Annotated in this window: 231 protein-coding genes, 1 tRNA gene, 1 other RNA gene and 2 pseudogenes (2 of these 235 only partly in view); 111 read left to right on the top strand and 124 right to left on the bottom strand. The window is 59.6% G+C overall.

Going from position 1 to position 223254, the window contains the following annotated elements:
- The 4 genes from O4G74_RS06295 to O4G74_RS06280 form a co-directional block, all read left to right on the top strand.
- On the top strand, positions 1–283 hold the end of the coding sequence (locus O4G74_RS06295; RefSeq protein ID WP_269401783.1) for a DNA cytosine methyltransferase. Its footprint begins 998 nt before the window's first position; the window shows 283 of its 1281 coding nt (coding positions 999–1281); its start codon lies beyond the left edge, outside the window; it ends in the stop codon at positions 281–283.
- Between the two features lie 6 nt (positions 284–289).
- Complete coding sequence (locus O4G74_RS06290; RefSeq protein WP_269401782.1) at positions 290–1963, top strand: ATP-binding protein; 1674 nt, start codon at positions 290–292, stop codon at positions 1961–1963.
- 88 nt (positions 1964–2051) lie between these two features.
- Positions 2052–2603, top strand: a complete 552-nt coding sequence (locus tag O4G74_RS06285; RefSeq protein ID WP_269401781.1) for a lipocalin family protein — start codon at positions 2052–2054, stop codon at positions 2601–2603.
- A gap of 595 nt (positions 2604–3198) precedes the next feature.
- Complete coding sequence (locus O4G74_RS06280; RefSeq protein WP_269401780.1) at positions 3199–3672, top strand: hypothetical protein; 474 nt, start codon at positions 3199–3201, stop codon at positions 3670–3672.
- Positions 3673–3725: 53 nt separating this feature from the next.
- Here O4G74_RS06280 and O4G74_RS06275 read toward each other — a convergent pair whose 3' ends face one another.
- Positions 3726–4193: a GNAT family N-acetyltransferase gene (locus tag O4G74_RS06275; protein WP_269401779.1), complete on the bottom strand. Its 468-nt coding sequence runs from the start codon at positions 4191–4193 to the stop codon at positions 3726–3728.
- A 113-nt stretch (positions 4194–4306) separates the two neighbouring features.
- Here O4G74_RS06275 and O4G74_RS06270 point away from each other — a divergent pair, with 113 nt between their 5' ends.
- Entirely contained in the window at positions 4307–4564 is a 258-nt protein-coding gene (locus O4G74_RS06270; protein WP_269401778.1) for a hypothetical protein, read from the top strand.
- 107 nt (positions 4565–4671) lie between these two features.
- A complete protein-coding gene (locus O4G74_RS06265; RefSeq protein ID WP_269401777.1) occupies positions 4672–5577 on the top strand; it encodes a hypothetical protein in 906 nt (301 codons plus the stop codon).
- Here O4G74_RS06265 and yihA read toward each other — a convergent pair.
- The 4 genes from yihA to rpmH are packed head-to-tail and all read right to left on the bottom strand — an operon-like array spanning position 5567 to position 8647.
- Positions 5567–6211 carry a ribosome biogenesis GTP-binding protein YihA/YsxC gene (gene yihA, locus O4G74_RS06260; RefSeq protein WP_269401776.1) on the bottom strand — a complete coding sequence of 215 codons (645 nt, stop codon included), beginning with the start codon at positions 6209–6211 and terminating at the stop codon, positions 5567–5569. The genes O4G74_RS06265 and yihA overlap by 11 nt on opposite strands.
- Positions 6208–8043 (bottom strand): membrane protein insertase YidC, encoded by a 1836-nt coding sequence (yidC, locus tag O4G74_RS06255; RefSeq protein ID WP_269401775.1) that lies wholly within the window; start codon positions 8041–8043, stop codon positions 6208–6210. The genes yihA and yidC overlap by 4 nt, the downstream gene beginning before the upstream one ends.
- Positions 8044–8084: 41 nt before the next feature.
- Entirely contained in the window at positions 8085–8477 is a 393-nt protein-coding gene (gene rnpA, locus O4G74_RS06250; RefSeq protein WP_269401774.1) for a ribonuclease P protein component, read from the bottom strand.
- 35 nt (positions 8478–8512) lie between these two features.
- A complete protein-coding gene (rpmH, locus tag O4G74_RS06245) occupies positions 8513–8647 on the bottom strand; it encodes a 50S ribosomal protein L34 (RefSeq protein WP_119454919.1) in 135 nt (44 codons plus the stop codon).
- 216 nt (positions 8648–8863) lie between these two features.
- On the opposite strand from rpmH, the gene O4G74_RS06240 reads away from it, so the two are divergent.
- Genes O4G74_RS06240 through O4G74_RS06225 form a run of 4 tightly spaced genes read left to right on the top strand, consistent with a single transcriptional unit; the run spans position 8864 to position 13400 of the window.
- On the top strand, positions 8864–9652 hold the full coding sequence (locus tag O4G74_RS06240) for a DUF547 domain-containing protein (RefSeq protein ID WP_269401773.1): 789 nt from the start codon (positions 8864–8866) through the stop codon (positions 9650–9652).
- Positions 9653–9693: 41 nt separating this feature from the next.
- Positions 9694–10440 (top strand): TVP38/TMEM64 family protein, encoded by a 747-nt coding sequence (locus O4G74_RS06235; protein ID WP_269401772.1) that lies wholly within the window; start codon positions 9694–9696, stop codon positions 10438–10440.
- Positions 10437–11972 (top strand): dihydrolipoyl dehydrogenase family protein, encoded by a 1536-nt coding sequence (locus tag O4G74_RS06230; protein ID WP_269401771.1) that lies wholly within the window; start codon positions 10437–10439, stop codon positions 11970–11972. The genes O4G74_RS06235 and O4G74_RS06230 overlap by 4 nt, the downstream gene beginning before the upstream one ends.
- Before the next feature lie 15 nt (positions 11973–11987).
- Positions 11988–13400, top strand: a complete 1413-nt coding sequence (locus O4G74_RS06225; protein WP_269401770.1) for a sensor histidine kinase — start codon at positions 11988–11990, stop codon at positions 13398–13400.
- Position 13401: 1 nt separating this feature from the next.
- Here the strand turns inward: O4G74_RS06225 and O4G74_RS06220 are convergent, their stop codons facing one another.
- Both O4G74_RS06220 and O4G74_RS06215 read right to left on the bottom strand, forming a co-directional pair.
- Positions 13402–15180, bottom strand: a complete 1779-nt coding sequence (locus tag O4G74_RS06220) for a gamma-glutamyltransferase family protein (protein WP_269401769.1) — start codon at positions 15178–15180, stop codon at positions 13402–13404.
- A complete protein-coding gene (locus tag O4G74_RS06215; RefSeq protein ID WP_119378694.1) occupies positions 15180–15479 on the bottom strand; it encodes a hypothetical protein in 300 nt (99 codons plus the stop codon). The genes O4G74_RS06220 and O4G74_RS06215 overlap by 1 nt, the downstream gene beginning before the upstream one ends.
- A gap of 213 nt (positions 15480–15692) precedes the next feature.
- Between O4G74_RS06215 and O4G74_RS06210 the strand changes: the two genes are divergently transcribed.
- Complete coding sequence (locus O4G74_RS06210; protein WP_269401768.1) at positions 15693–16673, top strand: P1 family peptidase; 981 nt, start codon at positions 15693–15695, stop codon at positions 16671–16673.
- A 62-nt stretch (positions 16674–16735) separates the two neighbouring features.
- A tRNA-Arg gene (locus O4G74_RS06205) sits at positions 16736–16812 on the top strand.
- Between the two features lie 83 nt (positions 16813–16895).
- Here O4G74_RS06205 and O4G74_RS06200 read toward each other — a convergent pair.
- Complete coding sequence (locus tag O4G74_RS06200) at positions 16896–17384, bottom strand: hypothetical protein (protein WP_269401767.1); 489 nt, start codon at positions 17382–17384, stop codon at positions 16896–16898.
- Between the two features lie 111 nt (positions 17385–17495).
- Between O4G74_RS06200 and O4G74_RS06195 the strand changes: the two genes are divergently transcribed.
- The 4 genes from O4G74_RS06195 to O4G74_RS06180 all read left to right on the top strand — a co-directional run bounded on the left by O4G74_RS06195 (position 17496) and on the right by O4G74_RS06180 (position 21706).
- Entirely contained in the window at positions 17496–18191 is a 696-nt protein-coding gene (locus O4G74_RS06195; RefSeq protein ID WP_269401766.1) for a hypothetical protein, read from the top strand.
- A 58-nt stretch (positions 18192–18249) separates the two neighbouring features.
- The gene (locus O4G74_RS06190; RefSeq protein ID WP_269401765.1) at positions 18250–19335 is read left to right on the top strand and encodes a hypothetical protein; all 1086 of its coding nucleotides are present in this window, start codon (positions 18250–18252) and stop codon (positions 19333–19335) included.
- A 96-nt stretch (positions 19336–19431) separates the two neighbouring features.
- Positions 19432–20613, top strand: coding sequence for a vWA domain-containing protein (locus O4G74_RS06185; RefSeq protein ID WP_269401764.1), 1182 nt, complete (start codon positions 19432–19434; stop codon positions 20611–20613).
- A 190-nt stretch (positions 20614–20803) separates the two neighbouring features.
- Positions 20804–21706, top strand: a complete 903-nt coding sequence (locus tag O4G74_RS06180) for an alpha/beta fold hydrolase (RefSeq protein ID WP_269401763.1) — start codon at positions 20804–20806, stop codon at positions 21704–21706.
- 4 nt (positions 21707–21710) lie between these two features.
- On the opposite strand, the gene O4G74_RS06175 is transcribed toward O4G74_RS06180, so the two are convergent.
- Positions 21711–23411 carry a DUF2207 domain-containing protein gene (locus O4G74_RS06175; RefSeq protein WP_269401822.1) on the bottom strand — a complete coding sequence of 567 codons (1701 nt, stop codon included), beginning with the start codon at positions 23409–23411 and terminating at the stop codon, positions 21711–21713.
- Positions 23411–23977, bottom strand: a complete 567-nt coding sequence (locus O4G74_RS06170) for a LemA family protein (RefSeq protein WP_269401762.1) — start codon at positions 23975–23977, stop codon at positions 23411–23413. Before O4G74_RS06170 ends, O4G74_RS06175 begins: the two co-directional genes overlap by 1 nt.
- 181 nt (positions 23978–24158) lie before the next feature.
- On the opposite strand from O4G74_RS06170, the gene O4G74_RS06165 reads away from it, so the two are divergent.
- Both O4G74_RS06165 and O4G74_RS06160 read left to right on the top strand, forming a co-directional pair.
- On the top strand, positions 24159–26180 hold the full coding sequence (locus tag O4G74_RS06165) for a S9 family peptidase (RefSeq protein ID WP_269401761.1): 2022 nt from the start codon (positions 24159–24161) through the stop codon (positions 26178–26180).
- Between the two features lie 59 nt (positions 26181–26239).
- Entirely contained in the window at positions 26240–27094 is an 855-nt protein-coding gene (locus O4G74_RS06160) for a DMT family transporter (protein ID WP_269401760.1), read from the top strand.
- On the opposite strand, the gene O4G74_RS06155 is transcribed toward O4G74_RS06160, so the two are convergent.
- Complete coding sequence (locus O4G74_RS06155; protein WP_269401821.1) at positions 27095–27664, bottom strand: PDZ domain-containing protein; 570 nt, start codon at positions 27662–27664, stop codon at positions 27095–27097. It lies immediately after the preceding gene.
- Positions 27665–27736: 72 nt separating this feature from the next.
- Positions 27737–28936: pseudogene (locus O4G74_RS06150) on the bottom strand (M61 family peptidase); the annotation flags it as partial.
- A gap of 170 nt (positions 28937–29106) precedes the next feature.
- Between O4G74_RS06150 and O4G74_RS06145 the strand changes: the two are divergent.
- Genes O4G74_RS06145 through O4G74_RS06135 form a run of 3 tightly spaced genes read left to right on the top strand, consistent with a single transcriptional unit; the run spans position 29107 to position 31661 of the window.
- Positions 29107–30378 carry a TCR/Tet family MFS transporter gene (locus O4G74_RS06145; RefSeq protein WP_269401759.1) on the top strand — a complete coding sequence of 424 codons (1272 nt, stop codon included), beginning with the start codon at positions 29107–29109 and terminating at the stop codon, positions 30376–30378.
- 51 nt (positions 30379–30429) lie between these two features.
- Positions 30430–30960, top strand: coding sequence for a D-glycero-alpha-D-manno-heptose-1,7-bisphosphate 7-phosphatase (locus O4G74_RS06140; protein ID WP_269401758.1), 531 nt, complete (start codon positions 30430–30432; stop codon positions 30958–30960).
- Positions 30957–31661, top strand: coding sequence for an aspartate/glutamate racemase family protein (locus O4G74_RS06135; protein ID WP_419715354.1), 705 nt, complete (start codon positions 30957–30959; stop codon positions 31659–31661). Before O4G74_RS06140 ends, O4G74_RS06135 begins: the two co-directional genes overlap by 4 nt.
- On the opposite strand, the gene O4G74_RS06130 is transcribed toward O4G74_RS06135, so the two are convergent.
- The 6 genes from O4G74_RS06130 to O4G74_RS06105 form a co-directional block, all read right to left on the bottom strand.
- Positions 31658–31933, bottom strand: a complete 276-nt coding sequence (locus O4G74_RS06130) for a hypothetical protein (protein WP_269401756.1) — start codon at positions 31931–31933, stop codon at positions 31658–31660. The two genes, O4G74_RS06135 and O4G74_RS06130, sit on opposite strands and share 4 nt — an antisense overlap.
- A gap of 77 nt (positions 31934–32010) precedes the next feature.
- Positions 32011–32289: a hypothetical protein gene (locus tag O4G74_RS06125; RefSeq protein ID WP_147372323.1), complete on the bottom strand. Its 279-nt coding sequence runs from the start codon at positions 32287–32289 to the stop codon at positions 32011–32013.
- 64 nt (positions 32290–32353) lie between these two features.
- Positions 32354–32791 (bottom strand): EVE domain-containing protein, encoded by a 438-nt coding sequence (locus tag O4G74_RS06120; RefSeq protein ID WP_119378709.1) that lies wholly within the window; start codon positions 32789–32791, stop codon positions 32354–32356.
- A gap of 123 nt (positions 32792–32914) precedes the next feature.
- Positions 32915–33727 carry a heme-dependent oxidative N-demethylase subunit alpha family protein gene (locus O4G74_RS06115; protein WP_269401755.1) on the bottom strand — a complete coding sequence of 271 codons (813 nt, stop codon included), beginning with the start codon at positions 33725–33727 and terminating at the stop codon, positions 32915–32917.
- Positions 33717–34343, bottom strand: coding sequence for a class I SAM-dependent methyltransferase (locus tag O4G74_RS06110; RefSeq protein WP_269401754.1), 627 nt, complete (start codon positions 34341–34343; stop codon positions 33717–33719). Before O4G74_RS06110 ends, O4G74_RS06115 begins: the two co-directional genes overlap by 11 nt.
- A 4-nt stretch (positions 34344–34347) precedes the next feature.
- Complete coding sequence (locus tag O4G74_RS06105; RefSeq protein WP_269401753.1) at positions 34348–35049, bottom strand: hypothetical protein; 702 nt, start codon at positions 35047–35049, stop codon at positions 34348–34350.
- A 155-nt stretch (positions 35050–35204) separates the two neighbouring features.
- On the opposite strand from O4G74_RS06105, the gene O4G74_RS06100 reads away from it, so the two are divergent.
- The 3 genes from O4G74_RS06100 to O4G74_RS06090 are packed head-to-tail and all read left to right on the top strand — an operon-like array spanning position 35205 to position 38727.
- Positions 35205–37286: a S9 family peptidase gene (locus O4G74_RS06100; RefSeq protein ID WP_269401752.1), complete on the top strand. Its 2082-nt coding sequence runs from the start codon at positions 35205–35207 to the stop codon at positions 37284–37286.
- A 10-nt stretch (positions 37287–37296) separates the two neighbouring features.
- Entirely contained in the window at positions 37297–38310 is a 1014-nt protein-coding gene (locus tag O4G74_RS06095; RefSeq protein WP_269401751.1) for an adenosine deaminase, read from the top strand.
- A 12-nt stretch (positions 38311–38322) separates the two neighbouring features.
- Positions 38323–38727: a DUF1622 domain-containing protein gene (locus O4G74_RS06090; protein WP_018148154.1), complete on the top strand. Its 405-nt coding sequence runs from the start codon at positions 38323–38325 to the stop codon at positions 38725–38727.
- Here O4G74_RS06090 and O4G74_RS06085 read toward each other — a convergent pair.
- Complete coding sequence (locus O4G74_RS06085; protein WP_269401750.1) at positions 38660–39694, bottom strand: AraC family transcriptional regulator; 1035 nt, start codon at positions 39692–39694, stop codon at positions 38660–38662. The two genes, O4G74_RS06090 and O4G74_RS06085, sit on opposite strands and share 68 nt — an antisense overlap.
- Before the next feature lie 129 nt (positions 39695–39823).
- Between O4G74_RS06085 and O4G74_RS06080 the strand changes: the two genes are divergently transcribed.
- A complete protein-coding gene (locus tag O4G74_RS06080) occupies positions 39824–40651 on the top strand; it encodes a DUF2306 domain-containing protein (protein ID WP_269401749.1) in 828 nt (275 codons plus the stop codon).
- Positions 40652–40682: 31 nt separating this feature from the next.
- Here the strand turns inward: O4G74_RS06080 and O4G74_RS06075 are convergent, their stop codons facing one another.
- Positions 40683–41132, bottom strand: coding sequence for a GNAT family N-acetyltransferase (locus tag O4G74_RS06075; RefSeq protein WP_269401748.1), 450 nt, complete (start codon positions 41130–41132; stop codon positions 40683–40685).
- Positions 41133–41287: 155 nt separating this feature from the next.
- Between O4G74_RS06075 and O4G74_RS06070 the strand changes: the two genes are divergently transcribed.
- Positions 41288–41806, top strand: a complete 519-nt coding sequence (locus tag O4G74_RS06070) for an SRPBCC family protein (protein WP_269401747.1) — start codon at positions 41288–41290, stop codon at positions 41804–41806.
- On the opposite strand, the gene O4G74_RS06065 is transcribed toward O4G74_RS06070, so the two are convergent.
- Positions 41803–42864 (bottom strand): sensor histidine kinase, encoded by a 1062-nt coding sequence (locus O4G74_RS06065; protein ID WP_269401746.1) that lies wholly within the window; start codon positions 42862–42864, stop codon positions 41803–41805. The two genes, O4G74_RS06070 and O4G74_RS06065, sit on opposite strands and share 4 nt — an antisense overlap.
- Positions 42827–43348, bottom strand: a complete 522-nt coding sequence (locus O4G74_RS06060) for a methanogen output domain 1-containing protein (RefSeq protein WP_269401745.1) — start codon at positions 43346–43348, stop codon at positions 42827–42829. The genes O4G74_RS06065 and O4G74_RS06060 overlap by 38 nt, the downstream gene beginning before the upstream one ends.
- A 230-nt stretch (positions 43349–43578) precedes the next feature.
- Between O4G74_RS06060 and O4G74_RS06055 the strand changes: the two genes are divergently transcribed.
- Positions 43579–43902, top strand: coding sequence for a hypothetical protein (locus O4G74_RS06055; protein ID WP_269401744.1), 324 nt, complete (start codon positions 43579–43581; stop codon positions 43900–43902).
- Positions 43903–44057: 155 nt separating this feature from the next.
- Here the strand turns inward: O4G74_RS06055 and O4G74_RS06050 are convergent, their stop codons facing one another.
- From O4G74_RS06050 to O4G74_RS06040, 3 genes are all read right to left on the bottom strand, one after another.
- Complete coding sequence (locus O4G74_RS06050; protein ID WP_269401743.1) at positions 44058–44606, bottom strand: hypothetical protein; 549 nt, start codon at positions 44604–44606, stop codon at positions 44058–44060.
- Between the two features lie 113 nt (positions 44607–44719).
- Positions 44720–46549 (bottom strand): translational GTPase TypA, encoded by a 1830-nt coding sequence (typA, locus tag O4G74_RS06045; RefSeq protein WP_269401742.1) that lies wholly within the window; start codon positions 46547–46549, stop codon positions 44720–44722.
- An 89-nt stretch (positions 46550–46638) separates the two neighbouring features.
- Positions 46639–48309 carry a hypothetical protein gene (locus tag O4G74_RS06040; protein WP_269401741.1) on the bottom strand — a complete coding sequence of 557 codons (1671 nt, stop codon included), beginning with the start codon at positions 48307–48309 and terminating at the stop codon, positions 46639–46641.
- Between the two features lie 102 nt (positions 48310–48411).
- Here O4G74_RS06040 and O4G74_RS06035 point away from each other — a divergent pair, with 102 nt between their 5' ends.
- Both O4G74_RS06035 and O4G74_RS06030 read left to right on the top strand, forming a co-directional pair.
- Complete coding sequence (locus O4G74_RS06035) at positions 48412–48861, top strand: PH domain-containing protein (RefSeq protein WP_269401740.1); 450 nt, start codon at positions 48412–48414, stop codon at positions 48859–48861.
- Between the two features lie 124 nt (positions 48862–48985).
- Positions 48986–49561, top strand: a complete 576-nt coding sequence (locus tag O4G74_RS06030) for a type 1 glutamine amidotransferase domain-containing protein (protein ID WP_269401739.1) — start codon at positions 48986–48988, stop codon at positions 49559–49561.
- 57 nt (positions 49562–49618) lie between these two features.
- Here O4G74_RS06030 and O4G74_RS06025 read toward each other — a convergent pair whose 3' ends face one another.
- The gene (locus O4G74_RS06025; RefSeq protein ID WP_269401738.1) at positions 49619–50074 is read right to left on the bottom strand and encodes an ion channel; all 456 of its coding nucleotides are present in this window, start codon (positions 50072–50074) and stop codon (positions 49619–49621) included.
- A gap of 118 nt (positions 50075–50192) precedes the next feature.
- On the opposite strand from O4G74_RS06025, the gene O4G74_RS06020 reads away from it, so the two are divergent.
- Together O4G74_RS06020 and O4G74_RS06015 are read left to right on the top strand one after the other, a co-directional pair.
- On the top strand, positions 50193–50489 hold the full coding sequence (locus O4G74_RS06020) for a metalloregulator ArsR/SmtB family transcription factor (protein ID WP_269401737.1): 297 nt from the start codon (positions 50193–50195) through the stop codon (positions 50487–50489).
- Entirely contained in the window at positions 50486–51190 is a 705-nt protein-coding gene (locus tag O4G74_RS06015; RefSeq protein ID WP_269401736.1) for an SdpI family protein, read from the top strand. The genes O4G74_RS06020 and O4G74_RS06015 overlap by 4 nt, the downstream gene beginning before the upstream one ends.
- A 69-nt stretch (positions 51191–51259) precedes the next feature.
- On the opposite strand, the gene O4G74_RS06010 is transcribed toward O4G74_RS06015, so the two are convergent.
- The gene (locus O4G74_RS06010) at positions 51260–52021 is read right to left on the bottom strand and encodes a VWA domain-containing protein (protein ID WP_269401735.1); all 762 of its coding nucleotides are present in this window, start codon (positions 52019–52021) and stop codon (positions 51260–51262) included.
- Between the two features lie 210 nt (positions 52022–52231).
- Here O4G74_RS06010 and O4G74_RS06005 point away from each other — a divergent pair, with 210 nt between their 5' ends.
- The 6 genes from O4G74_RS06005 (at position 52232) to O4G74_RS05980 (ending at position 55867) form a co-directional block, all read left to right on the top strand.
- The gene (locus tag O4G74_RS06005) at positions 52232–52483 is read left to right on the top strand and encodes a GlsB/YeaQ/YmgE family stress response membrane protein (RefSeq protein ID WP_269401734.1); all 252 of its coding nucleotides are present in this window, start codon (positions 52232–52234) and stop codon (positions 52481–52483) included.
- A 144-nt stretch (positions 52484–52627) separates the two neighbouring features.
- A complete protein-coding gene (locus O4G74_RS06000; RefSeq protein WP_269401733.1) occupies positions 52628–53866 on the top strand; it encodes an argininosuccinate synthase in 1239 nt (412 codons plus the stop codon).
- 2 nt (positions 53867–53868) lie between these two features.
- Positions 53869–54333 (top strand): hypothetical protein, encoded by a 465-nt coding sequence (locus tag O4G74_RS05995; RefSeq protein ID WP_269401732.1) that lies wholly within the window; start codon positions 53869–53871, stop codon positions 54331–54333.
- 173 nt (positions 54334–54506) lie between these two features.
- Positions 54507–54635 carry a hypothetical protein gene (locus O4G74_RS05990; RefSeq protein ID WP_269401731.1) on the top strand — a complete coding sequence of 43 codons (129 nt, stop codon included), beginning with the start codon at positions 54507–54509 and terminating at the stop codon, positions 54633–54635.
- Positions 54636–54706: 71 nt separating this feature from the next.
- Positions 54707–55132 carry a DUF2147 domain-containing protein gene (locus O4G74_RS05985; RefSeq protein WP_269401730.1) on the top strand — a complete coding sequence of 142 codons (426 nt, stop codon included), beginning with the start codon at positions 54707–54709 and terminating at the stop codon, positions 55130–55132.
- A gap of 240 nt (positions 55133–55372) precedes the next feature.
- Positions 55373–55867 (top strand): GNAT family N-acetyltransferase, encoded by a 495-nt coding sequence (locus O4G74_RS05980; RefSeq protein ID WP_269401729.1) that lies wholly within the window; start codon positions 55373–55375, stop codon positions 55865–55867.
- A 22-nt stretch (positions 55868–55889) separates the two neighbouring features.
- On the opposite strand, the gene O4G74_RS05975 is transcribed toward O4G74_RS05980, so the two are convergent.
- On the bottom strand, positions 55890–56498 hold the full coding sequence (locus tag O4G74_RS05975) for a GNAT family N-acetyltransferase (RefSeq protein WP_269401728.1): 609 nt from the start codon (positions 56496–56498) through the stop codon (positions 55890–55892).
- A gap of 189 nt (positions 56499–56687) precedes the next feature.
- On the opposite strand from O4G74_RS05975, the gene O4G74_RS05970 reads away from it, so the two are divergent.
- Positions 56688–57131, top strand: coding sequence for a hypothetical protein (locus O4G74_RS05970; protein ID WP_269401727.1), 444 nt, complete (start codon positions 56688–56690; stop codon positions 57129–57131).
- Between the two features lie 9 nt (positions 57132–57140).
- Here the strand turns inward: O4G74_RS05970 and O4G74_RS05965 are convergent, their stop codons facing one another.
- Positions 57141–57770, bottom strand: coding sequence for a hypothetical protein (locus O4G74_RS05965; protein WP_269401726.1), 630 nt, complete (start codon positions 57768–57770; stop codon positions 57141–57143).
- Between the two features lie 257 nt (positions 57771–58027).
- Here O4G74_RS05965 and O4G74_RS05960 point away from each other — a divergent pair, with 257 nt between their 5' ends.
- The gene (locus O4G74_RS05960) at positions 58028–58900 is read left to right on the top strand and encodes a pseudouridine synthase (RefSeq protein WP_419715353.1); all 873 of its coding nucleotides are present in this window, start codon (positions 58028–58030) and stop codon (positions 58898–58900) included.
- On the opposite strand, the pseudogene O4G74_RS16420 reads toward O4G74_RS05960, so the two are convergent.
- Positions 58899–59435: pseudogene (locus O4G74_RS16420) on the bottom strand (DUF4349 domain-containing protein); the annotation flags it as partial. The gene O4G74_RS05960 and the pseudogene O4G74_RS16420 overlap by 2 nt on opposite strands.
- A gap of 346 nt (positions 59436–59781) precedes the next feature.
- Positions 59782–61329: an acyl-CoA carboxylase subunit beta gene (locus O4G74_RS05950; protein WP_269401724.1), complete on the bottom strand. Its 1548-nt coding sequence runs from the start codon at positions 61327–61329 to the stop codon at positions 59782–59784.
- A 95-nt stretch (positions 61330–61424) separates the two neighbouring features.
- Between O4G74_RS05950 and O4G74_RS05945 the strand changes: the two genes are divergently transcribed.
- The 4 genes from O4G74_RS05945 (at position 61425) to O4G74_RS05930 (ending at position 64532) form a co-directional block, all read left to right on the top strand.
- Positions 61425–62288, top strand: coding sequence for a hypothetical protein (locus tag O4G74_RS05945; RefSeq protein WP_269401723.1), 864 nt, complete (start codon positions 61425–61427; stop codon positions 62286–62288).
- A gap of 149 nt (positions 62289–62437) precedes the next feature.
- Positions 62438–62740, top strand: coding sequence for an SCP2 sterol-binding domain-containing protein (locus tag O4G74_RS05940; protein ID WP_269401722.1), 303 nt, complete (start codon positions 62438–62440; stop codon positions 62738–62740).
- A 103-nt stretch (positions 62741–62843) separates the two neighbouring features.
- Positions 62844–63791: an alpha/beta fold hydrolase gene (locus O4G74_RS05935; RefSeq protein WP_269401721.1), complete on the top strand. Its 948-nt coding sequence runs from the start codon at positions 62844–62846 to the stop codon at positions 63789–63791.
- 78 nt (positions 63792–63869) lie between these two features.
- Positions 63870–64532, top strand: a complete 663-nt coding sequence (locus O4G74_RS05930; RefSeq protein WP_269401720.1) for a glutathione S-transferase — start codon at positions 63870–63872, stop codon at positions 64530–64532.
- 3 nt (positions 64533–64535) lie between these two features.
- Here O4G74_RS05930 and bfr read toward each other — a convergent pair whose 3' ends face one another.
- Both bfr and O4G74_RS05920 read right to left on the bottom strand, forming a co-directional pair.
- The gene (bfr, locus tag O4G74_RS05925) at positions 64536–65030 is read right to left on the bottom strand and encodes a bacterioferritin (protein WP_269401719.1); all 495 of its coding nucleotides are present in this window, start codon (positions 65028–65030) and stop codon (positions 64536–64538) included.
- A 186-nt stretch (positions 65031–65216) separates the two neighbouring features.
- Positions 65217–65417, bottom strand: coding sequence for a (2Fe-2S)-binding protein (locus O4G74_RS05920; protein WP_119454856.1), 201 nt, complete (start codon positions 65415–65417; stop codon positions 65217–65219).
- A 155-nt stretch (positions 65418–65572) separates the two neighbouring features.
- Between O4G74_RS05920 and O4G74_RS05915 the strand changes: the two genes are divergently transcribed.
- The 3 genes from O4G74_RS05915 to O4G74_RS05905 all read left to right on the top strand — a co-directional run bounded on the left by O4G74_RS05915 (position 65573) and on the right by O4G74_RS05905 (position 68029).
- Positions 65573–67174 (top strand): lysine--tRNA ligase, encoded by a 1602-nt coding sequence (locus O4G74_RS05915; protein WP_269401718.1) that lies wholly within the window; start codon positions 65573–65575, stop codon positions 67172–67174.
- 10 nt (positions 67175–67184) lie between these two features.
- Positions 67185–67544, top strand: a complete 360-nt coding sequence (locus O4G74_RS05910) for a hypothetical protein (RefSeq protein ID WP_269401717.1) — start codon at positions 67185–67187, stop codon at positions 67542–67544.
- 95 nt (positions 67545–67639) lie between these two features.
- Positions 67640–68029: a hypothetical protein gene (locus tag O4G74_RS05905; protein ID WP_269401716.1), complete on the top strand. Its 390-nt coding sequence runs from the start codon at positions 67640–67642 to the stop codon at positions 68027–68029.
- 65 nt (positions 68030–68094) lie between these two features.
- On the opposite strand, the gene O4G74_RS05900 is transcribed toward O4G74_RS05905, so the two are convergent.
- Positions 68095–71553 (bottom strand): indolepyruvate ferredoxin oxidoreductase family protein, encoded by a 3459-nt coding sequence (locus O4G74_RS05900; protein ID WP_269401715.1) that lies wholly within the window; start codon positions 71551–71553, stop codon positions 68095–68097.
- Between the two features lie 129 nt (positions 71554–71682).
- On the opposite strand from O4G74_RS05900, the gene O4G74_RS05895 reads away from it, so the two are divergent.
- Together O4G74_RS05895 and O4G74_RS05890 are read left to right on the top strand one after the other, a co-directional pair.
- A complete protein-coding gene (locus tag O4G74_RS05895; RefSeq protein ID WP_119378756.1) occupies positions 71683–72177 on the top strand; it encodes an Lrp/AsnC family transcriptional regulator in 495 nt (164 codons plus the stop codon).
- The gene (locus tag O4G74_RS05890) at positions 72177–73316 is read left to right on the top strand and encodes a serine hydrolase domain-containing protein (RefSeq protein ID WP_269401714.1); all 1140 of its coding nucleotides are present in this window, start codon (positions 72177–72179) and stop codon (positions 73314–73316) included. Before O4G74_RS05895 ends, O4G74_RS05890 begins: the two co-directional genes overlap by 1 nt.
- Here O4G74_RS05890 and O4G74_RS05885 read toward each other — a convergent pair whose 3' ends face one another.
- Together O4G74_RS05885 and O4G74_RS05880 are read right to left on the bottom strand one after the other, a co-directional pair.
- On the bottom strand, positions 73317–74393 hold the full coding sequence (locus O4G74_RS05885; RefSeq protein ID WP_269401713.1) for a DUF2332 domain-containing protein: 1077 nt from the start codon (positions 74391–74393) through the stop codon (positions 73317–73319).
- A gap of 9 nt (positions 74394–74402) precedes the next feature.
- Positions 74403–75581 (bottom strand): thiolase family protein, encoded by a 1179-nt coding sequence (locus tag O4G74_RS05880; RefSeq protein ID WP_269401712.1) that lies wholly within the window; start codon positions 75579–75581, stop codon positions 74403–74405.
- Positions 75582–75838: 257 nt separating this feature from the next.
- Between O4G74_RS05880 and O4G74_RS05875 the strand changes: the two genes are divergently transcribed.
- Positions 75839–76975, top strand: a complete 1137-nt coding sequence (locus O4G74_RS05875; RefSeq protein ID WP_269401711.1) for a zinc-binding dehydrogenase — start codon at positions 75839–75841, stop codon at positions 76973–76975.
- A 4-nt stretch (positions 76976–76979) separates the two neighbouring features.
- Here the strand turns inward: O4G74_RS05875 and O4G74_RS05870 are convergent, their stop codons facing one another.
- The 6 genes from O4G74_RS05870 to O4G74_RS05845 form a co-directional block, all read right to left on the bottom strand.
- The gene (locus O4G74_RS05870; protein ID WP_269401710.1) at positions 76980–77393 is read right to left on the bottom strand and encodes a hypothetical protein; all 414 of its coding nucleotides are present in this window, start codon (positions 77391–77393) and stop codon (positions 76980–76982) included.
- A gap of 81 nt (positions 77394–77474) precedes the next feature.
- Positions 77475–77825, bottom strand: coding sequence for a DUF1801 domain-containing protein (locus O4G74_RS05865; protein WP_269401709.1), 351 nt, complete (start codon positions 77823–77825; stop codon positions 77475–77477).
- Between the two features lie 179 nt (positions 77826–78004).
- Positions 78005–80188: a M13 family metallopeptidase gene (locus tag O4G74_RS05860; protein ID WP_269401708.1), complete on the bottom strand. Its 2184-nt coding sequence runs from the start codon at positions 80186–80188 to the stop codon at positions 78005–78007.
- A gap of 84 nt (positions 80189–80272) precedes the next feature.
- Positions 80273–83491, bottom strand: coding sequence for an efflux RND transporter permease subunit (locus O4G74_RS05855; protein ID WP_269401707.1), 3219 nt, complete (start codon positions 83489–83491; stop codon positions 80273–80275).
- On the bottom strand, positions 83488–84759 hold the full coding sequence (locus O4G74_RS05850) for an efflux RND transporter periplasmic adaptor subunit (RefSeq protein ID WP_269401706.1): 1272 nt from the start codon (positions 84757–84759) through the stop codon (positions 83488–83490). The genes O4G74_RS05855 and O4G74_RS05850 overlap by 4 nt, the downstream gene beginning before the upstream one ends.
- Positions 84760–84785: 26 nt before the next feature.
- A complete protein-coding gene (locus tag O4G74_RS05845) occupies positions 84786–86210 on the bottom strand; it encodes an efflux transporter outer membrane subunit (protein ID WP_269401705.1) in 1425 nt (474 codons plus the stop codon).
- Positions 86211–86390: 180 nt separating this feature from the next.
- Between O4G74_RS05845 and O4G74_RS05840 the strand changes: the two genes are divergently transcribed.
- The 8 genes from O4G74_RS05840 (at position 86391) to ald (ending at position 95015) form a co-directional block, all read left to right on the top strand.
- A complete protein-coding gene (locus O4G74_RS05840) occupies positions 86391–87764 on the top strand; it encodes an ATP-binding protein (protein ID WP_269401704.1) in 1374 nt (457 codons plus the stop codon).
- Positions 87765–87768: 4 nt separating this feature from the next.
- Complete coding sequence (locus tag O4G74_RS05835; RefSeq protein ID WP_269401703.1) at positions 87769–88458, top strand: RluA family pseudouridine synthase; 690 nt, start codon at positions 87769–87771, stop codon at positions 88456–88458.
- Positions 88459–88531: 73 nt separating this feature from the next.
- On the top strand, positions 88532–89938 hold the full coding sequence (pstC, locus tag O4G74_RS05830; RefSeq protein WP_269401702.1) for a phosphate ABC transporter permease subunit PstC: 1407 nt from the start codon (positions 88532–88534) through the stop codon (positions 89936–89938).
- The gene (gene pstA / locus O4G74_RS05825; protein ID WP_269401701.1) at positions 89931–91532 is read left to right on the top strand and encodes a phosphate ABC transporter permease PstA; all 1602 of its coding nucleotides are present in this window, start codon (positions 89931–89933) and stop codon (positions 91530–91532) included. Before pstC ends, pstA begins: the two co-directional genes overlap by 8 nt.
- 5 nt (positions 91533–91537) lie before the next feature.
- Entirely contained in the window at positions 91538–92359 is an 822-nt protein-coding gene (gene pstB, locus O4G74_RS05820; RefSeq protein ID WP_419715352.1) for a phosphate ABC transporter ATP-binding protein PstB, read from the top strand.
- Between the two features lie 20 nt (positions 92360–92379).
- On the top strand, positions 92380–93084 hold the full coding sequence (gene phoU / locus O4G74_RS05815; RefSeq protein WP_269401700.1) for a phosphate signaling complex protein PhoU: 705 nt from the start codon (positions 92380–92382) through the stop codon (positions 93082–93084).
- Positions 93081–93779 carry a phosphate regulon transcriptional regulator PhoB gene (gene phoB, locus O4G74_RS05810; protein WP_269401699.1) on the top strand — a complete coding sequence of 233 codons (699 nt, stop codon included), beginning with the start codon at positions 93081–93083 and terminating at the stop codon, positions 93777–93779. Before phoU ends, phoB begins: the two co-directional genes overlap by 4 nt.
- A gap of 114 nt (positions 93780–93893) precedes the next feature.
- The gene (ald, locus tag O4G74_RS05805; RefSeq protein WP_269401698.1) at positions 93894–95015 is read left to right on the top strand and encodes an alanine dehydrogenase; all 1122 of its coding nucleotides are present in this window, start codon (positions 93894–93896) and stop codon (positions 95013–95015) included.
- 7 nt (positions 95016–95022) lie between these two features.
- Here ald and O4G74_RS05800 read toward each other — a convergent pair whose 3' ends face one another.
- Complete coding sequence (locus O4G74_RS05800) at positions 95023–96030, bottom strand: RluA family pseudouridine synthase (RefSeq protein WP_269401697.1); 1008 nt, start codon at positions 96028–96030, stop codon at positions 95023–95025.
- Between the two features lie 87 nt (positions 96031–96117).
- On the opposite strand from O4G74_RS05800, the gene O4G74_RS05795 reads away from it, so the two are divergent.
- Positions 96118–97827, top strand: a complete 1710-nt coding sequence (locus O4G74_RS05795) for an alkaline phosphatase D family protein (RefSeq protein WP_269401696.1) — start codon at positions 96118–96120, stop codon at positions 97825–97827.
- Here O4G74_RS05795 and queF read toward each other — a convergent pair.
- Together queF and O4G74_RS05785 are read right to left on the bottom strand one after the other, a co-directional pair.
- Positions 97824–98288 (bottom strand): preQ(1) synthase, encoded by a 465-nt coding sequence (queF, locus tag O4G74_RS05790; RefSeq protein ID WP_269401695.1) that lies wholly within the window; start codon positions 98286–98288, stop codon positions 97824–97826. The two genes, O4G74_RS05795 and queF, sit on opposite strands and share 4 nt — an antisense overlap.
- 3 nt (positions 98289–98291) lie before the next feature.
- Complete coding sequence (locus tag O4G74_RS05785) at positions 98292–99332, bottom strand: calcium/sodium antiporter (protein WP_269401694.1); 1041 nt, start codon at positions 99330–99332, stop codon at positions 98292–98294.
- A gap of 118 nt (positions 99333–99450) precedes the next feature.
- Here O4G74_RS05785 and O4G74_RS05780 point away from each other — a divergent pair, with 118 nt between their 5' ends.
- The 4 genes from O4G74_RS05780 to O4G74_RS05765 all read left to right on the top strand — a co-directional run bounded on the left by O4G74_RS05780 (position 99451) and on the right by O4G74_RS05765 (position 102052).
- Positions 99451–99921, top strand: a complete 471-nt coding sequence (locus O4G74_RS05780; protein ID WP_269401693.1) for a YybH family protein — start codon at positions 99451–99453, stop codon at positions 99919–99921.
- Positions 99922–99993: 72 nt separating this feature from the next.
- Entirely contained in the window at positions 99994–100881 is an 888-nt protein-coding gene (locus O4G74_RS05775; protein WP_269401692.1) for an ion transporter, read from the top strand.
- A gap of 94 nt (positions 100882–100975) precedes the next feature.
- A complete protein-coding gene (locus O4G74_RS05770; RefSeq protein ID WP_269401691.1) occupies positions 100976–101677 on the top strand; it encodes a molecular chaperone DjiA in 702 nt (233 codons plus the stop codon).
- A 69-nt stretch (positions 101678–101746) separates the two neighbouring features.
- Complete coding sequence (locus O4G74_RS05765) at positions 101747–102052, top strand: hypothetical protein (RefSeq protein WP_269401690.1); 306 nt, start codon at positions 101747–101749, stop codon at positions 102050–102052.
- A gap of 37 nt (positions 102053–102089) precedes the next feature.
- On the opposite strand, the gene O4G74_RS05760 is transcribed toward O4G74_RS05765, so the two are convergent.
- The gene (locus O4G74_RS05760) at positions 102090–103094 is read right to left on the bottom strand and encodes an NAD(P)-dependent oxidoreductase (protein WP_269401689.1); all 1005 of its coding nucleotides are present in this window, start codon (positions 103092–103094) and stop codon (positions 102090–102092) included.
- Here O4G74_RS05760 and O4G74_RS05755 point away from each other — a divergent pair.
- Complete coding sequence (locus tag O4G74_RS05755; protein WP_269401688.1) at positions 103074–103517, top strand: TIGR02301 family protein; 444 nt, start codon at positions 103074–103076, stop codon at positions 103515–103517. The two genes, O4G74_RS05760 and O4G74_RS05755, sit on opposite strands and share 21 nt — an antisense overlap.
- Here the strand turns inward: O4G74_RS05755 and O4G74_RS05750 are convergent.
- Both O4G74_RS05750 and O4G74_RS05745 read right to left on the bottom strand, forming a co-directional pair.
- Entirely contained in the window at positions 103514–104266 is a 753-nt protein-coding gene (locus O4G74_RS05750; RefSeq protein WP_269401687.1) for an RNA methyltransferase, read from the bottom strand. The two genes, O4G74_RS05755 and O4G74_RS05750, sit on opposite strands and share 4 nt — an antisense overlap.
- Positions 104263–105702, bottom strand: a complete 1440-nt coding sequence (locus tag O4G74_RS05745) for a hypothetical protein (protein ID WP_269401686.1) — start codon at positions 105700–105702, stop codon at positions 104263–104265. Before O4G74_RS05745 ends, O4G74_RS05750 begins: the two co-directional genes overlap by 4 nt.
- 106 nt (positions 105703–105808) lie before the next feature.
- On the opposite strand from O4G74_RS05745, the gene O4G74_RS05740 reads away from it, so the two are divergent.
- From O4G74_RS05740 to O4G74_RS05730, 3 genes are all read left to right on the top strand, one after another.
- Positions 105809–107020, top strand: a complete 1212-nt coding sequence (locus tag O4G74_RS05740; protein ID WP_269401685.1) for an NADP-dependent isocitrate dehydrogenase — start codon at positions 105809–105811, stop codon at positions 107018–107020.
- Positions 107021–107292: 272 nt separating this feature from the next.
- The gene (locus tag O4G74_RS05735) at positions 107293–107574 is read left to right on the top strand and encodes a hypothetical protein (protein ID WP_269401684.1); all 282 of its coding nucleotides are present in this window, start codon (positions 107293–107295) and stop codon (positions 107572–107574) included.
- Positions 107571–107987: a hypothetical protein gene (locus O4G74_RS05730; protein WP_269401683.1), complete on the top strand. Its 417-nt coding sequence runs from the start codon at positions 107571–107573 to the stop codon at positions 107985–107987. The genes O4G74_RS05735 and O4G74_RS05730 overlap by 4 nt, the downstream gene beginning before the upstream one ends.
- A gap of 24 nt (positions 107988–108011) precedes the next feature.
- Here O4G74_RS05730 and O4G74_RS05725 read toward each other — a convergent pair whose 3' ends face one another.
- The 5 genes from O4G74_RS05725 to purC are packed head-to-tail and all read right to left on the bottom strand — an operon-like array spanning position 108012 to position 110634.
- The gene (locus tag O4G74_RS05725; protein ID WP_269401682.1) at positions 108012–108374 is read right to left on the bottom strand and encodes a hypothetical protein; all 363 of its coding nucleotides are present in this window, start codon (positions 108372–108374) and stop codon (positions 108012–108014) included.
- A 40-nt stretch (positions 108375–108414) separates the two neighbouring features.
- A complete protein-coding gene (locus O4G74_RS05720; RefSeq protein WP_269401681.1) occupies positions 108415–108783 on the bottom strand; it encodes an EthD domain-containing protein in 369 nt (122 codons plus the stop codon).
- A 44-nt stretch (positions 108784–108827) separates the two neighbouring features.
- Positions 108828–109070 carry a phosphoribosylformylglycinamidine synthase subunit PurS gene (gene purS / locus O4G74_RS05715; protein ID WP_119378789.1) on the bottom strand — a complete coding sequence of 81 codons (243 nt, stop codon included), beginning with the start codon at positions 109068–109070 and terminating at the stop codon, positions 108828–108830.
- Positions 109071–109123: 53 nt separating this feature from the next.
- A complete protein-coding gene (locus O4G74_RS05710) occupies positions 109124–109834 on the bottom strand; it encodes a sulfotransferase family protein (protein ID WP_269401680.1) in 711 nt (236 codons plus the stop codon).
- Positions 109835–109863: 29 nt separating this feature from the next.
- Entirely contained in the window at positions 109864–110634 is a 771-nt protein-coding gene (gene purC, locus O4G74_RS05705; RefSeq protein WP_119454813.1) for a phosphoribosylaminoimidazolesuccinocarboxamide synthase, read from the bottom strand.
- Between the two features lie 225 nt (positions 110635–110859).
- Here purC and O4G74_RS05700 point away from each other — a divergent pair, with 225 nt between their 5' ends.
- The 5 genes from O4G74_RS05700 (at position 110860) to rimO (ending at position 115235) form a co-directional block, all read left to right on the top strand.
- Positions 110860–111189 carry a DUF1476 domain-containing protein gene (locus tag O4G74_RS05700; RefSeq protein ID WP_269401679.1) on the top strand — a complete coding sequence of 110 codons (330 nt, stop codon included), beginning with the start codon at positions 110860–110862 and terminating at the stop codon, positions 111187–111189.
- 125 nt (positions 111190–111314) lie between these two features.
- Positions 111315–111650 carry a Grx4 family monothiol glutaredoxin gene (grxD, locus tag O4G74_RS05695; protein WP_269401678.1) on the top strand — a complete coding sequence of 112 codons (336 nt, stop codon included), beginning with the start codon at positions 111315–111317 and terminating at the stop codon, positions 111648–111650.
- A gap of 128 nt (positions 111651–111778) precedes the next feature.
- Positions 111779–112612: an SDR family NAD(P)-dependent oxidoreductase gene (locus tag O4G74_RS05690; RefSeq protein WP_269401677.1), complete on the top strand. Its 834-nt coding sequence runs from the start codon at positions 111779–111781 to the stop codon at positions 112610–112612.
- Positions 112613–112666: 54 nt separating this feature from the next.
- On the top strand, positions 112667–113776 hold the full coding sequence (locus O4G74_RS05685; RefSeq protein ID WP_269401676.1) for an alpha/beta fold hydrolase: 1110 nt from the start codon (positions 112667–112669) through the stop codon (positions 113774–113776).
- A 103-nt stretch (positions 113777–113879) separates the two neighbouring features.
- Entirely contained in the window at positions 113880–115235 is a 1356-nt protein-coding gene (gene rimO / locus O4G74_RS05680) for a 30S ribosomal protein S12 methylthiotransferase RimO (protein ID WP_269401675.1), read from the top strand.
- A gap of 77 nt (positions 115236–115312) precedes the next feature.
- Here rimO and O4G74_RS05675 read toward each other — a convergent pair whose 3' ends face one another.
- Positions 115313–115696: a hypothetical protein gene (locus O4G74_RS05675; RefSeq protein ID WP_269401674.1), complete on the bottom strand. Its 384-nt coding sequence runs from the start codon at positions 115694–115696 to the stop codon at positions 115313–115315.
- A gap of 108 nt (positions 115697–115804) precedes the next feature.
- On the opposite strand from O4G74_RS05675, the gene O4G74_RS05670 reads away from it, so the two are divergent.
- The gene (locus O4G74_RS05670) at positions 115805–116500 is read left to right on the top strand and encodes a GIN domain-containing protein (protein WP_269401673.1); all 696 of its coding nucleotides are present in this window, start codon (positions 115805–115807) and stop codon (positions 116498–116500) included.
- 80 nt (positions 116501–116580) lie between these two features.
- Here O4G74_RS05670 and O4G74_RS05665 read toward each other — a convergent pair whose 3' ends face one another.
- The 4 genes from O4G74_RS05665 to O4G74_RS05650 all read right to left on the bottom strand — a co-directional run bounded on the left by O4G74_RS05665 (position 116581) and on the right by O4G74_RS05650 (position 120533).
- The gene (locus O4G74_RS05665) at positions 116581–117408 is read right to left on the bottom strand and encodes a PPK2 family polyphosphate kinase (RefSeq protein ID WP_269401672.1); all 828 of its coding nucleotides are present in this window, start codon (positions 117406–117408) and stop codon (positions 116581–116583) included.
- 84 nt (positions 117409–117492) lie between these two features.
- A complete protein-coding gene (gene rpsD, locus O4G74_RS05660; protein WP_119378798.1) occupies positions 117493–118110 on the bottom strand; it encodes a 30S ribosomal protein S4 in 618 nt (205 codons plus the stop codon).
- 121 nt (positions 118111–118231) lie between these two features.
- The gene (locus tag O4G74_RS05655; RefSeq protein ID WP_269401671.1) at positions 118232–119521 is read right to left on the bottom strand and encodes a DEAD/DEAH box helicase; all 1290 of its coding nucleotides are present in this window, start codon (positions 119519–119521) and stop codon (positions 118232–118234) included.
- Positions 119522–119786: 265 nt separating this feature from the next.
- Positions 119787–120533: a DUF2270 domain-containing protein gene (locus O4G74_RS05650; RefSeq protein WP_269401670.1), complete on the bottom strand. Its 747-nt coding sequence runs from the start codon at positions 120531–120533 to the stop codon at positions 119787–119789.
- Positions 120534–120654: 121 nt separating this feature from the next.
- Here O4G74_RS05650 and O4G74_RS05645 point away from each other — a divergent pair, with 121 nt between their 5' ends.
- Together O4G74_RS05645 and O4G74_RS05640 are read left to right on the top strand one after the other, a co-directional pair.
- Entirely contained in the window at positions 120655–121017 is a 363-nt protein-coding gene (locus O4G74_RS05645) for a BlaI/MecI/CopY family transcriptional regulator (protein ID WP_269401669.1), read from the top strand.
- Positions 121014–123044, top strand: coding sequence for a M56 family metallopeptidase (locus O4G74_RS05640; protein ID WP_269401668.1), 2031 nt, complete (start codon positions 121014–121016; stop codon positions 123042–123044). The genes O4G74_RS05645 and O4G74_RS05640 overlap by 4 nt, the downstream gene beginning before the upstream one ends.
- Positions 123045–123115: 71 nt before the next feature.
- On the opposite strand, the gene O4G74_RS05635 is transcribed toward O4G74_RS05640, so the two are convergent.
- Positions 123116–123718 carry an NUDIX domain-containing protein gene (locus O4G74_RS05635; protein WP_269401667.1) on the bottom strand — a complete coding sequence of 201 codons (603 nt, stop codon included), beginning with the start codon at positions 123716–123718 and terminating at the stop codon, positions 123116–123118.
- Positions 123719–123815: 97 nt separating this feature from the next.
- Here O4G74_RS05635 and O4G74_RS05630 point away from each other — a divergent pair, with 97 nt between their 5' ends.
- Positions 123816–124562, top strand: a complete 747-nt coding sequence (locus O4G74_RS05630; protein ID WP_269401666.1) for a TSUP family transporter — start codon at positions 123816–123818, stop codon at positions 124560–124562.
- Between the two features lie 62 nt (positions 124563–124624).
- On the opposite strand, the gene O4G74_RS05625 is transcribed toward O4G74_RS05630, so the two are convergent.
- From O4G74_RS05625 to O4G74_RS05605, 5 genes are all read right to left on the bottom strand, one after another.
- The gene (locus O4G74_RS05625; protein ID WP_269401665.1) at positions 124625–125257 is read right to left on the bottom strand and encodes a porin family protein; all 633 of its coding nucleotides are present in this window, start codon (positions 125255–125257) and stop codon (positions 124625–124627) included.
- A gap of 175 nt (positions 125258–125432) precedes the next feature.
- Complete coding sequence (locus O4G74_RS05620; protein ID WP_269401819.1) at positions 125433–125681, bottom strand: helix-turn-helix domain-containing protein; 249 nt, start codon at positions 125679–125681, stop codon at positions 125433–125435.
- On the bottom strand, positions 125665–126183 hold the full coding sequence (locus O4G74_RS05615; protein ID WP_269401664.1) for a DUF2975 domain-containing protein: 519 nt from the start codon (positions 126181–126183) through the stop codon (positions 125665–125667). Before O4G74_RS05615 ends, O4G74_RS05620 begins: the two co-directional genes overlap by 17 nt.
- A gap of 60 nt (positions 126184–126243) precedes the next feature.
- Complete coding sequence (locus O4G74_RS05610; RefSeq protein ID WP_269401663.1) at positions 126244–126570, bottom strand: hypothetical protein; 327 nt, start codon at positions 126568–126570, stop codon at positions 126244–126246.
- A gap of 59 nt (positions 126571–126629) precedes the next feature.
- Positions 126630–127103 carry a nucleoside deaminase gene (locus O4G74_RS05605; RefSeq protein WP_419715350.1) on the bottom strand — a complete coding sequence of 158 codons (474 nt, stop codon included), beginning with the start codon at positions 127101–127103 and terminating at the stop codon, positions 126630–126632.
- Positions 127104–127154: 51 nt separating this feature from the next.
- Between O4G74_RS05605 and rsmD the strand changes: the two genes are divergently transcribed.
- Complete coding sequence (rsmD, locus tag O4G74_RS05600) at positions 127155–127718, top strand: 16S rRNA (guanine(966)-N(2))-methyltransferase RsmD (RefSeq protein ID WP_419715367.1); 564 nt, start codon at positions 127155–127157, stop codon at positions 127716–127718.
- Here the strand turns inward: rsmD and O4G74_RS05595 are convergent.
- The gene (locus O4G74_RS05595; RefSeq protein WP_269401660.1) at positions 127715–128743 is read right to left on the bottom strand and encodes a patatin-like phospholipase family protein; all 1029 of its coding nucleotides are present in this window, start codon (positions 128741–128743) and stop codon (positions 127715–127717) included. The genes rsmD and O4G74_RS05595 overlap by 4 nt on opposite strands.
- Before the next feature lie 49 nt (positions 128744–128792).
- On the opposite strand from O4G74_RS05595, the gene O4G74_RS05590 reads away from it, so the two are divergent.
- The 3 genes from O4G74_RS05590 to O4G74_RS05580 all read left to right on the top strand — a co-directional run bounded on the left by O4G74_RS05590 (position 128793) and on the right by O4G74_RS05580 (position 131138).
- A complete protein-coding gene (locus O4G74_RS05590; protein WP_269401659.1) occupies positions 128793–129266 on the top strand; it encodes an NUDIX hydrolase in 474 nt (157 codons plus the stop codon).
- A gap of 57 nt (positions 129267–129323) precedes the next feature.
- Positions 129324–130253, top strand: coding sequence for an aspartyl protease family protein (locus tag O4G74_RS05585; RefSeq protein ID WP_269401658.1), 930 nt, complete (start codon positions 129324–129326; stop codon positions 130251–130253).
- A gap of 99 nt (positions 130254–130352) precedes the next feature.
- Positions 130353–131138 (top strand): SDR family NAD(P)-dependent oxidoreductase, encoded by a 786-nt coding sequence (locus O4G74_RS05580; RefSeq protein WP_269401657.1) that lies wholly within the window; start codon positions 130353–130355, stop codon positions 131136–131138.
- A gap of 3 nt (positions 131139–131141) precedes the next feature.
- On the opposite strand, the gene O4G74_RS05575 is transcribed toward O4G74_RS05580, so the two are convergent.
- The gene (locus O4G74_RS05575; protein WP_269401656.1) at positions 131142–131477 is read right to left on the bottom strand and encodes a hypothetical protein; all 336 of its coding nucleotides are present in this window, start codon (positions 131475–131477) and stop codon (positions 131142–131144) included.
- A gap of 179 nt (positions 131478–131656) precedes the next feature.
- Between O4G74_RS05575 and O4G74_RS05570 the strand changes: the two genes are divergently transcribed.
- The 4 genes from O4G74_RS05570 to O4G74_RS05555 all read left to right on the top strand — a co-directional run bounded on the left by O4G74_RS05570 (position 131657) and on the right by O4G74_RS05555 (position 135138).
- Positions 131657–132646, top strand: coding sequence for an NAD(P)H-dependent flavin oxidoreductase (locus tag O4G74_RS05570; RefSeq protein WP_269401655.1), 990 nt, complete (start codon positions 131657–131659; stop codon positions 132644–132646).
- Between the two features lie 149 nt (positions 132647–132795).
- The gene (locus tag O4G74_RS05565; protein ID WP_269401654.1) at positions 132796–133713 is read left to right on the top strand and encodes an SDR family NAD(P)-dependent oxidoreductase; all 918 of its coding nucleotides are present in this window, start codon (positions 132796–132798) and stop codon (positions 133711–133713) included.
- Between the two features lie 126 nt (positions 133714–133839).
- Positions 133840–134538, top strand: a complete 699-nt coding sequence (locus O4G74_RS05560) for a pirin family protein (protein ID WP_269401653.1) — start codon at positions 133840–133842, stop codon at positions 134536–134538.
- 117 nt (positions 134539–134655) lie between these two features.
- On the top strand, positions 134656–135138 hold the full coding sequence (locus O4G74_RS05555; RefSeq protein WP_269401652.1) for a hypothetical protein: 483 nt from the start codon (positions 134656–134658) through the stop codon (positions 135136–135138).
- 3 nt (positions 135139–135141) lie between these two features.
- Here the strand turns inward: O4G74_RS05555 and O4G74_RS05550 are convergent, their stop codons facing one another.
- Genes O4G74_RS05550 through queC form a run of 3 tightly spaced genes read right to left on the bottom strand, consistent with a single transcriptional unit; the run spans position 135142 to position 136879 of the window.
- Positions 135142–135567 (bottom strand): 6-carboxytetrahydropterin synthase, encoded by a 426-nt coding sequence (locus O4G74_RS05550; protein WP_269401651.1) that lies wholly within the window; start codon positions 135565–135567, stop codon positions 135142–135144.
- Entirely contained in the window at positions 135522–136193 is a 672-nt protein-coding gene (gene queE, locus O4G74_RS05545; protein WP_419715349.1) for a 7-carboxy-7-deazaguanine synthase, read from the bottom strand. The genes O4G74_RS05550 and queE overlap by 46 nt, the downstream gene beginning before the upstream one ends.
- Entirely contained in the window at positions 136172–136879 is a 708-nt protein-coding gene (gene queC / locus O4G74_RS05540) for a 7-cyano-7-deazaguanine synthase QueC (protein ID WP_269401649.1), read from the bottom strand. The genes queE and queC overlap by 22 nt, the downstream gene beginning before the upstream one ends.
- A 247-nt stretch (positions 136880–137126) precedes the next feature.
- Here queC and O4G74_RS05535 point away from each other — a divergent pair, with 247 nt between their 5' ends.
- From O4G74_RS05535 to O4G74_RS05525, 3 genes are all read left to right on the top strand, one after another.
- On the top strand, positions 137127–140027 hold the full coding sequence (locus tag O4G74_RS05535; protein ID WP_269401648.1) for a TonB-dependent receptor: 2901 nt from the start codon (positions 137127–137129) through the stop codon (positions 140025–140027).
- 123 nt (positions 140028–140150) lie between these two features.
- Positions 140151–141353 carry a PQQ-dependent sugar dehydrogenase gene (locus tag O4G74_RS05530; protein ID WP_269401647.1) on the top strand — a complete coding sequence of 401 codons (1203 nt, stop codon included), beginning with the start codon at positions 140151–140153 and terminating at the stop codon, positions 141351–141353.
- An 18-nt stretch (positions 141354–141371) separates the two neighbouring features.
- Positions 141372–141992 carry a glutathione S-transferase family protein gene (locus O4G74_RS05525; RefSeq protein WP_269401646.1) on the top strand — a complete coding sequence of 207 codons (621 nt, stop codon included), beginning with the start codon at positions 141372–141374 and terminating at the stop codon, positions 141990–141992.
- A 133-nt stretch (positions 141993–142125) separates the two neighbouring features.
- Here O4G74_RS05525 and recR read toward each other — a convergent pair whose 3' ends face one another.
- The 3 genes from recR to O4G74_RS05510 are packed head-to-tail and all read right to left on the bottom strand — an operon-like array spanning position 142126 to position 144821.
- Positions 142126–142725, bottom strand: coding sequence for a recombination mediator RecR (gene recR, locus O4G74_RS05520; protein ID WP_269401645.1), 600 nt, complete (start codon positions 142723–142725; stop codon positions 142126–142128).
- A gap of 6 nt (positions 142726–142731) precedes the next feature.
- Positions 142732–143055: a YbaB/EbfC family nucleoid-associated protein gene (locus tag O4G74_RS05515; RefSeq protein ID WP_269401644.1), complete on the bottom strand. Its 324-nt coding sequence runs from the start codon at positions 143053–143055 to the stop codon at positions 142732–142734.
- 11 nt (positions 143056–143066) lie between these two features.
- The gene (locus O4G74_RS05510) at positions 143067–144821 is read right to left on the bottom strand and encodes a DNA polymerase III subunit gamma/tau (protein WP_269401643.1); all 1755 of its coding nucleotides are present in this window, start codon (positions 144819–144821) and stop codon (positions 143067–143069) included.
- A gap of 101 nt (positions 144822–144922) precedes the next feature.
- On the opposite strand from O4G74_RS05510, the gene O4G74_RS05505 reads away from it, so the two are divergent.
- Positions 144923–146416, top strand: a complete 1494-nt coding sequence (locus O4G74_RS05505; RefSeq protein ID WP_269401642.1) for a cryptochrome/photolyase family protein — start codon at positions 144923–144925, stop codon at positions 146414–146416.
- Between the two features lie 221 nt (positions 146417–146637).
- Here O4G74_RS05505 and O4G74_RS05500 read toward each other — a convergent pair whose 3' ends face one another.
- Positions 146638–147075, bottom strand: a complete 438-nt coding sequence (locus O4G74_RS05500) for a hypothetical protein (RefSeq protein ID WP_269401641.1) — start codon at positions 147073–147075, stop codon at positions 146638–146640.
- Between the two features lie 139 nt (positions 147076–147214).
- Here O4G74_RS05500 and O4G74_RS05495 point away from each other — a divergent pair, with 139 nt between their 5' ends.
- Complete coding sequence (locus tag O4G74_RS05495) at positions 147215–147760, top strand: hypothetical protein (protein ID WP_269401640.1); 546 nt, start codon at positions 147215–147217, stop codon at positions 147758–147760.
- 823 nt (positions 147761–148583) lie between these two features.
- On the opposite strand, the gene O4G74_RS05490 is transcribed toward O4G74_RS05495, so the two are convergent.
- Positions 148584–149219 carry a hypothetical protein gene (locus tag O4G74_RS05490; protein WP_269401639.1) on the bottom strand — a complete coding sequence of 212 codons (636 nt, stop codon included), beginning with the start codon at positions 149217–149219 and terminating at the stop codon, positions 148584–148586.
- Between the two features lies 1 nt (position 149220).
- The gene (locus O4G74_RS05485; protein ID WP_269401638.1) at positions 149221–150258 is read right to left on the bottom strand and encodes a cyclic GMP-AMP synthase DncV-like nucleotidyltransferase; all 1038 of its coding nucleotides are present in this window, start codon (positions 150256–150258) and stop codon (positions 149221–149223) included.
- 89 nt (positions 150259–150347) lie between these two features.
- On the opposite strand from O4G74_RS05485, the gene O4G74_RS05480 reads away from it, so the two are divergent.
- Entirely contained in the window at positions 150348–151082 is a 735-nt protein-coding gene (locus O4G74_RS05480; RefSeq protein ID WP_269401637.1) for a hypothetical protein, read from the top strand.
- A 27-nt stretch (positions 151083–151109) separates the two neighbouring features.
- On the opposite strand, the gene ffs is transcribed toward O4G74_RS05480, so the two are convergent.
- Positions 151110–151206: signal recognition particle sRNA small type (gene ffs, locus O4G74_RS05475), an RNA gene on the bottom strand.
- 270 nt (positions 151207–151476) lie between these two features.
- Here ffs and nudC point away from each other — a divergent pair.
- Entirely contained in the window at positions 151477–152403 is a 927-nt protein-coding gene (nudC, locus tag O4G74_RS05470; protein ID WP_269401636.1) for an NAD(+) diphosphatase, read from the top strand.
- Positions 152404–152648: 245 nt separating this feature from the next.
- A complete protein-coding gene (locus O4G74_RS05465; protein ID WP_119378831.1) occupies positions 152649–152807 on the top strand; it encodes a YqaE/Pmp3 family membrane protein in 159 nt (52 codons plus the stop codon).
- A gap of 189 nt (positions 152808–152996) precedes the next feature.
- Here the strand turns inward: O4G74_RS05465 and O4G74_RS05460 are convergent, their stop codons facing one another.
- A complete protein-coding gene (locus O4G74_RS05460; protein WP_419715366.1) occupies positions 152997–153425 on the bottom strand; it encodes a YHS domain-containing (seleno)protein in 429 nt (142 codons plus the stop codon).
- A gap of 23 nt (positions 153426–153448) precedes the next feature.
- Positions 153449–153964, bottom strand: a complete 516-nt coding sequence (locus O4G74_RS05455) for a hypothetical protein (RefSeq protein ID WP_269401634.1) — start codon at positions 153962–153964, stop codon at positions 153449–153451.
- 198 nt (positions 153965–154162) lie between these two features.
- On the opposite strand from O4G74_RS05455, the gene O4G74_RS05450 reads away from it, so the two are divergent.
- The 3 genes from O4G74_RS05450 (at position 154163) to O4G74_RS05440 (ending at position 156273) form a co-directional block, all read left to right on the top strand.
- Positions 154163–155083: a LysR family transcriptional regulator gene (locus O4G74_RS05450; protein WP_269401633.1), complete on the top strand. Its 921-nt coding sequence runs from the start codon at positions 154163–154165 to the stop codon at positions 155081–155083.
- A gap of 102 nt (positions 155084–155185) precedes the next feature.
- Complete coding sequence (locus tag O4G74_RS05445; RefSeq protein WP_269401632.1) at positions 155186–155584, top strand: MerC domain-containing protein; 399 nt, start codon at positions 155186–155188, stop codon at positions 155582–155584.
- Positions 155581–156273, top strand: coding sequence for a class I SAM-dependent methyltransferase (locus O4G74_RS05440; protein ID WP_269401631.1), 693 nt, complete (start codon positions 155581–155583; stop codon positions 156271–156273). Before O4G74_RS05445 ends, O4G74_RS05440 begins: the two co-directional genes overlap by 4 nt.
- Before the next feature lie 120 nt (positions 156274–156393).
- Here O4G74_RS05440 and O4G74_RS05435 read toward each other — a convergent pair whose 3' ends face one another.
- On the bottom strand, positions 156394–158355 hold the full coding sequence (locus O4G74_RS05435) for a DUF885 domain-containing protein (RefSeq protein WP_269401630.1): 1962 nt from the start codon (positions 158353–158355) through the stop codon (positions 156394–156396).
- Positions 158356–158452: 97 nt separating this feature from the next.
- Positions 158453–159814: a leucyl aminopeptidase family protein gene (locus O4G74_RS05430; RefSeq protein WP_269401629.1), complete on the bottom strand. Its 1362-nt coding sequence runs from the start codon at positions 159812–159814 to the stop codon at positions 158453–158455.
- A gap of 118 nt (positions 159815–159932) precedes the next feature.
- On the opposite strand from O4G74_RS05430, the gene O4G74_RS05425 reads away from it, so the two are divergent.
- The gene (locus O4G74_RS05425) at positions 159933–160844 is read left to right on the top strand and encodes a tetratricopeptide repeat protein (protein ID WP_269401628.1); all 912 of its coding nucleotides are present in this window, start codon (positions 159933–159935) and stop codon (positions 160842–160844) included.
- Positions 160845–160931: 87 nt separating this feature from the next.
- Here the strand turns inward: O4G74_RS05425 and O4G74_RS05420 are convergent, their stop codons facing one another.
- The 9 genes from O4G74_RS05420 to O4G74_RS05380 form a co-directional block, all read right to left on the bottom strand.
- Positions 160932–161924 (bottom strand): type II secretion system F family protein, encoded by a 993-nt coding sequence (locus O4G74_RS05420; RefSeq protein ID WP_269401627.1) that lies wholly within the window; start codon positions 161922–161924, stop codon positions 160932–160934.
- 12 nt (positions 161925–161936) lie between these two features.
- A complete protein-coding gene (locus tag O4G74_RS05415; RefSeq protein ID WP_269401626.1) occupies positions 161937–162968 on the bottom strand; it encodes a type II secretion system F family protein in 1032 nt (343 codons plus the stop codon).
- On the bottom strand, positions 162968–164452 hold the full coding sequence (locus O4G74_RS05410) for a CpaF family protein (protein WP_419715348.1): 1485 nt from the start codon (positions 164450–164452) through the stop codon (positions 162968–162970). Before O4G74_RS05410 ends, O4G74_RS05415 begins: the two co-directional genes overlap by 1 nt.
- A 19-nt stretch (positions 164453–164471) precedes the next feature.
- Positions 164472–165815 (bottom strand): AAA family ATPase, encoded by a 1344-nt coding sequence (locus tag O4G74_RS05405; protein WP_269401624.1) that lies wholly within the window; start codon positions 165813–165815, stop codon positions 164472–164474.
- 32 nt (positions 165816–165847) lie between these two features.
- Positions 165848–166552 carry a CpaD family pilus assembly protein gene (locus O4G74_RS05400; RefSeq protein WP_269401623.1) on the bottom strand — a complete coding sequence of 235 codons (705 nt, stop codon included), beginning with the start codon at positions 166550–166552 and terminating at the stop codon, positions 165848–165850.
- Positions 166553–166563: 11 nt separating this feature from the next.
- Positions 166564–168033, bottom strand: a complete 1470-nt coding sequence (locus O4G74_RS05395; RefSeq protein WP_269401622.1) for a type II and III secretion system protein family protein — start codon at positions 168031–168033, stop codon at positions 166564–166566.
- Complete coding sequence (cpaB, locus tag O4G74_RS05390) at positions 168033–168866, bottom strand: Flp pilus assembly protein CpaB (protein ID WP_269401621.1); 834 nt, start codon at positions 168864–168866, stop codon at positions 168033–168035. Before cpaB ends, O4G74_RS05395 begins: the two co-directional genes overlap by 1 nt.
- A gap of 98 nt (positions 168867–168964) precedes the next feature.
- Positions 168965–169462: an A24 family peptidase gene (locus O4G74_RS05385; RefSeq protein ID WP_269401620.1), complete on the bottom strand. Its 498-nt coding sequence runs from the start codon at positions 169460–169462 to the stop codon at positions 168965–168967.
- A gap of 147 nt (positions 169463–169609) precedes the next feature.
- Complete coding sequence (locus tag O4G74_RS05380; RefSeq protein WP_119378845.1) at positions 169610–169768, bottom strand: Flp family type IVb pilin; 159 nt, start codon at positions 169766–169768, stop codon at positions 169610–169612.
- 252 nt (positions 169769–170020) lie between these two features.
- Between O4G74_RS05380 and O4G74_RS05375 the strand changes: the two genes are divergently transcribed.
- Positions 170021–170461: a pilus assembly protein N-terminal domain-containing protein gene (locus O4G74_RS05375; RefSeq protein WP_119378846.1), complete on the top strand. Its 441-nt coding sequence runs from the start codon at positions 170021–170023 to the stop codon at positions 170459–170461.
- An 87-nt stretch (positions 170462–170548) separates the two neighbouring features.
- Here O4G74_RS05375 and O4G74_RS05370 read toward each other — a convergent pair whose 3' ends face one another.
- The 3 genes from O4G74_RS05370 to O4G74_RS05360 form a co-directional block, all read right to left on the bottom strand.
- Positions 170549–171517, bottom strand: coding sequence for a helix-turn-helix domain-containing protein (locus tag O4G74_RS05370; protein ID WP_269401619.1), 969 nt, complete (start codon positions 171515–171517; stop codon positions 170549–170551).
- Positions 171518–171601: 84 nt separating this feature from the next.
- The gene (ptsP, locus tag O4G74_RS05365; RefSeq protein WP_269401618.1) at positions 171602–173881 is read right to left on the bottom strand and encodes a phosphoenolpyruvate--protein phosphotransferase; all 2280 of its coding nucleotides are present in this window, start codon (positions 173879–173881) and stop codon (positions 171602–171604) included.
- 25 nt (positions 173882–173906) lie between these two features.
- The gene (locus tag O4G74_RS05360) at positions 173907–175154 is read right to left on the bottom strand and encodes an aspartate kinase (RefSeq protein ID WP_269401617.1); all 1248 of its coding nucleotides are present in this window, start codon (positions 175152–175154) and stop codon (positions 173907–173909) included.
- A 131-nt stretch (positions 175155–175285) separates the two neighbouring features.
- Between O4G74_RS05360 and ubiG the strand changes: the two genes are divergently transcribed.
- The 4 genes from ubiG to mltF all read left to right on the top strand — a co-directional run bounded on the left by ubiG (position 175286) and on the right by mltF (position 179583).
- The gene (gene ubiG, locus O4G74_RS05355; RefSeq protein WP_269401616.1) at positions 175286–176074 is read left to right on the top strand and encodes a bifunctional 2-polyprenyl-6-hydroxyphenol methylase/3-demethylubiquinol 3-O-methyltransferase UbiG; all 789 of its coding nucleotides are present in this window, start codon (positions 175286–175288) and stop codon (positions 176072–176074) included.
- Positions 176074–176676, top strand: coding sequence for a DUF924 family protein (locus O4G74_RS05350; protein WP_269401615.1), 603 nt, complete (start codon positions 176074–176076; stop codon positions 176674–176676). Before ubiG ends, O4G74_RS05350 begins: the two co-directional genes overlap by 1 nt.
- 168 nt (positions 176677–176844) lie before the next feature.
- Positions 176845–178044 (top strand): multidrug effflux MFS transporter, encoded by a 1200-nt coding sequence (locus O4G74_RS05345; RefSeq protein ID WP_269401614.1) that lies wholly within the window; start codon positions 176845–176847, stop codon positions 178042–178044.
- A 156-nt stretch (positions 178045–178200) separates the two neighbouring features.
- Positions 178201–179583 (top strand): membrane-bound lytic murein transglycosylase MltF, encoded by a 1383-nt coding sequence (gene mltF / locus O4G74_RS05340; RefSeq protein WP_269401613.1) that lies wholly within the window; start codon positions 178201–178203, stop codon positions 179581–179583.
- A gap of 29 nt (positions 179584–179612) precedes the next feature.
- On the opposite strand, the gene O4G74_RS05335 is transcribed toward mltF, so the two are convergent.
- Together O4G74_RS05335 and O4G74_RS05330 are read right to left on the bottom strand one after the other, a co-directional pair.
- A complete protein-coding gene (locus tag O4G74_RS05335) occupies positions 179613–180692 on the bottom strand; it encodes a hemolysin family protein (protein WP_269401612.1) in 1080 nt (359 codons plus the stop codon).
- Between the two features lie 98 nt (positions 180693–180790).
- Positions 180791–182779, bottom strand: a complete 1989-nt coding sequence (locus O4G74_RS05330; RefSeq protein ID WP_269401611.1) for a protein meaA — start codon at positions 182777–182779, stop codon at positions 180791–180793.
- Between the two features lie 209 nt (positions 182780–182988).
- Here O4G74_RS05330 and O4G74_RS05325 point away from each other — a divergent pair, with 209 nt between their 5' ends.
- Both O4G74_RS05325 and O4G74_RS05320 read left to right on the top strand, forming a co-directional pair.
- Positions 182989–183519: a hypothetical protein gene (locus tag O4G74_RS05325; RefSeq protein WP_269401610.1), complete on the top strand. Its 531-nt coding sequence runs from the start codon at positions 182989–182991 to the stop codon at positions 183517–183519.
- Positions 183520–183582: 63 nt separating this feature from the next.
- Positions 183583–183864, top strand: coding sequence for a SemiSWEET transporter (locus O4G74_RS05320; protein WP_269401609.1), 282 nt, complete (start codon positions 183583–183585; stop codon positions 183862–183864).
- Here O4G74_RS05320 and O4G74_RS05315 read toward each other — a convergent pair.
- On the bottom strand, positions 183851–184738 hold the full coding sequence (locus tag O4G74_RS05315; RefSeq protein WP_269401608.1) for an aminotransferase class IV: 888 nt from the start codon (positions 184736–184738) through the stop codon (positions 183851–183853). The genes O4G74_RS05320 and O4G74_RS05315 overlap by 14 nt on opposite strands.
- Positions 184739–184896: 158 nt before the next feature.
- Here O4G74_RS05315 and ccrA point away from each other — a divergent pair, with 158 nt between their 5' ends.
- The 3 genes from ccrA (at position 184897) to O4G74_RS05300 (ending at position 188236) form a co-directional block, all read left to right on the top strand.
- A complete protein-coding gene (gene ccrA / locus O4G74_RS05310; protein WP_119378858.1) occupies positions 184897–186168 on the top strand; it encodes a crotonyl-CoA carboxylase/reductase in 1272 nt (423 codons plus the stop codon).
- 86 nt (positions 186169–186254) lie between these two features.
- Positions 186255–186656: a hypothetical protein gene (locus tag O4G74_RS05305; protein WP_269401607.1), complete on the top strand. Its 402-nt coding sequence runs from the start codon at positions 186255–186257 to the stop codon at positions 186654–186656.
- A gap of 77 nt (positions 186657–186733) precedes the next feature.
- Complete coding sequence (locus O4G74_RS05300; RefSeq protein WP_269401606.1) at positions 186734–188236, top strand: M20 family peptidase; 1503 nt, start codon at positions 186734–186736, stop codon at positions 188234–188236.
- Here O4G74_RS05300 and O4G74_RS05295 read toward each other — a convergent pair whose 3' ends face one another.
- The 9 genes from O4G74_RS05295 to O4G74_RS05255 all read right to left on the bottom strand — a co-directional run bounded on the left by O4G74_RS05295 (position 188237) and on the right by O4G74_RS05255 (position 196998).
- Positions 188237–189136, bottom strand: coding sequence for an ion transporter (locus O4G74_RS05295; protein WP_269401605.1), 900 nt, complete (start codon positions 189134–189136; stop codon positions 188237–188239).
- A 47-nt stretch (positions 189137–189183) separates the two neighbouring features.
- Entirely contained in the window at positions 189184–191580 is a 2397-nt protein-coding gene (pheT, locus tag O4G74_RS05290) for a phenylalanine--tRNA ligase subunit beta (protein ID WP_269401604.1), read from the bottom strand.
- Positions 191581–191583: 3 nt separating this feature from the next.
- Positions 191584–192204: a hypothetical protein gene (locus O4G74_RS05285; protein WP_269401603.1), complete on the bottom strand. Its 621-nt coding sequence runs from the start codon at positions 192202–192204 to the stop codon at positions 191584–191586.
- Positions 192205–192219: 15 nt separating this feature from the next.
- Positions 192220–193293: a phenylalanine--tRNA ligase subunit alpha gene (gene pheS, locus O4G74_RS05280; protein WP_119454735.1), complete on the bottom strand. Its 1074-nt coding sequence runs from the start codon at positions 193291–193293 to the stop codon at positions 192220–192222.
- Between the two features lie 91 nt (positions 193294–193384).
- On the bottom strand, positions 193385–193750 hold the full coding sequence (gene rplT, locus O4G74_RS05275) for a 50S ribosomal protein L20 (protein WP_269401602.1): 366 nt from the start codon (positions 193748–193750) through the stop codon (positions 193385–193387).
- 50 nt (positions 193751–193800) lie between these two features.
- A complete protein-coding gene (rpmI, locus tag O4G74_RS05270; RefSeq protein ID WP_119378867.1) occupies positions 193801–194001 on the bottom strand; it encodes a 50S ribosomal protein L35 in 201 nt (66 codons plus the stop codon).
- 175 nt (positions 194002–194176) lie between these two features.
- A complete protein-coding gene (infC, locus tag O4G74_RS05265; protein WP_119378868.1) occupies positions 194177–194719 on the bottom strand; it encodes a translation initiation factor IF-3 in 543 nt (180 codons plus the stop codon).
- A 60-nt stretch (positions 194720–194779) separates the two neighbouring features.
- Entirely contained in the window at positions 194780–195814 is a 1035-nt protein-coding gene (locus O4G74_RS05260) for a glycosyltransferase family 9 protein (protein ID WP_269401601.1), read from the bottom strand.
- The gene (locus tag O4G74_RS05255; RefSeq protein ID WP_269401600.1) at positions 195811–196998 is read right to left on the bottom strand and encodes a glycosyltransferase family 4 protein; all 1188 of its coding nucleotides are present in this window, start codon (positions 196996–196998) and stop codon (positions 195811–195813) included. Before O4G74_RS05255 ends, O4G74_RS05260 begins: the two co-directional genes overlap by 4 nt.
- Before the next feature lie 133 nt (positions 196999–197131).
- Between O4G74_RS05255 and O4G74_RS05250 the strand changes: the two genes are divergently transcribed.
- A complete protein-coding gene (locus tag O4G74_RS05250) occupies positions 197132–197893 on the top strand; it encodes an alpha/beta hydrolase (protein WP_269401599.1) in 762 nt (253 codons plus the stop codon).
- Here the strand turns inward: O4G74_RS05250 and dnaJ are convergent.
- From dnaJ to O4G74_RS05235, 3 genes are all read right to left on the bottom strand, one after another.
- Positions 197890–199056: a molecular chaperone DnaJ gene (gene dnaJ, locus O4G74_RS05245; RefSeq protein WP_269401598.1), complete on the bottom strand. Its 1167-nt coding sequence runs from the start codon at positions 199054–199056 to the stop codon at positions 197890–197892. The two genes, O4G74_RS05250 and dnaJ, sit on opposite strands and share 4 nt — an antisense overlap.
- 113 nt (positions 199057–199169) lie before the next feature.
- Positions 199170–203699, bottom strand: coding sequence for a glutamate synthase large subunit (gltB, locus tag O4G74_RS05240; protein WP_269401597.1), 4530 nt, complete (start codon positions 203697–203699; stop codon positions 199170–199172).
- A gap of 50 nt (positions 203700–203749) precedes the next feature.
- Positions 203750–205204 carry an NAD(P)-dependent oxidoreductase gene (locus O4G74_RS05235; protein WP_269401596.1) on the bottom strand — a complete coding sequence of 485 codons (1455 nt, stop codon included), beginning with the start codon at positions 205202–205204 and terminating at the stop codon, positions 203750–203752.
- Between the two features lie 242 nt (positions 205205–205446).
- Between O4G74_RS05235 and O4G74_RS05230 the strand changes: the two genes are divergently transcribed.
- Positions 205447–206283 (top strand): undecaprenyl-diphosphate phosphatase, encoded by an 837-nt coding sequence (locus O4G74_RS05230; RefSeq protein ID WP_269401595.1) that lies wholly within the window; start codon positions 205447–205449, stop codon positions 206281–206283.
- 140 nt (positions 206284–206423) lie between these two features.
- On the top strand, positions 206424–207020 hold the full coding sequence (locus tag O4G74_RS05225; protein ID WP_269401594.1) for an energy transducer TonB: 597 nt from the start codon (positions 206424–206426) through the stop codon (positions 207018–207020).
- A 28-nt stretch (positions 207021–207048) separates the two neighbouring features.
- Here the strand turns inward: O4G74_RS05225 and O4G74_RS05220 are convergent, their stop codons facing one another.
- The 9 genes from O4G74_RS05220 to O4G74_RS05180 all read right to left on the bottom strand — a co-directional run bounded on the left by O4G74_RS05220 (position 207049) and on the right by O4G74_RS05180 (position 213727).
- Complete coding sequence (locus tag O4G74_RS05220) at positions 207049–208053, bottom strand: complex I NDUFA9 subunit family protein (RefSeq protein WP_269401593.1); 1005 nt, start codon at positions 208051–208053, stop codon at positions 207049–207051.
- 105 nt (positions 208054–208158) lie between these two features.
- Complete coding sequence (locus tag O4G74_RS05215; protein WP_269401592.1) at positions 208159–208506, bottom strand: hypothetical protein; 348 nt, start codon at positions 208504–208506, stop codon at positions 208159–208161.
- 13 nt (positions 208507–208519) lie between these two features.
- Positions 208520–209596: an EscU/YscU/HrcU family type III secretion system export apparatus switch protein gene (locus tag O4G74_RS05210; protein WP_269401591.1), complete on the bottom strand. Its 1077-nt coding sequence runs from the start codon at positions 209594–209596 to the stop codon at positions 208520–208522.
- Positions 209597–209608: 12 nt separating this feature from the next.
- On the bottom strand, positions 209609–210364 hold the full coding sequence (locus O4G74_RS05205; RefSeq protein WP_269401590.1) for a flagellar biosynthetic protein FliR: 756 nt from the start codon (positions 210362–210364) through the stop codon (positions 209609–209611).
- On the bottom strand, positions 210364–212442 hold the full coding sequence (locus O4G74_RS05200; RefSeq protein WP_269401589.1) for a flagellar biosynthesis protein FlhA: 2079 nt from the start codon (positions 212440–212442) through the stop codon (positions 210364–210366). Before O4G74_RS05200 ends, O4G74_RS05205 begins: the two co-directional genes overlap by 1 nt.
- Before the next feature lie 7 nt (positions 212443–212449).
- Positions 212450–212713, bottom strand: coding sequence for a flagellar biosynthetic protein FliQ (locus tag O4G74_RS05195; protein ID WP_119378881.1), 264 nt, complete (start codon positions 212711–212713; stop codon positions 212450–212452).
- Positions 212714–212724: 11 nt separating this feature from the next.
- Positions 212725–213018: a flagellar hook-basal body complex protein FliE gene (locus O4G74_RS05190; RefSeq protein ID WP_119378882.1), complete on the bottom strand. Its 294-nt coding sequence runs from the start codon at positions 213016–213018 to the stop codon at positions 212725–212727.
- Between the two features lie 13 nt (positions 213019–213031).
- Positions 213032–213406: a flagellar basal body rod C-terminal domain-containing protein gene (locus O4G74_RS05185; RefSeq protein ID WP_269401588.1), complete on the bottom strand. Its 375-nt coding sequence runs from the start codon at positions 213404–213406 to the stop codon at positions 213032–213034.
- A gap of 12 nt (positions 213407–213418) precedes the next feature.
- Positions 213419–213727 carry a flagellar biosynthesis protein FlgB gene (locus tag O4G74_RS05180; protein WP_269401587.1) on the bottom strand — a complete coding sequence of 103 codons (309 nt, stop codon included), beginning with the start codon at positions 213725–213727 and terminating at the stop codon, positions 213419–213421.
- Positions 213728–213855: 128 nt separating this feature from the next.
- Here O4G74_RS05180 and O4G74_RS05175 point away from each other — a divergent pair, with 128 nt between their 5' ends.
- Positions 213856–215223 (top strand): FliI/YscN family ATPase, encoded by a 1368-nt coding sequence (locus O4G74_RS05175; RefSeq protein ID WP_269401586.1) that lies wholly within the window; start codon positions 213856–213858, stop codon positions 215221–215223.
- On the opposite strand, the gene O4G74_RS05170 is transcribed toward O4G74_RS05175, so the two are convergent.
- The 6 genes from O4G74_RS05170 to O4G74_RS05145 all read right to left on the bottom strand — a co-directional run bounded on the left by O4G74_RS05170 (position 215220) and on the right by O4G74_RS05145 (position 219526).
- Positions 215220–216032 (bottom strand): DUF1217 domain-containing protein, encoded by an 813-nt coding sequence (locus O4G74_RS05170; RefSeq protein ID WP_269401585.1) that lies wholly within the window; start codon positions 216030–216032, stop codon positions 215220–215222. The two genes, O4G74_RS05175 and O4G74_RS05170, sit on opposite strands and share 4 nt — an antisense overlap.
- Positions 216033–216059: 27 nt before the next feature.
- Positions 216060–216500 (bottom strand): flagellar biosynthesis repressor FlbT, encoded by a 441-nt coding sequence (locus O4G74_RS05165; RefSeq protein ID WP_269401584.1) that lies wholly within the window; start codon positions 216498–216500, stop codon positions 216060–216062.
- The gene (locus O4G74_RS05160) at positions 216501–216881 is read right to left on the bottom strand and encodes a flagellar biosynthesis regulator FlaF (protein WP_269401583.1); all 381 of its coding nucleotides are present in this window, start codon (positions 216879–216881) and stop codon (positions 216501–216503) included.
- 78 nt (positions 216882–216959) lie between these two features.
- Positions 216960–218549 carry a flagellin gene (locus O4G74_RS05155; RefSeq protein WP_269401582.1) on the bottom strand — a complete coding sequence of 530 codons (1590 nt, stop codon included), beginning with the start codon at positions 218547–218549 and terminating at the stop codon, positions 216960–216962.
- Positions 218550–218699: 150 nt separating this feature from the next.
- Complete coding sequence (locus tag O4G74_RS05150; RefSeq protein ID WP_269401581.1) at positions 218700–219083, bottom strand: hypothetical protein; 384 nt, start codon at positions 219081–219083, stop codon at positions 218700–218702.
- A complete protein-coding gene (locus O4G74_RS05145) occupies positions 219083–219526 on the bottom strand; it encodes a hypothetical protein (protein WP_269401580.1) in 444 nt (147 codons plus the stop codon). Before O4G74_RS05145 ends, O4G74_RS05150 begins: the two co-directional genes overlap by 1 nt.
- Positions 219527–219661: 135 nt before the next feature.
- Between O4G74_RS05145 and O4G74_RS05140 the strand changes: the two genes are divergently transcribed.
- Positions 219662–221263, top strand: coding sequence for a flagellar hook-length control protein FliK (locus O4G74_RS05140; protein ID WP_269401579.1), 1602 nt, complete (start codon positions 219662–219664; stop codon positions 221261–221263).
- A gap of 15 nt (positions 221264–221278) precedes the next feature.
- Positions 221279–221980, top strand: coding sequence for a flagellar hook assembly protein FlgD (locus O4G74_RS05135; protein WP_269401578.1), 702 nt, complete (start codon positions 221279–221281; stop codon positions 221978–221980).
- Between the two features lie 38 nt (positions 221981–222018).
- Here O4G74_RS05135 and O4G74_RS05130 read toward each other — a convergent pair whose 3' ends face one another.
- On the bottom strand, positions 222019–222540 hold the full coding sequence (locus O4G74_RS05130) for a flagellar basal body-associated FliL family protein (protein WP_269401577.1): 522 nt from the start codon (positions 222538–222540) through the stop codon (positions 222019–222021).
- Between the two features lie 12 nt (positions 222541–222552).
- A protein-coding gene (locus O4G74_RS05125) for a flagellar basal body L-ring protein FlgH (protein WP_269401576.1) crosses the window boundary here: on the bottom strand, positions 222553–223254 show its 3' portion. It continues 12 nt past the right edge of the window; only the last 702 of its 714 coding nucleotides appear in the window; its start codon lies beyond the right edge, outside the window; it ends in the stop codon at positions 222553–222555.

The following is a 223254-nucleotide window of genomic DNA, read 5'->3' as shown; positions in this document are numbered from 1 at the left end:
AAATGGGCAATGCCCTACTCTTCGCGCAGGTACGGGCGCAGACCGCGGCAGCTATCAGTCCATGCGTCCTCTACATCCCGTTGACCCTCGAGTGATATCGGTAAGAGAAGCAGCGCGTTTGCAGAGTTTTCCTGACTGGTTTGTCTTTCATCCAACAAAATGGCACAGCTTTAGGATGATAGGAAATAGCGTTCCACCGCTGGTATCGAAGTCAATTCTATCTAAAATCAAAACTCGAATCGAAAACAAGCAGCTTCATCATAGGGTGTTAGCGGCTGAGTGAGGGCCAGTGGTAAAGAAACAACTCCGCGTAGATACGTCGCCCGACAAACAGTTTCTCATTGATACCTTCTCCCGTGATGCGTCCGCCATTGATTGCATTTTTGACTTACTAGATAACTCGATTGATGCTGGCAGCGCGCATCTGCGATTTTTAGGCGCAAAGCCAGATCAAGAAGGCCTGCTCAAAACTTATGACCCGATAGAGATTAAGCTATTCGTATCCGCTCGCGGTGTGAAGATAGTCGATAATTCCGGGGGAATGACGTCAGCAGACCTTGAAAATTCTATATTGAAGTTTGGTCATCGTTCAGCGCAGCCGTTCTCAATTGGAATGTACGGCGTCGGCTTAAACAGAGCGATATTTAAACTGGGTGAGCACACCACGATCAGCACCCACACAGGGACGGAGCGCTCTCACGTCTCTCTCGATATGACTAGCTATCGATCAGACGATGATGAATGGCTTATCGAGGGAGAAACCGAATCCTCTAAGTCCCAAGCCAGCACCACAATTAAGATCACCAATCCGCCCGCATCTATAGTTCGACATCTGTCGGATACCAGCTTTACTGATCGCTTATCCACTGAGGCCTCAATTAGATATTGCAGGTTTTTAGAACGCGGTCTGTCGCTGAATATTAATAAGAACGGCATTCAGCCAAGGAGTGTCGTCGTTAGAGAGAATGGCCCGTTCAAACCGCTCACGAAAGATTTTCAAATGCCGTCGGGCGTAAGAGTGTCAATCGTTGCAGGACAGCACGAAGAACATCGTTTCAAACGCGAGCCGGACTACGACAAAGCCATAAACACGGCACTGGGCAGTGAATATGGCTGGTCTGTATCCTGTAACGGTCGGGTTGTGGTGCGGGCGGACAGAAGCCCCAAGACCGGATGGGACCAAAATTGGCATAACGAATTTAATGGATTTGTAGGTTCAGTTTCGTTTTCGGCAGAGAATGGGCAACTGCTACCTTGGAATTCACCCAAGAATGATGTCGTCGTCTCCGATGACACCTATCAACAAGTTCTTGAAGATATGAGGCAGTTCACTCGCAATTGGCGAAGCTTTATTTCTTCAATGAAACGGCAGCCCAAAAACTCCACCATTCATCCACCTCCAGCAAAACCCAAAGCTCCAAAAAAACCACCGGTAAAGCCCAAGCGACGCACCTCTCAGAAGTCGATCACAAAACCTATAGGCTACAGAACCGTCCTGCCTGTGGATATCAACGAAATTTATTGTTCAGATAAGCTTTTGGACCTCGTGCATGAGGCTAAACGACATGACCTTTACGATTGCCGTTATTCAGGGCTGGCTCTAATCCGAATGCTGTTTGAGATCGGAGCAGCTGTATTCTTTATACGGCACAAATTATATCAAACCATGATTGATGGCTGCATCAAAATTGAGGAATCGAGCAGGGGCGCCCCTTTATCGAGCAAAAAGAAAAAGGATTTCTATCCCAGCCTTTCCGTACTGATTGACTATCTTAGCCAGAACTACAGTGATTGGGATCTCGGACAAGCAAAGATGTTAAAGCCAAGTTTAGACAAGTTTAAACACCATAAATCTGATCTAAATAGCGCCATACACCACCCTATTACTACAATAAGTACACATAAAGCTATATCAATTCGTGATGAGGTCATGCCCGTACTACGGCACTTTATTGAACAATAATCTCCAGGTCGCTTTTGGGTTCACCACCAACCAAACGCCCCCTCGCGCGTTTCTGCTCTCCTGACACCGCACCCTCAAGAGAGCCCCCATGCGCAAACGCTATATTGCCCTTCCCCTTCTCGCCCTGATCCCGCTGGCGGCGGCCTGTGTCCTGGCCCAGCCGGACAATCGCACCGCCAAGGGCAAACCGGCCACCGTGGCCGAGGTGGACCTCACCCGCTATGCTGGCACCTGGTATGAGATTGCCCGCTATCCCAACAGTTTCGAGAAAAACTGCATCAACACCACCGCGACCTATGGCCTGAATGATGATGGCACGGTCAGCGTCGTGAATGAGTGCACCAACAGCGAGACCGGAGAGACAAAACGCGCCGAGGGCACGGCCCGCATCGTCGACGGCTCGAACAATTCCAAACTCGAGGTCAAGTTCGCCCCCGACTGGGTGCCGTTTGCCTGGGGCGACTACTGGATCCTCGCGCTGGAAGCCGATTATTCGGCGGCCCTCGTCGGCTCCCCCGATGGCAAATACCTCTGGATCCTCGCCCGCGAGGAAGAGCCAGACCAGTCCCTCATCGACCGCATGCTGAACGCGGCCCGTGAGAAGGGCTTTGCGACAGAACCGCTGGTCTGGAGGCAATAAGCATACGTCCGCTCATCCCCGCGAAGGCGGGGATCTCGTGCAGCAAACTCCACCCTCAGTCTTCCTGAGACCCCCGCCTGCGCGGGGGTGAGCGGGATGAGGGAATGTGAGGGCAGTTGAAGGTCTCAATACCTTCAGGCCGAATGGCAGACCCTGCCATTCGGCCACAGCCAGCCTTTTTCGATCAGATGGGACACGCGCCCCCACCCGAGAAACACAAGGCCTGAAATCGAAGTCAGAAGATGGACCCTCAGACCGCCATGCAGTCGAGGGTGACGCTGAATGCGAACCAGCCTTCAAACCCAGCCTCACCGTTCCGAAGACCCCTGTGAAGACAGGGGTCCATGGTGTCTCCTTTCAGCGAAGCACCCGCTTGGACGAGGCTCGATGGATACCTGCCCTCATCCTGAGCCTGTCGAAGGACGGAGGTATCTCCGGCGACGTCGGAGAAGACTCCTGATCTCTCACAACTCTTTGAATCCACCGCCGCAAACGCCCTCATCCTGAGCGACGTCGAAGGATGAGGGCGCCCGCCGATCCCGAGGAAATACCCAGAACATCCCCCTCCCTTGGCGGTGGCCCTACACTGCCCCGCATGCTGGACTGGCAAACCCTTGTGAAAGCGCATGCGCTCGTACCCGTCTGGTGCTGGCCGGTCCTTTGGCATTATCTCGCCAGACTTGAAGCCACCGCAGAGCTTGCGCGCACTGAAGGGCGCGGCGGCTTTGGGTGGGAGCTTCTGAAGTCAGGCGTCATCCGCGTCACGCACTGGCCGGAGTCGGACGCCGAGCGGGCGGCGCGCGGCGCCCTGCCGCGCAGCTTCGACTACGCGCCATGGGAGCGGCTCGACCCGGACCGCGCCCCCTGCTGGCCGGTGGCAGACTGGTGCACCGCAGAAACACCGCCCATACACCGTGGCTGCACCCTCCATGCACCACCCGGGATGCACCCCGCCGCCCGCGGGCCGCCAAGAGGAGATCCGCTCATCCCCGCGAAGGCGGGGATCTCGGCCAATTTGGGTGTGAGTTTGCTTCACGAGATCCCGGCCTGCGCCGGGATGAGCGGATAAAAATTGAAACCCGAGGCCGCCCTGCCCACCAGCAGCGCGGCCGCACGCGCTGCTCAGCTCAGAACCTTCACCATGAAGACGGAATTTGGGTCTTCCTTATAGTCCGCAAAGGGGCCGCAGAAGACAAAACCGTGCCTTTCATAAAGGCTGCGCGCGGGCTGGAAGGCAGGTTGGCTGCCCGTCTCCAGGTAGACACGTGAATAGTAGCGCTCACTGGCCGCCGAAAGGATATGGCGCAGCATCGACTTGCCGAGCCCGCCCCGCCTGAACTGGGCGACCGTATGCATCGCCTTGATTTCGCCTGACTTTCCGTCCGCAAGCCGCTTCAGCGCGCCGCAGCCGACAAGTTTCTCACCATCGCGCATTTCCCAGACGGTGAGGTCTGGCGCGCGCATCGCATCGATCTTCAGCGCGTGGGAACTTTCTGGCGGACTGGTTTCGAGCATAAGCGCCTTATGGGCGCCGATAAGGCCCCTGAAATCCTCTGCGTCGAGGTTGGCGGGCGCAATGGAAATACTCATCTTGGAGAGGAGAAATGCCGCGCGGCGCGGTGTCTTGCAAGCCTTAATCCTGTGACATCGCCCATGAGCGAGGCGGCTTGCAACGAAAGCGGAAAACCTCAATGCTGGCAGTCATGGCAACCCTATCCCGACCCGTGAAAACACTCGCCCTCCTCCTCACCGGCGCGGCCCTCACCGCCTGCGTCGGCCCCCGGAAAGAGGCGGTCCCCTATATGTCGAGCGAAGGCGTCGCAAATGCCGCCTACACCGCGACCTATAATGGAAACGCCTCTGCCAGCGGCAAACTACGCGCAAAGCCGGCCGCGGAAATCGAGGAAACTGGCGAGGTGGAAGCGCCAGTCGATGACACCGCCGAGGTCAGCGAGCGCTAGGTTTCCTGGCTTCCGCGCCAGACCTGAATTTACGTTCATGTCACAGTCAGGCGGGGGCTGTTAGTCTTTACCCAGACTGACTGAAACCGACTCGTACTGGAGACATCATGTCCCGTTCTTTCCGCCGCGCTGGCTTGCTGCTTGGCCTTGTTTCTGCAGGTTTTCTGGCAACGGCCTGCACCACTTACGACGCCTATGGCTATTATGATGACGGCTATTACAGCGACGGCTCCTACGGCGATGGTTACTATGACAGCGGGTATGGGACGGGCTATCTGAATGACGGGTATTACGGCGCCGGATATTATGGCGATGGCTATTATTATTCCGGCAGTTCGGTCGTCTATTCGCAATACGTTTATTATCCGACCCACACTGGCTGGCTGAACCGCCACAACAAGAATTACCACCACCGCGATGCCCGGCCCTCTCAGCGCGGCCACCGCGGGCAGGATGGCCGGCGCGGCGTGCCGCCTCGCTATCGCGATCAGCGCCCGGAGAATGTCCGCGATCAGCGTCCAGACCGCCCACGCTATAATCGTGACCGGGGGCGCGATGGCGACCGGGATCGTGGCCGGGACCGGGATCGGGACAGAGGCCGCGACCGCTACAACAATCGCGACCAACGCGGGGACGGTCGGAATGCAAACCGGGATCGCAACCGCGATAATCGCGCCAACCGCGGCGCCAACCGCGGCGAACAGTCCGGCACGCAGTATCAGCGCGGCTCACAGCGCGGTTTCAGGAACCGCAATGAGGGCGAACGAGGGAACAGATCGCGCGGCAATCGCGGGCAGCAAGGCGCGAATGTGAACAATAACCGCCACAAGGCCCGGGACGCTGCCCAGCAGGCGCGCCAGGAACGCCGCGTGTCGCGCCGGGAAGCCCTGCAGGAGCGTGACCGCGCCCGGCGGGCGCAGAACAATAATAATCAGTCAGATGACCAGCTGCGCGGTGGTAGCCCCGAACCGATCAGCCGGCGTGACCGTGATCGCGGCGTTGTCAGGCAGTAAGCTGGTAGATTTCGGCGCGAAGCTCAGGCAGGCCTCCGCCCTTCTCGGCTGAGGTCAGCCTTATGACCGGGTGAGCTGCAGGGCGCTTCCTGAGCGCTTCGGCCACCTTGGCGCGGACTGCTTCGGCCTCGGTTTTCTTGACCTTATCGCCCTTTGTGAGGACGATCTGATAGGTCACGGCCGCTGAATCCAGCATGTCCATCACCTCGTGGTCAGTATCCATAAGCCCACGACGGGAATCGACGAGCAGAAAGACGCGGCGAAGGTTCACCCGCCCTCGCAGATAGCGAAGCGTCAGACGCTGCCATTCCTGCGCCTGCGTGCGGGAAACCCTTGCATAGCCAAAGCCCGGCAGGTCAACGAGCCAGAGACGGCCTTCGCCGAGATCGAAATAGTTCAGCTCTCGCGTACGGCCTGGCTCAGACGAAGCGCGCGCTAGATTCTTGCGCCAGAGAAGCGCATTGATCAGACTGGACTTGCCGACATTGGAGCGGCCCGCAAAAGCGATCTCAGGCCGGTCAGCCTCGGGCAGCTGGGTGAGCGCGGCTGCACCGAGCAAGAATGTGCACGGGCCCGAGCAGAGCACGCGCCCAGCTTCAATTATCTCTTCGTCGAATTCTGGCGCGTCGCTCACGCATCTTCCTTTTTACGGCCGAGCAGACGGCCAATCAGCTTGTCGAGCTCGGTTTCCACGCCGTTCCGGCGCATGATGAAGTATTGCTGTACGAGGGACAGGACGTTCGACCAGACCCAGTACAGGACCAGACCGGCGGCAAAGCCCGCGAATACGAACATGAAGATGAGCGGCAGGAAGCGCATGATCATCTTTTGCGTCGGATCGGTCGGCGGCGGCGAAAGCGCCTGAATACCCGACATGGTGACACCGTAGAGGATCGGCAGGATGCCGATACCGATGACGAGGCCGATAATCGGAATGGCTTTTACGTCAGCCGCTGCCCATGGGAGCAGACCGAATAGGTTACCGATTGCGGTCGGGTCGGGCGCCGAAAGGTCGTTGATGTACAGGAAGGAGGCGTGACGCATCTCGATGGTGACGAAGAGCACCTTGTACAGCGCAAAGAAGACCGGGATCGTCAGAAGGATGGGGATACAGCCCGCAATCGGATTGGCTTTTTCACGCTGGTAAAGCTTCATCACTTCCTGCTGGCGGCGCTGCGGATCCTCTTTGAAGCGCTCCTGAATTTCCTTCATCGGCTCGGCGAGCTTCTTCATCTTCGCCATCGACTTGTAGGACTGATTGTACAGCGGCACGAGCGGCAGGCGGACGAGAACCGTCAGCGCCAGAATGGCGAGACCGAACGTGCCAACCATGCCTTCGAGCCAGCGCAGCAGCGAGAAGAGCGGCTTGGTAATGTAGTAGAGGATGTTGCCCCAGTCGATCGCATCTTCAAAACGCGGCACGCCGCCTTCCTGATAGGTGTCGAGGACAGCGAGTTCCTTGGCGCCTGCGAAGATGCGGTTCTCGGAGGTGACGGTCTCGCCCGGCTCAATGACGCGAGTTGCGCTTGCCACGGTGAGCTGCATGACAGGACCAGTCTCACGCGACAGGCGCTGATAACGGCCAGCGAATTCATATTGCTGCTCAGGGATGAGCGTGGTCATCCAGTACTTGTCAGTGAAACCGAGCCAGCCGCCTTCAGACGCACGGCGAACGCCGAGATCATCGGAGTCCTTCAGGCCCTTGCCCTTGTCCAAATTCTTGTAGTTGCGCCAGGTCAGGTTGTTATCGAACACGCCGATCAGGCCCATATGAGCCATGCCGCCCGTGTTCGAGCTGCCTGGATCAGTTGTTTCGAGGAATTCCTTCCACTGTCCCTGACGGCGAATGGAGCCGAGCGGTGCCAGCGTGCGCGCTTCCGAACCCGTATTCGTCACGCGATCGCTATAGGTGAACATGTAGTTTTCATCGACGCTGATCGTGCGCTCAATGGAGACGCCATTGCCTTCATAGGTCAGCGTCACCGGACTGCCTGTCGAGAGCGTCGGATTGCCCTGAACTTGCCATTCGGTAGCCGGGCCGGTGACGGGCTGATTGCCGTCAAACCAGTACCAGCTGGCGAAATAGCCATGGTCAAAATTCGTCGGCCGCAGGAGGCGCAGCTCATTGACGCGTTCAACCGTCGTATAGTGATCCTTGAGCTGCAGGTCGTCGAGGATCGCGCCGCGCAGGCGGATCGAGCCGTCGACACGCGCGGCGTCCAGGGTCAGACGCGTGTTCGCACTTAGGGCGTCTTCGACGGACTCAGCTGCGGCGACCGGTTCAATTGTGTCGCCTGCCTGCGGAACACCGGTCTCACGTTCGGCCTCTGCCTGCTCCTGCGCTTCGAGCCGGGCTTCTTCCTGCGGCTGCAGGACGAAAGTCTGGTAGCCAAAGACGAAAACCAGCATCAGCACGATCGCGATGATGAAATTGCGCTGGTCCTGCGGGTCCATACCCTGGTTCATGTCGTTAAAATCCGCCGGTATTCCATGATAACAAAGAGGGGTCAGGCCGGGCCCGACCCCGCATTCAAGGCTGCGCGGAGGCTTATCAGCGCGCTTTCCATATCGTCAAGCAAACGCTGCCAGCCAATCTCAGCGGTATCCATGCGCGCAATGAAGACATAGTCGGTGCGTGGGACACCATGGCGCGGCAGAAGTTCGCGCGCGGCAGACCGCAGCCTTCGCTTGGCGCGGTTTCGCACGACGGCATTCCCGATCTTCTTTGTCGCCGTGAAACCTTCGCCGACCGTGTCTTTTTCGGCCCGCGCGCCAGTGCGCTGGCGGGCCTGCACGACGACGCTTTTACGGCGCTCGCTGATCCCGCCGCGCACAAAAAGAAACTGAGGCCGAACGGTGAGCCGCTCGACCTCAGGAAATTTGTCTTCGACTGTCGTCATAGCAGCGCTCCAGACGCAGGAGCGGCGCAGGCAGCCTAGGCTGACAGGCGCTTGCGGCCCTTGGCGCGGCGGCGCGAAAGCACCTTGCGGCCGTTCTTGGTGGCCATGCGGGACCGGAAACCGTGACGGCGGGCGCGCTTAAGACGCGAAGGCTGGAAAGTACGTTTCATGGGCGTCGAGCCTCAATCAAGTGTTGACCGAATTCGGAAACCGCGGCTGATACAGGCAGCTCCGGCGCAGGTCAAGGCGGTGTTGCCAGTCTTTCTAAAGCTTTCACCGCTGCGAATGGCACATGCAGCGCTGCTGTCGGCAGTTCACGCCCGTGTGATGTGCCGGGACTGGAGTGTGACGTGTCAGGCATCGCCACGAAGCTTATATGCCAGACTATGAAACTTGCAGTCCATACTTTCTGCCGCACAGCTGTGACCCTGACAGGGGTGATCGTAGCCATGACGGCTTTTACCGCGTCCGCGCAAAGCGCGATTACTCATGAAAGCTGGGGCGACATCCTCGAAGCCTATGTTTCGCCAGGCCCTGACGGTGTAAATCTCGTCGACTATGGCGCGCTAGAGGCCAATGCCGATGACCGTGAAAAACTGGACGCCTATATCGCCCTGTTCAATGGGGCCGATATTGCCGCGATGGAGCGCGATGCGCAATTTGCGGCCTGGTCCAACCTCTATAACGCGGTGACCGTCCGCTACATCGTCGAGAAATATCCGACGGACACGATCAAGCCCTGGTATTCGACCGGCCCGTGGAAAAGCATCAAGGTCCGCGCAGGTCATGAGCTCATATCACTTCACGGGATCGAGCATGATGTGTTGCGCAAACAGTGGAGCGATGACCCGCGACTTCACTATGCCATCAATTGCGCGTCCTATAGCTGCCCGGACCTTCGCGCGACGCCATGGGTCGCCGAGACGCTGGACGAAGATCTCGATGACGCCGCCCGCGCATATGTGAACCATCCGCGCGGCGTGCGCGTCGATGACGACAGCATCAATGTCTCATCCATCTATAAGTGGTTCGAGGAAGATTTTGGCGGCTCTGAAGCGGCCGTCATCGACCACCTTCTCCAATATGCCGACGCCGACCTCGCAAAACAGATAGCTGCCCGGCGCAAGATCGACGACTATGATTATGACTGGTCGCTCAATGATGCGACGAAATAAGCCTGCCTCACACCTTGATACCCAGCTGAAAGCCCACTGCCATGTCTGAAGAGAACACCAAGACCGGGACGTCCATCTGGGTCCGCCTCTGGCCGATCTATGTGATTGTCGCCGGCCTGATCGCCGCATGGGCGTTCGGCCTGTTCGACTATCTCTCCATCGAGACGCTGCAACGCCAGAATGCGAGCATGCAGGCCTTTGTTGACGATAACATCGTGCTCGCCGTAGCCGCCTATGTTGTGATCTACGCGCTGGCGACGGCATTCATGTTGCCGGGCGCACTCTGGATCACGATTGCGGGCGGCCTGCTCTTCGGCCTGTTCGGCGGGAGCGCCGCCACAGTCGTCGGTGCGACGCTAGGCGCGAGCGCGCTTTTCCTCGCGGCAAAGACATCGATCGGCAAGACGCTGCAGGAAAAGGCGGGCGGCTTCGTCAAGCGAATGGAGAAAGGCTTTCAGGAGGACGCACTCTCTTACATGTTTGCGCTGCGACTCCTGCCGCTTGTGCCCTTTCCTGTTGCGAATGTCGCCCCTGCCCTGCTGGGCGCGAAATTTCGTGATTATGTCCTGACCACGGCGCTCGGCATTGTCCCCGGCGTCATTGCATATACGTGGATCGGGGCGAGCCTTGGCGCGACGTTCGATCAGGGTGAGACCAACTCGCTGCTGGATGCGGTGGCCAATTTTGCGCCGGCTTTCCTAGCGTTGGCCGTCGTGGCGCTACTGCCAGTGGCCTATAAGAAGATTTTCCGTCGCAAGGCGGCCCAGATTGAGGAAGCTGCCCAATGAATGATGACGCGACCGCCAAGCAGAATGTCCGCGCGCCGATCCCGGGCGAGCAGGATCCTGACAAAGTGAATACCGAGCCTGCGCCCCATTCGGTGGGCGCTGCGCCCCACCGCAACCTTAAGGCCGACCTCGTTATCATCGGGGCTGGCTCGGGCGGCCTCTCAGCGGCAGCGGGCGCAGCAATGCTCGGGCTGAAGGTCGTCCTGTTCGAGAAAGGTGAGATGGGCGGAGACTGCCTCAATTCAGGCTGCGTGCCGTCAAAGGCACTGATCTCTGCCGCGAAATACGCCGCGTCCGCGCGCGAAGGCGTCGCCTATGGCGTTGTCACAGGCACGCCGGTTACGGACTGGCAAAAGGTGCAGGCACACATCCGCTCTGCCATCGACACGATTGCGCCCGTCGACAGCCAGGAGCGGTTCGAGGGCCTCGGTGTTACGGTTATCCGCGAACATGCCAAGTTTTCAGGTCCAAATACGATCAATTCGCCCAGCGTGACGGTTAAGGCGCGCCGCATCGTCATCGCGACAGGCTCCCGTGCCTTCATTCCGCCCGTGCCGGGCCTTGCGACCGTCAACTACCTCACCAATGAGACCATCTTCGATGTCGAAAAGCTGCCGCTGCACCTGATCATTCTTGGCGGCGGGCCTATTGGAATGGAAATGGCGCAGGCTTTCCGCCGCCTCGGGTCTGAGGTCACGGTCGTTGAGATGGGCCGCGTGCTTGCCTCGTCCGATGAAGATCATGCCAAGGTCGCGGCAGATACGCTGCGGGATGAAGGCGTGACGCTGCTGGAGGGCTATGAGGCCGCCAGCGTCAGCGAGAGCGACGGCACGATTGTGCTGGAAGCTGAAGGGCCGGACGGCAAGAAAATCCTGCGCGGCAGCCACCTTCTTGTCGCGGCGGGGCGCCAGCCCGTGCTCGACGGTCTCGATCTGGAGGCAGGCGATGTCGATTATGACAAGCGCGGCATCAAGGTGAGCCAAAAGCTGCGCTCGATTTCCAACAAGCGGGTCTGGGCGCTGGGCGATGTCGCCGGGTTTGGCCAGTTCACCCACCTTGCCGGCTGGCACGCGTCGGTGCTGGTGCGCCGGGCTTTCTTTAAGCAGGGCTCGCGCGCTGACAGTCTGCCACTGCCAGCGGTGACGTATACCTCGCCTGAGGTCGCGCAGGTCGGGATGACCGAGGCCGCCGCGCGTGAGGAATATGGCGACAAGGTCGAGACGTCCGTCTTTGCCTTCGAGGAGAATGACCGCGCCATTGCCGAGGGCAAGACCAAGGGCGAATGCAAGCTCGTCATCCATAAGGGCAAGCTGGTCGGCGCATCGATTGTTGGTGAAGGTGCGGGCGATATCATCCAGCTCGTCGGCTATGCGATATCGAACGGGATGAAGCTGACGTCGCTCACCAATTTTATCTCGCCCTACCCGACACGGACAGAAGTGGTGAAGCGTGCGGCGAGCGCGCATTTCTCCGGCGCGGTGTTCGGGCGGCCGGCGCGCCTTCTTGTCAACTTGCTTCAACGCATCGCCTAGCTTACTTGCCTGCGCGTGCCGTTACGTAATCCTGATGAGATGCGGGCAAACCGCCGCGGGCTGTTCGACAGCCTGAGCGTACGGCTATTCCTGGTTACGATTGGCGTCATCCTGCTGATCGAATTCATCATCTTCCTGCCGAGCGCCGCCAACTACCGTGAAAGCTGGTTGAATGAGCGCGTGCAGGCGGCCCGGATCGCGGCGCTGTCGCTGGAGGCCGCGCCGAGCCGCATGGTGTCCGAAGAGCTATCGAACGACTTGTTGCGGCGCGCCGAGGTCCTGGCCGTGGCTGAGCTGAGCGAGGATATGCGTGAGCAGATCCTGCCGCCTTCCATGCCGCTCGAAGGGCCGATGAAAGAAATCGACATGATGGCCGAGAGCTATTTCGGCGAGATTGGAGAGACGCTGGAAACCCTGACTGCACCGGATGGGCGCATGCTGGTTATCCGGGGCATGGGCTCTGGCGAGGGGCGCGTCCTGGAGGTCATCCTGCCGGAAGCGCCGCTGAAACAGGGGCTGACGGCCTATGCGGGGCGGATCCTGATCGTGTCCCTCATCGTCTCGATCACGGCCGCGATGCTGATCTATTTGCTGCTGATCGCGCTCGTCGTGCGTCCGATCCAGCGGGTGACGCAGGCGGTCATCCAGTTCAGGCAGGACCCGGGTAGCTGGACGAGGCGGCTGGGGCCGACCTCACGGCGCGATGAGATTGGCCGCGCGCAGAACGCCCTGGCTGACATGGAAGAGGCGGTGTCTGACAGTTTCCGCCAGCGCGAACGACTTGCCCAGCTTGGCGAAGCGGTGGCGAAGATCAATCATGACCTCCGCAACACGCTGGCAACGGCGCAGCTTGCGTCTGATGCCCTTTCCACGTCTGACGACCCACGGGTTCAACGCGCGGTTCCGCGCCTTGAGCGGGCGCTGGAGCGGGCCATTGGCCTTGCGAGCGATACGCTGCGCTATGGACGCTCCTCGACGCCTGTCGCGCGGCTGCAAATGGTGAGGCTCGCCGAGACAATGAGCGAAGCGGCCATGGAAGGGGTTGGCGATAGCGACCAGGTTAGCTTCGCCAATGAGATCGGCGCCGGCATGACCGGCTATGGCGACCCGGATCACCTCTACCGAATCGCAGCGAATCTGATCCGCAATGCGGCCGAAGCCATGGACGAAACCGGAGGGACAATCACCGTGTCCGGCGATCCGTCATATATCGATTTTGCAGATACCGGCCCCGGCCTGCCAAAGCGCGCGCAGGAGAATTTGTTCAAGCCGTTTGCGGCATCTTCCAGGCGCGATGGAACCGGGCTTGGCCTCTCGCTCTCGCGCGACCTTGCCCGCGCCATGGGCGGGGAGCTGTCTCTGGTCGAAACCACTGAGGCGGGCACACGGTTCAGGCTGACCCTTCCCGCAGCCCCACCTGCCAAATAGCTCAGTCTAGCGCGAGGGCGACGCCTTCGCGGCGCGGGTCCGCCCCACCGTCCAGGACGTCGCCGCGCACGATGATGACGTGAAGACCGGAATTCTCGCCTGTCCGCTCTTCAACGGCGTATCCTGCCGCCGACAGCGTATCGGCCCAGTCCTGTCCGCGCTCCACATCAATCTCGACGCCCACCGATGGACCGCGGGCGATCACGTTCGGAAGGTTGATCGCTTCCTGCGCAGAGAGGCCCCAGTCGAGCACACCAATGATGGTCTTCGAGACATAGGCCACGATGGAATTGCCGCCCGGCGACCCGGTGACCATGAAGAGGTCGCCGTCCTTGTCGAACACCATGGTCGGGGACATGGACGAACGCGGGCGCTTGCCAGCGGCTGGCGCATTCGCCACTGGCAGGCTGTTGATCGTCGGCTGGCGCGAGAAGTCCGTCAGCTCATTGTTGAGCAGATAGCCATTCACCATACGCGAATTGCCAAAGGCAGACTCGACGGTTGCGGTCATCGAAACCGCGTTGCCCTGCTTGTCGATGATGGAGATGTGCGTGGTGCCAGGCGTCTCATCGGTGAGGTCCCTGCCCCACATATCGATAATGGAGCCGCGACCGAGAACCTCTCCCGGGTCGCCCGGCTGCGGGTTTTCATCCGGCGCATAGACGTCGCCGACGCGGGCATCGAGATAGCGCGGATCGATCAGGTCAGACGTTGGCACCTGAGCATAGTCGGCGTCGGCGACGTAATGGTCGCGATCTGCATAGGCGAGGCGCTGCGCGTCGACCCATGCGGCCAGCTTGTCATCGCTATAGCCGGGGCTACTGCCCTCAGTGATCCGCTCATAAAGGCCCCAGATCATGTTCTGGGTAACGGCGCCGGAGCTTGGCGGCGGCGCAGAGCAGATGCGCATTGTTTCATGATCACCGCAGACGGCCGGGCGCAGCTTCACCTCATAAGAAGATATGTCGTCCAGCGTCATCGAACCGGGAAGCGGCTCCTGTCCAAGCACATCTACAATGGCTTGAGCATTGTCACCTTCATAGAAGGCCGACGGACCACTCGCAGCTAAAGACTGGAGCAGGTCAGCATAGGCTGGGTTGTCGCGCACCGTTCCGACGGTCAGTGGCTCACCTTCCGGAAAGAAATAGGCGCTCGCATTGGCGTCTTCATCGAGACGCACAGCGCCGCGCAAACGCTCATTGGCGAGCAGGCCAGCAAGACGTGGGGAAACCTCGAATCCCTCACGCGCAAGATTGATGGCTGGCTGGAAGAGCGAAGCCCAGTCTGCCTCGCCTTCGGCCTCATGCGCGGCTTTGTAGAGCGCGATCATGCCGGGCACGCCAGCCGAGCGGCCCGACTGCCAGGCCGACACATAGTCGAGCACTTCGCCGTCGATCACGAACAGGTTTTCGTCGGCGGCCTGAGGCGCGGTTTCACGCCCGTCGAATACGGTGAGCGCATCATCGTCATAGTCGTAATAGACCATGAAGGCGCCGCCGCCGATGCCGGAGCTTTGCGGCTCGACGAGACCGAGTACAGCATGAACGGCAATAGCGGCATCGATGGCCGTGCCACCTTCACGCAGGATTTTGAGGCCCGCTTCTACGGCGCGGGGATCCGCCGCCGCCACCATGGCGCCCTTGTCCCAGATCCTGGGCGCGGGCGCCTGCTCTGTCTCTTCAAGTGTCGGTCGGTCAGGGACGCTGGTTCCAGACTGTGGCTGACACGCAGCAAGCGCGACCAGTACAAACGCTGGACAGAGCAAGGTGGAAGGTTTCATCAGGACTCCTCTTCGGTGTCCCCTTCAGCGGTTTCACCGGTCATGGCATCATTCATCCGATAAGGCGTTTCGTCCGGCGTATCCATAGTCACATCTGGCATCGCGGCGCGCACTTCACCCAGATTTGAATTGATGCAATTATCAAGCTCTTCCTGCGTGGCCTCTCCATCGGCGCCTGCGCGCTCGATGCACTGGCTGAGGTTCGGGACTTCCGTCGGATAAGTCTGGGCTTCCTGCGCGGCTGCCGAAAATCCAGCTGCTGCGAGGGCCGTGAATGCGATGGCGAATTTGAATTTCATGTCCTGCTCCCCTGACATGTTAAGACCTTACCCATTGGGGCGGCGGGCGCAAATGAAGCTTTTGTACCCGGCTGCCCCGGTCGCAAGCAGGTTTCGTGCCGCGGGCCGAGTGAGTGGCTGGCTTGTTGTGTCAGTGGTCTGCCAGCTTTAGGTATCAGGTTGAAGCAAACTCCTGTCCCAGCGCGGGACGGGCAAAACCTGGAGCAGCTTGCCATGTCCCGGCCCGGCCCGAAAAACCTCATCACCGACGTTCCAGGCATCGAGGTTGGCAATGCTGAAAACAGGGATGTGCTAACCGGCACAACTGTCATTGTTGCAGATGACCCCGCGACGGCCGCTTGTGCGGTCGCAGGCGGCGGGCCCGGTACGCGTGAGACGGATCTCTTGCGCGCCGATACAATGGTTGAGCAGGTGGATGCCGTCGTCCTGTCAGGCGGCAGCGCCTATGGTCTGGCATCTGCAGATGGTGTGACCGCCAAGCTTGGCGCGATGGGACGCGGCTACGGGCTGAAAGACCTTCCGGGCGTGCCTAGGACACCCATTGTTCCTGCGGCCATTCTCTACGACCTCGCCAATGGCGGAGATAAGGGGTGGGGCGAGCAGCCGCCTTATCGCATGCTCGGCGAGGAAGCTTTCGAAAACCGGGCGAAATCCTTCCCGCTCGGCAATGTTGGCTGCGGTCTTGGCGCCAATGCAGGCGCCCATGCAGGCGGACTTGGCTCCGCATCGCTTCGCACTGCCGATGGCATCACCATTGGCGCAGTTGCTGGTGTGAACTGCTTCGGGTCGGTCTTCATGCCGGGCACAAGCTGCTTCTGGGCCTGGCCGTATGAGCAGAATGGTGAGTTCGGCAATCATCGCCCCGGCGAAAGCTATAACGGTGACCCGGAAGAATGGGGCGACGCGAAGATGAATCCGCAGCCCGGGCAGAATACGACAATTGCCTGTATCGCAACCGATGCCGCCCTCACCCCGGCGCAGGCGCATCGGGTTGCCCAGATGGCATTGTCCGGCTTCTCGCGCGCAATCAGGCCAGTGTTCGCTCCCTTTGATGGCGACGCGCTATTTGTCCTGTCGACAGGCAGGATCCCGCTGGAAGAACCCTCTCCCATCTCTCTGACACGTATCGGAGAGCTGGCTGCATCCACGCTCGCAAGGGCGATTGCACGGGGCGTGTATGAGGCAGATCAGTAGACTGCAGCATAAGCGCTTGCATCGCGCGCGCGGCGCCGCTATGTGTCCGCCCTCTCAACGGAGCACCCGTAGCTCAGCTGGATAGAGCACCAGACTACGAATCTGGGGGTCAGAGGTTCGAATCCTCTCGGGTGTGCCATTTCCTTCCGAAAACTTAGCTGCCAGAGCCCGACTTTTCGTCGGTCAACACCTGTCATTACGGCCAGACCTGATGAGTCAAAGCTAGACTTCGTCACCCGGTGTCACCTGACTGATGACGTGGCGAATGGTCATGAAAAGCCTGACGACTGTTGCTGTAAGTAATGCGCACACGAACACGGTGAGCGCAAAGACCACTTCATACATGAGGCGGTACCAGCCGTCTGGCATCTGGTCGAACTCCCCGACAGGAAGCACCAGCATGAGGAGGAGGATGACGGCGCCGACGAGACTGATCGTTGATAGCCAGGCGACCTGGGAAATACTTCGGTAAACGTCAGAATCGAAGTCGGTCTTCGTCTGGTTGGTGAGCCCCAGCAGCGTCAGCATGAGGGCGAGCGTCGTGGCAGATGCGCCCGCGATAGCTGACCCGAGGTACAAACCCGTCTGCGTCAGCGACTGGATCAGATTGGTCGCCTCAGCCTCGCTATAGACGTTCCCGATCGCGAATCTTGCACCTATCCCGATAAGGATGATCAGCCCTGTCGTCAGAATTACTGCGAGATGCTTCATGTCAGTTGAGTTCCATCAGCCACTGGCAATCTTAATGCGGAAGCATTGAGAAGCGTTCCGCAAGGCAGGCAGGTGGGCAACCACGCGGTGGGCCTACGCGTTCAATGAACCGTGACGACATGCCTGCTGACATTTGAAGATATCTGGCCGGACGGCCTTCCTGAAAGTGATGCGCTGATTGCGCAACTTCGTGAGCGCGTGCACCGCGACGGCATCTGCGCGGAAGACTTTCGCCTGCTTGCCGAGCGCGGTGGTGAGGCATTCCAGCTGGTGTTTGGCGAAAACGTGCTGGTCAAGATCGAGTTTGACGTCGCCCGCATTGGCGAGCATTCGCATCTCGTGCACGTTGCCGAAGCGGGCCGCCGGCCAGAAGTCATTACCGCCTATCCCGAAGATGGCGAGTTACGTGTCCTCGGCCCCATGGGTTGGGGGGAATGCCCGCATTCCCCGATGAGGCAACCGCGCGGAACGCAGCGTGTCGGTGTCATTGCACGGGACTTTGATCAGGAACGCTGGCTCAAGATTGCCGTGCTCGCGCGCGCCATTGATGAAGCGCGGTTGAACTACAATTTCCTGTTCCAGAACTCCAACTCTGTCGTCGCGACCCTCGCCCATGCCGCCGAGACGGGGTTCGTGGACTTGCCCGGCGGCGGGTTCAACCTTGGCTCCGGCAATCTGCTATATGATGAGTTATCGGGCGGACGGCAGGTGCCGCGCTTCCTCGTGCGGGGCGGCATGTCCTATTCGGCGGGCGCCGAGAGCCCGGTGCCCGATACGCTGCCGCAATCAGCCAATACAGAGGGGTAGCGGGAACGCCGCCTTCGCAAGTCCGTTGTTTTGCCAATAGACAAGCAAGGAGAAGACCATGTCAGAACAGACATCCCTCGACACTTTCAGGCAAGCATTCGCCGACTTTTCCGACAAGACGACGAGCGTCTACGTTCCACGCCCTGCCGTAGAAGTGGGCGGTGAGAAATGGCGTATCCTGCGCAAGAATGTCATCGACGCGGTTGAAAAGCATGCCCCGGACGCGGCCTTCATCAAGGAACGGCTCGAGAATTTTGAACTCGCCGACTTCCGCGCCAACGGGATCGCGCTTTTCGAGGACAAGCAGAACCGCCGAATGGCCCACCTCAATTCACGTCCGGTCGCTTCGATCACTGTAGGTGAGCATCCCTTCATCCTGCCGCTGCTGGCCGATTATCAAAGCCGCAAGACGCATTGGGTCCTGTTCGTGACCAAGGATGAGCCGAGGCTGTTCCTTTACCAGGGTGGCAACGTCAAGGACATGACCGATCGTCTGGACGCACCGAAATACCGGTCAGTTGAGGCGCGCCGCCACGTTCAGGATGATGTCTTCTTCCATTCAGGTTCGCGCGGGTCGGCCCGTAACAGCGATGGCCGCTCCGTCTACCATGCCCTCGGCACCGGCCAGGATGAGGAGCGGGACAAGACGGACGGCGCCTTCTACGAAGAGATCGCGAATGCCGTCGATGACGCCCTGCCCCCGCAGACTGAGACGCTGCATCTGATTGGCGAAGAAGGCACTGTCGGGCACTTTGCCAAGGTGATGGCACCCGGTCGTTTCGATCTCGTACAGCATCACGCTGGTGGTGCGGACGCTGTCGAACAGCACATCAAGGAGGCGTTCAGCGACGAGCCTGTAGGCGACGGGCGGCTACCGGAAGGCAAGAGCCTGCCAGACCTGCAGGACGCGGCCAAGGCAGGACAGCTCGGCACACTCTACTTGCCGCTGGAAAGCGCTCTGCTCGAAGAGATGCACGACCAGGCCGATGAGCACCTGAAGTTCCGCGAATTTGGGCATGATAGCCAGGAAGCCGAGCAGAACCGGACGACCGTACTCGCGCTCGAAAACGGCGCCGAGATCAGCTGGTATGCTGCGCACGACCACGATGCCGTAGCGGAGATACGCGCCGACCTTCGCTGGTAGTCCGCGCTCATATCATCCAGTTGCGCCGCGTCAGCCCTTGGACAGAGGGCTGACGCGCGCTAATGTGTTCTGAAGAGACTGGAGAGATAGCCGCCCATGTTCCTCAACTTCTTCAACGAACTTCGTTCCGCCAAGATTCCTGTCACGCTGAAGGAGTATCTTCTCCTGCTCGAGGCGATGGACAATGACGTGATCGAAATGGAGGTCGAGGACTTCTACTATCTCTCTCGGGCCGCGCTCGTGAAGGATGAGCGCAATCTCGACAAGTTCGACCGCGTCTTCTCCCACGTCTTCAAGGGCCTCGACACGATGCAGGACGCCGTCGACGTTCAGGACCTGCCGGAAGAGTGGCTGCGCAAGATGTCGGAGAAATTCCTCACCAAGGAGGAGATGGACGAGATCGAGGCTATGGGCGGCTTTGAAAAACTCATGGAGACGCTGAAAGAGCGCCTCGAAGAGCAGAAGAAGCGCCATGAAGGCGGCAATAAATGGATCGGCACGGGCGGCACCTCGCCCTTTGGCGCCAATGGCTATAATCCGGAAGGCGTCCGCATCGGGCAGGAAAAGTCCCGTCACCGCCGCGCCGTCAAGGTCTGGGACAAGCGCGAATTCAAGAATTACGACGACAGCGTCGAGATCGGCACGCGCAATATCAAAATCGCGATGAAGCGCCTGCGCAAATGGGCGCGCGATGGCGCGAATGAAGAACTCGACCTCGACAATACGATCCGCAAAACGGCCAAACAGGGCTATCTCGATATCGAGATGCGCCCGGAAAAGCGCAATACCGTTTCGGTCCTGCTGCTCATGGATGTCGGCGGCTCCATGGACCCGCATGTCCGCGTCATGGAAGAGCTGTTTTCGGCAGCCCGTTCAGAGATCAAGAACCTCGACTACTACTACTTCCACAATTGCATCTATGAGGGGCTCTGGAAGGATAATCGCCGCCGGATGAATGAGCGTATCCCGACCTGGGACGTGCTCCACAAATACCCATCCGACTACAAGGTCATCGTTGTCGGCGACGCCACGATGAGCCCCTACGAAATCACCTATGCTGGCGGCTCGGTCGAGCACTGGAACGAGGAGGCCGGCGGCCTCTGGATCCAGCGTTTCGTGGAGCAGTTCCCGAACTTTGTCTGGCTGAACCCGGTCAAGGCCGGGGCATGGGACTATACCGGCTCCATCAAGCTGATTAACGAGCTGATCGGCCCCGGCCGCATGTTCGAGATGACCCTGCAGGGTCTCGAAGACGCAATGAAGGAGCTGAGCCGGTAGCTCATTGTCCGCCGATGTAAATCAAAATCGCCCGCATAGTTCGACTTCGCTCACCATGCGGGCTTTTTTTATCTTTTCGAAATTCTGATTGGTGAGCGAAGTCGAACCATCGGCGCTCGCAGCGCCTTTACAGCCCTAACGGCAACCCTTCTAAATCTCATAAAACAAGAAACAGTGAGGAGACGCGCCCATGCCACGTATCAAGGTCAATGGCATCGAGATCGAATATCGCGAGATCGGCAACCCGGATGATCCGATGCTGCTGCTTGTCTCGGGCTTTTCCACGCAGATGATTTCCTGGCCGGAGAGCTATCTTGAAGGACTGGCTGCTGCAGGGCGCCGCGTTATTATCTTTGACAATCGCGATATCGGCCTCTCGACCGAGTTCACCAATAAGATCCCACCCGCCCCGGGCGACATCATCAAGGGGCTTTCCGAGGGCAAGGATATGTCGACGGAGGTGCCTTACCTTATCGACGATATGGCCGCCGATGCGGCCGCGCTGATCACCGCGCTGGGCGCGGACAAGGCCGATGTCATGGGCAATTCGATGGGAGGCATGATCGTACAGCTGATCGCGCTCAATCACCCTGAAAAGGTGCGCACGCTCATCCCTGTGATGACGACGTCTGGCGAGCCTTCCCTGCCGCGCTCAACCCCGGAGGCCCAGAAGGCGCTCACGGCCCAGCCGGAAATGCGCACCGCCGATGCGGTGGCAGAAATCTCCGTCGCTTCGCGCCGCGTCATCGGGTCTGCCGACGGCGTCCGCAACAGCGATGAAGAAACCGCAGAGAGCGCCCGCGCGAGCTTCAACCGCTCAGACCGGCCCATGGGTGTTGCCCGTCAGTATGCCGCGATCCTCGCCCAGCCGCGCTGGCATGAGCGCCTGTCCACGATCAGCGTGCCGACGCTGGTCCTGCATGGCGCCATCGACCCGCTCATCCTGCCAGCTTGCGGCGAAGACATCGCCAAGCGGGTGCCGGGCGCAAAGCTCGAAATCATCGACAAGTGGGGCCATGACATGCCGAAGGCGATGGTCCAGCCGCTACTGGACAAGATCGTCCCCTTCCTGAAAGCGAATGAACCGGGCTAGGCTCCTACCAGCCGCCACCACCGCCGCCGCCGCCACCGCCGCCGGAAAAGCCTCCGCCTCCAGAGCCCGATGAGGACGAACTTTGCGGCATGGAGGCCGCGACCGCTGCTGCGACATTCGCGGTGACCGCCTTGTTGAGACTGGCGAGAGAGCCGCGCCCCATATGAGCGGCGCTCCAGCCGGGATTATAGTCAGCTGCTTCCTGCGGCAGGACGGACTCAAAATGCTTGGTCCAGGGTTTTTCCACACCGAGCGCGATGGCGTACGGCAGGAAGGTTTCGTACCGGTCCTTCGTCATCGGCGGCGGGCGGTCGCCGCCAACTTCAGCCGCGTTGAGCTGGAGCTTTTCTGCGGTTTCCATGTAAAGCCTGAAGCCCTTGATCTTGGTGCGAACATCTTCGCCCTTCTGGGTGGCGGCAGGCATCAGATACATGAAAAGCCCGTTCATGGCCGCGATGGCAATGACGAGGCCCGTTAGCCAGTTATTCCAGCTCGTCGCGTGAACGATCGCAAATATGATGGCGATGGCAGACAGCGCAATCGCCACGAACGTGTAGCCGAGATTCCAGCGGAAATAGTCCGAGCCGAACTTCTCTGACACCTTCTTGCGGAAGGCCTGATAGGCAGCGGTGAAGCCCTTGTCATAGCTCTTGCCGAGCGTCACGGGTGCGCTGCCAGAAAAGAGCTTGCGGTACAGCGTCCACTCTTCGGCAGGCAGGCGCGGGGCCGTAGACGTCGGCTTGGGTGTAAGCACGGTGTTCTTCTTGTCCTCAGCATCGATATCTAGCCTGCCCTTGATACCAAGGTTCACCAACGTCGAGATGAGCGCGTCATGATCGTTGAAGCCGCGGTGATAAATGTGGTGGCAGGCGGCAGGTGAATATCCAGCAGGCGGCTCATAGAGCGCGAAGACCGGACCGCGCGCCGGATCCCGCCCGACACGGTTCCAGGATCGGTAGAGGAATACGAAAACCCCGATGAGCGAGGCCAGAAGAACGGCGAGTGAGCCATGCCGCTGCCACCAGAGCGCGCGCTTGTCGCCTGCAGACGGCGGATCAATGACGCCTTTTTCAATGCTGAGCGAAACAGTAAGTCCTTCGCGCCGGGCCAGCGGCGCCGTCGTCTCAAACACATAGTCACTGCCCATGCGCTCAAACCGGTAGGCGCTGCCGTCGGCACCCTGCGCGCCGGTATAGCCAGATTGCGCCACGTAGCTGCCACCTTCAGGAAGCGAGATGCGCGCGCTCGCTTTGCGGATCGGGAATTCCCAATAGCTGCCCGTGACGTTCCAGTACAGCTCGTCATAATCGTCGAAATAGCGGACCTGGTTTTTGACGCGGTAGCTGATCTCATAGACATGTTCACCCACGCTGAGACGCCGGTCCGGGTCGCCGATGCGGATGCGATAGGCATTGCCCTCGGTTGACGTCTCGTACGGCTCATCATCGCCGCCGCGCTCAACCGACAGGATATCATAATCGTAGCGCAGCCGGTCGCCATTGTTCTCAAAATAGCGCGGGAGTTCGCGGAAGATGCCGCGCTGGATCTGGTCGCCCTCGGCCGTGATATTTATCGCCTCTGTGACGATGATGTCGCCATTCTGCTGAACGTCGATGTCCACATCAAAACGGTTGATGACCTCTTCAGCGGCTGCCGGGAAAACCGCCGCCACAAGCAGACCGAGAAGGGCCAGGACGCGGATCATCACGATTGGCCTCCGAAATCGACCTCCGGCAGCGCCCTGTCTGCGGTCTCGATCTCGAAATAGGCGGCCTGATGGAAACCGAACGGGCCAGCAATAAGGCTACCCGGGAAGGTCTCGACGGCGGTGTTCAATTCACGCACCGCCCCGTTGTAGAAGCGGCGCGCCATTTCGATCTTGTTCTCGGTATCGGAGACGTCGTCCTGCAGATCCTTGAAATTGGCACTGGCCTTGAGCTCTGGATAGTCTTCGCCGAGCGCGAGCAGTTTGCCAATCGGCCGCGAAAGCGCGCTTTCCGCAGCGCCCCGGGCCGCCGCATCATCCCCAGCCTCGCGGGCCTGATTGCGCTTTTCCACCACCTCTTCGAACAGCTGGCGCTCATGGCTGGCATAGCCGCGAACCGTAGCAACGAGCGACGGGATCAAGTCAGCGCGGCGCTTCAGCTGGACGTCGATATCAGCCCAGCCATTGTTCACCATCTGACGCTTGGCCACGAGATTGTTGTAGAGGATGATCGCGGTCACAACGAGCAGGACCAGAACGCCGATCAGGACGAAAAGCGCAGCCATGATGGCTCCTCTTCTTACAAAGCCTGCGGCGACTATCAGGCATACCGGCCTCTCTGTTAAGGCCTTTATTGGCCTGCCGCGCCTGCGATTGATGCAGGCAGGCACGGCTTCGCCATTCAGCCTCCCGCTCGGTTGACAGCACTGCATGGCAGGCGCACCCAAAGTGCAGCCGACAAGAGGAATGGACATGAAAAACGCGCTGATCGCCCTTCTTGGCTCAACCATGCTCGCTGCGCCTGCTTTTGCGCAGGACGCCGAGGCGGGGTCGGAAAACCCAGCTTCGCAAGCTACATATGGGGGCCAGTCTGGCCCAGACATGTCGCTTGAGGCGATGACGCCTGAGGATGAAGCGGTGAATGTCGGCCTTTCGGGGCAGGACCCGGCCAATATTGCGCGCTACCTGCTCGCGAGCGGCGCAGGCAGCGTTTCCATCTCTCCGGATGGCGAAATGCTCGCCTTTCGCTGGGATGTGACGGGCCAGCCACAACTCTGGAGACTGCCCGTCAGCGGCGGCCAGCCACAGCAGCTGACCTTCGGCAATGGCATTACTTTTTTCTCGTGGTCGCCGGATAGCGAGACGCTGATCTATGGCGCCGACAATGATGGCAATGAGCAGGAGTCCTATTATCGCATCGCCGCCGACGGTTCATCCGAAGCCCTTGTCCTTGCCGCAGTCGAAGGCGGCTTCCGCTCCTTCGGTGATTTTGGCGCCGATGGCGAGAGGATTGCCTTCGCCTCAACCGAGCGCAACGGCCAAGACTTCGACATCTACACCGCTGACCTTTCCACCGGAGAGACCACCCGCCTCTATGAAGGCACGTTCGGCTTTTTCGCGCATGACATCTCGCCGGATGGCACAAGGCTGATCGTCAGCGAAACGGTGGGGGAGGATTCCGACAATCTTTACTTGCTCGACATTGAAAGCCGCGAGATCACGACGCTCGCCAAGCCTGATCCGCGCGCCAATCATACGAATGGCGGTTTTGCCTGGCTGCCGGATTCGTCGGGCTTCTATTTCGCCTCCAATGAGGACAGCGAATTTTCAGCCATCACCCGCTATGACGTCGCTTCGGGTGAGATGAGTGTAGTGAAGGAAGCAGATTACGATCTCGGCGGGATCAAGCTATGCGGTGAGGCCGGCTCGTACATGGTTTACACCGAGAATGTGGATGGCTTCGATACGCTGCACATCGATCAGAATGGAAAGAGCGCAAGTCTCGATCTGAGCTTCCTGCCAGAAGGCCAGTATCAGGCGAGCTGTTCTATGGAGAGCTCGACGCTCGCCATCCGGGCGAGCGGCTGGCGCACGCCGGGCGATGTCTATGTGATGGACCTGGAGACAGGCGAACACAGCCGAGTTTTTGCTTCCAACTATGCTGGCCTCGACCCGAACCGCCTCATACGCCCTGAAAGCGTGCGCATGATGGCGCGCGACGGCGTGGAGCTTCAAGGCCTGCTCTACCTGCCGGATGAAAGCTCACGTACTGAGGATGGGCCGCCGCCGGTCATTTTCTTCGTGCATGGCGGGCCCACCGGCCAGTCGGTCGCAAGCTTTGACCCGGTCGTGCAATACCATCTCGACCGGGGCCTTGCCGTCTTTGAACCAAATGTGCGCGGCTCCACCGGTTTCGGGCGGACTTATGTTACGCTGGATGACCAGAAGAAGCGCCGCGACAGCGTCCGCGACCTGATCGATATGCTGGCCGCGCTGGAAGAAGACGGCCGCGTTGATACGAGCCGTGCGGCCGTGGTGGGCGGCTCCTATGGCGGCTATATGGTGAACGCTGTTTTAGCGCTCTATCCGGACGCATTCGATGCGGGCGCGTCGCTGTTCGGTGTCGGCAACTGGGTGACCGCGCTTCAGGTCGCTTCGCCCGGCCTAAAGGCATCCGACCGGATCGAGTATGGCGATATCCGCGAGCAGGAATGGGTCGACTATTACACTGAGAATTCGCCCGTCACCCTCGCCGACCAGATCAAGGTGCCAGTGCTATATTCGCACGGCGTCCAAGACCCGCGTATCGACATCTACGAGACAGAGATCATGGTAAAAACGCTGCGCGAGAATGGCATCGAGACGCCCTATGTCCGCATCCCGGATGAGGGCCATGGCTGGCGCAAGCTGAAGAACCAGCTCTTCTATTTCCGCCGCCAGGCTGAATTCCTCGAAGAGCAGCTGATGGGAGATACCGACGCCGAGTAAGCGCTTTCCTTGCTGAATGCTCTGGTCACGCGTCCCGGTTTCAGGCATCGGGGCGCGTGATGGCCTTTCCGCTCCGCCTTTTTCTTGTCACGGCACTCGCCATGACGGCGTTTGCCGCGAACTCGGTGCTGGCGCGCCTTGCCATGGCGACCGGCGAGGCAGGGCCGTGGAGCTTTACGCTGATCCGCCTTGTCTCAGGCGCGGTTGTGCTGGCGCTGATCGTCTCGCCCCGGCGGGCAATCACATCTGGCAGCTGGGCGTCAGGGGCAGCTCTCCTTCTTTACGCGGCGGCGTTCTCCCTCGCCTATCTGACGCTTGCGACAGGGACGGGCGCGCTCATCCTGTTCGCCATCGTCCAGATCACCATGATCGGCTGGGGCATCCTGCAAGGCGAACGTCTGGCGGCCGCGCGCTGGGCAGGACTGGCGCTGGCGCTTGGCGGGCTGGTCTGGCTCCTCCTGCCCGGCCTTGAAGCCCCGCCCCTGATCGGCGCGCTGCTTATGGGCGCAGCAGGCATTGGCTGGGGCATCTATTCACTGCGCGGACGCGGCGCGGACCAGCCGACCGTGCTGACGGCGGGAAATTTCGCGCGCGCTTCCGTGCTGGCCATCGTGATTGCAGGCCCGGCACTGCTTCTCAGCGGCGAAGCCGCGCCAAGCATCGAAGGCATCGTCTACGCCCTCGCATCTGGCGCGATCACATCGGCGCTCGGCTATGCAATCTGGTACGCCGCGTTGCGCGATCTTAGCGCCAGCCTTGCCGCCATCGCACAACTGACCGTGCCAGCCATCGCCGCCATTGGCGGCATGGTTTTCCTGAGCGAGCCGCTGACCTTGCGCTTTGTGATCGCTACCGGCCTCATCCTTGGCGGCGTCGCGCTGGCGAGCTTTGCTCGCCGCCGATCACCGAACTGATCAACCCGCGTCTCCTTCGTTCCTCTCGACGCCCAGCCAGTCCTCTCGGAAGCGTTTCTCTGCGACTGACAGCTCTTCATCGCCCGCTTCCTTGCGGGTGACCTTGAGCGCCGGGTCTTCAGCAAGGGTGACCGAGACAGTGCCGTCCCCGGTGCGGGAGACGTAAGCGACGTCAACAGTGTCGCCAGGCTCATGGCGTGAGAGCGCCGTGTCCACGTCCCCGGTCGAGTTGATGTCAAAACGACCGATCCGGGCAATCTCATCCCCGCGGTCCAGCCCGGCCTCATAGAGCGGCGTGCGGCGCACCGTGTTGGACGCGATCTTCACGACGGGGCCATCCGCCTCGAAGCTACCGCCGATCCAGGCCTTGCCGGGATTGGCAGGCCCAAGCTCAAGCCCTGCCTGCGCGAGGAGCGGGCCATAATCCGGCAAGGCGCCTGTTTCGATATAGTTCGCGAAAAAGTCTCCCGCGAAGGCCTCGTCTCCCGTCACCTCAGCCAGCGTGACCTTCAGGTCTTCATGCGTGTAGGGCGTCTCGTTCTTTCCGAATTTTTGCCAGAGGCGGCGCATGTAATCATCAAGCGAAATGCCCTCAAACTTGCCACGAAGTTCAAGGTCCAGCGCAAGGCCGATCATGGCGCCATAGGGGTGGTAGGACACGAACGTATTGGCGTTATTGTCGGGGTCGATTGCCGTTGCTGCATCGACGAAAGGCGCCCGCAGGCTCATCGCCATAGGGGACCGTAGATCCCGCCCGGCCCCGTTCACGACATAGCTGAGGTTACGGCTCAGCGTCTTCAGATACCCATCGACATCCTCTTCGCCGGCCCGAAGGATTGTGAGCGGCGCATAATAGGACGTGAAGCCTTCAGCGAACCAGAGCGTGGTCGTCGGATTGGCCTTCGTGAAGTCGAAAGGTTCCAGCTCTGCCGGGCGCAGGCGTTCGACATTCCAGGCATGAATGAACTCATGCGAGAGCGTGCTCAGCTGCCCGAATTCGGCCTCATAGAGGCCTTTGGTGTTGCTGATGATGGTGGAGTTGCGATGCTCCATCCCGTCGCCGCTGACATAAGGCAGATAGTCGGCGATGAAAGTGTAGGTACCATAGTCGAAAAGTGGCGCCTCTCCGAAGAGTTTGATCTGCTCATCGACCACATTCTTCGCCATCTCGGCATAGGTATCGGCGTCTTCTGGCGTGCCGTCATGGTGGATGGCGAGCCGAATTGTCTGCTCGCTGTCGCCTTCCCCGATCGTCCATTCGCGGAGGTCGAAGTCGGAAAGCTCGGTCGGGCTATCCATGAGGTATTGAAGGTCCGGCGCGGTAAACGCCATCGCGGCATCTGTAGGAACGAGCTGCGTCGCCGCTTTCCAGTCGGGGGACGCAGGCTCAAAGCTGATCTCTACTGGCCGGCCTTCCATACCCTCCGCCCAGAGCAGCGTGGCGGGCATGTTGAGATGAGCATGGGTAAGATCGATCTGCTAATAGGTACCATCGGCGCGGTCGGCATAGAGGGTGTAGGTCACCGTCGCCTCGCCGCCATGGCCTTCGATTGTCCATGAATAGGGATCATCCTGCGAGACGGCCAGCGTCTCTCCAGCTACATCGACCGCGCTCAGGCCGTAAACATTCCTGGCAAACTCATGCAGTGCATACCGCCCCGGCGAGGCGCGCGACATGCGCACGGTGAGCGGCCCGTTGCCGATCTCACGAAAAGTGACGGAGATTTCCGCCTCATGGTGCGCCGCGTTCGGGAAGGAGACGTCGTAGGAAACCGCCGCGTCCTGCGCCCACGCACCCGCTGAAATCAGAAGGGCTGCACTCCCCAATAGTGTTGCGCGCATGGTCGGCTCCTTTCTGGTCAATGCGAGGGATATAAGCGGTTCGGTCTGATTGCGACTAGGTGAGCGCATGCCTGAACGCAGCTGATCGCAGGCCTGCGGCCAGCTGAGCCTAATGCCAGACCAGACAGAGTGATTGACGCCCGCGCCGTTCCCGGCCATTGCCTTGCGCCATGAGTGAGGCTCCCGCCACCCGCAAGCATGGGAAAAATGCCTTCCTGTTCGTCATCGTCTGCGTGGCGATGGACATGATGGGATTTGGCATCATCATCCCTGTCATGCCGTCCCTGCTCGAAGAGCTGACGGGCAACCCGGCCTCAGAGACGATCGTGATCGGCGGCTATCTGATGGCCACCTATGGCATCCTCAACTTCGTAACGATGCCTACGATCGGGAATTTGTCTGACCGTTATGGCAGGCGGCCTGTCCTGCTCGTTTCCATTGCGACGTTGGGCATGGACTTCATCATCATGGGGCTCGCCGACTCGGTCTGGCTGCTCTTTGTTGGCCGCGCACTGACAGGCATTTCATCGGCCACCTTCTCGACCGCGAACGCCTATATCGCCGATGTGACCGAGCCGGAAGAACGCGGCAAGGCGTTCGGTATGATCGGCGCGGCCTTCGGTATCGGCTTTATTCTCGGCCCGGCGATTGGCGGCCTTCTGGGGTCGATCGATACGCGCCTTCCCTTCTTCGGCGCGGCTGTGCTCTCCATCGCCAATTTCCTCTATGGCTATTTCGTCCTGCCGGAATCGCTAGCCAAAGAGGATCGCCGCCCCTTCGATGTGAAGCGCGCCAACCCGTTCGGGGCCGTCAAACACTTCTCGAAGATTCCCAAGGTGGGCTGGTTCATCGTCGCCTTCGGCATTTTCCAGTTCGCCCACAGCGTCTTCCCGTCGACCTGGAACTTCTATTCCGACATCCGCTATGACTGGTCCGAGACGCAGATCGGCCTGTCGCTGGCGGCCGTTGGCCTGGGCTCAGCGTTCACGCAGGTCCTGTTGATTGGACCCGCGATCAAACGTTTCGGTCCCGTGCGCACCGCGCTTGGAGGTATCGCGATCATGGTACTCGCGCTCGGCCTGTTTGCGGGCGCGGTTCAAGGCTGGATGGTCTATGCGATCATTCCGCTCAGCGCGCTCGGCGGCGTGTTTGGCCCATCCATCAATCAGATCATGTCGGGCCTTACACCGCGCAATGCGCAAGGCGAACTGCAGGGCGCAACGGCCAGCCTGAATGCGTTTTCGATTATCTTCGCACCGCTTCTGATGACACAGACGCTGCATGCCTTCTCCGCGCCCGATGCGCCCGTCTATTTTCCCGGCGCGGCTTTCCTCTTGGCTTCGCTTCTGACCGCATTCTGCCTCATCCCGTTCATCCTCGGCGTGCAGGCAAACAGGCGGGCGGTTTCAGACCTTGGGCAGGACGTCGCCAAAGGCAGCTGATTGCAGCAGGCTCAACTGGTACAGCCGCTGTCCTTGGCGTAGGGATGACTCATGGCCGAACGACGCCCCGCCCTTTTTCTTGATCGCGATGGCGTCCTCAACGTCGATCGTGGCTATGTCAGCCGTGTCGAGGACTTTGAGTGGATCGAGGGCGCCAAGACCTGCATCGCCAATTTCAACAAGCGCGGCTGGTACGTCTTTGTCGTCACCAACCAGTCGGGCATTGCGCGCGGCTACTACACGGAGGCCGACATGCAGGCCCTGCACGACCATATGACCGAAGAGCTCAAGCAAGCTGGCGCGCACATCGACCGTTTCTATCACGCCCCCTGGCACGAGGCAGGCGAAATCGCGCGCTATCGCAAGGCGAGCATCGACCGCAAGCCAGGCCCGGGCATGCTGCTTCAGGCCATGGCAGACTTCAACGTGAACCGCGAACAGAGCTTCCTGATCGGTGACAAGCAAACCGACCTTGAAGCTGCGCGCGCAGCTGGCGTCGGGGCGTTTCTGTTCAAGGGCGGCAATCTTGGTATTTTTGCCGAATGGGCGCTCGCCAGTTTTGAGGATGGCCTGCGCGGATGAAGCGAATTGGCATTCTCGGCGGAATGAGTCCTGAGAGCACGGTCATCTATTATCGCGCGCTGAATGCTGGCGCGCGTGCGCGTCTCGGAGAGCTGGCGACAGCGGACTGCATCATCGCTTCGATGAACTTTGGTGAGATACAGGCCATGCAAAAGGCTGGCGACTGGGCGGGCGCGGGCCAGCACCTCGCGCGCGCCGCAAAAGAACTGGAAGCGGCCGGTGTTGATCTCGTCCTGCTTGCGACGAACACGATGCACCGCTGCGCCGAAGCGATCGAAAGTGCGCTGGGCGTGCCATTCCTTCATATTGCGGATGCGACCGCCATCAGGCTGAAGGCAGATGGACGTGCGCGCCCGCTGCTGCTTGGAACGGCGTACACGATGGAGCAGGACTTCTATAAAGGCCGGCTCGCAGACCAACATGGGCTAGGGGTGATCGTGCCCGGCGCCGCTGACCGCGCGCGCATACACGCCCTCATCTTCGAGGAACTCGTCAACGGCATCACGACCGAAGACAGCCGCAACGCGTTTCTGGAAATCGTTTCGAAGTATGCAGAAGCTGGGGCCGACAGCGTCATTCTCGGCTGCACCGAAATCGGCATGCTGCTAGATGCGGGGAATTCACCGCTGCCGGTCTATGATACGGCGCTCATCCATTGCGAGGTCGCTCTCGACCTCGCTTGTGACCTATCGAAGCGCTAGGGATCCATCGGCATCATGCCGCCATCAGCGCTGACCTCATCGATGAAGCGGCGGCCTTCTTCCTCGGCCTGTTCGTCGATCTGAGCCCACTCGGCTGGCTCCATACAAACACGCCGGCCAAGCATTGTGCCCATTTCCTTGATGCGGCGGCATTCGACTTCGCGGCCGTCCGTCGTCATCATCATCTCGCTGTTCGTAGACGGTTCCTCAATCGCGGTGCAACCGGCCAGCAAAGCTCCCATTGCAACAAATACGCCTGTGATCCTGATCATCCGCTTTCCCCCGTTCAGCGTTTGTCCAGACGAACGAAAAACGCCCGAAGATCAAGTCTTCGGGCGTGAAAAAATTTTTACAGTCCTGGAGAGTCAGGCCCCTGACCGGCGCCGCGTGAACTCCCCATGAAGTCCTCGGCGCCTTCTTCTGCAGCGCGGTCGACCTGCTGCCATTCAGCGGGCTGCATGCAGACGCGCTTGCCCAGCATCGTGCCCATTTCCTTGATGCGACGGCACTCAACTTCAGTTCCGTCATCGGCCACCATCATTTCACTGTTGGCGGACGGGTCTTCAATAGCGGTACAGCCAGCCAGAACGAAACCCATGGCGACCAGCGCGCTTGCAATTTTAGTCATCAGTTACCTTTACATATGAATCTATGCAAAGGGCGTAACATCCTGCTTATGGCAATTGAAAGAGCTAAAGTGGCTTCAATGTCTTTCCGTTGAGGCCGCCCATGCGGCAGACCTCGATCCACTCATCTTCCTTCACCGGCTGGACGGAAAGGCGGAAACTGGTGACCAGCGCCATATCTTCCAGTTTCTCGTTCGCCTTGACGTCTTTCAACGTTACCGATTTCGGCATGTCGCAGACAGCGCGGAGGTCAACACAATCCCAGCGTTCATCGTCCGTCGTCTCATCCTGCGCGCTTTCGGCCGAAACTTCGACGATGCCGACAACTTCGAGGCCTTTGTTGGAGTGGTAGAAAAAGCCTTTGTCGCCGACCTTCATGTCGCGCATGAAATTGCGCGCCTGGTAGTTGCGAATACCGGTCCACTGCGTGCCTTCTTCGCCCGCTTCCTTTTGGTCGTCCCAGCTCCACTTGAACGGCTCGGACTTGAACAGCCAGTATGCCATCGCTGTCTCCTCTCCATGGTTGCGTGAGCAGACATAAGACGGTTCGGCGCCATTGCGACAGCCACGTGCAGGCATGATTGTGCAAAGTTGGCGGCTGACTGGAATGCAGACCGTTAAAGCAGGCTAGCCCGTTGCCGCCGACTGCAGGCAGGCTTCGCGCACCAGAAGCTCCAGCTCATCCCAGCCCTTATAGGCGCGGACCTTCTGGTCGGCCCCGATCCAGGCATCCTCGAAGCTTTCGCGCAGATCGTCGTCGACAAGGATCGGCAACAGCGGATCAAGGCAAACCCTGATGGTGAAACAGATCACGCCCGTTTCCGGCAGTTTCCTGATGGTCTGGCGCTCAACCCTAAGAAAGAGGTCTTCTGGTTCCGCCGCGAGCGTGAGCGGGCGCTCAGGTGTGAAGCGCTGAGCGCCCGCCTGAACAGTCCAGTTAAACCGCTCCAATACCTTGCCCGCCGCGAGATTGGTGAAGACCCGGTCGATGCGCGTAGCGAGTTCAGGACTGCCGCCCGGTACGGGCCCGTGCAGATCGTGCAGCGTGCCGCCTATGACCTCCGGCAGCGACCAATAGGTTGGCGCGGTTACCGCGCCGGCGATGAGGCGCCAGATGCCGTCGCTATCACGTCCCAGCAAGCAAAGATCATCCGACACAAGTGTCGCGGCCCGTGCAAGCGCGTTTTCGAATGAGCTTTGCGAGGAAACGTTTACTGCCTCACCAATCATGGCGAGCAGCTCACGTGCTGCAGGACCGTTCAGTTCTCCGAGGAGCGTTTCGTCTGGCTGCTCCTCAAGCAGCATCAACCGGTCCAGCTCGCAACCGTCCATTTCCGTGTCCGGCAGCAACCAGTCGCGCAGAGAGATCGGCTTCAACGCCGGAGCTACCGTGGGCGGCCCATGCAGGAAGGGCAGGTAGGGCGGCGACCTAAGCGGCACGTGCCTGCCCCCAGCTGACATAGCCGGCAATTTTCGGCGTGCTTGGCAGGTACATTGTGTGCACGTCATCCATCACGAAGCCTGCATCGGTCAGCATCGCCTTGGCGTCGCGGGTCAGGTGGCAGCCGCCAGCAAGCGGCTTCCAGAATCGTTCGACGCGGCGCTGCCATTTGGCGACCCCCTGGTCGGGGGCGAGACCGTGCTCGGAGAAGAGCACCTTGCCGCCCGGCTTGAGGACGCGGCGCACCTCCGCCAGTGAGCCGGCCCAGTCAGGAATGGTGCAGAGCACGAAGGTGATCACCACCGTGTCGACACTATCGTCAGGCAGCGGCACGTTTTCGGCGCCCGTTTCGAGAAACTCGATCCGCTCGGCCCATCCAAGCTCACTTGCCGCCTTGCGGGCGCGTTCGATCATTTCCGGTGAAGGCTCCAGCGCATAGAGCTTTTCGAGCTTCGACGCATCGTAGAACCCGAAATTCGTCCCCGAGCCGCAGCCCAGTTCCAGAACGTTACCGGTTGCCAGCGGCACAACCTTTTCGCGCTGCTTCATGATCGGCTTGGTCGCGCAGGCACATGAGATAAGCGGTGGTACGACGAATTTGTCCCAAAGCCCCAAGATTTCAGCTCCCAGTTTCGAGTTGCTGGCGCGCAGCCGCATTGGCCGGTTCGAGCTTTAGCGCCTGTTGCGTGATGACAATGTCATAGGCGAGGCCATCGGCCATGGGGGCGTAAACAGCAGAGCCGAACTGGCTGCCCTTCACGCCGACCCGTTCGCCCTGCTCGCGCGCAAGCGCGAAAACATCGAGGCCCGGATTTTCCGACAGCGCCAGACCGTTGCTGGTCGCTTCGCTGACAGAGCGCGTATTGTAGCGCCGGTTCATCCGGCCTTCCATATATTCAAGCCGGTAGACGCTATCATAGCCCAGCATGTTGGCCATCGGTTCAAACGTGATGACGCGCGCTCCGAGAGAAAATTCGTCGCCGTTCAGGACGCAGGGTTCGCGCTCTGAAGCCGGGTCGAAGCAGGTGACATCACCGCCGCCCGCAAGATCGACATTCACGCGGTAGGCATTCTCTTCGCCGCCAACCGCCGCAAAAGTCACCCGTGCAACGGGCCGCTCATAGGTCAGCCGCTCATAGGTCTGCAGGTTGAGGCCGAGGAAAGTACCGATGCCTGCCGCCCCAAGAAAGCCGATACCGAACAGGAAACGAAGCGCCCCGGCCATGATCCGCAGCCTGAACAGGCGCCCAAGCCCCGCAAAGGTCAGCATCAGCCCGACGACACCCGACAGCGAGGGCAATATCCACCAGATCAGGTCCATTTTCTCATCTCCATCGCCCCCCACAGGCGGTATTTCCAGCAAGACCCTAGCTTATCAGGGCAGCATGTCACCAAAATAACGCCTGCTTAACCCTGTCATCGCGGAACGTGCATGCTACACATCCAGTCAATTTGAATGATGCGGGAGGATTTGAGATGAAAAAGTGGGCATTTCTTGCGGGCGTCTGCCTGACCGGATTGTATGCGATGAGCGCGGGCGCTCAGGATGCAGGCAGCGCCGAGGAAAGCCGCCGTTTCACTGCTGAGCGCGTCTTCGACATCGAATATGCGACCTCCCCCCAGATTTCGCCTGACGCCTCAAAGATCGTCTATGTCCGCCACTCCATGGACCAGCTGAACGACCGCGATCGCGGCGACCTCTGGATCATTGATGTTGCCTCAGGAGAGCAGCGGCCTCTGGTTACCGGCGGCGCTTCTGCCAGCAGCCCGACCTGGTCGCCCGATGGCACAAAGTTGCTCTACTCCACAGCTTCGACCGACGGAAAGCCGGAGCTTCGCCTTCACTATCTCGACACCGGTCAGAGCTTCTCCCTCGCCCAGCTCGAATATGGCGCTGGCGGCGCGAAATGGTCGCCCGACGGCTCAAAGATTGCTTTTTCCATGTTCGTGAAGGGTGACAAGCCAAGCTTCGCCACGCCGCCAAGTCAGCGCGAAGGCGCTGAGTGGAGCGAGCCTGTCCGCGTCTTTGATGACCTCACCTTCCGCTTCGACGGTCAGGGCTATCTTGAGGAAGGTACGACCCACACTTTCGTGCTCTCAGCCGATGGCGGTTCACCGCGCCAGGTCACCAAGGGCGACGCCGATCTCGGAGGCCCGGTCTGGCTCGACAATGATACGTTGCTCGTAACCGGCAATACCGCCGAAGACGCTGATCTCGACCCGATCGAGAGCGAGATTTACGCCGTCGAGCTCTCCGACCTTTCCATGCGGGCGCTGACCAGCCGCGATGGCCCGGACTTCGGCCCTGTGGTCTCTCCGGATGGCGAGACCATCGCCTTCCGCGGCCATGACGACAATCTGAAGGCCTATGAGCAGGCCAATCTTTATCTGATGGCTGCGGACGGATCGAATGTTCGTGAAGTCGCTGCTGATTTCGACCGTGAGATTGGCGCAATACAGTGGGCCCCTGATGGCCGCTCGCTCTACAGCGCCATCGAAAACGCCGGCGATATGGACCTTTTCCAGATCACGACACGGGGCGACACTTCGGTCGCTGTTTCAGGTCTGGGCGGCACGTCGATTGGTCGGCCCTATGCAGGTGCGGACTTCTCCGTGTCAAAGACCCGCAATCCCGTGATTGCCTACACGGCCGGGTCAGCTGATGCGCCGGCTGAGGTCGCCGTGGCCGGACGCGGCGTGAATGCCCGCACGCTTACCTCGCTGAATTCCGATGTCTTGCCCTATCTCGACATGGCGCGCGTTGAGGAAGTGAAAGTCTCCTCCAGCGCCGATGGCCGCGAGATCGAGGCATGGGTTGCCCTGCCACACGGGTTTGAGGCCGATGGCAGTTATCCGATGATCCTGGAAATCCATGGCGGACCGTTCTCCATGTACGGGCCATTCTTCGCCAGCGAGATCCAGCGCTATGCCGCTGAAGGCTATGTCACGGTCTGGGCCAATCCACGTGGCTCGACCGGCTATGGCGAAGAGTTCGCCCAGCTGATCGACAAGAACTACCCATCTGCCGACCATGATGACCTCATGAGCGTCGTCGATGAGATGGTGGCCCGCAACTATGTCGACCCGAAGCGCCTCTTTATCACTGGCGGGTCTGGCGGCGGCGTACTGACCGCCTGGGCGGTCGGCAAGACGGACCGCTTTGCGGCGGCGGCGACGATCAAGCCCGTTATCAACTGGTTCACCATGGCGCTTGCTGGTGATATCGCCCCCTTCGTCTGGCGTCACTGGATCCGCGAAGACCCCTGGGAAAACCCGCAGGCCTATTTCGACCTTTCCCCAATCTCGCTCGTTGGCAATGTGACCACGCCGACGCTCGTCATGGTGGGTGAGGAAGACTGGCGCACGCCAACCTGGGAAGCTGAGCAGTTCTACACCGCGCTGAAACTCCAGGGCGTCGACACGGCCCTGATCCGCATTCCGGGCTCGCCGCACTATATCGCCGGTCGCCCAAGCCGCCTTATCGCCAAGACCGACAATATCATGGGGTGGTTCGCCAAATACGACCCGGCGAAACAGGACGAAGCTGACAAGGAATAGGATCGCAAGAATGTCAGACCTTGATGCCCTGATCGACGCGCTGCCTAAGGCCGAGCTGCACCTTCATCTCGAAGGCAGTCTCGAGCCTGAGCAGCTCCTCGAATTTGCCGCCCGCAACAAGGTCGACATCCCGTTCAAGACTCTTGAGGAAGTCCGCGCAGCGTACGAGTTCTCCAACCTGCAGGACTTTCTCGATATCTATTATCAGGGCATGTCGGTCCTGCAGACAGAGGTCGACTTCCACGACCTGACCGATGCCTATCTGCAGCGTGTGGCCGCCGACAATGTCCGCCATGTCGAAGTCTTCTTTGACCCGCAGGGTCATACTGAACGCGGCATCCCGTTCGACGTGCCGATCAGCGGCATCCTGAAGGCGCTCGATGCGGCGAAGGCGAAGTATGGCATCACCTACCGCCTTATCATGTGCTTCCTGCGTCACCTCTCCGAAGAGGACGCGTTCAAGACCTGGGATCAGGCAAAGCCATGGCTCTCCAAGATCCACGGCATCGGCCTGGACAGCTCAGAAAATGGGCATCCGCCTTCCAAATTCGCGCGCATCTATGCCGAGGCCCGCAAGGCCGGGCTGAAGCTCGTCGCCCATGCCGGCGAGGAAGGCCCGCCCGCCTATGTCTACGAAGCGCTGGATGAGCTGAAAATTGACCGCATCGACCATGGTAATCGCTCGCTGGAGGATGACGCCCTCATCGCGCGCATTCGCGATGCTGGCATCACGCTGACAGTGTGCCCGCTGTCGAACCTTTCGCTCTGCGTGGTCGATGACCTGAAAGATCATCCATTGAAAAGAATGCTGGCGCTTGGCCTGAAAGCCACCGTCAATTCGGACGACCCGGCCTATTTCGGCGGTTATGTGAACCAGAACTACCGCGAGACGGCGAAAGCCGTCGGCCTGACACACGATGACATCATCACGCTGGCGAAGAACAGTTTCACCGGTTCATTCCTGTCTGCCGAAGAACAGGCACCGCACCTGGAAGCGATTGATCGTATAGCGGCGTCTCACTGACAGGAGGAATGGATGGGAACCGGTGCAGGTGCGCAGCTGGAATACATTCTGGAAACGCTGTCCTTCGGGATCGAGCTTGTTTCCGCGCTGATCCTCGTAGCCGGCTCTCTCGTCTTCCTCTGGACACTTGGCAGCGGCCTTCTCACCCCATCTGTCAGTGTGACCACAGCCCTGCAGCGCGGGCGGTTGAAGCTCGGCACCTATATTCTTGCCGCACTCGAATTCCTGATCGTCGCCGATATCCTTTTTACCATTGTTCACCGGACACTGGATGATGTCATCGTGCTTGCCATCGTGGCGGGCGTGCGCACCGTGGTCAGCTATTTCCTGGGAAAGGAGATCGAAGCGCTCAGTCAGGAAGAAAGCGAGGCGCTCGGCCTGCGCCGGCGCTCGGACGCTGGCCCGTCCATCTCTTGAAGGCGCGCGAGAAGGCGCTTGGATCGGAAAATCCGACCAGATAGGCGGTCTCGTTCACAGAGACTTTTTCGCCTTCAAGATAATCAATCGCCAGGCGATGGCGCAACTGGTCAAGCAGCTCGTCAAAACTCGTGCCTTCCTGCTTTAGCTGCCGGTACAGCGTCTGGCGGCTCACGCCCATCTGCAAGGCAATCGTCTTCATGCTGATATTGCCCGTATGCAGATCCGCCATCATGCGTCGCTCCACCTCGGAGGCGACCGTATCGGACGCTTCAAGCCTCTTCAGGAGGGCCTCGGCCTGCTCGCTCAGTATGCCGAAAACATAGCCGGGCGAGTTCGATATCGTCATCGTGAAATAGGCCGGGTCGATCTCCATCGTGTTCCGTTCCCGGCCAAACTGGACCGGCACACCCAGAAGTTCCTCATACAGGTCGCCATAGTCGGGCCGTGTGTGCGTGACCTCGGCAGACAAATAGAGCGGCACTGTCGGAAAGATCCGGCTAAACCCGCAGATGAACCGGCCAAGCGTCGATTCCGTCAGTTCCGGGAAACTGTTTGGATTGGCCCGCTTGTCGACGATGTAAGTGCGCCCGCCTTGTTCTTCGACGACAAAGCGGTCCTCGCGGCCTACGCCCTCCACCTCGATCACCAGCCGGCCATACCGGTTCATCTGGCGGAAGGCCTCGTCCATGGTCGGTGCCGCGAAACAGATCAGCCCGACAATCGACAGCACGTTGAACCTGATATCGGTGCCAAAGTGCAGCGCGAGTGCAGGATCTCCGGAAAGCCGTTTGCCTTCGCGCATCAGGCGCTTGAACCGCTCGAACGGAACACGCGCCTCGCTCTGCTCGAGTTCTCTGGCATTTAGCCCGGCCGCAGACAGCAATTGAGCGCGGTCGGCGCCGCGGCTGACGGCAAGGTCAAGCAGAGCTTTCGTATAACCCGCTGATACTGTGGCTCCCGCCATCATCCCCCTCTCGAGCGTTGCGCCCCGTCCTATTGTTACCACAGGTCATGAAATTGGAACCCGCTGTCATGGGGTAAGCCGCGCCGCCCCGATAATCTGCGGCGAAATATCAATAAGAAGACAAAAAACATGACAACGCTCACCTCCCGCCCCGCAATCCTCCCGCAGCTCGATGCCTTGCGCGTCCTGAAACTATCAGGTGCGCTCTGGTTCGTCATCGCCGTGATCGGGCAGGCAGCCTTTGCGGCCTATATCCTCGGCTTTTACGGCGTCTCGACCGCCCAAGGTGATTTCGAGCGTATGGATGGCCGCGTCTTTCACGGCTTCATCGACGGCGACCTGCTGGGCAATAGTCTGTTCCTGAGCCATGTGCTGCTGGCCTTCATCATCACGTTTGGCGCCCCGTTCCAGCTCATCCCGCAAATCCGGAACCGCTTCCGTACCTTCCACCGTTGGAATGGCCGCCTGTTCCTCATGGTGGCCGTGGTGATCAGTACCGGCGCACTTATCCTCGTCTATCATCGCGGCGTTATCGGAGGCGCCTTCGTCGCGACGGGCAACACGATCAATGCGGTCTGCATTCTCGTATTTTCCGCCATGACGCTAAGATTTGCGCTCAAGCGCCGCTTCGCAGATCACCATCGCTGGGCCATGCGGCTTTTCATTGCAGCCAGCGGGGTCTGGTTCTTCCGGCTCGGCTTCGGCTTCTGGGCCGGTATCACGGGGGGCACAATGCCTGGTAGCGCCATGGACCTGACCGGGCCGTTCGACCGGTTCCTCGGCATCGGACACGCCATCATTCCCTTGCTTGTCCTCGAGCTCTACCTCCTCGCCCGCGACAGAGGCTCATCCACCGCGCGCTATGCCATGGCAGGTGGGATGGTTGCGGCCAGCGCGGCGACAGCACTCGGCATCTTCATGGCCGCGCAGATCTTCTGGCTACCGGCCTTACACTAGACCGGCGAATAGGTATCAACACGCAGGCGCTCTAGGGCCCGTTCAGCCTGACCTGTCCGGGCCGCCCTCCCGGTGCATCGACTTTTTCGGTCCAGCCCATGGCGAGATAGGCCTTCATCGCCAAAATGTTCTGGTCATCCACATCGAGCTCAAGCGGCGCACGGGCGAGATCGCGGGCGACCTCCAGCAGTCCTGAGCCTACACCGCAAAGGCGCCAGTCAGCCGCCACAAATAGATGCGGCACATAGGGGCTCTTGCGCTCGAGTGTCAGGAAGCCAATCACCCCGGCATGCGGCTCTTCCGCAACAATGCAACGTGATAGCCGAAGCGTCTGGCGCAGTCGGATGAGCTCATCAACCGGTCCGCTGCGCCAAGGAAAAGCATCAAGACAGTCGAGAAAAAGTGTTTCCACACTGACATTGTCAGTCCGTGCATAAGGCCTGATCTTCCAGCCTGCACCCTGATGAAGCAAAAGCGCCATGGGCTGAGTTGTATCGAGGCCGTCACTCTTGCATAGGATTTTATGACGCTTTGGTAACGCTGCGGTCTGCTTTCCCGGCCACCGATGCAAACAGGCCACAACTTGCCAAGCTGGCATTCGGCGCGAATAGTCTACATCCCATGATGGAGAGATTTATGAGATCAGCCTTTCTGCTGGCCACGGCGATTGCCGGCCTTCCCGCAAGCGCTGAAATCGTGAGCGCAACTGCCGACCACTATACGCTGCGCCATGAGGCGGTGTCTGACCTCGGCGTCGAAGAGACCTGGGAGCGACTGATCCAGCCGGAAACCTGGTGGCACCCGGACCACACCTATTCAGGCAATGCTGAACATCTCTGGCTAAATCCCAGTGCGGGCGGACCGTGGATGGAGAGCTGGGAAGGCAATGTCGTCGAGCATGGCCGCGTTCTCTCGATCCTGGAAAACAGGATGCTCCGGCTTGATGCGCCCTTTGGTCCATTGCAGGGGTTGGGCGTGCAGGTCGTCTGGACAATTACGCTCGAAGCGGATCCAGCAAACGGGGGTACGAAAATCGTTTTCGACGAGGTAGCAAATGGCTCTAGCCAGAGTGGCCTCGCGCAAATCGCGCCTGCCGTTGACATGGTCAAGCAACAGGCAATTGAACGCCTCGCTGCCCCCGCCCTGACTGACTAGGCAACCGCAACAAAACGCAAGCGTAGACGCCGACCACCTTCATCGGTGCGCAAGACAGCAACGCCTGCCTGCCTGGCCAGCGTGTCGATCAGCTTATTGGTCTCAGCTGCATCGCCATCCAGGGTCACATCGGCCCATTGGCCGTCGTCGGATAGCTCTAACCACGGCCCATTCCTATCATGCCCAGCCGCTAGTTCAATCCGCCCGTCGCCCACCCCATCACTGGGGGCAAAGATACGGGTCATCGTTTCGTGAATGATGAGAGCGAGCGGCGTGACCTGCGGCACCGAAACAGCAAACCCGCCATCCAGTGAAAGATCTATTTCACGTTCTGTGGGGAGGGTCTCTGCGATCTGGCCCGCCAGTTTCTGCGCCAGATCCGCGATATCCACGCCAGTCTCGCCGCTTTGATAAGTCAGGTCGAGACCTGCCGACATGGCACGAAGCCGTCCTATGGCATGCTCTACAAATCTTCTTACTTCGATGTTCGACGTCAGCCGTGCGGCGCGGCGCAGCAAGGATATCTGCAGCTGGAGGTTATTGTTTACCCGGTGGTGAAGCTCCCTCGTCAGCAGCCGGTTTATCTCCAGCGCCGCTTCCGCCGATTGCTGTGCTGCACGACGGGCACGCACTTCGCTATCCAGCTCAGCGACCTTGAGGCTCAGCGCGGCAAAGTTGTTGCGGTCATCCATCCTGAAGCGGAGTGTGAAAAAGACCCCATGGTCTGAGCGGCGCAGACGCTTTGCGACACCGCGCAGTTGCAGCCCTGCATCGGTCTCATCATCGAACACCAGGCTAAAGGGACGCGGATCGGCACTCTTGCGCAAACTGGTGATCAAATTGCCCAGAGAGCGCTCCCCATCCATCAGGAGGGGGCCCAGGCGTTGCCCCGGCTTCGCCTGCTCTGCGATGCGGCGCATGGCGCGATTGCTGGCATGGATTTCCCCATTATCCCCAATGAGCATCAACGCCTCCTTGGAGACGTCGAAGATATCCATCCAGTGCGCGAAAGGCGAAGGATCAGCCGCCAAAGTATTCCCGCCCTTCAGGCGCCTCATCAGGTTGCACCAGATTAACGACAACCCGGCACCCGGTATCGCCGCGCGCAATGGCTTTCTCGATCACCACATTGGCATAGCCGAGATTCTCAGCCGCAATCGTCCCGAACACATTGGATGTCATCATGCAGAGAGAGGGACGCCCTTCCACATACTCGCCAAACGGGCAGGCATTGTTGCCCAGGACAATCTTCGTCTCATCCGCTTCGATAATGTAAAAGTCGCCTTCGATGCGGCGTTTGAGGTCGACGAGAACCTGGCCAATTTCCTCGCGGCTGAGATTCTGGACGTTGATCTCATTCTTGTAAGCCTGGTTGATCTGGCTTCCGATCGCGCCGCCGACAACAGAGATGTAGCCTGAGGCGTCTTCCAGACCGACCACAGCCTCTAGCGTTCCTGCCAGTTCGCGCAGGAGCGAGCGTAGGAAGAGGTCACGGTCGAGCCCGACCTCAGCCTTCTCAACAGAATTCTCAGTGTCCGCCATCGCCTCACCCCTTTGTCATGGTGAATAACCTATGTTAGCAGCATTTGGTTCTATGCCCACTGCAGTAATCTTTACGATTCCTGAGACTGAGCCGGCGCCGTCATTCCCCATACACACGTGCTTAACGAAGGAGCGGGTGAGCGTGAAATGAAAATTTTTCGGCGGAACCTCCTTGCGCAAATCAATTTTTCGTCACATCGCTCAAGTCCCACTGTTGAAAGGGTCCGGAAATGAAAAAACTTTTTTACGTTGCAGCTGCTGGCGCGTTTGCCGCTGTCCTTGCTGGTTGCGAAGGCGACACAACCGAAGTCGAAATCGAAACCCCGTCGGCTGAAGAAGAAGTCGTGGTCGAGGAAGACACGGTTGGCGAAGACCTCGAAGAAGCTGCAGACGAAGTTGCTGCCGAAGCTGAAGAGCTCGCTGAAGACACCGAAGCGGCTGTCGATGATGCCGTGACCGACACCGATGGTGACGGTATCGCTGACGAAGTCGACACCGACGATGATGGTGACGGCGTCGCAGACAGCGAAGATCCAGACTTCGAAGACGACTAGGCTTGAAACTGTCCTGCGCGCGCAAGGCGCCGGAGCAAACTCAATCCAGCACGGAAAACAAAACCGGGCGGAGTTATCCGCCCGGTTTTCTGTATTGTCGCATCCGGCTCAGCCCAAAACCCAGGTTTACGGGCAGATACCGGAGCTGTGAGAGATCAACCTGCGACTGCCGGCTGATGCTGGCGCGGCTTATTCGTGCCGAAATAGGTTAGAACGGCCGCGCCGATACTCATGACTGACAGGGCGCGTTCCACCACCTTCAGCGTGACGTCGAAGTCGAAATAGTCGCCAACGCCGACGAAGACCCCAGCGATTGACTGGCTGACAAATAGTTCGACGCTTTCAAACAGGTTCAGCAATCTGGAGCTTCCGGCGAACTCTACACCCGGAATGAATGCATACAGCTTGTAGCCCAGGACAGGCGCATAGGCCGACAATGCCATAAGAATCCCGGCAAAGGCGATGCCCAGAGCAACCGCCCAATGTTGAGTGATCAACGCACCAACAATGATGACCGCGTAAACCGCCAGGATAATCCCGATTACGGAGAAATAGATGGAGAGCTGAACATCAATGACGTCCGCCAGGGGCACCTTCCAGAGCGCATTCGCAAAAACCGCTGCAGATATCGCGATGAAGAAGTTGGAAACCCACAACCGCGCGAAAATTTTAAACAGCGCTCCTAACGGCTTCTCGGAATCCATCCCACACCCCCAAGTTCAACCCTTCAAGATCTTTAACACGCGGTTGAGATATGAAAAGCCGGACTGGGGATCTGAGAGCGAATTCAGGTCGTTCTGCTGAATGCGTGCACGGTCTACGCGCTGGACGCCTTGGCCGCTTTCTTGCGCTCGTGCGGATCGAGATGGATCTTGCGCAGGCGGATGGACTGCGGCGTCACTTCGACCAACTCATCGTCTGCGATGTAGGCCAGCGACCGTTCCAGCGTCATCTGAAGCGGCGGCGTCAGGCGAACGGCTTCATCGGTGCCGGACGCGCGGACGTTGGTCAGCTTCTTGCCCTTCATGACATTGACCTCAAGGTCATTGTCGCGCGTGTGCTCGCCAATGATCATGCCCTGATAGACCTTGTCGCCAGGATGGATCATCATCGGGCCGCGATCTTCGAGGTTGAAGAGGGCAAAAGCCACCGCCTCGCCCTGCTCCATCGAGACGAGAACGCCCGTGTGGCGGCCTTTGATCGCACCCTTATACGGCGCGTATTCAAGGAAGACGCGGTTCATGATGGCCGTGCCGCGCGTATCGGAGAGAAGTTCGCCCTGATAACCGATCAGGCCGCGGGTCGGCGCATGGAAGACAAGCCGCGTGCGACCGGCACCCGATGGCTTCATCTCCATCATGTCGGCCTTGCGCTCCTGTAGCTTCTGCACGATCACGCCGGTATGCTCGTCGTCGACGTCGATGACGACTTCCTCAATCGGCTCGAGCTTTTCGCCCGTGTCCGGATCTTCCTTCATCACGACTTTTGGACGCATCACGCCAAGCTCAAAGCCTTCCCGGCGCATCGTCTCGATAAGGACGGCCAGCTGAAGTTCGCCCCGGCCGGAAACGGTAAAGGCTTCGGCTTCGGTCGAGCGCTCGACCTGAAGCGCGACATTGCCTTCAGCCTCCTTGACCAGACGGTCCCAGATGAGGCGGGACGTCACTTTCTTGCCTTCCGTACCCGCCAACGGGCTGTCATTGACGCGGAATGTCATGGAGAGGGTTGGCGGGTCGATCGGCTGGGCCTGAATAGGCTCGCTGATCGACGGGTCGACGAAGGTGTCAGCCACGTTGGCCTTGGTGAGGCCCGACAGCGAAACGATATCGCCGGCAACGCCTTCTTCAATTGGCTCCCGGCCAAGGCCGCGGAATGCGAGAACCTTGGAGACGCGGCCCTGTTCTACCAGCTCACCATCGCGCGACAGGACCTTCACAGTCTGGTTCGGCTTGATGGTACCGGAGGTGACGCGGCCGGTCAGGATACGGCCAAGGAAGTTGTCGGACGAGATCGTCGTCGCAAGCATCCGGAATGGGCCTTCTTCTGTCCGCGGCTCTGGCACGTGCTTGGTGACGAGATCGAACAGCGCGGACATATCGGTTGCCGGTTTTTCATGGTCGAGGCTCATCCAGCCATTCTTCGCCGAACCATAGAGGATCGGGAAGTCGAGTTGATCGTCATCTGCGCCGAGGTCAGCAAAGAGGTCGAAAACTTCATTGATGACATAGTCCGGACGGCTGTCTGGCTTGTCGATCTTGTTGACCGCGACGATCGGGCGAAGACCGACTTTCAACGCCTTGGACACCACGAACTTGGTCTGCGGCATCGGGCCTTCAGCGGCGTCCACCAGCACGATTGCGCCGTCCACCATGTTCAGGATGCGCTCGACTTCACCGCCGAAATCGGCGTGGCCGGGCGTGTCGACGATATTAACGCGCGTATCGCCCCAGACGACCGACGTCGTCTTGGCGAGGATCGTGATGCCGCGCTCGCGCTCCAGGTCGTTGGAGTCCATCATCCGGTCGGCAGTCTCTTCATTCTCGCGGAAGGTGCCGGACTGTTTGAGAAGGCAGTCGACCAGCGTGGTCTTGCCGTGGTCAACGTGGGCGATGATCGCAATATTGCGAAGCGAAGTAGGCTCGGTCATGGGAGGATAAGGCTTTCAAGTCTTGTATGGGGCGCGCTTTACACGCCTTGGCCCATAAAAGCGAGTGCCTGCCCACAGGCAGCGGGTTCTCAGAGCGCAGGCAGGTCCGGGAGCGCGCGAACGACCGCCAGTGCTGGAAGGTTGGACATCCATTCGCCGCAGGAGATAGGCGCCAGCTGATCGCCATTCAGCTGGCCAAGCACAATGGCTTCGTCGGCGCCGCAGGCGCGTCGCATCTCGGCATAGGCCGCTCCGGGCGCGTCTATCAGGTCGACACCATTGAGATGCCTCAGTTCGGGATCGTCCGGCAGCTGCCCGCCGCAATGGGCGCTAATATTGGTCCAGTAATGGTCCGCGCGTTGATACAGGCTGATCTGGTTCTGGCAGACATCGCGTTGAAGCGCGCCGAGCGCGGCAGCCGCAAGGTAGGTCTCGTCCGGATGCTCCTCCGCCGGTTCCAGCAGATCCACGAAGATACCAATCTCTGACAAGCCCTTCAGGAACGACGCCCATTCGCCGGCATCCATCGCAGTCTCGAAGACACCCATCCGGTCTGCGAAACCATCACCCGCTGTTGCGGTCGCCGCCTCCTTGAACAGGGCGGTATCGAAGGTGCGCTCATTTCCGGCGCGTTCAAAGACGTCTTTCCAGATAGAGAGGATGTCGCCACCCTCATTCTTAAGGGAGGCCGCTTCGGCGATAAGCTGAACGAGAGTGCCGCAATCATATGGGACGCGCCCCCGACTGCCATACCGTGTCGCGATCAGTGGACGCCGCACCAGCGCCAACTGGCACTTGTTTATCTTGTCTTCCAGATCAGCGCGCAGCTCTTCGGGATTCATCCATGCGCGCATGGAAATATATTCCGCCGCGCCTTCGTGCAGCCATGACTGTTCAGCATTCTCGCGCGAGCTATAGAGCTGGCCGATCCAGACATGCACGGCCTCATGCAGGGCGAGCGCCGTCATACGTCGCATGAAGTCCTCGTCCGAGCGGTCGAGCTCAACGCCGCCTACATGTAGCGTGATGAACCGGCCAAGCGCACTCCCCTTGAAACTCATGCGCTCGGCTTCGCGAAAACTCATGACCAGCACGGGCGGCGCCTTCGGCGGCATTTCGAAACGTTTCGTCAGGCTTTGGCTTAACGCATCAATGTCAGCGGCGAATTTCGCGCGCATCCAGTCCGGTATATCTGGGCCGGCGATCATCGTCGCATGGTCCTCTGCGACATGGCGCTCAGGGCCAAAATAGAGAAAGCCGCCGGTCTCTGCCGCGACCGTTTCATCGCTTGAGAGACGCTGATTGCCAACAAGGAATACCTCGCCTTCAGGATCAAAATCGGCGGCGATGAAGGTCCGATGCCCTTCCAGGGAAAGCCCTTCTGTCAGGACAGTCCATCCCCTCTCACCGATCCGGAGAATGGCGACGTATCTTCGGTCATAGATCTGGTCTGACGGGTTCAAATGCAGTTCAAAACTATCAAATGGCGCACTGTCCTCGCGGACGAGGATATTGCCGTCAAAGAACCAGCCATCCCCTTGAGGTATCCAGAGCCGTTGGCGTTCGTCTGGCTCGACCCACCCTTCGAAGCTCACGCTTTCGGCGGGGTCGGACAGAGTCCACCGCGCGGCCAAGGTATTCTCGTTTCGTGACAGGGCAACATCGGCACGAGCGCTTGCATCCTGACCTTCCGCGCCGCCGCCTGTTCCGGACACGAGGTAAATGGCAAACAATACGAGCAAGTATCTAAGCAGCGTCATCTGAAACTTCTGGCCGAATCCTCTGTTCGTGCCAAGGCGCGGAACGTCTCTTCGTGCCCCTCGTTTGTCTTCTACCTGAGACAATCACCGGAAGCTGCCGCCATGACTTATATCGAGAAGCACCTCGACGAAGGTGAATCTATCGTTCGGGTCGGGCGTTTTCACTGGTTGTGGTACGCCCGCGCCTGGGCGGCCCTGATCCTGTTTGGCTGGCTGATCGTAGGGCTTATCTATTTTATCTACGAGATGATCCGCCTGGTCACGACTGAATTCGCCGTGACCGACAGGCGCCTCGTCAAGAAGACGGGCTTCATCGCCGCAAATGTCGATCAAATGTCGCTGGAAGCGATTGAGGGCGCCAGTATGAGACAGGGCATCATCGGCCGCATCTTCGGCTTCGGCAATCTCGATATTGAAGGACGCGGCGAAGGCGAGGTCGACTTTCCGATCATGGCTGCGCCAGCGAAATTCCTGAAAGCTGTCAACGAAGCAAGAAGCACCGCTGAACGCGCCGCCGTTGACCGGCTCGCAGACGATCTCGGGCGCAGATAGGCCTTATCTGCCTCTGCGGCATTAAAACATGCCTCCACGGGGAACGACGCAATGATCGCTTCGTTGATGAAGCGCGCAGCCAGAAGGCTGCATCAATAAGATTTGAAACTTCAGGAGATAGAATATGTCCAAGAGAGCAGAAGGAAAAACGGTTGCCATTCTCGCCGCTGACGGCTTCGAGGAAGTGGAACTGACCTCCCCGAAAGAAGCGCTCGAAAACGCAGGCGCAAGCACCGTTATCGTCTCGCTAGAGAGCGGGGAAATCCAGGCGAACCAGCACCGTGAAAAGGGTATCATGGTTGGCGTCGACAAGACGCTGGATGATGTGAAGGCCGACGACTTCGACGCCCTTCTCATCCCAGGTGGCCTGTTCAACCCGGACACGCTGCGTCAGAGCCAGAAAGTACTCGATTTCACGTCGAAATTCTTTGCGCAGGCCAAACCAGTCTTTTCGATCTGTCATGGCCCACAAGTGCTCATCTCTGCGGGTCTCGTCGAAGGCCGTGAAATGACCGGCTTTGCTGCGATCCAGCAGGATCTGAAAAATGCTGGCGCCGTCGTGCGCGACGACAAAGTCGTTGTCGACAAGGGCCTCGTGACGTCCCGCAACCCCGACGATCTTCCAGCGTTCAACGACAAGATCGTGGAAGAGCTTTGCGAAGGTAAGCACGAAGCTCAAAAGCAATCGGTCGAAGCGTAAACATCCCCTCGCATTTTGACCGGACTAAGCGCTCCCCATTCGGGGGGCGCTTTTTTTTTATTTCGCGGACTGCTGCCGGTCAGGATTCAGGCGCCAGTGATGGTCCATTACATCCTGCCAGATCGTGTAGATGAAGGTCGCCGACCAGGTGATCACCATGAAACCACCCAGCGCCTGCATCATTGCGACCATACGGATCGCGCCATCGGTCGACACTTGCGCATAGCCGAGCGTCGCAAAGTTGATCCCCGAAAAATAGATGAGATCATAGAAACTGCCATCGAAATCGCCGGTCAGTGAGCCCCACCAGCCTGCATCTACCATCACTTTATAGGCTGCGGCATAGGCGATGATCTCGATCGTGTGCACGGTAAGCAGACCGAGAAACGCTGTCAGGATGCCGCGATGCTTCTGCTCTCCAAGATGCGGCGTGAACAGGCGAATGAACAGAATGGCGAAATGGTGAAAAATCCCTAGCGCGGCCGCCAGGAGAAAGCCTGTGAAAAGCGCCATGTGCGGCCCCCTTTTCCGTCTGCAGTTCGCCTGCACCTGAGAAGGCAGAAGACTGGTGTCAACGAAGCGCACAAAGATTAGCTTGACCGCTAATTATAATTTTTGCTAATTAGCGCCAATGACAAATAACGTATTCAGCGCTTTGGGGCATCCCCTTCGTCGGCAGGTCATGGACCTGCTACGCAAGGGCCCGCGGACGTCGGGCGAACTTGCCGACATGTTCGACGCCAGCTGGCCAACGGTCAGCCGGCACCTGGCTGTGCTGAAGGATGCTGATCTCATCACCGCCGAAAGACACGGCACCAGCATCATCTACCGCGCCAATACAAGTGTGATTGAGGATGCCGCCGCGGCCCTGCTGGCGCTGATCGGCAAAGACAATGGCGACGACGACATGAAGGAGGCCGCAGAATGATCAAGACAGGTTTGATATGGTCGGGGCTGGCGATCGCCGCCATGCTGGGAAGTCTAGCCTGGGCCTGGAGCGCCCTTCCCGCTGGCGTGGACATCCCCGTTCACTGGGGACCGAACGGAGAGGCGGACGGCTTTGCCACCCGCGACAAGGCCTTGCTGATCCTCGCCATCCTGCCCGCAAGCGCGATCTTCACCTCAATTCTGCTCGCCGCTGCGCCTTATCTTGACCCGTTCAAGGCCAACCTCCGGCGCAGTCGGCAGGCCTATACGGCGATCTGGGCCAGCAGCATGGTGCTGCTCGCGGCACTGACGGCGGGCATCGCTCTGATGATGATCCGCGGCGCCAGTGGAGCCACTGATTCCAATGAGTTTGTCCGTTTCGTCATGGCCGGATGCGGCGTGCTCTTCGTCATTATCGGCAACTACCTGCCAAAGACCCGCAAATCCTTTTTCCTGGGTATCCGCACGCCGTGGACGCTGACCAGCGACTATACCTGGGAGAAGACCCACCGCCTCGTTGGCCCGCTCTATATCATCGCTGGCCTGATCGGAATCGTGATCGCCTTCACCATGTCCGGCATCTGGCTGGTCTTCAGTTTTGTCGGGACAGTTCTAGCTGTCAGCTTGTTCGGCGTCGCCTATTCCTGGTGGGTCAGGCGCAACGCCAATGACCGAAATGAAGGTGCCGACTACGTCGTCTGATCAACCAAGAAAGCCCTCGCTGGTTAAACGACCAGCGAGGGCTTGTTGAATGCGTTCAGGTCTAACCACCTAGTTGTCGCGGTCCTTCACTTCGGCCTCATTGGCGACGGCGCGGTCCTCGGCGTCGAATTCGACGCTTGGGGCAGCGCCGCTACCGTAAGAACGGGACTTGGCAGCAAGACGGTTCATCGATTCTTCCATCGTGCCCTTGCCGACCGCCATCGTCTGCGCAGCTGACACGCCGACAGCTTCGGCATCGACAAACTTGCCGAAGTCAGCGCCGAGAAACACGACTTCCCAGCCCTTTGCTTCAACCCGGTCGAGAGTGGCCCGCGCACCTTCCCGTGTGATCTCACGCGAAGAATTCTCTAGTCCGTCCGTCATGATCACGATGACAGCCTTTTCCGGATTGTCGCTTTCAGCGGTCGAAATGATACGCCCGATCGCATCGAAGAGCGGCGTCATCCCGCGCGGCGAAACCTCATCAGAGGTCACCGACTGCCAGTCCGCTGGCGCCACGCTTTCTCGCAGCACATCATACTGAAGCCCGTCCTGCGCATCGAAGACGGCCAGCGTGACCGACGTTTCAAGCGGCGCGGTCTCGCCCTCGTCTGCCTCACCGACTGCGGCGGCATAGGCGTTTACCGAGTTCAGCGCCTCATCCCATAGGTTCGACATAGACCCCGTCCGGTCGAGCAGGATGTAGGAATGAACCGCCTTCAGCGCGTCCGGCTCTGGCGGTGTATCTTCCGTAGGCGCTGGCCGGGCAGCGCACGCGGCAAATGCAAAACCTGCGACCAGGGCCGCGCTCAGGAACGCTTTTCTAAACATGGGATCATCTCCTCCAGTGACCTTGGACCCCACCCCGGAGTCCGGTGGACCAGAAGCTCGTCCCGAAATGCGGCCATGAAGGGGCGGCTTCGCGGTGATCAGGGGGTGATCTTCGGGCAGGCCGCCAGAAAGAATAAGTCCTGCAAATGCGGAACCCGCGCCGGTTGCAGCGTGTTCTTCGTGAACAACTGGAATGAAAGGATACGTAGAATGGATCCCGTAAGTATTATCATCTGGCTCATTATCGGTGCCATCGCAGGTTGGCTGGCCGGACAGGTCATGCGCGGCGCGGGCTTCGGCCTCGTTGGCAACATCATCGTCGGTATTCTGGGCGCTGTGCTCGGCGCCGTCATCTTCAGCGCGCTCGGTTTCGGCTTCAGCGGCTTTATCGGCGACATCATCGGCTCCTTCCTTGGCGCCTGCATCCTGCTCTTCCTCATCAGCCTCGTAAAACGGGCCTGATCACAGGCAGACACCACAAAAAGCAAAGCCCCGACCTGATTGCCGGGGCTTTTTTGTGGCATCCGTTCTATCCACTTGCTCCACGCACGCAGTTCAATATGTTGCGCGCCAAACCGACCCCCTGCCCCAATGGAGCAAACAGCCATGGCCACCACGCACGCGCCGAAGAAAGTCGTCCTCGCCTATTCTGGCGGCCTCGACACCTCGATCATCCTGAAATGGCTGCAGACCGAATTTGGCGCAGAGGTGGTGACCTTTACCGCAGACCTTGGCCAGGGCGAAGAGCTGGAGCCGGCCCGCGAAAAGGCCCTCAAACTTGGCATCAAGCCTGAAAACATCTTCATTGAGGACCTGCGCGAAGACTTCGTGCGTGACTATGTCTTCCCGATGTTCCGCGCCAATGCCGTCTATGAAGGCGTCTACCTGCTCGGCACCTCCATCGCGCGCCCGCTGATCGCCAAGCGCCAGATCGAGATCGCTGACCAGACCGGCGCCGACGCTGTCTGTCATGGCGCGACCGGCAAGGGCAATGACCAGGTCCGCTTCGAGCTTGGCTATTACGGGCTCAACCCGGACATCAAGGTGATCGCCCCATGGCGCGACTGGGACTTCAAGTCCCGGACCGACCTTATCGAATTCGCTGAACAGCACGACATTCCAATCGCCAAGGACAAGCGCGGCGAGGCCCCTTTCTCGGTCGACGCGAACCTGCTGCACACCTCGTCCGAAGGCAAGGCGCTTGAGGATCCGGCCATCGAGACGCCGGACTTTGTCTACCAGCGCACCGTCAGCCCGGAAGACGCGCCGGACCAGCCTGAATACATCACCGTCCAGTTCGAGAAGGGCGACCCCGTCGCCATCAATGGCGAAGCAATGAGCCCGGCGACGCTTCTCACCGCCCTCAACGAATATGGCCGCAAGCACGGCATTGGCCGCCTCGACCTTCTGGAGAACCGCTTTGTCGGCATGAAGTCGCGCGGCATGTATGAGACCCCGGGCGGCACCATCCTGCTGACGGCCCATCGCGGTATCGAACAGGCCTGCCTCGACAAGGGCTCGGCCCACCTCAAGGATGAGCTGATGCCGAAATACGCAGAGCTCATCTATAATGGCTTCTGGTGGAGCCCGGAGCGCGAAATGCTGCAGGCCGCCATCGACCATTCCCAGCGCTATGTCGAAGGCGAGGTCCGCCTCAAGCTCTACAAGGGCAATGTCATCCTCGTCGGCCGCTCATCGCCCTACTCGCTTTACAGCGAGAAGATCGTCACCTTTGAAGACGATCACGGCGCCTATGACCAGAAAGACGCCGAAGGCTTCATCAAGCTGAACGCGCTGCGCCTGCGCCTCCTGGCTGGCCGCGATAAAAAGGCCGGAAAGAATTAGGAATGCTGGAGTTTATCGAAGAACACTTCCAGACCATTCTTATATTCCTCATTGCCGTCGTCGCGCTCTACGTCGCGTATCAGCAGCATCTGACGAGCAGGAAGAAACTCAAGCTCGCCATGTTCGACAGGCGACTGGTGATCTACGACGCGCTCAAGGATTTCCTTGTGTCCTTCCAGCGGGACCTCACGATTGATTTTGAGCAGTTGCAGGAGATGCGGCGCCAACTCGCCGGGGCCGAATTCCTGTATGGCCAGAAGGTCGTCACGCTCAATCAGGAAATCATCGATTTTGCCGTCGAATATATAACCGTCCAGGACACGCTGAAAGAGGTCGAACACCTCTCCGATGATGAGCGCCGCCCTACCTTGCAAAGGGAAAAGGCCTTGACCCTTCGCCTCGTCGCAGCCCTCGACAGGGTGCACGAAGCCTACAAGCCTTACCTCCACTTCTCCCGCGTCAAATAGCGGCCGGGCCTTCTTTGGGCGCGACGGAAGTCGGGCAGTATGAAGCTCCGCTAGCGCAAGCACCTCCAGCACACGCATCGCCCCCGAGAATACGCAACTTTCCGTATAGCCCGCCCTGTGAGGCGGTCGCATTCTGCCGTGCAGTCAACAGCGCGGGGGGAGGCGCGAGATTCATGGACAAATTGACAGTCGATCCGCTGGCCATTGGCGCTCTCGCAGGCTTTGGCGCCCTTGTCGCCATCGTCCTCGGCATCACGATCTGGTTCATCCGCCAGTCGACGAAGAAGCCAGGTGAGCTTTAGGCCTAATCTACCAATCGACAATTCAATCTGAAAGCGCGCATAATCATCGCTCCCGACATCAGGAGCCCCTCATGCGTCTCATTCCAGCTTCTATCGCTTTCTTTGCCATGGCTTTGCCCGCCGCAGCAGAACCTGCAAACCACGACGTCTTCGGGACGTTCTACACTCAGGCTGGCACCTCACGCGTGACGATTGAGGATTGCGGTGATGGCAGCCCGTGCGGCCGTGTCAGCGCGGTCAATCCGGATACGTTGCAGCCTGGCACCAACCCTGAAGACTTGCGCACCAAGGCGGGAGATCCCGTCATTGGTCTCCTCATCCTTGAAGGCTTTGAGCAAAAGCGCAGCGACTGGCGCGGCGGCACGATCTATGACCCCGAAAACGACAAGACCTATGCGGCCCATATCAAACGCCTCGAAGATGGCGACCTTGAGCTGAAAGGCTGTGTCGGCCCAATCTGCCAGACACAGGTCTGGCCAGCGTATGCGGGCGATTGAGGCAAGACCAAAACCCTCCTGCGGCGTTTCAAACCCCACCCCGACCCTCCCCAGAGGGAGGGAGAAGGCCGCCTGCCCGTTTCGAACGAAACGCCCCTATAGAGTTGCTCAAATGAAACGCTACCGCCCGCACCCCCTCCCCGCGCGGCGGGGAGGGTCGGGGTGGGGCCCTTTGCGGCAAAAGCCTGTGGCCTAACATACACATTGACGCCCCCTGCCAAGCGGCGCATCTAGCCGTTCATGCAGATACGCCCCTTCCAGCCCGAAGACCTTGCCGCGCTCTATGCCATCAATCAGGCCGGCGTGCCGGGTGTCGGAAATGCAGAAACAGAAGACGACCTCGGCGCTCTGATCTCAATGGGCACCTGTCTCGTGGCGATCAGCGGTGACGGCACGCCGATTGGCTTCATCAACCTCGTCGCGCCCGGCACCGCCGCTTACGAAAGCGACAATCTGAGATGGATTGAGAACTGGATGACGCGCCAGCAGGTCATCGCCCATTATGTCGACCGGATCGCCATTGGCGAAACTGCGCGCGGAAGGGGCGTCGGCGAGGCGCTCTATCGCGCGGCATTCGAAGCCGCAAAACCGAACGCCTACCTTTGCTGTGAGGTAAATACCGACCCCACTAATCCGGGCTCACACCGTTTTCATCAGAGGCTGGGATTCAATCCGATTGGTGACCATCGCTATCGCGCCGACTATGCCGTCCGGTTTTACGCGCGCGATCTGTAAACAAGCGCCTGAAATGCGCGCCTCAGGCGGCGCTTTCAAAAAAATCGTCGCCCTCAAGCGCAATAAGAACGGCGTCCATCGCAGGGCTGATATGCTTCTCGCTGAGCTTTGAGAGGACCTCCTCCAGCACCATGCGGAACTGGATGGTTGAGCCATCGCTACCCATGCTCTTGGCGCCAATCGCACCCATAAGGGCGCGGCCCTTCTTGTTTTCCCAGAGCACGTCAGCGATGAGCTCCTCAAAACCGGCCTTGCTGGATTCAGCCGCGAGCAGGGCAATCAGAAGACGCGCCAGTCCCTTGCTGTGCCAGGCATCGAGCAAACCAATGGAGAAATCCCCGCGTTTATCTTCCTCGCTACTGCGCTGCGCGTGGACGGCGCCAATTATCGGCTTGTCGTCCTTGCTCTCATCAATAGCGGCCCAGGCGATATGCTTGTTGCCGTCTACATCCGACAGGCGGCGCACCACATGATCAGGCAGGGTCGCCGCGCCATTGAAGAAGCGCAGATAGCGCGAATGGCTCGATAGCTGGCTGATGGCGTGACGAAGGGCGCCCTCATCACCGGGTACCATCGGACGAAGGCGCACACGGTTGCCGTCCAGTGTCTCGATCAATATGTCTCGTGCCATTTGCTGCGCCTGCTCAATAAATTATGCTGCACCTGCGAAATAAGATGTCTGGTAGAACTTTCCAAGGCCTTTATGGCCGCACCTGCCATGCATTTCGGCACAGCAGCTGAACGCTATCAAAACGGCTCTGACTTGACGCGGTTCCCCCGAACGCAATGATCCACACGAAGACGTGACCAGGGGGATGGCATGGACGGTCCAGTAAAGCTCAGTTTTCTTATTGTCGTCGCGACCGGCGCGTTTGCGATCGCAATCCTCAGCTTTAGCGGTTCGGTCTGGCCTTATGCCGACGTCGGCAATGCGCGGGCGCATCTCGCTTTTGCCAATGCAGCAAGCTTTGTGACCTTTGTGTGCTGTCTTCTGGTTTTTGCGGGCGGCACCATTGCGAGTGCGCGCGTGCCTGCGTGGCATGCACGCGCAACCAACGTGTTGTCCGGGCTGATCTTCCTCACCGGTCTGTTTTTGGCCGGAATTCAGGTTACCGAAGCGATGAACGAGTGGTTCGATGCGGCGCCGCGTATGCCGGATTTCATGATCTCCATGACCCGCATCGGCTTGCTGCTCGCTCTGGCTTGGCTTCTCGGCTCTGCAATTCTCGCCGCTCGCTACGTCCTCAAAGGACGCAAAAAATGAGACAAGCGCCTAGCCGACGCACTCGTCGATGACGGCGCGGACAGCTTCATTTACGGGAAGGACCAGAAGTGGGTGCCCTTCTGCGGCGACGGCAAACCTCTCGGAATAGGAGATATCTTCAAGGCCTGGCTCACTAGACGCCAGCCTCGCCATGGCGATGGGCATCACATCGCCCGCATCGCGCCAATAACCGCTTGCATGCGCCTCGTTTGTGAAGACGCCAAGCCGCACGCGCGCTTCAGCCGTGACATCGATTGAGCGGGTCATGACGACCTTGCCTGCCTCGGGGTCGCAGCCCATTGTGAAGATCGCCTCTGACTCAGGCGGGCCGAACATCGCTTCATCGCCATTCATGAACCAGTCGCCATCTGTGAGATCGAGTTCTGAAAGGGCCTCGGCGGGGCGCAAATCGCTCGCGTCGACCCGCTCGACGCGAGCACCTTCGGCAGCTTCGTTTGCTTCAATCTCGCCGGAAGCGGCAGGATCTACAGGAGCGGTGCCGGCCCCAGTCGGGTCGGCTGATCGCTCTGGCGTCGTTTCGGGTTCGGCGCCTTCAGGGCTGCAGGCCGCCATCAAGGACAGCGCTGCCGCAATGATGATGCGCGAGAAGAAGCCTGATTTTGGCACGTTCGGTTTCATTGCGTATCCTTGTCTCTGGACCAGTTATCGTGACGGCTAACGTCCGTCTTCACGTTTTGATCCGCGTTCCCCACATGAGGCCAAGCTTGCGCCTGTCGGCTATCTTCATCGCTGGGCCCATCCGGTCGGAAACTATCTTTTCTGTGGGAAACTGAAGAAACACCACCACCACACCGTCACTGCACCGCCACTTTCATGGAAATTCGCCAGCCTTCCCACATCGCCAGACCCACCGAGGTCTGCTAGGCAGGGCCGCGATGTCCAGCACCTACTCTTATGACGGAAAAGAGCCTGTCAGGCTCAATAAATGGATGGCGAGCCTTGGCATCTGTTCACGGCGTGAGGCCGAAAGCCTGATTTCTCAAGGGTCTATCTCGGTCGAAGGCCAGAAAGTCACTGAGCCGGGCCACAAGATAGAGCCCGGCCAGACCATGACGCTGGCGGGCAAGGCCACCAAGGCGCTGGACGACCAGCTCACCGTCGTCCTGCACAAGCCTGTTGGCCATGTCTCAGCCCAGCCAGAAGGCGAGCAGATCCCCGCCATCCGGCTGGCGACGCAGGATAATCTCATCGGAAAAGCGCCAAAGATACCGGGCCGTAATCCGAACTTTGCCCCGCTCGGCCGGCTCGATATGGACTCGCGTGGGCTGCTCTTGCTCTCTGAAGACGGCGTCCTTGCCAAGGCCGTCATCGGCCCCTCATCAGCGCTTGAGAAAGAGTACCTCGTCACCGTTCAGGGCCAGGTCAACGAACCCGTCATCAACAAGCTGCGGCACGGCCTTTCGCTCGATGGCAGAAGGCTGAAAGCCGCCAAGGTGGAGCAGGTCTCTCCGGGCCGCTTGCGCTTTGTGTTGCGCGAGGGCCGCAACCGCCAAATACGGCGCATGTGCGAACTGGTTGGCCTTGTTGTTGTTGATCTTTTCCGCGTTCGGATTGGCCCGCTTGAGCTCGCATCCTTGCCAGAAGGCAAATGGCGCGCCCTTACGAGTGAAGAGCGCGCCGCATTGATCAAGGCTTCGGCGTTTTTGCCGGACGCTTCCGGCGGATCGACGGCCAGAAAAGCTTCAACCAGATCCAGAGGAAAATCCCGATCAGGACCAGCCAGGGCAGGCCAATCGCGAAAGCGGTGATGACGGCGGCTATGGCCTTGGAGAAATTATAGAAAAAGTCGTTGATAGCCTCGCCGAGCGGGTTCGATTGCGAGCTCGAGAAGGCCGGGACCTTTGTCTCATATCCAACATCCAGCGACGACATGGAGACCCGCAGACGCAGCGCGCGAAGCTGGGCTTCGGTCGACTCGATCTCGCCGATCACCCGCGCAAGCTCACGCTCGATCTGCAAGAGGTCACCCAGTGAGCCGTCACGACGCTCCAGCAGCCCTTCGAGCCGCGTTCTCAGCGTCCGCTGGGCATCAAGGCGGCTACCGGTGTCGATGATCGAGCGGGTGAGGTCTTCGGCACGTGTCGAGCGCGAGGTAATCTCGCCGTCGGCAGCCTCGGTCTGGTCTTCGATATTGCCCAGAAACCCGTCAATCCAGTCCGGCGTTGCCCGTATCGACACGTTGCCAGAGACATAGTCTTCATTCGAATTGTAGGTGTTCGAATTGACCACGATGCAGGAGTTTGTGCCGGCAGACTGGCAGGCTTCGACATGGCCTTGCAGCATCGGCTCGACAGCGCCTTTGGGCAGGCGCAGGCCGAGCGAATGGCTATAGGCGATATATTGCTGCGCGCCGGGTTCGACCTCTGGCGTGTCAGGCGTTGGCGCGGGCTCTGAATAGGCCGCGTCCCCAGCGCCTTTGCCAGCAACGGCATAGTCACTGGCCGACTCTTCCATCATCGGCGCGGCCTGGGGCCGGTCATACTCACTGCTACTGCTTTCACCCGAGCCGCCGCAACCGGCGACCAGGGCCATCGCGACGAGCGCCGGGCTGATTTTCCTGAACATGTGCATCCCTCCACTGAATGAAGAGACAGTGTGAGCGTCCGCGATCGGCAAAATTAAGGCGGGATCAGGGCCTTGGTCCGAACGTGGTCTTGCCTGGCTCCTGGCGGCGGCGCGCATGGTGAACGAAATCGACCAGAAGCGGCCGGGTCTCGCGCGGGTCGATAATCTCTTCTGCGAAGAAGGCCTCAGCGGTGCGGAACGGATCCTCCATCGCCTCGAATTTCTTGTAGAGCTCCGCCAGCAGCGCCTGTTTGTCGTCGGTCTCTGCCAGCTCTTTCCTGAAGGCTGCCTCGATGCCGCCCGCCATGGGCAGTGAGCCCCAATTGCCTGACGGCCAGCAATAGCGCCACTTGGCCTTGGTCGGGTTCATCATGGCCGAGCCTGCGAGCCCATACGCTTTGCGGATGACCACCGCGCAGACCGGCACTGTCGCCTGATAGACCGCCGCCATGGCGCGCACGCCCTTGCGCGTGACGCCTGCGGTCTCGTGGCGCACACCCACGGCAAAGCCAGCGCAATCAACAAAATGCACAACCGGCAGATGAAAGGTCGAGCAGAGGTCCATGTGGCGGATGACTTTCTCGCAGACATCCGCGGTCCACGCCCCATCGAGGAAGAACGGATTGCCCGCCATGATGCCGACCGGATGCCCGTCAATGCGGGCGAGCCCTGTGACGATGCCCCTGCCCCACTGGCTGCCGATCTCGAAGAAGCTGCCCTTGTCCACGGAAGCTTCGATGATCTTCTGCGGTTTGTAAGGCGTCTTGCCGTCTTCCGGCACGATGGAGATGAGGCTTTCCTCACGGCGGTCCGGATCATCAGTCGGCTCACTCACCGGCGGCAATTCATGGACTGAAGATGGCAGGTAGGAGAGGAAGCGTTTGGCCGCCTTGAAGGCATCAGCTTCGGTATCGACGACGTCATCGACCGTGCCGTTTTTGGCCTGAATCTCCCAGCCGCCCAGCTCCTCTTTCGAGACATCCTCGCCAATCGCGATCGCCACCGGCGGGCCGGCCACGAACACCTGTGAGAGCTCTTTTACCATCACTGAATAATGGCTCGCGCCGACGCGCCCCGCCCCAAGCCCTGCACAAGGCCCGAGCGCGAGCGAGACCATCGGGATTTCGCCCATGCCATCGACGATAAGCTCCCAGCTTGGGGTTTCGGGAATATAGGTGCGTGGATCTTTCAGGAACATCTTGATGGAGCCGCCGCCGCCCGTGCCGTCGATGAGCTGGACCAGCGGCATACGGTACTCGACCGCCTGTTTCAGCGCGATCACCGTCTTGCCCCGGATCGAAGCATCAGCGGCCCCGCCGCGGACGGTGAAATCGTCGCCAAGCACCATGGCGGGACGGCCATCAAGCTTGGCGCGGCCAACCACGGAATTGGACGCCATGAAGCTCTCCAGCTTCTCATCCTCATCATAGGTCGCGACGCCGGCAATCTTCCCGATCTCGTGGAAACTTCCCGGGTCGACCAGAAAGGACACACGTTCGCGGACGGTAAGCTTTCCCCGGCCGCGTTGCCGCGAAACCGGCTCTTCGCCGCCCATCTTTTCCGCCATGCGTTCCCGCCGGCGAAGCTCTTCTATCGACTTCTCCCAAGACATAGGTACAGCTAGACGATGTGCCCTAGAGTCAGGTCAAGAGCCGATGTAGAAATGGGCACTCGTACTGGCTCGAATTTTGCAATCAGGTGACCATGATGATGAGATCCTTGCTTCGCAATTCGTTTCTTGGCGCAGCCTGTCTGTCGGCTGTCTCATTCATGGCCTCAGCGCAGGATGCCAGCACGGAGACCGGCCTTACCGGTCTCAAGTGCAATGCCCTCACAGGAACGGAACAGGTTCTCACCGAGAACAACGAGACCTATCTGATCTTTGGCGAGATCCATGGCACGCGCGAAGCCCCGCGCGCTTTCGGTGAAATCATCTGTGAGGCGGCGAAACAGGGCCCGATAGTCGTCGGCATTGAGCGTCCCGCCAATCTGACACGCGCCATGCAGACCTTTGTCGACAGCGATGGCAGCGATGACGCCCGCTTCAACCTGCTCCGGGGCTTCTTCGACGGGACCGATTGGGGCCTCTCAAGCCAAGCTTTCCTCGATCTCTTTGTCCGGATGCAGGAGTTGAAAGCGCACGGCGCTGACATTCGCATGATCGGTTTCACATCAACCCGAATTGTCGGCGAAGGCAGCCAGACACCTTATGAAAAGGCGCTCGCAGGCGAACTTCAGCGCGCCAGCGCGCGCAACCCCGACGCCCGCATTCTGGTACTTGTCGGCAATCTTCATGCCCGCCTCGAATCCTACCCCGAACTGGGAGACCGCCCGGGCTTCGACCCGATGGCGATGCATCTGCCTGAAGGCGAAGTGCTGAGCTTCAATATCGCCCATACCGGCGGCACAGCTCATATGTGCGGTGCTGAAGGCTGTGGCCCTCTGCCTGTCGATGACAAGTCGCGCCCGTATGAAGACGGCCTCATGCTGACCGACCGGGATTCCCGCTATAATGGCATTTGGAATATCGGCCCGATCACGGCCTCCCCACCCGTCGGCAAGCGGTATTAGAAACCGCTCTTTTCGGTGCACTCACGCCACTCAGAATTCGGCCGTATTGCGACAAGCATGACACACACGTCATTCTTTCGCCTTTGGCTCTTGCCATTGTCGTCCCGGCACGGCTTTATCCCCTCCGAGTCCAATTCGAGGAGGCTTTCATGGATCTCGCAACTCTCACTGCAAAAGCGAACGAAGCAGTGTCTGCTGGCGGCGATTTCACCAAAAAGGTGAAGTTCGACTTTGGCGATGCCGGCAAGCTGTTCATCGACGGCGCTAATGGCAATGCCGACAATTCCGACGGCGACGCAGACGCGACTGTGAAGGTCGACTGGGATGACTTCCAGAAGCTCGTTGCTGGTCAGCTCGACCCGACAATGGCATTCATGCAAGGCAAGCTGAAAGTCCTCGGCGACATGTCTGTCGCCATGCAGCTGCAAAGCCTGATGAAGAAGTTCAACTAGGCTTTTCCGGGCAGGCAGGCCAGCAAGGCTTGCCGCCGTATCGGTTCAAAAGGCGCTGTGCGGCTATCAGCTGCCGGCGCCTTTTTCTTTGCTAGGCAGGCATATGGACCAGCGAGAAAGAGATCGGCGAAGCAGCTTTGTTCTGCTGGATCAGAACCCGGCGCCAGACGGCGCTGAGCTTGTCTGGTTCAAGGGGATGGCGGGCCGCAGCCTGCGGGCCTGCCTCGCCCCTTCACCGCGCAGTACGCCGCGTGGAACCGCAATTATCTGCCCAGGCCGTACCGAGTTCATCGAGAAGTATTTCGAAACAGCCCGCGACCTGCAGGCCCGCGGTTTTGCCATCGTTATTCTGGACTGGCCCGGTCAGGGCCTCTCGGACCGGCTGCTGGACGACCCGAAGAAAGGTCATATCGACCGGTTCGAGACCTTTATGAGCGCCCTGCGCAATGGGCTCGACGCCATGCCGGGTGACTTGCCCCGACCCTATGTCTGTGTGGCGCACTCCATGGGCGGGGCTATCGCACTGGCGGCAATGGCCCGCAAACTGGTGCGGATGGATGCGGCCGCATTCTCTGCGCCGATGTGGGGTCTGCCGGTCAATCTGGCGGTGCGCTATATCATCTGGGCGATGCGCGCCGTCGGGCGCGATGGCGACTATGCGCGAAAGCCCGGCCCGCCTGAAACGTTTGAGAACAATATCGTCACGCATGACCGCGAACGCTGGCAGCTTCAACGCGACCTCATTGCTGCCGCACCCGAGCTTGAGGTGGGCTCGATGACCTGGGGATGGCTCGGCGCTTCGCTCGACATCCTGAACGAGACATGCAAACCGGCCCTGCTGCGTGGAGTGGACTGCCCCATGTTTGTCGCCAGCGCCGGGGATGAGCAGCTTGTCGATAACAAAGCGCATGCGAGGGTCGCGAAACGTCTTCCGGACTGCACTCATATGAAAATCGAGGGCGCGCGGCATGAGATCCTGATGGAGCAGGACGTATATCGTGATCAGTTCTGGGGCGGGTTCGACCAGTTGCTCGCGAGGTCAGGCCTTTAATTCGTCCGTCCAAGCTCCAGATCACTTCTACCGGCCAGACGCATCCTGCGCAGCAGCCGGACGGCAGGGGGCCGTGACATGATAAAGATCCACCACCTCGAAGACAGCCGCTCGCAGCGCATTCTGTGGCTGCTGGAAGAACTTGGCCTTGACTATGAGGTCATCCGCTATGAGCGCGACCCGCAGACGCGGCTGGCACCCGATGCGCTGCGAGCCATCCATCCGCTCGGCAAGTCGCCTGTTCTGGAAGAAGGCGACGTCATCGTCGCCGAGACGGGTGCCATCATCGAATATGTCATCGATACGCATGCCGCTGGCCGCCTGAAACCCGCCGCTGGCACAGCCGATCAGCGTGCCTGGACCTACTGGATGCATTATGCCGAGGGGTCTGCCATGCCGCCGCTTCTAATGAAGCTGGTATTCCAGATGCTGCCGCAGAATGCGAACCCGCTTGTGCGTCCGGTGGTGAAGGCAATCACATCGAAGGCAGAGAACGGGTTCATCGACCCGCGCCTGAAAGAGCACATCGAGTTCTGGGAGAGCTCGCTAGCGTCCACGGGTTGGTTTGCCGGCAGCGATTTTACCGCCGCCGACATTATCATGAGTTTTCCGTTGGAGGCAGCGGCCAGCCGAAGCGGCGCCGCCCACTATCCAAACATCTCAGGCTTCCTGACCCGCATCCATGAGCGGGTCGCCTATAAGCGGGCGCTGGAACGCGGCGGGCCTTACGCCTATGCGTAAGGCTTATGGAGCCGGGTCGAGCGTCTTGTTCGGCTCGGACTGGAGCTGGATGTAGTTCTGGATGCCGATGCGCTCGACGAGCTCCATCTGGGTTTCCAGATAGTCGATGTGCTCTTCTTCGCTCGCGAGGATCTTCAGGAAGAGATCGCGGGTGACATAATCGCGGCAGCTTTCCGCGTGCTCCATACCATCGCGCAGGACCGGGCAGGCCTCACGCTCAAGCTCAAGATCGCTGGCGAGGATTTCCTCGACTGTCTCGCCGATCTTCAGTTTGCCCAGATCCTGCAGGTTTGGCAGGCCGCCAAGGAAGAGGATGCGCTGGATCAGCCAGTCGGCATGCTCCATCTCCTCGATCGATTCCTTGTACTCATGCTCACCCAGGATGGAGACACCCCAGTCCATCAGCATGCGCGAGTGTAGGAAATACTGGTTGATCGCCGTCAGCTCATTCTTGAGACAAGCGTTCAGGAATTCGATGACTTTCGGGTCGCCCTTCATGGTGCACTCCTGAGGTCGAAGGTTTCTGTTATTCGCCGGAATACCACCGAAAAGCACCGATTCAAGCAAAAAAGTTGTATAAAATCAGATGCTTATGATAGTGAGAAGCAATTGCACAGATGCATTGCCCGAAGCGGCTGTTTTAATTTGAGTTTGTCTTGAACGGAGGCGCCGGGCGCCAGGCGATTATTCTGCAGCGGCTTGAAGTGGCTCGAGCGCCGTTGCTTCGACCCGCTCGGAAATCATCTCGCCGATCGTCGTTCTGCACTTGCCGCAATTGAAAGCACAGCCATGATGGGCCTGGACCGCTTCGGGGCTGCGTGCACCGGCATCGACCGCGTCGCGGATGCCGGAATCATTAATGCGTCTGCAAATGCAAATGATCATGGTTCTCAACTAGCGACTTTGAGAATGAATGTCAATCGAAAGAGGTGCAGCCTCGTTGTCTGCCCCGTGCAGCGCCATGCGCCTGCCCCAGCTTGACCGCACGTCCCTGCCCTTCTACCTCCGCCACAGTTTAACCGGACTTGAGTGGAGACATCATGGGCACGCTTCCAGAGCTTGCAGGCACGGCGAAGGCATGGCCTTTCGAACAGGCACGTGCGCTGCTGAAACGGCTCGAGAATATGGAGCGTGCGGGCAAACCCAAACAGGGCCCGGTCACGTTCGAGACGGGCTATGGCCCTTCCGGCCTTCCTCATATCGGCACGTTCGGTGAAGTCGTCCGCACGACGATGGTGCGCACGGCCTTCGAAACGCTGACCGAGGGCAAGTATGAAACGCGCATGATCTGCGTGTCAGACGACATGGACGGCATGCGCAAGGTCCCGCCGACGGTGCCGAACCCGAAGGACCTGGAAGCCTATATGCAGATGCCGCTGACGGCAGTGCCGGACCCGTTCGGCACGCATGAAAGCTATGGCGCGCATATGGGCGCACGCCTCTGCGCCTTCTTGGACAGCTTTGGTTTTGAGTATGAGTTCAAGTCGGCGACGACGCTCTACAAGACCGGCGTGTTCGATGAGGCGCTGCTGCGGGCGCTCGAAAAGTTCGATGAGATCATGGCGGTCATGCTCCCGACGCTCGGCGCAGAGCGTCAGGCGACCTATTCGCCCTTCCTGCCGATCTCACCTTCGACGGGCCGGGTGCTCTATGTGCCAATGAAGGCAACCGACGCGAAGGCCGGTACGATCACCTTTGAGGACGAAGATGGCACCGACGTCACCATCCCGGTCACGGGCGGCAACACCAAGCTGCAATGGAAGCCGGATTTCGGTATGCGCTGGGCAGCGCTCGGCGTCGATTTCGAGATGTTTGGCAAGGACCACCAGGACAATGCGCCGATCTATTCGAAGATCTGCAAGATTCTCGGCAGTCAGCCGCCACAGCAATATGTCTATGAGCTCTTCCTCGATGAAAAGGGTGAGAAGATTTCCAAGACCAAGGGCAATGGCATTTCGGTCGAGGACTGGCTGGCCTATGCGCCGCAGGAAAGCCTGTCGTTGTTCCAGTTCCAGAAGCCACGCGTTGCAAAGAAGCTTTATTTCGACGTTATCCCGAAGGCGGTTGATGAGTATCTGACCTTCCTGTCGAAATACCCGGAAGAAGAGCCAGCACGCCAGATCGAGAACCCCGTTTGGCATATCCATTCCGGCAATCCGCCGGAAGGCGATACGCCTGTGTCCTTTGCGCTGCTGCTCAACCTCGTCAGCGCCGCAAACACAGAGACCAAGGAACAGCTCTGGGATTTCATCTCGCGCTATGCGCCTGAGGCCAGCGCTGAGAGCCATCCCTTCCTCGACAAGCTCGCTGGCTATGCCATCCGCTATTATGAGGACTTCGTGAAGCCGACCAAGGTCTACCGTGCGCCCGACGAGAAAGAGCGCGCGGCGATGGAAGACCTAGCAAACCGCCTGTCGTCTCTTGAAGGCGAAGCCGATGCCGAGATGCTTCAGAACCTGACCTTCGAGATCGGCAAGTCGCACGAGTTCGAGAACCTTCGCGACTGGTTCAAGGCGCTTTACGAAGTGCTGCTCGGCCAGAGCCAGGGCCCGCGCTTTGGCGGCTTTGCGGCCCTCTATGGCGTGCACGAAACGGCGAGGCTGATAAAGGGGGCGCTGGCGCGGGACACAGAATCGGCTTGAGGCTGAGCGCATGAAAGCGCTCTTCCTTGCCCCGCTCGCTCTTTATGCCCTGTCCGGCTGCCTTGCCGCCAGTGTCGCCGGTGCCACGGTTGGCGCGATCGGCTCTGGTGTCGAACTGGCCGGCAAGACCGTCTACTATACCGGCAAGGGCGCTGTCGGCCTTGTCTCTGGCGGTGACGGCGTGCCCGTCACAGTTGCCGACGATATCGGCAACATTGAGCGCGGGCGCCTGAAACTGACGGTCCGGTTCAAAGATCGCGGTGACATGTATGTCAGCGACCGGATCATTCCGGCGCGCGCCTTGGAAGACGAACTCGACGCCCTGTCGGAGCGTGATGATGTCGTCGACGTCTATGTCGACAGGCCCTGATAGCTCAACAGTTAACCAATAAAACCTGCCTATCTCCAAGGCCTGCCTTAAGACCTTTCTGCCAGCTTATATGCGGGCAATGAGGGGGCAATCGCATGAGGGGACTGCTCGCAACGGTATTGGTCGGCGCAGGGCTGACGTCAGGCTGCACCGTGGCCAAGGTGACAGGCGAGGCAGCTGCCCTGCCTTTCAAGGGCGCCTATCATGGGACGCGCGCGGCCGGCACAGGCCTATACTATACCGGACGCGGCGCGTATGCCGTCGGCAAGGGCGCCTACCAGGTCGGCAAGTTCCCCATCGAGGTGGCTGACGGTGTTCTGGATGCATCCGCGCGAGTGCTGACGCTAACCATCTTGACGCTGAACGCGGCCGGACAGGTCAGCTCGATAAGCAAGGACATTGCTGCGGCGTCGCTCTACGCAGAACTTGCGGCACTGGAGAGCAGCGCGAGCGTGATGGAAGTGATCGTGAGTGTCGCGAGCTGATCCAAAGAAAAAGACCGCCCCCTTAGTCGGAAGCGGCCTTTTCGGAGCGGTTTGATCTTCCGGGCCTATTCAGCCGCGATCAGCGTCTTTTTCTGCTTCGGCATGCCACCTTCCGGCCAGTTCTGCATCAGTTCGGCCTCATGCCCCTTGGCTGCCTCAACAGAGGCTTCCTTGACGTGGCCATAGCCGCGAATCTCGTCCGGGATGGACGCAATCGCAATGGCGAGCTCGTGGTTCTTCTTGGTCAGCTTGCCTGACATGTCGGCGACGCGCTCAAGATAGTTATCGCGGAGCCCGCGCTCCATCTTGCGCTCTTCGGTATAGCCAAATGGGTCAAAAGCGGTGCCGCGGAGACCCTTGAAGCGGCGCATCACGCTGAAGACGGTTTTCATCCATGGGCCGAACGGCTTCTTCTTGAGATGACCGTTGGAGTCCTTCTTCGCGATCAGCGGCGGTGCCATCAGATAGCTGATCTTCCCGCCGTGGAAGGTCTCGCGAAGCTTCTTCTCGAAAGATCCATCAGTGTAGAGACGCGCAACTTCATACTCGTCCTTGTAGGCCATGAGCTTGAAGGCGAACTTCGCGACAGCCGTCGTGAAGCCCTCGCCCAGACCTGCGGCCTCTTCATCCCTGCGGACTTTCGCAACGAGGTCGCGGTACTTCTGGGCGTAGGCTTCGTTCTGGTAAGCCGTGAGGCGTTCGGCGCGGTTCTCGATCAGCTCATCGAGCGTCATCGGTTTCACGTCGCCGCGCGGATCTGAGGTCTGCTCAAGGCGGTCCGGGTCGACAGCGGCAATTCGGCCAACGTCGAAGGCCTTCATGTTCTCTTCGATCTTCACGCCATTGAGCTTGATCGCGCGGTAAAGACCGCGAAGGGAGACGGGCACGAGGCCTTTCTGCCAGGCGTAACCGACCATGATCATGTTGGTGTAGATCGCGTCGTTGAGATAGCCAAGCGCAAGCGATTCTGCGTCGATCGAGCCAAAGTCCTTGGCCTGACGCTTCACGCGGGCGGCGAGAAGCTGGCTTTCAAAGGTCTTGGAACGGTCGCGGATAAACTCGCTGGTTGGCGTCACGTCGGCGTTTGCCGTCACGTGCGTGCGGCTGACATCCATGAGCGAGATGGCGTCACCGCCAGCGGCCACGACAAGGTCACAGCCGATGATGGCGTCGCAGGAAGCAGGCGGCACCCGGCCGGTGGAGATCATCTCTGGCTCTTTGGCAAAGCGCAGGTGCGAGAGCACGGGCCCGCCCTTCTGGGCGAGACCGGTCATGTCCAGCGACGAGGCAGCATTGCCGTCCACATGGGCGGCCATGGCAAGCACAGCAGCGACCGTCGTGACGCCTGTCCCGCCAACGCCAGTGAACAGGACGTTCCACGGCTGGGCGACTGGCGGCAGGTCTGGCAGCGGCAGGTGGGAAGCATCCACTTCGAGAACCGGCGCATCGTCGGCCGCGAAATGTGCATCCTTGACGGTCACAAAGCTCGGACAGAAGCCGCGCAGGCAAGACAGGTCAGTATTACAGGTCGACTGGTTGATGCGGCGCTTGCGACCAAGTTCGGTCTCGACCGGCTCAACGGAGAGACAGTTCGACTTGATCGAGCAGTCGCCGCAGCCTTCGCAGACTTCCTGGTTGATCATCACGCGAACGCGGTCTGGCGCACGCAGACCACGCTTGGACCGGCGGCGTTTCTCAGTGGCGCAGACCTGATCATAGATCATGACCGAAACGCCTTTGGTATCGCGCAGCATTTTCTGCACGTCATCAAGCTCTTCGCGGTCATAGATGCGAACTGCACGCGGCAGGCCTTTGACGCCAGCATAGCGGGTCGGGTCTTCGGTCACGATAACGATCTTCGTGACGCCTTCGGCCTCAACCTGCTGGGCGATATTGACCGGCGTCTGGCCGGACTCGACTGTCTGGCCGCCCGTCATGGCAACCGCGTCATTATACAGGATCTTGTAGGTCATATTCGCGCCGGAGGTGACCGCAGCACGAATGGCGAGTGAACCTGAGTGCGAATAGGTGCCGTCGCCGAGATTTACGAACATATGGTCTTCGTCAGTCGCAAAATACTGGCCGATCCAGGCCACGCCTTCGCCGCCCATCTGGCTGGTCATGTCGGTCTTACGGTCCGGCATGAAGTTCGCCATGTAGTGACAACCGATGCCAGCAAGCGCACGCGAGCCTTCCGGCACGGTGGTTGAGGTGTTGTGCGGGCAACCCGAACAATAGTGCGGCGTGCGAACAGTTGGCGACGCGTTTGATTGTGCGGCCTGACCGGCTGCACCGACGCGCTGGAAGTAGCGGTCGGCGGCGCTCTTGTCCCATTCGCCCGGAACGGCACCCACAAGGGCGTGCGCCATTTCAGGCACCGGAATGGACGAAACCTGGCTGAGCAGCGGCTTGCCGAAACGGTCCTGCTTGCCTTCGATAAAGGGCCGCTCATTGTCTGGCAGGCTGTACAGGACAGACCGGAGCTGTTCTTCGATCAATGGGCGCTTGTGCTCGATCACCAGGACGCGCTCGAGGCCCTTGCAGAACTCACGGATCCGTGTCGGCTCAAGCGGCCATGGCATTGCAACCTTGAAGATGCTGATCCCGAGTCGGCCCGCTTCTTCCGGTGTGATGCCGATGGCGGCAAGCGCCTCGAATATGTCACGGGCGGCCTGACCGGTCGTGATAATACCCACGCGTGGCTTCGGCGATGGAACGAGAACATGATCAAGCTGGTTTGCGCGGACCCACGCCTGGGCGGCCGGCAGTTTTACTTCGCGCAGACGGCGCTCTTTCTCGATCGGGTTGTCGCCGCGGCGCATATGGACGCCGCCTTCCGGGAAATCGAATTCGGGCGTGATCAGTTTGAGCCGGTTCAAGGTCACATCGACGACGGCACCAGAGTCCATCGTGTCGGCCAGCGCGATCAGGGAGGACCATGCGCCGGAGAAACGGCTCATCGCCCAGCCATGGATGCCGTAATCGAGAACGTCCTGGATGGAGGCGGGGTTAAGGACAGGAATTTCCGCGTCGCGCATCGCATATTCCGACTGCGACGGCAGGGTTGAGGATTTGCAAGTATGGTCGTCACCGCAAATGGCGAGAACGCCGCCAAGACGTGAACTGCCTGCGGCATTCGCGTGCTTGAAAGCGTCACCCGTCCGGTCAACGCCGGGGGCCTTGCCGTACCAGATGCCAAACAGGCCGTCGCGCTTTGCGCCCGGAAAGAGCCCCAGTTGCTGTGAGCCCCAGACTGCAGTTGCACCGAGGTCTTCGTTAAGCCCTTCCCAGAACTCGATCTCATGCTTGTCGAGCCACTTGCCGGCGGCGCGAAGCTGCTGGTCGTATCCGCCGAGCGGCGAGCCGCGATAGCCGGAAATGAAACCTGCTGTATTGTACCCGGCTTCGAGGTCCAGACGCTTCTGATCGAGCGGCAGGCGCACCAGCGCCTGGATGCCCGTCATATAGGCATGGCCCTCGACAAGATCGTATTTATCGTTCAGCGTGACTTCGCGGTGTTCCAAGGAACGGCTCCCATATATTTTTGAAGCTATATTATTTGCATTTTTTCCCGAAAATGCTTGCCCATATTGCCGTATATAGCGTAAGAACAGGCATGGTGTTCCACTTTGAAGCGCGTATAGGGAGAAAAATTGCCCCAATCACTTGATGCCATCGACGCGAAGATTCTGGACCTTATCCAGAAAGATGCCGCCCTGTCCGTTGCCGAGATCGCAGACCGGGTGGGACTATCGTCTTCTCCTTGCTGGCGCCGGATCAAGCGCATGGAAGAAGCCGGCATTATCCGGGGCCGCGTGACCCTGCTTGAACGTGATGCGCTGGGTCTGGGTTTCGAAGTGGTGGCGAGCGTGAAACTGGCACTGCCAAGCAAGGAAAACCTCGCCAAGTTCGAAGCGCTGGTGCTGAAATGGGCTGAAGTCCTCGAGTGCATGACCGTAACTGGCGCTGTCGATTATGTGATCCGCATCACGACCACTGACATGCACGCCTATGACACGTTTCTGCGCGAGAAACTGCTCGGCTCAGGCCTCGTTTCGGACGTCCAGTCCCGTATCGTGATCAACATAGCCAAGCGCACCACGGCGCTGCCACTTGGCCTCGTCAGCGATTACGTGCCGGCAAGCTGATGGCAGGGCGGTCCCTGCCCTCTCCGCTCCGAAAGTTCGCGGCCCTCGCCGGCGCGCTCAGCCTCTCTGCTTTGCCCGCCATCGCCGCGCCCGTCACACAGACTTGGCTGGATGAGCAAGTTGAACAAATCCACGAAGACTATGGCCTGATCGCACTCGGTGCGGGTGTACTGGAAGTCGGCGGCGAACCTGTAATCGCCGTAGCCGGCACGGAGAGTTCAGGCTCAAGTATCCCGGTCGCGAAAGACGCTGCCTGGCATATTGGCTCGAATACGAAGGCGCTAACGGCGCTTCTCTATGCCCGGCTCGTCGAACAAGGGGCAGCCGATTGGGGCGCGTCCGTCGCGTCGCTGTTCCGGGACGAGGTAGACGCGATCAATCCAGCCTGGAACGACGTCACGATCGAAGACCTGTTCGCCCACCGGTCTGGCGTAGGACAAATTGGCCCGGTCTGGCTCCTCTCACGCGCGGCTGATGAAAGTCCCCTGACTGCGCAGCGCCTCAAAACAGTTCGCGCAAGGCTGGCCGAACCTCCCCCCGGAAAAATTGGCGCGTTCGACTACAGCAATCTCAATTACATCATTGCCGGGTCGGCCATTGAAGTGATTACGGGTCTGCGCTGGGAAGACGCGATCCGAGCGCAGGTTTTTGAGTTCGAAGGCAGCGACTGGGCTGCTGACTGGGGCTTTGGCGCTCCGCAATCAGGGCCGGTGGGACATAACAAGCTGTTTGGCTTCAAGGTCGGTGCTGGCCGCGATAGCGGCGCCGACAATCCTCCAGCGCTTGGCCCTGCAGGCACGGCGCACGCGCCGATTGAAAGCCACCTTCGATTACTTGCCACCTTCATCGATCAGGACAGCGACCTTATGACCGAGAGCACGCGCCAGAAGCTGCTAGCGCCATGGCCGGATGAAGACGCTGACTATGCCATGGGCTGGGGCATTGGCAGCCGTGACGAGCTTGGCCGGGTCTATGCCCATCGCGGCTCAAACACGATGTGGCTCTCACACGTCGAACTCGTTCCGGAGAAGGATGCAGTGCTTATCGTGAACACAAACATCTATACAGAACGAGCCAGCGAGGCCGTTGGCGCGTTCGTATCTGCCATTGAAGCCCAATTCGCCGCCCCCGCAGACTGATCAATCTGGTGGCGCGATCACCTGCGTGACGTGGCCATTCGAGCGATTAAGCCGCTTCGCCTCACCACCGGGCCAGACCTGCAGTCGCGTTTCCATCATTGGCGTATCCGTTTTGCCGCCGAACAGGGCTTCGGATTCATAGGAGAGCCATGCCAGTGGCGCCTCGGTTGTGGCGCGCTTGCCGTAAGCCGCCATCATGCTCATTATCTGGCCGATCACCTCGCGGGGCGGATAGATCAGGAAAACGGAATGAAAGACGACTGTCAGGCCATTCGCCGGGCGGGTCTCCAGCTTGCGTGCGAGCCAGTCTGCAGCGTCCGCCTTCTCCACTGAGATACCGGTCTCCTGGGCAAGCCGTACCGCCGCATCAAGGCGCGACAGGCGCTCTTCCTGATCTGGCCAGGTATAGCATTTGAGGCGCATTACCTGGTCAGGGTCGTTGAGATCGAAAGGAGAAAGGTCACAGGCGGCACGCCTCTCGACGTGCGGCTGAGCGTCAAGATGGTCTGGCGGCGCAAGCTGCCAGTCGGTCGTGATCGTGACGCCGCTATCAGGCTTCTGCAGACGCTTCCAGTTGGCGGTCGAATAGCTGTAGCGGTCCCAGTTCTGGTTGAGGCCCGCGCTCGCGCCGAGCTCCAGCAGATGCATGGGCATGTCGAAACGGTGCGCCAACTCCAGAAATCCTGGCAGGAGCGCAATGCAGCGCCGGGTCTCGTTTGTCTGTGGGGGGCTTTCAAGGAAAGCCGTCACCCAGCCCCGGTTTCCAGCCAGCCAGTCGCAAGCGAGCGGCCAGACCTTGCTCATCGTCCAGTCTGGGTCCGATGCCGGATATGTGCGCGCCAGGTTGGGCGCACGGCCCGTCAGCACCGCGTGATGCAGGCAGCCTGCCAGCCGGAGAGCCAGTGCATCCTTGCGAGGGTTTGTAGGCCAATCAGCAACAAGGCCGGCGATTATTCCGCCGGCCTCGAAATCTTCTGCGAAGGCGAAGCAAAGCTCCCCCATGAAGGGCGAACCCAGTGTCCGGCACCATTCCGCCTGTTCGCGGAAATGGGCCGGAATGATTGTCTCGCCGAGCAAGCCTCGCGCCTAGACGCGCTCGACGCACATTGCGATGCCTTCGCCGCCGCCGATACAAAGCGAGGCGACACCCTTTTTCACATCACGGTCTTCCATCGCTGCGAGGAGCGTGACGAGAATACGTGCACCGGACGCACCGATCGGGTGGCCCATGGCACATGCGCCGCCATTCACATTGACGATGTCATGCGAAAGGCCGAGTTCCTTCATGGCAATCATCGGGACGACAGCAAAAGCTTCGTTGATTTCCCAGAGACCGACATCGTCCTTGGACCAGCCAGCCTTCTCAAGCGCTTTCTTCATTGCCGGCACCGGCGCCGTCGTGAAGTATTGCGGCTCGTGGGCGTGGCTCGACGAAGAGACAATCTTCGCGATTGGCTTCAGACCGCGCTTTTCGGCTTCGGACTGTTTCATCAGGACGAGCGCCGCTGCGCCATCGGAAATGGCCGACGCGTTTGCCGCAGTCACCGTGCCATCCTTGTTAAAGGCCGGGCGCAGCGACGGGATCTTGTCTGGACGGGCCGTGCGGGGAAGCTCATCGGTGTCCACGGTTACGTCACCCTTGCGGGTTTTCATGGTGATCGGAGCAATCTCGCGTTTGAACTTGCCTTCCTCGGTCGCCCTCTGGGCGCGGGCAAGCGTTTCAAGTGCATAGGCGTCCTGCTGTTCTCGCGTGAACTGGTATTCGCGCGCGATCATGTCGGCGAAATTGCCCATCGGGCCGCCTTCATAAGCGTCTTCGAGACCGTCGGTCGCCATATGGTCCTTCATGCCTGCGGCGCCATACTTGTGGCCCTTGCGGAAGTCGACGAGGTGCGGAGCGTTGGTCATCGACTCCATACCGCCGGCGACCACGATGTTCGCATTGCCAGCCGCGATTGCATTTGCGCCCATGACAGTCGCCTGGAGGCCTGAGCCACACATCTTGTTGATGGTGGTGGCTTCGGTGCCCTTGTCGAGGCCCGCCTTGATGGCTGCCTGACGCGCCGGGGCCTGTCCCTGACCCGCAGGCAGGCAGTTGCCCATGATGATTTCATTGACGTCGGTCTCGGAAAGCTTCGCTTCCTCAGACGCGGCCTTCACGACAATCGCGCCGAGCTCATTAGCGGACATGCCGGCAAGGTCGCCAAGCAGGCCGCCCATGGGCGTGCGAGACATACCTACGATTACTACGGGATCATCAGCCATGTTTTCCTCCGGGCTATTCTATCGTCTTTTGCGTGTGCGAAGAGATGCGCCTCACTCGACGCAGCGTCAAGCCCTTAACCGGCTACAGCGAGGCCGCCTTGCGTGCGGTGCAACATCGGCGAACGTTCTGGTATCATCAAATTTTCTTTGCGATGCCGCGCTGGAATTTTCTTTAGTTTTCGTCTTTTCCTTGCGTCCGACAACAGCTGCCTCCATGTCGGTGCGAGCAAAAACAGGCCCGCAAGGAGGAAAGCGAAATGGCTTCAGAACTTCCAGACACATTCAAACAGCTCCGCACGCTCGTCACAGAGGACGGCAAGCTGGAGCTTTCGCTCGCCGACGTGAAAGTGCCTACGCCAGGCGACAATGACATCGTCATCCGCGTCGAGGCAACGCCGATCAACCCGTCGGACCTTGGCCTGCTTGTCGGCGCTGGCGATCTGTCGACGCTTCGCAATGAAGGCAGCAAGGATAACCCGAAGCTGGTTGCTGACATATCGGGCGCTGGCATGCGTGCGATGCAGGCCCGCATTGGCCAATCGCTCGCCGTGGGCAATGAAGGCGCAGGTACGGTCGTCGCAGCTGGTTCGTCGGACGCCGCGCAGGCGCTTATGGGCAAGAAGGTCACCGGTCTTGGCGGTGAATTCTATGGCGAGTACCGCATGTTGAACGTGGCGCAGGTCATGGAACTGCCAGACGATGCATCGGCTCGCGACGGCGCGTCCTGCTTTGTGAACCCGCTGACGGCCCTCTCTTTCCCCGAGACCATGCGCATGGAAGGCCACAAGGCCCTAATCCATACCGCTGCCGCGTCGAACCTCGGCCAGATGCTGAACAAGATCTGTATCGCTGACGGCGTGCCGCTGGTGAACATTGTTCGCAAGCCAGAGCAGGAACAGATCCTGCGCGAGCTTGGCGCCAAGCATGTGGTAAACTCTTCCAGCGAAACCTTCATGGACGACCTGATCAAGGCGATTGCGGAAACGAAGGCGACGCTAGCCTTTGATGCCGTCGGGGGCGGTCCGCTTGCCGGCCAGCTCCTCACCGCGATGGAAGCGGCCGCCAATATCGGCGCGGAGTATAGCCGTTATGGTTCAGCCGACCCCAAGCACGTCTATATCTATGGGCGTCTCGACCTGTCGCCGACCATGATCCCGCCAGGTGTGGGCATGGCGTGGAGCGCGGGTGGCTACCTGCTGACATACTTCCTGCAGAAGATCGGCGCTGAGGGCCGCGAGAAACTTCGCAAGCGCGTCATGGCGGAGCTGAAGACGACGTTCGCAAGCCATTACACGGACGAGATCTCGCTGGCCGAGGCACTCGATCCGGAAACGCTCCAGAACTATAATGCAAAGCGCACGGGCGAGAAATTCCTGATCAACCCGACGCTGTAGGCGGTCAGTTCCCCGCCTGCGCCGCGGCAGATGCGGCGCGGTTCTCTTCGGGCGTGCGTATGTGAATGCGCACGCCCCCCAGAGCCGGGCTTACTGCATCAAACGTGTCGCCTGACGTCATACCTTCCGGATAGGCGATGCAGGTTTCCGATGCTGCAAGGCTCGACGTGGCACAAAGTCGTGCGCCATCCAGCCGGTAAGTGCCTTCGAAAGCTGAACCACTTAATTCACCAACAAAGGTACCATCCTCATTGTAATCGATGACCATGGTATGTCCCTGCGTCGTCATCACGATGCCGTCACGGACGACGAAATAAAGCGTGTCGATAGGCGGCGCAGCCTCGACTAGTGCCGTCTGGGCGTATGCGGCCTGTGCTGCGACAAGCGAGATGGCTGCGAAAGAGAAATATCGGCGCAATCGGGCGCTCCCATAGGAGTGATGTTTGAAGGCTATCATGCAAACGCGCAAATCCAACCGCGATGTGCGGATGAGAAGCCGTCAGGCAGTATCCAGCGCAATTGCCCTGTCGATGATGTCCAGCAACTCATCGTCAATGTCATCCAGCTTCCGGACTTTCACATGCCGTAGCGCCTTGCCGCTGCCTTCGATCCGGCCATAAAAGCCAGACTCTAGCTGTGCGCCTTGCCAGAATTGAAGGTTGCAGTGTTTTGAGTGCGCGACGATAGAAACGACCCGGTCGTGTCCCGTCCAGCATGGCGATCCGTACGCCATCGTCGCGATCAGTGTCGGCCCGCGCTGCGGAATGACGTGTGAAAGTTCCAGCGCGATTGCCTGCACCGGCCCCGAAAGTTTGTCGAAATAAGCGCTGACCGCCATTGGCAAAGGCATTCTACCCTCCATGCTCACCCGGCCTGCCCCTGAGGCAAGAAGGCGTCCTAGAAGCCAGACCTGAAGCTGATTGGAAAGAGAAACATCGCAGGCGAGATCAATTTGATCGCAGTCCGAATGAAAGAAGGGCAGACCTTTTCGGCCTGCCCTTCCCCGATTTTCAGCGAAGTGCGCTCACGCTACCAAATGCGGATACGCTCTTCGGGTGGCAGGTAAAGTTCATCAGTTTCTGCCACGTCGAACGCCTCATACCATTCGTCGAAGTTACGGACGATGCCGTTGACGCGGTACTCAGGCGGAGAGTGCGGATCGGTCAGCAGCTGGTTGCGCTTTGCTTCATCACGATACTTCGCGCGCCAGACCTGCGCCCACGCCATGAAGAAGCGCTGGTCGCCCGTATAGCCGTCGATGACTGGAGCCTGCTCGTCTTCGCTGACGACACCATCGCCATTTGCATCAAGACTGATCTGATAGGCGCGGTAAGCCAGCGACAGTCCGCCAAGATCACCGATATTCTCGCCAAGGGTCAGGCGGCCATTGACGCATGGATCACCTTCGCCAAGCGGGCAATACTGGTTGTACTGGGCCACCAGAGCTGATGTCAGCTCATCAAAGGCGCTGCGATCACTTTCCGACCACCAGTTTGCGAGGACGCCGTCGCCATTGTACTTGGAACCCTGGTCGTCGAAGCCGTGCCCCATTTCATGGCCGATCACGCCGCCGATCGCGCCGTAATTGACGGCCGGGTCAGCACTGATGTTGAAGAATGGCGGCTGCAGGATCGCAGCAGGGAAGACGATCTCGTTATAGCCCGGATTGTAATAGGCGTTAACCGTCTGCGGCGTCATGAACCACTCATTGCGATCTGGCTGTTCGTTCAGACGTGAAAGGTTGTCTTCCATCTGCCAGACGGCCGCATTCACAGCATTCTGGAAAGCGTTGTCGGTGATCTCGAGCGTCTCATAGGTTTCGAACTCAACCGGATAGCCGATCTTCGGGTTGAACTTGTCGAGCTTCTCACGCGCACGCTCACGCGTCTCCTCGCCCATCCATTCGAGGTCTTGGAGGTTCGCGTGCATGGCGGTGCGCAGGTTGGCGACCAGCTCATCCATCCGCTCCTTATTCTCGGCGGGGAAGTGACGGTCGACATAGACCTCGCCAATTGCCTCACCGAGCGTACCGGAGACGGCCGAAACGGCACGCTTCCAGCGCGGGCGCTGCTCTGGCTGGCCGCTGAGGGCCGTGCCGTAGAAAGCGAAGTTCGCGTCATCGATGTCCGAAGGAAGGACAGACGAGAAGTTCGAGAGCATGTGGGCCGCGAGATAGGCTTTCCATGTGTCGAGATCAGCGGTGTTCGCAAGCTCGAACGCGACAGGCATGCCGCCGCCGAGCTTGTCGACATCTTCCTGCGAGAGGCCTGCGGACGCGATTTCGTCTGCTGTCGGCGGAATTTCAGTCACGAGGAACTCTTCCTCACCGCTCACACCCAGCGTCTCCAACGCAGTCGCGAGCGGAAAATCACCTGCAATCGCGATCAGCTCGTCGCGGGTCAGCTTGTTGTAGGTGATCTCCGGGTTGCGGCTAACGGCACGGTCCCAGTCGGCCTGCGCCAGCCGGGTTTCGAGAGCCAGGACGTCAGCTGCTTTCGCCGCGGCATCCTCATAACCTGCCTTGCCCAAAAGGAAGGTAAGTAGTTCTTCGTACTTAGCGCGGATCTCGACCGATTTCTCGTCGTCCTTGAGATAGTACTCGCGGTCCGGAAGACCGAGGCCGCCCATGGACATCTGGAAGATGTAATCATCCGGATTTTTGTCATCGACCCAGACAAAACCATTGATCGGCGAAGAGAAGCCTGGCGACATGAAGACGTTCGCCAGCGACTCGCGGCTGTCGATGGCAGCGATCTTGTCGAGGTACGGCTGAGCTGGCGTCATGCCTGCCGCTTCGATGGCGTCGGTGGCCATATAGGCATTGTAGAATGCCGCGACCTTGCCTTCCGCAGTGTCGATTGGCGGCTCTTCGGCAGCGAGGTCTTCGATGATGAAGCGGGTCTGCTGTTCAGATTTCTCGCGCAGAAGGTCGAATGCACCGTAGCGCGTCTTGTCGGCTGGCAGTTCAAACTCATCGAACCAGTCGCCGCTGACATGCATGAAGAAATTGTCGCCCGGGCGAACCTCAGAATCCATCAGACCGGTATCGATGCCCCAGCTGCCCCAATAGTCGGGCGAGGTGGTTTCGACAACGCGCTGCGAGGCAGCGGCGGTGTCGTTTGTGGGCGGGGTTGGCGCATCAGCCGTTTGTTCAGTCGTGGCACAAGCGCCGAGTAGCGTTGCCGCAGCAACGCCGGACATCAGATATCTCATTTAAGGATTCTCCATTCAGTTTTATTCTGGATAACCCGGCAGATTGAGGTAAATCCAGCCCTCAATCTGCCGGGCAAAAGGACATTATTCCGCAGGCTGCGGGCGCGCACCGCGGCTCGTGCCGATCAGTTCTTCTTCGTCAATATTGGCTTCGCCTTCATAGGATTCACCGATCTGGCGATAAGGGCGACCACCCCAGGTCCAGCGGAAAATCCGGCCCACTTCACAGCCCACCGCATAGAACGCAGGAACGAGCAGAAGCGAAACAAAGAGCGCGAAGGCAACGGCCGACCCAAGTGAGACGACCATCGGCTTCAGGAACTGCGCCTGGACCGACTTCTGGGCGATCATCGGCAGGATACCGACGAAGGTGGTCACCGAGGTGAGAAGCACAGGACGGAAGCGCGATACGCCAGCGTCGACGATGGCCTGCAAGGCGCCTGCCCCTTCTTCTCGTCGCCTATTGATATAGTCGACAAGTACGAGGTTATCGTTGATGACCACGCCTGCTGCCGCCCCTATGCCGAACATGGAGAAGAGCGCCATCGGCGTGTCGAAGCCCCAGTGCCCGAAGACAGCGCCAGCATATCCGAAAGGAATGGCCAGCATCAGAAGCAACGGCTGGGAGTAGGACTGGAAGGCGATTGCCAACAGAATGTACATCGACACAAATGCGATGATGTAGAGCCTCGTAATATCCTGCACGAACTCCTGCTCGCTCTCGATATCGCCGACTGCGCCGCGTGTGACCGTCGGATACTTCTTGGCAAAGTCAGGCCAGAAGTTCTGCTCCATGTCGGCAAAGATCGTTGCGCGGGTACTGTCGCCAACCAGGTCAGCGAAAACAGTAACCGAGCGCATGCGTTCACGGCGCTGGATGCGGTCGATACCCGGCGCGAAGGAAATCTCTGCAACCTGCTCGAGCGGGATCTCACGCCCGTCGCTGGTCCGGATACGAAGATCGCGGAGGCTGTCGACAGATTCACGGGTTTCCTTCGGATAGCGGACCATGACGCGGACGTCGTCCCCGTCGCGTGGAAGGCGCTGGGCTTCAATACCGTAATAGGCCGCACGAACCTGCGACGTCACATCACCCAGAGTGATCCCGAGTGAGGTCGCCCCAGGCTTCAAGTCGATCCTGATTTCCTGCGCAGCTGATGACAGGTTATCGCCGATATCAAATGCCTGCTCATAGGTGGCGATTTGCGCTTTCACATCGTCAGCAGCCTGACGCAGGACGTCGAGGTCGTCATTGTTCAGCGCATAGCGGATGGAATTGTCCGCATTGTTGATCGTGAACTGGAAGTTCACTTCCTCAGCATCAGGCACTTCGCCGAAATTGGCGCGAATCTCGTCTGCGATCTCCTTCGTGGAGACGCCCTCCGGGCGGTCCTGCGGCGGGATCAGGCCGATCCATGACTGAACATCACCTTCAGTCGCCACGATAGAGATGTCGCGGATCATGTGATCGTCGCCAAGCTCGGGATAGCGCTCATCGAAAGTCTGGCGTGATTGCTCCACCGCCAGCCGCAACTGATCACGGACCTGAAGCGAACGCGACTGCGGCGAGCCATCCGGCAAGTCGATACGCACCTGCACCAGATCGTCTTCAATCTGCGGCATGAAGCGAAATGGCACGATGTTCGACTGGACCAACATGATCGCGATGACGAAAAGCGACGTAAAGATCGCAACAGTCACATACCGGAACTTCACGGCATATTCGAGCAGCGGCTTGTACACTCTGTTCGCGAAAGTGATCAGGCTGTCAGCGATACTTTGCTGGACCGACATCAGACGCCCTACAGGGCCGCCGAACTTTTGCGGCTTCATATGGCTGAGGTGCGAGGGCAGAATGAACATCGACTCGATCAGCGAGAAAGCCAGCGCAGCCACGACAACATAGGTAATCTGGGCAGTGAACTGGCGTTCCGGGCCGGGGATGAAAGCCCACGGCGCAAACATGATCATTGTCGTGAGAACGCCGAAAATAACCGGCTTCATAACAAGCTGCGTACCCACAGTTGCAGCTCCAAGCCCCTCTCGCCGACCACTCTCGACCTCCTTGTGGATGTTCTCCCCCACAACGATGGCGTCGTCGACGACCACACCGATCACGAGGAGGACCGCAAAGAGCGAGAGGAAGTTCAGCGATACGCCGAAGAGTGGCAGGATCATGATACCGCCAGCGAACGCCGTTCCGATACCAATCGTGACCCAGAACGCCACGATCGGGCGCAGGAACAGGATGAGGATGATAAGGACCAGCGCCATACCCTGAAGGGCCGCAGAGCTGATCGTGTCCATACGGCCTCTATAGACCTCGGACATGTCGAACAGGAGATCGAGGCGAAGTCCTTCAGGGAGGCCATCCTGACCGCGACCACTATTGGCGCGCTCGATGAAGTCCTTGATGTTGTCGGAGTAGAGGACGATGTCCATCTTCTCTGGCTGGTTCACCATAATAAACGCGGTCGGCTCGCCATTATAGGTCGCGTCGAGTTCGCCATCGACAAATCCATCGACCACATTTGCGACGTCGCGGATGCGGATTGTGCCGAACTCAGCGGTCTGGCGAATGACGATATTCTCGAAATCCTCACGCGTGTCGGCAAGCTGGCGTGCCTGGATCGCAACCGTGCCGGTGTCTGTGCGCACAGTGCCCCCAGAGGAGTTGATGGACGAGCCACGAACCGCGTTCGCAACCTCTGAGAAAGTCATATTGTAGCGGCGAAGTGCGGCTTCGGAGACTTCGATGGACACTTCTTCGCCCAGCGTGCCTTGAACCTGCGCGAGCTCACCACCTTCGAGGAGCGCAATCCTGTCGCGCATCTCATCTGCATAATAGTCGAGCGTGCCGGGATCGACATTGCCGTGCAGCGCAAGGCCCATGAACTGGTTGTTCGCGCTCCAGCGACTGACCTGTGGCGGGAAAGAAGATTGCGGCAGGTTCGAAATCGTGTCGACACGGCGCTTAACTTCGTCGACGAACTCATCGACATCGACGTCTAGTTCGGTCTGAAGGTTTACATAACCGACGCCTTCCCGGGCAACACCTGTCAGGCGTTTGAGGCCGTCAATATCAGCAACAACCTCTTCGAGGCGGACCACGATCTGGTCTTCCACGTCCTGCGGGGACGCGCCAGGCCAGGCGATGGATACACTCGCCCCGTTCCAGTCACCCGCCGGGAAGGCTTCCTTCTCGAGGCTGAGGAAGCCAAACGTCCCGCCGATAAAGGCGATGACCATGAGGAGATTGGCAGCAATGCCATTTCTGGCCCACCAGGCGACGAGTCCGCTCATTGGATTGCTCCTTCGGTTTCACCAGCAACCTGCGCTGCAGCCTCTTCTTCGGCGTCGTCAGAACTGGACTTGCGAGGTGTGCGGGGGACGAGCGAGCCATCAGGCATGCGTTCGACCACCTGGATGCTCATGCCATCGAAAGCAGCCTGGATCGGAGAGACCACTGCGAGTTCGCCATCCTCGACCCCAGTGGAGACAAATGCTCCATCATCGGTGCTGTAGACGACGTTCACGGTGCGAATTTCGAGTCTGCCTTCTGGCCCATCGCCAATAAAGACCTGATCGACACCACGCAGGGCGGAGCGTGGGATGCGCACGACATTCTCGATGCGGCGGCCATCGATCTCAGCATTGACGAAGAGACCAGGCGCCATCGGCACACCATCATCAGAACCGGTGCCGTATGGATCATCCAGCTCAGCGATAACGTTTATGAGCCGGGTCTGCGGGTTGAGCGCAGCTGCCGTCCGCCTGACGCGGCCGACCCACTCACGCGGCTCACCAGCTACATTCGTTGAAAAGACAACTTGCGGCCCCGGATTGTCCGCCGTCTCAGCGAACGCGAGCGGCAGGCCTGTGCGGCCCAGCTCTTCATCAGACAGCGGCAGGGAGACTTCGACCACATCGGTAGCGAAGATCGTGCCCAGAGCCTGACCTGGGCTTACGAATTGACCGAGATCGGCGCTGCGTTCGCGCACACGGCCAGAGAAGGGCGCGGTTACAGCGGTCCGGTTCAGCGCAAGCTGGGCATCGGCGAGCAGGGCCTTCGCTGAGTCGAGGTTTGCCTGCGCTTCAGCAAGCTGAGGTTCGCGGCGGGCGAGCGGGCTCGCATCCTCGATGCCAAGGTCTGCAAGGTCTTGCTCAGCGAGATCTGCCTCTGCCTGTTCGCGCGCGAGTGCTTGCTGCGCCGAAGCCACGCCGGACCGGGCGCGCGTCACAGCCAGTTCATAGTCCGCCGCCTCAAGTCGTACCAGCACCTGCCCTTGGCGGATGAAACCGCCGTCAAGGAAATCGGAAGATACGTACGAAATCCGTCCGGCAATCTGGGGCGCAACCACGATCTGGCGCTTGGGACGCACTTCGCCCTGCGCGCGGACCTTGAGGTCGAGATCTGTCTCTTCCGCAGCCTCTGCAAAGACAGACAGGCCCCGGGGCTGTTCTTCAGCGCGCTCGACAGGCGGCGCAAAAATTTGTGTGAGCGCAAATCCGGTCCCGACGATGACAACGAGGACAATGACTGGCAGCAGGATTGTGATGATACGTTTCATGGGAGGTCTCTGCTCTCGACTTCTTCTTATATACCAGAATCGGGGGCCATCGCCCCCTCAGTGACCGCACCACCTATGGCGAGATGGAAGGAAATGCGGTTGGAGACGCGGGCTGACCGGGCTGCGATCAAGTTACTCTCTGCGTTCAGTTTACGCGTCTGCGCATCGATCAGATTGAAAATCGAAACGAGGCCGTTGGAGTACTGGCGGGTCGCCAGGTTTTCGGCCTCAATGGCCTCCTCCAGCGCGCGGCGCTGCGCATCGACCTGGGCGGCCAGAAAATCATCAGCAGCCAGCGCATCTTCAACTTCGCGCCAAGCGACAAGCACGTCCCCTGCATAGTTGGCCAAAGCGCTCTCAGCGAAGGCGATTGCCGCATCGCGGTCGGCACGTAGCGCCCCGCCATTGAACACGGGCTGCGAGAGGCTGGCGATCGCATTTGCAGCGATGCGGACCGGGTCGAACAGGTCCGCCAAATCGGTCTGGTTCGTGCCCAGCGACCCGCTTAAATTGAGCGTTGGAAGCAATGCGAGGCGGGCTTGCTCCGCGCGAAGTCCGGCTGCTGTCAGGCGCGCTTCGGATGCGGCAATGTCAGGACGTCGCGCCAGAAGAAGCATCGGCGTACCAGCCGCCTCGATAGGCGCGAGCTCCGGGAGTAGGCCAGGCGCCTCGATTTCGTCAGCGGGGTAGCGGCCAAGCAGGATTTCAAGCCGGCGCGTGGCATTGCCCAGTGCTTGCTGGCGCGCTGCGATCGCGGCTTCAGCGGTTGCGCGCGCACTTCGTGCGAGGCGAACATCAAGTGCTGAGGAAAGGCCTCGCGAGAAGCGACGCTCTGTCAAAGTCACGATCCGGTCGCGGGCGTCAAAGGTCGCGATGGCCAAACGTTCCTGCGCAAGCGCTTCATTGAGATCGGTCCAGGCAATTGCGGTCTGAGCGGCCAGCGCAAGGCGAAGCGATGCAAGATCAGCTTCGCTCGCAACAAGGTCGGCTTCCGCCGCATCAACGGCAGCTTGCACCCGCCCCCATAGATCGACGGTCCAGCTCGCATCGACGCCAAGGCCATAAGTCGGGTCCGTGAAGCGCTCGTCAAAAGCTGCGCTGTAAGTTGAAGTGACCCCGGCTGAGCCAGACACTGAAACATTTGGAAGCGATCGGCCGTAAACCGATCGCGCCTGCGCCCGGCTTGCCCGAACGATGGCGAGTTGTGATTGAAGGTCGGGATTGGCGGTCAGTGCTTCGGCAACAAGAGCCCCCATGACAGGATCACCAAACTGCGAGATCCAGTCACCCGTCGGAAGTTCCCCGGTAACACCGCTTTTTGCCCAGGTTTTTGGAGCATCTGGAGCCGCAGGAAAGATCGCAATCGACTCTCCAGCCAGGCTTTGCGTGTCCGGCAAAGTGCTGCAACCAGCTAGCGCGGCGACAGCGATAATAAGGCCTTCGAACTTCATTCCACCCTCTCTTGATGTGATCGCAGCTCTAAGCGGCGATTACTCGACTGTCAACAAACAATTATCGAAAATCAATAACCATTGACGATCAGAGGGCAGACAGTTGTAAACAGCTGCCTTTTCAGCCGCTTTCGCGGTTTACCGGCTTGCCGCACACTCGTTTTCTTGGTTTGGAGTAATATGGCAACCGCTCGCAAGTACCCTCAACAGTCGGCTCTACGCCGCGCGGAGAGAATCCGCGACTTTGTCGTTCTCGGTATTGCGGGCAGCGGCCTGCTCGCTTTCATGATGATCTCTGGCGCCCTCGGCATTTTTGAAGGCGTGACAGCCATTATCGTCCTGTCGCTCGGGGCCCTCGCCTACTTTGTCGGCTCCGCACCGCCAGCCATCGACATTGCTCCCGCCGACGATGTGCAGGCGAGCGACGAGGCGATGAAATCGTCCGTGCGCTCACTTATCCATGCCCTGCCGTTTCCAGCCTGCTACATTTCCGGCGAAGGGCGAATTGAATCGGCCAACAAGAAGATATCGGACCTCTTCCGTATCAAGCATATCGAGGGGGCACTGAAGTCTGTCATCATCCGCCAGCCCGATGTGCTTGCTGCCACTGACAGGGTTTCACGCAGCAGCGCCGGCGAGCGGGTTGAATTCATGGCCATCGACGGTGATGAACTCTGGCTGGCCCACCTCACTCCAGGCCCCGAGCCGTCAAGCGTGTTCGTCGTTTTTGAAGACCGCACTGCGGTACACCGCGCTGAACGGGCGCGCGCCGACTTTCTGGCCAATGCAAGCCATGAGCTGCGCACACCCCTGACCGCCCTCGCCGGTTTTATCGAAACGATGCGCGGGCCTGCCCGCGACGACAGGGAGTCATGGGACGGCTTCCTCGAGATCATGCATAAGCAGACAGACCGGATGCGCCACCTTGTTTCCGACCTGCTTTCGCTGTCCCGGATCGAATTCAGCGAGCATCGCGCGCCCGATACGGTTATCGACCTCAGCGACGTGCTCAGCCAGACCGTTCTGGCCTTGCAGCCCCTTGCAGCAGAGCGGGCCATCGAGCTGTCACTCGAGGGCCTTGAACGCGAAATCCGGGTGACGGCAAAGTGGGATGAACTTGCGCAGGTCGTTCAGAACCTGATCAGCAATGCCATGAAATACTCGCCAAAAGGCGGGCGGGTCACTGTGAATATCGGAACAGCGCGAAGCATGGCCGACGCCGCAATGCTCGCCACCGGGACGAATGAAGAGGCAACGCGCTCGGTGCTTCTGCAGCCACGCGCCTCCTCAGAAGCTACCGCAGCCTGGATCAGTGTCAGCGACAAGGGCGTCGGGATCGCACGTCAACATCTCTCCCGGCTGGGTGAGCGTTTCTACCGTGTGGATGAAAGCCGCGGCGGCGACATCGAAGGCACTGGCCTCGGCCTCGCCATCGTGAAGCACATCATGGCACGCCATAGAGGTGGCCTCGCTGTCGCGAGTGAAGAGAGTAAAGGCACCTGCTTCGGTGTCTGGTTGCCTTGCCTTGAGGGCAGCGCGCCATCCAAACGGTAGAAAGATGAGCGTCCCGCCAGAGCCGGAGTATCGCCCACCTCCGCCAGAAGCGCTCAAGCTCATTCATGCTGATGAGGACTTGTTCGTTGCGAACAAGCCCGCCGGGCTTCTTTCGGTTCCCGGCCGTGGCAGCCATAAATCTGCCAGCGTACTCAGCTACCTATCCGAACTGTACGGCCCCGTCTTCGACGTCCATCGGCTCGATCTCGATACGTCAGGTTTGATGATCGTGGCCCGTAGCCAGTTGGCTCAATCGACCCTGGCGCAACAGTTTGCTGATCGGAAGATTACGAAAACCTATAACGCATTGGTGAGAGGTCAGATGGCAGGCGTGTCAGGCGAAATTGACCTTCCGATCGGACGCGATTGGAATGAACGCCCGTTGCGACGCATAGATCACGACGCTGGCAAGCCAGCGAAGACATTGTGGTGGCTTGAGAAGCAGGGAAAAATGAATGCCCACCTCAGACTTCAGCCGGTCACTGGGCGCACCCACCAATTGAGGGTTCACCTCGCCTCCATCGGCCATCCGATTCTCGGGGATCGCCTGTATGACAGCGGATACAGCTCGGGACGACTTTACCTGCATGCGGGCCGCCTCGATTTCGAACATCCGTCAACTGGAAAACCCGTGCATTTTCAGAGCGTTAAACCTTTTGATCTGCAGGGCGCCACAGCCGACACGCGCTTGTGATCAGTATGTGTCACATATGTGTCAATCAGCGACGTTATGAGGCCCCAACGGCTTACATTGGGTGTGCAGCGGAATGCTGGAAACTTTCGGACATCTGCCCGTCGCTTGGCTGCTATTCGCAGTGCTTGCCGCGGCTGCTTTCATGGCCTTCTATGTTGGGCGCACGCAGGCCGTGGGTATCGCTCGCGGATATACATCACAGCTGAACTCACAACCAAATTACCACGGCTACTTCGTTGCAATGGCGACGATCGCGCCCGCTGCCATTATTCTGTTTCTCTACCTACTGTTCGGCGAATCCCTAGTCCGCGCACAGATCGCTGGCGAACTGCCAGAGCGCATCCGGGCCCTCGGTGAGCTTGAACTTGGCCAGTATATCGACCGGATTTCAGAGCATGCAACACGCCGGGACGCGCTGGCGACCGGCAACGCTTTGTTCGATGCAACTTCAGACCGCTACACCGACCTTGTCGGCCTGTCTCGCATCGGAGCCATCCTTCTCGCTGTACTGGCGGCCGCAGGCGGTTTCTTCTTCGGGCGCAGCCGCCTCAGCGGGGACTTCCGCGCAAGGGCGCGTGTTGAGGACGGGATCAAATTCCTTCTGTTTCTCTGCGCCGCAATCGCCGTCCTGACCACGATCGGCATCGTCGCCAGCCTTCTCTTCGAAGCGCTTCGCTTCTTCTCGCGCGTCAATGTTTTCAGCTTTCTCTTCGGCACCGAGTGGAACGCACAGACGGGCGCTGACTTCGGCGCCATTCCGCTCTTCTTCGGCACGTTCCTGATCGCGTTTCTTGCGATGCTGGTCGCAGCACCGATCGGCCTGTTCTCTGCGATCTACCTGTCTGAGTATGCCAGCCCGCGCGTGCGCAGCATCGTAAAACCAATTCTGGAACTGCTCGCTGGTATCCCGACCGTTGTTTATGGCTTCTTCGCACTTCAATTCGTGGCGCCCATCGTGCGAGCAAGCGCAACCTGGATAAACGGCCTGCCCTTCATTCCAGATGGCTTCCTGGCCGCGCAGCCAACCAGCGCGCTCGCCGCCGGCCTCGTTATGGGCATCATGATCATTCCGTTTGTATCGTCGCTGTCGGATGACGTTATTAACGCCGTCCCACAAACCCTGCGCGATGGCGCCTATGCGATGGGCGCGACCAAGTCAGAGACGGTCAAGCAGGTCGTCATGCCGGCCGCCCTGCCCGGTGTCATTGCCGCCCTGCTGCTGGCTGTCTCACGCGCGATTGGCGAGACGATGATCGTCGTGATGGCCGCCGGCCAACGCGCTCAGATCACGCCGGACCCGACTGCTGACCTGACAACGATCACAGTTCAGATCGTCGCCCTGCTGACGGGTGATACTGAGTTCGATAGCGCCAAGACCTTGTCGGCTTTCGCACTTGGCTTCGTACTTTTCATCGTCACGCTGATCTTCAATCTCATCGCGCTTCGCGTGGTCAAGAAGTACAGGGAAAAATATGAGTAGCCCGACTGAAGGCCCAGCGAACACCGGTTCCTTCGTTACCGAAGAAGCCCTGCGGCGCCTGAAAAAGCGCCACGGCGCAGAAGCGCGCTTCAAGCTGTACGGACAGCTTGCGATCGGCATCGCCATTGTCGCGCTTGTGACCCTGCTAATATCGATCTTTGGACAGGCCAGCAGTGCATTCTCACGCCACGTGCTAAGCTATGATCTCAACATTGAGGCGAGCTATGTTGATCCTGACGGCACGCGCGACCCAGATGAAATCGCCCGAAATGTCAGCGGGTTTAACCTTATGCTGCAGGACCAGCTCGCCGACGAATTCCTGCCCGAGGATGCCGACCGAAACGTTCAGCGCGAACTCTATGGCATGTTCACACGCCTTGCCGTTCTGCCCATCGCGCGCGCGACTGCCGATTCACCTGAGACGATAGGATCGGAGCAGATCTTCAACGTTGCGCTTGCCGATGACATCGACCTTTTCCTGAAAGGCGGCGTCAGCGCTCGCAAGTCCATAGAGATCGGCGAAGTGGCAGCCGGAGAAGGCGCAATCGAGAGCGGCGTCACGCTGACACTTGCTTCGCAGGACGCTACCGAGAAGCTTGGCGCAACGCTCACCGAACTTACACGCACGGATGTCGATAATGCACCAGCGGTCGCCCTGATCAAGGCTGGCAATACCTGGTACAGGCTGGAAGGTTCAGAGGACCGCAACCTCTCGCTCACCTACCTGGCCGGGCCTCGCATGCTGCCGAGCAACGGGGCTGCGACAGAGGCCCTCGTGCTTGCGCAGAGCCAGGAGAACCGCACGGTCACAGACCGGCAAATCGCCTGGACCGAGATCCTCCGGGCGCAAGGTCGCATCAAATCGAAAATTAACACCACTCTCTTCACCAATTCGGACAGCACCTATCCGGAGCTTGCCGGGACCGCTGCCGCAATTGTTGGCTCGCTGCTCACAATGCTTGTGACAGCGCTGCTGGCCATCCCGGTTGGCATCTTCGCAGCTGTCTATCTCGAAGAGTTCGCGCCGAAGAATAAGCTGACCTCGCTGATAGAGGTCAACATCAACAATCTCGCTGCTGTACCGTCGATTGTTTTTGGCCTGCTTGGCGCGGCGGTGTTCATCAACTTCATGGGGCTGCCCCGCTCCGTGCCACTTGTCGGCGGTCTCGTACTTGGGCTGCTTGTCCTGCCGACCGTGATCATCGCGTCGCGGGCGGCCCTCACGGCTGTGCCACCATCTATCCGTACCGCGGCGCTCGGTGTCGGCGCGTCGAAGACCCAGTCCGTCTTTCATCACGTCCTTCCCCTTGCTGCACCTGGCATCATGACCGGCGCGATCATCGGAATGGCCCGCGCCCTTGGCGAGACAGCCCCCCTTCTGTTGATCGGCATGGTTGCCTTTGTCGCAGAAGTCCCCGACGGTCCGATGGACGAGTCGACGGTATTGCCCGTTTTGATCTATAAGTGGTCGACGGGTGCAGAACGCGCATGGGAGCCGCAGACCGCAGCCGCAATTATCGTGCTGCTCGTCTTCCTCGTTCTCATGAATTTGATCGCGATCATTCTCAGACGCCGCTTTGAAAGGAGATGGTAGTCACCATGGACGGAAATATGGAACACTTCACCCAGACCAAATCCTCCGCTCGTGCAGACGCCGCCTCTGCGCCAATCAAGGTCGATTGCCAGAACATTGACGTCTACTATGGCGACAAGCAGGCCATCGAAGACATCTCGCTCGAGATCGAAGACCGCTCCGTCACGGCGTTCATCGGGCCGTCAGGCTGTGGCAAGTCCACTTTCCTGCGTTGCATCAACCGCATGAATGACACGATCGAGTCCGCCAAGGTCACCGGCAAGATCTTCATGGACGGTGCGAACATCAATGATCCGTCCATTGATCCAGTCCTCCTTCGCTCGCGCGTTGGAATGGTCTTCCAGAAACCAAACCCATTCCCGAAATCGATCTACGACAACATTGCCTATGGTCCGCGCATCCACGGTCTGGCCTCCGGCAAGGCAGAGATGGACGAAGTCGTCGAAAACTCGCTTCGCAAAGCTGGTCTCTGGGAAGAGGTGAAGGACCGCCTTCCGGCGCCAGGCACCGGCCTTTCGGGCGGCCAGCAGCAACGCCTCTGTATTGCACGCGCCATTGCCGTCAGCCCCGAAGTCATCCTGATGGACGAGCCTTGCTCGGCACTCGACCCGATCGCGACTGCGAAGATTGAGGAGCTGATCGACGAACTGCGTGAACGCTACTGCATCGTGATTGTTACCCACTCCATGCAGCAGGCCGCGCGTGTGTCGCAGAAAACGGCCTTCTTCCACCTTGGCAAGCTTATTGAATACGGCGACACCGAACGGATCTTCACCAATCCTGAGCATGGCCGCACGCAAGACTATATTACGGGCCGCTTCGGTTAAGCGGCAGAGAGAAACTCCAAATGCCTGATCATATCGTTACAGCCTTTACTGATGAACTAGAACATCTGTCGGCGAACCTCCTGCGCATGGGTGGTCTTGCCGAAAGCATGATCATGGATGCCAGCCGAGCTGTGGCAACGTTTGACCTCGAACTCGCGCGGGAAGTCATCAAACGCGACCGCGCCATTGATGAGCTGGAAGTTGAGGCCGAGAAAGCAATCATCCGCCTGATCGCCTTGCGCCACCCGATGGCCGGCGACCTTCGTGCCGTCCTTGGCGCAATGAAACTGGCTGGCGACATCGAACGTATTGGTGATCTCTGCAAGAATATCGCGAAGCGCTGCCTCGAACTGAATGGTGACGAGAACCGCGCCGCCGTTAAAGGCATTGAGCGGATGTCGCGCGCCGTATCACACCAGCTTCAGATGGCACTGGACTGCTATCTGAGGCAGGATATCGAGGCGGCGAAGACTGTGCTCGATATGGATGACGATATCGATGATCATTACACTTCGCTCTTCCGCGAAACACTCACCTATATGATGGAAGATCCGCGCCAGATTGGGTCGAATACTCACCTGATCTTCATGGCGAAGAACCTTGAGCGGATCGGCGATCACGCCACCAATATTGCCAAGGCGGTCTATTACATGGTCACGGGCGAAGCGACGACTGGCGCCAAGGTGGAGTCCCGGCTGGCCGATGACGAAGGAGAGCAGCGTTGAAGCCATTCGTCCTGATTGCTGAAGACGAGAAAGCAGTCGCCGAACTGCTCCGCTACAATCTGGAACGCGAAGGTTACGACACCGCCGTCGCCCCCGATGGGGACGAGGCCATGCTCTTGCTCGAAGAACGCCTGCCCGATCTCGTCCTACTCGACTGGATGTTGCCCAAGGTGCCGGGAATCGAAGTTTGCCGCAGAATCCGTTCCAAGACCGAAACAGCAAACCTTCCCGTCATCATGCTCACGGCGCGCTCAGAGGAAAGCGACCGTATTCGCGGCCTCGACACGGGCGCAGACGACTATGTCACGAAACCGTTCTCCACGACCGAGCTCATGGCGCGGGTGCGCGCCGTCCTGCGCCGTATCCGGCCCGCGCTTGTCGATGACCAGGTTACCGTCGGCGACATATCTATCGATCGGACGACACATACGGTCAGCCGTAATGGTGAAGAGATCCACCTCGGCCCGACCGAATTCCGCCTGCTTGATTATTTCATCCAGCATCCGGGGCGGGTTTTCTCTCGTGAGCAACTCCTGGACGGGGTCTGGGGCTCTGACGTCTATGTCGAAGTCCGGACCGTCGACGTCCATGTCGGCCGCCTCCGCAAGGCGCTGATGAGCAAGGGCGGCGAAGACCCAATCCGGACCGTGCGCGCTGCTGGTTATTCCCTACGATCGAACTACGCTTCTGCCTGACCGGCCATGCCGGGAAAATTCTTTTCGCGAGGCGTTCCTGCGCCGATGTGAATTGGCAAGACTTACCACCGGCCAGCGCATACCGTCCGCGAAATCTTACGCAGGAGACTGAAGATGCGCATTGGTGTGCCGACTGAAATCAAGAAGCAGGAATCCCGTGTCGGCCTGACGCCGGAGAGCGTCGGCGACCTCGTTAACTCGGGCCACGAAGTCTTCGTTCAACAGGGTGCAGGCCTCGGATCTGGCTTTGCCGATGAGGACTATACCGATGTCGGTGCGAAAATCGTTGCCGATGCCGACGCTGTCTTCAAATCTGCCGAACTGATCGTGAAGGTGAAGGAACCGCAGCCGGAGGAAACCGCGCGCCTTACCCCTGAACACACGCTCTTCACCTATCTGCACCTTGCGCCCGATCCTGTGCAGGCAAAGGGCCTAATTGAGTCTGGCTGTACCGCGATTGCCTACGAGACCGTCACTGAACCTGCAGGTGGCCTGCCGCTTCTGCGTCCTATGAGCCAGGTTGCCGGACGTATGTCGATGCAGGTTGCGGCCTGGGCCCTGATGCGGACTAAGCGCGGCCGCGGCCTCCTGCTCGGCGGTGTTCCGGGCACCCAGCCTGCGAAGGTCATCATTGTTGGTGGCGGTGTCTCGGGTACGAATGCCGCCGAAATTGCCGTCGGCATGCGCGCGGATGTGACTGTCTTTGATCGCAACAATAACCGCCTCGCCGAGCTCGACGCCCAATTCAATGGCCTGGTCAAGACCATGTTCTCGACCAAGGCGGCACTCGATGCTGCTGTGAAGGAAGCTGACCTCGTGATCGGCGCAGTGCTGATCCCGGGCGCATCGGCCCCGAAACTCATTTCGCGCGAACAGCTAAAGACCATGAAACCGGGCGCAGTCCTCGTCGACATCGCCATCGATCAGGGCGGTTGTTTCGAAACCTCGAAGCCAACGACCCATGAAGACCCGATCTATGATGTCGACGGCATCCTGCACTACTGCGTCGCCAACATGCCGGGCGCCGTGCCGCGCACGTCGACCTATGCCCTCAACAACGCCACCCTGCCCTTCGTGCTGCAGATCGCAAACAAGGGCACGCATGAGGCGCTGAACTCAAATCCGCATCTTGCGAATGGTCTCACAGTCGCCGAAGGCCACATCACGCATGAACCGGTCGCCAAAGATCTGGGCATGACCTACAAGCTGCCGGACTGGTTCAAGCCGAAGGGTTAGACTTGCGTTAGATTTTCCGAAGCGCCGATAGCAGCCCGTCCATATCTGGCGGCAGCGGCGCTTCGGCGAAGACGTGTTCTCCGGTGACAGGATGAACAAAGCCAAGCCGGGCGGCGTGAAGCGCCTGCCTGTCAAACTGTCGCGCGCGAGTCGTCGCGTCGATGAAGGCCTCACCCGACCCATAAGCCTTTATTCCACGCTGGCGACCATAGGTCGGGTCACCGATAAGGGGCGCTCCGATATGAGCCATGTGCACACGTATTTGGTGCGTGCGGCCGGTCTCCAGGCGACATTCAATTAGCGCCGCCGCTGGAAGACCAGCGCCCTTGTCGAGTTCACCGAAAGTCTCTTTGGCCTTGTAATGGGTCACAGCGTGACGCCCTTCCTCGCTGTCCTCGTCGCGAATGACCGCCATTTTCTTGCGGTCGCTAGTCGAGCGAGCAATGCGCATGTCCACTGAGCCGACCAGCGGGCGCGGCGCACCGCGCGTGATGGCGAGATAAGTCCGGTCGATATCGTGCGTCTTGAAAAGCTTTGACAGGCCTGCATGGGCAGGGTCGGTTTTGGCAACGACGAGGACGCCTGTCGTGCCCTTGTCGATCCGGTGCACGATCCCGGGGCGTTCAACGCCTCCGATACCGGGCAGCTCTCCAGCGCAATGATGAAGCAGGGCGTTCACTAGCGTGCCCTGCCAGCTGCCGGGGGCGGGATGAACCGCCATGCCCGCAGGCTTGTTCACCAGAATGAGGTTCTCGTCCTCGAAAAGGATGTCGAGCGGGATGTCTTCAGGCTCTGGCGTGGCTGGCACCGGGTCCGGCATGTCGAGCGTGTAGGTTTCGCCCGGCGACACACCGGCCTTCGGGTCGTCGGCCGTCTTGCCGTTAAGGCTGACGGCGCCCTCCTTGATCAAAGTCTTCGCGCGAGACCGCGAAAGCTCCGGCAAGGCCTCTGACAGGAAGCGGTCGAGCCTCGTTCCCTTGTCCGTATCGGTCGCAGTAGCGGTCAGTCTGTTCATTGGCGCAGCTTATAGACCTTGTTTCGCGGAGTCGTCATGATCGCGCTGTAGACAGGCAAAAATCGATTCCTGAGGAGCGGGGCTACAATGAGCAAGATTTCCAGACGTAACTTTCTAGGGTTCAGCGCGGGCGCGGCAGGCCTTGCTGCTTGTGCAACTCAGACCACTGGCAATACACCACTCGTCGACGACCGGGCCGCATTTGCCGGCGAAGTAAGCTTCGACCATGGCGTCGCATCTGGCGACCCGCTCAGTGACAGCGTCATCGTCTGGTCGCGCGTGACCCCAACCGATGAGAACACCGAGTCGTCCATTCCCGTCACGGTCCGTCTTTTTCGCGATGAAACGATGAGCCTGCTTGCGGCCGAGACCCAGCTGAATACAAGCGCCGCGCGCGACTTCACACTCAAGGCAGACATTCAGGGCCTGCAAGCGGACACCGAATACTTCTACCAGTTCACCGCGCGCACATCGTCCAGTGACGTGGTATCTCCTGTCGGCAGGACCAAGACCACCCCAGCCTCGGGCAAACCGCCCGTGACACTCGCGGTCGTCTCGTGCTCAAATTTCCCCTTCGGCTATTTCAACGTCTACGACGCCATTTCAAAGCGCGCGGATCTTGATGCCGTCATACACCTTGGCGACTATCTTTATGAGTATGGCGTCGATGGGTATGGCGGTCAGGCCGGTCAGGAAATTGACCGCAACCACGAGCCTCCGATGGAAATCGTTTCGCTCGGCGACTACCGGATGCGCCATGCTCAGTACAAACGCGACCCGATGCTTCAGGCCGCGCACGCCGCAGCCCCGTGGATCTGCACTTGGGACGACCACGAAAGCACCAACAATTCCTACCGGACAGGCGCTGAAAACCATCAGCCGGAAACCGAAGGCAACTGGACAGACCGCAAACAGGTCGCCGTACAGGCTTATCTTGAGTGGATGCCCGTTCGTGACCCCAAAGCAGGCCGCGCCACCGGTGGCATCTACCGGACCTTCAGCTTTGGCGATACGGCCAGCGTATTCTGCCTCGAGTCCCGCCTGACGGGCCGTTCGGACGAAATCTCATGGGGCGCAGAACTCGCCGGCGTCGCCCCAGAGGCCATTCCTGCGAAGGCGCAGGAAGTCATGGGCCGCGTCAGCGACGAGAGCCGCACCATGCTTGGCCGGGTTCAAGAAGAATGGCTTGATGGCGAGCTCCAATCTTCTGTCTCAAGCGGCAAGACGTGGCAGGTCCTCGCCAACCAGGTCATCATGGCCCGTGTGCGCCCGCCAAACCTCATGGAAACGCTTACTGACGCGCAGAAAGCTGCTCAAAGCGGATATGTCGCCCAGATGATCCCGTTCAGCCAGCTCGGACTGCCCTTCAACCTGGATGCCTGGGATGGTTTTCCCGCGGCACGTGAACGCCTCTACGCATCAGCGGCGGCATCAAATGCGCGGCTGGTGACCCTGACCGGCGATACCCACACCGCCTGGGCCAATACGTTGCATGATAATAACGGCGCGCCTCGCGGGGTGGAGTTTGGCTGCACCTCGGTTACCTCGCCCGGCCTCGGCACCTACATCAAGGACGTGCCGGACCTTGGCGACCAGTTTGCGACCGCCAATGAGGATGTGAACTGGTACAAGGTGGACGGTCACGGCTACTCGCTGGTGACGCTGACCGCTGACGATGTGACCTCGGAATATGTCGAGGTCTCTGGCATTCGCGACCGGTCCTACACGACAGGGTCTATTGCCCGCTTCCGTGCTGGGCGGACCGAAAACGGCATGACGGCGCTCGAACGGGCCTAGCCGCGCCCACGATAGGTCGGCACACCAGTATCTGGAACGATGAGGCCTTCTGGTGGGCGTCCCGTCTGCCAGAAGACGTCGATCGGGATACCGCCGCGCGGATACCAGTAGCCGCAAATCCGCATCCAGGTAGGCGCCAGCAAGTCCTGCAAACGCTTGCCGATCGCCACGGTGCAGTCCTCATGGAAGGCGCCGTGATTGCGGAATGACGTCATGTAGAGCTTGAGACTCTTGCTCTCGACCAGCCACTCGCCCGGCGCATAGTCGATGACGATATGCGCGAAGTCAGGCTGGCCTGTGACGGGGCAAAGCGAGGTAAATTCCGGCACGGTGAAGCGCGCCAGATAGAGCGTCCCGGCGTGCGGGTTTGGCACCCGTTCGAGCTCTGCCTCTTCAGGCGATGCGGGGATGGCGCTTGTGCCGCCAAGCTGTTCAAGCCCAGTATAGATACTATCACTCATGGATCAGAAACCTCCGATGCGCGGCAGAATGCCGAAGCTGAGCGACATGTAGACCGCATAGGCGAGAAGCAAGACCGCGCCTTCCCAGCGCGCCAGTTTACGCCCGGTATAAGCAAAGAGAACAAGCAGGAAGACGGACAAGGCCAGCGCCCCCATGTCCTGCATGGTGACCAAGCTTGTCATCTCGCCATACTCCATGGCGCCGACATCTACTGGCGTTCCGGCGGCGGGCTCCGGCCTGGCCATGAGGCTAAAGGGAAAAACGGCCGCCGAAACGCCCATGATTCCCAGGATGTTGAAGATGTTGGAGCCGATGACGTTACCTAGGGCGACGTCCGCCTTGCCTTTCAGGGCAGAGACTACCGAGGTCACAAGCTCTGGCAGACTGGTCCCGATAGCTACGATCGAAAGGCCGATAACCGTTTCGGAGATGCCGAACATGCGGGCGAGGTCAGAACCACCCTGCACGAGAAAGCGGGCACCGAAGATAACGCCCGCAATACCACTAAGAGCAAGCAGCAAAGAGATCAGCAGTGGCTCATTGGTCTCGACAACTTCCGCTTCACCGGAATGAACCTCGCTAGCGGCAGATCCCTTGCGCCGGTCCAGAAGTACGGAAAGCACCAAATAAACCAACAGGACGCCGATGAATGCAAAACCCATTGTCCGGGTGAAGCCATCAATCCAGATAATCGCGGCGAACAACGCTGTGACAGCAATCATGAAGAGGCCATCGCGGGCAAGTGCTCGCGGATTGGTCACGATTGGGGAAATCACGCAGGCCGCGCCGATCACCAGAAGCACATTGGCGACGTTCGATCCGATTACGTTGCCGATAGATAGACCTGTCGACCCATCCGAGAGCGCCTGAAGGCTCGTCACAAGCTCTGGCATCGATGTGCCGAAACCGACCAGTGTGAGGCCGATGAGCAGCTCTGACATGCCCAGCCTTCTTGCAACGCCAACCGATCCGCGCACCAGGAATTCGCCGCCTGCAAAGAGCAGGACCAGCCCCGCGACGATAAGCGCAATCATCATAGTCATGTCCATTTAACTCCCAGCCACAGAGGGGTTTTGCCGACCCGCCGCGAAAGATATTCGCAGCGAATTCCCTTACAGGATGAAGCGGCTACACTGGTCGCGTGAATGGAAAGGAAAATCAATGCGTCTTGCATATCGCGCCCCACTTCTCGCAGCATTCCTTGTTCTGGCTTCCTGTGCCTCTCAAGTGCCAGCCGACACTCCTGCAAACTCGGTTTCGCTTGAGACCGAGCGCATCGAAGCTGTGATCAAGAAGCAAGCTGAAGACTGGAACCGCGGCGACATAGACGCCTTCATGGATGGCTATCTGCGTTCATCCGAACTGCGCTTCGCCTCGGGCGGTACCGTCACGCGTGGTTTTGAGCCAACCCTTTCGCGCTACAAGGCCCGGTACGATACTCGCGCAGCGATGGGGACGCTATCCTTCACCGAGCTTGAGACCGTCCTTCTGTCCGAAGATGCCGCTGTGCTGCACGGTCGCTGGAACCTCGCGCGGGACAATGACACGCCATCGGGTCTTTTCACGCTCGTCTTCCGCAAGATATCCGGAGACTGGCGGATCATCAGCGACACAACGACCTCCGCGAACTGATTGCACATCATAGACGCATCGACATAAAGAGGCAGGGACCGCAGCAGCGATCAGGCATGGGGGACGAACAGGATGGCGCGCGCAACGCTCGATCTTGAGACACACACTTCGCGGCTGGAAGCGGCAATAGAGAGTATCTGGTTCCGCAACATCATCACGGCACTGATCATTCTGAACGCCGTTGTGCTGGGCGTTCTCACCTATCAGGAAGACCTGCCTGCACCGCTGGTTGTCTCACTGAACGGCATCGACCGTGCGATCACCTACATCTTCGCTGTCGAGATTTTCCTGAAGCTCGTCGTCTACCGCCTTCTCTTCTTCCGGTCTGGCTGGAACTGGTTCGACTTTATTGTCGTAGGCATATCCCTTGCCCCGGGCAGCGAGGCCTTCTCGGTCCTGCGCGCACTACGCGTGCTTCGGGTTCTGCGACTTCTCCATGTTGTGCCGATGATGAAACGTATCACTGAAGCGCTGCTCAAAGCCTTGCCCGGCATGGGGGCGATTGTCGCTGTGCTGGCCCTGCTGATCTACGTATACGCCGTGATGGCGACGAACATGTACGGCAACACCGACAATGAGGAGGTGCTGGAGCTGTTCGGTGACCTTCCAAGTTCTGCCTTTTCCCTGTTCCAGGTTATGACAATGGACGGCTGGCGTTTCGAAGTCGTGCAGAAGGTGATCGATGATGGTCACCCCTGGGCATGGCTGTTTTTCATCACCTTCATTTTCATCGCCAGCTTTGCAGTCCTGAATCTCTTTATCGCCCTGGTGGTCGAAGCGCTCGCAGCCGAGCAGCGAGCCGCGACCGATGAACTGCTTGAAGATATCGAAGAAGATGTGGAACATGCGGAGGAAGAGAGAGACGAGATGCTGAAGCTGCTCAACTCACTTCGAGAGGAAGTGGCAGGCTTGCGCGCCGACATCAATCAGCGGGATGGCAGCGGGAAGTCCCGGGAATAGCAGTGAATTCTCACGAACTCGTAATGGTTATTATCGCCATTTGTGAGTATAGGTCACTGTCCCCACGCCCCAATCAGATTATAGTGGCAGTCATATGAGCCTTTGGCAGCTGCTCATCGATGGCGGAAAGCGCCTCTTCGATCCCGATACGCCGGAAGACCCGGTGGGAAACGATGAGGCCTGCGCGCCTGATCCGAACGATGTCGGTTTCACCGCAGCCGTTATAGGCCTCAGCGCCAAGATGGCCGCCGCCGATGGCCGGGTCAGCGATGCCGAAGTGATGATGTTCTCTCGCATCTTCCGCGCATCGCCTGAGGACGCGGCCCAGGTGAGACGTGTGTTCCGCATCGCCCAGCAAACAGTTCGCGGCTACGAGGCTTATGCCCGCAAGATTGGCAAGAAGTATTCGGCCCGGCCATGTCTGCTCGAAGGCGTGCTCGATGGGCTCTTCATGATTGCAGGTGCCGATGGCGCGGTGACCAGTGACGAAATGGATTACCTGCGCACCGTAGCAGAGGCGTTCGGGTTCGACGAAACGACGTTCCGGCGCATCCGGGCGAGCCATCTCGGGCCGGACCGCGATGACCCGTACCACATTCTGGGCGTCGCCCATGACGCCGCATTTGACGACATCCGGCGCGCCTATCGCCAGCTCATGGCGGACAACCATCCCGATCGAATTGTTGGCAATGGCGCCCCGCGCGAGTTTGAACTGGCCGCCCATGACAAGGCTGCCGCCATCACGGGCGCCTATGCGCGCATTCGGGCAGAACGAGGCTTGATTGCGGCAAACTGAGGGATTCCGCCGCAGAGAGATTGATTCCGGCGCTTTCAGCCTTCACATTTGTCTGCAGGAGACACGCACATGACATCAGCACGTACCCCAATTTCAGCAGACCTGTTGCTCAGCCGGATTGCTTACGCATTCAAAGAGGCGGCACGCTGGACACTCAAGGGCCTGCTTGCGATCGCGATCGTGTTTATGGCCGGTGTCATTGCAGTGATCACTGCTGCCGCTGGCCTGTTCATCGCAGCGGTTGCCGTGCTGCTAAAACTCACGACAGGCAAGGCAGCGCCGCGCCGCGCGCAATATGCTGGCGGTGAGACAGACGAAAGCGGCATCACGCTGGAAGCCCACCGCACCGCACGCGGCTGGACTGTCGAACGCTAGGCTGCTTCGCGAACGCCCCTGCGCGGCTCTCTAAAAATCAGGTCCCAAACACGCTCGACTGCGCCTTGAATGCGGCAGCATCAACCTCATGACGCAGCGGCTTTCCTGCCAGAAAACTGGAGAGGTTTCCGAGAAACTGCTCGTCATTGCGCCGGTCGGTTCCCGCCGTCGTTGGTGCAGTGTGCGCGGTCAGCGTAATCGCTGGATGACCCCATAGTGGGCTTTCCGTTGGAAGCGGCTCCTGGCGGGTAACGTCGAGCGCGGCATGTGCCGGCCGCCCCTGATCGAGTGCCGCTATCAGCGCGTCTTCATCCACAAGGGGTCCACGTCCAACATTGAGGAACAGGCTTCCCGGCGACATCGCCGCAAAGAAGTCGGCATTGCCAAGGTTTTCCGTCTGCGCCGTCAGCGGGCAACAGAAGAGCACTGCATCGGCCATGCCAATATCTTCCGGCGTCAACTGATCTGGATGCAGCATGTGGTCAGCGAATGGCGATACCGCGCTGGAACGGCGCACGCCCGTGACGTGCGCGCCAAGGGCTTTCAGGCGTCGTCCGGCATTCTCGCCGATATGGCCAAATCCATAGATCAGCCACCGCGTCTCGCCGACCTCACGGAAAGGCACCTTCTGCCAATTCCGAACCTCTTGAGACCTCCGGCGCGCGGCCCCTTCACCAAAGAAGTCGAAGGCCGCCCAGAGAACCCATTCCGCGATGGCATGTGCCTGCACATGGCTGACCGTGTAGATCTCTGCTTTTTGCCCGACTTTCTGCAGAAACTCGTTATCGAGGCCAGCGGCAATAGACTGGAACCAGGCAAGACGAGGCGTTGAGTAGACCTCCTTCACAAAGTCACGCACAGCCGGGCTGAAAAAAGCGTCGGTATTGCCATATGCAATGACACCTTTGGTCCCTTCGCCGCCCCATGGGCGCCTGAATTGCGAACTATCGTTTAAGGTGTGAGGCGCTATTTGTTCAGCCAGCGGCTTGAGACGGACCTCCAGCCGGGAGAAGGTTCTTTCATGTATAAGAAGATCGTACAAATCGCGCTCCCGTGCCTGCTTGGGCTAGCCTTTCTGCCAGTAGAGACCGCCCATGGCCAGTATCAGGCCGAGGGAGAGTTTGCAGATGTACGGAGCCAGGACTATTTGCGCGACGTTGTGGCGCTGTCCTCAACACTTGGCTCTGCGCATGCCCTGCGCGTGTTGTGCAACGGTCGAAACGACCAGTATTGGCGCAGCTATATGCAAGAGCTGTTGAGCCTGGAAGCGCCCTATCAGGGCCGCCTGCGCACTTCGATGGTGGACGCCTTCAACACTGCCTACTCCGCCGAGGCCGCCCGCAGGAATTCGTGTGACGATGGCGCGGTATCTGCCGAGCGGGTCTATGCCTCAACGGGTGAGAGGCTTGCCAATGCGCTAGTACAGGCGAACCTTCCTGAGAGTGCGCGTGGAAGCGAGAACTAGTCCTCGCGCTTGATCCGCGCCTTACCGCGGCCAATGGCAAGCGCCTTCACCGCCCCACGGAACGTCCGCACTTCCTGGCTGGTCCACTGACCGCGGATAAACGCGTTACGCAGATTGCGCGTCATGAGTGGTGTCTTGTCAGGTGGATAGAAATACCCTGCTCGCTCCAGCTCATACTCAAAGTGCTCAAACATGCCGATGAGTTCGGCGCGGCTGGCAACATCGCTGACGCCAGCTTCAGCACTTTCAAAGCGGCCTGCCTGCCCAATCGCCTCGCCCCAAGCATGTGCAAACACGATGACCGCCTGCGATAGGTTGAGAGAAGCAAAGCCCTTATTGACCGGATAGGTCATGATCGCATCGCTGAGCGCGACATGATCATTATGAAGCCCCTGGGCCTCATTGCCGAACATTACGCCCGTCTTCAGCGGCTGTTGCCGGATGAGTTCGACAGTGCCACTGGCGTTCGTAACGGGCTTCTCCATGCCGCGTGGCCGGGCTGTGGCCGCGACGAGATAGCCAAGGTCCGCGCAAGCGTCTTCAACGCTGTCGAACACAGTCACCTCAACGCCTGCATCAAACGCCCCTGCCGACATCGGCTCAGCGGCAGGATTGGGCCAGCCATCCCGTGGGGCGGCGATTCGAAGCTCAGTCAGCCCGAAGTTCAGCATGGCGCGCGCGGTCGAGCCAATGTTTTCGCCGAGCTGTGGCTCTGCGAGAATGATGATTGGCCTGTCTGTGTCGGTCATTCGCCTGAATAGTCCGGCCAGTCCATCGAGCGGAACTGGCCATTGGCAGTAAATTGCGGCTGAAGGCCGGCATCCTGCAGCAGATCGCGCAGCGCGCGGCGCGGCTGGCCCAATTCATCTTCTACGATGGCACGAATGCGTTCGCGTTGCCTTGGCGTCGCCCCCATCAATTGCAGGGAGGTAAAATAGACCTGCTTGTCTATCACATGATCTGAGCTTCGAGCCGCCCAGTCGCTGAGCCCGTCCCAGAAGTCGAAAAGATTACGCTGCTTGAGATAGCTATCCGTCGCCAGAGCGATGAAATCGCCGCAAGCATAGGGGCCGGAGGAGGCGCCGCGCTCTAGTGCGGTCTCTAGTGAGCCGCCCTCCAGCGTCGTCACGCAGTCCTCGAAAGCGTTCTGGTAGACAGATGATAAAAACCCGTCCGGCGCGTCCATATCCGACGCAATCAGTTGGTAGGCGATCGAATTGGCAAAGCCGTCATGTATCCAGGCCGCTTCTGGGCCGCCAAGGACGGCACCATTCCGGGTCTGGAACAGACCTACGAGTTCGCGAATCGTGTACCAGTGCAGATAGGCAAGCGCATCACTATTTCGGTTGGAGAAGCCCTGCCCGCCCAGCTCCAGCATGATCTGGCTGTCCAGCACGCTCCCCTCAAGCGAGAGACCGCGCGCCTGCGCGCCCTTATAGGCGGCAATCACCGAAATATCGCGCTCCAGCTCCGCGCCCCACCGGCTTTCCAGTACGCCAAGAAACCCTTCAATGGCACTCGGCAAGCCGGACGACAGCCATTCCGGCAGGTAAGGGTCTGCAAGGAATGAGAAGCCATCATTAAAGGCGTACTCACCCTCTCCGATGTAAATGTACTGGTCCTGCACCGGCGCGCTCAATGTGTCTTCCGAAACAGCAGCGCTGGTCAGGACTGGCCCTTCTGCTTCGACTGTAACGGTCATCGGTAGCACTTCGGATGACAGGGCACTCAAGTCGCCGTCCAGCGCTTCGACGCTCTCGATATCCTTGAACCCGATAAGTTCGAACTGCGCATCGTGCACCGCGATGCCGCCGCCTGCGAAGGTCACGAACGGCGTCGGGTCATTCGGCAGCCGTCCGGTCAGGGGGATGATGCTGAACTCGATCTCATCGACTGGCTCATCCATGACGATCACGTCGATGCCGTCTAGCCGCCCAAGGCGCACACCTTCGGTCTGTGACGACCAGGTTGCCGACCGATAGCCTGTCAGCGAGTGCGCGATCGCATAGACTGGCTGCGGCGCATCGAAGCTGTAACGGACAAACCAGTTGCCATCGTCTCGCGGGCCGACCGTGACACTGGCCTCGGTGGCACCGCTGTCAGACGACCTGGACTGGGCATTTGACGGCGCGATGAGCATGCAGAAGCTCAGCACGGCGACAAGACTTGGACGGGTGAGTTTCATGGGGCCGCTCAATCAGCTGTTGCAGGCGCGATTACCGCTTTTGACCATTCGACCCCTTCTGCTATAGCCGCCCGGGATACAGTGCAACTGAAAGGACTTTCACACGATGGCAAAGATCAAGGTCAAAAATCCGGTCGTCGAGCTCGACGGCGATGAGATGACCCGCATCATCTGGCAGATGATCAAGGACCGCCTCATCCACCCTTATCTCGATATCGATCTCAAATATTTCGACCTCGGTATCGAAGCCCGCGACGCGACCGATGACCAGATCACGGTCGACGCGGCAAACGCCATCAAGGAATATGGCGTTGGCGTTAAATGTGCGACCATCACCCCGGACGAAGCCCGCGTTGAGGAATTCGGCCTGAAGAAGATGTGGCGCTCGCCAAACGGCACGATCCGCAACATCCTCGGCGGCGTCGTCTTCCGTGAGCCAATCGTCATCTCCAACGTGCCCCGCCTGGTGCCAGGCTGGACCCAGCCCATCGTCATCGGCCGTCACGCTTTCGGCGACCAGTACCGCGCGACCGACTTCCTCTTCCCCGGCAAGGGCAAGCTGACGATGAAGTTCGAAGGCTCGGACGGCACCGTCATCGAGCACGAAGTCTTCGATGCGCCATCCTCCGGCATCGCCATGGGCATGTACAACCTCGACGAGTCGATCCGTGACTTCGCACGTGCATCGTTCAACTTCGGCCTGTCACGCAAGTGGCCGGTCTACCTGTCGACCAAGAACACGATCCTGAAAGCCTATGACGGCCGCTTCAAGGACCTGTTCCAGGAAGTGTTTGACAATGAGTTCAAGGAAGCCTTCGCTGAATTCGGCGGCACCTATGAGCACCGCCTGATCGATGACATGGTCGCAGCGGCCATGAAATGGTCCGGCGGCTATGTCTGGGCCTGTAAGAACTATGACGGCGACGTCCAGTCCGACACCGTCGCCCAGGGCTTCGGTTCGCTCGGCCTCATGACCTCCGTTCTCATGTCGCCAGACGGCAAGACGGTCGAAGCGGAAGCCGCACACGGCACCGTGACCCGTCACTACCGCAACCACCAGAAGGGCGAAGCGACCTCGACCAACTCGATCGCGTCGATCTACGCCTGGACCCGTGGCCTCGCCCACCGTGGCCGTCTCGATAACACGCCTGAGGTCACGAAGTTCGCTGAGGACCTCGAGCAGGTCGTCATCGAGACCGTTGAAAGCGGCAAGATGACCAAGGACCTCGCACTTCTTATCGGTCCAGATCAGGACTGGCTCACCACCGAAGGCTTCCTCGAAGCCGTGGCAGAGAACCTCGAAAAGAAGATGGCATAAGGCGCAAGCGCTCCATCCCCACATTGCAAAGCCCCGGTCACATGGCCGGGGCTTTTCTTTTGGCCCTTTCCGCTTTGCTTCCGGCAAAATGCTGGTAGGAGCCGTGAGGAGCAGAGGGATCGTCGATGCCTGAAGTGCAGAAACATGCATAGCAGCCGGGTTGCCTCTGGGCGATTGGGGCTTTCTTTGGTCTGCTCCTCGTCGGCTACATCTCGACCCTCATCTTCCAGCCGCACAGGCTTGGGCAGGTGAAGCATTGCCTCGGCCCGATCATGAACGCCGAACCGCCGCTCCAAAATACCTGCATCTTCCCGGTCAACGCCGAGCTCTGTCTCTATTCAAAGACGGCAGACGACATCTGCAAGACAAAGCGGCTGGAGCCTGATGAAGGTTTCGAGCGGGCCGAGATCGAAGCCGATCTCGCGCGGCTCGGCGGGCTGCTCAGAGTAGAAACCTATGCCTGCAAGCTGCCTTTCATGCCCGGCATGGTCGAGGACATTAATACGAAGCGGATGAAACAGGGCTGCCTGCCAGAGGGGAAGACACGCGAATGAAAAAGCTGCTCGCAAAGATACCCAACTGGCTGCGCATCGTCCTGATTGTCGTACTGGTCACGATTGGCGCCAACGTCCTGTCGCGCCTCACCAATCCTTCCGCTTATGCAGGCGCCAATGACTGCCTTTCGCGTGACGGGAATATCGGCCCTTATACCAATGCCTGTGAGAAGCCGATCAATGCGCGTTACTGCTTTCGGTCTGCCGGGCTGGAGAAGACTTGCGGCGTCGTGGAACTCGCCCCTGGCGAGACGATGGGCGACCTTCGTGAGGAGGCAGACGCCGCACGCGAAATCCACGACGTTAATCGCACGACCGTGCATGCCTGCGCCCTGCCCTATGTTCCGCAGGACGTGCCGAGCACAAATAATAGCGCGCGCATGGTGGATGGTTGCCGCAAACCCCGCGACTGATCGCGGAGGTCTGGCGCCTCAGACCTAGCCGTTGATGATGATCGGGTCGCCCGGCTTGGACATCGGCGCGGCCTCCTCGATTGCGATTGGTCCTTCGCAGATATCGGTCAACCGGCCACGCTGGCGCTCGGATACGGGCTGCGGAATGCGATCTTCATAGCCATCGGCGATGAGGTCACAATTGCAGTCCACGCCTTCGATCTTCTCGCCATCGACGAGGTGTTCGACAATCTTGCATCCGGCTTCGTCAGCCTTGGTCCACATACGCGTATTTAAGCTCTGCCCGCTTTCAGTCTCCCAGCTCGTCGAGATGGAGCGGCAGATTTCCTCTGCCGCTGCAGGCAGGCAGACGACAAGGGCGGCGATAACAAGAAGACGCTGTTTCATACTGCAAACCAAAGCACGAACTGGGCCAGTCCATGCAGCCCTAACCAATGATGACGTGTTCCTCATTGAACCAGAGAGGCGAGCGCGGCAAGTCGATAAACTTGCGCTCATCTTCCAGCAGGGCTGCGCCCGCTTCGGCATTGCCCTCATTCTCGCCTGCCTCGAACAGCGCATCCCAACTCTCGAAGTAGATTTCCGCTATACCGTCATACATGTCTGGCGCATCTCGGCTATCGCGCATCACGCCGTTGAAGTCGTGTGTCAGAGCATGCGCCTGCACGTAGCGCGCGATGCCCAGTGTCTTGGCATGCCTGGCGACCAGTGGGGCATGGTTTTCGCGCCAATAGGTCTGGAATTCTTCCCGGCTGAGATGCGGCAGCCTGTGTAGGCAGAATGTTAGCTTGATCATCAAAGTCCTCCCTTATGTTACGGGAAGACTAGCGCGGAAATGGCCTAATCGACCAGTTCGTAGCGATAGGATTCGATCACCGTATTCGCCAGCAGCTTCTCGCACATTTCCTTGACGCGAGCGTCGGCCTTGTCCTTGGCAACGCCTTCGAGGTCGAGCTCGATCACTTTGCCGATGCGCGCGCTGTGCACTTCATCATAGCCCATTCGGCCAAGCGTGTCGGCGACCGCCTTGCCTTGCGGATCGAGAACACCGGGTTTCAGGCCGACATGCACAATGGCTTTCATGACACTCGTCTCCGCTCGGAATCGACGCTGCTGCGTCCTTGTGAACTGACGTCCTATTGAAAGGCGAGCGCGGCTGCAACTGCGCCGGCCACAACAAGTGCACCGGCGATCCAAGGCGCGCGATTGAGCCAGGTGAAAGCCGCCACACGCTTCTTGAAATCAGCCCGGTCATTCACGTTCGGAAAAGGGCTGTCCGGGACAGGCACGCCGAGAAACGCACACAGCGGCTCCCACCCTTCCTTCGGATGGAAAATGAGCAGGCGCTCCTCCGAAATCTCCGCCTTTACGGCCGCCTCATGCTGCTCGAATATTTTGCGTGCATAATCGCGATCCTCGAATTTACCTTGAAAGACCCGGTCCCACACCGTGGCGTTGGTCATTTCCTTGATCTTTCGGATCTTTGGGATGGCGGTCATCCAGTTCGGAATTTTCTTGCTGACCGGATAGATCGTTTCCAGCGCGCTTTCATACCAGCTGTCAAAGCTACGCGTCGTCAGGACCACTTTGGCGGCTGGATAATGCGCCGAGATCTCTCGCCAGTAAGCGGAAGAAGGAAAGTCGACGCTGGCCTGAAAGCCGTGGAACACTTCGTCCCAGTCAGGCCTTTGCCCGCGTCCGATTGAATGCCAGCTATTGAGCTGAAACTCACTCGGAAACACCTCCATCATGTGGTGGCACTTGGTGAAGCCAAGCTGTTCCAGAGCCACTTTCATTGAAAGCGTACCGGTGCGGCCAAAGCCTGCGCCCACAACCTTGAGTGTCATGTTCCTGTCCCCCCACAGAGGGGAGAACGCTACTTCATGCCGCTCGTGAAGTCGATCACATCGCCGCCCTGGGCGCTTTCCTTGATGATACCAAGGCGCCGGGCAACTTCTGCATAGGCTTCCGTCACGCCGCCAAGGTCGCGGCGGAACCGGTCCTTGTCGAGCTTTTCATTGGTCTCATAATCCCAGAGACGGCAGCTATCAGGACTGATCTCATCAGCCAGGATGGTGCGGACCATCTCGCCTTCGAAATGGCGGCCAAACTCAAGCTTGAAGTCGATCAGGCGAATGCCGACCGCCGAGAAAAGACCGGACATGAAGTCATTGATCCGCAGGGCGAGCGAGACGATGTCGTCCATCTCCTGCTGGCTGGCCCAGCCAAAGGCCGCGATGTGCTCTTCAGAAACGAGCGGGTCGCCCAGCTCATCCTTCTTGTAGCAGAACTCGACAATGGCGCGCGGCAGCGTTTCGCCTTCCGGAATGCCAAGGCGCTTCGACATGGTGCCCGCAGCAACATTGCGCACGATCACTTCCAGCGGAATGATCTCCACCTTCTTGATCAGCTGCTCGCGCATATTGAGGCGCTTGATGAAGTGGTTCGGGATGCCGACCGCGGACAGGCGGGTCATCAGAAATTCGCTGATGCGGTTATTCAGGACGCCCTTGCCGTCAAGCACGGCTTTCTTCTCAGCGTTGAACGCCGTCGCATCGTCCTTGAAATACTGGATCAGGGTGCCGGGCTCTGGTCCTTCGTAAAGGATCTTGGCCTTGCCTTCATAAATCATGCGTCTGCGCGACATCGCTATCCCTCCGCCAAGGGGAGACGCGCTGCAGGTTCAGCCGCTCTGCGCCCCCAAGAACAAGGCGGAGTGATAACGCGAGTGCTCTTGCTAAACAAATGATGATTCAGCAGGCACCGTGGGGGTTGCGGCACTGGCGTACCGCTCTAGCGCCTTGCGCAGGATGGCCATGGCAATCTATATCCCGGCAAAGCCAGTCATGCCCAATCAAGAGGAGGGCTTACCATGAGCACATTCGACGATCGCGAGCGCGCCGAGGAAGCAAAATACGCGCACGACAGCGCCCTGCAGTTCAAGATCATGAACCGCCGCAACAAGTTGCTCGGCCTCTGGGCTGCAGACCTGATGAACCTGTCCGGCAATGAGGCTGAGGCCTATGCCAAGTCCGTCGTCATGTCCGACCTCGAGGAGCCGGGCGACGAAGACGTTTTCCGCAAGGTGCGTGGTGATTTTGATGCCAAAGGCGTTGACCGCTCAGACGCACGCATCCGTGAGCACATGGCAGAACTGCTAGCCGTCGCGCGCGAGCAGATCATGAAGGAAGTCAAGGACTAGGCAGGCCCCGCGCTTGCGCCGGCTGGTCCGCCAACATGTAGGCCAACGGCCCGCAACCCTTGAAGCGATTGCCTGCTGGCCACACATTCCGAGCAGATACCGGAAAGTTCCGATTGGAGACCAGAATGAGCGATGACGTCCAGCAAGCCATCGACAAGGCTGTGAAAAGCAATGATGTGGTGCTTTTCATGAAAGGCACCCCGACATTCCCGCAATGCGGTTTCTCGTCGGTGGTTGTTCAGGTGCTCGACTATCTTGGCGTCGATTACGCCGCGACCAACGTGCTTGAAGACCAGGCCATCCGCGAGGGCATCAAGGAGTATTCCGACTGGCCGACGATCCCGCAGCTTTACGTCAAAGGTGAGTTCGTCGGCGGCTGCGACATCATCAAGGAAATGTTCGAAAGCGGTGAGCTCAAAGAGTTCATGGCTGAAAAGGGCATCGAGATGGAAGCGGCCTGAGGCTTTCCTTTCAATATGACATCCAAACGCCGCAGCCTCCGGACTGCGGCGTTTTTTTTCTAATCGTTCGTCATGGCCACTTCGTCCAAACCTGCTAGCCTGCCCTGTCAACGATGCGGGGAACAAACATGACGGCTTGGCTAAAAGGTGGAAACACAGCGGTCATAACGGGCGCGGCGGGGGGTATCGGACTTGAGGCGGCGCGGCGTTTCTCGGCGGCCGGCATGAACGTTGTCCTGGCCGACGTGAATGCAGAGGCTCTCGAGGCAGCAAAGACTTCCTTCCCAAATTCAAGCGGCGTCCTGACGAGAGTCTGCGATGTGTCAGACCCTGCGGCGGTCTCCGCGCTGTCCGAAACTGCTTCAGCGGAATTCGGACCGGTCCACTGCCTGATGAACAATGCGGGTATTGCGCGGATGGGCACCAAACCCTGGGAGAATATCGATGCGTTCAAAAGCATGCTGGATATCAATCTCATGGGCGTCGTGCATGGCTGTCACGCCTTCATTCCATCAATGCTCGCGCACGGAGAGCCCGGCGCCATCATCAACACCGCGTCCAAACAGGGCATCACGCGCCCTCCCGGTAACTATGCCTACAACCTCTCCAAGGCGGGCGTGCTGGCCTACACCGAAAGCGTCGCGCATGCGCTTCGGGCTGAAGAAGGCTGCCAGTTGGCCGCCCATCTGCTCGTGCCCGGCTTTGTTTATACGCCGATGATCAGCCGCTTCATCCCGCAAAAACCGCCTTTCGCCGCCACAGCCGAGGAAACGGTTGATTTCATGATGGATCGTCTCGATAGCGGCGACTTCTACATTATCTGCCCGGACAATGAGACACCGCGCAGCCTCGATGAAAAGCGCATCCAGTGGACAGCCGACGACATCATCAAGAACCGTCCCGCTCTTTCGCGTTGGCATCCAGACTTCGAGGCAGCCTACAAAAAATTCGTGCAGGGCTAGTCGCAAGCGTCTCTGCAACTACCGTCTCCTGCGGATCACCACGCCTTTCAGACCATGACCTCAGAAAAAGGGCCTGCCATGATGATCAAAGCCGTTCTGTTCGCGCTCGGAGCGCTCGCCGTTTCGACCACCGCGACCGCCGAAAACTGGGCCGCGCAGGCGGAACAGCACACCGTCCAACTCGAAAACTTTGAGTTTGGCACGGGCGAAACCATGCCGGTCACCATGAGCTATTACACGCTCGGCACACCGGAGAGAGATGCTGATGGCAAGATCACCAATGCGGTGATGCTTCTCCACGGCACCGGCGGCAGCGGCACATCCCTGCTGCGCCCACTATTCGGTGATGAACTGTTCGGGCCGGGCCAGCTACTGGACCTCGCAGATACCTACATCATCTCGCCCGACAATCTCGGCCATGGCGACAGCTCCAAGCCGAGTGACGGCATGCGGCTCGATTTTCCACGCTATGACTATGACGACATGGTGCGCGCCCAGTACCGTATGCTGACCGAACACGCAGATGTCGAAAGCCTCGACATGATCATCGGCACCTCCATGGGCTGCATGCATAGTTTTGTATGGGGTCCGGAATACCCTGGCTTTGTCGATCGCTTCGTCCCGCTCGCTTGCAACGCGATAGAGATCGCGGGCCGCAACCGCATGTTCCGCCAGATGATCATCGACGGCTTCGAGGACGACCCTGACTATGACGGGGGCAACTATGAGGACGCAGCGGATCTGGAAACGGGCCAGCTTGTCTATGCGAACACGCTGATTCTGGCCGGCGGAAATCCGTATCGCCTCCAAGCTGAAGCACCGACACGTGACGCCTCGATTGAAGTGCTGCATGCATCTCAGGAAGCCCTGAAGGCCCGCGCTGTCGATCCGAACGACACGATCTACCAGTTCGATGCGTCGCGCACCTACAACCCAGCTCCCCGGCTTTCGGAAGTCGAAGTGCCCGTGCTCTGGATCAATTCAGCCGACGACTTCATCAACCCGCCGGGCCTTGGCGATCCCGAAGCGCTCGCCGCCCAGATGCCAAATGCCCGCTTCGTCCTCATCCCCGCCAGCGAAAAAACCCGCGGACACGGCACACATACGGCAGCGGCCATCTGGAAAGATGAGCTGATCGCATTTCTGGAGGCGCACCCGGACTAGCGGCGAATAGCCATTCACGCGCGTCTACGTGCTGCGTGAGAAGACTGTTCTACTACGCTATCACGCTTTCCATTGGGGCCCGCCGCTGTTAAACGCGCGCCCCATGAGCACACTTGTGGAAAATCCGCCGATCGCGCCTGTGAAGACCCAGCCGAAAGTGGGCATAGTCTCGCTTGGCTGCCCGAAGGCGCTGGTCGATTCTGAGCGCATCATCACGCGCCTGCGCGCCGAAGGCTATGCAATCTCGCCAGACTATGCGGGGGCAGACCTTGTTCTCGTCAATACGTGCGGTTTCCTCGACAGCGCACGCGATGAAAGCCTCGAAGCCATTGGCGAGGCGATCGAGGCAAATGGCAAGGTGATCGTGACCGGCTGCCTTGGTGCAGAACCGGACGTCATCCAGAAGGCGCATCCCAAGGTTCTCGCCGTCACAGGCCCGCATCAATATGAGCAGGTGATGGAGGCGGTGCATAAACATCTGACGCCGCCGCCTGATGCGTTCACAGACCTCGTGCCGGAAACCGGGTTGAAGCTGACCCCGCGCCACTATTCCTATCTGAAGATTTCAGAAGGCTGTAACAATCGCTGCAGCTTCTGCATCATCCCGAAATTGCGCGGCGACCTTGTCTCCCGCCCGATCCACCATGTCCTGACAGAGGCGGAACAGCTTGTCCGCGCCGGTGTGAATGAGCTTCTGGTGATCAGCCAGGACACGTCAGCCTATGGCCTCGACGTGAAATACGCCCCGCAGATGTGGAAAGGCGAGGAATACGAAACCCGCTTCCTCGACCTTGCGCGCGGGCTCGGCTCACTCGGCGCGTGGGTTCGCATGCACTATGTCTACCCCTACCCGCATGTCGACAAGGTCATCCCGCTAATGGCCGACGGGACGATCCTTCCCTATCTCGACATCCCGTTTCAGCATGCCTCTGCCAATGTGCTGAAAGCGATGAAACGCCCCGCCAAGCAGGACCGCGTGCTGGAGCGCATCCAGCAATGGCGGCGCGACGTGCCGGGCATGACCATCCGCTCGACCTTCATTGTCGGCTTTCCGGGCGAAACCGAGGAAGACTTCGAAATCCTTCTGGACTTCATCCGCGAGGCAAAAATCGACCGGGCTGGCTGCTTCAAATACGAGAATGTCCAGCATGCCGAGAGCCGCGACCTGCCGGGCCACTTGCCGGAAGAGGTCAAGGAAGAACGCTGGCACCGCTTTATGGCCGTTCAGGCGGCGGTTTCCGCTGAACGCGCTGAGGCGCAAGTCGGCACGGTTCAGGACGTTATCATCGACGGGCCGGGTGAAGCCGATGGCGAGATGTTCGCGCGCACCAAGGCGGACGCGCCGGAAGTCGACGGCATCGTTTATCTCGACAATGCCAGCCATCTTCAGCCAGGCGACATCGTCAGCGCCCGTATCACGGACGCCGACGAATACGACCTTTATGGTGAGCCAGCCTAAGTTCGCAGCGCCACAGACGCCCTCATCCTGAGTGAAGTCGAAGGACGAGGGCGGCTGTCGGCTGACACGTTTTCAGCCTAGTTGCTGATATCGTTGCGGATCCGCACGGCAGCGCTTTGCGGAATGCCGAGCTCTTCAAACGTCCAGCTCAGCTCGACACCCTCGGGCATATAGGCTTCGCAATAGTCCTGACGCTCGCGGTAGAAGCCGACAGAGAAGCGGTTATCGCCCGTCTTGTCGATGTCGGCCCCGATGAAATCCCTGGTCGTGCAGCCATTCGACGTCACGCGCGCTGTAACAATCCCGTTGGTCACGTCAGCGCCCATCAGCTCGCCATAGGAGCGGTCGCTGCTCCAGTCAGCGCGGACGTGCTCATCCGCATCAACGATGACGCAGCCACCCAGAAAGAGGGCTGAACTGGCCGCGACCAGAGACAGGCGGATCGAGGTGTTGAGCTTCATGTCGAAAATTCCTTATTGACTTACAATAATTATTCGTATTGATTTTCGATAAAGAAGAGTCAAGCAAATAGTTTGTGCTCAAACACAGAAGCCAGACAGGACCATCAAATGACCCGCCGCATTGCCCTCACCGCCCTCGCCCTCAGTGCCGCAATGGCCCTGCCCGCCCTCGCCGAAACGCGCACCTATGATGTCGGCAATTTCGAGGGCATCGACGTGTCTTCAGGCATCGAAGTCATTTATGAGACCGGCACCAGCAAGTCCGTCATTGTAGAGAACAAGGACGGCGATTTCAGCGACATCATCGTCGAAACGAAGAGCGGAGAGCTGGTTCTGAAGCGGCCACGCAAAATGGGCTGGGGCCGCCGCCGCGCGCCGTATACCGTGACGGTCGGCGTGTCATCGCTCAACTCGATTGAGGCCTCCTCCGGCTCAAGCGTATCAGGTGACGGCTTGTCTGGCCCCCGTGCCAGCGTTGAAGTCTCCTCTGGGGCCGAGGTCGAAATCCGCGGCATCGACGCCGAGACGGTCATCGCGGAGGCTTCCAGCGGCGCGAGCATGGAAATCGCCGGCACTTGCACGACTATCGATGCTGATGCCTCCTCGGGCGCAAACCTCGATGCGGGCGACCTCATCTGCGCGCGTCTGGTGGCGGATGTCTCCTCCGGCGCATCGATTGACGCCCATGCCAGCCAGAGCGTGCGCGCTGACGCATCGAGCGGCGGCAGCGTAAAGGCCTTTGGCGGAGCAAGCGATGTGTCCGTCGAAAAGTCCTCCGGCGGATCTGTCCGCGTCGTCAGCTGACCCCGGCCCCACCCCGGGAAATGCGAGAGGCCTTCCATCTGGAAGGCCTCTTTCTTTGCGACACGAAACAATCAAAAAGCCTAGCTGAAATCATAGTCCTCTGCGCGCAGCTCGAGCTGCGGCCAGTCGAGTTTCATGTCCTCGAGCGTGCCCCGCACAATCCGCGCGATAGCGGCATTCCGCCGTGTGCGGCTATCGGAAGGGATCACATACCACGGGGCCCACGGGGTCGAGCAGCGGTCCACCATTGTCTCATAGGCCGCCATGAAGTCCGGCCAGAGCTTACGGTCTTCAAGATCTCCGGGATTGAACTTCCAGCGCTTGTGCGGCTCGGTAACACGTTCTTTCAGACGCTCGCCCTGCTTCTCATGCCCGATGTGAAGCATGAACTTCAAAATCGTGACGCCGTTTTCGGTCAGCAGCTTCTCGAACTGGTTGATCTGCTCATAGCGCTGCTCGACCATCTCAGCGGGCGCGAAGTTGCGCACCTTTACCACCAGGACATCCTCATAATGGGAGCGGTCAAAGATACCGATAATGCCCTTGGGCGGAACGGCTTCGTGTACGCGCCATAGATAGTCATGGGCAAGCTCTTCCTTGCTGGGGGCCTTGAAGGCCTTCACCTTCACCCCTAGCGGGGAGGTCTGTGCGAACACGTTGCGGATCACCCCGCTCTTGCCGGAAGTGTCCATACCCTGAAGCACGACCAGCAATGCGCGCTGCCGGCAGGCATAGAGCAGGTCCTGAAGCTCATCGATGGCGCCGGCATCGACCTGCAACTGCTTTCGCGCATGCTTCTTGTCGGGAAACAGCTCCCGGTCTCCACTATCGCGCGATGAGAGCTCGAATGACTGTCCCGGCGCAGCGATCAATCGCTGGCGAACCTCCTCTATTTCAGGTGACGACATTGGGGATCTCCTACATTTCTCGCAAAGAAAAAGCCGCGCCCAGAGGAGCGCGGCTTGATCGTAACTTCAAGTGCCTGAAACGGCTTAGGACGAATAGAATTCGACCACCTGCGCAGGCTCCATTTTGACGGCGTACGGCACGTCAACGAGCTCTGGCACGCGAACCAGCGTTGCTGTCATCGCCTTCGGGTCGACATCAATATATTCCGGGATATCGCGTTCTGGCGAACCCAGTGCTTCGAGCACGAGCGCCATGTTGCGCGACTTCTCGCGGATTTCCACCACGTCGCCGGGCTTCAGGCGATAGGAACCGATATTCGTCTTCACACCGTTCACTTTAACGTGGCCGTGATTGACGAACTGACGCGCAGCAAAAATGGTCGGCACGAACTTCGCGCGATAGACAAAAGCCTCGAGACGGGATTCGAGCAGGCCGATGAGGTTCTCTGCCGTGTTGCCCTTTTGACGGTTTGCTTCGTCATAGGTGCGGCGGAACTGTTTCTCGGTGATGTCGCCATAGTGGAACTTCAGCTTCTGTTTGGCCATGAGCTGAAGACCATAGTCAGACGTCTTCTGACGGCGGCCCTGGCCATGCTGGCCTGGCTTGGTCGGACGCTTGTTGACTGGCGATTTGGGGCGGCCCCAGATATTTTCACCGACGCGGCGGTCGATCTTGTACTTCGTCGAGTGACGACGTGACATGATAGTCTTCCTTTTTAGACGTGGGCCGGTGAAGCGTCCCTAACGAGCTTCACGATTACAACGGCGGCACCACACCATCCCGTCTTGAAGGCGCGGGTTAAATGCGAAAAGCCCCGTCAGGTCAAGAGGACGCGCTGCTTTGCTTTTGCCTGCCCTGACTGGCATTTCCGCCATTGCCACGGTTGCGGTTCTGGTTACGCGAACGCGGTTTACGATTTGATCGGTTGCCGCCGCGCGATGGGTCGAACTTTGTGCGCTCGTCGCCGCCGGACTTCTCTGTGAACTCAGGCATCGCGCCGTCGACTGGAAGCTTTGATCCAATCAGCTTCTCGATGTCGCGCAGAAGCTTGCGCTCCTCACCATCGCAAAGCGTGATCGCCGTGCCGCTCTCGCCGGCGCGGGCCGTGCGGCCAATCCGGTGCACATAGGATTCGGGCACATTCGGCAGCTCATAGTTCACCACATGGCTCACCTGGTCGATATCGATGCCGCGGGCCGCAATATCGGTGGCAACAAGCACAAGAAGCTTACGACTCTTGAACGCATCGAGCGCCTTGGTGCGCTGGTTCTGGCTCTTGTTGCCGTGGATGGCCGCTGACGCGAGCCCGGCCTGCTCGAGATGGCGTGCCACACGATCTGCGCCGCGCTTGGTACGCGTAAAGACAATGGCGCTCTCGACTTTCTTACCCCGGAGGATATCGACGAGGATGTCCCGCTTCTGGGTGTGCGGCACAAAGCGGACCGTCTGGTCGATCCGGTCAACGGGCTTCGACACCTGCGATACGGCGACATTCACCGGGTCCTTCAGGAACTGGTCCGCTAGTGCGCGGATGTCTTTCGGCATGGTTGCAGACAGGAGTGCGGTCTGGCGCTCCTTCGGCAGTTGTTGCAGGATCTTCTTGATCTGAGGAAGGAAGCCCATGTCCATCATGTGGTCAGCTTCATCCAGAACCACGGTCTGCAGGTCGTCGAAGCGCACTGCGTTCTGAGATTTCAGGTCGAGCAGCCGGCCCGGCGTGGCAACGAGTATATCGACGCCCCGCTCAAGCGCGCGGATCTGCTTTGAGATCTTGAGGCCGCCAACAACCACCGTCGATGAAAGGTGACCGTGTTTGCCATAGATACGCACGCTGTCTGCAATCTGGGCTGCAAGTTCACGGGTCGGCGCCAGGATGAGCGCACGGCAGGTTTTCGGCGCCGGGCGGGTACCCATGCCAAGCAGGCGGTGCAGGATTGGAAGGGTGAAAGCCGCCGTCTTGCCGGTGCCGGTCTGCGCCGTGCCAAGCACGTCGCGACCCTCAATCATGGCCGGAACGACCTGCGCCTGAATTGGCGTTGGCTGGTCATAGCCTTCTGCTGCAAGTGCACGAAGGAGAGGCTCGGCGAGGCCGAGGTCAGTAAAATTGGTCAAACAAATATCTTTCAGTTGTGGCCTGGCGCGGTCATTCTCCGCGGAGGCGCAATAGGCTTGCCCGCAGCAGACCAGTCTGCCGCGTTCGGGTTATGCGCTGATCAGGACTTGCTTTCGTCAAGGCAACGATCGGTAGGGAAAGTCGCTCGATCCGGGCTGTCTGGCTCTCGGATCACAAGATCGATGCCTGAGGCGTCTGGGGGTCGAGATAAGGCTTCTAACGCAAAGCGCAAGCCGAATTCGCCGCAGCGCCGCAAAGACAGGGTCAGTCAGATGGCTCAGGATCGAGATAGTCAGCCGTCTTTGACTTGTCCGCTTTCTCCGAAACCCAAGCCCAGGCCGTAAGGGTTATGAAGAAGATAAGCAGGCAGGTGCCCAGTATAATGGCGAGCCAACCGGGGATCGCGCCAATATGGGCCCGCTCCAGCGCCTGCGCGATAGACGAAGCCTCAATCGGATGAATCCATATCTTTGCCAGGTAGGCTGCATACTGGATGATGAATATCCAGAGATAGTTGCGCCGCAGTCTCTGACCCATCGCCCGAAAGGAAGATATACGGTGGCGCGGGTGGATGTAATCATCTGAAAGCGCACTGCCCCGGTCCTGAGGGATCACCGCGCCCTGCCCGCGAAGGATCGGCACCATGACTGCCAGCTCCAGCAGGCGCGCTCGAAACTTCCAGACCATGAAGTAGCGATAACGGCGCGCCTCCAGGAACAGGAACATCACGGTAAGCATGCCAACCAGCACGATCGGCAGAGGTGATGCAGTCGCGCTCGCAAAACTGACCGAGAGGGCAATACCGGTGGAGACAACCGCCCAGTTAGTCGTCATGTCGAGACGCTGGCGCCAGATCGTCGAACGGTAGACTTCGGCGCGATAGAGGTGGGCAAGCGCACCGATTTCCTTGGATCCGGCTACGGGCTCGCTTGATTTCTGAGTGGCTTCATCGTCTGACATGGTTGGACCATAGGCCGGTTCGCCCATGCCGTCACCATTCAGAAAACCCAAATCCGCCCCATCAGAACGCGACCGGGTGCCGGCAGGCTGCCTTGCAATTGTCACAACTTTCTTATTGACCACAACTGTAATCACAATTATCGATTACATCCGTAGTCAAAAGAGGCCTGCCATGCAGATCGCGCCCGCCGAACTCGAAATCATGAATGTCCTGTGGGACCAGCCTGGAATTGGCGCCGCAGAGATCGCGGAAGTTCTGGCTTCCGACAGGAACTGGAACATACGCACGATCAAGACGATGCTCGGACGCCTCGTCGAGAAGGGGGCGCTTGAGACCGAAGCCGAGGGCCGACGCTACCTTTACCGGCCTCTGGTGAAACGCGGTGACTATCGCCGCAAGGAAGCTCGCCAATTTGTCGACCGCATGTTCGGGGGCCGCGCTGCCCCGCTCGTGGCTCATCTCGCCGACGGCAAAGGCCTCAGCGCCGATGATATTGCCGAACTTGAAGCGCTTCTTGGGGAACTGAAGAAATGACCGTTTTCAATGATCTTCATCCGCTGCTGCTGAACTGCATTCAGACCAGCCTCGCCGTAGGTATCCTGTTCGGGCTCGTCCTCATCGTCAGGCGTCCCTTCGCCCGCCAGTTCGGAGCGAAGGCGGCCTACGCACTCTGGCTTGTACCGCTCGCACGCCTCGCAATGCCGCCGCTGCCAGCCAATATTTCCCTTTTCGGTTTTCTGGCCCCGACAGAGCCCCAGCAGACTGTCGCGAGCCCACAGGTCGCTGAGCGCATCCACGCAATCGTCAACGATACCGGCACCATCTCTCACGCCCCAGCGTTCGAGGCGTCTGAAGTACCGGCTGCACCGCTCCCGGCTCCGCTAGAGGCGGCTGAGCCCGGTATGCTTGACGCGCTCATGCAGCTTGTCCCTCATCTCATCCTTCCGGTCTGGATTGCTGGCAGCGTCCTTGTGCTCGCCACCGCATGGCGCAAGCAGGCTGTTTTCCATGGTCTCATCCGGGACGATTTCGAACCGGCGTCGGACCATGTCGCAGAGTTGACGGCCAGGATCGCGAAAGAACTCGGCGTGAAGCGCGCCCATGATGTGCGCGTCAGCCTCCTGAATGGCAGCCCGCTGGTCACCGGCCTTGTTAAACCTGTCATCCTCCTGCCCGCGTGGTTCGAGGATGACTACTCCCCGCGCGAACAGCGCGACGCGCTGACCCACGAGCTGACGCACGTGAAGCGCAATGACCTCCTTGCCCTGCAGGCCGCCCAGCTCGTGCTGGCCCTGCAGTGGTTCAACCCACTGGCTCACCTTGCCATGCGGGCGTTCCGCGTGGACCAGGAGGCAGCCTGTGACGCCGATGTACTTCGGGCGGGAACATCGTCGGCGTTCTCCTATGGCCAGACCCTCGTCAAGGCGGCGCGCCTTGCAGGTCCGGCTGATGGTGCCTTTCGCGGCGCCAACCTCACCCTGACGCATCCCATAAAAGAAAGACTTATACTGATGCAGAACACCGCCCCCACACTCCGCCGCCGCCTGCTCGGTTCGACGCTCGCCCTGACCCTTGGCTCCGCCGCCATCGTCGCAACCGCCTCATGCGCTGCGAATGCCTCGCCGCAGCAGGCCACCGACAACGAGCTCGCCGGCGGTGCTAAAACCGCTGAGCGCCACGCAAAGGTCTACCGCTTCAGCTCGAACGGCAGCGACGGCGACCGTCAGTTCGTGCTGCTGAGCGACCCATTCCAGAAGCTCGGCCCGCGCCTTGAAAAACTTGAAGAACTGGATCTGTCGGACCTCGAAGCGGAAATGGAAGTCCTCGCTCTCGAACTCGATGACCTTGGTGAGCTTCACGAACTCGAAGACCTGGCCGCGCTGGGCGACCTGTCTGAACTCAGCGGTCTTGCCGAGCTTGGAAACATGTCTTTCGATTTCGATCTGCAGATTTCAGACCTGGACGAGTTTGGCGTCGAAACCGTCGAGACCGAGAATGGTGTAAAAATCATCATTCCCGGTCGCGAGCTCATGGTGTCCCGGGATGGCGACGGCGCTCTGAACATTGAAGAACTGGAAGCCTTCATTGAGGCGCATGCCGAAAGAATCGAACACATCGCTGAACGCCACGCAGAACAGGTTGAACGCCGTGCGGAGCGCCAAGCCGAACGCGCCGAACGCATTGCCCTGGTTATTGAAGAACGCGTTGAAGCGCGCGCCGATCGCATGGAAGAGCTTGGCGAGCAGATGGAGCTTCGCATCGAGCGCGCCTTCGAGAATGGTCTCGAAGAGGACCTCGAAGAAGCCGGCGAGATCGTAGAGGAAATGGCTGAGAAGTGCGAAGATCGCGAAGAAGGCCTCAACAGCCCGACCATCATCAGCTTCACCTCTGATGAGGGCGAGACCTACCGCGCGCTCTGTGTGAATGGATCGAGCGAGCGCCTGCACGATGACGATGTCACCGCCTTCATTGCCAACAGCGACGAGCTGACGGACGCAGAACGCGCCCGCTTCGGTGAGGACCGTTCTTATTCCTACAGCTATTCCTGGTCAGAGAACTGATCTTTCTTCTCACACGGCGAGATGTTCTCGACAGGATAGAGGCCCCTGCTCCGACCCGGCAGGGGCCATCTTTATCTCAATAGCAGTCTTGCGGTCTCATCCGGCAGGTCGCCCCGTCTCGCCCGCTCCAGCGCGGCGAATACCATCAGATGTGTGAAGGCGTCCCCGATCTCCCCATCAAGGCACATGCTTACGAGATCGGGGAAGAATACCCGTTTCAATGTCAGCGCTTCGGACGGCTCAGGTTGCGCCTCCCCCTCAGTGAGGCCCCAGGCGAGGTAGCCAATCGCAGTCTCGTCGCTCACCGAGTTTGAGACGTCCCAGCGACCAAGCACCTGCCAGTTCCCGGCGCGGAGCCCTGTTTCTTCGGCAAGTTCGCGCCTTGCAGCATCCAGCGGGTCTTCAGCCCTGGGTCCACCGCCCTCCGGCAGCTCCCAGCTATAGGCGTCGAAGGGAAATCTGTGCTGGCCGACCAGCCATGTGTGCCCGCTTTCATCGATAGGCAGTACACCGATAGCAAGGTTCGCGTATCGCACCACGCCATAGATGCCCGGACTTCCGTCTGGATGGGCAACCGTGCTGGTCTCCACCCGGATCCAGGGGTTTTCATAGGACAGTTCGGTCGTGTGAACCGTCCAGGGGCCAATCTTGCTCGGGCGCTCATCATCAGACATGGCGAAGCGATTAGGGCTTCACCCGGCAAATGCAAAGTGAATGTGCCCCAATTCAGGCGCTGGTGCGAGGACGCCAATCGGCTTATCCGACCACGCCATGAGCCCGCTAAGCGCTGCCATCATCCTGATTGCGACACTCGTGACAGCCTTCATTTCCGGCATATTCGGTATGGCGGGTGGGCTGATCCTGATGGGGGTGCTTACGGCGCTCCTGCCGGTCGCAACCGCGATGATCGTTCATGGCGCGATCCAGATGGTATCCAATGGCTGGCGGGCCTGGCTCCTTCGCAAACAGATTAACTGGGCGATCTTCGCCCGCTATGCGACTGGGTCAGTTGGCGCTGTTCTGCTGCTGGTGCTGCTCGCCTGGCGTCCGGACAAGACCATTGTTTACCTCCTGCTTGGCCTCACCCCGCTGATGGTGTGGGTACCGCGAAAGATCATCGATCTCGACATTCAGAAGCGTGGTCAGGCGGAAGTCGCCGGCTTCATCGTTCAGGCCCTCAACACGCTGGCAGGCGTCGCAGGTCCACTCCTGGACCTCTTTTTCGTACGCACCGACATGACCCGGCAGGGCATTGTCGCAACCAAATCGGCGACACAGGTTCTGGCGCATCTGGTCAAGATCGCTTTCTGGAGCCTGCCCGTCCTCGCCGCAGCTGGGGACGTCCATATCCCGCCGCTCTGGCTCTTCGCTCTTGCCATCCCGCTATCCATGACAGGCACCTGGCTTGGCGGCCTTGTGCTGGCGAGGATGAGTGACGTCGATTTCAAGAGATGGATGCGCTGGCTCGTGACGGTGATCGGCGTCGTCTATCTCGCACGGGCGGCGGGATTTCTCTGATTGCTTAAAAAAAACGCCGGCACCCGCAGGTACCGGCGTTTCTCGTTCAGAGTCTCAAAAGACTAGAACTTGTAGCCCGCTGAAACCATCGCAGCATGGGTGTCGGTGTTGCCGAAGCCATACCAGGTGTATTCACCGCGCAGATTCCAGTCCTCGGTCAGCGCATAGTCCAGGCCACCGCCGAGAGCTGCACCGTCTTCGGAGTCCTCGATCGTCGTGATCGTGGTACCACCCGGCGTCTGAATATCGGCATCAAGGTCGACGAATGCGTAACCGGCACGGCCAAAGGCGTCGAGACGCTCCGTGACCGGCACTTCTGCCTTGCCGTAGATACCGACCAGGTAGTTCAGGCCGATATCGCCAGAACCCGCGATCAGGTCGTTGAAGTCGCCATCATTATTGTCGTCGAGGTCAAACTCGTCTTCGTCGACATTATAGTCGAACTCGCCATCGTCGATGCCGGTCGTGATGTCGGATTCAAGGCTGAACCAGTCATTGAACTGGTAGCCTGCGCGGGCCGTGATGGCGTTCGTGTCGACGCCGCTATCGGCACCGTCAGGCTGGATGTCGAGATAGCTGTAGCCACCTTGCAGATAAAAGCCCTGTTCGTCGGAATAGGATTGCGCCGAAGCCGAACCGGCAGCGACAATCATTGCACCTGCTGCGGCGGTGCCAATAAGCGTGGTCTTCAACATGGGAGGTATCCTTTTTACGTTCTGTAACTCTACCGCTCCGGATCATGTCCGGAACGGGAAGGGAAACGACGCGAAAGGCACCCTGTTCCTGCACAGCATGCACCCGAAAGCATGTGTGGTAATCAAGCATCACTTTCTGTAATTTAATTTAATAATTCCAGAGTGTTAACGCACCCTAATCTGCCTCATTCCCGACATATTCCAGAAGGTCTCCGGGCGCACAGGAAAGCGCATCGCAAAGCCGGATCAGCGTATCGAATCTGACGCCCTTCACCTTGCCCGATTTGAGCAGTGAGAGATTGGCCTCCGTCATTCCGATTTCGGCGGCCACGTCCTTGGCGCGTCGCTTCCTGAGCGCAAGCATGACGTCCAATCGGACAATGATTTCACCTGGAAGGTCGCTGTCTTCAGACGAACTGGTCATTGTCATCCTTGAGCACGATCGCATCCTCAAAGACACCGGCAAGCCCGTGCAGGGCGAACCCCATCAGGCCAACGCCAAGCGCAAGATCCGTAAAGCTGAATATGTTGCGGCTCGTTTCGTCACCGGCCCAGCCAAGCACTGCGGGGATGATTACGGCGCTGGTGACGGCTGCCCAGATCAGGCTGTCTGCACCTTGGCGCAGCGTCTTGAGATTCCGCGCCGTGAAGACGTCCCCCTTGCCACAACGCCCAAAAAAGGAGGCGAAGTCAGCCAGCGCAAAAGCTATGAAGATTGTGGGCCCTGCCTTCAGTAGCCCGATCGTAATCCCGCTTAGAAGCGGAAGGATGTCCGCACCGCTTTCGAAATACTGACCGCCGACTTCTTCGCCAACGAAGTAGGACACGTTTAGCGCCAGGATGGCGACTGCGATCCACGCTAGAACTGAAAGCGTGTCATAGGACCCGGCTTTCCCGCTGCCGTTCGACTGGTTTTCATAGGACATATAAGACCCCCATCCATAAGATATGGGTTCTTATACCAAATAATTATTGTTCTGCAATAATTATTTGTCGTCATTTGATGCTAGATCAACGCAATTTACCTCGCCAATCTGGAGATCGTACTGCCTTGGCCCTACCCAACCTTCGGGCATCCGCTCGCCAGTGCCGACGATTTCAATGGTCACCGTGCACTCTCCGGCCCGCACGATGTAGGTGTCGGACCCGTCTGTCTCGATGGCATCGATTGGGCGTCCATCCAGTGCTTCAGAAACGTCACCGCTCTGGATGATGCTGACCAGTTCGCGCTGGCGCTGGTATTGCGGCGGCAAGGCCGCACTCGCGACAAGCGGCAGGGCAATGAGCCCCGTCAGGATCAGTGCTGGTTTCATGGTGTGTCCCCCTTCAGAAGCGATGCTGCCCCGAAAGCTGCCACCCGATCAAGGCGAGATCATGCCCGGCGCGCGCGAAAGAAGTCGCGTAGCAATTGCCCCGCTTCTTCGGCGTGCTCAAGGTCCTGGTAGATTTCAGGCCGCCAGTGACATGTCGGTTGGTCGAAAAAGCGCGGCCCGTGCACGACGCCCCCGCCTTTTGGATCTTCTGCGGCGTAGATCAGCTTCCCGATCCGCGCGAAGGAGATTGCCCCCGCACACATGGCGCACGGCTCCAGCGTCACAAAGAGCCAGAGACCCGTGAGCCTGTAATTGCTCCGGTTCATGCCTGCCTGACGGATTGCGACAATCTCTGCATGCGCCGTCGGATCATGGATCCCGATGGGGCCGTTACGCCCTTCGGCGACCACTTCATCGGTGCGCGGGTCCACGACCACGGCGCCGACCGGGACCTCGCCATCGGCAGCCGCCTCGCGCGCAAGCTCAAGTGCTCGCGTCATATGTCTAGAGTCTGGCGCCATGCTTTCGCTCATACAGCCGCCCGCGCTTTTCGCCACCCCTGCATGATGCTAAGCGCCTCGGCCATGCGGATCATATCTGGAAAATTCAAAGGTCAGGCTATCACTGCGCCCGCAGGCCGCGATACAAGGCCAACGTCCGACAGGGCACGCGAAAGCCTGTTTAACGTGCTCGCGCATGCATCGTGGGCGCCGGACCTCGAAGGCGCACGTGTCATCGACCTGTTTGCGGGCTCTGGCGCGCTCGGCTTCGAAGCGATCTCTCGTGGCGCCGCCTTCTGCCTTTTTGTGGAAACCGAAAGCGCGGCCCGCGGCGCGATCCGCAATAATATCGAGAGCTTCCAGCTCTTCGGAAACACGCGCATCCATCGCCGCAGCGCCACCGATCTCGGTGCCAAACCTGCAGGCGTCGGTGAGCCATTCACCCTCGCCTTCATGGACCCACCCTATAATAAGGGGCTCGTCGAGCCATGTCTTGCGACGCTCAGGACCGGCGACTGGCTCGCGCCAGACGCGCTGGTCGTCGTGGAGACAGAGGCGCGCGAGACGTTTGAGCATCCGGGCTTCACCGAAGTCGATACACGCGAAGCCGGCAAGGCGAAGATCACAATGCTACGCTTCGACGCCTAGTCCTTGAAGAAGGCGTCTTCGATGTCGACGGTGGACGCGTAACCCACCTTGTCACCGCATTTCTTAAGCCAGTCAGCCGCCGCCTTGCGTCCCTTGTCCCGCAACCCGGTCAGGAACTGCCAGCTCGTATCAAATTTGGTATCGAGGCTCAGGAAGGACAGTACATCGTCGCCCTGAATGGCGTGCATCAGCGGGCCATTGGATTTGCCTCCACCGAATGGCCATCTTCTTGGAGGCTTCGCCTCCTGGACGTTATCCTTGCAAAGCTGGTTCAGAAGCGACGTGTTGAAAATGATCTCGTTCAGACGATCCTGAATCTCTGCCGCACTTCGCGGCGTCGTATTCCGCTTGATAGGGTTCAGCGTCACCAGCAGGATGTCGCGCGTGTCTCTCCTCTCCAGCAGCGGCTTCAGATGGGGATTGCCGACATATCCGCCATCCCAATAGGGCACACCGTCAATCTCAACCGCCTGAAAGACTTGCGGCAGGCAGGCCGAGGCTAGAACCGCGTCGCAGGTCAGCTCTATGCCGCTGAAGGTCTTCAACTGCCCCGTCTGCACATTGGTGGCAGCGACGTGAAGATCGACACCGCTCGACCTGACGGCATCAAAATCGATTGTTTTCAGGATATCGCGCAGCGGATTGATGTTCGCCGGGTTGAGGTCGTACGGGCTGAAGAAGGTCGTCATGACCTTGGCGACATTCGTCGTCCAGAACCCGAAGGGACTGCCGATCAGTTCCTGTGCCATCGGATTGGAGGGCGCCGCCCGATAAAGCGCCCCCTTCTTGGAAATGTCGGTCCAGAAGTTCTCCAGCGCGACACGTGCGCCCTTCCGTCCATTGTTCCGCAGACCTGAGAGGTAAGCCACCGCGTTCATGGCACCGGCCGAGGTCGCGGAGATTGCACTGATCTCCAGCTTGTCCTCTTCGGCCAACCGGTCCAGTACACCCCAGGTGAAGGCACCATGCGATCCGCCGCCCTGCAGGGCGAGACTAATTCGCTTTTTGCCCGACGAGCGCGCCATGCTGTGTCCCCCAGGCGTTCCGAATTAAATTGCACTTCAGGTTTGCTCAATGCCATTCGTAGAAAATTCACCAAAACTTGCCGATGGCGTCCGCCCCCGGCCGGCAGCCGGCGTGGTGTGCCTGCGCGGGGATCAGGTCCTCCTGATCCGCAGGGGCACCCCGCCAATGACGGGGGAATGGTCGCTGCCGGGCGGACGTATCGAGCCCGGTGAAACGGCCAAAGACGCAGCTTTGCGCGAACTGAAGGAAGAAACCGGTGTCGATGCGTACGTCGCAGGCCTTCTCGACGTTGTGGACGCCATCATCAAAAATCGCGAAGGCTCTCTGATTACACGCCACTACGTGCTCTGCGACTATCTCGCCATATGGACATCGGGCGAACCCGTTGCAGGCGACGATGCAGCAGATGCCCGCTTCTTCAACCTGTCTGACGTTCCAGGCCTGAAACTCTGGGACGAGACGCGCCGGATCATTGATGCCGGTGTGGCCCTTGCCGTCTCGCTTCCTGAAAACAGCAAATGATGGCATACTCCCAGAATTGAAGCGCTCCACGAAGAGAGCGCGGAAGGGAGACATGAGGTGAAACACACCTCGATCATCGCAGCTATTCTGATAGCTCTATTACTGGCTCCGCTCACCGCACGCGCCGCCATCAGCGACGATATTCCGTTCGAGATTACCGAGTCCGGTCACATGGTAGTCACACTGCGTCTTGACGGGCGTGAGGATGTCAAAGCGATTGTCGATACCGGCGCGACCTTCCCGATCATCGACAGCCAGTCTGCAGCACTCATCGGCGTAACGCCGCCAGCCAGCCCTGACATGGTCGATATTATCGGCCTTGGAAATGTGCGCACCTTCCCTGTCATTGATATAGGCGGCCTGACTGTCGGCCCGGTTCGATTAGATGCGCCGCGGGCCGCCTATAATGACAAAGTGCGTTTTCCCTCGACCGGGAACGTCATCCCGGCAAGCAGCTTGCCGCACAGGACACTCGACTTCGATTTTGAGAGGAGCCGCCTGCGGGTTTCTGATCGTCGGCCAGCTCACATCAGCCGGTCGATAACGACCCGGCTTGAGATCACGCGCATCGGCGGCCTGCCCTTCGTAGAGGTTAGCGTGAACGGGAAACCAGGCCTTGCTCTCATTGATACAGGCGCCAGCATATCGGTCATCAATTCAGCTTTCGCTGAAGGCGCCAGCCGCTCCCAGCATGCAATCCGCGATGTCGAACTGATTGGCGCGACGGGTAACGTCACCCCGCTAAAAGTGCTGTTCAGTCGTCGCTTCGAGATCGGTGACTTCCAGGTCGACCGCTTCAACATCATCGTTTCGGACCCTGAGTTTCTGGAACGCTTCGGGCTGGCAGAGACGCCTGTCATGATCCTCGGCCTCGACGTCCTGAAAGCCTTCCGGCTTCAGATCGACCGTGAGGAAGAGCTCGTGCGCCTTGTCATTCCGGACCGCGGCCGCCGGCCCGGCGCGGGTGTCTCCCTGCGGGCGCGATAGCCTATCGCCGGCCAGGTCTGACAACTTTCCCCCTCGTCATTATTGCATCCGGCAGGCCCTTGAAGCTTTATGCTGCTCAGACATTCAGGGAGAAAAACAATGGCCTACGCACCTTTTGATCTGACCGGCAAAGTTGCACTTGTCACGGGCGGCAATCGCGGTATCGGCTACGGTATGGCCGAGGCGCTGGCAGCCTCTAATGCGCACGTCGCGATCTGGGGCCGCAAGGATGCGGCGAACAAGGAAGCGGTCGAGGCCTTGTCAAAACTTGGCGCTGGCGACGTGAAAGCCTGGAGCGTAGATGTCTCAGACGAGTCAGCCGTCATTGACGCGATGAAGGCGACCGTCGACGCATTTGGCCGCGTCGATACGTGTATTGCAAATGCCGGTGTCGGCTTCGGCGCGTCCAGTTTCGCCGAGATGGACACTGAAACCTGGAACAAGAACATGGCCGTCAATCTCGATGGCGCGTTCTGGACCCTGCGCGAAGCGACCAAGCACATCACCGAGCGCGCGAAAGCCGGTGACCCCGGTGGATCGCTGGTCGGTGTCGCATCACTGGCCGCCATCGAAGGTGCCGCCCGGAACCAGGCCTACGCCGCCACGAAGGGTGGTCTCATTTCCATGCTCAAGGCCATTGCTGTCGAGACGGCGCGCTATGGCATCCGTGCGAATGCAATCCTGCCGGGCTGGATCGCGACCGACATGACGCAAAGCGCGCAAAACACCGAAGCCTTCCAGACCAAGGTCATCTCTCGCGTTCCGGCCCGCCGCTGGGGCGAGCCGAAAGATTTTGGCGGTGTTGCTGTGTATCTGGCCTCGGATGCATCGACCTACCATTCAGGTGATACATTCCTGATCGATGGCGGTTACGCGATCTTCTAGGTCCTATTGCGGGGTGGTCTCGTCCATCGTTTCAGGCGAGCCATCCTGCTCCGGCGTCATTTCACCGCTATCGACATCGTCTTCCGACATCATTCCGCCTTCGACTTCCATATTGGCGGGGCCAGTATCGACACGGGTGTCCACCACAGCATCATCATTGGCGACTTCCGAGCCATCGCCTTCAATCAGGTCCGGGGTGTCCGTGGTCGTCTCATCGCCGTAAACATACTCAGGTGAAGAGGTCTGGTCGCCGACCTGGTCGTTGACGTCCTGTTCGGTATCGCCGCATGCGCCCATGAGGAGCGCGGACGCTGCGAGAATTACGATCTTGAAGTTCATTCTAAACTCCTGTGGCGGTGCGCCACGGCTGCTCGGGTTAATCTGTGTAAATAATCGGTGAAGCAGCGATTGGTTCCGCCCGGCTGCGTTAACACTCTCGTCCTGCCGTCGCGGGACGACTTCACAAATCAGGCTGACGACGCATTGATGCGCCCAGAGACACTTTGGGAGAAAGCATCATGAGCCTGCACACACCGCTTTGCGATTTTCTGGGCGTTAAATACCCGATCATGCTCGCTGGCATGGGCGGCGTTTCCTACGCAGAGCTTGCCGCCGCCATGTCGAATGCTGGCGGTTACGGCGTTCTTGGCATGGCCGGTACCACACCCGACTTCATCGCCGACCAGATGAAGAAGGTCCGCCAGCTCACAGACCAACCCTTCGGCGTCGACCTTCTGGCCGCGTCCCCGGAAAGCCTCGAAGAATCCGTCGATGTCATCATCAATGGCGGCGCAGACAGCTTCGTTGCCGGTCTGGGCGTGCCGATGCCCATCATGGAAAAACTGAAGAAGGCCGGCCTCAAGGTCATGGTCGTCGGCGGCGCTGTGAAGCACGCGATCAAGGCAGAGCAGGCCGGCTGCGATGCCGTCATCCTGCAGGGCGGTGAAGGCGGTGGCCATACCGGTCTTGTCGGCACCATGCCGCTGGTCGCGCAGGCCGTCGAGGCTGTCGACATTCCCGTCATTGCCGCAGGCGGCATCTATGACGGGCGCGGCCTTGCTGCCTCTCTCGCACTTGGCGCCGTTGGTGTCTGGATGGGCACCCGCTTCATCGCTTCCGAAGAAGCGCACGCGGCCAACCTCTACAAGCAGACCGTCGTCGGTGCAGGCGATACCGACACCACCCGCACCCGCTGCTATTCAGGCAAGCCGATGCGGTGCCGGACGAATGAATATATCCAGGATTGGGAAAGCCGCCCGGAAGACATCCAGCCCTTCCCGCATCAAGCCATTCACTCCAACAAGACGGGCGTAATTGGCGGCATTGGCGGCATCACCGACGAAGCCAAGCTCAATGCCAACACGTCCTGCTTCGCCATGGGCCAGTCTGCTGGCGGTGTGAAAGACGTTCTCCCCGTCAAGGACATCGTAGAGCGCATCATCGCCGAAGCTGACGCGAGCATCGCAAAGGTCGCTGGCTACCGCGCCTCGCAGACTGCGGCCGAATAGGCGGGCCTTCAGTAATAATATCGCCGCTGCAGCGTGACCCTTTCTACCCGCAGCGGCGATAGGTCTCCCTCTATCGACTTGCCAAGTTTTGCCTGAGGGTGTTGGAACGCAACTAACCCTTTTGAACAAAGCGATTGAGGAGAAAATTCATGGGCGTACTCGACGGAAAAGTGATCCTGGTCACAGGTGGCGGCAACGGCATCGGCAAGGAATGCGCGCTGCTCGCCGCAAAAGAAGGCGCAAAGGTCGTTGTAAACGATCTAGGCGGCACGCTCTCCGGGGATGACGCCGGCGATGCGGGCCCGGCCGAAAAAGTGGCTCAGGAAATCCGTGCCGCAGGCGGCGAAGCTGTCTCGAACTCGGACAGCGTGACCGACTACAAAGCCGTCGAAGGCATGATTGAACAGGCCAAGGATGAGTTTGGCGGCCTGCACGGGATTATGAACCCGGCCGGTATCCTGCGTGACGGCATGTTCCACAAGATGTCCGAAGACGACTGGAAGGCCGTCATCGACGTTCACCTCAACGGCTCTTTCAACGTGACCCGCGCATCGGTGAACCATTTCCGGGACCAGGAAGACGGTTCATACGTGCTCTTCACGTCGACAACCGGTCTCATCGGCAATATCGGCCAGGCAAACTATGGTGCTGCCAAGCTCGGCATCGCCAGCCTCTCGCGCATCATCGCCATGGAAGGCGAGCGCAAGAATGTCCGCTCCAACGTCATCGCGCCCTTCGCCTGGACGCGCATGATCGCATCCATCCCGGTCAAGGATGAGGCTGGTAAGGAACGTGTCGAGCGGATGAAGAACGGCATGCGCGCCGATCAGGTCGCCCAGCTCGCCGTCGCGCTCTGCGCCGACAAGTCCAAGGACGTTTCCGGCCAGATCTTCTCGGTGCGCGGCAATGAGGTCGTCCTGTTCGACCAGCCTCGTCCGGTAAAATCCGTCGCGCGTCTCGAAGGCTGGACGCCGGAAACGCTGCTCAACCAGGGCCTGCCATCAATGAAGGGCAGCTTCATGGATATGGGCGCAACCACCTCGGTCTTCCCTTACGAACCGATCTAGTCTGCTGGCTCCACATGCAGCGCCTATTCATTCGGGCGCTGCATAAGTCATCTGCTCAACATCCCATTGGCGCGGCAGCGATGCCGCGCCATTTCTTTTCCGGAAGTAGAAAACCGGAGAAAAGCCATGATCGATATCAGACCGTTCAACGGGCTCGGTACATTCAGGAACGAGTGGCTCGACGCCCATTATCATTTCTCGTTCTCCCAGTATTACGACCCGTCCCGCATGGGCCACGGGAAGCTCCGGGTCTGGAATGACGACAAGGTCCGTCCACAGACCGGCTTTCCACCACACGGCCACCGGGACATGGAAATCATCACCTATGTCCGCTCTGGCGCGATCACCCACCAGGACTCCATGGGTAATAAAGGCCGCACCGAAGCAGGCGACGTCCAGGTGATGAGCGCCGGCCGCGGCGTCCAGCATTCTGAATGGAATGCTGAAGACCATGAAACCACCCTCTTCCAGATCTGGATTGAGCCCGCCACTGCAGGCGGCGAACCGGGCTGGGGCGCACAGAAGTTCCCGAAGGCAGACCGTTCAGGTGCCTGGGCCACGCTCGCCAGCGGTGACGAGGCCGCCAAGGCCCTGCCCATCCGCCAGGACGCCAAGGTGCTTGGCGCGACGGTGAAAGCTGGAGAATCGCTGGAATACAGCGTCAGTGCAGGCCGTTATGGGTATCTCGTCCTCGCAGACGGATCTGTAGATCTCAATGGCAAGGACCGCCTCAATGCACGGGACGGCGTCGCAATCACCGGGCCTGAAAAGATCACGATTAATGGTATCTCGGACGCTGAAATCGTCCTCGTTGATACTGTGTAGAACCTGCCGTGAAGCTGCTGCCTGCGAGAGCAGGTGGCAGCTTCCTCGGCAACCCCTTCTTCGCCGGGCGCGTTATTCTGCTATAATCAGCGCGCACCTTTCGAAGGAGGTCAGCCCATGAAAACCGTATTTATCGCCCTGTCCGCAATCGCGATCGCCCCATTCGCGTCGGCGACCGACATCCAGATCACCTATTCGGCAGAGTTTCAGGAGAAGCTCGAAGACGATTACGGCATCAAGGAAGGCGACAAGCTTAGCGAAGACATTCGCGGCGACCTTGAGCGTGAGTTTGGCAAGGCAAACCTCGATCCGGCCCGCGTCACCGTGACCATCGTCGACGCGAAACCAAACCGCCCGACAATGGAGCAGATGAGCCGCCGGCCCGGCCTCGACATGCTGCGCTCCAAATCGCTCGGCGGCATGGACCTTCATGGAATCGCCTATGATGCGTCCGGCACGCCTGTTGGCGAGTTCGAATATGACTGGTTCGAAAACGACATTACCCAAGTCATGGCCGCAGGCGTGTGGAGCGATGCCAAACGCGCATCCCGCCGCTTTGCCCGGGAATTTGCCGAAGAGCTGTCCGGCTCGGACGACTAGACGCTACTGGCCAAGGTCCAGCGTGCAGCTTTCATTCAGGCTCGGCCGCGAAAGCGTGATGCGGCTGAGCCGCGGAAGCTCCGCCTTCATCTCACGCGCAGCCCAGAGGCAGATACGCTCCAGCGTCGGCACCGACAGACCTTCGATTTCGTTCAGGAGTGAGTGATCGAGTTTCTCGGCCGTCGCCTTCAGAGCGTCGGTCAGCTTGCTGAAATCCTCGACCCATTCCTCACCCGGCTTCACGCGGCCTCTGACAGCAGCCTCGAGGCGGAAGGAATGTCCATGCAGATTGCGATAGGGATGGCCTTCAGGCTTACCGCCCATGAAATGCGCAGCCTCAAAGGTCACCGCCTTGGAGATTTCGAACACTTCGCCTGAAGGGCTCAGGGCAGCCCGATCAGTTTGTGGGTTTGTAAGCTCAGTCGCCATTTCGGATGCTTCATGCAGTAATCGGCCGCAGCCGCGATGTTTTCGGCCTGCCTGTTATCATCTTTGGGCTGCAGGAAGAAGTGTTCGAACTGCAGCGCAGCAAAGCGCTCCGGCTGGGCCTCTGCTTCGGTCTGCGGATAGACGAGCTTCAGCTCATTGCCGCTGAGCTGCACAACGTCGGAATTTGCCTTGGGTGAGACGCAGACCCAGTCGAGGCTCGATGGCGCAGGCAGGGTGCCATTGGTCTCGATACCCACCTCGAACCCACGGGCATGCAGCGCATTGATCGCCGGTTCATCGAGCTGCAACAGGGGCTCCCCGCCTGTACAGACGACGTATCCTTTCGAGACGCTTTCCCTGGTTTTCTCGCGCCAGACGGAAACGACATGATCGGCCAGTGCCTCGGCGCCTTTGAACTTGCCGCCATTCTCACCGTCCGTGCCGACAAAATCAGTGTCGCAGAACTTGCAGACCGCGCTCTCGCGGTCGCGTTCCAGCCCGCTCCACAGATTGCAGCCAGCAAAGCGCAGGAAGACAGCCGCACGCCCGGTCTGTGCGCCCTCGCCCTGAAGGGTCACATAGGCTTCCTTCACAGAATAGGTTTTCACTTCTGGCGCTCCCGCCATTTGTGATAGCCATTCGCGCGCAGGTCGCAGGCCGGGCACTTGCCGCAGCCATAGCCCCAGTCATGGCGCGTGCGGTGGTCGCCCATATAACAACTATGGGTCTTCTCAACGATAAGGTCGACGAGCGCCTCTCCGCCAATATCAAAGGCAAGCTGCCAGGTTTCTGACTTGTCGAGCCACATGAGCGGCGTCTTCAGGGTGAATTGCCGGTCCATGCCCAGCGACAGGGCTTTCTGCTGCGCATCAATCGTGTCGCGCCGACAGTCCGGATAGCCGGAATAGTCTGTCTCACACATCCCACCAATGATCACATCAATGCCCCGGCGCCAGGCTAGCGCCGCTGATAGTGTCAGGAAGATGAGATTGCGGCCCGGCACGAAGGTCGACGGCAGGCCGTCCTCATTCTCGGTGATTTCGGTTTCACGCGTCAGTGACGTTTCGCTGATCTGTCCGAGTACGCCAAGGTCGATCAGATGATCTTCGCCGAGCCGGTCTGCCCATTGCGGAAAGTCCTGCCGAATCGCCGTCAGCACGTGCACACGGGCATCCAGCTCCACGCGGTGGCGCTGACCATAGTCGAACCCCACAGTTTCAACATGGCGATAGCGCTTGAGCGCTGACGCAAGACACGTCGTGGAATCCTGACCGCCCGAAAACAGGACGAGTGCTGATGAAGACTGGCTCATAGTCCGGGCAGATAGCAGAGCCACCATGCTGGTCCAAGCTAAACCTTCCTTAAGGTCAGCTGCCAGTTACCTAAAAAACACGGCAAATATTCAAGTTCCCGTACGTCGAGTAAGTTGTTGACAAATTGTCACATCTCCCGATGAACTAACCAGTGGGGCACGGCCAAATACAAAAAAGTCGGCCCATGAGGAAACGCAATTGATGGGACGGTCAGCGAGAATGACCGCTCATCTGGGAGGAGTTGAGATGACTAAAAAGACACCCGAAAAGTATCTGATGCTCGCGGGCGCCTCGGCGATCGCATTGAGCTTGTTTGCGCCGGTTGCGACCGCACAGGAAGGCGGCGAACAGGAAGTCCGGCGCACGCTTGGCACGGTTCTCGTGACCACGCAGAAGACCGAAGAGTCCATTCAGGACGTTCCAATTGCCGTTTCGGCATTTGACGAAGAGGCGCTCGAGAAGCTGCAGCTGACTGGCGGTCCGGACCTCGTCCGTTCCATCCCGAACGTTTCCTTCTCCAAGGCTAACTTCGGCGGCTCCTACAACTTCAAGATTCGCGGCATCGGTGCCGACCTTGTCGCCCAGTCAGGTGACGCCGGCGTGGGTGTCCACCAGAACGATGTACCGCTCACCGCCAACCGCCTTTTCGAGGCGGAGTTCTATGATGTGGAACGTGTTGAAACCCTGCGCGGCCCGCAAGGCACGCTATACGGCCGTAACGCCACCGGCGGTGTGATCAACGTCATTACGGCGAAGCCGGTCTTCGAGGAATTCCAGGCTGACCTGAACCTCACCTATGGCAACTACAATACCTTCAAGGCGAAGGGCATGCTGAACATCCCGCTTGGTGAGAAGGCTGCTTTCCGCCTCGCAGGCTCGCTGCTTCAGCGCGACGGCTATGTCGATAACGTCATCACCGGCAACGACATTGATGACCGTGATCTCTACGGCTTCCGTGCGACCCTCGCCGTTGAACCGACAGACCGTCTGCGCGGCTGGGTCTCCTATGACTATTTCGAGGAAGACGATTCACGGCTACGCTCGGGCAAGCAGCTCTGTGACAAGGATCCGTTCCTGACGAGCTTTGCGAACATTCCTATCGGCGGGGCCGATCAGATCTACACGACGCTTGGCTGTCAGGAAGCAGCCCTCAGCCAGTCGAATGAGCGCGTGAACTCCGCCGGTACGCTTGGTGGTGGTCTGGGTATCGCCGCGGGCCTGCTGAACGGCGACGCCTTCACCGACCCGCTGATTCAGGATCTGCGCAAGATCGAGTCGGCCTTCGACCCGGTCTACAAGGCTGATCAGGAGCTTTTCACCTGGAAAGCCGAGTTTGATCTCACCGACTCTCTCCTGCTGACCTATCTCGGCAGCTACAATGAGACCTCGGCCGTGTCCGTTGAGGACTACAACAAGATCGCACCAAACGTCGCGTTCAACGACCTTTCGGCCATACCTCCGGGCCTCAGCCCGACGGCTGACCTTTACAACGCCCTCTTCCCAGGCGGCGTCGTCAGCGATCCGCAGCTCGGCGCGTCGAACACGTTCCGCACCTTCGACATCTCCGGCGGCGGCAGCGAACAGACCACGCACGAACTGCGTCTCCAGTCGGATTTCGACGGTCGCTTCAACTTCAATCTCGGCGCCATTTCCGTCGATTTCGAAGCCATCGACCCATCAGACCCAACGGCTGGCTATGTGGTTCTTTCGAACACGCTGACAGGCCTCACCCAGTTCAACAATGCAACGGGTGGTGCCGTCTTTGGCGGTCCCGTTCCAATTGATACGTCTGGCGCGACCGTCGGTCCGATCACTAATTTCAGCGGCTTTGGCGGCAACTACTTCCGTTCGCTTTCGCCATATCGTCTGGAATCCTTCGCCGTCTTCGGTGAAGGCTATTTCGACCTTACGGATGATCTCCAGCTCACCATCGGCCTTCGCTATACCGATGACAAGAAAGAGCAGGACAACATCCCGACGGCGCTTTTCGTGCCGAACCCGAACCCACAGGCTGACCTTTCACCACAGCCAATTCCGGGCAACTCGAACGACGATGCCGGCGACGGCAGCTACAATGTCGCCTTCGAAGAAACCACCGGCCGTATTGGTCTCGACTGGCAGCCTGATCTCAGCTTCACCGACGAGTCGCTGATCTATGGCTTCTACTCTCGCGGCTATAAGGGCGGCGGCATCAACCCGCCACAACCGGCGGGTGCCAATAACTTCCCGCAGACCTTCGATCCGGAGTTCATCGACTCCTACGAAATCGGGACGAAGAATACGCTCGCCTCAGGTGCCCTGCAGCTGAATGCGACCGGCTTCTACTACAACTATGAAGGCTACCAGATCACGCAGATCGTGAACCGCTCATCTGCGAACTTCAACATCGATGCAAAGCTGCAAGGCTTTGAACTCGAAACGATCTGGAACCCGGCATCGACCTTCGTCATCAATGCCAATCTCGGCCTTCTCGACACCGAGATCCAGGACACCCATGCGATTGATGTTCTGGACCGCACCAATAGCCGCGCTGACCTGATCACGCTGAAGAACGCACAGACCTATTCGAACTGTGTCGTCTCTGCGCAGGGTTACGCCACCATTCTCGGTGCGATCCAGGCTGGTGCTCTGGCTCCTGGCTCGACCGCTGGTCTCTGTGTTGGTGCCTTTGCAGGGGCTGAAGGCGCCTTCGGTGTGCCAACGGTCACCTACACCGACTCCAATGGTGTAACGCGGACCATCGGTGGACTCACGCCATTCGACGGCGATGCGAAGGACCTTGATGGCAATTCCATCCCGGGTGCGCCGGAAACGACGCTCAGCCTTGGTGCCGAATACACCTTCGAAGGCGTCTTCGGTGGGGCATGGGATGCGCGCATCCGCGGTGACTACTACTATCAGGGTGACAGCTTCAGCCGCGTCTGGAACACCACCGGCGATGAGCTGGAAAGCTGGAACAACCTCAACCTCGCAGTTGTCTTCTTCAATGACGAAAAGGGCCTCGAGTTTGAGATCTTCGGCAAGAACGTCACCGATGAGGAGGTCATCACTGGCCGCTACCTCACCGACGACAGCTCCGGCCTGTTCTCCAACATCTTCCTGACCGAGCCGCGTCTCTACGGCGTGCGGGTTCGTAAGAGCTGGTAATCAGGTCTGATATGAAACCAGGAAGGGCGGCCCTCGAGGGGGCCGCCCTTTTTCTTTTGTGGCGCTCATTTGCGTTGTCCCGCCGAGGCCCTAGATAAAGGCAAGACAGTCATCGGAGAGATCATGAAATTCCTGGCACTGACCGCGAGCGCCCTCATCCTTGCAGCCGCCTGTTCACAGTCTGACAGCGACCCTGCAGCCCCCATCGAGGACGTCGACAACACCACGAATGAAGCCGATGCCGGCGACACCTCGACAGAAGCCGTAATTAGCGAAGACGGGTTCCGTCTGACGCCGATTGCCGAAGGCCTCGAATTTCCGTGGGACATGCTGTTCCTTCCTGACGGCACAATGCTGGTGACAGAGCGAAGCGGCACGATCCGGCTTGTTCGCGATGTTGAACTCCTGCCAGAACCGGTCGCCGGAACGCCCGAAGCGCATGTGAGCGCGCAGGGCGGCTATTTCGCGATGGCGCTCGACCCAGACTTTGCCAGCAATCGCAAACTCTACCTCGCCTTCGCAAAAGGCACGGCAGAACAGAACACCACGGCCGTCGTCTCTGGCGTTCTGTCGGATAATGCGAGCGAGCTGAGCGATGTGCAGGAAATCTTCACCGGCGCCCCGCGCGAGACCTCCCACCACTATGGCGGCCGCCTTGCCTTCCTGCCCGACGGCACGCTGATCGCCGCGCTCGGCGAAGGCTTCCGCTATATGGAAGAATCCCAGAACCCGCAGAATTATCATGGCACCATCGTCCGCCTGAACACTGATGGATCCTTCCCGGAAGACAATCCCTTCATCGATGGCGAGAACGGCCTGCCCGGCGTGTGGAGCTATGGCCACCGCAACGTGCAGGGTCTTGTCTGGGACGAAGCCCGCGAAACGCTCTGGGCACACGAACACGGCCCAAAAGGCGGTGATGAACTCAACCGTATCGAAGCGGGCAATAATTATGGTTGGCCGGCGATCACCTATGGGGTGAACTATGACGGCACCATCATCACAGATGAAACCGAAGCCCCCGGTATGGAGCAGCCCGTCGTCAAATGGGTGCCATCCATCGCCCCATCAGGCATGGCGCTTGTCAGCGGTGACGTCTGGTCGGAGTGGGACGGCGACCTGATCGTCGGCGCCATGAATGGTCCGCGCGGCAAGAAGCTCGTCCACATCATGCTGGACGAGGAAGGCAATGTGACCGGTCAGGCCGACCTCATGGCAGACCTCGAAATTCCTTTCCGCGATGTCGCCATCAGCCCGGACGGCAATCTCTATGCGGCGACCGCCAATATGGACGGCGTCGTCTACCGCATCGACCGAAACGAATAGGCCAAGGAAGCCACTCTTATGATCATTCTCCACCACCTGCGCATCGGGCGCTCAATCTTCACTGTCTGGCTGCTCGAAGAGCTTGGCCTCGACTATGAACTGGAGGTCTATCGCCGGCATCCAGAGACCTTCCGTTCACAGGAAGACCTGAAGGAAGCCACGCCGCTCGGCAAATCACCGACGCTCGAAGTCGACGGCGTCATGCTGACTGAGTCCGGCGCGATCGCGGCCTATCTGGTCGATCATTATGACCCGGACGGCAAACTCGCGCCGCCACGGTCTGACAAGAAAGCCTGGGCTGAATACCAGCGCTGGCTACATTACCCCGAAGGCTCGGCCTTCCTGCCGCTCTTCATGCGCATGTTGCAGGCCCGCGAAGGCGATAATCCTTCTCCGGTTCACAAGGCGTTTGCTGATGGCGAGGTCCCGCTTCACCTCGGCCTTCTGGACAAGCACCTTGCCGACCGCGAGTTCATCCTTGGCGACAAGTTCCAGGCCCCTGATATCGGCGTGACCTACATCGCCAACATGGCAGAGCGACTGGGAGAGCTCGGCCCCTACAAGAACCTCCAGGCATATTATCAGCGCAACATGGAGCGCCCGGCCTGGAAACGCGCCAAGGAACGCGCTGTCGAGTAGCTGCTCAAGTAAGCCCCACCCCGACCCTCCCCGCGAGCGGGGAGGGGGGCGATGCTTACGATGGCAGACGCAATTTCAAAGCTCGGCGAAACAGTATCCCCTCCCCTCTGGGGAGGGTCAGGGTGGGGCCTTACTACCGCCGGGACCGCATCGCGGCGGCCAGCGTGCCTTCATCTAGATGATCAAGCTCACCGCCATGCGGCACGCCTTGGGCGAGCCGGGTGGTGGTGATATCGAAGCCCTCGAGCCGGTCGCGAACATAATCGACCGTGATCTGGCCATCGAGCGTCGCGCTGAGCGCGAAGATCACTTCGCGAACCTCGCCGCCCTTCACGCGGTCCACCAGCATACCAATGGTCAGGTCTTCTGGCTCCACGCCATCGAGCGGCGACAGGACGCCGCCAAGCACGTGGTAGCGCCCACGAAAGGCGCTCGCGCGTTCAAGTGCCCAGAGGTCCGGCACATCCTCGACCACGCAGATGACGCTGTCGTCCCGGCCCGTATTCTGACAGACGGCGCAAGGCTGCAGCGTGTCGTAATTCCCGCACGTCCTGCACTGCTCAATCCGGTTACCGGCGTCCGCCAACGCGTCAGCCAACGGCATCAGCAGCTGGTCCTTGCGCTTTAACAGGTGCAGCGCCGCACGCCGGGCCGAGCGCGGCCCCAGACCGGGAAGCTTCCCGATCAGCTCAATCATTTTCAGGATTTCAGGTCCGGCGCTCTTCTGGCTCATTGAAGCTTAGAACGGCATCTTGAAGCCGGGCATCATGCCGCCAAAGCCGGAGGTGGCTTCCTTCATTGCCTTTTCCATTTCCTCGTCGAGGCGCTTGCGTGCATCGCCGTGCGCCGCCTTGACCAGGTCTTCGATAATTTCCGCTTCGTCTTCCAGAAGGGACGGATCGATGCTGAGGCGGACCATTTCGCCCTTGCCGCGCAGGCGAACCTTGACGAGGCCGGCGCCAGCAATGCCTTCAGCTTCGATCTGTTCGATCTTCTGCTGGGCTTCCTGCATCTTGGCCTGCATCTCCTGAGCCTGCTGCATGATCTTTGAGAGGTCTTTCATACCCACGGAACCTAGCCTTTCCTTTGATTGGCAACGCGCAAGGGGACGACATTGTCCTCCGCGACGGGCTCTTCAAGTGTATCGCTGCCGCGCACGTCGAGAATCGTGAGGCCGGGAATGGCGCTGATCGCGGCGGCGACATCCGTGTCGGCCTTCACCGCTTCGATCCGTTCACGCTTCAGCCGGTCTTCGCGCTCGCTGATCGTTTCGCCCGGCGTTTCGCCGCGCTTGGTGCTGACATCCCACTCATGGCCGGTGGCAATCTCGAGGAAGTCTGTGAGCCGGCGCAGCAGATCGACCGGCGCGCCATCTTTCAGGTCGCAGCTGATCGTGCCATCGGCAAAAACGGATGGGCGGATATAGGCCTTCGCCTCGCCCCAGAGGACAGGCTCGCGCTCTTTCTCCAGAAGATCGAGCACGTCTTCAAACTTAGACAGGCGCGCGCCCGGGTCGCCGCCGACGGGCACGACGTTCGGGTCAGACTTGCCGCCCTTGCCGCGCGCGCTGGAGCCGCTATTGCCGCCGCCTTCAGCGATCATACGGGCCGCATCTTCTGGCGAAGGCAGGCCTGCCGCCGTCACAAGACGCAGGATCACCATGCGCAGGGCGACGTCTGCTTCAGGCGCGCTCTGCGTGTCACGATAGCCTGACAGAAGGATCTGCCAGTTGCGCTGGGCCTGCGCCGGGGTGACGCTGTCAGCGATCTGCCGTGTCCGCGTCGTCCAGTCCGACGGGCCGGGCAGGACATAATTGTCGCCCATCGCCTGAAGCGTGGCGACGTCTGCGGCGATCTCCAGCAGATCCTTCATCAGGATTAGCGGGTCTGCGCCGATCTGGACCTGGTCCGTGATCTCGCTAACCGCCTCACTCGCCTTTCCGGTGACAGCGTATTCGAACGCATCGAGCAGGCGGAGCCGGTCGCCGAGGCCGAGCATGTCGCGAACGGCCGCGCCGGTAATCTCTCCGCCATCAAGGCCCTGCACAATGGCCTGGTCGAGGATAGAGAGCCCGTCACGGACGGAGCCTTCTGCAGCGCGGGCGATCAGTGTGATGCCCTCTTCGGAAATCTTTGCGCCTTCGCGGCCCGCAATCTTGCCAAGGTGGGCCGCCAGTTCGCCGGTATCGAGGCGTTTCAGGTCAAACCGCTGGCAGCGCGAGAGAACGGTGACGGGCACTTTGCGGATTTCGGTGGTCGCGAAGATGAACTTCACATGTGGCGGCGGCTCTTCGAGGGTCTTCAGGAGCGCATTGAAGGACGCCGTCGAGAGCATGTGAACTTCATCGATGATGTAGACCTTGTAGCGCGCCGACTGGGGCGAGTAGCGGACCCCGTCCAGAAGGTCGCGCATGTCGGCGACACCGGTGCGGGAGGCGGCATCGAGCTCCAGCACATCGGGGTGGCGGCTCTCCATGATCGCCTTGCAGTGCTCCCCCGGTGGGTCGAGCTTGAGGCTGGGGCCTGGGTGATCCTCGCCCTCATAATTGAAAGCACGCGCGAGCAACCTCGCCGTCGTTGTCTTGCCGACGCCGCGAACGCCCGTCAGCATGAAGGCGTGGGCAATCCGGTTCAACTCGAACGCATTGCGCATCGTCCGGACCATCGCTTCCTGGCCGATCAGGTCAGAGAAGAGCTTCGGGCGGTATTTGCGCGCCAGCACCTGATAGGACGCGCCAGCCTTTGCGGGGGCAGCTTCCTCCTCTGCGAACATGGAGAAGGTTGCGTCGTCGCGCTCTTCGGCGCCGGGGAGGTCGGTTTCATTAGTCATCGATGACTTACTAATGGCAGGGACTCGGGGGTCTCGGCAATGGCATGCGGGCGGTTTTGCAGCCTTTGCCTGCGAACCGATCGTCCTAGCTCCAGCCAGCGATGACCAAGGCACTCCTGATCTTCCCGCACCAGCTGTTTAACCACCATCCGGGGCTCGACAAGCGCCCGGACCGGATCTGCCTTGTCGAGGACACGCTGTTCTTTGGCGACCGGCAATATCCCATGCGCTTTCACAAGCAGAAGCTATGGCTGCACCGGGCGAGCATGGCGCGATATGCCAAGCGGCTCAAAGGGCTGAAGCCGGAATTCGAATATGTCCGCTATGAAGCAGGCAAGCCTTTGCTGAAGCCAACAATTACCCGGCTGGCCAAGGCCGGCTTCAATGAGGTGATGACCTGCGACCCAGCTGATTTCATTCTGGAAAAGCGCCTCAAATCCTATTGCGAGGCTGAAGGCCTAGAGCTGACGCTGATCAATACCCCGCTCTTCCTGAACACGCCGGGGGAAAACCGCGCCTGGCGGGATGATAACAAGTCCTGGTTCCAGGCGGAGTTCTACAAACGCCAGCGCCGCCAGTTCAATGTGCTGATGGAGGGCGACAAGCCAAAGGGCGAGCAGTGGAGCTTTGACGATGAGAACCGCAAGAAGGTCCCTAAGAAGCTGAGAGACAGCGTCCCGCAGCTTGCCCCCCGCGCTCCAGACGAGATCGAGGAAGAGGCCCGCAAATCGGTGGAGCGCGACTTTCCGGATCATTACGGCTCCCTCGACACGCTCTACTGGCCGACCAGCCATGAGGATGCCGAGAGCTGGCTTGGGCAATTCCTGCATGAGCGGTTTGAGCTGTTCGGCCCCTATGAGGACGCCATTCTGGAGGGCGAAACCCTCCTCTGGCATTCGGCCATCACGCCGATGCTGAACATCGGGCTTCTGACGCCGCAGCTGGTGCTGGATGCGGCCAAAGCCTTTATCGAGACCAAAGACATCCCGATGAACTCGGCTGAAGGCTTCATCCGCCAGGTGATCGGCTGGCGCGAATTCATGCGCGCGACCTATGAGGATATCGGCATCCCGATGCGCACGACGAACCATTGGGGCCATACGCGCAGATTACCGAAGAGCTTCTGGACCGGTGAGACGGGGATCGGCCCCATTGATGATGTCATCAAACGCGTCCTCAAGACCGGCTACTGCCACCATATCGAGCGGCTGATGGTGCTCGGCGGCTTCATGTTCATCTGCGAGATCGACCCGGACGATATCTACAAATGGTTCATGGAAATGTTCGCGGACAGCTGTGACTGGGTCATGGTGCCGAACGCCTATGCGATGAGCCAGAACGCCGATGGCGGGCGCATCACGACGAAGCCTTACTTCTCCGGCTCAGCCTATATCCGCAAGATGGGCAATCATGAGAAAGGCGAATGGTGCGACATCTGGGATGGCCTTTACTGGCGCTGGATCTGGCGCAATCGCGAGCAGCTTGGCGGCAATCCCCGCTGGGCCATGATGGTATCGATGGCTGAGAAGATGGATGAGGCGAAACGTCAGAAGCATCTGGATGTGGCGGCGAATTTTTTGAGAGGGTTGGGGTAGCCGCTTCCCCACCCCGACCCTCCCCTGAGGGGAGGGGGATGGCGTCGCGCAGGGTTTTCAGGAAAGCGCCTCACTTTCCGGGGTTTGCGCCCCCTCCCCTCTGGGGAGGGTCGGGGTGGGGCCAGCACCAGCGGCCGCAGACCCGGTCCGGGTGCGGATTGAGACGTTCCAGTATGTATACCTGCCTTCGCAGGTATCTTCGGAGGGCGGGGTCGTACCCACTATGGCGGCACAATCACCTGCGGCAGGCCAGCAATAACCCCGCCCTGCCCGGCCAGTACCGCGCCCACACCCATCATCAGGACGAAGAGCGCAAACCCCTCCCCCGCGCGGGCCATAAGGGCCGCTTCGCGCGCATCAGGGTCCAGTCTTTCCCATGGCGTGCGGGCGGCATAGGCCGTCCAGTCGCACGGGTCCTTTGCGTCCTCGCGGACATCGAGCGTGATATAGATCCGCCCATTGCGGGCCACCGCATAGCCGACGAGTCCACCGCCTTCGGCGCGGCGTGCCTTCAGATAGGCCTCAAGCCGGTACAGGTCCCAGAAGAAGACCGGCCAGAGCCAGACCTCCAGGACCGCAAGCGTGCTGAGGATGAAGGAGCGCTTGACCATGATGGCGACCATAGACGGGGCGCCGAGGGGGCGGATGTTTTGGGTCATCGACGGTGTTTCAGACGGTGTAGTGGTGGTGCAGCCACGGTGTTTTTGAGGGACGTTGGCGCAGGCACTGGACTTTCACCCCTGCGGGCGGACAATCGCGCCTCTCTTCTCAAGGTTTTTCGTGGCGGGAGGCCGCTTCATGTTCAGACGCCGCATCCTCTACCTGATCACTGCTTTTTGGCTGGCCGCCTGCGCAACGTCGCCCGCCGCGCCAGCGGCAAGCGCGGCGGACAGGGCGGCGAGAGACCTTATCGAACGCCTCGGTGCCCAGCAGGCCTTTGCGATGCTCGGTTGGCAGCAGAATGCTGATTACAAACCGGCCGACGCCTGTTTCGAGGCGTGGGCGGCGGCCGCCGATTTCACCGCGCTGGGCCTGCCAGATTGCGATGCTCACGCCGAAGACCTCGCCCGGCTCTATGCCTCCTATGGCACAGAGGTGCAGCCGGTTGTTTTCAGGTCGCAAGCTTACTGGGCCGCGTGGGAGGATTTCAGCCTGGCGTTTCCGGGTCTGGTCGCGGACTGGGAGGTTGCTGGCGGCAGCGAGGAGGATGCGAGTTTTCTGGATCACCCGGTCTGCGCCGCGCCGCTGCAACAGGGCTGGGAAGGCTCGGCCTATTTCTATGACGGCGCCGAGCATCCGCTGTGCCGGCTCTACAAGATCGACCCGGTCGCGGCGGCGCAGTAGGGGAATGGGAGACGTGCTCTCCCTTCTCCTCGGGGAGAAGGGCTGGGGATGAGGGGGCCTGGGCGTTCAGCGATGTGCTTGCGTTTAAGGGATGCGCCCTGAGAGCATCACTGCCAGTGAACCACTTTGCCCAAACCTGCCCCCTCACCCCTGGCCCCTCTCCCCAAGGAGAGGGGAATGGCGTTGCATTATGTCCGTTCATCCCCGCGCAGGCGGGGATCTCGTGAGGCAAAGTCCGCACTTCAATTGGCTGAGATCCCCGCCTGCGCGGGGATGAGCGGCTTTGTAGCCCACCTTCCGGAGATACCTGCGAAGGCAGGTATCTCTTCGAAGCGCCCGGAAAACAGTCCGGTGGACTGATTTCAGCGAAGAAGGCCACGGCAGTGGCATGCCTCACCAGCACCGAAACACACCGCCTCAACCGGACCACTATGGACCCCTGCCCCTCATCCTGAGCCTGTCGAAGGACGCAGGGGTCTTCGGAGCGTTGGTTCTTATGTTGAGATGTCGATTGACCGCCCTGTTTCTGGCCCCGAAGCCAAAGCGTTTACTCTCCGAAGATACCTGCGAAGGCAGGTATCCATGGTGCATCACGAGCACCGGAGCACGCTGTTTAAAACCTACTACCATGGACCCCTGCCTGCGCAGGGGTCTTCGGGACGTGGGTTCTTTTCTGGAAACGTCGAGTGACCGCCCTGTTTCAGGCCATCAAGGCCGGGCGGCTTTCAGCCGTGCCTTAGGCGGCCTTGACCGCCTGAAACCGGACGGTCGTTCGCTGGCTATGGCCGAATGGCGGGGTCCGCCACTTTGGCCAGGAGATACGTCAGCTCCGAATTCTAGTTAGCATGGCTGCCGCAAGAGTTGGATCGATTGCATCTGATAACTTGCGCATCTTTTCGGCATGGCAATTACGAAGAGCCACACCGGAACCGCAAGGGCAGCTATGATGCCCTTTGATCTTCTTCATCGCTAACAGCCTTAAGTGCTTCACAATTTCGACATGGTCAGCACCGGTCGCGAGCGCAGTTGCAAACGCGTCCAGTATACCGGGCTTCCCGTGGGCCAATTCTGCGAAAGGCCAATCGCCTCCGCGAGCCACGATCGATTGACCTAGAAAGAAATCCGCTACTGGTCCGTTCATAAACTGCTCAAATGTCGGATGACGATATGAGCAAAGCCATGCTTCCCAGACTGTTAAACAGCAATGCCCGTCTGCGTCATTCATGTGACGTTCTTGGGTCCGAGGAATTTTGCCCGCTGTCTCAAAAACAATTGGCTCCTTTAAGGGAAAACCATCTGGCAGGACGATGTGAACGTCGTAGGCCTCCAGTGGGTCGCATTGAACTTTCACCCAGAATTTGCCGCTAACAGTGATAGCGCCGTTGTAGACAGTGGCGGCAAGTTCTCTCTGGTGGACATCAATGTAGTTGTTGATGTCCGTTAATAACTGCTCGCTCAAACTAGTTATCGCACCAAGGAGAAGTGCGCGGGCCCGCAGCACGGCGGGCTTTCGCCTCAGCTTCAAGCCTTTCCAGCGCTGAGCCTACCATAGCTCCTGTTATGGCAGACTTCGTTTCGATGCTCGGCTCGTCAAAATAAGAGTGCTTGAACACTTTTTTCCAAGATGCACGCGCCTTCTGGTCGTCAGAATCATCTTTATCCAGCTCATCTAAACGCTGCACTAGCGTGGAAGCCTTATCGATCAGCCTCATTAATCGCGCGACATCTTTGTCATCAGATATTTGAATCCCGTCAGCATAGACGGGCGAGTACTGCGACTTATTCGCTACGGCTCTCAGTGTTTCGCGTAGTGCGATATCATCGCGGCCATCTTCTGGTCGATAACATTCGATCGCGATCGCGGTCACCAACAAGCCCCCAGGGTACTTCGTTGATGAGCTGTAGGCGTGGGCTTTCGCCAAATACTTAAGATAACGAATGATCCGACGAAGTTGATACCCGCCGCCTGCCTCGGGACTCCGCTGAGCAACTTCGCGCTCTATCCACTTGTTCATCGAAGCGGGATCAGAGGTTATCCAATCATCTCCTGCTGAAAGCTCGTAAGTGTATCCTGCAAAACTCGCGCTGCGGCGGAATACGGGAAAGTCACATTGGTAGCCATCCGCATACACTACCCGAACGCACTTAGGCTTCGACTCGGGATCGTTTTTCATCCCCGTCGACTTTTTGCTAATCGCGTCTCTTACCCAATTTCGTGTGGTTCTTGGACCAGCGGCGTCCGCCTCCTCGAAAACTACTCCAAGATCGATGTCGTATCGACTATCTTCATCTCCCTCAGGCGGCTGCACCATCGTTTTTTGAGCGTAACCGCCTTGATTGATAACATCGACAATCTCTGGTTTGGAGAGGTCAGAAAGGCCACTCTCCAGACGATTGAGGTTCTTTTGCCGTCTATCTCTCATGTCAGAACGTTGGGTATTAGAGAGCCGAACATAGCCATCGTGAAAATTGCGAAGCTGCGTTGAGAAATCATACATGTTGGGCCTCGAGCTCAGAGTGAGTCTATGTATAGACCTTGACGTTATGATATAGGCTTCGCAGAGTCCAGCTCAAAAGGAGAACATCCATGTACCCGCTACTGCCGAAAAGGGCCTGGGCGATTGGATTGACCCTCGTGATTTTTGCCACGGAGATACTTTTCTCCGCCCTGAGCTATTTTCACTTAGAGGTGAATAGCTGGCGCATAGCCGCACTGGCTTCGACGATTATTCTCGCCAGCTTCACATTCGCTTTTGGCATTTCTTGGTATTGGGCTCCTTGGCGAATATTGTGGCGATGGCTTCCTGCGCTGAACAGCTGGCTCTTTCCGGACATCAACGGCGTTTGGGTTGGGACCACTCAGTCCAACTGGACCCGCCTTTCCGAAATCAAGGCAGCAAGTGAGACCGAAAAAACACTGTCAGTGCGGGACTTGGAGAAAATTTCTCTCAACGAAACAGATATAGCGATGGAAATTCGGGCCTCATTATTCAGCGTACGAATAACGGCTTACTTACCATCAACTTCCGGCACATCGCATTCGCTAACTGCTAGGCCTGTAAAGCTAAGCGAAAGCGATATTCGACTCTCGTACATTTACAAACAGACGGTCCCCATCGCACAAGTCACTGATGAAAGCTGCCACTCCGGCGCAGCAGAAATCATATTCGACAGTCGCCTCATTCAAGAGGCTGAAGGCGTCTATTGGACACGTAGAAACTGGCAACTTGGATTAAACACCGCCGGAAAAATCGTGATAAAGCGGGATACTGACCGCTTCGACTCGAAGCGACCACTAAATACCTACCTAGCCGGCGACTAGGGAAACAGCTACTTCTATCGGCTATAAAGCGGAGACTGGACAGTGACCCGAAGCGAAACTCGTTAGGGCTGCTTCGTTCCCGACCTGACCCGGTTGGCGAGGACTTCGTCCACCGCCAGCCTCCTGACCTCCATATCGCGTTTTGAAAGCGGGGTGACAAGGGGGCGGATGCTGCCTGTCTGGTCTTCCGGAATTTTTTGACAGTGGAGCGCCGTTTTGAGAATGGCCGCAGCTTGCCGCAGGGGGACACCCCGCAAGGCACGGTCTTTTACCTGCCAGTATCGTTGCAGTCACTTGAAAGGGCTTGCCCTTCCTGCGTAACTGCGCCTCGCTGACCGGCAAAACTCCGCACCCTGCGGGACGAAAATTCCAGAAGACCAGACGGGGTCTGTGCATGGCTAATACGACCAATTCCGATTTTATCCCGCTCGGCGCGCGCCCGATTGACCGCGCCGGCCATCACCGCACCGATGCTGACTGGCTGGCCGCCGCCTATGCCCGCGACGATGTGCTTGTCCTGTTGATGCAGGGGGGCCTGCCGCTGCTGGCCAGGGATGGCGGGCTTGTCTGGCTGGGGCCGGAGGCGGCAAAGCTCGCGCCGGAAAGTGAGCCGCTCTTTCTCGGCCTCGACAAGAATGAGACGCCCGTCTTCGCGGTGGAGATGCCGGGGGACTTTGATGTCGAGGCGTCGCTGATCGCCGGGACGGGGGAGTTTACCGATTTTCGCCAGGCGATGGCGCTGATGAGCGAGATGGAAGCCAACCTCGCCTCTACGGCGCGGTCACTGTTTGAGTGGCATCGCTCGCACCGTTTCTGCTCTCGCTGCGGGGCAGAGAGCGTGCGCGCTGAAGCCGGGTGGAAGCGGGCCTGCACCGAATGCACGGCCGAGCACTTTCCGCGCACTGACCCGGTCGCCATTATGCTGGCCGTGAAGGGCGACAAGTGCCTGCTGGGCCGTCAGAAGATGTGGCCGAAGGGCATGTGGAGCTGTCTGGCGGGCTTTATCGAGCCGGGCGAGACGCTGGAACAGGGGGCCGCGCGCGAGGTGCATGAGGAAGCGGGCATCCACTGCGACCCGGCCAAGACCGAATATCTGTTCTGCCAGCCCTGGCCGTTCCCGTCGTCCCTGATGATCGGGCTGATCCTGCCGGCCGAGAGCGACGAGATCGCCGTCGACAAGAATGAGCTGGAGACCGCGCGCTGGTTCTCGCGCGAGGAGATCCGCCGTGTGCTGGCGGGCCAGCATGAGGAGATGTTCGCGCCCCCGCCCTTCGCCGTGGCGCACCACATCATGAAAGAATGGGCCGAGCGGGAGGGGTAGGCTTGGTGGTTCGCCCCCTCCGCCCTGCCGGGCACCTCCCCCGTGAACGGGGGAGGAAGACGTGACGCCAACGTGGGTGCTTTCTTAAACCGCTCATCCCCGCGCAGGCGGGGATCTCGTGAGGCAGTCGTTGCGCCATAACTGGCTGAGACCCCCGCCTGCGCGGGGGTGAGCGGCTTATAGAGACACGCCGGAACGAGATGCCTGAGCTGGCGTTTGTGTGTTTTTAGACGAGGGACCCCATTATGGACGTTATCCGCATTCTTCTGGCCATCCTGATCCCGCCGCTGGGCGTGTTCCTGCAGGTGGGTCTTGGCCTGCACTTCTGGCTGAACATACTGCTGACCCTGCTCGGCTATGTGCCGGGCATCATCCACGCGGTCTGGGTGATCCTGCGCAAATAGCGGGTCGCCAATTGAGCGGTTGATCGAGCGGTCAGGCCTTTGGGTCTGACCGTTTCTTTATGGGCGTCGGGGAGCGGCGCGAAAAACCGGGCGCTGAAACGAGGAAGACCCCGCACTGAGGGGGAGGTGCGGGGTCTTCGAGCCGGAAGTGACAAGGCTGGGGTGAGGGGAGGAGGGAATTTTGCCTTGTTACTTCAGAACCTCCGGCCAGTTCGTATTCGCCTTAACAATGTGCATTTCGCGGTCTTGTTCCCAGCGGTTTTGAATTTTTTTGTCGTAGTTCAGATAGAGCTTTCCATCGACGATCGCCCAGTGGTCTGCGTCGCCTTTTGCGGTATAGCCTTCGGACACGGCCCAGGCGCAGTAACCCCCGAATTGTGGGGCATATTTTTCCGGATCGGCGTGGAAAGTGTCGAGGTTTTCCTGGCTCTCGAAGCGGAACTCTGCGCCCTGATACTCGGTCCGGAAATCACGGCTGCCTTTAACGGGGCGGCTTTCGGTAAAATAGGCGACCGGGTCGTGACCTTCGACGGCGGTGTTGGAGAAAGTGCCGGTATAGACCGGCGCCTTGTCGGCATGGGCGGGCGCGGCGAAGGCGACGCCAGCTGTGGCGAGCATGAGCGCGGCGGCGGCGTGTCTGATCATTGGGCTGAACCTTTCGAGGTGGTGAGCGACGGCGCAGGCCCCGTCAGAGCAGCGGCGACACCGCCCGCAATGGCGGCAATTTCGCGGCGGCGGACGAAGATGAGGAGAAGCGAGGTCGCGAGCACGACGCAGGCCGTGAAGAAGAGCCCGCCGCCATCATTGTTCGGGTCGATGCCGAGCGGCGTCCAGAGGTGGAAGTTCACCGCGCCGCTCATCACGGCAAAGGCGATCAGCGCGCCAAGGCCCTGAAGGCGTCGGAGGGTGGGAAGGATTCCGAGGAGAAGACACGCGGCGGCCGCCAGCTCTGCCGTGCCGATGACATACTGGCTGAAGAGGCCCGTCTGGGCGAAGAGGCCCCCTGCCCCGAAGCTTTCTGCCCAGGCATCGAGCTTGCCGAAGATGACCTGCGTCTCCGGCGCATTGGTGAATTTGAAGCGCAGGCTGTCGAGGAAGACGAGCGATGCGATTACCGCGATAATGTGCGGTGCGAATGATTTGATACGGTCCAGCATTGTGCGCCCCCTTTGGCCTGCCGTCTGTGATGGCGAAGAGGTATAGGCGAAGTCTCGCGACAGCGAATGACGCCTGCGTGACGGCGCGTCACGAAAGGGTGAACCAGGCCGTGATGGGTTCGGTCCGCCCGGCCCTCGCGTTACGGAAGGCATGTGCCTATATGGAGGGGCGCGCGGGCAAGATGGAGACGAGCGGCGATGGACAGGCTGGACGCAATGCGGCTCTTCATACGGGTTGCCGATACGGGGAGTTTCTCCAAGGCGGCCGCTGACCTCGAGATTGGACAGCCAACCGTCTCCCGGCGCATTCAGGACCTCGAGGCCCAGCTTGGCGCGGACCTGTTCCTGCGCACGACCCGCGCGCTAAGTCTCACTGAAGCTGGCCAGACATTCTATACGCGGGCAAAATCCATCCTCGACGCGTTCGAGGCGGCAGAGGCAGAAGTGCGCGGGCTCGACAATGAGCCGGTCGGCCAGCTGCGCATCAGCGTGCCGCATTCGCTGTCGCGTGTGGTGATCGCACCCGCGCTGGCGAGCTTCATGCGACGCTATCCGGACCTGTCGCTGGATGTGATTTCCGACGATTCCTATACCGACATCGTTCAGGAGGGCGTCGACCTTGCCTTCCGGCTAGGCCAGCTTGCCGATTCCAGCCTGATGGCGAAGCGAATTGCGCTTACCCCTCGAAAGCTCTGGGCATCGCCCATCTATATTGCCCAGCAGAAATCCGTGACCCGCCCAAGCGAGCTTAACGCCGATGAGGCGCTGTCGCTTCGACAGCAGGCCGGCGCCGCCATGTGGGAGCTTGCGAACAGGGAGACGGGAGCGCTTGATAGTCTGCGGGCCGCCGGCCGCTTTCGCGCGTCTTCTGGCGACATGCTGATCCAATGTGCGCAGGACGCGCTCGGCTATATCCTCGCACCGGACTGGCTGGTTTGTGAGAAAGTCCGCGAAGGCCAGCTGGCACGCCTGCTACCGGACTGGGAGGCTGAAGCCCTGCCGCTGAATGTGGTCTGGTCAGGCGGCAAGCTGAAAGGCAAGGCACGGCTTCTGGCAGATCACATCACCGAAGCGATGAAGGCCAAGGAGCTGCAGGAGCCAGACGCCGCCAATCCGTAGGTCTGGGGCGCTCACAAATTGGCACTTGTATTGTTATACTATTACATTTAATGATCAGCTCCCGCTGGCGTAAGCTGGCTTCTGTATACTGTGGGAGCGCCGATGTCCTCTACCCTCACCAATCGCATGCTGGATGCGTCTGCGATCACGCTTTCAGGGCTTTGCCTGATCCATTGCCTTGCCCTGCCGGCCCTTGCTGTCGCCTTGCCGCTGGCAGGACTGTGGGCCGAGCAGGAATGGGTCCACCAGATCTTTGCGCTTTCGGCTTTGCCAGTAACGGCGTTTGCCATGACCCGCCCGTTTCAAGATTGTGCGACAAATGCCTTCATCCTGCTCGCTGGAACCGGCCTCGCCCTCCTGATCGGTGCAGCCTTCCTCGAGCCGCTGCATTGTGTTGAAGCGCCCGTGACAGTTGCGGGCGCGCTTCTGTTGGCTACAGCGCACATCAGACGCTGGCACCGCCATCACGAAACACCAGAGGCGATGAGGCCAAACCAGTGAGCGGCGAGGAAAACCCATTCCTGAAAGCTTTCACAAATGCCGAGGCCGTCGCTGCCTATCAGTCAGGGCCGATGCAGTTCACGCCGGGGCTCGAAGCGCTGCACAGGATGGTGGCGATCCTGCTTGAGGAGGTCGTGCCAGCCGACGCGCGCATCCTCGTTCTTGGCGCTGGCGGGGGTCTGGAACTGAAGGCACTTGCCGAACGCCCGGGCTGGACATTTGAAGGCGTCGACCCGGCCGGGCCGATGCTGGATCTGGCGCGCAGGACGCTGGGCGAGGATGCCCACCGTGTGCAACTGGTCGAGGGATATATCGACGATGCGACTGCAGGGCCGTTCGACGGCGCTGTATGCCTTCTGACGCTTCACTTTCTTGCGCCGGGTGAGCGCCAGCGAACGGAAGAGGCCGTTCGCCGGAGACTGAAACCGGGCGCTCCGTTCGTGGTGGCGCATGCCTGTCTGCCCCCCGAAAGCCAGAAGCGCGATACCTGGCTGGACCTGTATGCCGCCTTTGCGAAGTCCTCTGGCGCGCCAGCCGAAAAGGTCGAAATGGCCCGCGCCGCGGTTTCTGCGGCCGATGTCATGATACCGCCGGACGAAGATATCGACATCCTTCGCAAGGCTGGCTTCCGCGATGTGGAGCAGTTCTACGCGGCTTTCACCTGGCATGGTTGGGTTGGGTACGCTTAGGACCAAACACCTGAGACCAGCAGTAAAAAAGCCCCGCAGCATGGCTGCGGGGCTTTTGCTTTGTGCGTCTCTCCCGCGTACTTCGACTTTGCTCAGGATGAGGGCGCAGAAGGCGTGAACCTACTCCTGTAATTCCATCGTTTCGGCTTCAGCCTCGGACCCGGTCGGCTCTACCGCAGGGGCGTCGCCGGCCTTCACGTCTTCGATCCAGGTGTCGACGCGGCGCTCGAGCAGTTCGAGCGGGAGGGCGCCGCCGCCGAGGATGGTGTCGTGGAAACCGCGAATGTCGAAATCGTCGCCGAGTTCCTCGCGTGCCTTTTCGCGCAGTTCCAGGATCTTGATCATGCCGATCTTGTAGGCGGTCGCCTGGCCCGGCATCACGATGTAACGCTGGATCTCAGAACGGGCCTGCTGGTCGGTGACGGCGGCATTCTCGGTGAAGTATTCCCAGGCTTCCTGCTCGGTCCAGCCCTTGGAATGGAGACCGGTATCCACGACGAGGCGGATGGCGCGCCAGATTTCAGAGCCGAGACGGCCAAACTCAGACTGAGGCGTCTGGAAGGTGCCCGGCATCTCGCTGGCAAGACGCTCTGAATAGAGGCCCCAGCCTTCGGAATAGGCGGTGAAGCCAGCCTGCGTGCGGAATTGCGGGATGTCCTGCAGTTCCTGCGCGATGGAAATCTGCATGTGGTGGCCCGGAAGCCCCTCATGGTAGGCGATCACTTCCAGCTCACGCTTCGGCATGGAGCTCATGTCGGAGAGGTGAGCATAATAGGTGCCGGGGCGCGAGCCGTCTGGTGTGCCGGGATAGTAGTGCTGGGCGGCGCCGTCTTGTTCACGGAATGCTTCGACACGCTTCACGATAAGATCAGCCTGCGGGAGGATGCCGAAATATTCCGGCAGCTGGCCTTCGATATTGTCGATGGCAGCGGTGGCATCGGCGATGTACTGGTCAGCGCCCGCGTCATTGTTCTCGTAATAGAGCTCACGGTCGTCGGTGTTCTCACGCAGATAGACGAAGAATTCCTGCAGCGTGCCATCGAAGCCGAACTCTTCCTTCACCGCTTCCATCTCGCCCTGCAGGCGCTCAACCTCTTCAAGGCCAATCTCGTGGATCTCGTCGGCGGTCAGGTCCGTCGTCGTCGAGACTTTGAGGCGGTAGTTATAGTATTCTGCGCCGCCCGGCTGTGAGGTGAGGCCGGTCGGGTTTGCCGGGGCGTCCGCGAGCTCCGCCTCGGCCCATTCGATGAGGTTCTCATAGGCGGGCTGGAAGTCTTCGGTCAGCGCGGTTTCGGCCGCCGTCATCAGCTCTTCAGCGCGGGCTCCGTCGATCTCGCCGGCTTCCTGAAGGTTGGAGATTTCCATCTGGACATCGGCCCAGAGATCGGACGGCTCGCCGTCGGTGAACGGCGCGCCGGTGATGACCTTGCGGGACTGGTCGATCACGCCTTCGAGCGCGAAGTCTGGGGTTTCGACGCCGCGGCTTGCGCTTTCCTTGGCGATTTCCAGAAGCTGGTTACCGGCGCGGGCGCCTTCGCTGATCCGCGAAATGTAGGCTTCCATGTCGGCTTCATTGTCGACGCGGTGGAACTGGATAAGGATAGTTGGCAGGAAGCTTTGCGCGCCGTTCATCTGGTCGAAGGTGAAGCCGTTATAGAAGTATTCCATGCCTTCTTCGGCCTGCTCGGTCTGGTACTTCCAGATGTCCCAGGAATTCTTGGCCTCTGGCGTCAGCTTGTCATAGTCGAAATTGGCTTCCATCTCGGCAAGCGTGTCGAGGCGCCACTGGAGCTGCTCCTGCGCGGCCTCATATGACATGTCGTCGATTTCGTCATTGCGTTCCTTGCGGCCCAGGAAAGTGAGCTGGATCGGGCTCATCATGACCTGTTCTTCGTACTTCTCGTCGAACCATGCATTCAGGCGGGCAGTTTCTGCCTCAATCTCTGCATCGGTCGCGGCGGCCGTTTCTGTCGTCTCGGCGCCCGCCTCCGGGTTGTTGCCCTGTTGAGGCGCTGAAGTCTCACCACAGGCAGCAAGGATGAGGGCTAGGGCGGTGGCAGTCGCTGACAGCTTGACGCGCATGAAGAAAAACTCCTGATATTATCGAATTTCGCTATGAAGCAGGAATTTTGTTCTTATGCAAGGCAGGAGGGCGCGTTCACCCCCCTGCCCCGCCATGTCAGGCATAACGTGTGCGCAGCATTGCCCAGATTGCGCGAAGGCCACAGGCGGCGGCGCCTTCAGGGCGGCCAAATTTCGACTGGCGCCAGCCCCAGACATCGAGATGCACCCAGCGGCGCGCCTCAACGAACTGTTTGAGGAAGATTGCTGCGGTAATAGAGCCCGCAAAGCGCCCGCCAGAGTTCTGGATGTCGGCAACCGAGCTTTTCAGCATGGATTTGTAGGGGTCCCAGAGCGGCATGCGCCAGACTGGATCGCCAGAGACAGCGCCAGCGGCAGTGATCGCGTCGGCCAGATCGCCGTCATCTGTATAGAAGGGCGCAAGGTCCGGGCCGAGGGCGACGCGTGCCGCGCCAGTGAGCGTGGCGAAATCAACGAGGAGGTCGGGGTCGCTTTCGCAGGCGCGGGTCAGCGCATCACCAAGAATGAGACGGCCTTCTGCGTCGGTGTTGTCAATCTCGACCGTGAGCCCCTTGCGGGTCTGCAGGATGTCGCTTGGGCGGAAGGCATCGCGGCCGATCGCATTCTCGACGGCCGGAACGTAGAGTTTCAGCCGGACCGGCAGGTTTGAGCTCATTACCAGCTTGGCAAGCGCGATGACATGAGCCGAGCCGCCCATATCCTTTTTCATCAGCTTCATGCCAGCGCCGGGTTTCAGGTTCAGCCCGCCCGTGTCGAAAGCGACGCCCTTGCCGACGAGCGCAAGTTCCGGGTGGTCCGGATTGCCCCAGGAAAGCTCCATGAAGCGTGGGGCTTCAGGCGCTGCGCGGCCCACCGCATGCACCATGGGGTAGTTTTCTTTGAGCAGATCGTCGCCCGTGATGACCGAGAGATCAGCGCTGTATTGTTCGGCCAGCACGCGGATCGCAGCTTCGATGCCGGCCGGGCCCATATCCTGGGCCGGCGTGTTGATGAGGTCCCGAAGGAGCGCAATCGCGTCAGCTTCGCGATCCAGCGCTTCGGCATCGCCGCCATCGCCAACCACGAGACGCGGCGGGTTAGCCTTGTCTTTCAGGTAGCGATCAAAGCGATAGGCACCATCGGCCCAGCCTGCCGCAATGTTTGCCATTGGCATGCCGCCATCGCGCGCAACTTCGTAATCGCCTGCCGGTAGCTTGCCAGAGAGGGCCGCAACAGCCAGCGCGTCGGACGTCTCACCGAGGCCGAACAGGACGTCGGCGATCTCCCCTTCCGGGCTGGCGACAATGACCATGTCTCCACTGCCACCCTTGAAGCCCTGGGCTTTCGCCTGCGCCTTGATGGCGTCGGAAAGACCGGCGGAAGCTTCACTCCAGTCACCGGACCGGAACAGGTGCAGGCGGGCGGGGCTGTCGGCGCTGGCAGTGAACGCTTTGTGCATGGGTTATCGATACTCCGAAGGTCTAACTGGTTAAGGCAATCAACATCTCAGTTAACTGATCCTTGAGGCTTGGGCGCGCAAGGTCGCCGCGTGAATCAGTTTGGCGGGAGATTGCCCGATGTCTGTCCAACGCGCAGCTCTTTATCCAGTTTCTCTTTGTGTTCTGATGTTTGCCTCAGCGTGCGCCTCGACCGGTGCAAGCGAAAGCACGGCAAACGCGGAGGCGACGCTGCAGGCGGCCTATGAGCAGGAGCTTGCGCCAGCGACGCCAGAAGAGATTGCCGAGGTTCAGAGGGCCGATGCGCTGACGCGTGCGAACTTCTGGGCGGGGGAGTTCCGCAAGGACCCGAGCAGCCTCGAGACCACGATCCAGTTTACACGCGTGCTGCGCGAGATTGGCAGCCACGAGCGCGCCATCGACGTCCTCTCCCGCACCATTCCAGCCCATCCGCAATCTGCCGAGCTACAGCTGATCATGGGCCGGGCGCTGATGAGTGAAGGTCGCGTCGGCGAAGCAGCGGAGGCATTTTTTCAGGCGAGCGTGATCGCGCCGCAGGAAGCGACGGCACACGCCGCCCTTGGCCTGGCGCTTGACAGGCTGGAGCGGCACGCCGATGCGCAGACGTCTTATCTGCGCGCCCTGGAGCTTGATCCTGCGCGCGCGTCAACACTCGCCAATTACGGCCTGTCACTGGCCCTGACGGGCGATCTTGCAGGGGCTGAGGCGCAGCTGCGCAAGGCTTATGACCTGCCTGATGCCGATGGGCGCGTGCGTCAGAACCTTGCGCTGATCCTTGGGCTGCAGGGCGAGTTCGACGCGATGCGCGCCGCCGACCCGCATGCACCGACGCGGACGATGGACGCAAATGTGACCACGATCCGCGGTCTGCTTGCACCCGCTCGCAACTATGAGGCGCTGGTGAGGGATGAAGTTGAAACCCCTGCCCCGCAGGTCCAGCACACGCCAGAGCCGCGCGAGCCGGAACGCCGCGGCGTGCCGCAGCTGCGCGGATCCCTCAGCAGCCGCTGAGTGCTGTAGCAGGTCAAAGCCCTACAGCAGCCTCGCTATCATTCTCGTTTCACAAATTGTCTGAAGCGGGCGCCCGGCCTCAGGCCGCTATCTCACATCCGTGTTGATCTGGTTCTGGGCCTGCATCTCTGAGTACTTGATGTAGGCTGGACCGAGCACGACGAGGAAGAGAACCGGCAGGAAGAACAGAATCATCGGCACAGTCAGCTTGGCTGGCAGGGCGGCGGCCTTCTTCTCGGCCTCGGACATGCGCATGTCGCGGTTTTCCTTGGCCATGGTGCGGAGCGCATCGCCGAGCGGCGTCCCGTAGCGTTCGGCCTGCATCAGGGCGAGACAAACAGATTTCACGCCTTCATGGCCGGTCCGCTTGGCGAGGTTTTCGTAAGCGGTGCGACGCTCCTGCAGGTAAGCGAGTTCTGCCGTGGTGAGCTGGAATTCCTCGGCAAGATCCGGAGACGCTGCCCCGATCTCACCGCCGACCTTTGCGAAGGCCAGCTCAATCGACATGCCGGACTCGACACAGATGAGCAGCATGTCGAGCGCGTCCGGGAAAGCGCGCATGATCGACTGCTGGCGCTTCTGAGCAATGTTCGAGACGTAGAGGTTGGGCGCGTAGAAGCCGGCTGCCGCGCCGAAGACGATCGCGCCAATCTTCATCTGCGGGTTGAGGCCCATATCGTTGACGAGGAAGATGTAGACAAAGGCGAGCAGTGCCATCGCCATAGGCAGAACGAAGCGGCAGAAATAGAAGATGGCGAGCGGACGCGGCCCGCGCAGACCTGCTTGGACGAGCTTTTGCTCGACATTCGGATCTTCCAGCATCTTCTGCAGGTTCAGCTTGCCGGTAATTTCACTGATCTTGCCGGAATTATCCTTCTTGAGACCGCGGCGCTCCAGCGCGTCGCGGTTGGCGCGGCGCAGGCGTTCGCGCTGTGTGGTGACCTGTTTGAGACGCGTCTCAAGCTTGTCGCCCTTCAGCAGCGGCATGCCCACGGACAGGATGGTGGCAAACATCGCAACGGCCGCCAGCACGGAAGCGAGCGTGGCTGGCTGGGTCAGGGAGGAGATGAAGTCGATCATGGTCCCTCCCCTCTAGATATCGAAGCTGATCATTTTGCGCATCACGGTCACGCCTGTGATCATGAGGCCCACACCCATGAACAGGATGGTGTGACCGGTCGGCTTGATGAACAGTTCCATGATGTAGCTGGGCGTTGTCATGAAGACCATGAAGCCGACGGCGAAGGGAAGACAGGCAATGATACCGGCAGATGCCTTGGCTTCCGATGACATGGCCTTGATCTTCTCGCGCATCATCTTGCGTTCGCGGATCACCTTGGAGAGGTTGCCGAGCGCTTCGGACAGGTTACCGCCCGACTTGGCCTGGATGGTCAGCACGATGACGAAGAAGTTCACCTCTGGCAGGGGGACGCGCTTGTAGAGCTGCTGGAGCGCGCGCTCGGTCGTCATGCCCATCTGGATGTTGTCGGTGAGGGTCTTGAACTCCGTGCCGAGGGGCGCCGGGCTTTCCTTGGCGATGATGCGCAGACATTCAGTCAGAGGCAGACCGGACTTCACACCGCGCACGATGATGTCGATGGCGTCAGCGAACTGAGCCGTCATCTTCTTGTAGCGACGCTTTGTCAGGAAGCCGATGATCCAGCGCGGAATACCAAGAAAGCCAGCGACCGATGCCGCGATAATCATGGCGGGGCGCGACTTGATCTCGATACCGGCTATTGGCGGCGGGCCTTCTGCGCCCGAAATAAAGGTCACAATTGCCAGAGCGACGCCGAGCACAGCCGAAAGCGCCCAAAAGGTTTCAGGTTTGATGTCGAGGCCGGCCTGGAGCAGCTTGCCCTGTATATCCTGCGGCACCAGCGATTTGCGGCGCGCTTCATCCTGCTCGCGCAGCTTGTCCAGCATCTGCTGTGTCTGGCGGCGTCGCTGAGAGGCAGCGTCCTGCTTCTGGTTTCCCTTGCCGCCCGTTTTGCCTTCCGCAAGCTGGCGTGCCCGCCGTGCCGGGTTGTCAGTGTCACCCCCGGTGAGCGCGAGGCCGATACCGGCCAGCGCCACGAAAGCGAGACCGGCAACGAGAAAGATGAGGAGATCGCCGCCGAGCATCAGGTATCCAGCGCATCGATCGCCTTGGCGAGGTCGCGCTCCATGTTGAAGTAGGACGCACGATCCCAGAACCGCGGACGGCCGATACCGGTGCCGCGGTGACGGCCTGTCACGCGGCCATCATCGTCTTCGCCTTCGACCTCGAATTTCATGATGTCCTGAAGGATGATCGTATCGCCCTCAAGGCCCATGACTTCGGTGATCTGCATGATGCGGCGCGACCCGTCGCGCAGACGCGAGGCCTGTACGACAACATCAATTGAACCGACGATCATCTCGCGGATCGTTTTGGCAGGCAGCGAAAAGCCGCCCATGGTGATCATGGATTCGACGCGGCTGAGGGCTTCGCGCGGGGTGTTGGCGTGCAGCGTGCCCATGGAGCCGTCGTGACCGGTGTTCATGGCCTGGAGAAGGTCAAATGCTTCAGGGCCACGGACCTCACCAACGATGATCCGCTCTGGGCGCATACGCAAACAGTTCTTGACGAGGTCGCGCATGGAAATTTCGCCAGACCCTTCAATGTTCGGCGGACGTGTTTCGAGGCGTACCACGTGTGGCTGCTGCAGCTGGAGTTCGGCGGAGTCTTCGCAGGTGATGACGCGTTCCGTCGGATCAATGAAACCCGTCAGACAGTTGAGCAGCGTCGTCTTACCTGAACCGGTACCGCCGGAAATGAGCACGTTACAGCGCGAGTGACCGATAATGCGGAGGATTTCCGCGCCGGCCTCCGAGATCGACCCGAATTTCACAAGATCAGCGAGACGCAGCTTGTCCTTCTTGAACTTACGAATGGTGAGCGTCGGCCCATCGATCGCCAGGGGCGGGGCGATGACGTTCACACGAGAGCCATCGAGGAGACGCGCGTCACAGATCGGCGAGCTTTCATCGACGCGGCGGCCGACCTGGCTCACGATGCGCTGACAGATGTTCATCAGCTGGGCATTGTCTCGGAAGCGGATATTGGTCCGCTCGATCTTGCCGTTGACTTCGATGTATGTCGTGTCGGCGCCGTTCACCATGATATCGGCAATGTCGTCGCGAGCCAGAAGCGGCTCAAGCGGGCCATAGCCGAGAACGTCGTTACAGATATCGTCGAGCAGGTGTTCCTGCTCGGAGATCGACATCACAACATTCTTGATACTGATGATCTCCACGACGATGTCGCGGATTTCCTCGCGCGCGCTTTCGGCATCGAGCTGGGCCAGCTGGCCGAGATCGATCGTGTCGATCAGCGCGTTGAAGATCGTCGTCTTTGTCGAGTAGTATTCTTCAGAGCGGGTATCCACGCGGTGGACACGCTCTCTTTCCATATCCGGAGGCGGCTTCAGCGCGACAGGCTTCTGGGGCGTTTTCGGTGCCCCCGACGGCGGCGGCGCCGCGGCCGGCTTCTGAGCTGGCGGCGGCGTAGCCGCAGACGGCTTCGGTGCCGGCGCCTGACTAGGCGCTGGCTTTAATGCGTTTGCTGAGCGTTTGCCGAAAGACATGGAATTTTTCTAGCGCCATTTACTTTCCGAGAAGTTTCTTGAGCAGGGACTTCTCCGGCTGGACGGTCTCGCGACCCGAGAGCATGCTGGCGAGCTCATCAATGGCGACAGCAGGTTTGGACTGCGGGTCTGCCTCAGAGATCATCTGACCCTTATTGGACGCAGTGCCGAAAAGCTGCGGGTCGAAAGGCAGGATGATTTCCGGCTCTGCCTCGATGGCGGCAGCGAAATCCTTCACTGGGATTTCGGGGCGCTTGGGTACGCCCATCATGTTGATGACGAGGCGCGGCGCGCGGTCATTCGGGCGCTGGCTTCTGAGTTTGTCGAGCATATTCTTGCCATTACGCAGCGAGGCGAGGTCAGGCTGGCAAACAAGGATGACTTCATCAGAACTGATCAGCGTGTTGTAGATCCATTGCGACCAGCCGTGCGGCAGGTCGAGAACCACGAATGGCATCAGGCGGCGCACGCCCTCGATCACGGTCGAATAAGCCGCGGCATCGATATCCATGAGCTGGCTGACCGTGGCGGGAGCAGTGAAAAGCGACAAACGGTCGGTCGCCTTTGCAAGCAGCCGCGAAATGACAGCATCATCGGCACGGTCCGGTGCCAGAAGCGCGTCGGCAACCGTCTGCGGGGTCTCATGATTGAAGTCGAGTGAGGTTGTCCCGAAGGAGAGGTCGAGATCGACGAGCGACGTATTCACCCGCGCATTTTCTGCCAGCGACCAGGCCAGATTGTGCGCGATGGTGGAAGACCCAACGCCGCCCTTCGCGCCGACAACCGAAATGGACTTGCCGACAAAGGGGGCTTCAGGGTCGGTGAAAATGTTACCGATGGAGCGGACCATCTGGACCGGCTCAATCGGAGGCACGAGATATTCGCTGACGCCGCGGGCCACGAGCTGGCGATAAAGCGGAATGTCATTCGTCGCGCCCACGACCATGACCTCGACGCCCTCATCACAGTGGCCAGCCAGCTGATCGATCTGCGAGAGCATCTCGCTGGAGGCGGCAGAGGATTCGACGATGATGAGGTTCGGGGTCGGATTGTTTGAAAGGTGTTCGATTGCAGCAGGAATGCCGCCCGGAATGATGCTTACCGATGCATTGGCCATGCGCCTGTCATTCTTCACCCGATCGATAATCGAGGAAACGCGCTTGGTTTCGCAGAACGCAAGTACAGAGATCGCGGGGATCGCCCGGTCACCGCCTTCGAAAGCCTGCAACTGGGGAATGTCGACCTGAGGGGTAAAGTCGTCCTCCTCACGGGCGCCCGTCAGCTGGCCGACAAGATCGTTTTGCCCCTCGGCGTCATCGCCAAAGTCGAACTCGTCATCGAAAAGTGCGTTTTCTCTGCTCATTGTCGTTCAGGACCTTCGATCGTCACTCAAATTCAGTTCACTGCCGTCGAAACAGCACTGGTTTCATCGTCGCCGCGTTCCGCGCCTGTTGGCTGGCCTTCCCGGAAAAGCTCAAGCTGGGCCTGACGGCGCAGGGCGTCGCCTTCGTCCAGCGGGCGATTGCCGAACAGGTCCGATGGGTCGGCGATCATCGCCGCCTGGTTGACGCGGATAGAGCAGCCGAGGGCTGGCATGTCGTTATTGCTGCGGATGTCAGAAAAACGGACCTGCGACTTTTCAGGGCAATAAGGCGCGATCGCGACATAGGATTGGTATGTCAGGATAAGCGGTGCGTCACGGCGCCCGCCTGCGTCATAGGCGCGGGCGCGCACATCATCAAAAGCGACACCTTCAGCCCATGCGATATCGCGCGCTTCCGAAACGGCTGCGACCGAATATGGGTCTGCGCCATAAGACGAAGGCACAGCGACGATGAGAACACCATGGCCGCTTCGGCGATAGTTGGAAATAAAGGCGCGAACGCGGTCTTCCTGGCCTGCGCGCAACCACGCGCTGCGGCTATCGATGGCTAGTTCCAAACGCTGACTGGTCTCGCCGACGCCGATCTCATTGCGGTCCAGCGTTGTACCGGTCTGATAGTCGGCGGGCACGAAGTTGTTCGGGCTGGTGGCGCAGGCGCCAAGCATGCTCGCGACAGCCAGCGCGCCGATCAGGCCAGAGATCTTGAGATGATGCATCTGTAGCTCTCCTATTCCTCTATGAAGCCGACGGGCGCGTTATAATTGTCCCGGCTGAGGCCCTCGCCGTCGCGGGCATAGACCGCGTTCAGCGCGCCGAAGAAGACCGACTGGGCGTCGGTCGCATTTACGTAGCCATCCGCCGGTGTGCGCAGATTGCCCTTATTGGTCGGGTCGATCAGGTATGGCGTGATGATCACGACCAGCTCGGTTTCTTCATTGAGAAAGTCGCGCGACTGGAAAAGCGCACCGAGAACCGGCAGGCGTTTCAGCCCGGGAAGCTGGTCAATTGACTGGCGCGACCGGCTCTGGATCAGGCCAGCAAGCATCATGGAGCCGCCGCTTGGCAGTTCGACCGTGCTTTCCGCACGGCGGACAGTCAGCGCCGGAATGGTCAGCGCTTCCGTGGTCACAACGTTACCGTCACCGTCGACGCCAGCGACAGACTGGCCCTGGAAGGCGCCCTGATTGGTCAGTTCGGAAACTTCGGTCGAAACCTTGAGCGAGATGCGGCCCTCAGACAGGACAACCGGGGTGAAAGCAAGGCCCACGCCATAGGGCTTGAACTCAATCGTAACGCGGCCATTATCGTCCTGGCCGACCGGAACGGGGAATTCACCGCCTGCGAGGAATTTTGCACTCTCACCCGAGATGGCGGAGATGTTCGGCTCAGCCAGCGTGCGGACGATGCCGATGCGCTCCAGCGCATCAATCCCTGCACCGATGGTCGTTTCGCGGCCATTCGCGTCGAAGGTGGAATAGCGGGGATTAAAGGTCAGGCCCCCGAGCGATGCGCCCTGCACGGCAAGACCAGTCGCAGAAGCGATGTCGAAGTTGAGGACATCCTCAAGACTGCCAATGGAGCTGCCCGCGATATCGATGCCGAGTTGTTTGACGACCGAACGCTGCATCTCGACGATGCGCACTTCGAGCATCACCTGATCCTTGGCGGCGACGCTTAGCATGTTGACCGGCTCAAACTCCTCGTCACCCGAATAGGCCTTGATGAGGCGCATGATCTGGTCGGACTGGAGGATGTTGTCGACATTGCCACTGACGACCATGTTGCCGCCAATGCTTTCAATCGCGACGCGTGCGCCCGGCACATACCGCTCTACGAGGCGCTCCAGCGCGGCCGTGTCGGCGTTCACGACAATTTCGAGGTTCAGGATCGGACGGCCGTGACGGTCGAACAGGAAAGCGTTGGTTTCACCGACTTCGATGCCGCGGAAGATCAGACGCTGGGCGGTTTGCACGACAGCGTCAGCGATGGACGGGTTGGTGATGACAACATCTGCGACCGGGCGCTCAAGCTCGATCACGGTGGACTTGTTGAGGCCAAGCCGGATGGTCTGCGAAACACTGGTTTCGCCTGGCTCCATGATGGAGACGCCGGAAATGTCCTGTGCCCCGGCCGGGACCGGAGCAGAAAGGAGCGCAAGCGAACACACGGCTCCAAGACTGCGCAAAATCGCGCTCATCAGCTTCCCCCGCTCACATTACCGTTCTTGAAGACCCGCACGCCGCTGCCCCCTGCCCCGTTGTTACCGTCGAGAAGGCTGGTATTGGCGAGCGGCACACCCTGATTTTCGTCGGCGTCCGCAACACTACGCAAGGACAGCGCGATGGAGCCAAGGCGGCTCGAATGGGCGAGAAGCTCTGCCTGGCGTGGCTCAAGCTCCAGCGTTGCAGTGGAGCCTGTCAGCGTCGGCACGCCGTCCATTTCGCCGAACATCTGGTCAATAGCGAGGACACGGGCATTGCGGATGACCGTCTTGGTGAGCGTTGTGTCACTCATACCGCGGTCGCTCATCACTTCGACGTCATAGGTCAGGATGACGTCGACGCGGTCATCGGGGAGGATGAAGCCCGCCGAGGCGGACTCAGGCGAAATTTCGACGGCGATGGCGCGCATGCCCGGCGCAAGAAGTGCGGCCATGAAGCCGGTCTCGCCTTTCATGACGATTTTCTGGTCGACGATTGGCTCACCTTCCAGAAGCGGTGTTTTCACGACGCTGCCGGAGAGCTCTTCGATGGCATCAGGCGACGTTTCCTGGATGAAGTAAGCCGCGTTCAGGGCGCGCTCTGGCCAGTCAGCCCAGCGGAAATCATCAGGGGTGAGCAGTGCGCCGGTGCGCATGCCAGCGCGAGCGACCAAAACCTTGGTGGAGGACATCTCCACTTCGCGCTCGATGACCTGTGGTTCCATCTGGACTTGCTGGACCGGCGCGCTGGACATGCCGCGCACGAGAAAAGCTGCACCGATCGCAGCAATCGCGGCAACGACCAGGATGATCAGGCGAATGGGAGACATCGGATACCTTTCCGGCTCAAACCAGCCCCGCAAGATGGAGCCCCTCAACCGTCAATTTTGCATCCACAGACTAAGGCATAGTTAACTTGCCCAAATCGCTATGCGCCCAATAGCGAAAGCAGAGGCGACTGGGGAATGGCGTAGAACGCGCCGCCCGCAATCGCGACCCCATAGGGCACGCCCGCGCCCTGCTGCATGGTTTCGTGAGCGAAGCCGGGCGCGGCGTCGGCCGGCACAAGCTTTCGGGCGACGATTACTGTGGCGGCGAGAAGTCCGCCGATCACGGCCATCGCCGTCACGAATGGCATGGCCGCCTCGGGACCGAGCCAGAGCATCACGCCCGGGATCATCTTTGCATCGCCGCCGCCGAAGACGCCGAAAGTGAAAAGAAGCACAGAGATGACGAAGGCAACCACGCCCGCAAGCAAGTGGGCGCCGACGATGTCCCAGCCCGGTGCAGAGATGATGACCGCCGGGACAAACAGGAAAGCGATAATCGCGTTGAGGCCATTCGAAATGGTCAGCGTCTCGATATCGCGGACGGCCGCGTAGACGCAAAGCAGCAGGAAGAGAATGGCAAAAAGCTCAGCAATCATAAGAGTTTGCTCCCGTCGGGATATTGCATTGCCATTTTGACTAGCGGGTAAAGTTTGACGCCCCGCTAATGAAAAGAGCCGTCCGGGCGCCCGGACGGCTCTTGATCATTCAACCAGTCTTGCTGGATGTCCCTTCGCGGGCCTGCCTTAGAGGGCGTTGGCGACCGTGTTGAAGGTGTCGGAGGTGCTGGTGCCGAGGGCCGAAACAGCGCTGATGATCGCGACGGCGATCAGGGCAGCAATGAGACCATACTCGATAGCGGTTGCACCCGACTCATTCTTGAAAAAACGTACAAGCTTTTGCATTTGGAGGCTCCATCATCATGCATTTATGACGTTCCGAATTGCATTTGTTTTTGCCGGAACATGGATGCTTCTACAGCGTGCGAATAAATATCACGTAAATCGGTCGATGAAATTTCTGAACACTTTGAACGGCTCCGTTAACCAAAGCCTGCATGCTTATAGACATGGCACCGCCCAGCTCCGTTAGGCTTCGTGAAACCTTCTAGACGGTAAGTATTATCAAAGACCGTATGCCTTACAGGAGCGTCTGCAATGAAACTGATTTCAAGGCTCGCCGCCGCCTGCCTTATGGCGGGCACGTTTACCCTGACTGCGACCGCCCAGCAGATGACTGTAGAGACCGGCACGACCAAGCCACTGCGCCTGTCGCGGGCCGCCGCGAATGTCGTAATCGGTAATCAGAACATCGCAGACGTCGCCGTCGCAGACCCGCACATGATCTTCCTGACAGGAAAGAGCTTTGGCACCACGAACCTCGTTGTTCTCGACGCCAACAACAACATCATCGTCGAAACTGATGTCGTCGTGACAACGAATGCGGCCAATCTGGTCACCATCAATCGCGGCGGAAGCTCTTTTACCTATGACTGTGCGGGTGAATGCCGGGATGCCCCGGTCCTCGGCGACAATGAAGATCACTTCTCACGCTCTCTGGACCAGGCCGAACAGTTGAAGCGCCTGACGGACAACTAGGCCGCGCGCCTTCTTCTCTCGCAGAAAAAGCGAAAGCCAGCCTCGGTTCGGGGCTGGCTTTTTCGATTTACCTTAATGGAAAACGGCCTAGCGGCTTGGGCGGCTATTGCTGGCGGAGGCCAGGGTCGGCTGGCTCTGGGCGGCCGCGACAGCCGCTGCTTCGTCGATGCTTGCAGAATAAACTGGCGCAGCAATTTCAGACAGGTTGCCAATCGGGCGGCCATCAACGCGCCACTCAAATGCAGTGCCGTCGCGTACCGTTACCGTCCAGTCGGCACCGACCCGAGGATAATAGATCTCGCCACGTGCCATCGTCCGGCTACGGAAAATCGTGCCGTCCGGGCCTCGCACCTCAATCCATTCAGGGCGAGTGGCGATGATTGAAAGCTCGGGCGCATCTATCTGCCCGGCCGTAAGCGGCGAGCGTGCGAAGAGGCTTTCCTGGGCGGTATTCACCGCGACCACGCGCTCAGCGACAGATGGTGCCGAGCGGCCCGTTACGCTGTCACCGGGGGTCATGAGAAAGGCGACGCCGACGCCAGCGGCCACCACGCAGGCCATAACGGCTGCCGGGATTGCAATACGGCTACCACGGCGCGGCTGAATTTCGGCAACCGACGAACGCGGGACCGCCGTCGCCAGCATTGGATTGTCATCCATCGGGAAGTCCGCAAGGACATTCTCCGGCGGGATACCAAGATATTTTGCGTAGCTTTTCGCCGCGATCCGTGTGCGGCTCATATCGTAGCCGGGCGGCTGGGTCGTGCGCTCCAGGCAATCGATCGCGCGCTGATTCATGTGCAGAGCGCTTGAGACGGCAGCGATGCTCAGTTCCTGGCGTTCACGTGCGGCGCGCAGGATACCACCAGCGGTAAAATTGTCGATCAGGCTGTCGCGGCCTGACGGCGCGACTGCCGCGTCCTCGATGACGGGCGTCTCATCATGATTATCAGCAGCATGGGAATCGGGATTTTCATCGCCAGTATGAACTGGTTGATCCGAAATCTGTTCGGCTTCGGAAGACGCAACTTCTGCTTTACGCTCGTCGTCGTTCATGACGCGATGATCCAATCGGTGACTGGCGGATAAATTGTGGGAACTGCATACCCCATGCCATGCAGCACTTATGGTATACGCCGCCTATCCATGATCTTTCAAGGCAATTCTGTGTATGTTCGCAATGGATAATACTTCGTTACGAAGATCAGCATTGGATTCATAAATTGCAGCGCGAAATTCAGGACCGAAGGTAGAAATATCTACGCTTCTCAACATACGCTTTACTGGACCGACCCCCGAAGCCGGCATGGAAAGCGTGTGGTAACCAAGCCCGATAAGGCAAAGTGCCTCCAGTGGATGGGAGGCTATTTCTCCGCATACAGACACTGGTAGTTGATGACGCTCGCACTCCTGACGGATCATATCGAGGAAGCGTAGCGCCGGACGGCTGATGAAATCGTACCGTTCCGAGACAGCCGGTACCATGCGGTCTGCCGCAAAGAAGAACTGCAACAGGTCATTGGTGCCAACGGAAATAAAGTCTGCCTCGGAGGCCAGCTCTCCAAGCGTGAAAGCGAGCGCAGGCGCCTCTAGCATGGCGCCTGTGCGCACTTCGCAAGGTTCCTGGAAGCCGCGCGCAGCACTCCATTCGATCTCCTCCATGAGGAGCGCCTTGGCCTCGAAGAACTCGTCGGCCTTGGTCACCATCGGGAACATGACACTAAGCGGGCCGCCATCTGCAGCCCTTACAAGCGCGCGCAACTGACGGCGAAAAAGACCCGGGCGGTCAAGCGCGAAGCGGATAGACCGCCAGCCGAGCGCCGGGTTCTCTTCTTCGCCCTTGTTCGCATTCGGCAGCATCTTGTCGCCGCCAAGGTCCAGCGTGCGGAAATGAACTGGCCGGTTCCCCGCAAAATCCAGCACTTGTCGGTAAAGACCGATCTGCGACTCCATTTTCGGCAGGGTGTCGGAAACGAGAAACTGGAATTCGGTGCGGAAGAGACCGATGCCTTCGGCGCCAGTCTTGTCCATTGCGTCCATGTCGAGGGCGAGCCCGGCATTCAGCATCAGACGGATCTCGACGCCATCGCGTGTGCGGGATGGCTGATCCTTCAGCGCCTGGAACGCCGCCTGACGCTCTGTGCGCATAAGGCGCCTTGTCTCATAGGCTGTCAGCAGGTCCTGGTCGGGACGCACATGAAGCATGCCCTGTTCAGCGTCGACGATGACCTGATCGCCTTGCGCGACCGCATTGCTCAACCCCGCAACCCCGCCAAGGGTTGGAATGCCGAGCGCCCGGGCAACGATCGCTGCGTGGCTGGAGGGGGCGACCTCCTCGAGGATGATCGCCGCAAGGCCGGAATTGCGATATTCAAGCAGCTCAGCGGGGCCGAGCCGCCGTGCGATCAGCACTTCGCTCGCCGCGTCAACTTCGTTTCCTTCACCGCTTGCGGCAGAGCCGTCACTGCCGGCCAGGACGCGTAGCAGCCTGTTGTCGAGATCTTCGAGGTCATGCAGACGTTCGCGCAGATACGGGTCTGCCGCATTCTCCAGCTTCACCCTGTGCTCACGGCGTGAGCGGTCAACGGCAGCCTCCGCCGAAAGACCGGAGCGTACCGTCTCTTCCAGACGTGCGGCCCACATCGGGTCGCTGGCGAGCATCTTGTAGGCTTCGAGGACCTCCCGCGGTTCGCCGAAGATGGCGCTCACATCATTGGTGAGCATCTTGTCCAGCGAAGTCCGCAACTGGCGAAGCGCAGCACCCAACCGGCGCGCTTCGGCATCAGGGTCATCGGCGAAATAACGCGCCGGTGAGACGATCGGGTCGTGAAGCTTCGCGGTACCAAGGCCGAGACCTTCACCCAGGATGCGGCCCTTGAGGGTTATAGGACGGCTTTCACGCGGATCGGTCGTGGAAGGCTGTGTCGGCACATCGGAGGCAACGACCTCTGCCAGAACCATGGCAATGGTCTGCAGGCTGTCGACTTCGTCTTCATCGTAAAGCCGCTCTGTCCGGTTCTGCACCGTGAGGACGCCGATGACGCGGCCACCGCGAAGGATCGGCACACCCAGAAAGGCGTGGTAGGGGTCCTCCCCGGTTTCCGGGCGGTAGGAGAAAGCCGGATGGCGCGGAGCGTCCTGAATGGAAAGCGGTTCGCCTGACAGCGCGATCTGACCGACGAGACCTTCATCAAAGGCCATGCGGGTCTGATGAACTGCGGTCGCGGCCAGACCTTCGGTTGCGACCAGCTCAAGTTCGTCCGTATCGGTGCGCTTATAGATGGAGCAAACGTCAGCCACCATCGTGCCCGCAATAAGGGTCACCACTTTCTGCAGGCGGGTGTGAGCCTCCATGTCGCCCGCCATGACGTCACGCAGGCGATTGATCAGAAGTCGAGGGACCGAAAAACTTTGGGGCATGACAAGCCGCTCTTGGCTTGCTCAGCTACGTAGCGTCAAGCCCAAAGGCAGTGTGAAGTGCACGTACTGCGAGTTCGGTGTAGGCCGCATCGATGAGGACCGAAATCTTGATTTCGGAGGTGGAGATCACGTCGATATTGATCCCCTTCCTGTAGAGGGCATCGAACATTGTGCCGGCAACACCGGTATGGCTTTTCATGCCGACACCGATCACGGAAACCTTTGCGACATCGCGTGACACGCTGAGCGATTCAAAACCAATGTCTGCCTTGGATTCGAGCAGGATTTTTTCAGCATTTTCGCTGTCGGCGCTGGTACAGGTGAAAACCATGTTGGCGCGTTCCGGGCCACGGGCATTCGCCTGCACGATCATGTCCACATTGACGCCTGCGTCTGCCAGCATGGAGAAGATACGGGCCGATACGCCCGGTTTGTCCTCTACGCCATAAAGAGTGACCTTGGCTTCATCGCGCGAATAGGTGACGCCATTGACGATCTGTTTTTCCACGATTTCATCCTCACTGCAGACATAGGTGCCTGGATTGTCTTCCCCGGGCTGCGCGAAGCTGGACAGCACACGCACGCGGACCTGGTGGTTCATGGCAAGCTCAACCGAGCGGGTCTGGAGGACCTTTGCGCCCAGCGATGCCATTTCGAGCATCTCTTCATAGGAAATCTTGTCGAGACGACGCGCTTGCGGGACGATGCGCGGGTCGGTCGTGTAGACCCCGTCCACATCGGTGTAGATGTCACAGCTCTCCGCCCCGAGTGCAGCGGCCACGGCTACAGCGCTGGTGTCAGAGCCGCCCCGGCCAAGTGTCGAGACACGGCCCTCATCGGTCACGCCCTGAAAGCCCGCGATCACGGCGATTTCGCCACCGTCGACGGCGTCGAGCAGGCCTGAATTCTCAAAGCCCATGATCCGCGCCTTGCCATGCGCAGAGCTCGTTTTCATGGCAAGCTGCCAGCCGAGCCAGCTGCGCGCCTTGAGGCCGCGCTTGCGAAGGGCAAGGGCCAGAAGCCCACTGGTTACCTGCTCACCGGAGGAGACCACGACGTCATATTCGTCATCAAAGGAGGGGCCGCTGAGATTGTCACCAGCAGCGCCGCGCGCGAACCCGACGAGCTTGTTTGTCTCACCGGCCATGGCCGAAACGATCACGGCGAGCTTCTCGCCCTGGCTTGCTCGCCAGGACACAAGATCCGCGACATGTGCGATCCGATCAAGATCGCCCACAGACGTACCGCCAAATTTCAGAACCGTGCGCTGCATTGCCTCGCCGCCTCTCCCTCCCAAATAGAGATAAGACCGATCATATGATCGGGGTCATCAGGATATCCCGGATGTCCCGCGCGCAGCTTTAGTCGTGTCAGGATGCGAGCGCAAACAGGATTGCTAAAGAGATGGATGAATTCTCAGAAAATACCGCAGCGGCACCCCGCCAGCCGAGCATCGACGCCGACGAGGTTGCGAAGTTTTCGGCCATGGCCGCAGAATGGTGGGACCCGAAGGGCAAGTTCAAACCACTGCACAAGTTCAACCCGGTGCGCCTTGGCTTCATCCGCGACACGGCCTGCAGCCATTTCGGACTGGATGAGACGGCGCGCAAGCCGCTTGAAGGGCTACGCGTGCTCGACATTGGTTGTGGCGGAGGTCTCGTCAGTGAGCCGATGGCACGTCTTGGGGCAAGCGTCACGGGCGTCGATGCGAGCGAGGCCAACATCAAGACCGCGCTGACCCATGCGCGCGAAGGCGGCCTCGAGATCGATTTTCGCGCAGGCACGGCAGAAGGCTTGCTGGAGGCGGGCGTTGAGCCATTCGACATTGTTCTGAACCTCGAGGTCGTCGAGCATGTCGCCGACCCCGCACAATTCATGAAGGACACGGCCGCCCTGCTGCGTCCGGGTGGACTGATGATTGCCGCGACGCTGAACCGGACCCCGAAAGCGTTTGCGCTGGCCATTGTCGGCGCTGAATACGTGCTGCGCTGGCTGCCGCCCGGCACGCATGAGTTTTCCAAGTTCCTGACGCCGGCAGAGGTCGCCGCACCCCTGCAAATGGCGGGGCTTGAAACGGACCGCCCACAGGGTGTGTCCTACAACCCCGTTTCAGACAGTTGGCGGCTTTCGAATGACACGAAGGTCAACTACATGCTCGTCGCGCGGCGCCCTGTATCGCCCGGAGGCGGTTAATGATTACACCTGAAGATGTCCTGTCCTACTGGATCGGCGATACGGCCACGTCGACCGGGCAGCTGAAGGAAAAGAACAAGCTCTGGTTCACCAAGAGCTTCGAGACGGACGAGGAAATCGCCCGGCGCTTTACCGATGTGATTGGCGCACTGGCCGCTGGCCTCGCGGCGGACTGGGCAAACCGTGGCGCACGGGGTCGTCTGGCCGCGATCATTGCCTTGGACCAGTTCAGCCGGAACATCTTTCGTGGTCACCGCTACAGCTTCATGCACGATCCACTCAGCCGTCACCTGATGCAGGTGGGGCTGGATCTCGGTCAGGACCGCACCCTTTCAGAAACCGAGCGTGTCTTTTTCTACCTGCCTGCCGAGCATTCAGAGAAGATGGCCGACCAGAACCTCTCGGTCTCGCTGTTCGAAAAACTCAGCGAAGATGCCCGTGCGGACTATAAAGAGTTCTGCAAGACCACCCTCGATTATGCTCACAAGCACCGTGAGGTCATCGAGCGGTTCGGGCGTTTTCCACACCGGAATGAGTTGCTGCAACGCACCTCAACTCCTGCTGAAGAAAAGTATCTCGCCCAGCCGGGCGCAGGGTTCTAGGCCCCGGGGCGGTCCCCCTCTCGTTAAGTCAGACTTGCAGCTATGCGCGAGCAGTGGTTGCAATTGAAAGCAGGCGGGCCAGATAGCCGTGCTGGACGATGGACGAGTGGCCCGATGCAGAGTGAAACCGTAAAAACAATCGCGCCGGCCGTCCGCCCTGCCCTTCCAATGCCACTCTGGGAATTCGTCGGCATGATCGCCGCGATGATGGCCCTGAATGCGCTGGCCATTGATACGATGCTGCCAGCGCTGCACGACATCGCGCAGTCCTATGGCTTGCAGGAGGCCAATGACCAGCAGCTGGTGATTTTTGCCTATGTGCTCGGCTTCGGGGCGCCACAGCTGGTGTTCGGGCCAATCTCTGACAGCGTCGGGCGCAAGAAGATCGTGCTTGGCTGCATCGCCTTTTACACGATCACGGGATTTGCCTGCATGGCCGCAACGAGCTTCTCAATGCTGCTTGCGATACGCTTCCTTCAGGGGATTGCGGCATCCGGCATTCGGGTCATTGCTGTCTCGGTCGTAAGGGACCTGATGGGCGGCCGCGCCATGGCGCGCCTCATGTCGCTGGTCATGACCGTTTTCATGGTCGTGCCGATCCTCGCCCCATCGCTTGGTCAGGGCGTCATGCTGTTCGCCCCCTGGCAGTGGACGTTTGGGGTACTCGGCATTGCAGGCCTGTTGATGATGGTCTGGATTACACTGCGTCTTCCAGAAACACTGCCATCGGAAGATCGCCCACCCCTCAATCTCGGCGGCTCATTCCGGGCCTACAAGCAGGTACTCACGACGCGCGTAACGCTCGGTTATATGTGCGCGAGCGGCGTTATCTTTGGTGCGCTGTTTTCGTACGTCGCCTCCTCTGAGCAGGTTTTCCGCGACGTGTTTAACAAGGGAGAAACCTTCGTGCTCTGGTTCGCCGGGATCGCGGGTGCGCTCTCGATTGCGAACTTCATGAACTCCCGCATCGTCGAGCGGATCGGCATGCGCCGGGTCAGCCATACAGTTCTGCTCGGCTTTATCGTGCTGGCGATCATCAATACCCTTGCCCTCATCCAGTTTGGCGAGCGTCTCATCATATTCTATCCGCTATTCGCGCTGACCTTTGCCTGCTTCGGTCTCATCGGTGCAAACTTTTCTGCGCTTGCGATGGAGCCTCTGGGCAAGATTGCCGGAACGGGCAGCGCCGCCTATGGCTTCATGACAACCACTGTGGCGAGCTTTTTCGGCTGGCTGGTGGCGAGCCGCTTTAACGGATCCGTCGTGCCGATCCTTGAAGGCTATGTCGGGCTTGGCCTCGGCTGCCTGCTGATCGTCCTGTTCACCGAAAAGGGGCGACTGTTCGGTAGCCGCGATGAGCCAGACTGACATCAACGGCTTCCAAAGGTCTGCAAAATTGGGACGCATTTACAAATATTCGTCCCGCTAGAGTCCGTCAGGCACGCGGTGGTTGCAGGATTTTCGCTAAAAGAAAGAATCTCGGCGAAAATTTGAACTCACGTCCTGCTCACCTATTGTGTGAGTATGCATGAGAAAGTTCGCATTAGCTTTATAGCTGGCGCGACGATCCTGGCGGGACTTAGCACAACGAGATGTAATTCTGCGCCAGAGACGACCAATGTCGTAGAGGCTGGGTCTGTCGAAACCATCAAGGAAGATGGTGATCTGATCGTTTTGACGCTCGAAGGCCCCACCACGTTCAGCGTTTCGAGCGCTGGCGCGATCGGCTATGAAGCCGACCTCGTAAAAGCCTTTGCCGAAGATCTTGGCGTCACGCCACGTTTCATCCAGATGGACAGTATCGAGGAGATCGCCGACGCCATGGAAGATGGCCGCGCGCATCTGGCGGCTGCAAATCTCACGATTACGGACACACGCAAGGAACGCCTGTCTTTTGGACCGGCCTATCGCAATGTCGAAGAAAGCGTTGTCTGTCATCAAAGCGGCCCCGCGCCGAAGACGGTAGAGGCTTTATCGAAGGTCAGCCTATCGGTTGTGGAAGGTTCCACCTATGCTGAAACGCTCGAAGGGTTGAGCGCCGATTACCCTTCCCTGTCGTTTGAGACAGAAATTGCCGGTTCGGCTCTGCCTTTGTTGCGCGACGTTGCAGAGCAGCGGCTCGATTGCACCATTGCGGATTCCCACCTGGCTGAATATGCGCGCCGTCTTTACCCTGACCTCGTCGTACCCATGACCGTTAGCGAGGCCCGTCCATTAGGCTGGGTCTATAATTCGGAGATCACCGGCATGGACCAAGCCCTAGCGGGCTGGTTCATGGAAGCGCACGCTAGCGGATATCTCGAAGAACTCGATGAACACTGGTTCGGCCACCTGGATGAGTTCGACTATGTCGAAGTGCTGCGCTTCGTCGAACGGGTTGAGGAAAGGCTGCCGCTCTACAGGACCTATTTCGAAGCTGCTGCAGAGGAAAAACCTTTCGACTGGCTGCTTCTTGCGGCGCAGGCCTACCAGGAGTCGCACTGGGATCCGGACGCGGTAAGCCCGACGGGGGTTCGCGGAATCATGATGCTGACGCGGCCGACTGCCAAGGAAGTCGGCATCCAGGACAGGACCGACCCCGCTCAAAGTGTTGATGGCGGCGCACGTTATTTAGCGCGCCTCTATAATAGGCTGCCTGACGCCATTCAGGGCGAAGAACGGCTTTGGTTCGCGCTAGCCGCCTATAATGTCGGGATGGGGCACGTCTACGATGCGCGCACGCTCGCGCGCCGACAGGGTCTCGACCCCAATCGCTGGGAGGCGATGGAACGTACCCTGCCCCTGCTTACACGACCAAAATACTATAGCTCCGTGAAATATGGCTATGCGCGCGGCTATGAGCCAGTTCGCTATGTCGAGCGCATCCGCGACTACTACAATATGCTTCGCGCCAACGTACCGGTCTGATCGACCGGGGCGCCATGGGCTGTTCTCGTTCAGTTTGTTTTTCTGGACGTATCGTCGATCAGGTCGGCATTGATACCCATTGAGCCCATGCGCTCTTTCCAGCGCTGGCGGGCAAGTTTCTGCATGTCTTCGACGACATCCTGCTCATCTATGATCTCAAGACCGAGCAAGGTCTCCACCACGTCCTCCAGCGTCACGAGACCGAGGACGGTCCCAAATTCGTCAACGACGACGGCGATATGACTCTTGTCTTCCATCAGAAGACCGAAAGTGGCCGAGGCTGTCTTGCTGTCAGGAATGGTCAGGATATCGCGTTTGAACGTACCCAGCGTGGAATCGAATTCATCGCGGGCTTGTGCAACCAGCAAATCGTTCTTCAGCACATAGCCGGTCATGTCATCATTTTCGCCAGTTGAGACGAGAATGCGCGAAAATGGCTTGTCCGAGTGCTTCTGAAAGAACTCATCGACATTCATTGTGGCCGGGACTGAGAAAATGACGGGGCGCGGGGTCATGATGTCCCGCACCGAGAGACGGTTCAGCTTCATCACATTGGAGAGGATGCGATGCTCGCGCGCATTGATCGCACCTTCTTCGGCGCCGATGCGGGCCATGGCCTGAAGCTCGTCACGACTGAAGGTCGGCTGACCATGTGCGCCAGCCGAAACAAGCTTGGTCAGCTGTTCGAAGATGATGACGAAGGGCGTCAGGATGATTGTGAGCCACCAGATCAGCGTGCCCATGAAAGGTGCGAGCTTCTGCCAGTAGGCGGCGCCGATCGATTTCGGAATGATCTCTGAAAACACCAGAATAAGCAGGGTGAGCACGCCCGACGTCACACCGAGATAGGCATTGCCAAAGACGACAGCGGACTGTGCCCCTACGCCCGCTGCACCGACCGTATGCGCAATCGTGTTAGCGGTCAGGATTGCCGCCAGCGGCCGGTCGATCCGGTTGCGCAGCTTGGCGAGCACCTTGCCGCCCGGCTTCTTCTGCTGCTCCAGTGTTGCGATGTAAGACGGCCGGACTGAGAGAAGGACGGCTTCGGCAACCGAACAGAAGAACGATACGCCGATCGCAATCGCGAGATAAACAAGAAGTAGGGTCATGATGCTTTCAGGCGGTCAGGCCCGCAAAGTCTCCTCTGGCAGACTGAATTCTGGTTTGGCTTTTGCGCCTAACGCGTAACATGCAGCGCCTGTTGCACCTAAACTTTTTCCAGCCAAGCATCCTCTACCGTGTCGACGACGTCGCTCATGATTGACGTGATCTTGAAGTCCTTCGGCGTGTAGACGCGGCGGACCCCCATCTGCTTCAGCGCGCGCTCATCTTCCGGCGGAATAATGCCGCCTACGATCAGCGGCACATTCTCGAGCCCAACCTTGCGCAGCTCCGAGATCGTGTCGCGTACCAAGTCGAGATGACTCCCTGAAAGGATGGAAAGACCGACGACATGGGCGTTGGCTTCCTTGGCCTGCGCGGCGATATCGGCCGGCGTAAAGCGGATACCCTCATAGACGACGTCCATACCGCAGGCGCGCGCCCGGCTGGCGATCTGTTCAGCGCCGTTCGAATGCCCGTCCAGCCCTGGCTTGCCGAGCACGTAGGTAAGCTTGCGGCCGAGCGCTTCGGACACCTTTTCGACCCGGGCGCGGGTCTTTTCGATGTCCTCATCGCCGCGGGTCTCGATAGTCAGTGCAACGCCTGTTGGTCCGCGATATTCGCCGAAGACTTCGCGGAGCGCACCGCCCCATTCGCCTGTGGTGACGCCAGCTTTAGCTGCAGCAATCGACGGCTCCATGATATTCTCGCCTGAACGCGCAGCCTCTTGCAGCGCTTTGAGCGCGGCCTGCGCCGCGGCCTCATCTCGGGCGCTGCGCCAGTCCTTCAACGCCTTTACCTGGCCTGCCTCAACCATCGGATCGACGGTCTCGATCATCTTCTCGCCTGCGCTGAGCGGGCTTTCGGCTGTTTCCTGATAGCGGTTCACACCAACCACGGTCTGCGCGCCGCTTTCGATGGCGAGGATGCGCTCGACATGGGCACCGACGAGACTTTCCTTCATGTACGGCACGGAATCGACTGCGCCGCCCATCTCATCCAAGCGGGCAAGCTCTGCGCGCGCGCCCTCTTTCAGCTCATTTGTCTTGGCATCGACGACGTGGCTGCCGTCGAATAGGTCCTCGAACTCCAGAAGGTCTGTCTCATAGGCGAGGATCTGCTGGAGGCGCAGCGACCATTGCTGGTCCCATTCGCGCGGCAGGCCCATGGCTTCATTCCAGGCGGGTAGCTGAAGCGCGCGGCAGCGGGCACGCTTGGAAAGGGTCACGGCCAACGCCTCGAGCAGGATGCGGTAGACGTTGTTTTCCGGCTGCTGCTCTGTCAGGCCTAGCGAATTGACTTGCACACCATAGCGGAAGCGCAGCGCCTTCTCGTCATCGACGCCGTAACGCTCACGGCCGATCTCTTCCCAGAGATCGGTGAATGCGCGCATCTTGCAAAGCTCCGTCACGAAGCGCACGCCCGCATTCACAAAGAAAGAGATGCGACCGAAAACGGTCGGGAAATCCTCATCCGGGACCTGCCCGCCAGCCTTGACCTTGTCGAGCACGGCGCAAGCGGTGGCGAGCGCGTAGGCAAGCTCCTGCTGCGGTGTCGCGCCGGCTTCCTGGAGGTGGTAGGAACAGACGTTCAGCGGATTCCACTTCGGCACCTCGGTGTAGCACCAGCTCACCATATCCGCGATGAGGCGCATGGATGGTTCTGGCGGGAACACATAGGTGCCGCGCGAGAGGTATTCCTTGATGATGTCGTTTTGGGTGGTGCCGCGCAGTTTCTTGCGGTCATCGCCGCGCTCATCGGCAAGCGCCACATAAAGCGCGAGCAGCCAGGCAGCAGGCGCATTGATCGTCATGGAGGTGTTCATTTCCTCCAGCGGCAGGCCGTCAAACAGGGTTCGCATGTCGCCGAGATGGCTGACCGGCACGCCGACCTTGCCAACCTCGCCGCGCGAGAGGACATGGTCGCTGTCATAGGCGGTCTGCGTCGGCAGATCGAAGGCGATGGAGAGGCCTGTCTGGCCGCGCGCCAGGTTGGAGCGATAGAGCGCGTTGGATTTCGCGGCGGTTGAGTGGCCCGCATAGGTGCGGAAGATCCACGGCCGGTCAGCATCGTGCTGGTAATCGCGTTCACTCATTTATACGCTCCTCCTTATATTGCGGCGCAACATGTACCGAACGTAGCGTCAGGGCAAGTTCTACCAGTTGAGGGATTGCATCACGTCGCCTGCAAAACAATCTTGCGCCAATGTAGTATGCGGCGGGCGGGTCTGCTCACGGGCAGACGCACCCGTAATTGGCGGATAGAGGCGAACTGCCGCCCTGAAGGCAGCCTGGAGCAAAACACATGACCGGCCTTATCCGATTAAGCCTTGCCTTGCGTCTGGCAGCACTGCTTGCCCTGCCACTGGCCATCCTGACAGCGGTAATCCTGGAGCGCAGTGCCATCATGGTGGTACTGATCGCGGCCGTGATGACAGCAATGCGCCCTGTGGTCCTGCGCGCCGTCAAGCAGAGCCCACCGCCCTGGCCCGGATTTCAGAAACTGGCGCCAAAATTCGTCGGCATGGTGTTCCTCGGCGGCATCCTGTTTGTTGCATTCGCTGGCATTGGCGCCGTCTTCACGGAAATCGATCTCGAGAGCCGGCTGACGATCACGGATGCGGCGATACTTGGGTTCTGGGGCGCGTTTGCGGCGATCTGTCTTGCCATCCCGGTGAAGCTTCTGGACGGTGTAATCGATACCTCGGGCGCTGGCCTGCGCGTCGGTCCGTTCTCAATCAGTCCGGATGGGACATCGCCGGGCGATGAAGGCGGCGAGATTATCGAGGGCGAAGTGATCGGGCGCGGACCGCGCAAGCCAGACGGCCGGGATTGAGCCGGAGACAAACAGCTCTCAGCCATGCTATTTCACCGCTTTCAGGCAAAGGCTGGGGCGGTGATGGCTGATTTTCTCGGACTGGTGGCCGCGTGCCTGACAACGGCAAGTTTCGTTCCGCAGGCGATACTGGTGATCCGCACACGCAACACCGATGGCCTGTCGCTTTACATGTACCTGCTGTTCACGACCGGTATCGCGTTCTGGCTGGTCTATGGCGTGATGATTGGCAGCCTGCCCATCATTATCGCAAACCTGATCACGGTGGTGCTGGCCTCAATGATCCTCACGGTAAAGCTGATGAACACGATGTCCGCCCGCCGCGCGATTATCAAACCTCGTTGAGCCAAGGCGCGCGGGCATCAATGTCTGCGCCTATGCCGCGATAATACTGACCCTGCACCCGGCGGGTCACTGGGCCGGGCTTGCCCACACCGACGGGCTTTCCATCTAGTTCCACCACCGGAAGGACAAGCCCTGTCGCAGACGTGGTGAAAACCTCGCGTGCAGTTTTCAGCTCATCAAGGGTAATGACGCGCTCTTCAACCGTCATGCCTATACGCCCCATATGGTCGAGCACTGACTGACGCGTGATACCGGGCAGGATCTGGCGGCCAAGGTTGCGCGTCACCAGCGTCTCGGCGTCCCTCACGACCCAGAGATTCGCAGACGCGGCCTCTGTGACCATGCCGTCCTCATGCAGGATCGCGCCGAACGCGCCGCCCCGCTCGGCTTCCCGATAAGCGAGAGCCTGTGACAGAAGCTGTGTCGTCTTGTAGTCGCGCCGCTTCCAGCGCTGGTCTTCGACGGTGATCGCCGAGACCCCATACCGGGCTTTGTCCCCGATCAGATTACGGGTTTCGCAGAACAGAAAGAGGCCCGGCACCAGCGTCTCCGGCCCGCCAAAGTCGCGGCGTCCATACGCCCCGCCCGTCACCTGTAGATAGACGAAGCCTTCGGTGACGCCGTTAAGGGAGATCAGCTCTTCGTGCAGGCTTTTCAGGCGCTCAGCGAGGACATCCCGCGGAATATCGATACCATCCAGCGTCCGTACGAGGCGCGCCATATGAGCGTCAAAGTCGATCAGCTTCCCACCGAATACGGCCGTCACTTCGTAGGCGGCATGGGCGAAGAGAAACCCCCTGTCGAATGGCGACAGGCACGCTTCGTCCTTCTTCACGTATTCGCCGTTCAGATAGACGATGTCGGCAGGCTGCATGACAGAAAAACTCACATTCTATCGGTAAAGGATGTTGCGCTGCAGCAAATTTTTTCTTGCCTTAGCGTCAATGATTTGGTCAGTGTCCCGTCATTGAGGAGATTTGTGAAGCAAAACAAAAATATTGCTCACATGAGGACTATCGGAGGATTTGTAGAATGAGTGTTGCGACAATCGCTCGTGAGAAGAAAGATATTTACGAAGTCGGTGAGATTCCGCCCGAGTTCCACGTACCAAAATTCATGCATGCCTGGGCGATTCGCCGCGAGCGCCACGGGCGCCCGAATACCGCTATGCAGGTTGAACAGGTGCCGGTTCCGGAAATCGATTCCGATGAGGTGCTGGTGCTCGTCATGGCGGCTGGCGTCAACTATAACGGCATCTGGGCTGGCTTGGGCGAGCCGATTTCGCCGTTCGACGTGCACAAGGCAGACTTCCACGTCGCAGGCTCTGACGCGTCAGGCATCGTCTGGGCCGTGGGCCGCAAGGTCACCCGCGTAAAGCCGGGCGACGAAGTCGTCATCCACTGTAACCAGGACGATGGCGACGATGAGGAATGTAATGGCGGCGACCCGATGTTCTCCCCGTCCCAGCGTATCTGGGGCTATGAGACGCCGGACGGTTCGTTCGCGCAGTTCTGCCGGGTACAGGCGCGCCAGTGCATGCCGCGTCCCAAGCACCTCACCTGGGAAGAAAGCGCCTGCTACACGCTGACGCTCGCAACCGCCTACCGCATGCTGTTCGGCCACCGCCCCCACATCGTGAAGCCAGGCAATAATGTCCTGGTCTGGGGCGCATCCGGCGGGCTGGGCAGTTTCGGCGTCCAGCTTTGCGCCGTGACCGGTGCGCACGCAATCGGTGTGGTGTCCGACAATGACAAGTTCGACTTCGTCTATTCAATGGGCGCCAAGGGCGTGCTGAACCGCAAGGACTACAATTGCTGGGGCCAGCTGCCCACGGTCAATGGTCCCGAATTTTCCGATTATATGCGCGAGAACCGCAAATTCGGTAAGGCGATCTGGGAGATCACCGGCAAGAAGGATGTCGACATCGTGTTCGAGCATCCAGGTGAAAGCACCTTCCCGGTCTCGGTTTTCGTTGTGAAGCGCGGTGGCATGGTCGTCATCTGTGCCGGCACGACTGGCTTCAACCTGACCATGGATGCACGCTTCCTCTGGATGCGCCAGAAGCGGGTCCAGGGCTCTCACTTCGCAAACCTTGCCCAGGCATCTGCGGCGAACCAGCTGGTCATCGACCGACGGATCGACCCGTGCATGTCTGAGGTCTTCCCATGGGCGGACATTCCGGCAGCGCATGAGAAGATGCTCGATAACAAGCATCTTCCGGGCAATATGGCGGTGCTGGTCACCTCGCCAAAGCCGGGCCTGCGCACGGTTGAGGACGTCCTCGCCGTTTCCGGCCAGACATAAGCGCACGCGGCAATTTATTAGGCGCGCACGCGTAAATCGGGTATAATCGTCTCTGCTGGTTTCCTGCCAGCGGAGACATTCCAACGATGCAGCTCGTCGCGCTCGCCTTTACTTTGGCCCTTGCCCTGCCTTCGTCGCCTCGCGAGCGCACGCATGTATCCTGGTTGTGTGACCTGAATGGTGCTTCGGGCATTCTGGAAGCGGAATACGACACGATCAAACCGAACGGCGAGCCAGCTTCGCCGCCGCGCGAAGCGTTAAATGAGTTCATCGAGACCGGCGCTGGAAACGTCTTCTACAATGGCCGCCTGACGCTTGATGACCGCAATTATGTGTTCAGCGGCGAGAACCATATTGCCGAATTCACCAACACCTCGACGCTCGAACGCTTTCATGTTCATCTCAGGCGTGAGGGCAATATCCTGCGTCTCACCGAAGACCTCGGCGAAGGCAAAGAGAAAGTGTATTACTGCGCCCTCCTAAACTAGGCTGGCAAGCCCCCTTGCCCGAACGCACGCCACGCACCAGAGTGGCGCGACAAGCCAAGGCGTGAGGGAGGGCCGGCATGACCAGGAAAATCCTGCTTGGAGTGGGCGTTGCCTTTCTGGCGCTTATCGCTGTTCTAGTCGTACGCACGCTGAACTATGGCGGTGTGCCGGACACGGTGCAGCGGGTCGAACTGTCAGAACCACCGGCCATTTCAGCTGACACGGCTGCGCAGCATCTCTCAGAGGCCATCCAGTTCCGTACGATCACACTGTCATCCGGTGACCCACGCCCAGGCCAGGAAGGCCCATGGCTGGAGCTGCAATTGTGGCTGGAAGAGACCTATCCCGCATTCCACGCCGCCGCATCCAAAGAGACCGTGCCCGGCGGCTATACCGTTCTCTATACATGGGAAGGGTCCGACCCTGCCCTCGATCCGCTTCTGCTGATGGCGCACCAAGATGTTGTGCCGGTCAATATCGGTACCGAGGGCGACTGGACCGGTGCCCCCTTTGCCGGCGAGATCGTAGACGGTTACATCTATGGCCGCGGCGCAATGGACGACAAGGGCTCCCTCGTCGCAATCATAGAGGGCCTTGATGCACTCGCTCGTGACGGTTTCGAGCCGCAGCGAACGATCCTCGTCCAGCTGGGCCATGATGAGGAAGTCTCCGGCTCTGGCGCAGAGGCTGGCATCGCATTGCTGAAGGAGCGCGGCGTCTCCCCGGTCATGGCGCTGGATGAAGGTTTCATGGTGGTTCAGGACAATCCAGTGACCGGCGGCACTCTGGGCCTGATCGGTGTTGCGGAGAAAGGCTATGTCACTGTCCAGATCACGGTCACGGCGGAAGGCGGGCACTCATCCGCGCCGCCACGCGACAGCGCCACTGTGCGGCTTTCGCGGGCGCTGATCGCGCTTGATGAGACCCAGATGGACGCCGACCTGTCTGCCTCGCCGACCTCCGATATGATGCAGGTCGTTGCCGGTGAAATGGGCTTTGTCCAGCGGATGGCGCTTGCAAACCAGTGGCTGCTTGGCGGGATGGTGGAGAGCGGCTTTGCGGCCTCCCCGCAGGGCAATGCGATGATCCGCACGACGACCGCGCCGACGATGCTCTCTGGCTCTGCGAAAGAAAACGTTCTGGCCCAGCGGGCGACTGCGATCGTCAACTTTCGCGTCCACCCAAACAACACGGTTCAGGATATCCTGGATCATATCGGCGAGGTGACCTCCGACATTGAGGGCATTGAGTATGCGCCGGTCGATGGCGGTATTGGCAGCGAAGCCTCAGGCGTCAGCGCGACCGACAACCGGGCTTATGGCGTGCTGCACGCCGTAGCGACCGAAGTTGGCGGCGGGGCGCCTGTCACCCCCGCCCTCGTCATCGGGGCGACCGATGCGCGCTATGCCAGTGCCATTACGGACAATGTCTACCGGTTTGCACCAAGCATTGTGGGCCCAGCAGACCTTGCAGGTTTCCATGGCACCAATGAACGCCTCAGCGTGGAGAATATGGGGCATCTCTCGCGAAGCTATGCGCAGATCGTGCTGGCTATGGATGAACCGGACGCTGGCGAGTAGTCAGCGCAAATCCTCTTCTGAGCTATCTGCGCTCTCTTCTTCCAGTTCGGCCGCTTCGATACGCGCGGCGCGCCTTTCCAGCGCCTGTTCGCGCCGTTCCTGTTTGGCCGCTTCGCGCTCTCTTATTTCATCGGAAAAGGCGCTCGCGAACACGCCTGCTGGCAGGGCCACCATGCCGATTCCGGCGATTGCAATGACGGATGCGAAGATGCGACCCAGCGGCGTGATCGGATAGACATCGCCATAGCCGACAGTCGTCAGGGTCGCGATGGCCCACCAGATGGCGCGAGGAATAGACGCAAAGTTTTCCTGCTGCTCCCCACCGACGCCCTCAACGAAATAGAGCAACACAGCCGAAATATAGACAAGCGCCATGGCCATGGCGAGCGTCGTGAATAGTTGTTGCCCGGCGCGCGAGAGCGTTGCGCCCAACACATCGAAAGCCGGGATGAAGCGGGAGATCTTGGCGAGGCGCGCCAGTCGCAGCACACGTAGCACCATGACGATCTGCGCGCTGGCATCATCTGGAGCAAGCAGGATCCAGAGAAGCTCCGGCAGGAAGGCCACAAGATCGGCCAGAGCATAACCAGAGAAGATGTAGCGCACGCGCCCGCGAACGCCGCGGTATTCGGGGTTCTCACCGGCCACCCAGAGCCGGAGAAGGTATTCCAGCGCAAAAATGACGATGATTGCAACATTGAACACGTCAATGGCGCGCATCCAGGCGTCGCCCATTGCGGGCTCTGTTTCCAGTGCAAGCGCAAGAAAACTAAGCAAGACAAGGATAACGATGAACAGGTTTAAGGGCGACAGGCCCGCCTTCTCACGTGCCGACGGCTCCATCTGCGTATAGAGCCGTTTGCGCAGCCCGATCTGCGTCATGATGTGATACATCGCCATGCTCGCCCGCCCCCGGTATCCACCGAACGAGCTTAAGCGTGAACCGGCTATCCTCGCAACACGCCGCCGGTGGCCTTGGCCACGTTGGCGATGACGGCTTCGGCGATCTTGTCGATCTCCTTGTCCTTCAGCGTTTCGCCTTCGGGCTGGATCGTGACTTCGATGGCGACGGACTTCTTGCCCGGCTCGATGCCCTTGCCCTGATAGACGTCGAAAACGTCGACCGCGGTGATAAGCTTCTTGTCACCTGCGCGGGCCTGACGGACGATATCGCCAGCTGGAACCCCTTCATCAACGACGAAAGCGAAATCGCGGCGGATTGGCGTGAGGTCAGCGCGTTTCAGGACAGGACGCGTCTTGGTGGCTTTCGCCTTCATCATCGGCAGGGCGTTTAGATTTAGCTCAAAGCCATAGACAGGGCCGTCGACATCCAGCTCTTTCAGGACGCGCGGGTGCAGCGCGCCAAAATGCGCGATGGTGACTTTCGGCCCCAGCTTCAGGCAGGCCGACTGGCCGGGATGCCAGTGATCCTGTCGCGGCGCTTCGATCTGGAAGCGCTCTGGCGGCTGGTCGAGTTCTGCGAGCAAGGCGAAGAGGTCAGCCTTGGCAGCAATGGCATCATAAGGCGCGAGTGCGCCGCTCCAGTGACGGCCGGACACGGGACGCACGAGGGCGGCAACGACATTACGTTGATCCTTGGGGCCATCACCAAGATAGACCGGACCAGCTTCGAACAGGCGCATCTCACGCTCGCCGCGATCGGCGCCGCGTTGGGCCGCGACGGCGAGGTTTGCCAGAATGCTGGGGCGCATCTGATTGAGTTCGCTTGCGACTGGGTTCGACAGGGTCAGAGCATCACCACCACCGCCGAATAATCTGGCCTGCTCTTTTGGCATGAAGGACCAGGTCACCGTCTCAAGAAAGCCGCGCGCGGCCATAACGCGGCGCGCCGCGCGAATGCGGGCCTGCGTTGGCGTGATCAGCGCCTTGCGGCCCGCTTCAGGCAGAGGCAGCGACTGGGTCGGAAGTTTGTCATAACCGGTCAGACGCGCGACTTCTTCAACGATGTCTGCGGATTGCTCGATGTCGAAGCGCCAGCTTGGCACGGAGAGGTACCAGGCCTCGCCCGTATCCTCGAGACCGAAGCCGAGGTCCTTCAGCATCTTCTTAAGGTCGGCTGATTTGATCTCCAGTCCCGTGAGGCGAGCGACATCGCGCTTGTCGAACAGGACCTTGGCATGCGGGGCCGGTGGCTGGCCGGCAACGCGGCTGACCGAAACCTCACCGCCGCCATACTCCTTGATAAGCATGAGCGCGAAGTTGAGACCATCGACGCAGCTTTGCGGATCCACGCCGCGCTCGAAGCGGTAGCGGGCATCGGAAATGACGCCGGTATCACGGCCGGTACGGGCAGTACGGAGCGGATCGAACCAGGCGCTTTCAATGAACACATCGATTGTTTCGGCGCTGACAGCGGTAGACTGACCGCCCATGACACCGCCGAGGCCAATCGGCCCGCTATCATCAGCGATAACGCACATCTCGGAGCCGATCTCATAGGTCTTGCCATCGATCGCTTCCAGCTTCTCGCCCTCGCGGCCGAGACGGGCGACGACAGCGCCTTTCAGCTTCGCCGCGTCATAGGCGTGCAGCGGGCGGGCGCGGTCGAACGAGATGTAGTTGGTAATATCAACGAGCAGCGAGCGCGGCGTGATGCCGAGCGCTTTCAGGCGCTGCTGCATCCATTCCGGAGATGGCCCATTGTTGACACCGCGCACGAGTGCGCCGGCGAAGACCGGGCAGGCCTGCGGCGCTTCGAGCTGGATATCCACGGGGCAATCAAAGCTGCCTTCGACCTTCTTGATCGGGTTTTCGAGAAACCGCCCTGCGCCGGCTGCGGCGAGGTCACGGGCGATGCCCTGCACACCCAGCCAGTCTGGCCGGTTCGGGGTGACTTCAAAATCGATGACCTTATCGGTCAGGCCAAGGGCTTCGGCGGCGGGCGTGCCGACTTTCCAGTCGCCTTTCAGGTCAGCGATACCATCATGATCCTCGCCTGCCTCTATCTCCTTGGTGGAGCAGAGCATGCCGTGGCTTTCGATCCCGCGGATCTTGCGCGGCTTCTTGTCGAGGGCGAAGTCGAGACCGGGAATATAGGTGCCAAGTGGGGCATAGATCGCCGTCATACCGGCGCGGGCATTTGGCGCCCCGCAGACGATCTGCCTGGTGCCATCCTTCGTCTCTACCGTGCAGACGCGCAGGCGGTCTGCATCCGGGTGCGGCTCTGCGGCTGTCACGTGGGCGACGGTGAACTCAGCGAGTTTCTCAGCCGGGTCTTCGACATGCTCGACCTCGAGGCCGGCCTTCAACATCGTCGCGAGAATATCCTCAAGCGGCGCCTTGGTCGCGAGATAGTCCTGCAGCCATGAGAGTGTGAACTTCATCGTCTATTCCACTTCCGGAGTCGGTTCGGTTTGAGGGGCGCGCACATCGTCCGCGAGGTCCTCGAAAATATCTTTTTCACTGCGCTGGCAGCGTTTGACCGGCTCAGCGCGGCTCATGCTGACGCCCATACCAAGGCCGCGCGCCGTCCAGCAGCGGTCGAAGACAGAGCAGTAGCAGATTTCCACATCAAGCTCGCTCCACGCCGCAGCGGCAGCATTGCGTTGTTCGAGAGTCACCTGACCGCGCGGCCAGTCAACACGGAGGGGCATGATGGTGTCACCGGGCGCGACGGCGCGTCCGATCAGGCTCGACCATGATTGTTGATAGCCTGGCGGGAATGTGTCCGCGTACGGCGTCAGGTCCTCAACGATCTCACCATCCTTCAGCATCTCGACCCGCTCGATCAAGGCCGGGCCGACGCCGCTATTGGTGAGGCGGATACCCATAGCAGAGGTCGAGGGGGTCTCCGAGACGAAGCCCTCGATCTGAACGACAGGGAAGACGGCGCCATGCTGCTGGGCACGCATGACGCGTCCCTGATCCCAGGCAATGAAGACCGCAATCGCGCTGGTGATCACCGCGCAGATAGCAATTAGCATCTCTGCCTTGTTGCCGTTGCCCATGGCCTGTCCCGCCTTCTAGCTCAGCCCGCCGGAGACGCTGGGCGTTGCCCATGGCCGGAAGCCATAGTGACGGCTCCAGCCTGCATCGGCTTCGAAATAGGGGCGAAGGTCTGGCATGCCGTATTTCAGCATGGCGAGCCTGTCGACGCCCATGCCGAAGGCGAAGCCCTGATACTCGTCCGGGTCGATGCCGCAATTGCGCAGCACATTCGGGTGGACCATGCCGGAACCGAGGATTTCCATCCAGCTGTCGCCTGCCCCGATCTCGATCGAGTCGCCGACCTTGGTGTATTTCACGTCCATCTCGGCCGAGGGCTCGGTGAACGGGAAGAAGTGCGGGCGGAAGCGTGCCTCGACATTATCGACCTCGAAGAACTCGCGCACGAAATCGATGAGGCACCCCTTGAGGTGACCCATATGGATGTTCTTCTCGATGACGAGGCCTTCGACCTGGTGGAACATCGGTGTGTGGGTCGCGTCCCAGTCATTGCGGTAGACCCGGCCTGGCACGAGGATACGGATTGGCGGCTTCTGGGCCTCCATCACGCGCACCTGAACGGGGCTGGTGTGGGTACGAAGGACTTTTGGCGCGGCGCCTTCCTGAGGATGAAAGAAGAAGGTGTCGTGCGTTTCACGCGCCGGGTGGCCTTCGGGGAAGTTCAGCGCGGTGAAATTGTGCCAGTCATCTTCAATGTCCGGGCCCTCAGCGACCGTGAAGCCCATATCGCCGAAGATGGCGGCGATCTCTTCGAAGACTTGCATGACCGGGTGCAGCTTGCCCTCGGGCGCAGCGACCGGCGGCAGGGTCATATCGATGCGCTCGGTCTGGAGCTTCTTCTCCAGCTCGGCTTCTTCAAGCTCTGACTTGCGTGCCTCTACGGCGTCCTGAACACGGTTGCGCAGACCATTGAGCTTGGGGCCCATATCCTGGCGCTCTTCCGGGCTCATGCCGCCGAGCGTCTTCATCAGGCCGGAGATGCGGCCTTTCTTGCCGAGCTCGGCCACGCGTACCGCGTCGAGCGCAGCAAGGTCGCCTGCCGCAGCCAGCGCATCTAGCGCTTCTTTTTCGATCTTATCGAGTTCAGACATGAAAAAGCCCCGTTGGGTTTAAGGCCGAACGGGGCTTTTCCGCCCCGCCTTGGCGGTCGGAAATAGCGGAGAAATGCAAAAAGCGAAACGCTTAAGCTGCGAGCGCGCCCTTGGCCTTCTCCACCAGTGCGCCAAAAGCTTCTGGTTCGTGCACGGCAAGGTCAGCCATGACCTTCCGGTCAACTTCGATGCCAGCCTTGGTGAGGCCGTCGATGAAGCGTGAATAGGTCAGTTCTTCGTCATGGACGCGGACAGCCGCGTTGATGCGCTGGATCCAGAGCGAACGGAAGGTGCGCTTCTTCTGCTTGCGGCCGATATAGGCATACTGGCCAGCTTTCCAGACAGCAGCGTTTGCCGTGCGGAAAGTATTCTTGCGGCGGCCATAATAGCCTTTGGCTGCCTTGATAATCTTCTTGTGGCGGGCGTGTGCCGGCACTTTGTTACGTGAACGGGGCATCTGGGCCTCCTGCTAGTTCAAAAACGGTTCGAGTTCGAGCTGCTGCCGGCCTAGAGGCCGTAGGGCAGGTACTTTTTGACGCGATGCTCATCAGCCTTGGCGACCGGCTTGGTGCCGCGGTTCTGGCGGATGTACTTTGCGTTGTGGCTGATCAGGCGGTGACGCTTGCCGGCGACGCCGTGCTTGAGCTTGCCTGTGGCCGTGAACTTGAACCGCTTTGCAGCGGCCTTCTTGGTCTTCATCTTCGGCATTTCGATCTCCTGTCGGGACGCACTGGGCGACCACTAGCTAGTCGTTCATGAGCCCGCAGGCATGCCGTTTTGGCCCGCAGTGCTCGAAAGAGGGCGCTTATGACGGAAAGGCGCGCCTAAATCAAGGCGCGCCCTGTCCTATCAAACGCGATTTTATCAGTTGATAGCCAGCGTCTTAGCGCGGCGCCATCACCATGGTCATCTGACGACCTTCGAGCTTGGGCTCAAGCTCAACCTTGGCGATCTCGTCGAACTCTTCCTTGACCTTCTGGAGAAGCTCCATGCCGAGATACTGGTGGGCCATTTCGCGGCCACGGAAGCGCAGGGTGACTTTCACCTTGTCGCCTTCTTCAAAGAAGCGCGTCATCGAGCGGGTTTTCACTTCATAGTCGTGAACGTCGATGTTCGGACGCATCTTGATTTCTTTGAGCTCAGCCGACTTCTGCTTCTTCTTGGCAGCAGCCTTCTTCTTCTGCTCTTCGTAGCGGAGCTTACCATAGTCGATGATCTTGCAGACCGGGACTTCTTGGTTAGGCGACACTTCCACAAGATCGAGGCCAGCCTCAGAGGCCGCATCCAGTGCAGCCATGAGAGGCATTACACCCTGCTTTTCGCCTTCTTCGTCGATCAGCAGAACTTTCTCTGCCTTGATGTCCCGATTTATGCGCGGCCCTGTGTTTCTTTTGGATGGCGGTGCCGCATGCGGTCTACGTGCTATGGCTCTTCTCCTTTGAGCAAATTAAAGCGAACTGGAATATGCCGATTTTTGGCAGGATTTTCAAGTTTGCGCGACTTTATCGCGGCCTGGAATTGCACCCAGCATCTGAACGGCCTGCCAGACGTCACGCACACTTAGCTCATCAAGCGTCGGAGCCTGACAGATAATCATCTGCGCGCCGCGCGGTGCCGCCTTTGCAGGATCACTCTCACTGGTTGCAAAAAGGGCAACGCCCGGACATCGGGAAAGTGCCGCCATATGCATCGGCCCGGTGTCATTGCCAACAGCAAATAGCGCCTGATCGGCCAGCGTCACGATCTGGAAAAGGCTCGTCCGGTTGACGAGGTTTTTGGTGCGCGGCTCTGCCTGGCAGATCGTCTGTGCGATCTCGGCTTCGGCTTTCGAACCGATCAGGACAGGCGTAACGCCTGCTTCGGCGATGCGGGAGGCCAGCGCCGCATAGCGTTCCGGCGGCCATCGCTTGGCGCTACGGTGGCTCGAGGCGCCGGGGATGATCAATGCATACGGCCCATAGATCGAGAAGTATTCTGGCAGGAGCGACGGTGAGTCGCCGAGCGCCCTGCGCACGAAGGACATGTCAGGCATGGGCGGCCATTCGCCCCCTGTTGTCTCCGGCCCCAGACCTGCGATCTCCAGCTGAGCGCCGAACCTGTCGATGCTGTGCATGCGCTCGCGGTCCGCGCCCTTGTGCTCAAAAGCTGCGCCGGACGCGTGCCCCGACCAGAGGGGCGGCGTGCGCATCGGCATATTTAGCGCCTTGAAATAGTTCGCTGTTCGCCCCGAGGTCTGGAGGTCGTAAACGATGTCGTATTTCTGGTCTCGAATACGTTTGAGGAGTGCGCGTGTTGCTTTCAATCCGTCGGGGCGACCATCGGTTTCGATTTTCTGGAAAAAGCCGGTCGCCTTCGCCAGTCCTTCATAGGGCGGCGTCGTCAGCAGCGTGAGACTCGCTTTGGGGTGAGCGGCGCGGATAGCGCGCATGGCACCGAGCGCCAGAACGAAATCGCCCAGCGCACTAAGTTTGATGACGAGGACGCGCCTGGCTTTCTCTCCAGGATTGGCGCTTCTACTCAATTCAACTGCTCCTCACGCGCTTCGAAGACGCGTTTGTAAACCGACAGGGTCGCGGCCTGTAGACCCCGTTTTGAAAACCGCTCACGCACATGGGCACGGCCGGCCGCCCCAATCGCGTTTCGTTCTGTCTCGTCCAATGCAAGGAGTGCGCCGATTGCGGTTGCCAGTGACGCAGGGTTACCCGGCTCAACCCGAAGTCCGGTACGCCGGTCTTCGACGATCTCTCGCTGCCCGCCATGATCTGCTGCAATGACAGGCTTACCCATAGCAGATGCCTCAGCTGCAACCCGCCCAAACGCTTCAGGGCGCGTGGAGGGCGCAAGGACGATATCCGACGCAGAGTACGCGGCCGCCATGTCATCGGTATGACCGACAATGCGCACGGCATGCCCAAGGCCATAGGTCTCGATCGCCTGCTCAAGCTCTTCCTGGTACTTCTCACGCCCCTGCGCGTCCCCGGCGAGGATCAGGATGGTGCCAGCCCGGAGGCTTTCATCCAGCTTCGAGAACGCCTCAATCGCCACGAGCTGGCCCTTCCAGCTCGTCAGGCGGCCCGGCAAGAGAAGGATAGTCGGATTTGCCGCCTCGATCCGCCAAGTCTGGCGGATCGCTTCAATCCGGTCGGACCCGACGGCCGCCTCATCAAAGACATCGAAATCCACGCCGCGCGGGATGGTAACAAGACGCTCACCCGGTGTGCCGTGAACGGACTGAACGTGATCAGCGGTCCATCCGGAATTCGCAATCACGACATCACCGCGCGCCATTACTGAATTGTAGACCTTCTTCAGCGCCGATTTGCCAGAATAGGCACCATGATAGGTCGTCACGAAAGCTCGGCCCATGCGGCGCGCCGCCCAGAGCGCGCTCCAAGCCGGGGCCCGCGAACGTGCATGCACAAGGTCGATGCCGCGAGCCTCGATAAGGTCTGCCAGCTTGCCCGCATTGGAAAAGATGGTGAGCGGGTTCTTTGTCGTGAGGCCAAGGGACACATGTTCACCGCCTGCCGCCTCCAGCGCGCTGACCAACCGGCCACCTTCACTCGCGACGACGGCCCGGCCGCCAGCTTCAATGATGGCTTCCACGACTTCCAGCGTTGTACGTTCAGCGCCGCCAGCCGACATCTCCGGAATCACCTGAAGTATGGTCTTGCCACCAAGATCTGGCAGCGCCGTCTCTGTCATGCGCACATTATCTTTCGCTCGCACCGGTTCTGGCCTGAATACAGCAGCCTCCACGTCGCTCTAGCGCGTAAGCGAGGCATTCGCCAAGGGACTTGGTTGACAATACCTGCAGCCCGCGCAAGGCCTTCGACCCATGACCACACAGTATTTCGAAACGCCGCAGGGCCGCCGCATCGCCTTCCGTCACAGCCATGGAGCCACAGGTCTCACCTATGTCTGGCTGTCAGGGTTCAAGTCAGACATGCTCGGCGGAAAAGTCACCGAGCTGGAAGCCTGGGCCAAAGCGCAAGGTCACGGCTTCCTGGCGTTTGACTATTCCGGCCATGGCCAGTCGGCCGGTGCCTTCGAAGACGGCACGATCAGCGCCTGGCGCGAAGACGCGCTGGCCGCGATCATAGCGCAGACAGAAGGCGACCTCATCCTCGTCGGATCCAGCATGGGCGGCTGGATGGCGCTTCTGTCCATGATGGCGCTGCCGGACCGGGTAAAGGGACTGGTCCTGATCGCGCCGGCACCGGACTTTACCGAGAAGCTGATGTGGCCGGAATTCTCAAGCGAAGCACAGGCTGAGATCCTGGAAAAGGGGGTGCACCTGCGCCAGTCAGACTATGGTGACCCCTACCCTATCACGCGAGCGCTGATTGAGGACGGCAAGACCTGGTCAATCCTCGACGCGCCTATCGAGTTCAAGGGACCGGTGCGCATCCTTCAGGGGATGCAGGACCCGGATGTGCCATGGAAACACGCCGAACGATTGGTGAGCGCCATGACGTGCGACGACCTTGTCTTCCACCTTATCAAGGATGGCGACCATCGGCTGTCACGCCCGCAGGATATTGCGCGGCTGAAGGCGATCTGTGAGGAAATAGCTGAGGCCGTGAACACCAGCACCTAGTTCGGGCGCTGGCCGTCTTCGCCGGTCATCCCATCCCAGAACTTCTTGACGCGGCCGAGAAAGCCTTCGCTTTCCGGATTACAGTCGGCGCCTGAGCATTCGCAGAACTCTCGCAGCAGCTCTTTCTGGCGCGCAGAAAGATTGCGCGGGGTTTCGACGATCATCTCGACGAAGAGGTCGCCGCCATGACCGGATCCACGAAGCGACGGCATGCCTTTGCCGCGAAGGCGAAGCTTGCGGCCAGTCTGCGCGCCTTCCGGCACGGTCACACGGGCGCGGCCACCATCTATGGTCGGGATCTCGATCTCGCCGCCAAGGGCCGCTGTCACCATCGGAACAGGTGCCGGGCAGTAGAGGTTCGGACCATCGCGCTCGAAGATGTCGTGCTCTGAAACGTCTATGAAAATGTAGAGGTCACCCTTTGGCCCGCCATTCATGCCGGGCTCGCCCTCGCCCGCCAGACGGATCCGCATGCCGCTTTCGACGCCTGCTGGAATCTTGACCTGAAGGGTGCGATCTTCGCGCACCTGACCAGCACCGCCGCAGGTTTTGCATGGGTGCGGGATGACCTTGCCGCGGCCAGAGCAGCGCGCGCAAGTACGCTCCATCGTGAAGAAACCCTGCTGAGCGCGCACGCGGCCCGCACCTTGGCAGGTCGGACAGGTTTCAGGGCTGGTGCCAGGCTCTGCACCGCTGCCATCGCAGGTGTCACAATCGACCGCTGTCGGCAGGGTTATCTCGGTGTCCTTGCCAGTAAACGCGTCCTCGAGAGCAATCTCCAGATCGTAACGAAGATCATTGCCGCGCGCCGGACCATTACGACGCCGGCCGCCGCCACCAAAACCGCCACCGAACACCTGGCTGAAGATGTTCTCGAAAATATCGCCAGGATCGCCCTGACCGAACGGGTTGCCGCCTCCAGGGCCTGCACCGCCGCCTTCAAAGGCTGCATGACCAAAACGGTCATAGGCCGCGCGTTTTTCCGGGTCGGAAAGAATGGCATACGCTTCGCCAACTTCCTTGAACTTCGCCTCGGCAGCATCGTCGCCGGGGTTCTGGTCAGGGTGGTATTTCAGCGCAAGCTTGCGATAGGCGCTTTTAAGCGCCTTGGCGTCGACGTCTTTGGAGACGCCCAATACTTCGTAATAATCCTGTTTACTCATGTCAGGCGATCAACTGGTTTCTCTGTCTGGCATTGCGGGACAGGTGGGCGCGGTGCACACGCTGCGCAAGACCTGCCCTGCGCGCGCACCTGATTCACTGCAAAAGGCAGGTCCTAGACCGCCTGGAGCTTTGGCTGCTTGCTACCGAGAATGCGGTCAGCAACCTCCTTCGGCACGATGAAGTGGGTTTGCTCAAGCGTCTTGTCCCAGTTCTCAAGCAGTTCCTTCGCGCGCTTCGAACCGGTGCGTTCGGCATGCATCTCAAGCAGCGTCTGATAGCGCCCGATATGTTCTTCCGACATGTCTGCAAGCGGGTACCAGTCGATGGAGTCCGGGTTGGCGACGCGGGAGAAGATGTTCTTCGGATCCCAGATCCAGGCCATGCCGCCCGTCATACCGGCGCCGAAATTGTCACCGACCGGTCCGAGGATCGCGACGCGGCCACCCGTCATGTACTCACAGCCATTCGCGCCGCAGCCTTCGACGACCGCCTCTGCGCCGGAGTTACGCACGGCGAAGCGCACGCCTGCCTGACCTGCCGCAAAGAGGCGGCCATTGGTGGCACCATAGAGGCAGGTATTGCCGATGATGGTGTTTTCGGACGCTTCGAGCTGCGCATCGCGGCGCGGGCGGAGTTGGATAGTCGCGCCCGAGAGCCCCTTGCCGACATAGTCATTGGCATCGCCATAGACGTCGAGCAGGAGCCCTTGCACGGAGAAGGCACCAAGCGACTGACCCGCGCTGCCGGTAAGACGGATACGCAGACGACCCTCAGGCAGCGCCCGCTCGCCGAACTTGCGAACGATAGCCGACGAACAGCGTGCACCAATGGAGCGCTGGACGTTCTGTACGTCATATTCGAGCTGCATCTTCTCGCCGCGCGTGAAGAAGGGCTCACCATCACGCAGGATCTGCGCATCGAGCGTTTCGACCACTTCGGTGCGGTGGTCCGGGCGATAGACGACTGGCTTGGTGGTCTCGACCTTCACCAGCAACGGGTTGAGGTCGAGGTCATCAAGGTGCGAGGCGCCGCGGCTGACCTGCGCCAGAAGATCAGTCCGCCCGACAGCTTCATCCAGTGACGACAGCCCAAGGCTTGCGAGGATGTGGCGAACGTCTTCGGCGAGGAAGGACATGAGGTTCACGACCTTTTCGGCGGTGCCCGTGAACTTCTTGCGAAGCGCCTCGTCCTGCACGCAGACACCGACCGGGCAGGTATTCGAGTGGCACTGACGCACCATGATACAGCCCATGGCGACCAGCGATGCGGTGCCGATGCCGTATTCCTCTGCGCCCAGCATCGCCGCAATGACAATGTCGCGTCCAGTACGAAGGCCGCCATCCGTTCGCAGGGTGACCTTGTCGCGGAGGTTGTTGAGCGAGAGAACCTGATGCGCCTCTGCGAGGCCCATTTCCCATGGCAGGCCGGCATATTTGATGGAGGTCTGCGGGCTTGCACCCGTACCGCCAACACCGCCCGCGATCAAGATTACGTCAGCTTTGGCTTTCGCCACACCTGCCGCAACCGTGCCGACACCTGACTGCGCGACAAGCTTCACGCAGACGCGGCATTCAGGATTGATCTGCTTCAGATCATAAATGAGCTGGGCAAGATCCTCGATCGAGTAGATGTCATGGTGCGGCGGTGGCGAGATAAGCGTCACGCCCGGTGTGGCGTGGCGGTTTTTCGCGATCAGCTCAGTCACCTTGAAGCCGGGCAACTGGCCGCCCTCGCCGGGCTTTGCTCCCTGGGCGATCTTGATCTCGATTTCGCGGCATTCATTGAGGTATTCTGCGGTCACGCCAAAGCGGCCAGACGCCACCTGTTTGACGGCCGAGTTCATATTGTCGCCGTTCGGGAGCGGACGGTAACGCTCCCGGATTTCGCCGCCCTCGCCGGACACGGATTTCGCGCCGATTCGGTTCATGGCGACGTTGAGCGTGCCGTGTGCCTCTGGTGACAGCGCCCCAAGCGACATGCCGGGCGTCACGAACCGCTTGCGGATCTCGTTGACCGACTGGACCTGCTCAAGCGGGATCGAGGTCTGGCTGCGGGTCTTGAAGTCGATGAGGTCGCGTAGCTGGATCGGCGCACGGCCGCTCAGCGCGTCGACATAACGCTCATACAGGGCGTAATCGCCGCGGTCGCACGCTGCCTGCAGCATATGAATGAGGTTGCCATCGAGGGCATGCGGCTCACCGGATGCGCGCAGGCGATAGAAGCCACCCACCGGAAGTGAGATAACGTCTTCGTCAAAGGCAAGCTCGTGACGCTCGACAGCATTATCTTCAAGACCAGCGAGACCGATACCCGAGATACGGCTAGTCATGCCCGGGAAGTAGTCCGCCACAAGCGCGCGAGAGAGGCCGAGCGCCTCAAAGTTATAGCCGCCGCGATAGGAGGAGATGACCGAGATGCCCATCTTGGACATGATCTTCAGAAGACCCGCCTCAATCGCCTTCTTGTAGTTCTGGACGTAATATCTGAGGGGCTCATCACCAAGCAGACCGCGCGCGTGGCGGTCGGCAATGGCTTCCTGAGCAAGGTAGGCGTTCACGCAGGTTGCACCAACGCCGACGAGAACCGCGAAGTAATGCGTGTCTAGGCATTCAGCTGAGCGAACCGTGATCGAGCAGAAGGTACGAAGGCCCTGGCTGACAAGGTGGCTGTGAACCGCGCCCGTCGCGAGGATCATCGGGATCGCCACGTTCTCCGGGTTCTGGTTCTCATCCGATAGGACGATGTGCTCACGTCCGGCGCGAACGGCCTCTTCAGCTTCACGCTGGATACGCGACAGGGCCTCCTTCAGGGCGCGGCCGTCATGCTTCACGTCCGCGAGCGGGAAGGTGCAATTGATATGCTCGACGCCTTCACCGAGAATGCCCATGAGCCGGTCATACATCCCGGTCGACAGGAACGGACTTTCCAGAACGAAGACGTTCTGCTGGGTCTCATCCGTGGTCAGGATGTTGCCGAGGTTCTTGAACCTGGTCTTAAGCGACATGACGCGGTCTTCGCGCAGTGGGTCGACTGGCGGGTTGGTTACCTGGCTGAAGCTCTGGCGGAAAAAGTGCGATAGCGGGCGGCATTCCTGCGAAAGGACCGCGACCGGTGTGTCGTCGCCCATCGAGCCGATAGCTTCCTTGCCGTCCTCCGCCATGGGCGCGAGGATCAACTCCGAAGATTCGAGGGTGAAGCCGGCGACCATCTGGCGGCGCAGCAACGCTTCCTTGTCGAAGAGACGCGGCTCCTCGCCATTCATGATATCGACTTCGAGTTCCTTGACGCTTTTCAGCCAGTCAGAATACGGGTGCTCGGCCGCGAGCTGGCCGACGATTTCGTCATGCTCGTAAAAGCGGCCTTCTTCGAGATTGGCGGCGATCATGCCGCCGGCGCGCACATGGCCGCGGCGGACGACATCATGCCCGGAAAGCGGACACATGCCCGTCTCGGAGCCAACCGCAAGAATTCCATCAGAGGTCAGCGCATAGCGGAGCGGACGAAGGCCATTACGGTCGAGACCGGCAACGGCCCAGCGGCCATCATAGGCACAAACGGCGGCAGGGCCATCCCATGGCTCCATCACGGAATTGCAATAAGCGTAAAGCGCAGCGTGTTCGTCAGGGATGATTGATGCGCGCTTCGACCACGCTTCTGGAATGAGAAGCGCTTTGGTCATGGGCGCCGTGCGCCCCGCCTTGCAGAGGATTTCGAACACTGAATCCAGTGCGCCAGAGTCAGACGACCCTTTCGGCACGACGGGCTTCACATCTTCCACATCGTCACCGAAGGCGCCGGAAACCATCTTGATCTCGTGACTCTTCATCCAGTTGAGGTTTCCGCGCAGCGTGTTGATCTCGCCATTATGGGCGAGCATCCGGAAGGGCTGTGCCAGCTCCCAGCGGGGGAAGGTGTTGGTCGAATAGCGCTGGTGATAGATCGCAATTGGCGAGACGAAGCGCTCATCCTTCAAGTCGAGATAGAAGTTGTCGATGTCCTGGGCGAGGAACATGCCCTTATAGATCAGCGATTTATGGCTGAGCGAGCAGATATAGAAGCTCGGGATACCGGCTTCGCGTGCCTTGCGCTCAATCCGGCGGCGGCAAAGATAGAGCGCGCGCTCAAGCTCATCAGAGGTGCGGCCGCGGCTGTCGCGGAACATAACCTGCTCAATTTCGGGGCGGGTGTCGGCGGCCTTCTGGCCGATGACCGAGATGTCCACCGGAGGCTGGCGCCAGCCATAGATATAGAAGCCGAAGTGAAGGATTTCGGTCTCCACAATGGCACGCGCTGCTTCCTGATTGCCAAGATCGGTGCGCGGCAGGAAGATCTGACCGACGCAGATCGGATCGTCCGTCGGGTTATGGCCAGTGCGCTCTGCCTGCTCACGGAAGAAGTCCTGCGGAACCTCGATACGAATGCCAGCGCCGTCACCCGTCTTGCCGTCTGCGTCGACGGCGCCCCGGTGCCAGACATTCTTGAGCGCCTTGATGCCCATTTCGACGATTTCGCGCTTTGGCTTGCCATCGAGAGAAGCCACGAGGCCGACGCCGCAGGCATCTTTCTCGAACTCTTCATCATAGGCGTGCGCCTCAATCAGCTTCTGGCGTTCTTTGAGGTATTTTTCGATCGTGTCGGTCATGTCGGTATCCCTGGAAGGGTTTGTCTTGAAGCGCTGTCGGTCAGGCCGGTCTATTCAGCGGCGACGGGAGCAGCGGAGGCCGTGCGGGCCATCTGTTTCATACGCTTGTGCATGCTCTCGGCTGCGTCGCGTCCATCCTTGATCGCCCAGACGACGAGCGAGGCACCGCGAACGATGTCGCCTGCGGCGAACACACCCGGAAGGCTCGTTTCGAGCGTGGCGAAATCCACCTTGATCGCGCCCCAGCGGTTCACGGTGAGCGCCGGTTCATTGAACAGGTGTGGCAGGTCTTCAGGATCAAAGCCAAGCGCCTTTATGACCATGTCGGCTTCGATATCGAAGGTCTCGCCTGTCTTTTCCGGAGACTGGCGCCCCGACGGGTCTGGCGCACCAAGCTTCATGCGTGCAGCGCGCACAGCTTTGAGCTTGCCGCCATCATCGTCGATCAGCGCTTCGGGAGACGCGAGCCACTCAAAGACGACACCTTCTTCCTCAGCGTTTGCGACTTCGCGCTGTGAGCCCGGCATGTTGGCGCGGTCACGGCGATAGAGACAGGAAACAGATGTCGCGCCCTGACGGATGGCGGTGCGCACGCAGTCCATGGCCGTGTCACCGCCACCAATGACGACGACTTTGCGGCCTTTTGCGTCGAGCGTGCCGTTCTCGAACTCAGGCACGTCATCGCCGAGCCCCTTGCGGTTGGAAGTCGTCAGGAAGTCGAGCGCCTTATGGACGCCTTCGCAGCCTGCGCCCGGCACCATCAGGTCGCGCGCCTTGTATACGCCGGTCGCGATCAGCAGCGTGTCATGTTCATCGCGAAGGTCTGACAGCTTGTGGGTCTCGCCGATGGAGGCGTTGAATTCAAATCGGACGCCGCTTTCCTCAAGACGTTTGATGCGGCGCTCAACGATATGCTTCTCGAGCTTGAAGCCCGGAATGCCATAGACGAGTAGGCCGCCGCCGCGGTCGTAGCGATCGTAGACAGTGACCTGATAGCCCTTTCGGCGAAGCTGTTCTGCGGCGGCGAGGCCGCCCGGACCTGCGCCAATGATACCGGCAGACTGTTCGCGCTCGCGCGGGGGCTTGATCGGGGTCACATAGCCCTGCTCCCACGCATTGTCGGTGATATAGCGTTCCATCGCACCGATGGTGACCGTGCCGTGGCCGGACTGCTCGACAGTACAGATACCTTCGCAGAGGCGGTCCTGCGGGCAGATACGTCCGCAAATTTCGGGCATGTTATTGGTGGCAGACGAGACCTGATAGGCCTCTTCCATCCGGTCCTCGGCAGCGAGTTTCAGCCAGTCCGGGATGTTGTTCGAGAGGGGGCACCCCTGCTGACAGAACGGCACGCCACATTGCGAACAACGGGCGGCCTGATCTTCGGCGACCGTCTGGGCGTAGTCGCCATAGATTTCCTGAAAGTCGCTGCGGCGCGCTTCGGCCGCGCGTTTTTGAGGCATGGTCGGGTTGATCGACGTGAATTTCAGCATGCGGCTGGCCATGGCGCCCATCCTTCTCGTGCAAGTTTGTGCCCTATCGGCGCTTTTCAGCAGCTTTGCAAGGCAGATTCATTCACCACATATCGTAGTGATATATTTTATCTGATTTGGTCAACAATATAGCGCCAAAATCCGAGTTTGGCAAATTTAACGCATATCATTTCGATATGCATTTTGCGCGGGTGCTTTCGCGCCCGAAGCGTGACATAGGGTTGAGCGTTGAACATACCGCCGGAACTGGAACTATGTCGCTTCTCCAGCTTGTCATCATTTCTATCGTGCAGGGTATATCGGAATGGCTTCCGATCTCATCGTCTGCGCATGTCCTTCTGACCGCGAACATCTTCGGCGTCTCGGGCGAAGACGAGTTGATGGTGAACGCCATGGCCCATCTCGGCACGCTGTTCGCGCTGTTTGCGTTTTTCTGGAGAGATACTGGCCGCGTCGTGAAGGGCAGTTTCGAACTCGTCGGCATTGGCCGCGAGAATGGCCGCCTGACGGATGGCGGCAAACTTGCCCTCCTCATTCTCGTGGCGACGCCGCCTGCCCTTCTGGCCGGACTGGCCCATGAGCTTGTTCCCGGCCTCGACGTCCTGCGCAGCGCCTATGTGATTGCCGGTACGACGATTGTCTTTGGCCTGCTTCTGTGGTGGGCAGACGTGAAAGGCCCCCGTCACCGCACCGAAGCCGACATGACGCTCCGTGACGGCGTGCTGATCGGCCTTGCGCAGGCGCTGGCCATGATCCCGGGCGTCAGCCGTTCAGGCGTCACGATGACAGCGGCGCGCGCCCTCGGCCTGTCGCGGACGGAGGCGGCCCGCTTCGGTATGCTCTGCGGTGCGCCGGTCCTGCTGATCGCGGGCAGCTATGCCTGCCTGAAGCTCGCCACCGCCGATGCAGGCGAAGTCACGGTGCCGCTGTCTGATGGCCTTATCGTGGCGGGGCTCAGCTTCGTGACGGCTTTTGCATCGATCTGGGCGCTCATGGCGCTCCTCAACAGGATGAGCTTTCTGCCCTTCGTGATCTACCGTGTGTTGCTCGGCATCGCCATTCTGACAGCCATCCCGTTGATCGGCCTCTGACCGGCAAAATCTCGCTCTCCGCCACCGCCAAATGCGTGTCCGGACACGAAAACTCTGGTGCCGGGACGGCTTTGTGGTTTCTATCAGGGCGATAGCCTTGAAGCATGGAGCAGCCGCTAAGCACAGTCAGGCCGAATTAGATGAAGCAGCACCGCGAAAAGAAATCAGAGACACTGGAAGTCCGTCTACCTCATTCCAAGAAGGAAGCCTTCAAGGCCGCCTGCGAGGCAGAGGGAATAACGGCAAGCCATGCGGTGCGCACTTTCATTGACGCCTATCTGCGACGCTCGCGGCAGATGAAAGCCAAACGTATCGCAAAGGACCTCTCCATGACCCTCATCAGCAATCCATTGAAAACCACAGGCGGTCTCGCAGCAGCCGCGACGGCAATTGTCGGCTTTGTCAGCCTTGCCCTTCCGAGCATCGCTGACACCGACGTTCAGCCAATTGCTCCACCAACACCGTCATATCCGATCGAGCTTAGTCAGCAGGGTGTAAGCGCCAACTGCAAGTCGACTTTCAATGTTTCAGAAGAAGGGTTTGTCGAAACCGGTATTGAGGTGGATTGCACACATCCCGGCTTCGTAGAAGTCACACGCAAGGCGATCCGGTCTCTGCGCTTTGAACCGAAGATCGTCGATGGCGAACCGGTACGGATGACAGGCATCGTTTATCCGATTGAGTATCGGATAGAGCCGGGAATCGAAGAGATTTCAGGCCCCAAATCGCCGAATTAGGATTGGACCCAAGAATGGGCGAAGCGACTTACGCTTCGCCCTTCTGGTGGAATTCACCATAGGCACGATAGCGCCACAGATAGCTCGGCACGATCGCTTCGATGCTTTCAATCTCGTCCACGCCAAGGTCTTTTAACGTCAGCGCATCCTCTGCGACGACATTATCCGTCTTCAGCATATCGACCTGGTCACCCGTGATCGGTGGTGGGCCGAGAACCGTGTGCAGCGGCAGGAACGGGATCTTCCAGATTGCGCCAAAGGTCAGGCCCATCGGCTTGGCAACGAAGTATGGCAGCGGCAGCGCATAGCGCTTTCGGTCGATCGTCTCGCCGATGAAGTCGTAAAGCTCATTGAAGGTATAGATGCTTGGGCCGCCGAGTTCATAGGTCTTGCCCTGAACATCGTCGTGGCTCACAGCTGCGGCGATAGCTTCGGCGACGTCGCCCGCATAGACGGGCTGAAGCTTTGTCTTGCCGCCGCCAATCGCTGGCAGGAAGGGCGCGATGTTTGAAACCGGGTGGGCCGCCATGCCCGCGAACTTGTTGAAAAAGTCGTCTTCCGGCCCGAACACGATGGATGGTCGCAGGATAACGGCTTCGGGAATAGCGTTTCGGACAGCCTGTTCAGCCAGGGCCTTAGTGCGGGCGTAGTCAGACTCTGAGTTCTCATCTGCACCAATCGCGGACATCTGGACAAAGCGCTTGATGCCTGCGGCGGCTGCGCATTCAGCCACGGTCTGCGCGCCGCCAAGCTGGGCGGACTCAAAGCTCTGCTGCCCCTTTTCGTAAAGGATGCCAACGAGGTTTACGACAGCGTCGGCCCCTTCAATGGCGCGCTCGACCGAGAGGCGGTTGCGGACGTTGGCCTGCGCGATGTCGACCCAGCCCGGAGGACCCGCGAGACGGACGTCACCAGCAAGATGCGGACGGCGCACCGCGATGCGGACGCGGTAGCCCGCCTCGACAAGGGCGCGGGCCGCATAGTGACCGATAAAGCCGGAGCCACCAAAAAGAGTAACAAGACCTGTCGACATGAGCGCTGAACCTCTATTCCGCAGCCTGTTTGATATGATCTGCGCCTTTCATCATGCCGTGACATGATTGTCCATGCGACGAAAGGCAAGCCATGTGTATCGCGCCTAACAGCCCGGGCGCAGGGATCGCTCAAGAACCTGTTGTGAGCCGAAAGCGAGGCGGAGCCGGTCCGTGGCTTCGGCGAGCGCGGTGCGGCGTTCCGAAACAAGCGCTTCCTGCGCACGAAGCTGTTCGACCAGGCGACGCGAACTTCCATTCCGCTCGGCGAGGCTGACCGCTGCGAAGTCCATCGGCTCGGCTGGGACCTGTAGGGCGGCGCGCATCGCGGCGAGGTCACTCTGCGCTCGCTCAAGCTCGAACTGCGCTTCGGCCATGTCCTGTTCGGCCCGCTGGCGCTTCAGCCCGACCAGTTTCTTCAGGTCGGCCGCCGTTTTCTTCTTCATCTGCTTCATCCGCGTCCCTCCCCTAGAGATGCTGACGCAGGCGATCGACGAAGCTGATAGCCGCAGCCACAGCAGCGAAGTGCTCGGTGTGAATTTCCTCGTCTATCTCCACGAGGCGGTAGATGGAGCGGGTCGCAGGCGGGTCGCGGTGGATCGGCACGTCATGGGCATGCGCCACTTCACGGATGCGGGCGGCCATATGGTCAACACCCTTGGCGACGACGATAGGTGCGCGGTCGCTATCGGGCTCCCATTTCAGGGCGACGGCGTAGTGCTCCGGGTTGACCATGACGACCGTGGCGTCCTTCACATTCTGCAGCATCTGGCCCTTGGAGATCTTCTGGCCCTTCTCGCGGCGCTGCTGTTTTAGGTGCGGGTCGCCTTCGCTGCGCTTCATCTCATCCTTCAGTTCCTGGCGGGTCATCTTCAGCTTGTTGGCGTGAAGCTGGCGCTGGATGAAGAAGTCGGCGCCACCGAGCGCGAACTGGAAGACGCAGAAGATAATGATGATCGCCGTCACCTGGCTGAAGGTGAACTCAAAGAATTGCGACAACTGGACCGCGCTACTGGCGTAATAGTTTTCGACGAAATGATAGAGAAACAGCGAGGCCAGAAGCCCCGCAAACAACATCTTGGCAGTGTCCTTGCCAAAATCGATGAGGCCCTTCGGACCGTACTTCTTCTTAAGGTTTTCAGCCGGGTTGAGCTTGTTCATGTCCGGCTTGATCGACTTGGTCGAGAAGGCCACAGCACCCTGGACGATTATCGTTGCCAGCACCAGCACGACCAGAATGCCGAAGAGCGGCAGTATCTGCATGAGGACGCTTGTCAGCCAGCGGCGCGACTGCGCGCCGGTACCGGCGAAGATGTCCTGTGCATAGCTGTCGGCGTGATAGAACATGGCCGAGAAGTCGTTGAAGATTCCGCCGGCAAGCACGGTGCCGAAAACGGCAGACGCGATGACCATGCCCAGCATGAGAGAGAAACTGGTCGCCTCTTTCGACTGGGCGACATTACCTTCTTTTCGGGCCTGGCGTTTCTTCTGCTCTGTGGCCTCGAATTCCTTCTCGCCGCCACCGCTATTCTGGTCTTCAGCCATCCGGCAGTCCCCCTATAGCCAGCCGATGATGGACGGGACACGGTCGCCCCATACCAACAGCATTGTTGTGATTGAGAAGGCGAGCAGCATGATGCCAGCGCCAATCATGAATGGTGCGCCGACAAAGGCGACCATGAGCGAAGGAAGGGCCTTGTTTATGAAGCCAAGGCAGATGTTGTAGAGCAGGTTCACCGCGACGAACGGCCAGGCAAGCATGATGGCGATGCCGAACGCTTCGAAGCCGCGCATGACGAAGAACATCGGATCGATCAGTCCCAGAGCGCCGGCTGGGATATCACCGTATAGCGTCACCACCCGCGCGAAGACGCTCACATGATAGTCCATGCTGAGCAGGAGGGCCGCGCCCGCCATGGCGAGGGCGTTCGCCGTGATGGTCTGGGCTTCGGTCTCCAGTGCAATACCCAGCATCTGAGCAAGGCCGATCACCTGCGCGATGATTGTGCCCGTGATCGACAGCATCCAGATTGCGAGGCGCAGGAGCAGGCCGAAGAAGAGGCCGATCGTTGCCTCCAGCGCCAGATACCGGAAGAACTCACCGAGGCCTGAAAGAACCGGGAGCTCCACCACGCCGCTGGCGGCCAGTGAGATGGCGAAGACGAGGATGATCATCGCCCGCACGCGAACAGGAACGGCCTGCTCGCCAACGCCCGGCATGAAGTAGATGATGAACCCCACCCGCGCCATGATCAGCATGACAGCGCCGATCCAGTAGACGGCCTGTCCAGATGCGAGCAGCGTATCGGGCACTAAACGACCCCGACGATGTAGGGTTTGCTCCTCGACCCGATCTCCTCATAGGCGAGGACAGAGTTGCGGATGCCTTTGCTCGACAGGACCGTGTGGATGAAGCGGCGACGGCGGGATGTGGTCGCAATCGATGGCGTCACGCCCTTCTGGGCGTACTCGTTCAGCTTCTTCTGTATCGAGGTTGTGAGGTCTCCAAAGATATCCGGCGGCAGGGCGATGTCGGATGCGCCGTCTTCCTTGGTGATCTCGTGTGCCGAGAACTGTTCTTCCCAATTGGGACCGAGCTGGAGCAATGGCAGACGGCCATCACCATCCTGCAGCCGGTCCACGATCTGGAAGCCAAGGCGCTGGCGCACGAGTTCCGCAAGTTGCGGCGGGCTGGACGTGCGGGCTTTCGCTTCGCCGACCGTCTCGATGATGAGGAACATGTTGCGAATCGAGACACGCTCTTCCAGCAACAGACGAAGCACGGAGAGAAGCAGCTCAGGCGTAACCTTGCCGGGAATGTACTCGTCGAGGAAACGCTTGTTGGCAGCCGCGCGTTCTGCGTCGCTGAGGCGGGTCAGCGCATCCAGTGTGCCCATCATCACGAGACGCGAGAAGATGAGCGAGAAATTGTTCTGGATGATCTCCAGCATGTGCGTGGCGAGCACTTCGGTCGCTTCAATGGCAGGGACGCCAGCGGCGGCGAGCTCTGCACTCTTGCCCGATGGCAGCCAGCGCGCAGAGGCCTGATAGACCGGTTCTTTCACGCGCTCGCCCTGCAAATGGGGCAGCTGCTTGTCTTCCATCAGCGCGAGAATGTTGCCAGGACGAAGCGTTCCGCCATCGACCTTCACGCCCTGAATGCGGACGCGGTAGGAATTCTTTGCCAATGTCGGATTGTCTGTCATCCTGATGGACGGCAGCACGAAGCCATACTCTTCAGCGATATAGCGGCGGATCTTGTCGACACGGTTCTCGAACCCGTCTGCGCCCTGAAGAACGAGCGCGACCAGGTCTGGTGCGACCTCAAGGTGGATTTCGTCAGAGTGGATGCTGTCGCCGATTACGGCAGGCTCTGGCGCATCATAGGCGCTCTCCTTCGCTTCTTCGGCTTCCTTACGCTTCTCATGTTCGCGGATGAGATAGGCAGCCGTGCCGAACAGGGCTGCCGCCGTCATGAAAGGCAGGAAGGGAAGACCGGGCATGAGGGCGAAGACGCCGAGAAGGCCGGCGACGATGTAAAGTACTGAGGCGTTTGCGCCGAGCTGTGCGAGCAGCGCGACGTCGATGGCGCCTTCATCCTTGCCCTTGGAAAGAAGCAGCGCTGCCGACACCGAAATGATAACAGCAGGGATCTGCGAGACGAGCCCGTCACCCACCGTCAGGATCGAATAATTGTTAAGCGCCTCGGTAATGCTGAGGCCATGTACGGCAATGCCAAACCCAATGCCCGCAAGCAGGTTCAGCGCCGTGATCAGGAGCCCTGCGACCGCGTCGCCCTTCACGAACTTGGACACACCATCAAGAGAGCCGAGGAAAGAGGCTTCTTCCTGTTCCTTCTGGCGGCGGACCTTCGCTTCTTCATGGCTGATGGCACCGACGGCGAGGTCGCTGTCGATGGCGAGCTGCTTGCCCGGCATCGCGTCGAGCGCGAACCGAGCGCCGACCTCTGCCATCCGGCCTGCGCCCTTCGTGATAACCATGAAATTCACGATGATGAGGACACCGAAGACGACGAGACCAACGAAGAGGTTTCCGCCCATGATGAACATGGCGAAGCCTTCGATGACATTGCCGGCCGCACCCGTGCCGGTGTGGCCTTCGGAAATGATCAGCTTGGTCGAGGAAACGTTGAGCGCGAGGCGCAGGACGAGAGACGCCAGAAGCACGCTCGGGAAGGATGAAAAATCCAGCGGCTTTTCGATGAAGATCGATGTCGTGAAGATCAGGATGGCGAACGCGAACGAAAGCGTCAGGCCAATATCCATGACCCATGCAGGCACCGGCAGGACCATCACGAGGATGATCAGCATGAGCCCGACTGCCAGCAGCGTCGTCGGTTTTGCCAGGTTCAGAAGGCTCGCGGCGGGCATGGCTCGCCTACCCTGCTATTATGGGCAGGACGGAATTGTTGAAGAAGTCGAGACAAAGCTGCGTCATATAGCCAAGCGTCAGGAAGAAGACGACGACCACGGCCATGATTTTCGGCACAAAAGTCAGCGTCATTTCCTGGATCGACGTCAGGGCCTGCAGGAGGCCGATCGCGAAACCGAGGACCAGCGTCACCGCAAGGATCGGCAGCGCCATCAAGGCAGCCGTCCAGAAGGCGCCACGCAGGATTTCAAAGATCGCAAGCTCAGTCATCTATGGCCGCCCTAGACCGGCATCCGCAGGAGTTCCTGATATGCCTCGACGACCTTGTCGCGGATGGTCACAGCCGCATCGAGCGCCAGCTCTGCATTGGCCAGGGCTTCGACCATGGCATGTGGGTCAGCGCCCGATACAGCGGTCTGCATTGCGGTCTGCTCAGCCGCTTCCATCGTCTGCTTGAAGTTCGCAAAGCCCTCGGAAACGGCGCCAGAGCCCTGCGGCTTGGCAGCCTGACCGGCTGCGTCGGCAGCTTTGACATTGTTAAGGGCGGCATATGCCGAAAAACCAATACCTGACATCGTTCATGACCCCCTAGCGTTTGAGAACTTCGAGCAGGGTCTTGTACATTGTACGTGCCTGCTGGAATGAGTTGAGATTGGCCTCGTAGGACCGGTTTGCTTCGCGCATATCCGCCATTTCAGTGACGACCTGTACGTTAGACAGCGTGACGTAGCCTTCGGGGTCAGCCATCGGGTGGGCTGGCTCATAGCTGCGCTCGCCCTCTGTCTGATCGAGCTGGATCCGCAGATTGCGGAACGCATCACCATTCTTGTCGACAACCAGCATCTTGCGCTGATAGCCCGGCGTGTCGGCGTTGGAGATGTTCTGCGAGGTCAGGTCGATACGCTCAGACTGGACGCGCATCCCCTGCATGGCCTGCAGCATTGTTGCCTTGATCGAATTCATTCAACCTGCCCCCTATCGTCTGCCAAGTGCCGCTCTCAGAAGGTCGAGCGACTTGGTGTAAACCGTGAGCGCCATCTGATGCTGGTCCATTGCTTCGGCCGATTTGTAAAGTTCATGCTCGACGCTCACCGAGTTGCCGTTTGGCGAGGTGGGCGTACCGGAATCCTGAACCTTGAACGTGGGCGACTGGCTGGAGCTGAGCGCGGTGCGCGAAAGGAAATCCTCGAAGGACTCCAGCTGGGTCGCGCGATAGCCAGGATCGTCGGCGTGCGCGATATTTTTAGAGGCGTGAGTCTGCGCTTCGGCGGCGTGGCGTGCCATCGCGCTATACATTTTCAAGACATCCATATTCGAGAACATGGCACAGGCCCATCATGGTTAACTCTTTGCAAAGGGTGCCCGGCTACGTTGAATAAAAGGTTAATGAAAAGCGAGATTCTGTTTACGTAATGCAGTCAGCGCGCGCACAGACACATGAATTCGTCCGCATCTGGGGCCGCGTCAGCGATGTCAGCCCCGGCAATGTTGGCATTACGGGCGTCAGCGCCCATGCGGGGCTGGGCAATGAGGTCGAGATACAGACCCAGAGCGGCGTTGCCGTACGCGGCGAGATCCTGAACATTACCGAAGACCGCGTGACGGCCCTTCTCTTTGACGAGTCGGACGAAGTCCGCATTGGCGACCGCGCCTATATTGACCGGGAAGCCTCGGTCTCACCCGGCGATCACTGGATCGGCCGGATCATCAATTATCGCGGCGAGATCGTGGACACAGAGAATGGCGCGCCCGAAACCCTGCCCAGCAGCCTGATGCGCAAGAAGCTGATTTCGAAGGCGCCGCCGAGCCATGTGCGCAAGTCACTCGGGCCACGCCTCAATACTGGGCTGATGATCACCGACACCGCCATCCCGCTCTGCCAGGGCCAGCGGCTCGGCCTGTTTGCAGGCTCAGGTGTCGGCAAGTCGACCCTGCTCGGCGCGCTGGCAAACGGCGTTCAGGCCGACCGCATCGTCATCGCCCTCATTGGTGAACGCTCACGCGAGCTGAATGAGTTTGCGAAGGTCACCCTGCCCGCAGAAGCGCGCGCCAAGTCTGTCATCGTGACCGCGACCGCCAGTGAACCGCCGGGCGCCAAGAAGCGGGCCGCCTATTGCGCCATGGCGGCCGCCGAACACTTTCGCGATCAGGGCCATCACACCCTGCTTCTGTTTGATTCGATTACCCGCTTTGCCGAAGCGCATCGCGAAGTCGCGCTGGTTGGCGGCGAAGCGCCCGCACTGCATGCTTTCCCGCCCTCAACAGTTCGCACGATCGCCGAGCTTGCAGAGCGCGCCGGCCCCGGCCCAGAGGGCAAGGGCGACATCACGGCGATCTTCTCTGTGCTCGTGGCCGGCTCTGATATGGAAGAGCCCGTCGCTGACATGATCCGCGGTATCCTAGATGGCCATATCGTTCTCTCACGTGATATCGCAGAGCGTGGGCGATATCCGGCCATCGATGTGCTAAAATCAGTGTCCCGCGCCTTGCCGCGCGCAGCATCGCCCGAAGAGAACATGCTGCTTGCCGAGTACCGCCGGAATCTGGCGTTCTATGAAGAGCTGGCGCCCATGGTTCGCGCCAACCTCTATGCGCGCGGCAAGGACATGGCGGGTGACCGGGCCATCGACCTGTTCCCATCGCTCGACGGGTTCGTATCAGAACGCCACGAGGGCGATTCTCAAGCCGCATATGTGCGCCTGGCTGAACTGCTGAGTGCTGGTCTGATGAAAGAACCGCCGCAGGACGCATCGCCCGGCAAGGCGCAAAAGCCGCGCTAGAGCAGGCTCAAAAAGAGGTTCTGGCTGGCGATTGCGCCAAATCCCTGACCGCCGCCGAGCAGGGTAAGGGCAGCGTAGCCGGGGGTCATCGCAGATGGTCCGTTATTGACCGTTTCCATGACGTGGAACCGGCGGATGACCGCATTAACGTTGTCCGGATCTGTCAGCTGCGACAGGTCAGAAATGCCAAATGAAGAACGCAGCTTGTCGCGAAGGATTTCGGCCTGCTTTTCAATCGGCTGTTTTGAGATATCCGATGGCAGATTGAGCGCGGTCTCCATCACCGCCTTGACCGGCGGGTTACCGAGAATGCGGTAGGCGATGGCATCGTTTGACGATCCGGTGCCCGCAATATCCACGATCTTCTGCTGATAGTTGAGGCTGAGGCGCATATTCTCATCAACATCGCCAACAGCGATGCGGAATGCGGCCGTCTCAAAATTTTCGCCGATCTGCTCGATCTTGTCAGCACCCAGCGACAGCGTGCCGTCTTCGAACGCAAAGGTTTCGGCAAATTTGGTGTAGGCGGGATTGTTCAGACGCTCAAGGAAGGTGCTATCCGGAGTGGCAGCTTCTTCAAGAACCTTGCGGATAAACCCGCCCTTCCATTCCTCGCCGCCAAGATCGAAGGCCGTCATAGTGACCCGCAGGAGCCGCCGGTCCGACATGAAATCGTCCAGCGACACCGGCTTGGACAGCTTTTCGGTCATATAGGCGCGGTCGTTCTTGACGCTCGCGCTGTCGGAAAACGTTTCGAGCTGACGGTTATAGGTAGACTGGAGGAAGCTCCAGCCGGCCAGGCCCGACATGGGGATCGCTGGCTGCACCATCGCGTATCAGGCGACCTTCGCCTGCTGCGGCGCTGTCATCGCATTCTTCAGATGAGCGTGACGGAAGAGCTCGGCTTCCAGCTCGACCAGATTGCGCATGTGACAGAGCGCGGAATAGTGATTGCCCCGGCGCAGCATCTGGCGAAGCTGCGGGATGGCCTGCGAGTCGATGCCGCGGAAAACGTCTTCGAGGCTGTCGATTTCACGGAAAAGCGCTGGCAGGACGCGGTCCTCTTCGAGGTCGCCTGTGATCAGCAGCTGGATTGCATAGTAAACCTGTTTGACGGGGGTATTCACCTCGTCAGGGCGCAGCGCATCGCGGCAGCGCAGGACGCGGGCATTCGCGTCCGCAATTCTCAGGCTCGAAGGTTTGTCGCCATTTTCCAGCAGGGCGCCGTTGATGACGACTTTCTCGCCAGCGGCGAGCTTCAGTATCAGTCCGGACATTTAGGTCGTTGTCTCCATCTGGCTGGGGCCAACTTCGCCAGAAAGCCCCTTCATTATCGTTTCGTTGATCTCGACGAGGTCGGAAATGTCGGTGTCGCCTGCGAGTACCTGATAGCTGACACGGCGCACCATTTCGGCGAGCGTCAGAAGATTGGTACGGAGGCTGTCGTCCAGCCCGTTTTCAGGGCTGACCAGATCCACGGAAAGAATATGCCAGAGTTGGAGGTTGCGATCGATCGCATCTGCCCAAACGGCAGGAAGCGGCACATCCTGCGCCGCCACATCCTTGAGAGCGTTCGTAATTTCGCTGAACAGGGCAAGTTCGATCTGCTTGTCAGAAGCCGTCCGGCTCGTGACAGTGCTATATGCCTTGTGCGCCAAATTATGCATGTGCCCTCACTCGTAATTACTGGGTGAAACCGGGCGCCCAAAGGGACGCCCGGCCTCAATTCATTGTCCTTAACGGAACAGTGACAGCAGGGTCTGCGGTGCGCTGTTCGCGATCGAAAGCGCCTGGACACCAAGCTGTTGCTGAACCTGCAGAGCCTGCAGTTTTGCAGATGCTGCTTCGATATCCGCATCGACCATGGCGCCGATACCTGACTTCATCGAGTCGACCAGGTTCTGAACGAACTCTGTCTGGCCTTCGATCTGCTTCTGAGCCGAACCGAAGGTGGTCGCTGCCGTGATCGCCTTATTGAGAAGCGTCTCGATCGAGGTCAGGGCCGCGGTTGCACCGGCAGAGTCAGACACGTCGATGTCAGCAAGGGCACCAAGGCCGCCAGCGGCGACAGCCGCGTTCGTGGAAGCCAGTCCGCCGAGGTTGACTTCAACAGTGCCGCCGTCAGCCGCAATATTGATTGTGGCGGCGTCGCTTGTCGGGTCGGTTGCGTCCGTCACAGTGACAGCAAGGTTCGTGATGGATGCGTCATCGAGAAGAGACTTAATACCAGCGGCTACGTCGTTTACCGTATCACCTTCAAGTGCGGTGTAGGTGTAGTCGGTATTGTCAACATTGACCGTAAACGTATCGCCGGTCGCAATAGTGCCACCCGCAAGGGTCACATCGACGCTTTCAGTGTCGGCGAGCTGCGAGACTGAATTCGTGGCGTTCAGCTTGCTTTCGTCGAATGCGATTGTGGAGCTGGCGTTCCCGTTTGCAAGGGTCAGGACCGCTTTGTCTGTGCCATCTGCCGGATCGGTCGCGTCGGTGACCGTCACTGTAAGGTCGGCAATGCTTCCACCATCAATCTCGGTTTTCAGAGCTGCGGCAATATCGTTAATGGTCTGACCCGACGTTGCGGTCACGGTGAAGTCCGAACCACCAACGCTTACTGTGAATTTATCGCCTGCCGCAATGGCGCCGCCTTTGACATCGACGGTAATCGAGCTGCTGGTTGGAATCGAGGTAGAGGCTGCCGTGGACAGGAACCCACCCTCGGTTGATACCTTATCAACATCTGTGGCCGTGATCGTGTCTGCAGACGAAACATAACCTGCGTCTGTTGCTTCTTTGGCGGCTTCGTCGACAGCAGCCGTGGCCTGAAGGTCAACGCGGGAAACGTTGATGAAGGCTGGTGCAACGGCACCCGTGCCATCGCGGTCAAGCGAAGCGAGGACTTTCAGGTCATCAGTGCCCTTGAGCAGGTTCTGACCGTTCATCTGTGCGCCGTTGACGATGTTCGTGATCGTCGAACGGATCGCCGCAACGTCTTTCTGGATCTTCGCGCGGTCGCTGTCGTTGAGGTCCTGCTGGGCGTCAACGATCAGGTTCTTCATGTCCTGAAGGAGACTGGTGATCTGCTCGGAAGAAGCGCGGGCAACACCAACGGTTGCAGAGCCCTTGTTGAGCGAAGACGAGATCTGTTCGAAGCTTGCGGCGTCGGTCGACATGACGGTCGAGATGGCCCAGACGGACGCGTTGTCCTTGGCGGATGCAACTTTCTTACCCGTCGAGATTTCGTTCTGAACGGATTCAAGATTGCGGTTGATGTTACGCAGGGTTTCGAGCGCAACCATCGAGCTATTGTTCGTAAGAATACTGGACATCAGTTATCCCCTTTTAAGTTCCAGATCGAGCCGGTGGGACCCGACCTCGAAGTTCCAACTCATGTCATCCTGACAGCAGGTATTTGTCCTGAACCAATCTTGGTTATGAGCCCTGATTAGGGGACACTCATGGACAATCGGTTAACTGGCTCAGGCTTTTTTTGCGTAGCCGCCAGTTGCCTTCGAAAATGCTGTTTTTTCCCCAGCAGCCGTGTAGGCGCCGACATAGGATTGGGCGCTTGAATCGCTCACGCGTGTGACAGCCTGGCCAACGCCGTTACGTACGGCCGAAAAGAGATTTGCGTTTTCCGTCGCGAGGCGGACAATGCGCTCCATCCGGACTTTAACATCTGCCACACCGCGCAGGCGCGTGGGGTCTTCGACAAGCGCGTCGAAGGCCTGCATGGCTTCCATCTTTGGCTGAAGCAAACGGCTGGCCTCGCCAGCCTGCCCCGCCTTCAACGCTTCATGCTCTGCTTCCAGAAGCTCCAGAAGGTTACTCAAAATGGCGTCTGGGTCGGCCTGCACAGTCATCAGGTGTCTCCAACAGTTCTGGACATCTCATAAGCCTCTACCGCCCGATCGACAGCGTTAAGGCCCAGCGGGTGTTTCTCAGCGAGATCACGTGCGATGGCTTCGACGGCAAACTGGGTGAACGCGGCAGCGCCTTCGCCGCCAACGCTGGAGAAAGCTTCCTCAAGCCCTGTATGTCGGAGCATTTCGGCCCAGAGCATCTGCTCGAAGCGAACATTCACATCAGAATTATTGTCGGATGATGCACTGGCCGTTGCCGATTGCGCGGTTGACGCGCGAACAGGCTGCACAGGTGGGCTATATGTAGATTGCGCGCGCGAGGATGCGGCAGGGCGGGCGGGTTCAGGCGCGCGCGCTGACGGCAATGGCGGAGGCGTGGCCGCTTTGCGTCTTGCTGGCGCAAGCTGCTCGGCATTCGGCGTCAGTACTTTAAGAGGGATCATGTTCTGCCTCCCTTCATTCAGCGCACCCCGGCGTCGGGCGGCATCGATTTTTCTGCCAGCGTTAAATCCGCTTTTACTTGTGGTGGGGCAGATTTGGTTAAGAGAGCGCTAATCAGAGTTAACCAAGGACACTGAATGCCCGTAGCCATTGGACCATTGGGCCCGCTTCTGGCCGAACCGGCGCAAGCGCGCAGTGAAGCCTCGCCATCAGGCCGCGGCAAAGCTTTCACCGAAGTTCTCGAAACTGAAGGTCGCGCTGGAAATCATTCCTCAGAAGAAGATGGCGAACGGAGGGACGGGTCTGCCCATGCAAGCATTCTTTCTCTTTCAGTCCATCAACACGCAGGCGAAGAAGAACTGACCGCTAGCGAGCGTGAAGGTGCCCCCAACGAAAACAGCGAAGCACCGGCCGAAGACAAAGCCCCTGAAGTCGCAGCGGTCACAGCGACAACGCCAGCGCCAGCGCTGAACGAAGCTGATCTCGAAGCTGTCGGCGATCTAGCTGACGAGCCTGCCAAGCCTGATATGCTCAATGCTGATCCGGAACGCCAGCTTGGCCAGACCTCAGAAAATATTGAGGTTCAAGCTGAAACCAGGGCTCAGGGTGTCCCGACGGGCGAGGCGCCGCTGGAGGCGATACCCGCCAAGGCCGGAACAGAAGCAACAGATATTGCGCGACCGCCTGTTAGCAAAATCGACGGCGGTCTGGCCGAGGAAGATACGTCGACTGCACGTATTGAGGGCAAGACTTCGGAGGGTGTAGCCGCCGACGTAGATACGGTCAGTCGCGGCGCCGTCGAGGGCACCAAAGCCTCTGATATCGCTGTTGAGGATGTCGCCGCGCTTAAAGCTGATAAAGCAGATCGCAGAGACAACGTCGGTGCAACAGAAGCACAGATAAAAGGCAGTGAGGCGCCTGGCCGACCAGATCTCGTGATGGCCTCGCTTAACCCTTCGTCGCAAGCGACCAACCGGAATTCTGGCAGACTGAACGGCGCGCCTGCTTCTGATCTGCCGGCGCGCCCCGCGCGCGATGGCGAAGTCGCAAAAGAGGCACCGCGTGTGGAACGGGCAGATACCCGGGCCGCCACAGACATTCCGCAGCTTGCTGTTGATCGCAAGATGGAGAACGCGTCTTTCCTCAGTGGCGGCCTGGAGATCAGCGCGCAGTCGACGAGCATAGGCGATAGCGGTCAACAGGCGCCAACCCTTTCGCTTGCAGCAGCTCCTGCGGCTGCCCCCATAGCCGCTGCGGCGCCCGTCGCAGGCGCCCCTGGCTTCGGCGCCATGATGACGCCCGCGCAGGCAACAATCGTCGCGGCACCCCAGGAAATCGTGGACATCGTCAGTAACAAGCTTGCAGGCGGCGACAAGCCAGAACGCATCATGGTGCAGCTGGACCCGCCGGAACTCGGGCGCGTCTCAATCGAGTTCAAGTTCGATGCCCAGGGCCTCCAGCAAGTCGCAGTCAGAGCAGACACACCGGAAGCCATGAAGCAGCTTCGCCTTCTACATTTCGATCTCGTCCAGTCACTCGAGCAGCATGGCCTCTCTGCACGCGACATGACCTTCAGTGAGGGGTCAGCGAACGGATCGCAGAACCAGCAGGCATCTGAATTCATCGATTACACTGCAGTTGCAGATATTGAGGCCGAGACCATACCGGCCCCTGCGCTGCTACAAGCTCGCCGTGCCCCCATTACCATCGGTGCAAGTGGCCTGAACATCAAACTCTAGGAAGGAGTTTCGGGAATGAGCGTTATCAACGCAGCGCAAACGACGCAGATCGCGCAGTCGGCGCAATCATCGCAGTCCAATCAGGCGACAGGCTCGCAGGAGACTGAGAGCGGAAGCACGCAGTTTGTTGGCGAGGAGTTCAACAACTTCCTGAAGCTGCTGACCGCACAGCTGCGCCATCAGGATCCGCTTTCGCCGCTCGACTCGACGCAGTTCGTTGAGCAGCTCGCTTCGTTCTCGACGCTCGAACAGCAGGTTCAGTCGAATACGAGCCTGAAGAGCATGGCCAGCATGATCGGTGACCTGCATTCCATGTTTGCCAGCGAATGGCTGGGACAGTCTGTAACGGTCGAGTCGTCCTGGGTCCCCTATTCCGGCGACCCTGTAGATTTCTCCTTCGACGCACCAAACGAAGCTACCGCAGCCGTGCTGACGATCGCAAACTCATCCGGCGAAGCCGTCTATAGTGACCGTCTGAAGATTGATGAGGAGAGCAAACGCTGGGATGGCCGCTTCTCGAATGGCGGTGCCGCAGCTTCTGGTGAGATCTACCAGTTCGGGATCGATCTCTATGCCGGCGACACTTTCCTGGGCACGGTCGCACCTCAAGTGCTGACCACTGTAACCGATGTTGGCACCGAAAACGGTGAGCTACGCATCGGGACCTCGTCCAGCCTGTCAGGCGACCTTGGTCAGGTTCGCCGCGTCACCGAATAAGCCGTTCCAAAACCGAAACTGGATCGCAAAGCAGCGCACTAGATGTGCTGCTTTGCCATATCCAGGATGAGTACATTTTCCAGTCCGGTTGGCAGAACCTCACGGAGGTTTGCGAGGATCATGGAGCGTATCGTCTCATAGTTTTCCGGATTGGTCAGATCGCCCAGCGTGTTGCCTTCGTTCGACAGCCGGATCAGCGTGCTCATGATATTGTCGCGTAGCTTTGGCTCCATCCCGTAAACCTGGTCGGAAACTGACTTGTCGATCTCAAGGTTTAGGTTGATGATGACGAGGCTGTCGACGCGCTCACCTTCAGTGATCGGAACGACGAATTCACGGCTGAACTTGTAATATTCCACGTCGCCGGACATGCCTGCGCTCGACTTGCCGCCATGACCACCACTTTTGGCCTCACCATGGCTGCCCCCTTCTGCCTCATGCCCATCGGCGCTGGCGGATGCATTTCCGCCCGAGGAGAACGCGCCTTTCATGAACAAGGCGCCGCCTGCGCCCAGGACAACAAAAATGGCGGCAATAATGCCGGGAATGATCTGCTTCATGTCATGCTGGCTCTAGAAAGGGACAATGGTGTCCAGGAGTTTGGGAACAAAGCCCGCGCGTACAGGCTCTGTCGCCTGCCCTGAACTTACATAGGATAGCTGGGCATCGGCAATCTTCTCATAGGTCACCGTATTCATGCGTGTGATGTCTTGAGAGCGGATGACGCCGGTTACGGTCAGCACGCGCACTTCATTGCTGACACGCGTGCGCTGGTAGCCCTGGATCACCAGATTGCCGTTCGGCTCAAGCCCGATAACGCGGGCGGCAAGACGGAACGTGACCTGCTCGGCACGGTTGATCGCGCCACTGCCGTTAAGGGCGGAATTGCGGCTGTAGTCGACACCTGGCGAAAGGTTCGCCCCGCCCGGCAGCACGCCATTTGCCCATTCAGGAAGTCCAAACAGCGCATCGAGATTGAAGTCCTGATTGGTGCCGCGCGTGCTCTGCAGCGAGTTCTGCATGCTCGCCTGATCGTCCATTTCAACGACGACGGTCAGAAGGTCACCAACAGACTTTGCCCGGCGCATGCTGAGCAGTGAATTGGCCGACGTCGTCCACAGTGAGTTGGTATCATTGTGCAGCGGCGCCTGGGGGAAAGCAGCCATGGACTGAACCGGCGGCGGGCTGGCGGGAGGCGCTGCCATCAGAGCCTGCTGGCTGGATGGCGAGGATGTGCACGCAACGCAGCCAAGCGTGAGTGCGGAAAAGAGGAG

Origin of the sequence: Henriciella marina, assembly GCF_027213945.1 — a bacterium.
Taxonomy (GTDB): Bacteria; Pseudomonadota; Alphaproteobacteria; order Caulobacterales; family Hyphomonadaceae; genus Henriciella; species Henriciella marina_A.
This window is presented reverse-complemented; position numbering and strand designations above follow the sequence as displayed.

Coding starts and splice junctions, on each gene's coding strand:
- O4G74_RS06135 (WP_419715354.1), top strand. CDS start 30,957: ATGAAGCGAATTGGCATTCTCGGCGGAATGAGTCCTGAGAGCACGGTC.
- O4G74_RS05215 (WP_269401592.1), bottom strand. CDS start 208,506: ATGAAGCAGATGAAGAAGAAAACGGCGGCCGACCTGAAGAAACTGGTC.
- O4G74_RS05975 (WP_269401728.1), bottom strand. CDS start 56,498: ATGGCACGAGACATATTGATCGAGACACTGGACGGCAACCGTGTGCGC.
- O4G74_RS06220 (WP_269401769.1), bottom strand. CDS start 15,180: ATGAAACCTTCCACCTTGCTCTGTCCAGCGTTTGTACTGGTCGCGCTT.
- O4G74_RS05640 (WP_269401668.1), top strand. CDS start 121,014: ATGACCGTTTTCAATGATCTTCATCCGCTGCTGCTGAACTGCATTCAG.
- O4G74_RS05950 (WP_269401724.1), bottom strand. CDS start 61,329: ATGTCTTGGGAGAAGTCGATAGAAGAGCTTCGCCGGCGGGAACGCATG.
- O4G74_RS05945 (WP_269401723.1), top strand. CDS start 61,425: ATGATGAGATCCTTGCTTCGCAATTCGTTTCTTGGCGCAGCCTGTCTG.
- O4G74_RS05735 (WP_269401684.1), top strand. CDS start 107,293: ATGAACGCCGAACCGCCGCTCCAAAATACCTGCATCTTCCCGGTCAAC.
- ald (WP_269401698.1), top strand. CDS start 93,894: ATGCGCATTGGTGTGCCGACTGAAATCAAGAAGCAGGAATCCCGTGTC.
- typA (WP_269401742.1), bottom strand. CDS start 46,549: ATGACCGAGCCTACTTCGCTTCGCAATATTGCGATCATCGCCCACGTT.
- pstB (WP_419715352.1), top strand. CDS start 91,538: ATGGACGGAAATATGGAACACTTCACCCAGACCAAATCCTCCGCTCGT.
- O4G74_RS06235 (WP_269401772.1), top strand. CDS start 9,694: ATGTCTGAAGAGAACACCAAGACCGGGACGTCCATCTGGGTCCGCCTC.
- O4G74_RS05295 (WP_269401605.1), bottom strand. CDS start 189,136: ATGGCGATGTATCACATCATGACGCAGATCGGGCTGCGCAAACGGCTC.
- O4G74_RS05590 (WP_269401659.1), top strand. CDS start 128,793: ATGCCATTCGTAGAAAATTCACCAAAACTTGCCGATGGCGTCCGCCCC.
- O4G74_RS05690 (WP_269401677.1), top strand. CDS start 111,779: ATGACGGCTTGGCTAAAAGGTGGAAACACAGCGGTCATAACGGGCGCG.
- O4G74_RS05915 (WP_269401718.1), top strand. CDS start 65,573: ATGGGCACGCTTCCAGAGCTTGCAGGCACGGCGAAGGCATGGCCTTTC.
- yidC (WP_269401775.1), bottom strand. CDS start 8,043: ATGAACCAGGGTATGGACCCGCAGGACCAGCGCAATTTCATCATCGCG.
- O4G74_RS06145 (WP_269401759.1), top strand. CDS start 29,107: ATGAGTGAGGCTCCCGCCACCCGCAAGCATGGGAAAAATGCCTTCCTG.
- O4G74_RS05890 (WP_269401714.1), top strand. CDS start 72,177: ATGGCAGGGCGGTCCCTGCCCTCTCCGCTCCGAAAGTTCGCGGCCCTC.
- O4G74_RS06285 (WP_269401781.1), top strand. CDS start 2,052: ATGCGCAAACGCTATATTGCCCTTCCCCTTCTCGCCCTGATCCCGCTG.
- O4G74_RS05800 (WP_269401697.1), bottom strand. CDS start 96,030: ATGAACAGACTGACCGCTACTGCGACCGATACGGACAAGGGAACGAGG.
- O4G74_RS05380 (WP_119378845.1), bottom strand. CDS start 169,768: ATGCAAAAGCTTGTACGTTTTTTCAAGAATGAGTCGGGTGCAACCGCT.
- O4G74_RS05165 (WP_269401584.1), bottom strand. CDS start 216,500: ATGTCCGGACTGATACTGAAGCTCGCCGCTGGCGAGAAAGTCGTCATC.
- O4G74_RS06005 (WP_269401734.1), top strand. CDS start 52,232: ATGGATCCCGTAAGTATTATCATCTGGCTCATTATCGGTGCCATCGCA.
- O4G74_RS05500 (WP_269401641.1), bottom strand. CDS start 147,075: ATGACCCAAAACATCCGCCCCCTCGGCGCCCCGTCTATGGTCGCCATC.
- O4G74_RS05195 (WP_119378881.1), bottom strand. CDS start 212,713: ATGACTGAGCTTGCGATCTTTGAAATCCTGCGTGGCGCCTTCTGGACG.
- O4G74_RS06160 (WP_269401760.1), top strand. CDS start 26,240: ATGGCCTTTCCGCTCCGCCTTTTTCTTGTCACGGCACTCGCCATGACG.
- O4G74_RS06185 (WP_269401764.1), top strand. CDS start 19,432: ATGTTCCTCAACTTCTTCAACGAACTTCGTTCCGCCAAGATTCCTGTC.
- O4G74_RS05750 (WP_269401687.1), bottom strand. CDS start 104,266: ATGACCGACACAGACAGGCCAATCATCATTCTCGCAGAGCCACAGCTC.
- O4G74_RS05360 (WP_269401617.1), bottom strand. CDS start 175,154: ATGCAGCGCACGGTTCTGAAATTTGGCGGTACGTCTGTGGGCGATCTT.
- O4G74_RS05485 (WP_269401638.1), bottom strand. CDS start 150,258: ATGTATGATTTCTCAACGCAGCTTCGCAATTTTCACGATGGCTATGTT.
- O4G74_RS06060 (WP_269401745.1), bottom strand. CDS start 43,348: ATGGCGGACACTGAGAATTCTGTTGAGAAGGCTGAGGTCGGGCTCGAC.
- rsmD (WP_419715367.1), top strand. CDS start 127,155: ATGCGGATCATATCTGGAAAATTCAAAGGTCAGGCTATCACTGCGCCC.
- O4G74_RS05455 (WP_269401634.1), bottom strand. CDS start 153,964: ATGCTGGACCGTATCAAATCATTCGCACCGCACATTATCGCGGTAATC.
- O4G74_RS05850 (WP_269401706.1), bottom strand. CDS start 84,759: ATGAAACGTATCATCACAATCCTGCTGCCAGTCATTGTCCTCGTTGTC.
- O4G74_RS05960 (WP_419715353.1), top strand. CDS start 58,028: ATGTCCAGCACCTACTCTTATGACGGAAAAGAGCCTGTCAGGCTCAAT.
- O4G74_RS06275 (WP_269401779.1), bottom strand. CDS start 4,193: ATGAGTATTTCCATTGCGCCCGCCAACCTCGACGCAGAGGATTTCAGG.
- O4G74_RS05210 (WP_269401591.1), bottom strand. CDS start 209,596: ATGGCTGAAGACCAGAATAGCGGTGGCGGCGAGAAGGAATTCGAGGCC.
- O4G74_RS05515 (WP_269401644.1), bottom strand. CDS start 143,055: ATGAAAGACCTCTCAAAGATCATGCAGCAGGCTCAGGAGATGCAGGCC.
- O4G74_RS05375 (WP_119378846.1), top strand. CDS start 170,021: ATGAAACTGATTTCAAGGCTCGCCGCCGCCTGCCTTATGGCGGGCACG.
- O4G74_RS05980 (WP_269401729.1), top strand. CDS start 55,373: ATGCAGATACGCCCCTTCCAGCCCGAAGACCTTGCCGCGCTCTATGCC.
- O4G74_RS05700 (WP_269401679.1), top strand. CDS start 110,860: ATGAGCACATTCGACGATCGCGAGCGCGCCGAGGAAGCAAAATACGCG.
- O4G74_RS05855 (WP_269401707.1), bottom strand. CDS start 83,491: ATGAGCGGACTCGTCGCCTGGTGGGCCAGAAATGGCATTGCTGCCAAT.
- O4G74_RS05740 (WP_269401685.1), top strand. CDS start 105,809: ATGGCAAAGATCAAGGTCAAAAATCCGGTCGTCGAGCTCGACGGCGAT.
- O4G74_RS05835 (WP_269401703.1), top strand. CDS start 87,769: ATGAGCGTCCCGCCAGAGCCGGAGTATCGCCCACCTCCGCCAGAAGCG.
- O4G74_RS05795 (WP_269401696.1), top strand. CDS start 96,118: ATGAGCAAGATTTCCAGACGTAACTTTCTAGGGTTCAGCGCGGGCGCG.
- O4G74_RS06165 (WP_269401761.1), top strand. CDS start 24,159: ATGGACATGAAAAACGCGCTGATCGCCCTTCTTGGCTCAACCATGCTC.
- O4G74_RS06100 (WP_269401752.1), top strand. CDS start 35,205: ATGAAAAAGTGGGCATTTCTTGCGGGCGTCTGCCTGACCGGATTGTAT.
- purS (WP_119378789.1), bottom strand. CDS start 109,070: ATGAAAGCCATTGTGCATGTCGGCCTGAAACCCGGTGTTCTCGATCCG.
- O4G74_RS06040 (WP_269401741.1), bottom strand. CDS start 48,309: ATGACGCTGCTTAGATACTTGCTCGTATTGTTTGCCATTTACCTCGTG.
- O4G74_RS06240 (WP_269401773.1), top strand. CDS start 8,864: ATGAAACTTGCAGTCCATACTTTCTGCCGCACAGCTGTGACCCTGACA.
- O4G74_RS05865 (WP_269401709.1), bottom strand. CDS start 77,825: ATGCCTTTGCCAATGGCGGTCAGCGCTTATTTCGACAAACTTTCGGGG.
- O4G74_RS06105 (WP_269401753.1), bottom strand. CDS start 35,049: ATGGACCTGATCTGGTGGATATTGCCCTCGCTGTCGGGTGTCGTCGGG.
- O4G74_RS06215 (WP_119378694.1), bottom strand. CDS start 15,479: ATGAAATTCAAATTCGCCATCGCATTCACGGCCCTCGCAGCAGCTGGA.
- O4G74_RS05530 (WP_269401647.1), top strand. CDS start 140,151: ATGAAATTCCTGGCACTGACCGCGAGCGCCCTCATCCTTGCAGCCGCC.
- O4G74_RS05720 (WP_269401681.1), bottom strand. CDS start 108,783: ATGATCAAGCTAACATTCTGCCTACACAGGCTGCCGCATCTCAGCCGG.
- O4G74_RS05495 (WP_269401640.1), top strand. CDS start 147,215: ATGTTCAGACGCCGCATCCTCTACCTGATCACTGCTTTTTGGCTGGCC.
- dnaJ (WP_269401598.1), bottom strand. CDS start 199,056: ATGAGTAAACAGGATTATTACGAAGTATTGGGCGTCTCCAAAGACGTC.
- O4G74_RS05525 (WP_269401646.1), top strand. CDS start 141,372: ATGATCATTCTCCACCACCTGCGCATCGGGCGCTCAATCTTCACTGTC.
- O4G74_RS05675 (WP_269401674.1), bottom strand. CDS start 115,696: ATGAAGCTCAACACCTCGATCCGCCTGTCTCTGGTCGCGGCCAGTTCA.
- O4G74_RS06035 (WP_269401740.1), top strand. CDS start 48,412: ATGACTTATATCGAGAAGCACCTCGACGAAGGTGAATCTATCGTTCGG.
- gltB (WP_269401597.1), bottom strand. CDS start 203,699: ATGACCGACACGATCGAAAAATACCTCAAAGAACGCCAGAAGCTGATT.
- O4G74_RS06280 (WP_269401780.1), top strand. CDS start 3,199: ATGCTGGACTGGCAAACCCTTGTGAAAGCGCATGCGCTCGTACCCGTC.
- rpmH (WP_119454919.1), bottom strand. CDS start 8,647: ATGAAACGTACTTTCCAGCCTTCGCGTCTTAAGCGCGCCCGCCGTCAC.
- O4G74_RS05315 (WP_269401608.1), bottom strand. CDS start 184,738: ATGCAGCCTGCCGACATCGTCTATCTGAACGGCGAATACGTGAAGAAG.
- pheT (WP_269401604.1), bottom strand. CDS start 191,580: ATGAAGTTCACACTCTCATGGCTGCAGGACTATCTCGCGACCAAGGCG.
- O4G74_RS06010 (WP_269401735.1), bottom strand. CDS start 52,021: ATGTTTAGAAAAGCGTTCCTGAGCGCGGCCCTGGTCGCAGGTTTTGCA.
- O4G74_RS05560 (WP_269401653.1), top strand. CDS start 133,840: ATGATCGATATCAGACCGTTCAACGGGCTCGGTACATTCAGGAACGAG.
- O4G74_RS05860 (WP_269401708.1), bottom strand. CDS start 80,188: ATGAGATATCTGATGTCCGGCGTTGCTGCGGCAACGCTACTCGGCGCT.
- O4G74_RS05880 (WP_269401712.1), bottom strand. CDS start 75,581: ATGGCTGATGATCCCGTAGTAATCGTAGGTATGTCTCGCACGCCCATG.
- O4G74_RS05685 (WP_269401676.1), top strand. CDS start 112,667: ATGACCTCAGAAAAAGGGCCTGCCATGATGATCAAAGCCGTTCTGTTC.
- O4G74_RS06200 (WP_269401767.1), bottom strand. CDS start 17,384: ATGAAGCATCTCGCAGTAATTCTGACGACAGGGCTGATCATCCTTATC.
- O4G74_RS05350 (WP_269401615.1), top strand. CDS start 176,074: ATGATTACACCTGAAGATGTCCTGTCCTACTGGATCGGCGATACGGCC.
- O4G74_RS06130 (WP_269401756.1), bottom strand. CDS start 31,933: ATGATCAGGATCACAGGCGTATTTGTTGCAATGGGAGCTTTGCTGGCC.
- O4G74_RS05220 (WP_269401593.1), bottom strand. CDS start 208,053: ATGTCGACAGGTCTTGTTACTCTTTTTGGTGGCTCCGGCTTTATCGGT.
- O4G74_RS05665 (WP_269401672.1), bottom strand. CDS start 117,408: ATGTCGTCACCTGAAATAGAGGAGGTTCGCCAGCGATTGATCGCTGCG.
- O4G74_RS06085 (WP_269401750.1), bottom strand. CDS start 39,694: ATGGCGGGAGCCACAGTATCAGCGGGTTATACGAAAGCTCTGCTTGAC.
- O4G74_RS05385 (WP_269401620.1), bottom strand. CDS start 169,462: ATGATTGCTGAGCTTTTTGCCATTCTCTTCCTGCTGCTTTGCGTCTAC.
- O4G74_RS06190 (WP_269401765.1), top strand. CDS start 18,250: ATGTCAGAACAGACATCCCTCGACACTTTCAGGCAAGCATTCGCCGAC.
- purC (WP_119454813.1), bottom strand. CDS start 110,634: ATGTCGCGCAGACGCATGATTTATGAAGGCAAGGCCAAGATCCTTTAC.
- O4G74_RS05535 (WP_269401648.1), top strand. CDS start 137,127: ATGACTAAAAAGACACCCGAAAAGTATCTGATGCTCGCGGGCGCCTCG.
- O4G74_RS05645 (WP_269401669.1), top strand. CDS start 120,655: ATGCAGATCGCGCCCGCCGAACTCGAAATCATGAATGTCCTGTGGGAC.
- O4G74_RS05410 (WP_419715348.1), bottom strand. CDS start 164,452: ATGTCTTTCGGCAAACGCTCAGCAAACGCATTAAAGCCAGCGCCTAGT.
- pstC (WP_269401702.1), top strand. CDS start 88,532: ATGCTGGAAACTTTCGGACATCTGCCCGTCGCTTGGCTGCTATTCGCA.
- O4G74_RS06080 (WP_269401749.1), top strand. CDS start 39,824: ATGACAACGCTCACCTCCCGCCCCGCAATCCTCCCGCAGCTCGATGCC.
- O4G74_RS06075 (WP_269401748.1), bottom strand. CDS start 41,132: ATGGCGCTTTTGCTTCATCAGGGTGCAGGCTGGAAGATCAGGCCTTAT.
- O4G74_RS05875 (WP_269401711.1), top strand. CDS start 75,839: ATGGCTTCAGAACTTCCAGACACATTCAAACAGCTCCGCACGCTCGTC.
- O4G74_RS05445 (WP_269401632.1), top strand. CDS start 155,186: ATGTCCTCTACCCTCACCAATCGCATGCTGGATGCGTCTGCGATCACG.
- O4G74_RS06170 (WP_269401762.1), bottom strand. CDS start 23,977: ATGGCTGCGCTTTTCGTCCTGATCGGCGTTCTGGTCCTGCTCGTTGTG.
- O4G74_RS05970 (WP_269401727.1), top strand. CDS start 56,688: ATGGACGGTCCAGTAAAGCTCAGTTTTCTTATTGTCGTCGCGACCGGC.
- O4G74_RS05745 (WP_269401686.1), bottom strand. CDS start 105,702: ATGAAACTCACCCGTCCAAGTCTTGTCGCCGTGCTGAGCTTCTGCATG.
- O4G74_RS05325 (WP_269401610.1), top strand. CDS start 182,989: ATGACCGGCCTTATCCGATTAAGCCTTGCCTTGCGTCTGGCAGCACTG.
- rpmI (WP_119378867.1), bottom strand. CDS start 194,001: ATGCCGAAGATGAAGACCAAGAAGGCCGCTGCAAAGCGGTTCAAGTTC.
- mltF (WP_269401613.1), top strand. CDS start 178,201: ATGCATGAGAAAGTTCGCATTAGCTTTATAGCTGGCGCGACGATCCTG.
- O4G74_RS06120 (WP_119378709.1), bottom strand. CDS start 32,791: ATGGCATACTGGCTGTTCAAGTCCGAGCCGTTCAAGTGGAGCTGGGAC.
- ptsP (WP_269401618.1), bottom strand. CDS start 173,881: ATGCCCCAAAGTTTTTCGGTCCCTCGACTTCTGATCAATCGCCTGCGT.
- pstA (WP_269401701.1), top strand. CDS start 89,931: ATGAGTAGCCCGACTGAAGGCCCAGCGAACACCGGTTCCTTCGTTACC.
- O4G74_RS05190 (WP_119378882.1), bottom strand. CDS start 213,018: ATGTCAGGTATTGGTTTTTCGGCATATGCCGCCCTTAACAATGTCAAA.
- queE (WP_419715349.1), bottom strand. CDS start 136,193: ATGGCGGGAGCGCCAGAAGTGAAAACCTATTCTGTGAAGGAAGCCTAT.
- O4G74_RS05625 (WP_269401665.1), bottom strand. CDS start 125,257: ATGTTGAAGACCACGCTTATTGGCACCGCCGCAGCAGGTGCAATGATT.
- O4G74_RS05400 (WP_269401623.1), bottom strand. CDS start 166,552: ATGCATCATCTCAAGATCTCTGGCCTGATCGGCGCGCTGGCTGTCGCG.
- O4G74_RS06265 (WP_269401777.1), top strand. CDS start 4,672: ATGTCCCGTTCTTTCCGCCGCGCTGGCTTGCTGCTTGGCCTTGTTTCT.
- O4G74_RS06025 (WP_269401738.1), bottom strand. CDS start 50,074: ATGGCGCTTTTCACAGGCTTTCTCCTGGCGGCCGCGCTAGGGATTTTT.
- grxD (WP_269401678.1), top strand. CDS start 111,315: ATGAGCGATGACGTCCAGCAAGCCATCGACAAGGCTGTGAAAAGCAAT.
- O4G74_RS05320 (WP_269401609.1), top strand. CDS start 183,583: ATGGCTGATTTTCTCGGACTGGTGGCCGCGTGCCTGACAACGGCAAGT.
- O4G74_RS05425 (WP_269401628.1), top strand. CDS start 159,933: ATGTCTGTCCAACGCGCAGCTCTTTATCCAGTTTCTCTTTGTGTTCTG.
- queF (WP_269401695.1), bottom strand. CDS start 98,288: ATGAGTGATAGTATCTATACTGGGCTTGAACAGCTTGGCGGCACAAGC.
- O4G74_RS06270 (WP_269401778.1), top strand. CDS start 4,307: ATGGCAACCCTATCCCGACCCGTGAAAACACTCGCCCTCCTCCTCACC.
- O4G74_RS05505 (WP_269401642.1), top strand. CDS start 144,923: ATGACCAAGGCACTCCTGATCTTCCCGCACCAGCTGTTTAACCACCAT.
- O4G74_RS05755 (WP_269401688.1), top strand. CDS start 103,074: ATGTATAAGAAGATCGTACAAATCGCGCTCCCGTGCCTGCTTGGGCTA.
- O4G74_RS05670 (WP_269401673.1), top strand. CDS start 115,805: ATGACCCGCCGCATTGCCCTCACCGCCCTCGCCCTCAGTGCCGCAATG.
- O4G74_RS06230 (WP_269401771.1), top strand. CDS start 10,437: ATGAATGATGACGCGACCGCCAAGCAGAATGTCCGCGCGCCGATCCCG.
- rimO (WP_269401675.1), top strand. CDS start 113,880: ATGAGCACACTTGTGGAAAATCCGCCGATCGCGCCTGTGAAGACCCAG.
- O4G74_RS06140 (WP_269401758.1), top strand. CDS start 30,430: ATGGCCGAACGACGCCCCGCCCTTTTTCTTGATCGCGATGGCGTCCTC.
- O4G74_RS05305 (WP_269401607.1), top strand. CDS start 186,255: ATGCAGCTCGTCGCGCTCGCCTTTACTTTGGCCCTTGCCCTGCCTTCG.
- O4G74_RS06065 (WP_269401746.1), bottom strand. CDS start 42,864: ATGAGGCGCCTGAAGGGCGGGAATACTTTGGCGGCTGATCCTTCGCCT.
- rnpA (WP_269401774.1), bottom strand. CDS start 8,477: ATGACGACAGTCGAAGACAAATTTCCTGAGGTCGAGCGGCTCACCGTT.
- O4G74_RS05845 (WP_269401705.1), bottom strand. CDS start 86,210: ATGAAGTTCGAAGGCCTTATTATCGCTGTCGCCGCGCTAGCTGGTTGC.
- O4G74_RS05370 (WP_269401619.1), bottom strand. CDS start 171,517: ATGAACGACGACGAGCGTAAAGCAGAAGTTGCGTCTTCCGAAGCCGAA.
- rplT (WP_269401602.1), bottom strand. CDS start 193,750: ATGCCCCGTTCACGTAACAAAGTGCCGGCACACGCCCGCCACAAGAAG.
- O4G74_RS05180 (WP_269401587.1), bottom strand. CDS start 213,727: ATGGCACGCCACGCCGCCGAAGCGCAGACTCACGCCTCTAAAAATATC.
- O4G74_RS05905 (WP_269401716.1), top strand. CDS start 67,640: ATGAGGGGACTGCTCGCAACGGTATTGGTCGGCGCAGGGCTGACGTCA.
- O4G74_RS05935 (WP_269401721.1), top strand. CDS start 62,844: ATGGACCAGCGAGAAAGAGATCGGCGAAGCAGCTTTGTTCTGCTGGAT.
- ccrA (WP_119378858.1), top strand. CDS start 184,897: ATGAGTGTTGCGACAATCGCTCGTGAGAAGAAAGATATTTACGAAGTC.
- O4G74_RS05170 (WP_269401585.1), bottom strand. CDS start 216,032: ATGTCGGGCCTGGCCGGCTGGAGCTTCCTCCAGTCTACCTATAACCGT.
- O4G74_RS05230 (WP_269401595.1), top strand. CDS start 205,447: ATGTCGCTTCTCCAGCTTGTCATCATTTCTATCGTGCAGGGTATATCG.
- O4G74_RS05770 (WP_269401691.1), top strand. CDS start 100,976: ATGAGCCTTTGGCAGCTGCTCATCGATGGCGGAAAGCGCCTCTTCGAT.
- O4G74_RS06030 (WP_269401739.1), top strand. CDS start 48,986: ATGTCCAAGAGAGCAGAAGGAAAAACGGTTGCCATTCTCGCCGCTGAC.
- O4G74_RS05330 (WP_269401611.1), bottom strand. CDS start 182,779: ATGAGTGAACGCGATTACCAGCACGATGCTGACCGGCCGTGGATCTTC.
- O4G74_RS05200 (WP_269401589.1), bottom strand. CDS start 212,442: ATGCCCGCCGCGAGCCTTCTGAACCTGGCAAAACCGACGACGCTGCTG.
- O4G74_RS06155 (WP_269401821.1), bottom strand. CDS start 27,664: ATGCGCCGCCTCTGGCAAAAATTCGGAAAGAACGAGACGCCCTACACG.
- O4G74_RS05615 (WP_269401664.1), bottom strand. CDS start 126,183: ATGTCCTATGAAAACCAGTCGAACGGCAGCGGGAAAGCCGGGTCCTAT.
- O4G74_RS05225 (WP_269401594.1), top strand. CDS start 206,424: ATGAAGCAGCACCGCGAAAAGAAATCAGAGACACTGGAAGTCCGTCTA.
- O4G74_RS06070 (WP_269401747.1), top strand. CDS start 41,288: ATGAGATCAGCCTTTCTGCTGGCCACGGCGATTGCCGGCCTTCCCGCA.
- O4G74_RS05765 (WP_269401690.1), top strand. CDS start 101,747: ATGACATCAGCACGTACCCCAATTTCAGCAGACCTGTTGCTCAGCCGG.
- O4G74_RS06020 (WP_269401737.1), top strand. CDS start 50,193: ATGACAAATAACGTATTCAGCGCTTTGGGGCATCCCCTTCGTCGGCAG.
- O4G74_RS06015 (WP_269401736.1), top strand. CDS start 50,486: ATGATCAAGACAGGTTTGATATGGTCGGGGCTGGCGATCGCCGCCATG.
- O4G74_RS05250 (WP_269401599.1), top strand. CDS start 197,132: ATGACCACACAGTATTTCGAAACGCCGCAGGGCCGCCGCATCGCCTTC.
- O4G74_RS05185 (WP_269401588.1), bottom strand. CDS start 213,406: ATGAATTCGATCAAGGCAACAATGCTGCAGGCCATGCAGGGGATGCGC.
- O4G74_RS06055 (WP_269401744.1), top strand. CDS start 43,579: ATGAAAAAACTTTTTTACGTTGCAGCTGCTGGCGCGTTTGCCGCTGTC.
- O4G74_RS05570 (WP_269401655.1), top strand. CDS start 131,657: ATGAGCCTGCACACACCGCTTTGCGATTTTCTGGGCGTTAAATACCCG.
- O4G74_RS05785 (WP_269401694.1), bottom strand. CDS start 99,332: ATGACTATGATGATTGCGCTTATCGTCGCGGGGCTGGTCCTGCTCTTT.
- O4G74_RS05420 (WP_269401627.1), bottom strand. CDS start 161,924: ATGATCGACTTCATCTCCTCCCTGACCCAGCCAGCCACGCTCGCTTCC.
- O4G74_RS05155 (WP_269401582.1), bottom strand. CDS start 218,549: ATGTCCAGTATTCTTACGAACAATAGCTCGATGGTTGCGCTCGAAACC.
- O4G74_RS05450 (WP_269401633.1), top strand. CDS start 154,163: ATGGACAGGCTGGACGCAATGCGGCTCTTCATACGGGTTGCCGATACG.
- O4G74_RS05510 (WP_269401643.1), bottom strand. CDS start 144,821: ATGACTAATGAAACCGACCTCCCCGGCGCCGAAGAGCGCGACGACGCA.
- O4G74_RS05430 (WP_269401629.1), bottom strand. CDS start 159,814: ATGCACAAAGCGTTCACTGCCAGCGCCGACAGCCCCGCCCGCCTGCAC.
- ubiG (WP_269401616.1), top strand. CDS start 175,286: ATGGATGAATTCTCAGAAAATACCGCAGCGGCACCCCGCCAGCCGAGC.
- O4G74_RS05140 (WP_269401579.1), top strand. CDS start 219,662: ATGCCCGTAGCCATTGGACCATTGGGCCCGCTTCTGGCCGAACCGGCG.
- O4G74_RS05985 (WP_269401730.1), top strand. CDS start 54,707: ATGCGTCTCATTCCAGCTTCTATCGCTTTCTTTGCCATGGCTTTGCCC.
- O4G74_RS05435 (WP_269401630.1), bottom strand. CDS start 158,355: ATGCGCGTCAAGCTGTCAGCGACTGCCACCGCCCTAGCCCTCATCCTT.
- O4G74_RS05395 (WP_269401622.1), bottom strand. CDS start 168,033: ATGAGCGCGATTTTGCGCAGTCTTGGAGCCGTGTGTTCGCTTGCGCTC.
- O4G74_RS05635 (WP_269401667.1), bottom strand. CDS start 123,718: ATGTCTGATGATGAGCGCCCGAGCAAGATTGGCCCCTGGACGGTTCAC.
- O4G74_RS06090 (WP_018148154.1), top strand. CDS start 38,323: ATGGGAACCGGTGCAGGTGCGCAGCTGGAATACATTCTGGAAACGCTG.
- O4G74_RS06210 (WP_269401768.1), top strand. CDS start 15,693: ATGTCCCGGCCCGGCCCGAAAAACCTCATCACCGACGTTCCAGGCATC.
- O4G74_RS06175 (WP_269401822.1), bottom strand. CDS start 23,411: ATGATCCGCGTCCTGGCCCTTCTCGGTCTGCTTGTGGCGGCGGTTTTC.
- O4G74_RS05465 (WP_119378831.1), top strand. CDS start 152,649: ATGGACGTTATCCGCATTCTTCTGGCCATCCTGATCCCGCCGCTGGGC.
- cpaB (WP_269401621.1), bottom strand. CDS start 168,866: ATGTCTCCCATTCGCCTGATCATCCTGGTCGTTGCCGCGATTGCTGCG.
- O4G74_RS05130 (WP_269401577.1), bottom strand. CDS start 222,540: ATGAAGCAGATCATTCCCGGCATTATTGCCGCCATTTTTGTTGTCCTG.
- O4G74_RS06125 (WP_147372323.1), bottom strand. CDS start 32,289: ATGACTAAAATTGCAAGCGCGCTGGTCGCCATGGGTTTCGTTCTGGCT.
- O4G74_RS05235 (WP_269401596.1), bottom strand. CDS start 205,204: ATGGCCAGCCGCATGCTGAAATTCACGTCGATCAACCCGACCATGCCT.
- O4G74_RS05405 (WP_269401624.1), bottom strand. CDS start 165,815: ATGAGCAGAGAAAACGCACTTTTCGATGACGAGTTCGACTTTGGCGAT.
- queC (WP_269401649.1), bottom strand. CDS start 136,879: ATGAGCCAGTCTTCATCAGCACTCGTCCTGTTTTCGGGCGGTCAGGAT.
- O4G74_RS05255 (WP_269401600.1), bottom strand. CDS start 196,998: ATGACAGAGACGGCGCTGCCAGATCTTGGTGGCAAGACCATACTTCAG.
- O4G74_RS05565 (WP_269401654.1), top strand. CDS start 132,796: ATGGGCGTACTCGACGGAAAAGTGATCCTGGTCACAGGTGGCGGCAAC.
- O4G74_RS06095 (WP_269401751.1), top strand. CDS start 37,297: ATGTCAGACCTTGATGCCCTGATCGACGCGCTGCCTAAGGCCGAGCTG.
- O4G74_RS05965 (WP_269401726.1), bottom strand. CDS start 57,770: ATGAAACCGAACGTGCCAAAATCAGGCTTCTTCTCGCGCATCATCATT.
- phoU (WP_269401700.1), top strand. CDS start 92,380: ATGCCTGATCATATCGTTACAGCCTTTACTGATGAACTAGAACATCTG.
- O4G74_RS05150 (WP_269401581.1), bottom strand. CDS start 219,083: ATGACTGTGCAGGCCGACCCAGACGCCATTTTGAGTAACCTTCTGGAG.
- O4G74_RS05335 (WP_269401612.1), bottom strand. CDS start 180,692: ATGACCCTACTTCTTGTTTATCTCGCGATTGCGATCGGCGTATCGTTC.
- O4G74_RS05555 (WP_269401652.1), top strand. CDS start 134,656: ATGAAAACCGTATTTATCGCCCTGTCCGCAATCGCGATCGCCCCATTC.
- O4G74_RS05840 (WP_269401704.1), top strand. CDS start 86,391: ATGGCAACCGCTCGCAAGTACCCTCAACAGTCGGCTCTACGCCGCGCG.
- O4G74_RS05610 (WP_269401663.1), bottom strand. CDS start 126,570: ATGAAACCAGCACTGATCCTGACGGGGCTCATTGCCCTGCCGCTTGTC.
- O4G74_RS05710 (WP_269401680.1), bottom strand. CDS start 109,834: ATGACACTCAAGGTTGTGGGCGCAGGCTTTGGCCGCACCGGTACGCTT.
- O4G74_RS05415 (WP_269401626.1), bottom strand. CDS start 162,968: ATGCTCGGCGGCGATCTCCTCATCTTTCTCGTTGCCGGTCTCGCTTTC.
- O4G74_RS06000 (WP_269401733.1), top strand. CDS start 52,628: ATGGCCACCACGCACGCGCCGAAGAAAGTCGTCCTCGCCTATTCTGGC.
- O4G74_RS05135 (WP_269401578.1), top strand. CDS start 221,279: ATGAGCGTTATCAACGCAGCGCAAACGACGCAGATCGCGCAGTCGGCG.
- O4G74_RS05990 (WP_269401731.1), top strand. CDS start 54,507: ATGGACAAATTGACAGTCGATCCGCTGGCCATTGGCGCTCTCGCAGGC.
- pheS (WP_119454735.1), bottom strand. CDS start 193,293: ATGTCTGAACTCGATAAGATCGAAAAAGAAGCGCTAGATGCGCTGGCT.
- O4G74_RS05620 (WP_269401819.1), bottom strand. CDS start 125,681: ATGACCAGTTCGTCTGAAGACAGCGACCTTCCAGGTGAAATCATTGTC.
- O4G74_RS06180 (WP_269401763.1), top strand. CDS start 20,804: ATGCCACGTATCAAGGTCAATGGCATCGAGATCGAATATCGCGAGATC.
- recR (WP_269401645.1), bottom strand. CDS start 142,725: ATGAGCCAGAAGAGCGCCGGACCTGAAATCCTGAAAATGATTGAGCTG.
- O4G74_RS05550 (WP_269401651.1), bottom strand. CDS start 135,567: ATGGCGACTGAGCTTACAAACCCACAAACTGATCGGGCTGCCCTGAGC.
- O4G74_RS05480 (WP_269401637.1), top strand. CDS start 150,348: ATGTACCCGCTACTGCCGAAAAGGGCCTGGGCGATTGGATTGACCCTC.
- O4G74_RS05580 (WP_269401657.1), top strand. CDS start 130,353: ATGGCCTACGCACCTTTTGATCTGACCGGCAAAGTTGCACTTGTCACG.
- O4G74_RS05725 (WP_269401682.1), bottom strand. CDS start 108,374: ATGAAACAGCGTCTTCTTGTTATCGCCGCCCTTGTCGTCTGCCTGCCT.
- O4G74_RS06050 (WP_269401743.1), bottom strand. CDS start 44,606: ATGGATTCCGAGAAGCCGTTAGGAGCGCTGTTTAAAATTTTCGCGCGG.
- rpsD (WP_119378798.1), bottom strand. CDS start 118,110: ATGTCACGTCGTCACTCGACGAAGTACAAGATCGACCGCCGCGTCGGT.
- O4G74_RS05575 (WP_269401656.1), bottom strand. CDS start 131,477: ATGAACTTCAAGATCGTAATTCTCGCAGCGTCCGCGCTCCTCATGGGC.
- O4G74_RS05145 (WP_269401580.1), bottom strand. CDS start 219,526: ATGATCCCTCTTAAAGTACTGACGCCGAATGCCGAGCAGCTTGCGCCA.
- O4G74_RS05930 (WP_269401720.1), top strand. CDS start 63,870: ATGATAAAGATCCACCACCTCGAAGACAGCCGCTCGCAGCGCATTCTG.
- nudC (WP_269401636.1), top strand. CDS start 151,477: ATGGCTAATACGACCAATTCCGATTTTATCCCGCTCGGCGCGCGCCCG.
- bfr (WP_269401719.1), bottom strand. CDS start 65,030: ATGAAGGGCGACCCGAAAGTCATCGAATTCCTGAACGCTTGTCTCAAG.
- O4G74_RS05605 (WP_419715350.1), bottom strand. CDS start 127,103: ATGAGCGAAAGCATGGCGCCAGACTCTAGACATATGACGCGAGCACTT.
- O4G74_RS05345 (WP_269401614.1), top strand. CDS start 176,845: ATGCCACTCTGGGAATTCGTCGGCATGATCGCCGCGATGATGGCCCTG.
- O4G74_RS05920 (WP_119454856.1), bottom strand. CDS start 65,417: ATGATCATTTGCATTTGCAGACGCATTAATGATTCCGGCATCCGCGAC.
- O4G74_RS05730 (WP_269401683.1), top strand. CDS start 107,571: ATGAAAAAGCTGCTCGCAAAGATACCCAACTGGCTGCGCATCGTCCTG.
- O4G74_RS05300 (WP_269401606.1), top strand. CDS start 186,734: ATGACCAGGAAAATCCTGCTTGGAGTGGGCGTTGCCTTTCTGGCGCTT.
- O4G74_RS05595 (WP_269401660.1), bottom strand. CDS start 128,743: ATGGCGCGCTCGTCGGGCAAAAAGCGAATTAGTCTCGCCCTGCAGGGC.
- O4G74_RS05460 (WP_419715366.1), bottom strand. CDS start 153,425: ATGCTCGCCACAGCTGGCGTCGCCTTCGCCGCGCCCGCCCATGCCGAC.
- O4G74_RS05775 (WP_269401692.1), top strand. CDS start 99,994: ATGGCGCGCGCAACGCTCGATCTTGAGACACACACTTCGCGGCTGGAA.
- O4G74_RS05780 (WP_269401693.1), top strand. CDS start 99,451: ATGCGTCTTGCATATCGCGCCCCACTTCTCGCAGCATTCCTTGTTCTG.
- O4G74_RS05630 (WP_269401666.1), top strand. CDS start 123,816: ATGAGCCCGCTAAGCGCTGCCATCATCCTGATTGCGACACTCGTGACA.
- O4G74_RS05175 (WP_269401586.1), top strand. CDS start 213,856: ATGCAGTCAGCGCGCGCACAGACACATGAATTCGTCCGCATCTGGGGC.
- O4G74_RS05940 (WP_269401722.1), top strand. CDS start 62,438: ATGGATCTCGCAACTCTCACTGCAAAAGCGAACGAAGCAGTGTCTGCT.
- O4G74_RS05995 (WP_269401732.1), top strand. CDS start 53,869: ATGCTGGAGTTTATCGAAGAACACTTCCAGACCATTCTTATATTCCTC.
- O4G74_RS05285 (WP_269401603.1), bottom strand. CDS start 192,204: ATGGGCAACGGCAACAAGGCAGAGATGCTAATTGCTATCTGCGCGGTG.
- O4G74_RS05910 (WP_269401717.1), top strand. CDS start 67,185: ATGAAAGCGCTCTTCCTTGCCCCGCTCGCTCTTTATGCCCTGTCCGGC.